Below are 230,686 nucleotides of genomic sequence, written 5' to 3'. Positions count from 1 at the left end.
CTGTCGCATCTGGTTTCGTAATGACGGCAGCATCGCGCGCGCGATCTGCGACGACTGGGACGTGGTCGACACCGCCCGCGCCGAGGGCAAAGGCATCTTGTTCCTGACCCCACACCTGGGTAGCTTCGAGATCACGGCACGCTACGCCGCCAGGCGGATGCCGCTCACTGTGATGTTCCGTACGCCCCGCAAGGAATATCTGCGTGCGCTGATGGGCAGCGCTCGCTCCACCTCTGATCTGACCGCGGTGCCGGCCTCTCCCCAGGGCGTACGCGCCTTCATGCGGGCGCTGCGCCAAGGCGGTGCGGTGGGCTTGCTGCCCGACCAGGCACCGAGCCTTGGCGAGGGAGTGTGGGTACCCTTCTTTGGCCGGCAGGCATTCACCATGACACTGCCTGGCAAACTGGCCGCGCAGGCCAAAGTGGCGGTGATCCTCGCGTCGGGCGAGCGCCTGCCACGCGGGCGCGGATGGCGCCTGCACCTGATGCGGATGCCCGGAGAGATGCCGGATGAACCCGCAACTCAGGCCGCTCTGCTCAACGGTGCGATGGAAACGCTGATCCGGCGGTTTCCCGAACAGTACCTGTGGAGCTACAACCGCTACAAGGCACCTCGTGGCGCGCCGCCTCGTCCAGTCGAGCAAGCGCGCCGCCGCTCCGTCCGCGCGTTCTGAGTTCACAGTGAACTGGACCTCGTGCTCGCTCTTATCTATGACGCGGCTGTCAGCCTGTGCGTTATCGACAAAGCCACCGGTCGTGGCCGCGAGCCCTGTTTTGCCGTCATCGCCCAGCTTTCTTGTGCCAACCGCCCCGTCAGCCTTGCCCGCTGCTGGCCAAATTCCACAGCGTAGCCGAACGGGTTCCCGTACGGCAGTACGCGAGTACGGGCTTCGGCAGGTCCGCCATGAGCAAACCGAAGGCTGCAGCAGCTTCGACTGTGACATCACCCGATGCCACGGGCAGGTAGTGCGCGGCCATGCCCAGCGAACTGGCAACCTCCGCGATTTTCGCGAACTGGGTCTGGCCGGCCGCCTCTCCATCGTGCCGGTTGCAGACGATGGAACGGAACCCGATCGCATGCGCCGCCCGTACGTCGGCTCCGCTTAACTGTGGCGCCACGCTCACGTCGTTCGAGAGCTGCCTGATCTGCATGTCCTGTCGGTCCGTCCCCACTTCCAGACAGCGCTCTATGGCCCGGCGGAAGCAATCGATCGCAAAATCCACGTCTGCCTCCGTTGTGAAGCGCCCGAGGCTCAAACGAACTGTGCGTTCCGCCGCATCCTCACCCATACCGACGCAAGTCAGCACGTGAGACGGTTTGCCAGCCGCCGAATTGCAGGCAGATGTTGAGGAGATGGCCAGGTCATCAGCCAGCATGAACGGGAAGAAATTGGGCAACTCCACCGTCAGACTGAGTGTGTGCGGAATGCGGACCGCGGCGCTGACGTTCTGCGTGACGGCGCCTGTGGCGCGCACACCGTTCAGCAAGCGCTCGCTCAGTTGCGCGATACGCGCGTTGTCCGACGCCATTTCCGTGCGTGCCAGTTCGCAAGCCGTTCCCATGCCCACAATCTGGTGCGTGGGGAGGGTGCCAGACCGTAGTCCCTGCTCGTGTCCTCCACCATGCATCTGGCATGCGATGCGCGATGCCACTTCGCGGCTCACATAGAGCGCACCGATGCCCTTCGGACCATAGAGCTTGTGTGCCGACATCGACAGCAGGTCAATGCCCATCGCCTTTACGTCAATCGCGGTCTTGCCGGCCGCCTGCGCCGCGTCCACGTGAAGCAGGGCGCCAGCCGCGTGGACGACCCGCGAGATCTCGGCGATGTTGGTAAGGGTGCCGATCTCGTTGTTCACCATCATCAACGAAACGAGGCCCGTGTGATGGTTGCAGGCCGCTTCCACAGCGGCCGGCGAAATCTCGCCGGACGGATCCGGCAAGAGATAGGAAACGGAAACGTCGCGTTGCTCAAGGTACGACGCGGTGTCCAGAATTGCCTTGTGCTCAAGCTTGCTGGTAACCAGATGGCGCCGCGCCGACTCGCGGTCGAAAAAGCCCTTGAGAGCCAGATTGTTCGACTCGGTCGCACCGGACGTCCAGACAATCTCGGATGGCTCTGCACCAATCAGCGCTGCGACCTGGGCGCGAGCCTGCTCGACCAGTTCCTTTGCCTTCAGCCCGGCAGCGTGGGAATTCGATGCAGGGTTTCCGAAGACGCCGGCGGCCCCCAGGCAGCCGAACATCGCGTCCATGACACGAGGGTCAGCCGGTGTGGTTGCAGCGTAATCGAAGTACCGCAGAGTGTCCGTGCTCATCATTCATCCTTCAGAAGGGTAGAAATGCTACGACGAGCGCACTGAAAGTTGCTTCCAAAATCCATCCCCGACAGGGGGATGCGTAGCATGCAATGCTACCGACCATTATTTATGTAGAATATTTTCGCGCGTCCTGGGCTGCACGGGCAGGCTCCAATGACCGTATCGGCCACGTCAGGCTTTTCGCGGTGAGGCCGCCGCCTGGCCCGTTGCGATGCAAATGACCTGACGAGCGTCTCGTTTCCGCGACGACTCCTGCACCAATGGCCGGTGGGTCAAGACACCTCGCGAAGACGTTCATTTGTCACTGCGACGACCCAGTCAATGAACGCACGCAGTTTTGCGCTGACGTGGCGATTCGGTGGATACGCAATGTAAAGCGGCATCGGATCCAGTTGCCAATCCTCGAACAGTGCGACGAGTTCCCCCTGCTTCAGATGTGCTTTTGCCATATAACGTGGGAGCCACAGGATGCCAAGGCCTGCCAACCCTGCCGCAAGATAGGCGTTACCGTCATCTACGGCGAGCGCATAACGGCCTTTCGCCTCTGCCCTTTCGCCTCGGCGATGCATGGCAAGGGGATAAAGATGGCCTGCGCGCCCCCACGAGAACCCGATGATGCGGTGATGCGAGGCTTCGAGTTCCGCAGGATGTGAAGGCACACCTGCCATAGCGAGGTACTCGGGCGAGGCGAAGACACCTAGCGGAAGCTCCGCCACCCGTCGGGCGATCATGGATTGATCGTTCGGCTCCCCTCCGCGGACGACGCAATCCACATTCTCACCAATGATGTCGACAGTGCGGTCGCTCACGCCCATGTCGATCTGGATGTCGGGGTAGCTAGCAAGAAACCCGGGCAGCGCCGGGATAAGGAGCAGGCGTGCAAGGGGACTTGGCACATCTACGCGAAGGCGGCCTCGCGGTGCAGTCGCGGCGCTCGACAGGCTCGTCTCAGCATCGTCCATATCGGCAAGCAGCCGCGTCACGCGCTCGTAGTAAGCCATGCCGTCGGGCGTGACGTTGAGCTTGCGTGTCGTTCTGTTCAGCAGCCGAACGCGCAAGCGCGCTTCGAGTTGCTGTACCAAATGTGTCACGGTGGTCTTGCTCATGTGAAGGGTCTCGGCCGCCCTGGTAAAGCTGCCTGCCTCGACCACCCGAACGAAAGCGCGCATCGCGTCGAACCGATCCATGAGTCTTGCCCGGTGTGTGAATTGTTTGCATTTTACAAACAGTCATGGCCAGGTTTTGTCGTTTATCGGACGGGAACCGGCCGGTAGAGTGCCCCGTATCAGCATCATGACTTTTCAAAGGAGGCAAGCGTGGCCAAGCGCGATGTGGTATTCCCACCGGGACGTCGGGCTCTTTACGAGCGTAATCGTTATTCCCCCGCTGTACGGGCAAATGGCTTGTTGTTCGTGTCGGGCCAGGTCGGCAGCCGCGAGGACGGAACCCCCGAACCGGACCTGCAGGAGCAGGTACGACTCGCATTTCGAAACCTGAATGCGATTCTGAGCGAGGCGGGATGTACGTTCGACGATGTGGTGGACGTCACGGTGTTCATGGTCGATCCACAGTCGACGTTCGAACGCGTGTGGCAAATCGTTCCGGAGTTCTGGGGTGAAGCGCCACACCCAGCACTCACAGCAGTCGGCGTGACATGGCTCTACGGCTTCGACTTTGAGATCAAGGTCATTGCCAAGCTGTCGCTAGAAGACTGAAGACTCGGGCAGATCTACTTCATTACGGTCGCCTATCTTCTCCGATACGTCTTCCAGCCAAGGATCATGACGCCCGACAAGCTTTTTGGCGCCGCTGCGGCATATCTGCTAATCGGCGTGCTCTGGGCGTACATCTACGCGAGCATCGGGTACTTCTATCCCCAGTCGTATCTGGTCGTGGGGCAGCCGGATCGGCTCGTTTATGCCGACGCTCTTTACTTCAGCATCACCGTCCTCACAAGTACCGGCTTCGGTGACATCGTGCCACTGACCCGGCCAGCGCGCGGGATGTGCATGGTCGAACAGATTACGGGCAGCTTGTTCGTCGCGATCCTGATCGCCCGCCTGGCTGGCGTCTATCCTCCGCGCGAGAGCTTCACCGAGGACCGATCCTAGGAGGCGAGCAATTTCCACATCCGGCCCGAAACTCCGATCCGCCGAGGGAAGCTGAACGGCACAACCATTTATCAATGCAGTCGAGCTGCCAGTCCTACCAGTATCGATGAAAGCGAGACGGAGTATCTATACAGGGGTCGTGAGCCGTCGACTGAGCCGGACCGGCCCAAGAATGTGGGCCGACGACCGGGTCCGGCCGGTATCCGACAGCCATTGGCGCTTAATCAAGGCCGTTCCAGGTTCGAAACCAGGCACTGAGCCCGGGGGGGTAGTCGTCATTTGTATTCGCCGGGTGCTGTTGTAGCACGGCTGCCCGACCAGTCTATGGGACGGCACGCGTGGAGTATGCCGCGTCAACATCCGCACGCACCGCCCCCGGTGGTCGCCCGACCACCCGCTTGAATGCGCGGCTGAACGCGGCGAGCGACCCGTAGCCGAGCCGATACGCAACGGATTCGATCGCCTCGCGGTCGCGTGCGATCCATTGCGCGGCGAGCCGCATCCTCAGCTCGGTCACGTAGCGCACTGGCGTCATCCCAGTCGCGGCGAGAAATCGCTCGGCGAACACCGAGCGCGACACGCCCGCTTCGGCGGCCAATTCCGCGACGCTCCAGTTGCGGCCAGGATCGCGGTGCAGCGCGACGATCGCGCGGCCGAGTTTCGGATCGAGCAACGCTTGCACCCAGCCCGTCGCATCGCCGCAGCCGCACTCGACCCAGCCGCGCACGATGAACGAGGCGACTACGTCTGCGAGCCGCGCGAGGATGCCCGCGAAGCCTGCGCGCTCCGAGCAGGCTTCGCGCTCCATCGCATCGAGCATCGGGCGGATTTCGGGGTAGCGCGCGAGCAGCGTGCCGACGTGCATGAACTCCGGCATCGTGCCGACAAGCGGCTGCATGCCGCCAAGATCAAACTCCATGCACGCGCTGAAGATCAGCGCTTCGCCGACCGTCGGATCGGTTCTCGCGCAGGTCGCTGGCGTACCGACCGACGCAACCGAGTCGCAGATCGTCGCGGTCTCGAAGGCACCGATGGGACGACACGGGGCGTCTGGATCGGACACAAGTGCGTGCATGCTGCCGTGCGGCAACAGGATCGCGTCACCGGTTTCAAGCCTCGTCGTTGCGCCCGCCGCGTCGCGCAGCAGCACAGGCCCGCGCCCGACGAAATGGAACTGCGCGCGTCCCGCGACGTGGCCGAAGCTCAATCCGAACGGTCGCGGGACCTGGATGCGGCGATACTGCACGCCGCTCAGGCGCATCCCCAGCAGCAGTTCGCTGACGAGGTCGCGCACGTCGGGAACATGAGCAGGAAGGGAAACGGACATTGGATCCGGACGATTAATCAATGATTGCGGATTGTATGTCATATACCGTCCTGCCGCCGCTGCTTACCATATGCCGTCATTGGCACTTTTCCCGATTTTTCCTGACATGGAACGACGCATGAATCCCGGAATTTCCGAAGCCGCTCCGCAAGCGGCCCCCAGCGAACCCGCCTGGGGCGCGGTCTTCGCAATGGCGCTAGGGGTGTTCGGCCTCGTCACGGCCGAATTCCTGCCCGCGAGCCTGCTCACACCGATGGCCGACAGCCTCGGCGTGACCGAAGGTGTCGCCGGGCAGACGGTGACGGCCACCGCAATGGTTGCGCTCGTCGCAAGCCTGCTGACCGCCGCCGCGACGCGTACGATCGACCGGCGGCGCGTGCTGCTGGCGTTCTCGATGCTATTAGTCGCGTCGAATCTCGCGGTTGCGTTTGCGACCAACCTCACGTCGATTCTGATCGGCCGCGTTGTGCTCGGCATCGCGCTCGGAGGCTTCTGGACGATGGCAGCGGCCACCGCGATGCGGCTCGTGCCTGCGGCGATGGTGCCGCGCGCGCTGTCGATCATCTTCAGCGGCGTGGCCGTCGCGACGATCGCCGCTGCCCCGCTCGGCAGCTACTTCGGCCACCTGATTGGCTGGCGCAACGTGTTCCTGTTAGCAGCCGCGCTTGGCGGCGTCGCGTTGCTATCGCAGGTCGTGACGCTGCCGTCGATGCCACCGAGCGGAACGACCCGCCTGCGCACGTTGATCGACGTGCTGCGCCGGCCGACTGTCGGCCTTGGAATGTTCGCGACGACGCTCGTGTTCACCGGGCATTTTGCATTCTTCACGTACCTGCGGCCGTTCCTCGAACAGGTCGCGGGCGTTGGAGTAAACGAACTGTCAGCGATTCTGCTTGGCTACGGGGTCGCGAACTTCGTCGGCACGTCGCTCGCCGGCCGCGTGCTTGAACACCGGCTGCGGCCGATGCTCATCGCAATGCCTGCGCTCATGGTCGTGCTCGGCATCGGGCTCGTAGTGCTCGGCCGCGCGCCGATGATCGATGCGGTGCTCGTCGCGCTTTGGGGGATGGCGTTCGGCGGCGTGCCGGTCGCATGGTCGACATGGGTCACCCGCACCGTACCCGATGAAGCCGAGAGCGCAGGCGGCCTGATCGTCGCGGCCGTGCAGCTCGCGATCGCGACCGGTGCGGCGGCGGGTGGCGTCGTATTCGATGCAAACGGCGCCACTGGTGTGTTCGTCGGGGCCGCCATCGTGCTGGCCATCGCGGTTGCGACGATCGCGATGGGCGTGCCGCGACGAGTGGAGACAGTATCCGCGCTGGTCGAGCGTAGACTGCATTGAATCTGCCGCCATCGCGACAATAGAAGGGGCGATACGCCGGAAGATTCCGGTCAAGGCAGCCATTGAACCGCGCGCCATGCGTGAACGGCGTTCTACCGCCCGAAACCTTGGTCAGTGCAAAGTAAGGAGAACCCCATGATCAAGGTCAGCGTATTGTATCCGTACACCGAAGGCGCACGCTTCGACCATGCCTACTACCGCGACCGGCACATGCCGATGGTGAAGGCGAGGCTGGGCGGTGCCTGCGCGTACTACACCGTCGAAAAAGGCCTCGCCGGCAGAGCGCCAGGTGCACCACCCGCCTTCGTGGCGATGTGCGCGTTCATCTGTGATTCGATCGAAGGCTACCAGGCCGCCATGCAGCAGCACGGCGTCGAGATCCTGGGCGACATCGCCAACTACACCGACATCGCGCCAGTGGTCCAGGTCAGCGAGGTCGTCGTCGAGCGCTCGGATCGTTGAAGGCACCGGATGGAGTCTGACGAGGCCCGGACGCCTGGTATCGGCCATGAGCGCACTGTTGCAACTCGCCCTCGAATGGCCCCTCCGGGTTGAACACCGGGCACCTCAAAGCCATGCGCATGGCGGCGCCCGACCCTCGTTTCTCCGCTTTTCCGTCCGTTCCAGGCTCGATTCTGACGAAAAAGGAGTCGAACCTATTTCGGCCGTCCCGCTTTGGCTGCCGCCGCATCCAGCGCACGAGAAAACCGCTCGATGTCTTCTGGCCGGAACTGGGCCACAAACAACTCATTGACCGCTGCCTCGTAGATGCCCCACATCTTCTTGCGCAAGGCCTTGCCGTGCCGTGTGACGGACACGAACGCGGCACGGCCGTCTTCCTCTGAACGGATACGGGTCACCAGTTCTTCACGCTCCAGCCGGTCAATCAGGCGAGTCAGGTTGTAGCGCTCGATGGCAAGTACATCGGCCAGCTCATGCATTCGCCTGCCTTCCTCCGGCCCGCTTTCAATCCCCCACAGCACGTCGTACCAAGCGTAGACAGGCAGTCCAGCCTCGGCCAGACGCCGGTCCACCTCGCGTATCAAGGCCCGGTGCGAGCGTACGAACGAAAACCACAAATCCGGTTTCCCAGTCGACATGGCATCTCCAATAGTTGCAGTTGCAATTATGCCTCAGAGCGCCCACAATGCCCGAACGATTGCATTTGCAATTCACTTGGAACGCGATGACCCCGTCTACCCGGCAGGGCCTGATGCGAACCGAAACCCCGTCAATCCCATGGAGACAGACATGAATGCCCCGGTGTTGCCGCTGCACGTATTGCCGCTGGATGTGGACCCGCAGGAAACGCAGGAATGGATCGAGGCCCTGGCCGCCGTGACCGAAGTGGAAGGCCGCGAACGCGCCCACTACCTGATGGACCGCCTGCATGAATCGGACGCGGCCCGACACGGGGATTTTCATGGCGCAATCACGACGCCCTACGTCAACACCATCTCAGAATCGCGCGAGCAGCCTTATCCCGGCGACATGCAGATCGAACGCCGGCTGGCCGCCATGGCGCGCTGGAATGCCATGGCGATGGTGCTGCGGGCGGGCAAGCATTCCAACGTCGGCGGGCATATCGCCACGTATGCATCGGCCGCCGTGTTGTACGAAGTGGGCTTCCAGCATTTTTTCAGGGGCCGTACAGAAGGCTTCGCTGGCGATCTGGTCTACCTGCAGGGCCATGCTTCGCCAGGAATTTATGCGCGAGCCTTCCTGGAAGGTCGCATCGACGAGGCGCAACTCGACAATTTTCGTCGAGAGGCTGGGCGCAATGGCGTGTCGTCGTATCCCCATCCGCGGCTGATGCCGGATTTCTGGCAGTTCCCGACTGTCTCGATGGGGCTTGGACCAATCACAGCGGCGTACCAGGCACGTTTCATGCGCTACCTGGAGGACCGGCAGCTCGCCCCCAGCCAGGAACGCAAGGTCTGGGCATTCCTTGGCGACGGCGAAATGGATCAGCCCGAATCGCTTGCAGCCGTAGCCATGGCCGGACGCGAACGGCTTCACAACCTGATTTTCGTCGTCAACTGCAATCTCCAGCGCCTCGACGGTCCCGTCCGGGGCAATGCCAAGATCATCCAGGAGTTCGAGGGCCTTTACCGGGCGGCTGGCTGGAACGTGATCAAGGTGATCTGGGGCAGCGGGTGGGACCGGCTGCTCGCACGCGACACCACCGGCTTGCTGCGCCAGCGCATGATGGAGTGCGTCGATGGCGAATATCAGACGTTCAAGTCGCAGGACGGAGCCTATGTACGCGAACATTTCTTCGGCAAGTATCCCGCCCTGCGCGAACTCGTGGCCGACATGAGCGATGCCGATATCTGGGCACTGACCCGGGGCGGGCACGATCCTGTCAAGGTCTTCAACGCCTACGCTGCCGCCACAAAGCATGTGGGCCAGCCTACCGTCGTCCTGGTCAAGACCGTCAAGGGATTCGGCATGGGTGAAGCCGGTGAAGGCCAGAACATCAACCATCAGTTGAAGAAGCTCAACGCGGACGCCGTTCGCGCGTTTCGCGACCGCTTCGAGTTGCCGGTCAGCGATGAGCAGCTGGAGGAGATCCCTTACCTGAAGCCTGGCCCCGATAGCGTGGAGGCTCACTACCTGCACAGCCGGCGGGCGGCCCTGGGCGGACACATTCCGGCCCGGCATGCCGGAACGGGTCCCATGGCGCTACCTCCGCTGTCGATCTTCGATACGCAATTGAACGACTCCGGCACCCGCGGCTACTCCACGACCATGGCCTTCGTGCGTATGCTTGGCACGCTGCTCAAGGACAAGGCGCTGGGCCAGAACGTGGTACCGATTGTTCCCGACGAATCACGGACTTTCGGCATGGAGGGCATGTTTCGCCAGGTCGGGATCTATTCCCACGTCGGCCAACTCTACACGCCACAAGACGCCGATCAGCTCAGCTACTATCGCGAGTCGCGCGACGGACAAATTCTGCAGGAAGGGCTCAATGAGTCCGGCGCGATGTCGGCATGGATAGCCGCGGCCACCGCGTACAGCACTCATGGCGTCAACACGCTGCCGTTCTACATCTACTATTCGATGTTCGGCTTCCAGCGGGTGGGCGACTTGGCCTGGGCCGCCGGCGATGCCCGCGCGCGCGGCTTCCTGCTCGGCGCCACCTCGGGACGGACCACGCTCATGGGCGAAGGGCTGCAGCACGACGATGGCCACAGCCACGTGCTGTCGTCAGTGATTCCCTGCTGCGTCTCATACGACCCAACCTTCGCCTACGAACTGGCGGTGATCGTCCATGACGGTATTCGCCGCATGTATGTGGATCAAGAGGACATCTTTTACTACATCACACTACTGAACGAAAACTACACGCACCCCGCGCTGCCGGAAGGCGTTGAAGAAGGTATCCTGCGCGGGTGGTATCCGCTGCGCTGCGCTGCGCCAACCGAGAAGTCCTTTGGCCGGGTACAACTGGCTGGTAGCGGCGCCATCCTCAACGAAGTCATTGCGGCGGCGGAACTGCTGGCATCGGATTTCGGCATTGCCAGCGACATCTGGAGTGCCACGAGCCTGACCGAACTGCGCCGCGAGGGCCTGGCGACCGAACGCTGGAACCTGCTCCATCCGGACGCCACGCCGCGCCTGCCCTACCTCCAGCAATGCCTGGCCGATCGGGAGGGACCGCTCGTGGTGGCCACCGACTACATGAAGATCGTGGCTGACCAGATCCGTCCGTTCATCGGCTCACGTCGCATGGTGGCACTGGGAACTGACGGATTTGGCCGCTCCGACACGCGCGAGTCGCTGCGACGCTTCTTTGAAGTGGACCGACACTTCATTGCCCTGGCTGCGCTCAAGGCGCTGGCCGATGACGGCACCGTGCCGCTCAGTGTCGTCGCCCAAGCCATTCGCCGCTATGGCCTGGACGTAGACAAGGTTGATCCGTCTATCGGCTAATCAGCAGCCATTGTCGGTCCGGCACCGAGGACGCAGGCTGCCAAATTGCCTCGTCCTCACCGTCGTGCTTCGACTGTGGATTCAACCGGTCAACGCAACAGCTCGATGGAGTCGTTCAGCCGGTGTATCGAAGTTTGGTGTCTAGCGCGGACATTCTCCGCGCTGGTGTTGCGCTTACGCGCGTTTGATCATCCGGATAATAAACAAGAGAATAACTGCACCGATCAACGCCGTGATGATCGAGGGGATCCATCCTCCGCCGGTTGCAATCCCAAGCACGCCCGCCAGCCAACCGCCGATGAAGGCGCCCGCAATGCCTACGATAATGTCAACAAGCAAGCCAAAGCCGCCTCCCTTCACAACGACTCCCGCCAGCCATCCTGCAATTGCCCCTATCACAATCCATGCGATTAAACCGTGTTCCATGATTTGCGGCTCCAAGTTGTTTGTCTTCTGATGAACCACGACGAACCTTGGCCATGACCCCGATGCAGGAGATCAACAGACAATGTCTCAAGATACCCCTCCCTTGCCCTCCTCTTGTTGGGGATGAGGCGACCGAGGACCATTATTGGACTAGGCTCTCAGCCGCCTAGACGGCTGTCGAACCCTGAGCCGTGCTCGGCCCTTTCCTCTTTTCGGAACGCAATAACGGATCAGCCAGCCTTCACAAGATTAGACAATGTCAAAATTGACTCCATGGGACTTTGGACCTAGGGAAGTCCCCCGCGACCGGCTGCTTCAGTGCAGTGATTGACCTGCTGCACGCGCGCGCCCGCCGGGTCTGGGCATCCTTGAGCAGTCGGTAAGACACGTAGTACTTATAGATATTCCGGACGTAGGTCGTCGTCCCCGTACCGATCTTTTCCGCTGCGACAGTTTCGACATTGTTAAACCAGACGTCAGGGTTGAACCCGCGCAAGGCAACGTGCTCTCCAAGATCACTGGAAATTGGGTCCGCAAATGCTTGGCTGGTCGTGTAGTCCATGGCGCGCTCTGTGATCGGGAGGCTGCGTGTGCCGCAAACAACACACGAACGGTAAAGCCCCTACGCGTCAGGTGCCCATCGCCCTGGGAAGCGGCCGGCAAACTGGTCGCCAGTGCGGCCGATCCTAGCGTTGAGAGAAAGAGGCGTCGATCCATGGCAGATCCCCAGATGGCAGCCAACTCTCAAGGCGTGAAGATGTCTAGCGCCGCCATGGCAAGGACGCCGCTCAATGCGGTGGCCGCAGCGGAATCTATGCAGAGGAGGACGGCACCGGACAGCCAGCACATCACGGTAAATCCGAGAGCTTCCTTCATAGAACCACCTTCCGCCCAAGCGACTCGCGCGCGACCACTGCCGGAGACGCCCGAAGGCAGGTTTCACGAACGTGAAACTGTTATTGGGGCTTGACGGCGGATGGACATCGGCCACGTCACCCGCGTTGTGACTCGAAATAGCTAGTAAAGGAGACGAGCAAATTTTGTGCATCATCGATACCGATGACACATCCAGCTCGGATAGGGCGGCTGCGCGAATGAGAAAAGACGTGGAGTTGCGTCCCGCGGCAACCGCTAATACATAGCCGAGGACAAGGTTCGGAAGACCAACCGCATGTGTGCTGCGATGAACACTTGACGGAGTGAGTCCACGGGCGGCCATGAATAGGCCCGGGGTCGGGCGCCCGCGACGCCGGTAGTTTTAGCGTTACCGAACCATTCAGCTATTGTTCCAGGCAGAAAATCCTAGCGCAAAAGGTCCGACGCTCCACAATCGAGTTGAGTCGTCGCATGTTGCGTTTCCAAGTTGAATTCCTTGCATCGAACGACCGCAGTCGAATTGCTGCCTGCCATCTACGCAAGCAACCTTGAGCGTCGCAGAAGGATTGGTAATCGTCTCTGGCCCCCGCCAGTCCCCGCCTAGGTAGACCGACGACTGAGACCGGCTAGGAGCGGACTGTCGGCAGCAACGTCCAGATCCTTGAACCGGCGAACGAGTACCCCCCCGATAGAGGGAAAGTAGACGAATACGGTCCGTTCATCCGATGCTGCGAGATATCAGCGTCCATGCCAGCGCCCATGATTTCGCATCATCCGAACAGGCATTAGGAACACCGCGCAGCATCAAGTGCCGGATGGCAGAACGAAAAGGATGCAAGTACGGCTGGGCCACGCTTAGTGGTGCCCCTAACACAACGGCTTGGCATTCGTCAGCCATTTCGTGTCGAAGGATCTAGGATAGGTAGGCCGGGGAGCCAAGCCCAGGGGCATCCATTTGATTTACTGAGGCACCAAACGGCTGTGCACACGATGGAGTTAGTCCACCACCCGGGACGCTCGCTGGCTGTTCTGCGCGGCTCGCCATTAATGCGCTGCAGAACGCCAATGTGCTTGCTTGCCTGCCTGGCAGCGCCGTCGGCTTCCAGCCGTCCTGTCCGACAATCACGCGGACATGCAGTCAAGCCGGCGACTACAAATGGACCGTTTCAACTGGTTTCCAGCATCGCGACCTGGCGTGCCGGCAGGACTGACTCACCTAGCGGATCCCTCTCATATCATGCGTCGGTTTATCCAGAATAGTATCTATAGCGCGCCCCGAATCACTCATAACGAACAATATCGATCCTCAGATCAATCACCCCATCAGATTGCAAACTCAAGGGAGAGAATAAATGAATCAAATTTCGGAAAGGTACCAGATTGATACCGACGGCCTCGAAATCTTCAATCAGAGGTTCTTGGATGTCGACCCCTTCGTGATTTGCTCGGAACTCAAAGAAAAGGGGTATTTCAGTTTCGAGTCGGCAATCACGGAACAGGCCTTGGCCGCCATCGAAAAATCCGCAACAGCCAAAAGATTCGGACTCAACCATAATGACGTGACTGGGGTCTACGCAGGAAGACAGTATTACTTCGTCAACTTGCTAGCGAAGTCGAAAGTATTTTACGATTTCTGCACGTCGGATTTTGTTTTTGATGTTTGCAGAAATTATCTAGGCAACTTCTTCAGACTGAAAGCATTAAGGTACTACGAAACACTTGGCGGCTATAGCATGCAATGGCACACGGACAACAAGACCGACAAAGGCTTTGCTCAGATACCTGGTCTCATCTTCATTTTCTACGTATCTGACGTCGCCGATGGAGAATTCCAGTATATCGAGGGCTCTCACAACTGGTCCGGAGAAAAGGCATATTCCGACTACTCCGAAGACTTCATTAGCAAGAACTACGCCGACAAGATTGTTTCTTTTAAATATCCGCGCGGCTCTCTAATAATATACAACACCTACGGGATTCATAGAGCAAAGCCAGTCTTAGATAGGAAATTCATCAGAAAGAGCGTATTTTTCCAAGTAGACAGCGAAATCACAAACAGTGAGCCCATCATAATAAATCCAAACTTCGTGGGGAACCTATCAGAGGACCTCAAGACCTACCTTGGATTTGGCAGCCATTCTGAGTACGAGATCTTCCCTTCGACGGATCTCCTCTCGCTTGACAGCAGCCAATGCAGCGCGCCCCACATCCTGTCCATTCTGCTCAAAAGATGGCTCCTGGAAAATGCCCGCTCGAGCATAATGAGGTTTCCGATCATTCGAAGAATCAGACACTCGCTGCAAAGAGGCCTGTCTCCCGCCAGGCAGCGCAAAGCTCGGCCCTCCAAAGAAGCGCTGACAAAATGAGTCTACGGGCGAGTACGGTCGCCGCGCTTGCGGCCGACGCGACGGTTTGTGAGCGTGGATTCGCCCCAATGTTGAAGCCGATTTGTCTGTAACGGCGCTAGCCGAGGCAGCCCGGAAGAGTCCGCGTAACTTCAACTGCGTCTATCAACGCGCAATGGGGGAGCCCTGCACGTGCTGTCGGGAAGATCAAACGGAAGCAGCCAGGCGTCTTCTGGAATCGGCACTTGATGGCATTCCGGCTCCACGCATCGGACTGGGTTTGGAGTTGACGAACGCATGCGCCGCGCCTTCGTGAAAGCCTTTAGCGCGTCCCTGCAAGACTATCGTCAGCAGTTTGCGCATACGCAGGGCTGAGGGCGCATGGTTTGGTTCGGGCCAAAAGCGCCGGCCGGCCAGGAAGGCAACTGGGTACAAACCATGCCGGGTAAGCACTGGATGGTGATCCTGCGACTCTATGCACCGCTGCAAGCCTGGTTCGATCAAAGCTGGAAACCTGGCGACTTCAAGGAAGTGAGGTAAATCGCGCTCCAAGTCCCCGCAGCCTCGGGCGTGGGACAGCGCCTCGATCCCGCCGCCATGGATAGTGCCGTGGATCAATTTACCGGCCGTGCGTCCGGGAAGGTATAAGTGCCACGCAGCACTTCCGCCCGCGGCCGGTACAGGCGCAGGGTGTAATTCCAGCCCTCCACGATCGGCAAGCAATTCACCACGCCAGCGTCGCAGCCGCCGAACTGGATCGTGATGGCGTCGTCCGCGCCGCGCTTGGCGGTCAGGTTGTTCAGCGCATAAGCATTGGCTGCATTCTTCTGGAAATAGCCGTCGCCGTTGTAGACGCTGATAGACCAGAAGCCGTCGACCGGTACTTCCTTTGCCGTGAGGCGGTAGACCGTCTTACCGTCGTTTTTTGCAGGTGTGAAGCTGAAGTAAGTGGCGTCCTTGTCGGGGTTGCCACCCCAGCCCGCGGCGGTGCCAAGCAGATGCTTTACGGGATCGACTTCGCCCTTCTTGCCGAAAGCCCCCTTGAAGTCGGGCGTCGTCGCCTGGACCGCCAGCAGTGCGTCGCGCAGCTTCTTCTGGCTCACGGGATCCCAATTGGGCAGTTCCAACTTGCCCTGGCCCTTCTGGCTAACCTGAATGGCATCCTGCAGGGTATGGACCTGCTTCAGGTCCTCCGGATCGGCAGGATCGACCAGCGTACGGATATTCACCAGTACATACCGCGTGCCAACGTTCTCCCGCGTCAGTACATGCTTGCCGGCGCCGTAGAACACGTTGGGCACGTAGTGATCCTCGTTGATGATCTGCAGCGACATGAACCGTTTGCCGGGGTCCGGCATGGTGACGGTCACGGGTCCGGCATCGAGATCAAAGACAGCGGAAGAATAGAGTGTGTCCCGATTCAATCGGATCACAGTCTGGTTGTCGATCGACGCCGGCTCTCGCCGGTGAAACAGCTTCCCCAACCCTTCCCGTTTAGCCAGATTGGCGATGTACATATCCGATTCGGCACGGACAAAATTGTTGACCGTAACAGTGAGCGGCTTACCTTCAACCGACGCGGTCTGCGCATGCGCCATGCCGAAGCCGGTGAGTGACATGGCGATAGCGGAATGAGCGATAAGCGATGTCTTCATGAGTGTCCCATGTCGAGATTTTCACATGCTGGAGATTATCCGGCAGTATGCCGCGCCGTAGACGCTAAAGCGCCGAGTCATGAAATCACTTATCACGCCAAAAAAATCGCTAATATCACGCCAGTATGTCCCTTCAGTGTGAATGTCGTAGCGGTGCAGGCTCACCTGCAGATCGATTACTGGGAACGGTGCTCTCCGACCGAAGCGACTAGGCGCCGTAGGTTCGACGACCGGTTCCAGCCCCGAGCGGCCGTCCATGAGCTTCACATCTAACGTCCGTTACAGGTTGTGGATTCAACCGGTCGATGCAACACACCAGACGCTGCGTGAGCAGTGGAGGCGTTGCAAATGAAACAGAGGCGCCACAACTGTGCAATTTTCGATTGGCGTAAAGCAGCACAACGCGCCCTCGAAATGGAAAAGCTCACCGACGAGGAATATGCTGTGCGCCTCGGGGTGAGCCACCTGTAATGGAAGCGGGCCAGTGGGCCCGCTTTTCTTCGCGGTTTCGGTTCGACAATGGCAAGGGCGACGTTGCTGTTGCCCGTCGCGAATGGGCTGCCCGGTACTGCCGTCAGCGCGCCGGATGTGCCGTCGTTAGCAAAGGCGTACAGCGTGCCATTGGCGAATGGAGCGTACAGGTACCGCCCCTGGGACTCGATACGCAGGCGTCGGCCATTCATCCCGACGGTGGTCACATCGATCGCGGTGGCAGAAGAGCCCGTGGCCGGCTCCATTAGGTGCCGGGCAATCCTGTCGCCGAGATATTCCAGTGCATAGCCAAATTGCCCGGAAGGCGTAAGCGCAAAGTCGGCCACACCTGTCAACGGCGTCGGAAACATTGTCGAGGCGCCAATGGTTCCGCCTGGGCCGACGGAAGCCACGGGCTCTACTTTCGTCTTCCGTTATATCCGAAAGGATATTACGCTTCGCACGCCACGTCCGCCGTTAATTCCATGCTGCTTCGCACAACGGCTCGCGATGCGTCGAACTATCCGTCCATCGGTGATATACGATATATTTATGTGAATATAACGGATTGGCGCCCCACTGCTGCGGCGCAGACAGCCCAGGAGACGCGCATGTTCATCCGGCAACTGAGCTACGTAGTGGCATTGGCGAAGGAACGCCATTTCGGGCGCGCCGCGGCCGTTTGCAACGTGTCCCAGCCGGCGTTATCGGGCGCTATCCGAGGCATCGAAGACGAGTTGGGTGTCGTCATCGTCCAGCGGGGCCGCCGTTTTGAAGGCTTCACCGAAGACGGCGAGCGCGTGCTGGCGTGGGCTCGACGTGTCCTGGCCGATTGCGAACACCTGCGTCAGGATGCAAGAGCAAGCCGGGAAGACCCCGCGGGGGTGCTTCGCATGGGCGTGATCCCGGCTTCGCTACCACTCGTACCGACGCTCACCCAGTATTGTCTGGAACGCTACCCCCGTATGCGGCATCAGGTCTACACCCTTTCCGCCACCGAAATTCTTCGCAAGATCGGTGAGTTCGAACTCGACGTCGGCGTGAGCTATCTCGACAACGAACGACTCGGCAGCTTTTGTACCCTGCCAATTTTTTGCGAGCGCTACGTGCTGGTGGCCGCTGAAGCCGACATGTTCGACGGGGCAGAGACAGCATCGTGGGAGCGCGCGGCCAGCTTGCCGCTCTGCCTGTTCAGCGCCAACTTGCAGTGCCGGCGCGGCATCGACGCCGCATTCGCCGCAGCCGGCGCCTTCGCCGCCCCTGTCGTCGAAACGGATTCCATGACCGCGCTGTACGCTCACGTCAAGCGCGCGGGGCTATTCAGCATCCTGCCGCACAGTGTTCTCTGTCTCACGGAAACGTCGGAACGCCTGCATTCAATCCCGATGACTCCGCGGCTGGAACGCCAGATCGGGCTCGTCTACCGCGACCAGCAACCGGTTGGGCCGGTGATGAGCGCCGCCCTGCGCGGCTTTCGTGAGCTCGACATGCAGGGCCGTATCGACGCCTTGCTTGCCGGCTAGATTGCCCGCTGCGCCCGACACTGTCATTGCGTTGCCGGGCGCCAGGCGTCACGGCGCTATCGAACCGGGCGGATCAACCGCCAGTAGAGTTTGCTGATCAGCAGGAGCATGAGCGCGCCCGCCAGGGTCGGCAGCAGCAGGAAGTCCCAGCCGGGATGCAACAGGTAGATGATGACCGGATTGCTCCCCGCCGGCGGATGGACAGTATCCGTCGCCATCATCACCATCGCGGCGCACGCACCGGCCGCCGCCATGGCCCACCAGCCGGCGCCAAGCCAGTGCAAGCATGCTAGGCCAATCAAGGAAGACAGCACGTGGCCGCCCACCACGTTCTTCGGCCGGGAAAACCCCGCTTCCGGGAAGCCGAACAGCAGCACGCAGGATGCCCCGAGCGATCCAAGAAGCCAGGGATTCCCCGTGAAGTTGACGAGGGCGCCCAGCGTGCCGAGCCCCACCAGCGCCCCCAGTCCTGCCAGAAGAATGCGGCCGGCTCTGCCGCGCCACGATTCAGCGGCGGCAGCCGTTGGCAATGCCGTGGACGAAGGCATCGCGGCTTCTACTTGTGCTTGAACCGGGCTGCCTCTTCCGATCCCTTCGTGGCATTGCCCGCGCTGTACGAGTGCGCACCGACACCAGCCAGGCTACCACCCTGCACAATCAAGTACTCGTTGCGGATAGGACGCCCCTCGAAATAGCATTCGAGAATTTCTCGCGTACCTGCCGCATAGCGGGTCTGTGCCGAAAGACTGGTGCCGGAAATGTGTGGCGTCATGCCATGGTGCGGCATCGAACGCCACGGGTGGTCGGCGGGCGCAGGTTGCGGGAACCACACATCACCGGCGTAGCCAGCGAGCTGTCCGCTTTCCAGCGCCGCCACGACGGCATTGGTGTCGCAGAGCTTGCCTCGGGCCGTGTTGATCAGGTAAGCACCGCGCTTGAACTGCCGCAGGGAGTCGGCATTGATCATGTGCTCGGTTTCAGGATGCAGTGGGCAGTTCAGCGTTACGACATCGCAAACGCGGGTCAGGCTCTCCAGGCTGGTGTGATGCGTCAGGTTCAGTTCCCGCTCGACCGCTTCCGGCAGGCGATGGCGATCCATGTAGTGAAGCTTCATATCGAACGGCTTGAGCAGGCGCAGCACACGCAGACCGATACGCCCTGCGGCCACCGTGCCAACGTGCATGCCTTCGACGTCGTAGGATCGCGCGACGCAGTCGGCGATGTTCCAACCGCCCTTGGTCACCCAGTTGTAGGACGGGATGTAGTTGCGAACAAGGCCCAGCGTCATCATCACCACGTGCTCGGCCACGCTGTTGCTGTTGCAGTAGGTGACCTCGGCGACGGTGATCCCGCGGTCCATCGCTGCCTGGAGATCCGTATGATCCGACCCGATGCCTGCCGTCACGATCATTTTCAGCTTGGGCGCGCGGGCGATGCGTTCGGCGGTCATGTACGCCGGCCAGAACGGCTGCGAGATCACGATCTCGGCGTCATGCAATTCGCGGTCGAGCACGCTATTGGCACCGTCCTTGCTCGACGTCACGACGAGTTCGTGGCCATTGGATTCCAGATACTTGCGCAATCCAAGCTCTCCCGAGACGCTGCCCAACAACGTCCCGGGCGTGAAGTCGATGGCGTGCGGCGTCGGGAGAGTCTGACCGTCGGGGTAGCGCTCGAGCTGCGGCAGATCGTCCCGCGCATAGCTTTTGGGATAGCCCTTGACGGGGTCATCGTAGAGAACACAAACAATCTTGGCCATTCTCGTATCCTTGCAGGAGTCCAGATGATCGACGCCGCGCTGTTGGCGGCTGCGGGAGGCGCAGTCCACGACTGCGCACAACCATCTTGGGACATACCCACAAGGGACTACCAATCGTTTGATTCGATGTCTTGATCGGCGGCGCTTATCAGGGCGAGGCGATTGCTTGCGGGAGACCAGCAGCCGGGTTCATCTATTCGGTGGGAAAGGACCGCTTCGGGATCTTGGGGGACAAAGCGTGAGAGGGTCCAGGGTGCCACGCCCCCCGCGCGCCGCAGCTACCCCTGGTTGACGGTCAGACGTTCCATCAACTCGACGAAGCTCGCCACGCTCGCACTACGCAACGGGTAGTAGGAAATCCCCTGATGCTGGCAGACACGCTTGAGCATATTGACTGAGTCGTGATCGACACAGTCGACCGGGAAGACCACCATGTCCGCCGAGGCGATCATGGCCGGCAGGCGTCCCTTGCGGTCTTCCAGGCCCCCGTCGTGGTCCTGGAAGTAGCCGCCAGCGCGGTCCTGGATGTGGTGCCGTTGGCTAAGGATATAACGGCGCAGTCGTTGTGCCCGCGGCGTTTGCCGCCGTTTTGCCATGCCCAGAGAACCAGTCGACTCCCATCTGATCCGCGTCCTGCACCTGCTTCTGACCCAGCGAAGCGTCTCGCGCACAGCCCACCTTCTGGGCCAGACGCAGCCCTCCATCAGCGTGGCATTACGCCGCTTGCGGGCATTGACGGGAGACCCGTTGCTGGTGCGCAGTGGCAACCGGATGGTGCCGACGGAACACGGGTTGGCGCTCGTCGGTGCGGCAGAACTGGCACCAACCGGGATAGGCAGGATCCTGGAGCCGGCCACCGCCTTCGATCCGGCGCGCACCACACGCGTGTTCCGGATCGGCTCGCCGGACTACCTAGATGTCTTCTTCGTCCCCTCGGTGATAGAACGGTTTCACGCCGAGGCACCGAACGCCACGCTGGAAGTCCATCACCTGATGGCAGAGGGCGGCTACGAGCAAGGGCTCGAGGACGGCCACCTCGACCAGGTCATCGGCAACTGGCGGACACCCCCCGATAACTTGCATCTGCATCCGCTGTGTGCGGACGAGTTGGTCTGCATGCTGCGCGACGACCATTCGATTCGCGCCGGCGCCATGACGGCGCAGGCGTATGGCGCAGCCCAACACTTGACGGTGGCTACGCGTAATCTGCCCGGCCAGGACACGATCGACATCGAGCTGGCGCGCGCCGGCCTGTCACGCAAGGTGACCACGCAGATTCCCTACTTCTGCATGGCGCCCTATGTCCTGGTGCGCAGCAACCTGGTGTTCACGACGGCGCGCGCCTTCGCGAGCCATTACGCTAGCCTTCTGCCGCTGCGTATCGAACCATTTCCGGTACCGGTCGGTGCGTTGCATTACTACCAGCTCTGGCACGCGCGCAGTCACAAGGACATGGGTTCGCGCTGGCTTCGCGGCATTGTCGCGGCCGTGGCACGCGAACTTCTGGCCCGGACAGGAGCGACACGCCGACAGGTGCGCTAGCGCGAGGATGTGGATGCTCCGAAATATACTACTGGATATATCGGAGACAGCTACTACAGTTGGGGACCGAGCCAAACGGTACAATTGAGCGATTACCAGGCGCAGTCCTCTCCAAAAGCCGAGTTCGATCTCCGTTCACCTTCTCATGGCACCGATACGAACAGCCTCCAGCACCGCTCGCGGGCGCTCCAAATCCTCACCAGCGCACGTGAAATTTCGCATGCGCGTGACCGTAGCCGACGTCGTTGCCATTGGCCCCGGAAAAATTTCTCTACTGGAGGCTATTCGCGAGCACGGCTCCATTTCCGCAGCAGCTCGGAGCATGCAAATGTCCTACCGCCGCGCCTGGCTACTGGTGCAGGAACTAAATGGCGCAATGCGCTTGCCTGCGGTGTTGTCCGAGCATGGCGGTGAGGGCCGAGGGGGTACAAAGCTCACTGAAGAAGGTGAATCCGTAATCCGGCTGTATCGACAAATCGAGTCCATCGCTACGCAGGCGTGTTCCAAGGAAATCAGTTCCTTACTGGGTTTGCTGGCATAGGGCAGCGATGGCAGCGCCGCAGGCACCTGCCCACGAAGGGACATCGTTAGCATCTTGCCAACGGCAGAAGTTCACCCAATAACTGCCATTGGCGTCGAGGCACATGGATATATCAATCGGGCGTTCAGAGACGGCACTGACCTTTGCGGCGGTCGGCCGGCTGAATCCACAGCCAACACCCGTCATATGAATGAGGGCCCTTTAGTGACCGGTCTGGTGTCAACTTCTGCCGGTTCGCACACGTCCAACCGGATTCCCTAGGCATTGCGCGCTGGCCGCTATCAGCAAGGCGGTCAGATGGAAAATCGGTCTGCCGGCGGGCAAGCCGTTCGCGATAGCGGGTCTATGACGACCTTCCCCGAAGGTGCCTTGTCGCTCACCATGCCGACGGTGAACGCCGCGCAGGGAACTCAAAAAAGAGGTGCCTCGAAAGGCGCCCCCGACGTGCTGCTTCCACTTCGGGTTATCAGTGCTGCTGCAGGCTTCTACGTTCGTTCGGCGTCAGTTGACTCAGCGCCGCATCGCCAAGGTTCATTTGGCCCAGCACCTGCACTGCCGCCTTGTAGTCATAGGGCGAGGGCTGGACGCTGGCGCCCTGCCCTGGCTTGGCTGCGCCTTCCGCCGGCTCGCCGCCTGTGGAGAGCACGCGCACCGTGAACACCGACGGCATGGCCTGACGGGACGCCGTGCGTTCGCGCTGCACGGCCTCCTGCGCCGCATTGGCCGCCTGCGACGCCGCCGCGCTGGCGTTCGACAGCGCCCCCACGTTGACTGACGCCACCACCGGAATGCCGGTTGCCTTGCCCTGCACCTGGATGTTCTCGGCGTTCACCACGCGCAGCGCAGCCAGGTTGACGTTGCCCGACACGCGGATACCGGCTTCGCCTGCGTCAATGGTGCCAAGCGGTGCGATCAGGTCGATGTCGCCCGGCGCGACTTCGGCGATCGGGTTCAGCGTGGCGATACCGGCGCCGGTATTCGGCGTGGTCGGCGACAGCGTCACCCGGCCGTAGTCGTCGTAGGTGCGCCGCTGCGGCGTGTAGACCACCGTGGACTTGGAACCCCGGCCCGCGTTGATGTCGCCTTCCGCCGACCAGCCCAGGATGTTGCCGCCGAACGTGGTGAAAATACGGCTCTGGCCAAGCAGGATGCTGTCACGGGCATACATCTGGATCTCGCCCGATCCCTGCGTCAGCACGCCCGAACCCTCGCCCGGCACGAAGCCGCCATCCACGCCCACCAGCGTGCGACCACCCGGAGTGAGGATGCTGATGTCGCCGCCGAAGTCCGTATGGATGCCGGAATCGAGCACGTCGAAGTACGGCATATTGCCCGGCGTTCCCGCAGCCACCCACTCGGCCTTGGTCAGGTACTTCACGCCAGATCGGGGACGGGTGGTGAACGTCGGATTGGCCGAGTCCATGTAGTATTTCGCGCTGCTGAACATGGTCAGGTCGCCGCCATCGCCGCCGTCGCCGCCCAGGTTCGCGCCATTCGGCAGCAACGTGGCGATGGCCTCCCTGCCCCGCAGGTAGCTGCCGGCACGCGGGCCGCCCACGGCGTTGTACTCCCGCCCCGATGCCTTCAGTTCCGCGTAGTAGACATTGCGCAGGTAGGCGCGCTGCTGCTCGGCCGGCAGCGCGGCGAAGAACGCGCGTGCATCGCCGGTGGCTGCATCAAAATGCAGGCCCAGGCCGTTGGCGCCGCCGAAGCGGTCCGAGAGCCAGTTCACGAGGTGCAGTTGGCTCACAAGCCCGAACTCGCGCTGCAGGTCGCGGCTGGTGGCTGCTGTGCCGCCAGCCTGCTTCTGATCGCGGGCACGGTCCAGTTCGCCCTGTTTGGCAGCAAGGAAGGCAGGCGCGTCAGCCTCGTTGCCCTTGTAGTCGAACTCTGCGCGCAGCCAATCGCCCAGCGTCAGCTTGCCGCCATACGTGGTCACCGCCTTGCCCGGCTGGTCGGCCAGCGGACGGCCCGGATCGGCCAGGTTGGCCGGATCGAGGTAACGTGCCGCAAACGCCTGGAAGCCCAGGCCGTCGAGACCACGCGCACCCACGCCTGCGGCTACAGCAATGCCGGCCCCGCTGGCGCGGTCACCCGCCCGTGCGTTGACCACTTGTCCGATACTCTTGAGCTCGCCCTTGTCGGCGAGGTAGAGATCGCGGCCAGCGGTCACTTCCATCAGGCCCGGACCCGCCACATAGAAAGTGCCGCCCAGGATGTCGCGCCCGGCCGAAATCACCGAGATATCGTCCGCGCTGTTGTGGACGATCAGGTTGCCGCGCAGGCCGCCCGTATCGATCCGCTGCGGACGCAGCGGCGCATTGGGCTGCGAACTGTAGTACTGCCCGAACCAGCCGAGCGCGGCATTGGGCACCGTCTCGGTAGCGCCGAGTTCGGTGCCTGCGTTGACGATGTCGCGCCCCGCGCGGATCGCCACCGGGCCGCCGCCTTCGTACCACGTCGCCTGCAGCCCGCTCGCGCCGATGGCGTTACCACGCGTGATGATGCCGCCCGTGCGCAGCCCCACGATATCGCCCGCATTGGCATAGAAACGCGCGGGCGGCTGGCCCGCATGCGCCTGGCCCGAGGCACTCGGCGAAGTCAGGCTGAACAGCGGATACAGTTGCTCGCTGCCCAGGCCGATCCCGAACATCACGGTCGGCGCCAGCCCCTGCTGGCTGACATTGCCGACAATCCACTGGCCGTACCAGACCTGCCCCACCACGCCGGCAAAGCCGGGGTTGAACGGCGTGGGCAGCGCCGAGCCATCGGCGCCGGACTGCGTCACCGCGTAGCCGCCGGCGTAGATCGAATCGCCTGCCAGCAACTCCAGCGCGCCGGTGCCAGGGGTCGCGAACTGCTGCCCCACTGGCGACGGGGCCAACATCAGTCCATACGGCGACTGGACTGGCTTGCCCTCGCCGTCCCGCTTGCCCTGGCTCGACCCGCCATAGTAGATGCTGCCATTGGGTGCCGCCGCACGCAGGATCGCGGGCATCATGAAGCGGCCATCGGTGGCGCTGTGATTCTGGCCACCACGATTATCCATCCACGCCATCGACGGCGTCAGGTTGCCCCCCGCCGCCAGCAGGTTCACTGCCGTGGCCGGGGTCCAGAGCGAGAACCAGCTCCAGCCCTCGCCGTCCTGCGCGGTGCCGTTGAGTGTGAACGGCGTGCCGTTGTGGTACTGCGGCACGCGCCCCGGATCGGCCACGCCGCCCACGGCGAGATCGCCGCGCGCATCGATGCTGATGGTGGCATCGCCCGGCACCAGCACCGGCCCACCGGCTGCAATCGACGACGTCGCCACGTTGGGCTGGTACGCACGCGTCTCCATGCGATCCGACAGGTCATAGCGCAACTCAACACCGCCCACCGATCCGGCCGCCAGCCGCAGTGCGCCGCGCAGGTTCGTGAACGTGCTGTTGAGCGGGATCTGCATGTTGTCGTAGCGCAGGATGCTGCCATTCGCGCCGCTGCCCGGATTCGGCGTTGCACGCACCTCCGCCACCGGGTTGAGTCCGCCGCCGATGCGGATGTCGAGATCGCCGCCACCAGTCAGCGTCAACGTGCTGCCATCGGCCGAGACACGGCCTGTGCTGGCCACCGCCAGGTTCAGGCCTTGGCTGCGCGACAGCACGTTGGCGGCCTGCCCCATGCGCGACTCCATCATGCCGGCGTCCGCGCCGGCTTCGAGCACGAGATTGCCGCCACCCATCGTGCCAATGCCCGTGAAGCCCACCAGGAACGGCGTGCCGTCATGCAGTGCGTTGGTGGTACCCATCGCAGCGGGCACGTAGGTACCGAAGTTGACCCACCACGCGGTTGGCACGCTTTCGCCGGGCTGCGCGGCGCTGCCGGTGCCCTGGCGCCACAGCCAGCCGCCCACGGCGGAGGTGTCGATATGCTGCCGCATGATGCCGAGCGCATCGTCGTTGCGGATGGTGCCCAACGACTGGCCGATGGTGTCCCCGCGCACGGTGCCTTGAGCGCGCACCAGCACGTTACCACCGTGCTCGGGATACCACGCCTGGTAGAGACTCTGCGTGCCGCCGTTGACGTAGGGTACCCAGTCGGCACCCCGCGTGCCCAGGATGGTGCCGTCCGCGCCTATCGAGCGTGGCTGGTTGTACGCCGTATCCACGCCAAACGACTGCGTGCCCGCCGTGTAGACGCCGAACGGCGATGACATCGTGAAATCACCGGCCGACAGTACTTCCAGATCACCCGTGCCAGTACGCAGCACGCTGTAGAGTTGCTGGCGTCCCGGCGTCGCGCGGTCTTCATACACGGGCGGAGTTCCATCGGCCGTTTTGATCGTCATGACACCGAGACCCCAGTTGTTCAATTCCTCCAGGCCCGCTTCACCGCCCCACGAATCCATATCCTCGATCGGCGAACCCGGTTCATAGCCAAGGAACGCGGCATCCGGCCCCCATACGAACTTCGCCGGCATACCGGTACCCGGAACAAGGACGTTCTTCTGAAACACCAGCCCATAGTGCGTATCGGCCAGGAGCACGTGGCCGTTTGCACTGTGCGGCATCAGCGCGCGCGTGTCCGCCGCATCGAGATCCGCGCCGCCCACGAGCCGCACCGACCACGATTGCGATCCTGGCGCCAGCATGGGCGCCAGCGCGAGGTTGCGGCCCTGGTTGCCATCAGCATCGGCCGGACGCATCTGCACGCTCTCGGCGTCGCCCGGCAACCTGACCACGGTTTCGGCGGGCACCATCGCGCCCTTGCGCAGCGTCAGCGAACCCGCCAGTTGCACACCGTTCACGGCCGCCCAGGACGATCCGACATCGACAACGGCGCCATCGGGGAAAGGCAGCGGCACACCGGCCGGCCACACCATCGGCCCCACCTTCGCGGCGGACGGCAGACGGTTTCCCGCGTCGAGCTGCATGCCACTGGACAGGGTCACCGACTGCGACAGTACTGCGCCAGCGGCATAGATCACGTTGCCATTGTCATCACGCACCGCGCCGCCCAGCACCGTGCCGGCCGGCAGCATCAGGTCCGCCGTCAGCGTGGCGCGCGTGGCCAGTTCGGTGCCTGCGCGCAGCGACATCGCCTGCATTGACAACGCATAGTTCAGCGCGCGGCCCGAATAGAAGAACGTACCTTCGGCCAGTGTCACAAGGCCGTCGGTCGGGATGATGACATCGCCGCCCCAGGGTACGCGGCCTTTCACTAGAATCCAGCCCTTGTCGTCGAGCGTAGGCTGCAGTACCGAGGTATCGAAACCGTCCGTCAGGCTGCCGTAGACCTTCAGGTTGCCACCCGCGCGCAGCACCAGCGCGCCCGCCTCGCCCGAACCATAGACACCGGTCGTCTGCGAATGCGGGTTGACGCTGGCGTAGCGGAAGCCGGACAGGTCGATGTCGCCATCGACATGAAGGTCGCCCTCGGGCGTGGCGCTGACGATCTCGACGCCGGGACGCAGGTGGAACGCGTCGGTGTAGCCACGCAGGCCTGCCAGCTTGCGGTTCATCAGGTCGCCATTGCCCAGCGCGTTGGTCATGAACACCACGCTGTCGTCGTGCAAGTCCTTCAGGTAGCCCTGCGTGATCGACTGATAGTCGCGGCCATCCACAGTGCCGCCGGTGATCAGCGGCGCGTTGTCATAGCGCTGGAACGCGTTGACGTAGATGCCGCGCGCGCCGTCGATCCGCACGGTGCCCGACGCGTCGATATCCACGTCCGTACCGCGTGCGCCGCCGATACGCCGCGCGCTCAGTTCCACCGTGCCTAGCGGCTGCGCCGTGCCATCGGTGCCGGCGCGCACATCCATGCGCGCGCCGTCGGCCAGCACCAGCGTCCCGTTGCCGCTCTGGATTTCGATCATGGCGCGGTTCGGCGCCTCGATGATCTTGCCGTAGCTGTCCACACGCAGCACGCGGCTGTGCGCATCAAGCAATGCATGGCCGCCGATAGTCACGCCATCGCGCGCAGCCAGGCGGATGCTGCCCACCTGCTCGCCGCTGGCATCCACCGTGCCGTTGACCATCAGCCGGCCACCATCGACCGAGACGCTGATCTCGCGCGCCTTCAGCTCGTCACCAATCGCCAGGTCGCCCTGCCTGACCTGGAAGCTACGGCTGCCGCTGACCTTGCCCTCGTTGAGCCGCTGGTTCAGACCCGTGAAGTCGGCAATCTGCTGGCCACGAATATCGGCGCCGCCCGCGGCATACGGCACATAGGTGCCGCCCGCATCGTAGTGGCCGGTGCTGCCGCCTGCGAACGTGCCTTGTAGATCAACAACCCCGGCACCAGCGCCCAGCGCGATGGCCGTGAACTTGCCCGCGCGGTTCTCGACTGCGGAGAGATCCACGTGTGAACCCGTTGCCTGGCGGATACTGCCCGCCTTGCTGTCCAACACCACATCGCCACCCCAGCTGTACTTGCTGGCATCGAAGAAGTCGAGCTTGCGCCCGGCGAGGTCGAGGTCGGCGCGATCGCCCAGTGCGATGTCGCCCTGCGCGGTAACGGTGAGCTTGCCGCTCGGCAGCGCCACGGCGGTATCCAGCGAGACGTTGCGCCCTTCCAGGGCGATTTCCGCGCCGAGCGCCGCCACCAGTGCCGCGTTTGTCAGTACCGGCGCCGTGGTGCCAGCCGGAGCGGCCACGTTGATGTCGCCACCGGCGCGCAGCGTGTTGACGGAGCCGGCGTGGCCCGTCAGCAGCGGTGTCTCGATATGCAGGTTGCCCCCGCTGTAAGTGAATTTGCCGGTGGCGTCGTCCCACGCGCCGCGCGACTGGTAGACCGCCAGCGCGCCCTTGCGATTGGCCGTGATGCGCTCGCTGGCCTTCAGGGTGACCTCGCCGAAACCAAGCGCCAGCCGGTCCATGTCGTGCACGGTATCCACGCGCACGGATGGTGCGAAGCCGAATTCGATTTCGCGCGCATCGATCGTGAACTTGCCGGAGCCCGTGCCGGCGCCGCCTGCAGCCACCTGGCCTGCCGGCGTGGTGGCGCCGTTCCACACCAGCACATCGGTCTGGATGCGCGCATCGGCATTGGCATCGCCCGCGCCATAGATGGCTGGCGTGGTCAGCACCAGATGATCGAGTGCGGACTTCCCGTTGACTGGGTCGAGCGTCGAGAGCGTGATCGAGTCGTGGAAGTTGACCGCGTCGCGTGCGGTCAGGATCAGGTTTTCCAGCGCCGGCGCGCCGGTGCTGGTGTCGCCGTTGATCAGACGGTTCAGCACATCCTGCGAGAGCCGCAGGCCCGGCGTCAGCGCCCCGCGCGAGGCCGCCGCAGCCAGCGCGGCCTCGGTGCCCACGTTGACGGCGCCCACCGACAGCGAAAGATTGCGCGTGCCGTAGCGCACCGCGTCGCGCAGTTCGAACGTGTTGTCGGTGGCAGCCGCGATGGTGCCTTCCGAATACAGTTGCGCATTGCCCTGGCAGGTTTTGCCCGCTGCGCAGGCACCGATATCGATGAAACCGCCGCCGAAGCTGGAGCTGTTTGCGGCGGGTGCCAGCATGTCCAGCCACCCGTTGGACAGCGCCACCACCCCGCGCTGGCCCGGCTCGAAGACAAAGCCGTTGGTCGAATCCCACGCGGCCTTGCCTAGCCCCAGCGTGTTGATGCCTGCGCCCTGCTCGATGGTAATGCCACCCGTCGGGCTGCTGGTCACGAGGAATACCTCGGGCGCCTTCAGCACAGCGCCTTCACGCAATACGATGTTGGTAGCGGCGGCTTCGAACGTCGCCACGTTGCCACGCGCGGCGTTGCTGCCCACGCCACCGACCTTCGGCAATGCGCCGATGGCAAGCCGGGTGGCGCCGATGGCGTTCAGGTCGTCGTCATGCAATGACACCGGGAACAGCATCGTGCCCGGTGCCCCAGGCGTCGCGCCGGCCGCCAGGATCTCGTAGCTGCCGCCTCCGGTGACCAGCGCGCTGCCGCCCCAACCGCCTTCCGGCGTGTCGTACAGTGCGCGTCCACCGAAGTGCAGCGATTCCGTGTTGCCGATCTTGCCGTTGGCGTTGGTGGAAAGGAAATTCAGCTCGAGCGTCTTGGCGTCGCGCTCGATCATCGTCCGGGGCATGCCGTTGCGCCGGGCCGCGGCGATTGCGTAGTCGCTGTAGCTCGTCTCGTTGTATTGTGAATAGCGGCGCAGCACGTCCGCGGATGTGACGATGGCCTGCGTGGGCAGTGCGTCGCGAACGCCGGTGCCCACCGTGCTCAACTGCGCGCTGGTGGCGTACGAGCCATTGCGCATCGCCAGTGCATCCTGCCGAGTTGCAGCGGCTGATGGCGCGCCGTTCAACTCCACGCGGAAGGCGCCCGGCAGCAGCGCATAGGTGGACGGCAGCAGCGTGTACGTGCCCGCCGGCAAGCCCGGCACGCCAGTGCCGATGGTGATCTGGCGCCCGATGGCAGGGTCGCCCGCGCCCTTCTCCGCCACGATGGGCGCGTAACCGGCCTGCGCCCCCGGCACGATCGCGTAGACCGGGTTGGTGGAAAGCCCCGGCAGCGTGAAACTGCCCTTCGGGTCCACCTGGACCAGCGGGTTCATCCGCGCATCGGTGGAACCGCCACGGCCGGACAGGAAGGCAGCGCCCTTCAGGTCGCCGCCCCCGCTCAGGTCCAGCACGGCGCCCTCCTGCACGTCGATCGCATGCCCAGCCAATGTCACGGCAGGGCCGGCGCCAGCCTTGTCGAACGCGACATCGGCACCGTTGTACATATAGCTGAGGCCATCCAGCGATCCGCCGAACGGCATGGTGAGGCCCTTCGCGCTCACGGACGTGACGCTACCCGGCAGCAGATTGACGATGCCGGCTTCCTGGCCGTTCTGGCTGGAGCCGATGGTCACGCTGCCCATCGGCGCCCGCACGACACCGCGCTGGTTGACCGTGGGGCCGGCCAGCTGGATGGTGCCGAAAACCGAGTACGGCAGCGCCGGGTCCGCCACGCCAGGGTAACCGGATCGCTCGACGTTCAGTACGCGCGTGGGGACCATGCGGGTCTTCGTGGTGCCCCACTCGTCCACGTAGTTTTCCAGGCCAACGACGATCTTGCCGCTGTCCAGCGTGGCCGGATAAATCTGCGACGCGGCCAGCGTCAGGTTGCCGGACGAATAGAACTCGGCAGCACCGGACAGGCGGATATCGGCCGCGCTGCGCAAGTTGATCGACCCAAACGCGTCACGCTCCACTTTCAGCGGGGTGCCGCTGTTCATCACGATATCGCCACGCGTGCCCATCAGCATCTGTCCGGCGATATCGAGGAAGCCGGCATCCACCGTCAGGCCTGCGGCGTCAGCCACCAACGGCACGCCCAGCGTCCCGCCGCCCGAGTTGAGCAGGTTGCGCGAACCGACCACCGGATTGGGCATGATCGAGTTGTCCACGGCGCGGCGCGTGCTGCCTGCGAGCTGCACATACGGTGCCGCCAGCGTGACATGGGTGGACGGGGCCGCCTGCGCGGCCAGGCCCATCGAACTGGCTACCAGCCGCAGGCTCTGGTCCATCTTCAGGTCGACATCGCCCTCGAAGCTGATCAGACCGTTGGCCAGCAGCGCCAGGTTGCCGAAGCCGCCTGCCGCGATGCGGTCCACGCCAATGCGCCCATAACCGAAGGCCAGCGTCTCGCCATTTGCGAGATTGGCGCCCGGGGCCAGATCGTCGGACAGCGCGCTGGCGCCCTGCACTTGCGCGAGAATCAGCTCGCGCGGCGCACGCACGCCATCCTCCACGCCAACGCCTTGCAGCGTATTGTTCGCCACACCAATATAGGCCGGCGTTTCCAGCGAAAGCGCCAGCATGCCGCCCGCCGCGCCGGGGCCAGCCGACGCCGCGCGCAGCGCGCCATCGACGAACAGCCCGCGCATGGAGCTCAGCGCAATGACGCCGCCGCTGCCCGGCAGTGCCACGGCACCCTGGCCCGGCACATCGATCGTGGCAGCGTCGCCCGATGCGTCGAGCCGGGCACCCGGACGCACCACGATGAACGCATCCGCCGCATCCACCTGACGCGCACCCGCAACGTACGGCGCGCCGATCTCGATGGTGCCGCCAGCGGCCGCGTGGCCGTAGACGCGTCCGGCGTAGTCGCGTGCAGTCGCCGAACGGCCCGCCGCATCGAGCACCGCGTTGTTGCCGATCCAGATCGAACGGCTGTCCGCATGACCACTCGGCGTATCGGCGGGACCGAGGCCCAGCGCCGTTTCGAGCACGGAAATCTTGCCGCCCCACGCGTTCAGCGTGCCGTCGATCGTGATCTGGCCGTTGCCCTGCAACGTGATATGGTGGCCCGGATCGACCGATACCACGCTGCCCATGCCGACCGCCACGGGCGCTTTCCCGTAGACACTTCCGCCTGTCAGTACCAGGTCGGCACCGCGACGTTGCGTCAGCACGCCGTCTTCCGGATCTTCCTGCCAGACTGGCGGCAGCCAGCGCTGCATCGCATCCGCCGGCGCCGTGCCGGTGGGTGCCGCGTGTGCGAGCACGGTGTCGTGGCGCAGCACGGGCATGTTGACGTCGATGATCGCGCCCGGCGCCACCGCCACGCCCTGCTGCCCGATCACCTCGTATTGGCCGAACCCCGTCTGGAACACCTTGCTGTCGAGCACCAGCAACGGCTTGACCGTCACATCGGCCCCCAGTGCGGTGCCCGGTGCAAGCCGGTCGCCCGCGTGCAGCGTCACCGCCTGCGTGAACGGAGTGCCGGCCTTGATCGTGGTGTCGAACGGCGCCACCGGCATGCCATCGGCAAACACACCCGCGGGCACCACGTACCCGGCCACCATGTTTCCGACCGTTCTGGTCAGCCTGGCACCGGCCGGCACTGTCATGCCGGTCTGGTAGAAGTTGCCGTAGCTGTCGTAGACGGTGTACGCGCCACCGCCCTCGCCAGCCGGCACCTGCCAGTTGCCCGCCAGCGTCACGGGCTTGTCCAAGGTGGCCAGCAGACTACCTCGCGTGATGGCGCCCGGCTGGATGCGGTCGGTGGTGTACGTGTAGTCGGTCGGCAGGACCGTGCCCGCCGGCATCGTCAGGTCCTGCGTCAGCATCAACTGGACCGCCGCCGACTTCCCCGCCTGCAGCACGCCGTTCTCGGCCAGCGGACTGCTGCCGACGACGACGCCCGTGCCGGAATCGATGGTCAGCTTGCCGCCGCCGCGCACGCCGTAGCCGCGCAGTTCGCCATCCATGCGCAGCGTGGCGGCGTTCTTGCCGGTGGTGTCCAGCTGGTTCGACAGCAACGAGATATTGCCGCCGCGCCCACCGTCGAGCTTGCCGGTGGCCTTCAGCGCCGCGCCCGACGAGACATCGAGCACACTGCCGGTGTCCAGCACGATATCGCCCGTAGTGCTGATGCGGATATCGCCGCCGTTGCTATACGGCAGCCCCGCGATGTCACCCGCGTCCGTGCGCAGGTTGGTCCAGAGGCCGCGCGTATCGAGCGTGACGCCGGGCCCTACGTTGACGCCCGCCATCGCGGCCGACGTCGAGGAAATCGGGGCGCCCAGCCATTCAGTGCTCGCCAATGACGCCAACCGCTCGACCATGTTGCCCAGCACGACCTGGCCGCCACGTGCGGTCAGATCGGCGTTGACGTTCACCTTGCCCGCGTGCAGCGCGATGCCGCCGCCGTTAGCCACGGCGATCGGTGCATCTACCTCGATGCCATCCTGCGCGTAGACCTTGAGGCGGCCCAGCTTCTGTGCGTTGACCCAGCCGGCATCGAGCGTGATCCGCCCGGCCAGTGCCTCGGGCATGGTGCCGTCGAGGCCGAGCCCCTGCCCGATCTGCTCGGCGGTGCCGATATCTACCTGCTTCACCACGGCCGTCGGGCTGTCGCGCAGCATGCCCGAAGCCGTGTCGAACACCGGACGGATCGACCCGATCACGAGTTCGCCGGCCAGCGGTGCCGCGATTTGCGACTGGCGATAGCCATCCAGCGTGGCATCGCGCGTCTGGCTCTGGCGCGGTCCCTGGTAGACCGCCGATTCGATGGCGCCTTCCAGCACCGCGGAGCCCGTGCTCACCACCATGCGGCCTGCATCGCGGCCTACCGTGTAGCCGTTTTCAAGGCGGCGGTCCGGCGCGATCAACGGGCTGTTGAACTGTTCGGTGGACGTCTTGCCCCAGCGTTGGTGCTGGGTTTCGTAGCCGCGATACAGGCCGCTGTAGAGCACATCGGCCGGAGCCTTGTCGAGGCTGTACAGGCGGCCATCCTCGCCGCGCAGCCAGCTCTGCCGGATCATGCCGGTCTGCACGTTCAGCGAGCCGCCCGAGACGTTGACCGACGAGCCGGCCTGCGTAACAAGTTGGCCGCCATCGAACGTGACGGTGCCACCCAGCGCGGCCCATTCGCCGATACCGTGGCCGCTGGTGTTCAGGTACCCGCTGACTTCCAGCAGGCCGCCGCCGGTGTACCAGCGATCCGTGGTGTAGCCGTTGGTGCCGGCCGGCACGCGCACCAGATAACGGCGGTCCACCCACATCGTCGTGTTGTTGAGCTTGCCCGAGTCGCGGTTGCCGGGCGAATCGCGCTGTTCGTTGCCCTGCGTGCTGATCTCGACGTTGTTGGCTTCCATCGCCACGTTGACACCCACGGCACCCGCCACATCAAGGATGGAGCGGTCGGCCAGCAGCGCACGGCGTACAGCATTGACACTGATCTGGCCGCCCGTGGCCAGCGTCAGTGAATCGCCGTCGAACAAGACGTCACCCGAGGAAATCACCTGTACCAGCGACTGGTCGCGGCGGTTGAAGCCAGATTCGCTCGCGGTGCCGGAGTCACGCAGGAGCGCATCGCGCTGCACGTCGAGTGCCGTGCCGCCACTGTCATCCAGCAGGATGGCGCTGACGCTGCCCGGCGCGAAGGTGACGCGGCTCTTGTCGTCGCCCTCGGCGCGCAGGTGGATCGTGCCGCGCGTATTGACTGAGGTGGACGACACCAGCACGCCCGATTGCTCGACCGTATGGCCCTTGAGCGTGATGTCGCCCGTCGTCGCCTGGATCAGGCCGCTGTTGGTGACAAGGCCCGCTGCGCTATTGGCCAGCCGCAGCACATCGATCTCGTTGCCGCGGGTGCTCGCGTTGGGGTTGCCGTCGGTGCCCTGGCCGCGGCGGATGACAAAGCTGTCGCCGGCAGCCAGCGCGGTCTGGCCGCCCGGCGTGACGATGGCGCCGCGATTGTGCGCCTCGCGGCCCAGCAGCAACACATAGCCGCCGCCCTGCGTGACCGTTTCAGGTTGGCGCGTGCTGATGCGCGCGCCCGCCTCGACCACCACATCGCCCGTGGCCGCACCATGCGTCACCGCCGTCGTGCTCACCGCGAGGTCATTGGCGAAAGTCGGCACGTAGCCCGTGCCGCGCGCTTCGCTGAACAGCCCCTTGTCGAACTGCGCGTTGGTCATGCCGGCGGCCGCGGCCACCAGGTTACGCGTGTCCACCTGACTCGTGCCCGTGAACACGATGCCATTGCGGTTCACGATCATGACCGTGCCATCGGCCTTGATTTGCCCCTGGATCTTGCTCGGGCGTGCCTGCGGATCGTTCACGCGGTTCAGCACGGCCCAGTCTTGACGCTGCTGGAATTCCACCGTGGTATTGCGGCCCACGTTGAACGTTTCCCAGTTCAGGATGGCCTTGTCGGCGGTCTGTTCGATCGAGACGTGCGTGCGGCCATCCACCACCTTCTGCGCCGCGCTCTTGGCATTGATCCAGCCCGCGGTGAGGCTATTGGTGTCGACCTTGAGCCCGCCTTCGGTAAGTCCATCGGGTACGGACGATTCCTGCGCGGCCGCCTGGCGCGCCGCGGCTTGTGCCGCCTGCATCGCCGCGATGCTCTGCGCGGCCTGGCCAAGATTCTGAATCGAGCGCTGCAACTGCTCGTTGGCACGTTGCTGCTGCGCGTTCGGGTTCGTCAGCGCCGCGGCCGGGGTGCCGTTCGGCAGCCGGCCGGTAGCGGCTGCCGTGTCCTGCATCATGTTCTTCTGCGCCATCCACGCGCGACTGAAGGCGGGGTTGGCCTGCGCGTTGCCCCAGAGCCCACCGGCTGCCACGAGCAAGGCCACGGTGCGGGCCAGCGGCCGGACTGTCGGCACCTGGGCCGTCATCGTGATCCTGCCTTTGTCTTGCGCCAGCAAGGTCTTCTGGTAAACGCGCATCTGCATGGTGCCCTGATCCCGTCAAGCAAGGTTGCGGGCCCTGTGCACGTCGTTCATCCAACGCGGCCTGGCCCTGTCGTCATTGCCATCGGCAGCCCTTGCCACCGATGTTCCTGGGAACTAGACCCTTTGGCGTGCGCGAATCGGCAAGGATTTCCTTGAAGATTTGGTGACAACTCCGCGACGGAATCAAGACAGCAGCACCACGCCGCCAGGCAGATGGCGCGCGGTGAGGCCGAACGAATGCTGGATCTGTGCGATTGCTTTGTCGAGCGCGCTGATCTGGAAGCGGCCCGTCACCGGCCGGGTGGCCAACTGGTTTGCCATCAGGACGAGCTTGCCGCTGCGGTAGCGATTGATCTCGCTGACCACGTCTCCCAACGGCGTATCGGCAAAACGCAGGAAGCCCTCGCGCCAGGCAGGCATGCGCGCAGCATCGAGACTCACCACACGCGCGAGCTTGCGGTCGTCATAGGAGACCTGCTGGCGCGAGGTCAGCGTCACCGCCCCGTTCGGGTGCGCGACTTGGACCAACCCCTGGACGCACGTGACGCAGACCTGCTCGCCAAGATGGCGTACCTCGAAGCGCGCACGCGCGCCCACGGCACGCCCGGCGCCTGCCGTGACGGCGAACGGCCGCGGCGCGTCCGTCATATCGATCGCTGTCTCGCCGGCAATCAAATCAATCCCGCCAACACGGCCCTGCTGGCGCACCGCAATGCTCGTGCGTGTATTCAATTCCACGTCGACATTGCCGCCGAGCGCGAGGCGCCGTTGCTCGCCGGCCACCGTGCGATAGTCGGCGCGCATCTCGCGCGCCGAGGGCCACAGCCCCAGCGACGGAAACAGGATGGCGGTGGTGGTCGCCGCGACGGTGCCCACCGCGCCGCCCAGGAACGCCCGGCGCTGCCAATGCACGGGCGCCGGCTTCACCTCAGGGCGCGAGGCGAGCGGCCTGTCTGCCAGCAAGCGCTCACCCCCCATCGCCAGTAGTTGCCACTGGCGCTGCGCATCCGCCAACGCGGTGGCATGCAGGGGGTTGGCCTGGCACCACTGACGCAACGCATCGCCATCGCGATGCGTCATCTGGCCGGCGCCGATCTTTCGCACCCAGCGCATGGCCTGGCGTTCGATCCTGGTAAGGCCGCGTGGGCGATTGAGCAAGGGATTCATGGTGGCAGTCATGGCGTCTGGCAAGCGCGCCGAGCAAGGTCGCATGACAACAAGACGATTCTGGAAGGCCGGATCGGCACGCTTTGTTCAGTCATGCTTGTCCATGTGCGCCACACAGTACTCGTGCGCCCGTTTCAGTTCGAGCCCGATCAGCCGCGGCGACACGCCGAAACGCACCGCCGCCTCCTGGTTCGACAGTTCATCGACCCGGACGGCCAGGAAGATGGCACGCCGGCGTGGCGGCATCTTGTCGATCAGCTTCGCCAGCGCCTCTACCTCCCCGCGCGCGGCCACCGTCTGCGCCGGCCCCGGGGCGGGATCGGCGATCTCCAGCATCAGCGAATCCAGTTCTTCGGCACTCATGAAGCGCCGGTCACGCTGCAGGCGGTCCAACGCCAGGTTGGTCGCCATGCGCATCAGGTAGGCCGCGGGACTGGCGACCGGGCCATTGGCATCATTGCGATCTTCCAGGTGCACCCACGTATCGTGCAACGCATCGCTCGCCAGTTCGGCCGACCCCAGCCGCCACGTCAGGCGCCGCTTGAGATCGTCATAGCGCTGCGTGAGCAACGCACGCAGGCTGGCGCGCACGGCCTCGCTCATTGCAGGCTCCGTGGCGCGTCGCACGGCATGACGCAGTGCTCACCGGGCGGGCATGGCACTGGACGCACCAGCAGCACAAAGGGCTGCTCCGGATGCGCCGGCGCGCGACCAATCTCGGCGCCTCGCAGTGCCGCGACGATGGCTGCGTCGCGGCCGCTGTCACCGGTGGTATCGAGCAGGCGCGCGTGCTGAACGCGTCCGGCGCGGTCGATCCGCACCGAGAGCGCGAGCCGGTAGGACCCTAGTGCTAGCGCGGGCCGTGCGCACAGCGCCTGGCGCACGCGCGATTGCACCAGCGCGTCATAGGGGCGTGCCGCAGCCACCCCCTGCGCATCTGCCGTGGCGGGCATTTCCCCGGTCGGAGCCAAGACGAAGGTATCGACTGCCGTAGCACGCGCTACGAGCCCCGTGCCCTCCAGCAGGCGATGCAACGCCTGCGCGGGCGGCATCGCGCCCTGTACCGCATGCGACCAGCGGCCTTCAGCCAACTCGGACGGGTAGAACACCGACACATTGGTCTGCGTGTCATAACGGGCGAGCGCCGATTTGAGCGGCTGCGCCGGCAAGTCAAAGGCCATGTCGGTCTCGCCACTGGCCACGCAGGGCCATACCAGGCTGGCTGCGAGGGCAAGGGTTGCGATGCACCCATAAGCGGTGTGCGCAGGGACGGCAGCGGGCAGACGTGCCATGGAGATCGAACGGCCTGTGCATAGGGAGTGTGCCGGTCAGGAGCGCGTTTGGTGTCCGGTCAGATCCTGTCGATGCAGCCGGCCCTGCCAGCGCAACACCGTCCCGGATCGTATGAAGATAAAGTGACGTTACCGTGACAAAAGGAGAACGGCACGCCGTCGGGGATGGCCGGCGTGCCGTCTCAAAGTGACGAAGGTCGACGTCAGGCGATGGTTGAGGTGTCTTCGCTGGCCGGCATGCCCTCTGGGGTGTTTTCCGGCATGTCTTGCGGCAAGTTTTCTGGCACTGCGGGTCGGTAGTTGCGCAGATGCAGGAAGAATTGGCCCATCATCTGGATCCAGACCTGCATGGCCACCGACAGGTAGGCCTCGGTCACGCCGCCCGTGACCATGACATCCATCTCCAGCACGAGAAAATCACCATGCGACGCGATGCGTGCAAACCGGCGGCTGCGGTGCCACTCGTTGAGCAACGCATCGGGAAACTGGCCGCCTTCGACGCGCAGCGGGCAGCTCAGCGTGAAATCGAGAAACTGCCCATCGCTAACCCGATTTCCCCACAGCACTTGGAAACCCACACCGTGGCTGGCGCTGTGCAGGCGCGCGTTGCCATCTTCCTGCGCCAGGTTCACGGCGCAACCCGCGTTGCGGATGGCATCGGCCACCTGATCGGCGGTGACATGGGTCAGCAGTGCGGGCGTTGCGCTATCGGTTGCGGGTTCCGGCGCGGTTTCAGGGGTCGCCGGTGCGGTCGTCTGTTCCAGTGCAGCGTCGAGCGTGGTGGCTTCGGTCATGGATATTCCTTGTTCGTGAATCAGGGTCTGAGAATCGGGATGGCTGCGTCGGGTCATTGCGGTTTCGGCGCAGTGTCGGTAGAGACAGTGGATGCAGTGGATGCGGCAGCCGACGTTGGCTGGGCCGCGCTCTCCGTGGACGTTTTGCCGGAGGCTGCGGGCGCAGACTCCACGGCACGCACATCGAAGCGCCCCTCATAGAGCTTGTCGCCATAGTCCTGCGCGATCTGCTCGTAGCGCACGCGGCTCTGGGCCGCGAACGGCTGGCGCGCAGCCAGCACCGTGGCAACGTCCACGGTTTCGTAGGCACGCAGGATGTCCAGCCCCACGCTGTAGAGCTGGGTATTGGCGCTCTCGCAGCGCTTCAGCGCGGCCTGGCGCGCCCCAGCCTCGGCCGCCAGATTGCGGCGTTCGGCGTCAAGCGTACGTGCCATACGCAGCAACTCGTCGTAGGACTTGCGATACTGCGCGATCTGGGTGGCGGCCTTCTCCGCCACGCCCTGTGTCTGCAGTTGTGCCTGGCGCGCGGCGTGGACGAGTTGCTCGCGCGCACCGCGTTCGGCGGCCAGCTCGGCGCGGGCGGCATCGAGTTCCTTGCGCAGCGCGTTGGGGTTGGCGTTGACGTCGCCACCCCCGGCCGTGCCGGCGGCAGGTTGTTGGCCGGCCTTCAGCGCCGCGAGTTCGTTTTGCGCCCGCTGTAACTGCGTGGTGGTGATACGCAGCTGGTTGCGCAGGCGCTCTTCCATGCTCGGCGCCTGTTGCGCGTAGGCATTGCCTGCCACCAGCGTGGCGAGCAGCGTAACGAGCAGCGCTGGGCTCTGGATACGGGACGAGCTACGGGACGAGCGACGCGACAACCGGTTCATGAACACGTCATCCTCCTTTAGAAGCGGGCGTTGAATTCGAACTGCAGCGTATCGATGGACAGCGGCGGGCCGAACACTTCCTTGGTGGAAATCCAGCGGCCGGTCACCCACGCATTCTTGTCCAGGGCATACGAGCCACCCAGGTAGTAGCCACGCGCGTTGGTGCCGCCACCGTGGAACGTCGAGTCGTTGTAGCCGTCAGGCATCGCATCTGGCTCGATGCGCTTGTAGCCGGCCAGCACATTCCAGTCGCCACGCGCCGCAGGCGTGGGCTTGCCGAAGGTGGCCTGGAACATATAGGCATTGCCGCCGCTCTTGAAGTCCTCGCGGCTGGTGCCGCCACTGCCGCCAAAATTATTGACAATGCCGCCATTGGCGCGATTCCACATCTCGTCGGCGTCATACGCGAGGTTGCGGATGTAGTTGCCGTCCAGCCGCAGGCCGTAGCCGGCCACCTTGGTGTCCCAGCGCAGGTTCACGTCCATCAGCTGGAACTTCGAGGCCAGACCCACGTACTGCGGCTGCGGCGTGTTGGCCGGGTCAAGCGGATTGAGCGCGATATTGCGCAACAACATCAGCGTGTTGCCCTTTTGCATGAAGGCCGGGCGGGTCCAGTCCGTGCTGCAGCCATCCGCACCCGCGTAGAGCGCGCAGGGCTCGGAGACGCGGCCCGTGACATTGTGGAAGTCGTAGTAGGCCAGCGCGCCACGCAGGCGGTTCTCGCTGTTCACCTTCCAGTCGGCGCCGATCTGTGCCCCCATCAGGTATTTCATCTCGCTCTTCATCTTCTCCTGGCTGCTCGACGGCGCGTTGTCCTTCGAATATTCCAGCGGGATGAAGCCAAGCGTGCCGAACATCGTCACGTCGCGGTTGGGAAGCGCTTTCTCGAACTGCGCGGCCAGCCCGTCGAAGTTCAGGTCATACGAATAGAGCGTATCGGTGGAGACGAACGGGTTGCCAAAGCGCCCGCCCGTGATTTTCATCCATTCGAACGGCTGGTACGACGCCCAGGCTTGATCCAGCCATACGTCCTTCTTGGCCAGGCCACCGCCCAACGTCTGGTTGGTGGACACGGGGCTATTGTCATTACCCGTGGCCAGGCGTACGCCAGCCTTGACGGTTTCCGTCACGTCGGCCAGCACGCCCAGTCTGGCGCGGGCACGCCACTGATTGGGGCGGTTCTGCCGCGTATTGAGCAGCGGCGGCAGCGACAGGTTGGTGTTCGGGTTCACGTCGAAGCCACTGCCTGCATTGATGGCTGCCCAATCGATTTGAATATCGCTGTTGCCGCCCGAGTAGAAACGCGACTCGTTGCGCAGGCGCACGTCGCCCTCCACGCGGATGCGCTTGGTCCACTCCGGCGTCTCGTTCGGGGCGGCCCAGCCCTCGGCCTTGGCCTGAGCCATGACCTCGACCTTGACCTCGTCGCGGATCTGGTCGCGCACGGTCTCGGGGATATAAGGCACGCGCACCTCTCCGGGGACGGCTGCGGCGGCCCCAGTGCCGGCAGCGGCGCCGGCGGCTCCACCGGCTGCGCCGACCGCCGCAACCGTCGCAACGGTCCCGGCACCCGCACCGGGCCCAGTACGTTGTGCCATCTGCGCGGCCATGGCTTCGGTCTGCGCCTGGGCCAGGAGCGCCTCGCCCGTGTTCTTGTCCAGTGCGCCGCTCTGGATCAGCCCGCGAATCAGCTTGATCATGGCGCTTTCCTGCGGTGCGCCGTCTTGCGCATGGGCCGTGCTGACGGTAGCCAGGCACGCCAGGGCAACGGCTGCCGTCAGGACGTTGGCGCGCACCGCATGGCGCGGGGGATGAGCGAATGGTTTCATCGTACTATTTCGAAATGCTGTTGGGATGAAGGCAGACATGCGCTTACGGCCGCCGCCCCTTGATGGAGAGCCGCATCGGGAAGCGCAGCGATGCAGGCGGCTTCTCGTCGGCACGGAAATCACGGACCATGGCCAGCACAGCGTCGTCGGCCTCGGCACTGCCCGAGCCGCCCACCAACTGCGCACGGGCGACGCGTCCCTCGGCGTCGAGCCAGATGTCGATACGGATATCGTCGAAGGCCAGTTGGCGCGTGCGCTTGTCGCGCGCGAATGCCTGTTGCAGCGCGCTTGAGACGTAGGCCGAATACGATCGGCTGCCCAGGCCCCCGCCGCTGCCCGTCATGCCGCCGCCACCGCCGGCCTGGATGCCAAAGGCATCGTTGCCAGCCTGGGCGGCGCCATCTATCGTGACGGCCTGGCCCAGGTCCTGCGAAGGGCTGGGCGGCGCATCGTCCCGCGGCGCTTCGGTCGGTTCGGCCGGCTTCGGCTCCGGCTCCACCACCTCAGGCTTGACGGGTTCGGGCTCGGGAAGCTTTTCCGGCTCGGGAGGCGGTGGTGGGGGTGGGGGCAGTACCAGCATTGGCGTGCTGGGGGCCTCTCGCCGTGTCGCGGCGGTATCCGACAGCAAGTGCCAGAGCAACAGCCCCGCCGCGGCCAGCGCCAGTGCGCCAACGCCAATACCGCCCCAACGCCGCCACCACAGCGCGGCGCGGCCAGGAGGTGCCAGCGAGGATTCGTGACGGTTCACGCTCGTCGCTCCCTCAGGCCGGCTTGCCGGTCACCAGACCGATCTGGTTGAGATCGATCCGGCGCAGCAAGTCGAGCACTTCCACCACCTTGGCGTACTGCACCGACGCGTCGCCGCGCACGATCACCGGAAAATCCGGCGTGAGTGCCTTCTCGGTGCGCAACCGCTCTTCCAACTCGGGTAGCGACACTGGGTAGGCGTCCAGGAAGACCTGGCCCGCGTTATCGACCGTGATGGCCTTCGTCTTGGGCCTTTCCAGCGCCACCGAAGCGCTGGCCTTCGGGAGATCCACCTTGATGCCCGGAATGCTGGCGTTGCTGGTCAAGATGAAGATCACCAGCACCACGAGCAGCACGTCGACGAACGGCGTGATGTTGATGCCGCCGCTACGCTTGCGCACGCCGAACCTGTTTGCATTTGCCATGATCGCGGCTCCGCTTCAGGCGCGTTGCAGGACGGGCGCGTGGCGCCCCTCGCCCTGCTCTTCAGCCAGGCGCGTGGCGAACTCGTCCACGAACACCGCCATGTCGGCGGCGATGGCGTCGGAGCGCGAGGCGAGCCAGTTGTAGCCGAACAGCGCCGGAATCGCGACGCCAAGGCCTGCCGCCGTACACAGCAGTGCCGCGGCCATCCCCGGCGCCACCGAGTTGATATCCACCGCCCCCGCCATCGCGGCCACAACAAACACCAGCATGATGCCGATCACGGTCCCGAACAGGCCCACGTACGGGGCGCCTTCGATGGTGGTCGACAACCAGTTCATGCGGCTGGCCATGCGCTCGCTCTCGCGCACCATCACGCCATCCATCGAGGCGCGGATGGCGCCAATCGTGGCGGCGCCCACCGCGTTGGTGTCGTAGCCCATCTGATGGCGGCGGTGCAGTTCGTCCACCGCAATTTCGTACAGACGCCAGAGGGAGGAATGCTGCTTCACGTCGGCGGTCACGCGGCCGGTCTTGGCCAGGTGATCGAGCGACACGCTCGAGGCTTCCCGAAACTGCGCCATAAAGGCGACATTGGCGCGGGCATTGGCACCGAAGGCGCGGCCCTTGGAGATCATGATGGTCCACGACGCTGCCATCATCAGGCCCAGTACGCCCACCACGACCCAGGCGTCGAGCGGCATCGCCGCCAAGATGTACCCGAAGTGGCTCTTGCCGGCCTGCTGCTCGTCCGGACCGAACGCCACCAGGCGCGAGTCGGCCCCCTGCGACACCGCATCGGCCAGCAGCAGCGCGACCGGGCGGGCCACCTTCGACACACGGACTTCGTCGATGGCGCCGGGGAATGCGCCCTTGCCCTCGCTGTCGGCCCCAATGAAGGCGTGCGAGTTCAGCGCAGGCAGCCCGGCCTGCAAACTCGCGGCGGAGCGGCCGCCCACGAACAGCGTGACGGTCTTGCCATCGGCGTTGACCGCCAGGTGCGACCACTGGGCGGCCTGGATCGGCTGGCCCGGGTTGCTGCGCTGGCCGTTGACCTGCACGAACGGCACGCCTTGGTCGACACCGACGAGGAGCTCGCCTGCGCCGTCGCGACGGGCGTATATCAGTTGCTGCGGGCCCAGCTGGTCAGGGCGCACCCATGCGGAGAAGGCGAAGGCGCCGCCCGCCTGGACCGCCAGCGACGGCGAGGCCGGCAGCGCCAGCGCGGTCGCGCCGAGCTGCGCGCCCTTGCCGATGACGGTGCCTTCGACACCGACCACGGCCGTCTGGCTGTTGTTGCCATAGGCGGTGCTGTCGCGTGCCGGCACGTTGCCCTCGGCAAAGTGATAGACCAGCGTGAAATCGGGATCGAACACGCGTTGCCCATTGCCGGAGGCCGGCGCCTTCGGGTTGCCGTAGTACATCCAGAACTGCTGCTTGCCTTCGGCCGACACGGCGGGCATGTCCACCCAGACCAGCGCGATACCCAGCAACGGATCGAACTGCTCGATCTGGTGGTTCAGCACCGTCTTGTCATCAGCGGCGACGAAACGCAGGTCCGCGCCCGTGTCGCTCACCCCCTCGAAACTGAAGTTGCCGGTATGCAGCCGCAGCAGGACGGGCGTGCGGCCAGCGCTACCGCCGATATTGCCGCCTTGCGGCCCGGCGTCGATCGTGATGGGCTTGCGATAGGCCCAGTCTGGCTGCCACCATGCGTGGGCCAGACTCGGCAGGAGCGTGCTCGCCAGGGCAAGCAGCAGAAAGAGGGAACGTCGCATGACAAGAGTTCTCCGGTGCGTTCTTTGGAATGCAGTAGGGGTGCGGGGCGTCGTCTGTTGGCGCCCCGGTGATCAATAGGTGGCAATCACGCTGAAGTTCAGGCGCGGGTCGAAGCGCTCGGTCCGCTGGCCATCCTTGAGCGGGATGCCCAGGTCGAGTCGGCCGTTGACATAGCGCGCGAGCCGGAAACTGGTGCCAAGCCCGACCGACACCAGCGAGAAGCGGCTTTCCTGCTCGGGCAACGGATCGCGCAGGCGTAGCTGGCCCGCATCGGCGAACGCGTAGACACGCCAGTCCTCCACCGTGCTGCCAAAGAAGTCGAGCGGCGGCGTACGGACTTCGACCGAGCCCACCACGCCGTAGTCGCCCGTACTCTCGGCCGACAGGTAGCCACGCACGGAATTCATGCCGCCCGCGGCGATCTGTTCGCTCGACACCAGGGGCGAATCGGTGATCTGTCCGGCCAGCCGCCACGCCAGTTGCGCGTTCCCAGCGAAGTTGTACGTGCCGTTGGTATCGCCCTTGAGGAGCAGAAAGCTTGGCGACGCCTTGTAGCGCTTGTAGTCGAATTCCTTCCAGTCGCTGCCGTAGCCAAGGAAACTGCGCGTACCGGCCACCATCGCCACGTTCAGTCCGTACTGGCCCCGGGTGGTCTGCGTGAAGCCGGCGTACGAGAGCGTGATGGGCGCGTATTTGAGCGGCACGGTGTCACCGGCGGTCCCCAATCGCGTTTCTTCCTTGTTGTCCTTGAAATCGACACCCAGACTCAGCGCGTGATACCAGGCGCCCGCGTTCGGCACGGTGTAGGTGCCACGCACGCCGATCGAATGGCCCTTGCCCAGTACATTGGTGCCGCCCACGGTTGCGACGTTGCTGTCGGACATGTAGCCCGAGACCTCGACACCCCAGTTGGTCCCGCGGATCGGCGCCATATACGAGCCCGACCACACCTGCGTCTGGTTCAGGTCCTGCGGCGAGCCGAAGAAGCTGAGCGACGCGCTATGTCCGAGCTGCCAGAGGTTGTCGTTCCCGACGGAGGCAATGGCGCGCAACTCCTTCGTGTCCGCGCTGTAGTCGTTATTGACGCCCAGGCTCGCTCTCCAGGGGCTACTGTCCTCGACCTTGAGGTCCACATCCATCGTGCCAGGGAGCGCGCCCTGCTTGACCAACGGCATCACCTGACGCTTGCCCGTCTTGTTCAGTTCGGTGAGCTGCGCCTGGGCTTGCGTGAAGTCGGGCACGGCGCCCTCGGCGAGCGCCGGCACCTGTTCACGGACCTCGCGCGGCGACTGGTACTCGGCGCCCACCACGCGTACGCGACCCACGCGCGTTTCGCTCACCTGCAGGTAGACGATCCCGCCCGTGACCTGCTGCTCGGGCAGGTCGACATAGACCGACTGGTAACCCTTGGCCTGGTAGGCCGCCAGCAACGCGTCACGCGCGGCCTCGATATCCTTCAGCGTGCGTGAAGGCCCGAGGTACGGCGTGACCGAACGCTCGATCGTGCGGACGTCCAGCACGGTATTGCCGCGCACCACATATTCATTGATGTCGACCCGGCGCTCCGGCTGCGCATCGGCGTTGCCCGGCGCCTGCACGGGGACGGCCGGTTCCGGCGTGCCCCCGTCGGCCTGTGCCAGCGCCACCCCTGGTACTCCCGGTGCTCCCAGTCCAATCACCGCCGCGCACACGACACGCCAACGCGACGATGCACCCTTCTTCTTCCTGACTCGCATGAGTTGACTCGACCTTCTTCTTGTATCGATTGCCAGCCCCGCGTGTCACGGTCCTGACCGAGGACGACACGATTGGGGGCATCACGCCGCGGGACATGATCGCGATCTCTCATGTCAGCGTTACGCACAGATGCCTAGACGGTCAGTCCTCGGCAGGTATGTCGTTTGTCACGAAAACTTCACGTATAGAAACGGCCGGCAGCACGACACTCGCTGCAAGCGCCAAAGGCGCGTGAGCGGGAGATGCCATGCGAAGTGGGAAGACAAACAGGATGAAATTGGCGACGACCGCGACATGGTTCATCGCGATCTGCGGTAGCCCAGCATGGGCTGACGCCGGGGAACCGCCAACGGGTCGCACGTCGTGCGTAGACGTGGAGGTCAACGGGGAACGGGCACCCGCCTACGATTGCCTGACCCAACAACTGAGTCCGACAAGACGCGCGGACAGCGCGCGCCCTGCGCAACTGGAATCCGAGGCGATCGTCAATCGGCCGTCGAATCAGCTAGGGCTCTATAACCGTGCAGCAACCGAGCATCGGATGGGAACCACGTTCGGCACATCGGTGCTGCCTCAACGGCCAGACTCCCCGCCAAAGTAGGGCATAGACGTCCGTCGCGGAGTTGGCAGCCCCATTTGGGTAAGCCCACGGCAGACAGGGCACTGACAACGCCAGAGGCAATTGTTGACCACCCGGAATGGGCTGATTCCGCACCCCGCGGTCGAGTGCATTGCAATCGCGCCCATAGTTGAAAAATATTGAACAACACGTGCGCGAGTTGCGCGGTTTTGTCCGGGCGCCAATGCTTATAGTTCAGCACACACGGCACCGAACCGAGAAGGATGACGGTGGCGAGGAATATCAAACAAACTGAACTATGTTGCGCTGGACGTCCTGGCGCCTTTTGGAGAAAAGTACACATGCCGGCGATCAGCGATTCCCAACGTCCCGACACTTCCGCCGCCAGCATCTGGGCGCAATGTCGCGCCGCGGTGCTGTTGACGATAGTCGGCGGTGCGATCGACACCATCGGTTTTATCGCGCTGCTCGGCTTCTTTACCGCCCACGTCACCGGCAACCTGGTGCTCGCCGGCGCAGCCTTTGTGAAGGGCGGCGCAGGGCTGTGGATCAAGCTAGGCGCGATTCCGCTGTTTATCGCCACCGTGGTGGTTGCCAAGATCTGGATCGATCGCTGCAGCCAGACGCACAAGACGCTGGGCTGGCTGTTCGTGGCTGAGGCGATGTTCCTGCTGGGATTTATGGGCGTGGGGCTGTATTTCTATCCTTTCAGCGACCCGAATGCCGTCGAGCTCGCGTTGGCCGGTGGTCTGGGCCTGATGGCGCTGGCGATCCGCAATACCTCGAGCAAGACGCTGACCAAGAGCATCAGCCCCAGCACAATGATGACTGGCAACACGACGCAATTCGGCATCGATCTGTCGAGCTACCTTCGCGCACCGACCCGCGAACATCGGGTGGCTGTCCTGAAAAGCGGCAGCATCGTGCTCGGCTTCGTGCTGGGTACTTTCCTCGGTGCCGTGCTCTATATGCAAATAGGTTTCTGGAGCGTGCTGCCGTTTATCGTGATCATCGCGTATCTAGCCAGGCTGTCCTTCCGCAATCAGTTCGTGTGAGCGCATTCATGACTATCAACAAAAGCCGGCTCGAATCGTTCAGTGATGGTGTGATTGGCGTGAGCCTGACGCTGATGCTCTATCAGATCCAGTTTCCAACGGAATTCAACTGGAATGGGCTGCGTTCGGAAGCCCCGCATTTCTTTGGCTACGTGCTGAGCTTCATTTACGTCGGCATTTACTGGAACAACCATCACCACCTGTTCCAACTGGTGCGCGGCATCAACGGCAAGGTGATGTGGGCGAATCTGCATCTGTTGTTCTGGCTGACGATGATCCCGATCACCACCACCTGGACGGGAAAATCGGATTTCTCGGCGATTCCGACGGCACTCTACGCCTTCGTACTGTTCATGTGCGCGATCGCCTATTGGATTCTGGAGCGCGTCATCATCGCAACGGAGGGAAAGGATTCTTCCCTCGCGGGCACCATCGGCAAAGATCTGAAGGGCAGGCTGTCGCTGGTTGTGTATGCGTTGACAGTTGGCGTGAGTTTTTTCAGCACCACCGCCGCAACACTGATGCTGATTGCAATGGCGGCATTCTGGTTCTTCCCCGATTCGCGGATCGAGAAATATCTCCTATTGCATTGATCTGAACCCTGCAAGTCGTTGCCGGCGCTCACGACGATGCGGATCGCTGTCCCATCCCACAGTTAAAGGGAAACCTGCCGTCGAAAAATCAAGAACTTACGGAGCCTTGTCGCAAACTACCTGGGCCAAAATCCCACAGTAAGTGAGAAAAAATCGCGATCTGTCTCACAGTAAAGGGGTACACAGAACTAGCGGGGGAGGAGAACTGGCAGTCGAGCCAGCCGCCGATCTCCTGGGTCCCTTGTCGGCTGTGGATTCAACCGGTCGATGCAACGGTCTGATGGAATCGTTCTGCGGGTGTATCGAAGTTTAGTGTTTTACGCGGACATTCGGATGATGGCGTCAGAAGATGCGTCTGATGTGGTCCATCACGCTGGTTCTCCAAGGTGCGCCGATCACGTAGGTTGATCTGAGCGGCAGATATGAAAGCTAAAGCGCCCACGCCGCGCCTTCAAGAAGCACTTCGGAATTTCGACGTCCGGGTTTTGGCATTCGGCCCAGCTTATGGAGTCGTGATGGCGTCCTTCTTCGTGGAACCGTCCCGACTACCGGAGCGAATATGGACGACTGCAGCAAACGCCGTGAATGCTATCCCCGCCACACACACTCCGACCCAATGAAATCGAGGCCATACATACGCGCCGACCGCTGAACCCAGCGCTCCGCCGCTGAAGTAGCAGACCATGTACACGGTATTGAGGCGACTCCGCGCTTCAGGTTTTAACGCAAAGACACGCGATTGATTCGGCGTTTGCATCATCTGAAGGCCGGCGTCAAGTACGATCACCCCAATCGCCAATCCAGTCAGACTTGACCCAGACGCCAGCAGAATCAACAACGAAGTCGCTATGAGAAGAATGGCGAGCCATATGGCCGTACGCGGCCCGCGCCGATCAGCGAGCTTTCCAGCCCACGGGGCAGCAAGTGCACCGACCAGACCGACAATGCCAAACAACCCCGCACTCTGGGGACCGAGACGAAAGGGTGCGTCGGCCAGGAGCAGCGCGAGCGTAGACCAGAACAGGCTGAATGCCGCGAACAGGCTCGCTCCGACCAGAGCCGCTTCTCTCAAGCCACGCGATTCCACGGCAAGATCCCAAAGCGAAACCAGCAGCTTGCCATACGGCAACGCGGCGGTTGGCTGGCTTGCGGGTAGCGCATGGCGGACCAAGATCGCTAACGCGGCCATCGCTGCGATCGCAGCCCCAAACACAGCTCTCCAGCCAAGATACTGGCCGATAGAGCCTGACACTGTACGCGCGAGCAAAATGCCTATCAGCAGTCCACTCATTACAGTGCCAACGGCCTGCCCACGGCGGGATGGATGTGCAACTTCTACAGCAAAGGGCCCCGCCTGCTGTGCCAACGTGGCAAAGACACCCAGTAGGAAACTCGCACCGATCAGAATCAACAACGTCGGGGCTAAGGCGGCGATAAGCAGTGAGATGCAAACTCCCACTGTCTGCCACTCGATTAAGCGGCGTCGATCGATTTTGTCGCCCAACGGAGCGAATAGCAGCATCCCAGTTGCGAAACCGATCTGGGTCGCGGCAGGCACGGCACCTGTCCACGAAGCGTAACCGGGAAAGGACCTCTGAATGCTCTCAAGCAACGGTTGGTTGTAGTAGATATTTGCAATGGCCGTCCCGGCAATAATCGCCAGGATTGAAAACACCCGACGCAAAGATTGATCCGGGCGGTTCGAGAGCGATGATGTCGGCATGGCGCGCAATCAAAATCCTTCGTCGCCGATACCCTATCAGTGCATCAGACGTGGTCAGCCGCGACAAAGCTCCATGCGATTCAGTGCACAGATGCTTTTCGTGGAGCGTGAAGGGAGGCGCGGTAACGCTCAAGAGCAGCGGGGGGGGGGGTGGCGATAGGCCGCTGCGAAGGCCGCTTAAAGGAGCCGCGATGGGAGCTCCAAGCGAGCTTGAATCTTAGCATGGCGCTCGATTGAATGGCCGCGCAATGCGCGCGCCCCGCGTCGCGACAGTCGTTCACGGCCGAGGTCACAAGCGACCGGATTTTCGCCAGTAAGGGACATTCGCCCTCTTATCTGGATCGTCCGCGACGGGTTGGCACGCGCCTCCTCGCCCCATCCGCGGTGGCACATGAAATGATTTTGGCCGCCTGATGCAGCGATCGCGAAGTTGCTGACTCGAACTACCCTCCCGCTGCATGATCGCCGTTCACGGTTCGAAGCACCCCGCCTAGATGTGAAAGCCCGCAGCGGATTCAGCGCCATGCCGCGGTGCCGCGACTTTGACCCGCCAACCGATGAGCAACGCAGCGGGCAACATCAGCGCGCCAGCGGTCACAAAAACGCCCGTAACACCGCCTATGCCAACACCAGGCCACCCGGCGCCACGCCGTCCCAAGGACGTCCATTCGTTTCAATCGACGGGCGGAAACATGCCTTCTGATAAGGTCTTGATGAGCCTCAGGCGACGCATTTCGAGGTCTGCGATTTGACGATCAATTACTTCCAAGCGTTGCCGCTGGACCTCGGTGATCTGGTCGCATGAACGTGCGCCTTCGATCAGTAGCATGCAGTCCGGAAAGCCGCGAATATCCTCGATAGTGAAGCCCGTAGCGATCATGCGCTGTATTTGCTTAATCTGGGTGACCACTTTAACGGGGAACATGCGATAGCCATTGCTCGCACGCACCGTGGCGAGCAAACCGTGGTCGTCGTAATGCCGGATCGATCGCACGCTCGCACTCGTACGTTTCGAAAGTTCGCCGATCGTCAGCAATTTTTCCGCGGGCATCGTGTTCATGAAACCCAGAATAGCACAATCTGCTTGACTCTCACACTGGCGTGAGGGTTGAGACTGGGTGGACTACTCACTTTCGAGGAATGCGCTATGTTCACCCGCTTGTTTACCCGCCTGTTCACGCAGTTGCTGCTCATCGCGATTCCTGCGGTGACGCTGTTTGCCTCCGCGCCCGACGCGCTCGCCGCCCCCGCCAGCTATATGGTTAGCTCAAAAGACGGCGTAAAGCTCGCGGTTCAGGAGAGCGGTAACCCTAACGGCGCTCCGGTTATTTTGATTCATGGTCCGCTCGGCAGCCGGCTGAACTGGGACGCTCAGGTACAGAGCAATGAACTGCGCCAATACCGCCTCATCACCTATGACCTGCGCGGACACGGGTTATCGGACAAACCGTCGGGTGCCGAACCGTATCACGACGGGCGTCGTTGGGCCGACGACCTAGCGGCGGTCATCGAAGGCTCGCACGCCCGAAAACCCATCCTTGTCGGCTGGTCGCTTGGCGGCGTAGTGATATCGAACTACCTTGCAATGTATGGCGATCACAACATCGCGGGCGCGGTCTACGTCGACGGCGTGGTCGAACTCACGCCGGAACAGATAGTTAGTCATCCTGATGTCTATCGGGATATGACCTCCCCCGATTTGAAAACCCATTTGGACGGCGAGCGCACGTTTGTCGGTCTGTGCTTCAACAAGCAACCGGATTCGGAGACATTCGCCCGTCTGCTCGCCAATGCCGCGATGGCGTCATGGGACATGCAAAGTGAAATCCCGACGATGACGGTATTCGCGGCCGAAGGACTCCGCAAGGCACACGTACCAATGCTTTTCATCTATGGGGGACGCGATGCGCTGGTCCACACACCGGCAACGCTGGCACGCGCGAGGGCGTTGAATCCACGCATGGTCAGCAAAGTGTACGCCGAGTCCGGACATGCGCCGTTCATCGAGGAGCCCGATCGTTTCAATCATGATCTCGCCGAGTTCGTCGGATCCGCCTCCAGGCAATGAGGTCTCATTCTACGAGGAGGCAAACATGCCGTCTGAAGCAATCCCATCCGCTGAACACGACTTCTTTCCGGGCTTTGCCCGTCTCGACATCGAAACCGAAGATGTCGCGTTTCGCGGCAGGATTGGCGGAAGCGGTTCGCCAGTTCTTCTGCTGCACGGCTATCCGCAATCTCATATTGCCTGGCGGTTGATTGCGCCGACGCTCGCGCAAACGCATACGGTCATCGTGCCGGACCTGCCGAAACGTGGTCGCGTTGGGCAACAACCGTAGCCGACAAGGCTTTGCCTGGCGGTCATCTGCTTCCTGAGGACTCGTCAGATGAATCCATTCCGAGCTCCATCGCTTCCTGAGCGGCTAGTATCGGGGCACCTCGCGCGCACGCCGCTGCGTCACCGCGTTTCCCTTTTGTCGTAAGCGTCCTGAGCGAGCTCGATTTCCTCCAGATGCCGGATCGACCATTCATACACCGCGCCAAACGGTACCTGCAGCGTGTGACCCAATTCGGTAATCGAATATTCAACCGCTACAGGCGAAGAATTGATCACCGCTCGCGCAATCAGGCCATTTCGTTCCAGACGCCGAAGCGCCTGCGTCAGCGCCTTGTGCGTGATGCCCTCCAACCGGCGCTTGATTTCGTTGAAACGTGTTGGATTCTCAGCGAGCAGCGTGAGGATCATGACCGACCACTTATTCGCGACCTGATCGAAGAATGATCGGGCGGCGCAATCCGCAAAGAACACCGAGTCCACTTCGCATGCCATGCAAATATCCTCCTGTATATCTACGCACTTCGTGGTGCGTAATTGACCGTAGATACCCAACGTATACCATAGGTATCACGCCAATTGCTTCGAGCCTGAAACCCGCATCGCGTGACGCTGGCAGGTTCGATCACCACGGAGAATAGAGAATGGCAGCACACCAAAATGATTCATCGACGCTTGATTTAGCCGACCTCCCCACCGCAGCAACCACGCCCGTAGCGCGACTTGCTACACGAGAGGTTGGCACAGGAAAGAAAGTGATGCTCCTACACGGCTGGACCTGCGACTCGCGGGACTGGGGTGGACAACTCCCTTTCTTCGAGAGCAAGTATCACGTCGTGTCAGTCGACCTCCGTGGGCACGGCGATTCTGAGGTCATGCCGTCCGGCGCGTATTCACCGGAAGACTACGTCGCCGACATCGAAGCGTTAATTGCAACACACTACGCAAGCGAGCCATTCATTATCGTGGGACATTCGATGGGCGGCCAGATCGCAGCCCGCCTGGCAGCTCGTCGCCCAGACCTTGTCAATGCCGTCGTTTCCGTTGACGGCTCACTCGGATTTTCGAGCGATGCCGCTGAAGTCTTCGAGAAGACCGCACAGGCGCTGAATGCCGATGATCCTCGCGCTGTGGTCACGGCGTTGTTCGAACAAGTCTATGGTCCCGAGACCGATGCCGCCCACAAGCGCCGGCACCTGAATAATCTTCAGGTATTGCCGCTGCATGTCATTCGCGAATCCTTCGCGCCTTTGTTCTTCGGCGCCGATCAAGTCGGCATCGGAAATGCGAGCGCGAGCTTTTGCGCGAGCCTGCAAGTGCCCTTCTATCACCTGTGCGTCGACCCTGCACAAGCCGAGCGCATGGGACCGTGGCTCACGCACTCAAAGTCGAAAGTGCAAGCATGGTCCGACGCGGGCCATTGGATCATGCTGGACCGCAAGGACGACGTGAACGCCGCCGTGGCCTCATGGATCGATTCACTTTAATCGATTGCCGGATTACCTTTTGTCATCGCGAGAATTCGTATGTCAAACCTCGACGTTCTATTTAGCCCCTATCGTTTGAATACGCTGGAGTTGCCGAACCGCGTGGTCATGGCGCCCATGACGCGCTCGTTGTCGCCAGGAGGCGTGCCCACCACCGAGATGGCCGCTTATTATCGCCGTCGCGCTGAGCATGGCGTCGGCCTCATCGTCACGGAAGCCACTGGCATCCTCCGCCCGGCGGCGCTCAACGAGCCGGATATTCCCCTGTTTCATGGCGTCGAGGCGCTCACGAACTGGAAAACCGTTGTGGACGAAGTTCACGCAGCCGGGGGGCGTATCGTGCCGCAACTGATGCATGTGGGACAGAAGCGCTCGAACGCGGCGCCGAACTGGACACCGCCCGCCCCCTACGAAAGCCCATCCGGGCTTTCTCTGTCCGGCCAGCCAGCGGGCACGCCCATGAGCGACGCCGACGTGGCGGAGACCATTGACGCCTTCGCCCGCGCGGCTGCCGATGCCGAGCGATTGGGATTCGACGGCGTGGAATTGCATGGCGCTCACAACTACCTGATCAACCAGTTTTTCTCCGAGGATCTGAATTTGCGCGCCGACCGTTATGGCGGGTCCACGCTTCTCGATCGCTCGCGTTTTGCGATCGAGATCCTCAAGTCGATCCGCGCAGTGGTGAGCCCCGGCTTCCCCGTGATCCTGCGTCTGTCGCAATGGAAGCCAAAAGACTTCAACGCGCGGCTCGCAGCGACGCCTCAGGTCCTGGAGCATTGGCTGAGCGCGCTCGTCGACGCCGGTACCGACGCTTTCCATCTCTCCCAGCAGAAGTTCTGGCAGCCAGCCTTTCCGGAGTTCGATGCCGAATTGAATCTCGCGGGCTGGGCGAAGAAACTCACGGGCGTCCCGGCGATTACCGTCGGTTCCGTTGGACTGACCGGCGACGTCTATGAATCGTTTGCAGGGAAGCGCGCGCAAGCGACGTCACTCGACGGCCTCCTTAGGCGGCTGGAGCGAGGTGATTTCGATCTCGTCGCTGTGGGGCGGCCACTGCTTCAGGACGCCGCGTGGCTGCAAAAGGTCCGCGACAACAAAATCGATGCAATTGCGGACTTCACGCCCGACGCCTTCGCTACGCTCAGTTAATCCGCCTATCGGGACCGGCGAGCCGACAAATCAGGAAGGGGCGCGCGCAAGTCAGACGGCGACGCCGCCAACGCCAGTTGCTGGAAAGGCGGTCCGGCACCGCGATGATGTCTTGCGCAAGATGCGCCCGGTATCGTATGCCGGCATCGCAACCGGCCTCGATAATATCGACCAGACGATCGTTGACCATGATCTCGACTCGCACGCCCGGATGGTGAGTCAGGAAACGGTCGATCAACGGCTGCGGGATGTCAACCATCACTGCCCCGGTCACATTGAGCTTCAGAAGTCCTCGCACCTCCGTGCGGGAGGTCGTGACCTCCTAGAGCGCGGCGTGCCGCGTCTGGCGGGATGCCTGGCGAGCTTTTCAGCAATGCGATCTGCCTATTTAGACACGAGCCGTAGGACACGGACCCTTTCGACCTTTCAGAACCACACGCTAGTTCCATTGTCATTCGCGTCTGGCTGTCGTAGTCGCTGAGGTCTGGGATGCTCGTTGATTGGCTCTTACCCGTCTGAGCCGCGGTGGATGCACAGAGGCATGCAGCGATACCAATGCCGGTCACCATGCGGAGCCAAATCTTCGCTGCCATGCTTTGCTCCTACCAGGTAGTCGCAGTCGAGTTTCCATACACTTGCCACGATTGTGCTGAAGATCAGAAGGCTGTCGGGGACAAGTCCATGACTCCGCTGGCATCGATGGAAATGCGATAGCGAACTAACGAGGCGGGATCAAGTTTCACCTCCCGTTCCTTCAACCCTCCTGGGCAAAGAGATGTAGCTTGCGCGGCAAGAATGATCGCCCCTGGCTTGACATAGAACCGTGCCACCTCACCCGCCCTGATTCGCCCCACTTCTCGCCCATCCACGGACAAAACAGTGTCGCAAGCGCTGCCCCAAAACCCTTGATCGCGTGTAACGACTAACGTCGCATACTCTCCTGCGGGTGGATCTTGTAACGCGCTTAGCCTCTCGATCGGCGCAGCCACAGCGTTTCCGGATGAGGTAGGGGTAGTCGAGCAACCGGCAGAAGCCGCCGACGCAAGCAGGAATAGAGAAATGCGTATCGTAGTTTCCATTCCCGCCCCTTTCTGTCCGCCATATCGGAGATAAAGAAGAATAAACCGGATAACTTTCGATTGACAGTGCCGGCCGTCACGGCTTTTCCTGCGTTGTCAGATGCTGTACGGCCTCCTCCCGAGATCCTGCAGCGGAAAACGATGACGGGTAGCGCAGCGTTGCGGTCACAACGGACGGCTGAGGCAGAGAAATTCGAACGCGCTGGTGGGCACGGGGGGTACGTCGACTTGCCCAGCGGAGGCCGAGTCCGGCCAGTAGACGTCGTTCGCAACTGTCCCACTGAACGGCAGGAGTTGGCGTTGGAAGCGACACGCGATCATTCAAATTACTTCGCGACTTGGGTCCGGGTTACTCCCAACCTAGAACTGCCAATTACTGACAGTCTTGGCGAGATCCACCACTGAGAATGGCACCTGGCGACCGTCCGCGACAGAGCGATGGAGCCACTCAGCCAATCTGATGATGGAGACATGCATGACCACGCCGCCGAGCCCAACACGGTTGCAGGACCGCCGTGAAAAAATTGTCCGCGATCATTTTTCCGACGAAGTCAGGCAAGACTTCGATGCAGTCTTGTCGACCTTCCCCCACCCGCACTATGAACTCATTGCAGGCGGGATGGTCTTTGACGGGGACGAGGAGGTCCGCCAATACTACACACAGAGTCGGGAGGCCTTTCCCGACCAGCGCGGAGAAATTATCCAGCTCCGCCATACCGAAGATGCAGTGATCGTCGAGTTTTGGCTGCATGGCACCCATCGCGGCACGCTCAACGGCCTGCCCGCCACCGGCAATGCGTTTCGCTGTCGGATGATCGCCCTCTTCCTGTTCGAAGGCGAGACGCTGACATGTGAGCGCATCTACTTTGATTCGCTGTCGATGATGCGGCAGTTGCTCGCTGGCGCCCCCGCAGAGTTGCAGACGCTGGCGTTGCGGGCAATGCTCTCACAAAAAGACGCCGCGCTGCCGGCGACAGCCTGAGAAAAGTGGAGACAAAACCATTATGTCCGTTCCCACCGTCACGACTCCTCAGGACCGCCTTCTCACCCTCAACATAGAAACGGCGCCTCGCTTACCCACCGAGATGCCTGGCGTCACTATCACGCCGCTCTTTCTTGATCGTGAGAACGGAATCTGGGTGCTTTATGGCCGGTTCGAGCCCGGAACCGTTCTGCCAAAACACTTCCACACCGGCACCGTGCATTTCTACACGACCCGGGGCATGTGGCAATACGCAGAGTACCCTGACGATCCACAGACCGCCGGGAGTTATCTTTACGAGCCTGGCGGCTCAATTCATACGTTCACGGTGCCGGCCGACGCAAGCGACGCTGCAGAAGGCTTCATGGTGGTGAACGGTGCCAACATCAATTTCGTCGGCGACGACTATCAAAGCATCATGGACGCCGGCGCCATCGAAGCGTCGATCCTGGGTGCAGTGGCTGCCGGTCTGATTCCCATGCCGCGCTACATTCGGCCCAATGGCGGTGCTGCATTCTCGGCTCCGGGAATTTGAAGCGAAGTTCCTTTACACCAGGCGCCGGAAGGCGTCCTGGTCCAATACTGTCACGCGCCCATACTCCAGTCGCAGCAGCCCTTGCGACTCCCAGTCCTTCAGTTGCCGGTTGATGCTCTGCCGTGACACGCCAAGCATCTGCCCAAGGTCTTCCTGCGAAAGGCGCAAGGCCGAGCAGACATTATCCGGCGCGGACAACAGATGAGCATGCTGAGCTGACAGCAGCCGGCGGGCAAGCCGCACGGGTAGCGGCTGCAGAATGGTCTCGTCGATCCATTCCAGCGCCCAGCGATAGCGCCTGCAAATCAGACGGATGAACTCCATCAGGAAGTCCGGCCGCCCATCGACAATCTCGTGAAATGCCTGTGCAGACACCACAAGCAGCTCGCTATCGACGATGGCGCGCGTGTCATAGACGCGCGGCGCGTCAATGAAGAGAGACACCTCGCCAAACCATTGCCCCGGCTCCAGCATGCTGACCACGGCCTCGCGGCCGTTTGATGCCGTAACACTGACGCGGATCATGCCTCGATCCACGCAGAACAGCGCATCGGGCGAGGAGCCGTAGGTGAACAGTACCTCCCCCTTGGCCAAGCGCCTGCGTGTGGAACGGGTACGCAGCAATTGTTCAAGTCCGGGTGACAGCAGTTCCGGGGCGGCGGCGGGTTCTTGCGCGTTGTATGGCATCGAGAAGCATTGGCTAGGCAGGGGCCAGCAGAGCATAGCAAGTTCGCATTGCTATCGGTCACTTCACATGGCAAGGGTTATCCCCCACCCTCGACTGCCAAAAGGCGACAGTGTAGTGGTCCAATTTCCTCAGACAGGTCGATAGGTGGAAAATCACGATCGACGAGGAAAGACGACATGACAAAGCAACGCCGCAAGTTTGACGCTGCCTTCAAGCTGGAGGTAGTCCGGATGATCCGGGATCAGGGCCTATCGGTCGCCGAGGTTTGCCACACGATGGCGATTGGCGAGACCGCCTTACGGCGCTGGCTGGTCCAGTACGACCTTGAAGTGGCTGGCGGCAAGGGAGTGGGCAAGCCGCTGACGCCTGAGCAGCAGCGCATTCGCCAGCTCGAAGAGGAAAACCGCCGCCTGAAGGAGGACAACCTGATCCTAAAAAAGGCATCGGCCTTCTTCGCCCGCGAACTCAAGTGATCTATCGAGTGGTTAGCGGATTGCAGAAGGAGGCGATCGCCATCAGTCGGGCATGCCGGGTGCTGGGCGTGAGCCGGGCGGGGTATTACGCGGCCGGGCGAGAGCCTGCCACCAAGGAGAAGGCCTTGCGGCAGGCGGTGTATGTGCGGGCGGCGTTCGAGGCCAGCGGACGTACCTACGGCAGCCGGCGCGTGGCGCAGGATTTGGACAGGCAGGGGGTGAAGATCGGGCGCTATCGGGCCCGCACGCTGATGCGCCAGGAGAATCTGCACCCGGTGTGGAAGCGCAAGTTCGTGGCGACGACTGACAGCCGGCATGGCAGGCCGGTGGCGCCGAACGTGCTGAGCAGGCAGTTCAGGCCCGCACAGCCCAACCGGGCCTGGGTGTCGGACATCACGTATGTGCGCACGGGGGAAGGCTGGTTGTATCTGGCGGTGGTGTTGGACCTGTATTCGCGCAAGGTAGTGGGCTGGGCCAGCGCAGCGGCCATGCCCGCCGCGCTGGTGGCGTCGGCCTTGAAGATGGCCATCCTGCAGCGCAATCCGGCGCCCGGACTGATAGTGCATTCGGACCGGGGCAGCCAGTATGCAAGCGAGGAGTACCAGGGATTGCTGGCGCGCCACGGCCTGGTTTGCAGCATGAGCCGGGCCGGCGATTGCTGGGATAACGCTGTAGCAGAACGCTTCTTCCTGAACCTGAAGATGGAGCGCGTCCGGCAGAGGCGGTACGTCGACCGGGCCGAAGCCCGGCGCGACATCACGCAGTACATCGTGGGCTTCTACAACCCGGTGCGCTTGCATTCGACACTGGGCTACACGTCGCCAACAGACTACGAGGACAAGTTCCAACAGACCACCCTAATACCTGTCTGAAAAAACTTGACCACTACACAGTCTCGAGCATCGCCCACTCCCGATAATTGGCGCCAACGCTCCGGCAGTCACGGCGCACGATAACGAGAGGAGACGCATGACATCGATGGCCCCCACTTTGACGACCACCGGCAACGCCGACGATCTGCTGTTCCGCAAGATCAGTTGGCGACTCTTGCCTGTGCTGTGCCTCTGTTACGTCTTCAACTACCTGGACCGTACCAACGTTGGCTATGCGCAATTGCAGATGAAGGAGCATCTCGCGTTCAGCGATGCCGTCTTCGGTCTCGGTGCCAGCATTTTTTTTGTGGGCTATGCACTCTTTGAAGTACCGAGCAACATGCTGCTGGCGCGCATCGGCGTGCGCGCCACGCTGTTGCGCATCATGGGTCTATGGGGCGTGGCCTCGGCCGCGATGATGTTTGTCGCCACGCCCACCCAGTTCTACATCCTGCGGTTCCTGGTGGGCGTTTTCGAAGCCGGCTTCGCGCCGGGCGTGCTGTACTACCTGACGCTGTGGTTTCCGCGCCGCCGGCTCGCCCAGGCCACCGCACTGTTTTTCATGGCCTTTAGCCTGGCACCGATTGTGGCAGGCCCAACGGCCGGTGCCATCATGACATGGCTCGATGGCGCGCACGGCATGCGCGGCTGGCAATGGCTGTTCGTGCTCGAAGGCATTCCATGCGTGCTGCTGGGCAGCGTGGCCTTTGCCACGCTGCCAGATCGACCCGCGCTGGCGGCATGGCTGGACGATGCCGAGCGTGACAGGATCGCCCACCTGCTCCGTGCCGACGCCCCTGCGGCACCCCATCACGGTGGCGGCGTGCGCGCGGCAATGCGAGATGCCCGCGTCTGGGTGCTTGGCTTCGTATCGTTCCTGGTGATCCTCGGCATTTACGCGCTCGCGTTCTGGAAACCGACGCTGCTCAAGGGCATGGGCCTGTCCATCATGCAGGTGGGCTTGCTGGCAACGATCCCCGCTACCTGTGGCGTGGTCGCCTCCGTACTGATCGGCCGTCACTCGGACAGGACCGGCGAGCGTCGTTGGCACTTCGCCGGGCCCGCGCTGCTCGCCGCGACCGGGCTGATGTTGACAACGCTGTTCCCAAAGGATCCCCTGCCCGCCATCCTGTGCCTGACCCTGGTCAGCATTGGCACGTCGAGCGCCTTCACCGTACTGTGGTCGATGCCCGGCGGCATCCTGACCGGCCAGAGTGCGGCGGCCGGGATCGCCATCATCAGCACCATAGGCGGCAGTGCGGGCATGGTAGCGCCCGCGGCGGTCGGCGCGATCAAGGCGGCAACCGGCAGCTTCACGCTCAGCCTCTACCTGCTGAGCCTGGCGCTGGTACTGGCGGCGGTCATTCTGGTCACGTGGTTCCGGCCAAGCAATACGGGTGCGGTCGTCGAGGGCTCCATCGAGTTACGCTGAGCGCCCCCCGTACGATGGCGCGTTCAGGCCTTGGCGGCGGGAGGCGGCGCACAGGACTCGCGCATGACGACCTGTGTGGTCAGCCGTACTTCCTGCCCCCCCTGCTCCTTCGCCTGTGCGCGGTCCGCGGCGCCGCCAATCGCCCGCAGTAGAATTTCAGCGACCGCCGTACCCACGGCCTCGAGGTCCCAACTGATCGCGGTGATCGCGGGCGAATACAGTTGGGGCAGATCCCCGTCGCCGACGCAGATCAGGCTAACATCGTGTGGAACCCGATGGCCGGTTTGCCGCGTCGCCTGCAGTACGCCGGACAGGATGCGCGTGCCCAGGCAAATGAATGCCGTCGGTCGGGACTTTGCGGAAAGCAGGGCCAACGCATCGCTGAATGACAAATCCATGGCCGAGCGGCTTGCCCGGACGAGCGTTTCGTCCACCGTCAGGCCGCGCTCGGACATCGCCGCGCGATATCCATCGATACGCTCGCGGCCGGGTCGCAACGCACCGTCGGATGTCATCAGCGCGATGCGCGTATGACCCAGGTCGAGCAGATACCGGCAGGCTTCGTAAGCGCCGCGAAAATGGTCGACGTGAACGCCCGATCCCCACTCGCCGAAGTCACGGTCCATGGCAACCACTGCCAGATCCCGCGAGATCTGTTCAAGGTAGTCGGCGCGCTCGACCTCACAGGGCCCGAGAATCAGTCCATCGACGCGCCGCCGGCGGAACAGGTCCACCATCAACTCTTCCTGCGCCTTGCTGTTGTGGGTGTTTCCGACCACCATGGCATAGCCTTCGCGCTGCAGACGGATCTCCACCGCCGTGATGATGCGGGCGTATAGCGGGTTGGCCAGATCGGAAACCAGCAGTCCCACCACGCCAGAGGTACCCGTGCGCATGCTCTGCGCGATCGGATCGGGCGCATACGCTAGCGCCTTCGCTGCGCGTTCGACGGCCTGGAGAGCCGCTTCGCTGACAGGACCGCTACGATTTAATGCCCGCGAGGCCGTGCCCAACGACACGCCGGCCGCGCGCGCCACGTCACGGATCGTGACGCGGGCGGGCGTATCGGGACTAGGGGGACGCGTTCGGCTGCTCATTCTTGATCCTGAGGCTTGCTGGCGGATTGCGGATGGCGGCAGTGCCGCCGGTTTCGCCCGCGATTATCGCCGAAATCGGCCCCGCTCCTTGCCGCACCACCTAGTACATCGCACGGCCGCCACTGATGTCGAAAACCGCCCCGGTGCTGAAGCTGCAGCGCGAGGAGCACAGCCAAGCCGCCATCTCGGCGACCTCCTCGACGCGGACGAAGCGTTTCATCGGCACACGCTCCAAGAGTCGTGCCTGCAATTGCGCACGCTGACTATCGTCGTAGACGCCGAAGATGTCGGTATCTGCCGCACTGGGCGTGATGCAATTGACCAGCACACCGGATTCGGCCAACTCCTTGCCTAGGCTCTTGGTCATCGATATCAGCGCGGCCTTCGACGCAGCGTAGGCGCCGGCGAAGGGGTTACCCTCCTTCCCGGCAATCGACGCTACATTGACCACGCGGCCATAACCATGGCTCACCATGATCGGCACCACAGCCTGCGCGCACTGCAACGCGCCAAAGACATTCACGTCGAAGACACGTTTCCACTCCTCCAACGAGGCCTCAATCGTAGGACCGCTGCGCCCCAGTATTGCAGCATTGTTGACCAGCGCCGTCGGCGCTCCCAGCGCCTCCATTGCCTGTGCCAGCGCGCGGCCGACCTGAGCGCTATCCGTAATGTCGACCGCGACAGACATCGCGTTGGCGCCACTTGCACGCAGCAATTGCACGGCCTCGTCGAGTTGCCCGGCATCGCGATCCCACAATGCTACGGAAAAACCCTCCGCGGCCAGACGGGAGCCAATCGCCAATCCAATGCCGCGCGCGGCGCCCGTCACCACCGCGACGCGGCGCTGCGGTTCCTTGCTTTCGTCTACGGTCATTGCGGCACTCCAATCCGGCGGATCGGATCCGCACCGTCCCAGCCTTTGGCGGCGGCGGCAATCGACGCGAAATATTCGCCCTTGCCACCCGCCATTTCCGAGATCTCCACGATGTTGCCCGGCAAGTCCGTATGCACGTAGTAGGCAAATCGACCGCGCAAGCCCATGCGGCCGCCGTGTCCCTCCACATAGCCGCGCGCACGCAAGGCTTGCGCGTACTCGTCGAACCGATCGTCCGTCCAGTAGGCGATATGCTGCATACCTTCTCCCGCCTGCTTCAGGGAATCCAGATACAGCGACGGCGCATCGTTGCGTTGCTGGATCAGCTCGATCTGGACACCCCCTGAATTGGCAAGGGCGATAGAAAGGTCGGGCAGCGCCGATGTCTTGCCGTAGTAACGGAACTCCGTGGTACCAACGGCCTCCTTGTAGAACCAGGGGCCGACGCCCAGCACGTCGCTCCAGTGCCGCATGGCCTTCTCGATGTCGCGCACGACATAGCCAATCTGGCAGACGCCACCAAACAGCAAACTCATTGCCTCTCTCCGTTCATATTGGAAACGTTTCCACTTCCGGAGTTTAGCCCGTATCGAGTTTAGACAAAGCATAGCGTTAACCATGATTGTCGTGGCCCGTCTCGTCTACCAAATTCTGCTGGAAACGTTTCCACTTTGACTGGAACGCCATTGACGACGTCTGCATTGCAGAACGGACGGATACCCCACGGAGACAGACATGAATAGATTTCTCGCCGGCGCCCTGCTCGCTCTTGCCACCACCGCCACCACCGCCCAGGCCAGCGATGTCGCCACTTATCCCGATCGCCCTGTACGCATGCTGCTGCCCTTCTCCGCCGGTGGCGGTGGCGACATTCTCGGGCGCCTGCTCGCCGAGCGCTTCGCGGCGCAACTCAAGCAGCCGGTAGTGGTCGAGAACAAGCCCGGCGCGGCTGGCACCATCGGCACTCACGCCGTGGCCACGGCAGCGCCGGATGGCTACACAATCATGATCGGCGGCATGTCGACCCACCAGCTTGCACCGGCCACGTACACGAAGTTGCCCTACGACCCCCTGCGCGATTTCCAGAGCCTCGGAGCAATCGGCAACTCGTCAATTGTGATGATCGCTGCCAATCAGTACCCGGCTAACAACCTCAAGGAAGTGATTGCGCTGTCGAGAAAGGACAAGACGCCGATCCAGTACGCAAGCTGGGGGGCGGGCTCAACCGGTCACTTCTGCGGCGAGATATTGAGCCAGAAAGCGGGCATCCCAATGCAGCATGTGCCATACAAGGGCACGTCCCAGATTGTGACCGATATCCTCGGCAACCATATTTCGGTCGGCTTCGTCGACATGGTCACCGCCACACCTTTCGTGAAGGAAGGCAAGGTCAAAGCGCTCGCAGTGTGCACGCGACGTTCGCCCAGCTTGCCAAACGTCGCAAGCTACAAGGAGCAGGGTGTGGACTTTGACCGTGAGCTGACATGGGCCATGTATGTACCTGCCAAAACGCCCAAGCCCATCGTGGACAAACTGTCCCGCGTTCTGGAAACGACGCTGAAGGAACCCGAAGTCTTAAACAAGCTTGCGTCGCTGGGTATCACGGCCAAGTACGTGCCAGGACCGGAGCAACAGGCCAACAACGCGCGTGATATTCCCATGTGGAAGGCCATCGCCACCCAAGCCAACATCAAGCTGGACTAAGCGACAGGCCTTGCCCACAGCGCCCGATCAACATTCGAATTTTTATTGTCCCTCAGAGGAGATTTTTTATGTCTACTACCCTCGACGCCGCACGCATCAAGACTGTACGTGACCACATGGCCCTGGAATGTGTCCATGACTGGGACGCCGTGATCGATACATTTGCTCACCCTCGCTACGAAATGCATGGCAGCGGCGTTGTCTTTGACGGCGAAACGGAGGTACGCGGCTACTTTGATTCGTCGCGGATTCCCTTTCCCGATCTCAAGAACGAAATCATCGCCATTGCGGCTGCCGACGACACGGTGCTCGTAGAGTTCTGGTTGCAGGGCACACACCTCGGGCCACTGCAAGCCAACGGCAAGACCTTCGCGCCAACGGGACGGACCTTCCGCGTGCGCATAGCGGCCACGTTCGAGTTCGCGCCGGGCTCGGACAAGATCGTCTGCGAGCGCCCGTACTCGGCGCCCGACGCCAAGCTGCGCGCGCTCGGCCTGCTCTGAGGGCCGAGGGCATGGACAATCCAGCTCTTTCAACTGCTAACGGACATGCCCGGCTGGCCGGTAAGGTCGCGATCGTCGTCGGTGCTGGTTCCAGTGGCGCGGATGTCAGCAATGGTTCCGCTGCCGCCATTGTCTATGCGCGGGAAGGTGCGCGCGTGCTCTGCGTAGACCGCGACACAAAAGCCGCACAACGCGTTGCCGAGCAAATCTGCGAAGCCGGCGGCGATGCACTGCCCTTTGAGGCCGACGTGAGCAGCAAGGCCCAGCTTTCGGCCATGGCCAGCTATTGCGCATCCGAGTACGGACGCATCGATATCCTGCATAACAATGTGGGAATCGAGATCGTGGCCGAGCTCGAGGAGATCCGTGAGGAAGATTGGGACCGCGTCTTCGAGATCAATCTCAAAGGCGTCATGCTGGCCTGCCAGCAGATCATCCCTCGCATGGTCCAACAAGGGGGCGGTTCGATCGTGAACATTTCATCGATCGCCAGCCGCAAATGGAGCCCGATGCCGTTTCTCGCTTACAACGCGTCGAAGGCAGCGCTCAACCATATGACGCGGGTCCTCGCGCGCCGATACGCCGCTGATCACGTTCGCGCAAACGTCGTGATCCCCGGATTGATCGACACACCACACGCCGCACACCTGACCAAGGGTGACGCTGCTGCAGTACAGGCTGCACGCGACGCGCGAAACCAGCGCTGCCCGATGGGCCGCCAAGGCACCCCTTGGGACATCGCCTATGCGTCGCTGTTCCTCGCAAGCGACGAGGCCCGCTACATCACCGGCACGGAGATCGCAGTCGATGGCGGTCTGTACCTCTGAGCCATCGCGGACTTCCGCACACCTTCAACATACCAGCGGCGAGACATATCGGCAGCAGCGCGATTCGACTCGTCGCCTCAGGAGATTTACATCATGGCATTGCCCAAGGTCTTTACCCATCAGGATCGATTGCTGACCGTCAACATTCACGATGCTGTGGAGTTCCCAGGATCGGAATCCGGCTCCACCATCACTCCCCTCTTCCTCGATCGCGAGAACGGTGTCTGGGTCCTGTACGGAAAATTCGAGCCAGGCACGACACTGCCGCCCCACTTCCACACTGGAACCGTCCACTTCTTCACCACAAAGGGCGAATGGAACTATGTCGAGTACCCGGAGGACAGGCAAACAGCCGGTAGTTACCTGTACGAGCCGGGCGGCTCCATTCACACTTTCTCGGTGCCGGCCGACGCCAAAGAGCCCGCAGAGGGATTCATGGTGGTCTATGGCGCCAACGTGATTTTCAAGGACGGCGAATACCAGGCGGTGCGTGACGCCGGCGCCATCGAGGACGGCATCCTCAATGCCGCCAAGGCCATGGGCCTGCCAACGCCACGCTATATCCGGCCAAACGGCGGCGCCACGTTCTCCCGCGACTGAATGTTCACGCCCCTTGGCGGTACAGGCGTGCCTCAAAGGGGCGCGCCTTAAAAAATACAAGACTGGATGGAGACAGCATCCCATGGATCAGAAAAGGCGCCTTTTGATGCAGGCATCTGCTGCGACGGTTCTGACGAGCCTCCACACGCCTGCCAATGCCAAAAGCGACTGGCGAGCGCATCGTCGTCGATAGCCGCCCAGGCGCGTCCGGGGTCATCGGGTCCTATCTGCTCTCCAACGCCACACCAGACGGGCAGACGCTGCTGACAGCCAGCAGCGATACCCACACAATCTATCCGCATTTCTTCAACAATCCGAAGTTCAGGCCGGAGAAACACGTGCCGATCGCGACGCTGGCCTTCGTACCATTCGCTCTTGCCGTGAATCGGAACCTGCCGGTGAACAACTTGCACGAGTTCATCGAGCTGTGCAAGAAGAGGACAGTAAGCTATTCGACTTGGGGTATCGGTACCACTGGCCATGCCGCAATGCTGGCGTTCATGCGTTCCGCGGGCATTCCAGACATGTTGCACGTTGAACACAATGGGATGGTGGAAGACGTCGCCGGTCATGACGGCTTCGTTGCCACCACCCTTAATATGCACCGATATATGACCCGGCGTATGTCCACTCGCGTCCTCGATCCAGATGCCGTGAGATAGGCTTGCCAGCCGTCGGCGATGGGAAATGCGTCGACAGAAGCGTGACAGGCGCGTCGACGCACCGTGCCATCAGGCGTTCCCGTGTGAGCAATGCCAGGTCCGGACGCCAATCACCTGTGTTTTTCAATGACGGTTCGGGCTTCTGTCACGCCACGACGGCTTCCGTTTTCAATTCTTCGAACCTAAGCCGCATTCAGCGTGTATCAAAGGCAGCATCCGGTACCAGACCCGCCATCCGAATGTGAAAATTCAAAGACCGCTTAGGGTCCGATAGCTGCCTCTGGCGCCCGCAGGCGCCGGCGGTTAAACGACTGAGGCTGAGTACGCGCCAGACGCTGTGCAGGTATCAAGGCAAAGACGCTTCTCGCCTCCAGCAATCCCGCAAGGAATGAACTATTGCAGTTTGAATGCGATCGGTTGTTGTCCAACAGCCCTCATGGCTTTTCCGTTTTCGACGAAGGGGCGGCAGCGTATGGTGCGAACAGCCTGTTCTGCGGCATCGTCCAGAGCTTGGTCGCCCGAGGAGCGCGCAACCAAGGTGAGATAAGTCAGCCCAGTTTCGTTGAGCCACAAACGCACAACGACGGTCCCTTCATGGCCTGCGCGGCGCGCCGCAGTCGGGTAACTCACCTGCGGCACTGTGCAAGGGTTCTCGCTCGGCTTCATTACAACGGTTTCGGATTTTTCCACCGTCTTCGGTGCAGCGTCGTATCGCGCCCGGCAGGCGGTGATTGCCTCGGCAGACGCCGATTTCAGCGCGTTCGCAGCCCTGGCAACAAAATCGGGGTCTACCAGCTTCTTCCCGGCAAGTGAATTGAAGAACTGCCTTAAAACTCCGTTCTGGCTTTCCGGGAGGGTACCGCGAGGCACCCGATACGTGGCCCGTTCTGTATAGCCGATCCCGGTGGGGCTCCTGAGGAATTCACCGACCTCTCGCAACTCTTCCTCGCTCAGTTCTGAGCGCAGCATCGGCACAAGCCGAGCTCCCATGCCCTGAGCCGTCCATTCGGTCACGCAATCGATCGCCCACCGCGTTTCAGGGTTGCGCCAGTACTCGCGGGCGAGATCCGAGCGCAGACGTTCGGCGAGAAACGTCGCGCCGATATTGGCAACTGTCGAATTCTGAACGGGAGCGGGAGGCTTGATCGCACACGCAACAAGTGTGAAGGCCACAAGGACGGCTCCCGCCAGGCGGGACAGTGGAAATGCAAACATTGTTGTTCTTCTTTTCGATTGATGAACGCGTTGCGAGCGACCTGCCCGTTCACCTTGCTGCCCCGCGAAGTTTGGCGCTTGACGCGCTCTAGATCACGCCAATGGCATACCGGTCCATTTTCGCGCGCGAAGGGTCAATTATAAATCGACCTCCTTGCGGCAAATCGACCCTCTCTGGTGCCTTTTTCCCAGAGACTGCCAGGCCCTTCATTGCCTGCGTCGCCATGGAAAACGGTATCGACCGCGACCGCCCTCAAAATCTGCGCTGCAACGCACCAATGCGTCTCGGGTAATGTTCCCATTGTCTGCAAGATGCCTTTGCATTAGGCTCTAGCGTCGCCAGGTTGACCCGCTTTTTTCGTGGAGGAGCCCAGGATGCGCGCAGTGCAAAGCCCATTGCAGTCTCCAGTGTCCCTGACCGCGGCGAGCTTCGCCGAATGGGGCGAAGCGATCAGCACCAATTTCCTGCCCCTGGATTGTTCTCGCCCGGCGGGCGGCCATTTTTACGGCCGCGCGAACCTGGCCCATTTCGCGGAAAGCGTGGTGGGTGACATCGAGGTGGGCGCCCATCGCGTTACCCGTCGGCGCGGACATGCCGAGGCGTCTGACGCCGGATACTTCAAGATATTCTGGCAATTGAGCGGCCGCAGCGTGATTGCCCAGCGCGGCCGCGAGGCGGCGTTGCTCGCCGGAAACTGGTCCGTTTACGACACCACACAGCCCTACAGCGTTGACATGGACGAAGGCTGCCGCGCGCTGGTACTACTCGTGCCGCAAACACGTGGTTTTGGCTGGCAGGCCGCAACGCGTGAACTATGCGGCAGCGCCCTCCCCGGCATTGGTACCGCACGAATCGCCGCCTCTGCACTCAGCGGCTTGCTGCACGATGCCGTCGCCGGACATCAACTTGACCACCGTGCCCAGGCCGTATTGGAAGATTCGATGGTGGCGCTGGTGGAGTCGGCACTGCATGGGGCCATGGAGCCGGACGGGGCTGCCGCGCATCAGCGTGTAGGCAAAAGCCGCGTGCGGTCCATGGTCGAATATATCGATGCGCAATTGCACGATCCCGAACTGTCCGCACTGCGTCTTGCCGCAGTCTTCCACGTGTCGCGCCGCACGCTCTACAACGTATTCCGGGATTTCGGGCAGACACCACACGCCTATATTCAGTCACGTCGACTGGACCGCGCGGCGCAACGCCTATCCGACCCGGGCGAGGCAAGCGGCAGCATTACGCAAATCGCCTTCGGTCTGGGCTTTGCCGATGCGGCCCATTTCAGTCGCGTGTTTCATGAACGGTTTGGCGTAACCCCGTCGCAATGGCGCCTGCGCAAGAGCGCCGGAAATACTGCACTGCAGCATCCTTAGCCACGCGCACGTGCACTGCGCGACAAGCAGTATGCACGCACAGACAAGATGCATGACCGGGCCGTTGCTAACTTCTGTCGATCCTCACGACGACAGGAGACAAGCATGAACGCACCGCACGAGGCGCGCGCCGAAATCCGCAGCGCGATGCTGATCGATGGTCAATGGCGGCAAGCCGCCTCAGGCGAGACATTCGCGGTATTCGATCCTGCCACCGGCCAGGAGATCGCCCATGTACCGACCGGCGCCGCCGCCGACGTCGATGCCGCCGTCGCAAGTGCCCGCCAGGCGTTTTGCAGCGCTGCCTGGCGCGACATGATCCCGGCGCAACGCGAACGACTGCTGCTCAAACTGGCCGACCTGATCGAACAGCACGCTGACGAACTGGCTCGGCTGGAGACGCTGAACAACGGCAAGCTGCTGGCTTTCGCGCATGGCCTCGACGTGGGCGGCAGCGCCCAATGGTTGCGATACATGGCCGGCTGGGCCACCAAGATCGACGGCCAGACATTCCAGATTTCCATGCCCTTCCCGCCTGGCACCCGCTACAACGCTTCCACGCGGCGCGCGCCCGTCGGGGTGGTCGCCGCGATCGTGCCGTGGAACTTCCCGCTGCTGATGGCCGTCTGGAAGATCGCCCCTGCCCTCGCTTGCGGCTGCACGGTGGTGCTCAAGCCCGCCGAGGAGACGCCGCTGACCGCTATCCGGCTTGGTGAACTGGCGCTGGAAGCGGGCTTCCCGCCTGGTGTCCTCAATATCCTGACCGGCGACGGTGTTGCCGGGGCGGCACTGGTCGCCCATCCGGACGTGAACAAGGTGACCTTCACCGGATCCACCGAGGTTGGACGCCTGATCGGCGCGCGCTGCGGTCAGGATATCCGACGCGTCTCGCTTGAGTTGGGCGGCAAGAGCCCGGTCATCGTCCTCGACGATTGCGACCCCGCCACGGCCATCCAGGGTGCGTCGGCGGCGATCTTCTTCAACCAGGGGCAAGTCTGCACGGCCGGCTCGCGGCTGTATGTGTCGCGCCGCCACTACGACCACGTCGTGGAAGGCATGGCGAAGGTGGCCGACGCCATGGTGCTGGGCTCTGGCCTCGACCCGGCCAGTCAGATGGGACCGCTTGTCTCCGCACGCCATCGCGACAAGGTGGTGGGCATGATTGCCACCAGCCGGCAGGAAGGGGCAGAAATCGTGGCGGGCGGCGCCGGTGTCGAGCGCGATGGCTACTTCGTGCGACCCACTGTCGTCGCCAATAGTGCAAGCCGTGACCTTGAAATCGTGCGTGAGGAGGTCTTCGGCCCCGTGGTCGTGGCCATGCCGTTTGACGATCTCGATGCCGTGCTGGCGGCGGCCAACCGCTCCGAATACGGACTGGGCGCCAGCGTCTGGAGCAACAACCTTGGCGCCGTGCAGCGGCTGGTCGATGGGATCGAGGCTGGCACGGTCTGGGTGAATTGCCACAACGTGGTCGACCCGAACATGCCGTTTGGTGGCTACAAGGCGTCAGGTGTCGGCCGCGAACACGGCCGCTCGGCCATCGAGGCCTATACGGAACTGAAGTCGGTTTGCATGGCGTACTGAGAGCATGGCAGCACGCGGGGGGCGGCGGCTGGGCCAGCCTCCCGCGAAACAACAAGAAACGCAGCACAAGAAGAACCTTGAGGAGAGAGACAAGATGACGCAACGCGCGAAGCGGCCCCGTTTGCATTTCTGCGCCATTATGCTAACGGCGAGCATGCTGGCCACATCTGTGGCTTACGCCACCCCTGCCCCACCCACACCAAATGCACCAAATGCACCAACGGCGCGCTCAGCTCGCAGCGCAACCGCTACGCCGGTGGCGCGGATCCGCACGGCAACCGCCAAGGTCGACGGCAACTTCATCCAGGCCAATGCCAGCAAGACCCCCGACTGGCCCAGCTACGGCCTGGATTATGCGGAAACACGGTTCAGTCGCCTGAGTCAGATCGATCGCCAGAACGTCAAGGATCTGGGCCTCGTCTGGTCGTATGACCTCGAGTCGACGCGCGGCGTGGAATCGACGCCGCTGGTCGTCGACGGTGTGATGTACGTGACGGCATCCTGGAGCGTGGTCCACGCGGTAGACGTGCGTACCGGCAAGAGGTTGTGGTCATTCGACCCCAAGGTGAACCGCGCGCTGGGCTATCGCGGATGCTGCGATGTGGTCAACCGCGGCGTCGCGCTCTATCAGGGCAAGGTCTTCGTGGCCGCCTACGACGGCCGGTTGATTGCACTGGATGCCGCCACCGGGCGCAAGCTCTGGGAGAAGGACACCATCATTGACCGCAAGTTCTCGTACACCATCACCGGGGCACCACGTGTGTTCAAGGGCAAGGTCATCATTGGCAATGGCGGCGCCGAGTATGGCGTGCGTGGTTACGTCACGGCCTACGATGCCAACACGGGGCAACAGAAATGGCGCTGGTTCACCGTGCCGGGCGATCCCTCGAAACCGTTCGAGGACGAATCGATGGAACGGGCCGCAAAGACCTGGGACCCGGCAGGCAAATGGTGGCAGGCCGGTGGTGGTGGCACGGCCTGGGATTCCATGACCTTCGACCCGGAACTGAACCTCATGTATATCGGCACGGGCAACGGCTCGCCCTGGTCGCGCAGCAAGCGTAGTCCGGCCGGTGGCGACAACCTGTACCTGGCGTCGATCGTGGCGCTCGATCCGGACACTGGTAAATATCAATGGCACTATCAGGAAACGCCGGGCGACAACTGGGACTACACCTCGACGCAACCCATGATCCTGGCGGACCTGACCATCGATGGCCAGCCGCGCAAGGTCATCCTCCACGCACCGAAGAACGGCTTCTTCTTCGTGATTGACCGCACCAACGGCCAGTTTATCTCCGCCAGGAACTTTGTCGATGTGAACTGGGCCAGCGGTTACGACAAGAACGGACGGCCGATAGAGATCGCCGAGTCCCGCTCGACCGACAAGCCCTACGACGCCATTCCGGGGCCATACGGGGCCCACAACTGGCACCCCATGTCGTTCAACCCGGTGACAGGCCTGGTCTACCTGCCGGCCCAGCATGTGCCGATCAACCTGATGGACGACAAGGCGTGGACCTTCAATGGCGCACAACCGATGCAGCCGGGCGGCAACACGGGCTGGAACACGGCCAAGTTCCTCAACGCCGAGCCGCCCAGGAGCAAGCCGTTTGGCCGGCTGCTGGCATGGGATCCGGTCCAGCAAAAGGTGGTCTGGTCGCAGGAGCAGGTGTCTCCGTGGAATGGCGGGACGTTGACCACGGCGGGCAATCTGGTCTTTCAGGGATCGGCCGATGGGCGTTTTGCGGCCTACGACGCGAAGACCGGCGACAAACTCTGGGAGACCCCGACCGGTACTGGCGTGATCGCGGCGCCGGTCAGCTACGAGGTGGACGGCAAGCAATACATCTCGATTGCCGTAGGCTGGGGCGGCGTGTATGGGCTGGCCCAGCGCGCCACCGATCGCCAGGGCCCTGGCACTGTCTACACGTTCGCGCTTGGCGCCAAGGCGAAGCTGCCTGACTTCGTCCAATACCGTAGCGACGGTCTCCTGCAAGGGGTGAAGTACGACCCGGCCAAGGTCAACGACGGGGCTGGACTCTATGTCAGCAGCTGCGTCATGTGCCACGGCGTGCCAGGCGTGGACCGCGGCGGCAACATCCCGAACCTTGGTTTCGTCAGTGCGGGCATGATCGAAAACCTCGACAAGATCGTTTTCAAGGGGCCATTCATGGCGCGCGGCATGCCGGATTTCACCGGCAAGCTGACCCCCGAGGACGTCGAGAAAATCAAGGCGTTTATCCAGGAAACGGCTGATTCGGTCAGGCCAAAGGCACAGGCCGGGCTCAAGTAAGGCGGGCCGAAAGCGAGGGGGGCGGTTGCGCTGCCGTACGTACCTGGCGCGACTGTCCGCTCGTCCGCTCGCTAGATCAGCTCTCGATAAAGTACCGATAGCGCCTCGCTGCCAGAGGCACCGTCACGCCACATGCGCGCCGCAAAGGCGTCTTCGAACTCCTCGCTACCTTCCTCGAACATTTCGTAGACGCTGTCGTGCGACAGGTCACCCTCGAGGACCTTCAGAGCCGCATCGATGGCCTGGCGAGCCCTCTGCGGCAGCAATGGCTGGAGTTCTTTCAAGGCTGCGATTTCTGCGGCAACCTGTTCGTCTGTTTTCCTGGCCATGTCGATTCTCCCTTGGGTCGCCCCGGTTTCGGCCGGTCATCATCACGGCTTGAGCCGGCCCCGTGCTGACAGCCTACCATTTCCAAGGCATCCGATTCACGGCAAGTTTCTGCGCCTGGCGCAACAAATTTGCCATGCACACATAGTCGCCTCAACTGTTCGCTGATACACTCCGCCTCCGTCGAAAACCAATCTACGGAGTTTTACCAGCATGGCCATCAAGAAAGTCGCAGCAACCGCAGCCAAACGTGCACCGAAGAAAGTCGCCGCAGCACCCGCCAAGAAGGCAAGCGCCTTTGATCGCGAAGTGAAGGCTGCCCAGAAGCAACTCGACAAGCTTCGCGCCGATCTGGCAAAACAGGTTGCTGCCGGCAAGAAGGCCATCGTGAAGGCGGCGGCTGATCTGAAGAAGCTGAAGGAATCGGCACGCGCTGCGCATGCTGCAGAAAAGCTCGCAGCCAAGGAAAAGATTGCAGCGGCCAAGGAAAAGGCAGCAGCAGCCAAGGCAAAAGCGAAGGCAAAGCCGGCGGTGAAGGCCGCGGCCTCGAAGAAAGCGAGCAAGCCGCAAGCCGCTGCCAAGCCGACGAAGGCCGTAAAGGTCGCGAAGCCGGCCAAGGTTGTGAAGGCCGCCCCGAAGGCAGCACCGAAAGCCGCTCCGAAGGCAGCCCCGAAGGCAGCTCCGAAGGCTGCAGCTCCCAAGGTTGCAAAGGCCGCCGCGAAGCCGACAGCAAAGGCCCGCCGCGCAAAGGCAGCGAGCGTGAAGCCCGCCGCCACGGTGCAGGCACCGGCAGTTGAAACCGTGGTCGCATCGGCTTAAACGCTGCTCACGGTCCAGAATAAGGGCGGCATCTGCCGCCCTTATTTTTTGTTTGCGCCAGTCCGTAACCTCCGGCGCACCGCTGGCCGCTACCGACACGTTTCACTCCATCGCAACCCGTTCCTGCAGGCGGGTTTTACCGGGAACCGCACGTCGGCGATTGATATGCCTGGCGGTTAATCGCATTTTTCATGCTCGATAGATGCCCGACGCCGTCCAGGAAAGTGAACGTTCGACATGGGCAATGACGCTGGACGCGGCGGTCTCTGTCAGCGCCGGCCGAGCACACCCAGGAGTTCGTCGAACACCAGTCGCACACGCGGTGCGACCGGGCCTCGTTGCGGGCGGTACACGTAGAGGTCCCACGGGTCTGGTGCAAATGTCTCAAGCACGGGTACGAGGCTGCCTGCTGCGATGTGCTCGTCAGCGAGAAAGCCTGCAATCTGACCAAAGGCGAGTCCCGTCAGCACGGCATCGCGCTCAGCCTCCGAATCGTTACTGGAAAAGGTTGGCGCCGACGGCGTGTATTGGCCCTGCGTGAACCACCATGGCCATGGCCGGCCCGTGGTCGCGTCGTTCATGACCGTCGTGGGGAGCGCCTCCAGATCCTGAATCTGCTTCGGCTGTCCGACGCGGGCGATCAGCGCCGGCGTACCGACGACATGGAACGCGTAGGTCGCCACTTTGCGTGCAATGAACCGACTGTCGCGAATGGCGCCGAAGCGAACACCGATATCGATCCGTTCGTCCACCACATCGGCGGGCGTATCGCTCAGGCTCAAGTCGATGCGTAGCCCCGGATGTGCGATTGCCAGCTCGGCAAGCAACGGCAGAATCCCAACCCGGCCGAGCGCCTTGGGCGCGGTGAGACGAACGATGCCCCGAAACTCTTCGCTCGGCAGACCTTCGCGCGGCGCAAACAGGGCGTCGATCTGCGAGAGGCGCTCGCGCGCGCGTTCGGCCAACTCCTCGCCAAACCCCGTGATGCGCACCTGGCGCGTGTTTCGATGAAACAGCAAGTCTCCCTGGATGCGTTCGAGTTCCTGCACGGCCCGTGTCACCGCCTGCGGCGAAACGCCCTGGCGGACCGCCGCTTCCTTGAAGCTGCCGGTATCGGCCGCGGCGAGGAAGATGCGCAACATTTCCAGGCGGTTGAGCATGACAATGATTCCTAAATATGGAATTGTGAAATCTTAACATTTCCATTTTCTGAAATTCTCTGACCTCCCATACTTGCCCCATCGCATCAGTTTTCATCACAAAGGAGATGGTCATGAGCGCAAATATCGAAGGCAAGGTCGTTGTCATCACCGGCGCGAGCAGCGGTCTGGGAGAAACCACCGCCCGCCATCTGGCTGCCCGCGGGGCCGCAGTAGTACTGGCAGCTCGCCGTGTGGAGCGACTGAACACGATCGCCGCAGAGATTCGTGCCGCCGGGGGCAAGGCCGAGGTGGTTCAGACCGATGTCACACGCCAGGACGACGTCCGCGCATTGATCGAAACCACCGTGCGCACGTTCGGGAAAGTGGACGTCCTGGTGAACAATGCCGGACTGATGTCCATCGCCCCCATGAGCGAGACGAAGGTCGACGAGTGGGACCGGATGATCGATATCAACATCAAAGGCGTGCTGTACGGAATCGCCGCGGCCCTTCCGGTCTTCCAGCAACAGGGCAGCGGGCACTTCATCAACATTGCTTCGGTGGCCGGCATCAAGGTGTTCAGCCCAGACGGCACGGTCTATAGCGGCACAAAGTTCGCCGTACGTGCGATCTCCGAGGGGCTGCGCCACGAAGTCGGCGGCGCGATCCGCACGACGACCATCGAGCCGGGCGCGGTGGATTCCGAACTGAAGCTGGGCAGCAGCCATGAAGCCAGCGCGGCGTTCGTCAAGGACTTCTACAAGATCGCGATCCCGTCCGACGCCGTGGCGCGCGCCATTGCCTATGCCATCGAGCAGCCGGCGGACGTCGACATCAACGAAATCGTGCTCCGCCCGACGCAACAGGAATTCTGACCCGCGGCAGGCCGTGCGCACGTACGACGCGATCCGGATCCCGCACAATTCCGCATCGCGTCGTTGTTCCTCTGGCCACAAGCGCCCATGCCAGTCCAGACTCGCCGGCGCCCTCGCCATGCGGAATGCCGAGCGGTACCCCATCTGTTGAACGTGCGGCCGACATGGCGGTCGCCTAAAGTGGGGAGCAGGTGTGAACAAAAATGGAGCGCACAGCATGGCGACCCTGACGCTGTCCAGCGGCACGACGATCGATGAGATTGCAAGCCGGATCTATCGCATCGCGACTCCCGTTGCGCTCCCCGATGGTGGGGGGTTCTCCTTCAACCAGTACTTGATCGACGATGACGAGCCGCTGCTGTTCCATACCGGCTTGCGCCAGCTATTTCCCGTCGTCCGGGAGGCCATCGAGCGGGTCATGCCCATCGATCGTCTGCGCTACATTGGTTTCTCGCACTTCGAAGCCGACGAATGCGGTGCGCTTAATCTATTGCTCGCCGCGGCACCACGCGCAGAGCCATTGTGCGGCCAGGTCGCGGCCATGGTGTCGGTGAATGACTTTGCCGACCGCGCGCCGCGTGCGCTGGAGGACGGCGCTACCGTCTCGCTCGGCCACCACAGCGTACGCTGGCTCGACACGCCGCATCTGCCCCACGCGTGGGAATGTGGCTTCCTCATGGAAACCACCTCGGCCACCTTGCTGTGTGGCGATTTATTCACCCAACCCGGATCGCATCATCCCGCTCTGACCGCGCACGATATCCTCGCACCCAGCGAGGCTTTTCGTCGCGAGATGGATTATTTTTCGCACACCAGGCATGCCCGGATGATGCTTGAGCGCCTTGCGGCGCTGGCACCTACAACGCTGGCCTGCATGCATGGCAGTGCGTGGCAGGGCGACGGCGCAGCCTTGTTGCGCGCCCTGGCTGACAGCGTCGAACGCGGCTAGACGCACCACGCTGCGCGTGCGCCCGACGCCATTGGGTTGGCGACGTCGTAGCACGACATCCTGCGCAACAAGACCTACCATGGAGTGCATACGTTGCGACGCGAGCGGAGGCAATACCATGCATACGCGATCTCTTTGCACGATGACCCGGATAGGCGCGCTGATCTGTTCCGCTGGCGCCATGTGCGGATATGCCAATGCCCAGTCCATGCCCGGAGACGGTTCCCCACCTGTCACGCATGCCGCACTTATGCAGGAACTGCAGGCACTGAAATCCGTCGGGTTCGATGTCAATGACGAGAACTACCCCAACTCGCTGCAGCAATCCTTGATCAAGCTTGCTGCAAAACAGCAGGCTGGCGCCGGCATGGCCGCTCCCGGGCTGCCGTCAGCAGCGCCCGCGCCGACCGCGCCATCCACACATTGATTGGCGCCTCCGCCCACCACCCTCCCCAGGCGATGGGCTTGTACCACCCGCGTGAGCCGGATCACGAGTTGATGCATACTCTTGCCCGTCCGACCATGTGGGGGTCACGCCATGTCAAACGTAGGGCGGCTCGTCCGCAGCGCCACGCTCAACGGCTACGTCGAGCTGGTGGAGTCGCTCGGCCGTGATCCAGCGGCCCTGCTGCGCGGGGCCGGCCTCTCGGCACGGCTGCTGAAGGATCCCGAGACCCTGATACCGAGTAGCGCCCTGCGCGAATTGCTGGAAGCCACCGTGATCGCGACCGGCATGGAGGACTTTGCGTTGCAGATGGCTGCACGCCGCACGTTCTCCAACCTGGGGCCGATCAGCCTCGTGTTGAAGGAGGCGCCCTCCCCGCGCCAGGGGCTCGACACGCTCTGCCGGTATCTGAAGCTGCTGAGCACGTCGCTTGTCACGCATGTGGAGGACGTGGGCCAGACGGTGATCATTCGCGAGGATTTGCTGCCAAGTCCCGGTTATGCGACACGCCAGGCCATGGAATTGGCCGTTGGCATGATGTTTCGCATCCTGCGCGAACTGATCGGCCCGCAGTGGCGCCCGTTGCAGGTTTGCTTTACCCATCGCGCCCCGGCCAGCCTGACCGCACACCAGGCGTTCTTTGGCCGCAAGCCGATGTTCAATCAGCCGTTCAATGGCCTGGTGTGCGCAACCGCCGACCTGCAGAAACCCCGCACCCCAGACCATTCGGGTGCCACGCAACTCGCGCGCGATTATCTGGAAGCCGCACTACGGAACCGCAGTGGCGGCACGCGCGAATCCTGCCGGGAACTGATCATGGCGCTGCTCCCGGGCGGGCGTTGCACCGCGCAACAGGTTGCGCGCCACCTGCGCGTAGATCGCCGCACGCTGCATCGGTATCTGGGTGCCGATGGACAAACGTTTTCGGAGCTGCTCGATGAAGTGCGTTCGGAACTCGTGATGCGCCATCTGGCCGAGAGCGACCAGCCGATTGGCGAAATCGCCAGCCTGCTGGGCTTCTCGAACCAGAGTAGCTTCAGCCATTGGTTCCGCGCCGAATTTGGCTGCAGCGTTACGCAATGGCGCCGGCAGGGGCAAGCGCAGGCGCCGACCGGCCCAGCCGGCCACACCGGCCCTCGCCGCCGCTCCGCTCCCGCCATCAGTCGGCCGTAAGGACAATCTTTCCCATATGCTGGCTGCGCGCCAGATACGCGTACGCATCCGCGATGGCATCCAGCCGGAACGTCCTGTCGATAGGCAACCGGAGGCGGCCCGCGCGGAAGTGCGACATCAGATCCCGCGCGCACGCCTGAATGCAGGCGAGGCGTTCGGACTCCGTACGTGTACGAAACGTGGCCCCTATCAGCTTGAGTCGATTCAGCCAAAGCAGGTTGATATCGGTGCGCCCGAACTGGCCGCCGCCCAGCCGCGCAAGGTTGACCAGCCGCCCTTTCACCGCGAGGCAGCTGACGTTCTCTTCGAACACCGTGCCGCCGATGGTGTCGATGATGACATCCACGCCGCGCCCGTCCGTGGCCGCCATGATGGACTCGCGCTGGACGTCGCGCGAAGCGTCGATGCCCACGTCGGCGCCAAACGCGGCCAAGCGTTCGAGCTTCTGCGCCGAGCGCGACGAAACGATCACGCGCCCGGCGCCCAACGCCTTGGCTGTCATCGTCGCCGCCATGCCCACGCCGCCCGACGCACCATTGATGAACACTGTTTCGCCCGGTTTCAGCTCACCGTTGCTTACCAGCGCATCGTGGGCGGTAATGAACACGTTGGGGAACGCCGCCGCATCGACCCATGACACATCGTCCGGCACTGGCATGAGCGCGAGCGAGGATGCCACGACGTACTGGGCATGGCAGCCACGGCCATGCCCCATCACGCGGTCCCCTGCCCGCCAGCCGTCAACCTGATCGCCAACCTCCACCACTTCACCGGCAAATTCGACGCCCGCCGTCATCGGGTCGCCCGTCCGGTGTTCGCGCAGGTACTTGATCTCCCCAAGATTGATGCCCGACGCGCGAACGCGAATCAACACTTCATGAGGGCCCGGGACGGGCATGGCGATGTCCTGGATGGCCAGCCGGCCACCATCGGCGCCCGCAAATACACGTGCTGCTTTCATTCGTTGTCCTCCTGCTCCACCATCATTGCGCCGTGAAATGCATGGCGCGCAACAGCTTGCTCTGGCGCTCATGGGATGCCCGGACATCCGCGGCGAGCTCGTCGGGGGTCGCGGCGGTGCCAACCTCCATGCCAAGATCCTGGATCTGGCGTCGCAGCTCCGGCGACTGCAGCGCGCTGAGCGTCGCATCACGCATCCTGGCAATCACCGCGGGTGGCACGCCCGGTGCGGACCATAGCCCCATCCATCCCACCTCATTAAGTTCGGGATAGCCGAGTTCGGAGAAGGTCGGCACATTGGGGAGCGCCGAGATACGGTTTGGAAAGGCGACCGCGTAGGCACGCAGCTTTCCCGCCTTGATGAACGGCAACGAGGTTGCCGGACCGTCGAACATCAGCGGAACCTGCCCTCCCATGACGTCCTGCAGCGCTGGGGGCGATCCCTTGTAGCTCACGGCGCCAGTATCCAGACCCGCCAGCTGGTTGAACTGGACGCCAATCGTCTGGCCACGCAGGCCGATGCCAAAGTTCGCGTAGTCCAGCTTTCCCGGGTTGGCCTTGATATGCCTGACCAGCTCGGCCAGGTTCCGGGCAGGCAGCGCAGGATTGCCGACCAGTATCAGCCCCTGCCGCGTGAGCTGCGCGATGGGCACGATATCCCGGAACGGGTCGTAGGACACCTTGATGGCCAGTGGGACTTCCGAGGCAATGCCCTTCTGGATAAGCAGGAAGGTGTAGCCATCGCGCGGCGCCGACAGCATGGTCTGGACCGCGATGGTGCCGGCGGCCCCCGACTTGTAGTCGACGATCACCGGTTGCCCGAGGGGGCGCTGCAATGCGTGGGCAAGCAGGCGGGCGATGATGTCTGCGGTTCCTCCGGGTGGCGCGCCCACCAGAATCCGCACCGGCTTCGTTGGCCAGTCGGCGGCATGGGCAGCGCTAGCGGCAAACAGCGCCGCGCCGAGCACGGCCGCCCGCCCGAGCGCGCGGCGTGCATGGATGATCCAGTGTTGCATGACGGTCTCCTTGTCATCGGCTGCATGTTGTCACTGCGTCTTGTGCAGGAAGCCCTGGTTGCCCCCGTTGCGGTTCGGGGCGAAGCCATTGGCCCGCAAGGATTCCTCGACGGAGTCATGGAACACGCCAATCTGGCAGATCTCGCGCGCCTGCCTGGCCGTCGCGATCTCCCGGCCCATCTCGCGCGCAATACGCACCAATTGCTCGATCTGGCTGACAGTGCCTTGCCTGGCGGTGCGCGTCGGGTTCCAGAGAACGTCCTCGGTGCCACACCGCACGTGCAGCCCCATCGCAATCCCCATCACATTGACCGGCAGCACGTTTCGCACGTTGCTCTCGACCGTGACCACCGCGCCATCCGGCACGGCGCGCATGAAGTTGGCAAGGCTGTAGATGCTAGGCGTATCCATCCCCCCACCGATGGCAACCCAGTTCAGGACCAGCGGACCCTTGTAGAAGCCCCGGCGCATCAATCGCTCGACCGATTCGAAGCTGTTGATGTTGTAGCACTGGAACTGGCTCTGAATCCCGGCGGCGGTCAGGCGCCGCACGTGTTCCTCCACCCACCCGGGATTGGCGGGCACGGTCATGTTCTTGTAGGCATTGAACAGCGCCATGTCCTCGCGCGAGGTGCCCCGGAAGTCGGCATCCTCGGCGTGGTCGGTGACGTTCATCTGCGCAGTGTTGACGGTCACCGTCACTTGATCCGGCCTGGGGTCCAGGTCGGCGAGCATGTGGCGGGTATCGTCCGACAGCCATTTGGCGGCCTGCCCTTCGTCTTCTGGGGCGAACGAGATCGAACCACCCACCTGGATGATCATCTCTGGCACCGCCTCGCGTACGCCGGCAATCAGTTCGTTGAATTTGGACAACCGCTTGCTGCCCTTGCCGTCGAGCTCTCGCACATGCAAGTGCAGCACCGTCGCGCCGGCTTGATAGCAATCGACGGCTTTCTGGATCTGTTCGTCCATCGTCAGCGGGATGTCCTCGGGAAAGTCGGAGGGCACCCAGCCAGGGGCGTAAGGCGCGGCAGTGATGATCAGGGGCGGCTGGTTTTCGGGAAAGAGGTGACCGTCGAGAAAATGCATGTCGATGCTCCAGGTAGTCCAGGTAATCCAGGCAATCCGGGTAAAAGAGTCAGCGCTCGGTCGGATCAGTAGGGGATGTCGCCTACGATGCCGGCGCGTTCCATCTTGCGCGGTGCGGGCCAGTAGTCGTTCAGGGCATAGTGCTGCGTGCAGCGGTTGTCCCATACGGCGACATCGCCCTGCTGCCAGGACCAGCGCACCTGATACTCGGGAATGGTGGCGCGGCTGATCAGGTAGTTGAGCAGCAAGGAAGCGCCCGGCGCCTTGTCGATGCCATGACGCACGTTGGCCGGTGTGCTGTAGTTGGTGAAATGCGTGCTGAAGCCCGCCCCGACAAACAGGATCTTCTCGCCGGTCTCGGGATGGGTGCGCACCACCGGGTGCTCGACCGAAGGATGCTCCAGTGCCAGTTTCGCCCGCGCCTCGGCGGTCATGACCGCGCCAAAGCTGTGCTCGATGCTCGCCCTGGCACGCAGGCCAATGATCTTCTGCCGGATGTCCTCGGACAGTTCCTCGTAGGCCTTGACCATGTTCACCCAGATGGTGTCGCCGCCAATCTCGGGGCATTCGATGCAGCGCAGTACCGCACCCATGGCCGGATTGGGGCGCCACAGGCCATCGCAGTGATAATTGTTCTCGTAGCTGTGCGGGTTGTCGCTCCGGTAGATGCGCACAAGGCCCGGATGCTCGGGGTCGCTCCCCGCTACCGGGTGGTCTTCCAGCTTGCCAAAGCGTCCGGCAAACGCCACGTGCTCGGCGCGCGTGATGTCCTGGCGGCGAAAGAAGAGCACCTTGTGCGCGAGGAGCGCCGCCTTGATCGCCGCGAACAGCGACGGATCGCGTGACGCCTCGCCCAGATGGACCCCAGAAATCTCCGCCCCGATGGTCGGGGTGATTTGCCTGATTTTCATTGTCATGTCTCCTGCACAGTCCGGTGAATCCGCGGGTTGGTTCATCGTGTTCTGTGCATCCAGTATCTGCAGCGTCCGGCCGACCGGCTTGCTTATCTGGGACATTCATTTGCTAATTTGGGACATCGGCCGTCTGCGGGCCACCGGCCCCGGAAGACCGCGGCGCCGAGTCCGGTCACCGCCTGGCATGGGGCGCCCCCGCCCCGGCACCGCCGGGGGCGTCGGCTCAGTCCGCCACCATGGACGCATGAAAAAGATCGGCATGGCCGACTCCGCCCCCCCAAAAGCTCCGCGGTTGGCGCAAAATACGGGTCTTAGCGTGCAATGCACACACTGCCCTCATGGAGATCCCTATGAACACCGTTGTCCAAGCCACTCTGTCCATTGAGCAGAGTGCGAATCCCGTATCCTCGACCGAGCGTGAACGCTTGCTCGAGAACCCGGCGTTTGGCCGCGTGTTCACCGATCACATGGCAACCATCCGCTACACCGAGGGCAAGGGTTGGCACGATGCCAAGATCGGCCCCCACGGCCCCATCCAATACGATCCGTCTACGCTGGTGTTCCATTACGCGCAGGAGATTTTCGAGGGGCTAAAGGCATACCGTCTGCCGGACGGCGGCGGCGCACTGTTCCGCCCGGACGCCAATGCGCGCCGCTTCCAGAACTCCGCCCGGCGCCTGGCCATGCCTGCTCTCCCGGAGGAACTGTTCCTGGAGTCCGTGCGCGAGCTGGTCAAGCTGGATCGCGCCTGGATTCCGTCAGGCCAGGGCTCGGCGCTCTACCTGCGCCCGTTCATGATCGCCACGGAAGTGGTGCTCGGCGTGAAGCCTTCTGCGGAGTACCTGTATTGCGTGGTCGCGTGCCCGGTGGGTGCGTATTTCAAGGGCGGCGCCTCGGCGGCCGTCACGCTGTGGGTGTCCGACGCCTACACGCGCGCCGCGCCCGGCGGCACGGGTGAGGCCAAATGCGGCGGCAACTACGCGGCCAGCCTGCTCGCCCAGGCCGAAGCCACGCGCGAAGGCTGCGACCAGGTGGTATTCCTCGACGCCGTGGAGCGGCGCTGGATCGAGGAGCTGGGCGGCATGAACGTCTTCTTCGTCTTCGACGATGGCACCCTGCAGACGCCGCCGCTCACCGGCACGATCCTGCCCGGCATCACGCGCGATTCGCTCATCACGCTGGCCCGCGACCTCGGCCTGACCGTGCGTGAAGAACCGTACGCGATCGACCAGTGGCAGGCCGATGCCCAGAGCGGTCGGCTGCGCGAAGCGTTCGCTTGCGGCACCGCAGCAGTGGTGACGCCGATTGGCAAGGTGAAGGGCCGCGAGTACAACTTCACCATTGGCGACGGCACGGCGGGCGCGACAACGACACGTCTGAAGGCAGCGCTGGTCGACTTGCAGCAAGGTCGTGCAGCGGACCCGCACGGCTGGTTGAATCGCCTGTTCTGACCGACTGTCGGCGTGATCACGCCGACCCGTTTGACTCACCTGCAGTCGCACAAATCGAAGCACGGAGCGTCCTGGCGGGGGTTGAAATCCTCCGCCGGCTCCGGCCCCGCTAGCAGGCGCGGGCAGCAGAGACCGCTTCGCCTTGTCTGGACTCGCCACTGGCGCTAACGATCCAGGCTGATCATCGCCAATAGCCAGGCACCGGCTTTTACTCGCCGGACGACACCTCGATACGTCGGCAAGCCTCCCGTTGCGTCAGCGGTGACAGTGTTCGCGCGTGTTGTTTCACGAACGCTGCGACCCAGGCCGGGTCTTGCCGCGCGTAGTCGCGCAGCGCCCAGCCGATCGCCTTCCTGATGAAGAACTCAGGTTCGGGGGCGAGCCGAAGCGCGTATCGGCGCAAGCGGTCCAGGTCTGTGTCCGCCCGCCAGCCAAGCTGGTGCAGCATCGCCGCGCGCCGGACCCAGAAATCGGGATGCTCGAGCCATTGGTCCATCGAATGCTGGGCGCCTCCGCCCTGTTTTCGGTCGATCAGGACGATCTTGCCGATAACGGCAGCGAGGCTGTCTACCGTTTCCCACCACGCATCCCGCAACATCCAGCCCTGAAGCGTGTCGAGATGAGAGACATCGAGGGCCTTGTGATGGTGTCGAAGCAGGTCGATGGCCGTATATCGCAGTTCCCGCTCTGGCTGGTCCCACAGCGCAGCGGCCGTCTCGATCAGGGCTTTCGCTTCACGAGGGTGGCTCAGAATCAGGTCTCGCGCGGAAGCGCGCCGGACCGGCGCGGGCAGCCCCAGAAAGACAAACTGGTCACGCAGGTAGGCTCGCATTGATGCCGCGACCTCGGCGTTCGCCAGTGCACGAAGGCGCTTCACCAGCAGCGCGGCGGTTGCCGGCATGGCCGATGAAGATGGGACGGGCTTGCGTGCAGGCATCAGATCGTTCGTTTGAAAGTTGTCGTCCGTGAACGGATCGCGATGACGATGTTAGCGGCTCACTCGGGAAGGTGTCGGGCAATCCGCCGTTCACCCGCCGGACTGAAGATCCTCGAAAATCTGCTCGGCAAGGAAATCACACGGGGGGCGCCTCGACTTCGAACTCCGGGCCAGAATCAGTTCCAGGGGTGGCAAGTCCGGCAATCCGTGCGACCGCCCGAGGAGCGTCAGATGCGGGGGAATCGCGCATTTGGCGAGCGCGGCAATCGCCAGGCCCGCATCCACCATGCTCAGCAACCCCAGCAGGCTCGGGCTTTCGTACGATGTCCGATGGGGAATCCTGGCGCGATCCAGACTGCGGATGGTGTTCTCCCGCGCGACGCTTCCCGGCATGAACACAGCAATCGGCAATGGCCTGTCTTCCCAGATCCTTGGACCGTTCGCCTTGGCCGCCCAGGCCATTGGCTCGTGTCGCAGGAAATCGCCAGATAGCCCCTTGACCCGTGTGCCGCAGGCCAGGTCGACCGTTCCGTCCTTGACCAGCGGCCCCAAGGCACTGCTGGGCAATCCCATGACCTGGATTTCTACTTTCGGGTAGGAAGCCGAGAACTTCTTGAGCACCGAGGGCAGCAGCGACGACGCATAGTCGTCAGGGACGCCGATGACGACCTTGCCGGTCACCTCCGGGCGCACCACCGCCGCCCAGGCTTCGTCGCGCAGCGACAACATGCGCCTGGCAAACCCCAGCAGGACCTCGCCCTCGTGCGTCAACGCGACACTGCGTGCGCGCCTCACGAAAAGCTGCCGGCCAAGCGATTCCTCAAGGGCCTTGATCTGCATGCTGACTGCCGACTGCGACCGGTTGACCGCCTCCGCAGCACGGCTCATGTTGCCGGTCTCTGCAATGGCGACCACGGTCGCGAGCACATCATGATCCAGGGTCTTCATAGGTATCAGGAAAACTGAACGTAATGATCAATATTATGCGTTTTTATTGTCGCAATGCCCATGCGATATTGCTTGCACGGGGGATTGATAGACGGATGTGAAGACGCGACCCAGTCTCTTCTCTTCATCGCCCCCGCTGCTTTCGCCCAACATCAAGCGCCCCTGCATGGATACCTCTGGCAAACCCGCCACCCTACTCGATCATCCCCTGCGTGCCTCGCTGGCCGCGGAACTGCACGCCCGTCCGTTTCTGCGCCTGACTGGCAGCGCGTCGGTCACGCACTACGCCATCTACACCGAGAGCGACCCGGCAGTGCATGAGCGCCTGCTGCGCGCGCTATGCACGGAGACCGGCATGGCCTCGCCGCCGTCGGGCGCCCGGCACTACGCTGCGCAATCGGCCTTCGGGTGGCATCTGAAGTGGGAGCGACACACCGAATTCTCGACATTTACGTTTGTGGCGCCGCGCAGCGACCGGGCGTACTTTGACGATCTCGCCATCCGGGGCGTGCCGCCGCAATGGATCGAGATGCTGGGAGGCATGCGCTTTCATGCGTTGCGCATGGAGCTGCTGTCGGCCGGTGCAGGCGAGGCCGTCTGCGCCCACCTTCGCGACTGGCTGGCCGGCCCTACGCTCGTCGGCAGCCACGTGCTGGACGGCGGCAAGGTGTTCAGCGACTGGAGTATTGGTACGGACGGTCATATGCGCATCCTTGCCATCGACGACGATTTCAGGGAGGAGCAAGGCGGCAGGCTCCTGCAACGGCTCTACGAGATCGAGACGTATCGGATGATGGCGCTGCTTGCCCTGCCGGTTGCGCGGAGCATGGGCGGCGACCTCGACGAGATCCACGCCGCGCTCCAGACGCTCATGCGCAACATGAACACGCAACGTGCAGGGGAAAACGACGCGGAACTGCTGGTGCAATTGACGGATTTGGCCGCCCGGGTGGAGTCGCTCGCGGAGCATGGCGGGCGTTTCAGCGCGTCGTGGGCCTATGAGCGGCTCGTACTCGCGCGCATTCAGGAATTGCGGGAGCAACGCATCGAAGGCATGCCGATGATCTCCGAATTCATGGAGCGACGCTTCGCGCCGGCCATGGAGACGTGCAAGAGCGTCTGGATGCGGCATGAGCAGCTTGCCGCGCGCATTGCCCGCGCCGTGGACCTGCTGCGCACCCGGGTCAACCTGACCCAGGAGCGCGACGTCACCCGATTGCTCGCCGGACTGGATCAGACCTCGCGCAATCAGCTGCATCTCCAGCACGCTGTCGAAGGCCTGTCCGTGGCGGCCATCTCCTACTATGTCCTGTCGCTCGCGGCGGCTGGGTTCAAGGCGCTGCACGTCATGCATCTGCCCATCGAGCCCGAACTGGCAGAGGGCCTGCTGATCGCGCCGGTGGTCCTGGCCGTTTTCTTCATTACCAAGCGCAGCCGGGCCCGGCATGCCCACCGGCCCCGCCCGCCCCATACCATCGACGCCGCCCCGTCAGCGGCAATCCAGCCAGCCCCTACCCAGGTTCTCTAATCTCCCTGACGTTTCAGCTCACCTGAAATCATGCTCACTGCCCAGTCCGCCAGCCCCAACCTTCTCGCCGGTGCGGTCCCTTTCGCATTGCGCCCGCTGACATCCGGCTTTCGCCCGAGCCTGCCCGGATCCGCCCATTTGTCACCGCTGCCGAGAAGGCAACGGACGCCGACCGAGGTACTGATCGACAATTCCAATGATCGGCCCGATATCTCGGCCATTGCCATCCTGGGCTATAACTGATCGTCGACAGACGCAAAGCCGGCATGCGGTGCGCGGGATGGCATGAGCCATCGCCAGCCCGTCAGCCCTCAATCCAGATCGGTTTGCAGGAAAAACTCGACGCGCTCGTCGCTTGGGCCGGCTGCCTCGCCGAAAGTCAGCCATCCGTGGCGACGCAGCGCGATCTCGTCACGGCGCAGGACGAAGGGCGCCTCACCGTCGACGCTGACATGGGTGCCGTTCGAGCTTCTGTCGACCAGCACATACCGCCCCGCGCGCGGCTCGACGACTGCCTGGAAGCGCGAGGCACGCCGATCCGCGACGACGATAGTCATGCTGCCATCGCGCCCGAGGGTTACCGGTGCTGACTCCGCGGTCATTTCCACCAGCGTTTCGCGATAACGCAGCGTGAGAAAGCCATATGCGACGGCGTGCTGACTCGGCTCGGCGACCAGGGTGAGGTCGGTCCCCTCTTGCCAGATCGCCTCGAACAGTTCCACGGGCTGATCCCGCCCGCGCACCCGGATCGGATACAGACTACGTGTGCGCTGCTGCACACTGGCCGACAGGTGCCCCACCGTCTCCTTGCTGGTAATGACCTGCCCGCGTGACGCCAGGGTGGTGAGCCGGGCCGCCAGATTTACGGTATCGCCGAACACGTCGCCCGACGCCTCGCGCAGGAGCGGCCCATGGTGCAGCCCGATATGGACCGACATCACGACCCCGGCCACCGGCGCCAGTTCCGAGACGGCCAGTTGCATGTCAATGGCTGCCAGCAGCGCCTTGTCCGCCGAAGGAAACATGACCATGAGCTCATCGCCGATAGTCTTGATGACCTGTCCCTGCCAGGCGCCGGCACAGGACGTCATCACCCGCATGCAGCGGCCGATGGCCGCCAGGGCCGCCGCGTCGCCCGCCAGTTCATACAGCCGCGTACTCCCGCTGACATCGGCAAACATCACCGACCCCAACGAGGCGTCGCCTAGCGCTTGTTGATCCACCCCAGCCTGGTCCATGCCGGATCTCGTCCTGGTCCACATCGCCCGGCATCCGTGCCGAGCCCTCCTGTGCGCGCTGCAAGGGGGGCCGCGCCAACCCGTGCGAGTCTGCACAGGAATTCTGGCACCGTGACCCCGGTAGCTCAACCCGAAAACGCACGCCCCGCCTTGCTCGCGGCATGGATCCCGCGTCTAATGAATGGATGCGGAGCATGCAGGTGGGAGACGGATATGCACTGCGCCGAATGCGACTTCGATAACCTTGCGGGCGCGAAGTTTTGCGAGGTATGCGGGACGCCGCTTGGACGGCGATGCCCGCACTGTGGCGAAAGCGCCAGCGCCACCGCGAAGTTCTGCCGGGCCTGTGGTACGCCACTGACTGGCGCGCAGACCACCGCCGCCCGTGCCAACGATTCCGCCGACACAGTTGCCGCAGCCGCCGCAGTCGCCGAAGCCGATACAACCGTCCACCTCGACGGCACCGGGCATGCCAACGAGCTGGCCCCGGTTCACTACACGCCACCCCATCTGGCACAGCGCATCCTTGCCGAGCAGGCGGCCATGGAAGCCCGGGGCGGCATCGGCGGCGAGCGCAAGACGATCACGGCGCTCTTTGCGGACATGGCAGGTTCCACGGCGTTGATCCAGGATCTTGACCCGGAAGAGGCGCGACGGCTGATTGACCCGGTGGTGACGCTGATGATGGAAGCCGTGCATCACTACGAGGGCTACGTCGCCAAGTTTCTTGGCGACGGCATCCTGGCACTGTTTGGCGCCCCGATCGCCCACGAAGACCACGCGCTGCGAGCCTTGTACGCGGCGCTCAGGATGCAGGAGGCAATGCGCCGCCACAGCGACCGGGTCCGCCTCGAGCAAGGCGTCCCGCTGCAGATTCGGGTGGGCATTCACACCGGCGAGGTGGTGGTGCGCTCGATCCGCAAGGACAATCTCCACACTGATTACGATCCGGTGGGACATACGATCCACATCGCGTCCCGGATGGAAGGGATCGCCACACCCGCGTCGATCCTGGTCAGCCCTTCGACACACAAGCTCGCCGAAGGGTATTTCCAGTTCAAGGCCCTCGGTACCACGCAAGTCAAAGGCGTGCGAGACCCGCTTGGCGTCTACGAAGTCCAGGGGCTCGGCGCCATGCGTACGCGGCTGCAGATCGCGGCGCACCGCGGCCTGGCACGGTTTGTCGGCCGCGAGGATGAAATGCAGCAGCTGCAAGGCGCCCTGGCGCGGGCCCGAGCCGGGCATGGGCAGATTGCCGGCGTGCGCGGCGAGGCCGGTGTGGGCAAGTCGCGTCTGTTCCATGAGTTCAAGGCTCGCTCGCAACAAGGCTGCCGGGTGCTGGAGACGTTTTCGGTCTCGCACGGCAAGGCGTTCGCCTATCTCCCGTTGATCGAACTCCTGAAGAACTACTTCCAGATGACGCCGCAGGACAGCGAGCGCAGCTGCCGTGAAAAGGTCACGGGCAGGCTGCTCACGCTGGACCGATCGCTGGAAGGGCACCTCCCCTACCTGCTCTACCTGCTCGGCGCCAGCGATCCGGACGCGGCGCTGGCCACCATGGATCCGGTCCTGCGCCGCCAGCGTACCTTCGATGCCATTGCGCATCTGCTGGTCCGGGAAAGCCTCGATGCGCCATTGCTGGTGCTTTTCGAGGATCTTCAGTGGCTGGATAGCGAAACCGAGACGTTTCTCAATCTGCTCATCGATCACGTGCCCGCAGCCCAGATTCTGCTTCTGGTCAATTATCGCCCCGAGTACGTGCATGACTGGGGCGCCAGTCCCTGCTACACCCAACTGGATCTGGAACCGCTGGGCCCCGCCGAAGCCGAGGGCCTGCTCACCGCGCTACTTGGCGATGACCGCAGTCTGGCGCCGCTCAAGCGTCTGGTGCTGGAAAAGACCGAAGGCAACCCGTTTTTCATGGAAGAAGTGGTCCAGACGCTCGTCGAGGAAGGCGCGCTGCTTGGGCAGCCGGGCGGCTACCGCATCGCGCAGGCCCCGGCGCTGCTACATATGCCGACCACGGTGCAGGGCGTGCTCGCCGCCCGGATCGACCGGCTCCCCCTCGCGCAGAAGGCGCTGCTGCAAACGCTCGCCATCATCGGCAAGGAGTTCCCGCTGGGCCTTGTCCGGCTGGTCAGCGCCGCCGATGAGCGCCAGTTGCGCCCGCTCCTTGCCGACCTGCAGGCGGCGGACTTCATCCACGAGCGCCCCGCTTTTCCCGAGGTCGAGTACGCCTTCAAGCACGCACTCACGCAGGAAGTTGCCGCCAACTCGCTGCTGATCGAACGGCGCAGCGCATTGCACGAGCGGACGGCCCAGGCAATCGAGACCCTGTTCCCGGACCAACTGAAAGACCACTGCGGCGAGCTGGCCCACCACTACAGTCTCAGCGGCAATGTCCCCAAGGCGATCGAGTACCTGCACGCCGCCGCCCAGCAAGCGCTGCAACGGTCCGCACAACCCGAAGCGATCCGTCATCTCGACACGGCGCTCGATTTGATCAAACGCCTGCCCGATACCCCCGAACGCGCCCGCCAGGAGCTCACGCTGTTGCTGACGCTTGGGTCCACCCTCATGGGCATCCGCGGTCAGGCCTCCCCAGAGGTGGAAGCTACCTACCGGCGTGCGCTGGCCTTGTGCGAGCAAGGCGAGCAAAGCGCGTACTACTTTTCCGCGCAACTCGGGTTGTGGGCCTTCTATCAACTCCGGGCGCAATACAACGTCTCTTCGCCGCTGGCAAAGCGCCTCGTTGGTATGGCGTTACGGTCACAAAATCCCAATCAGCTGGCAGAGGGCCATCGCGTGGTCGGCGCCACGGCGTTCCGGCTCGGACACCTTGAACAAGCGCGCTCGCACATGGAACAGGTGCTGGCACTGCAACGCCCGGAGCCCCCCCAGTTTGACTACATGATGGGGTATGGGCGGGATCCGGCAGTCCATGCCACGAGCACGCTGGGCTGGATCCTCTGGCACCTTGGCCTGCCGGACCAGGCACGCGCGCGCTGCCACGAGGCGCTCGCGATGGCACGCCAGCGCCCCGACACCGTCAATCTGGCGCTCTGCCTGATATTTGCCGCGGAAGTGCACCGGCGCTGCGGCGAGGCGCAACAAACCCGCGACTACGCGAAGGCGGCGATTGCCGTGGCGTGTGAACAAGGATTTCCCATTTACCTGGCCTGGGCGACGGTGCTGCAAGGCTGGGAGATGGCTGTGCTTGGCGATCCGCAGGATGGCGTCGCGCAAATCCGCCAGGGCCTGGCAGCCTACGCCGCCACCGGCGCGTCGCTCGGGCGCCCGAATCTGCTGGCAATGCTGGCCGAAGCCTGCGGCAGGGCCGGCGCGCCCGAGGCGGGTCTCGCAACGCTCGCCGAGGCCCTGGATTTCGTCCGGGAGACCGGGGAACGCATCGACGAAGCCATGTTGCACCGCCTGAGGGGTGAACTGATGCGCCAGTTGCCTAACCATGAGGCAGATGCCGAGGAATGTTTCCTGCAGGCCATGGCGGTGGCGCGGGACCAGGGCGCCAAGGCCCTGGCGCTGCAGGCCGCTGTACGCCTGGCCGAGGTGCGGCAGCAACAAGGCAGGCTGGATGCGGCGCGGGAGGTCCTGGCCCCGCTCTACAGCAGCGTTACCGAAGGCTTCGACCTGGCCGACTGGCAGCAAGCCAAGGCCCTGCTCGATCTGTCCCACGCCTAGCCACATGCCACCCTCCCTCGCCCCCGCCCCTGTAATGCCACCCCGAGCAGCAAATGCGATGCGCAGCCGGTTCGTGGCGTTGTGGTCACGCGCTGGCGGCAGCCAGGCCGAGGCGGTCTATGCGGCGCTCGCCGGCCGCTATGCGGAGCCTGCGCGGCACTATCACACGCTGCAGCATGTACGGCGGTGCCTGCGCGACCTGGACTGGGCACGCAGCGCAATCGCCGACGGCGATGCCGAGGCCGTGGAACTGGCGCTCTGGTGTCACGACGTGGTCTACACCCCTGGCGCCACCGACAACGAAGACCGCAGTGCAGAATGGCTCCGGCAATTATCCAGAGAAGGGGCTGGGGCTGGGGCTGAAGGTGAACCAGGCGTCGGGAATGGCATTGCCGGGATCGAACGTGTCGCACACCTGATTCTCGACACGTCGCATACCCACACGCCAGCGGACGCCGCCGGCTGCTTTGTGGTCGACATCGACCTGGCGGTGCTCGGCTATCCGCGCAGATGGTTCTGCGGCGACGCCGTGCGTTTGCGTGCGGAGCGTCCCGATCTCGATACGGTGACCTATGACCGCCGCGAACGGGCGTTTCTCAGTTCGCTGCTGGCCCGACCGCGCATCTATCTGACCGAGCCGTTTCACGACCGCTATGAAGCCCGCGCCCGCCGCAATCTGGCATGGCGCCTGGACCAGCCGTCCCCCCCGGGCCCGTGATCGCCGCTCAGAGGAACTCTGCCTTGATGTCGATACTCGAGCACTGGCCGATGCTCTCGTAGTTCTGCGCAAGCCATGCCTCGGCCTGCGCGCGGCCCTGGTCGCGCAGCTGGCACAGGAACGACCAATCCCCGTTGTACTTGCTCGACACATGCAGCGCGGCCATGGTCTCGTCGGATCGGATCGAGTGGATCAGCATTTCCTTCATGTCGTCCCCGTCCACCCGGCCCTGCTGGATCAAGGCAGTCACAAAGGCAATCGCGCGCATTTCGCGCATCAGCGACGAATTGAAGCTGATTTCATTGAGCCGGTTGAGGATGTCGGCGGCCGTGGTGGGCACGCCCCGGCGAATGATCGGATTGATGTGCACAATCACCACGTCCCGCGTCTCGCATTCATAAATCAGCGGAAAGATCGCCGGGTTTCCAACGTAGCCGCCATCCCAGTAGTACTGCCCTTCGATGGTCACCGCCTGGAAAAGTGTTGGCAGACAGGCGGATGCCAGCACCGCCTCGACGCACACATCCGCGCCGGAGAAGAGGCGAATCCGCCCGGTCTCGACGTTGGTCGCACACAGGAACAAGCGGATCGGGCACTGCTGGCGCAACCCCTCGAAATCCACCTGCTGCTCCAGCACATCGCGCAACGGGTTCATGTTGTAGGGATTGAACTGGTAAGGGGACAGTACCCGCAGCGCCATATCGGCCACGGCATACAACGGCGAGTAGTTCAATCCAAAGCTATGGCTGCCCTTGAGCCATGGGATCCATCGCAGGGGGCTATAACGCTGCGCCGATTCCGCGATGGCCAGCCAGAACGTATGCAGCGCCTCGCGCGCGCCCGCCGCGCCACCGCGCCGCAGCCCATTGGCGAGCACGACGGCATTCATGGCGCCGGCGCTCGTGGCGCTCACGCCCTCGATGGCAAGCCTGCCGTCCTCAAGCAGTTGATCCAGGACGCCCCAGGTGAAGGCGCCATGCATGCCGCCGCCCTGCAACGCCAGGGCCACAGGCTTCCCGTTCTTGCCGTCCATCGCTGCCCCTCCCGCCCGGGCGGCGTGCCACCGCCCCTTTCTGGCCGCGTATTTGTTGTGCGTTTTGGCTGCTGTACCGCACATATGCCTGCCGCGCCGGCCATTGCCCCCGATGGCCACTATCCTGAAAGTGTAGTGAAGATGCGCCGCCTGCTGGCTTCATCATGACCATGTGGCGACCACGGCATCGCGGTCCGAGCATATTGCACCGCAACAGCGCGGCCAGTATCATGCGCGATTCGAAAATTTTGCGCACACTGGTGGCTGCGGGAGGGCATGCTGGCCTCGACAGCCCAGGCGCCGGCCTGTGCGCCATCCACGATTTGTCCGCATCCCCCCGCAGGCACAATGCCAGTTTCATGGCCGCGGCAATCGGCGGCCACCTGCCCAGGAGCACGTATTGACTCATCCGGATCGCGACCTTGAACCCTCCAGCTTGATTCCGGTCAGCGCCAAGCCCAACCGCCGTCGGCCCACGGGCAAGACCCCGGCCACGGGCACGCTGTCGGACAAGGCGTCCATCGCCCGCCAGGACGCAGAGCGTCAGGGCCAGATGCGCGCGCTGATCACGCTTGGCCGGGAACGCGGCTATCTCACCCACGCGGATATCAACGACCACCTGCCGGATAACGTGACGCCGGCGGCGATGGACACCATCGTCAGCACGTTCAGCGACATGGGTGTGTCCGTGTACGAACAGGCGCCGGATGCCGAGACGCTCCTGCTGAACGACGCCCCGTCCACCGCCTCCGACGATCAGGCGGACGAAGAAGCGGAAGCGGCACTCTCCACCGTCGATTCGGAATTTGGCCGTACCACGGATCCCGTCCGGCTGTACATGCGCGAAATGGGCTCCAGCGAACTGCTGACCCGCGCCGGCGAAATCGGCGTCGCCAAACGCATCGAAAGTGGCCTCCAGGACATGATCCAGGCCATCGCCGCGTGTCCGTCGGTGGTGTCGATGATCCTGGCCGATGTGGACCGTATCGTCGCCGGCGAACTGCGCATCGACGAACTGGTCGACGGCATCAGCGACCCCGTGGACAGCGCTGCCGCCGACGATGGTGAGATGTCTGATGACGCGGCGGCCGCTTCAGACGATGCCGACGCTGACACCTCGGATGACGCCGACGACGCATCGGACGATGACGACGACGACGCTGGCGGCGGGGATTCCGAAAAGGCGAACGCCGCCCGCCTGGAACAGCTCACGGCCGACAGCCTGGTAATTTTTGCGCGCGTGCGTGCGCTGTTCGAACAGGTGCCCGAGGGTCCGGTGACGGGCCAGGCGCGCTCGGCCGCCATTGCGCGCGTGCGCGAGGACATCCAGCGCGAGCTGGCGCCGATCCGCTTTACGGCCAAGATGATCGACAGCCTGTGTGCGAGCGTGCACGACCAGGTGGCTGCCGTGCGGACCATCGAACGCAGCATTCTGGAAATTGCGGTCGAACGTTGCGGCATGCCGCGCGAGGCCTTTATCGCATCCTTCCCTGGCAACGAAACCGACCTGGAATGGACGCGCCGCACCGCGGCCACGTCGCGAGACTTTGGCCCGGCACTCGAACGGCACCTGCCGGCCATCCAGGCCGGTCAGCAGAAACTCATCGACATCGAAACAAAGGTTGCGCTGCCGCTGCAGCAGCTCAAGCAGATCAACCGCCAGATGAGTGCTGCCGAGCTGAAAATGCGGCAGGCCAAGCGCGAGATGATCGAAGCCAACCTGCGGCTCGTCATTTCCATCGCCAAGAAATACGTGAACCGGGGGATGATGTTCCTGGACCTCATCCAGGAGGGCAATATCGGCCTCATGAAGGCCGTGGACAAGTTCGAATACCGGCGCGGCTGGAAATTCTCGACCTACGCCACCTGGTGGGTCCGGCAGGCCGTGACGCGGGCGCTGGCCGACCAGGCGCGGACGATTCGTGTGCCGGTCCACATGATCGAATCCATCAACAAGCTCAATCGCATTTCGCGGGAGATTCTGCAGCAGACCGGGCAAGAACCCGATCCGGCAGTGTTGGCCGAGCGCATGGAGATGTCCGAGGAAAAGGTACGCGGGATGCTCAAGATCGCGCGGCAGCCGATTTCGCTTGAGACGCCGGTGGGCGATGACGGCGACGCAACGCTGGGCGACATGATCGAGGATGATGCGGCCAGTTCGCCGGCAGAAGCCGCCATCATGTCCGGCCTGCGCGCCCAGATCGAATCGGCCCTCGACGAACTTTCGCCGCGCGAGGCGAAGGTCCTGCGGATGCGTTTTGGCCTGGATATGAGCACCGAGCACACGCTGGAAGAAGTCGGCAAGCAATTCGACGTCACCCGCGAGCGGATCCGCCAGATCGAAGCCAAGGCGATGCGCAAGCTCAAGCATCCCAGCCGGGCCGACAAGCTCAAGCCGTTTCTCGATCGTTGAACCCGGGGCGGAGTCGACGCTCCGTCTCCGCCCTATAGCGCCCCTGGCGGGTCCAAAACCGCCCCGGGGCGTTATTCCCCGCCTCTTTCAGGGCGGCAGTACGCTCAAGCCCGACGCTCCGCTGGAGGTCGCCCTGCGCACGCTCCTGAGAACACCGTTGGCATCGAACTCGAACAGCACCGTCGACGACCGGATCTTGCCGCCGGCAAACAGGGGGCCAACGATCGGGATAAAGCTCTCCGGGTGCGTCTGGGAACTCGCAAACGAATAGATCAGGATTGTCGTTCCATTGCTTAGCGTCGCCTGGGAAGTCGGCCCGCCAATCAGGTTGACGACATCCTCCTGCGTGGAAAATCCGGGCAGGAAGTCCTCAAGTTGCTCCGGCCTGACCTCCACCCCCGTCGAGACACAGCCGCCCATCAGGCCGCCGATCAGGCCACACACCAGTGTCAATGCGGGAACCCGATTCATGTCGTTGCTGCCCTGTCCCGGCACCCCGGCGCTCAACATTTGAATGCCGGGGCAACGCGCCTGACGCGAATGTTCGACACCATTACCGATGCGCAAGGGGACACTCAAGGGGGCACTTCCAGCCACACGACCAGGCGGGAGCACATCGGTGCATCGCACCGTCGCGCATGCGGCATGGCCCTCACGGTAGTGCCCACGTGTCGGTCGCCCTTGCCTCACTTCAGGCTATACACCCCAGAGCCAGCCATGCAAGGTGAATGAACCCTGCCTGCTGCGTCGCCAGGGATCTTTTTGTCGCCCAGGAGATTCGGGAGCCAGCACCCGAATCGGGGCGCCCTGGTTTTTGGTACCATCCAGCCCCAAAACAAGCGCGCATACCGGAGGAACGCGGCACTATGGGCAAGACCGGCAATTTCGCTGTGAGATTTCTAACGATTCCTGCGGTGATGGCGTGCTGGCTGTTGACAGCTTGCACGACACCAGCGCCCACCCATTCCGGCCGCCAGCTGTCTACGTACGATATGTCGACGGAGTACGCCACCGAATACTCCCCGGACGGGTTCACGTTGCTGGTCCACCACCGCTATCAGCAATTCACGATGCTGCGCAGCACCGCTGCGGCCGAGTGCAAAACGGCCGCCAGCAGTGTGGCCGCCAGTCTCGCAGACCGATGGAACCGCAAGGTCGCGCCAATGGACGACAGTCGCGTCCAGCTGAATACCAGCAGAAACTGGCTCGGGAAAATCACGGAATGTTCGGCAAAGGTGCCGGTCGTCTGGCAACGCTGAGGCGCACAAGCACCGGTTCACCTGCTTTCCTGGCATCGGCATCCGGACTTGCCAACCGCATCAGTCAGTCCCCAAGAAAGATCCGTCTCTGCGCATTGTCGATGTGACGCCGCATTGCCTCCGACGCCTGTATCGGCGATCGCTCGGCGATGGCGTCGATGATGGCGCGGTGCTCGGCCTGGACTACGTCGAATCGGGCCGCCACGCGCGCCTGCCCGAGGTTACGCGCCAGTTCCATGCACTGGCGGATGGGTCCAAGGGCATGCTCGATGGTCGAGACGAAGAACGGGTTGTGCGATGCACGCGCAATGGCCAGGTGCAACTGCAGGTCTTCTTCGACGCCCATCGCCCCGCTTTCCTGCGTGCGGTCCAGTGCGCCGTACGCAGCGCGGATGGTGTCAAGGTCGGCGGCGGTGCGCATCTGGGCGGCAATCTCGGCCGCGCCGACTTCCACGCAAAGGCGAAACGCATAGTAGTGCTGGATATCGGCAATGCTCTGGATCTGCGGGCTGGCGCTTGCCTGGCTGCGCACGGGCATGCGCTGCACAAAGCTGCCCGAGCCGCGGCGTGATACCACAATGCCTTCCGAGCGCAAGCGCGACAGCGCCTCGCGCACCGTGGTGCGCGATACCGCGTACCGATTTGCCAGATCCACTTCCGTCGGCAGTTTCTGGTCCGCGGCGAACTCGCCACGGAGGATGGCAGCAATGATCAGCTTGCAGACCTGCTCAGAACGGCTTGTGCTGTCGCTGGCCGTCAATACGATGTCTTCCAAGCGCTCTTCCCATTGAAATTGAAGCCGTGTGCCGGTGGTCCGGCAACTAGTCCGAAGTTGTCACACTACCATACCGCGCCTGACTATTTGAAGCCACTGCAGTGTGGTCATCGTACGTCACAAAATTCGCCGAATACGGCACTTTGGTGACCGGGTATACCCCTGACCCTCACTTTCCACGTTGACTTCATCGTCGATTCCCACGAAAGTTGCCGGACTTAAACATGAAGTTGTCGGACTAATCATGCGCATTACGTTGTACGACGTCGCATAAATACCGGCAGATCGATCGAGAACATCTCCCGGAGTTTTATCGTGACCAGGATTGCATTGAGCGGCGCGGGCGGCCAGCTGGGCAAATTGCTCCGCGCAGTATTGCCCACGCGCGGCTATCAGTTGCGGGCATCGGGGCACATCACCCCACTCGCCCCGCTGACCGAAGGTGAGGACGTGATGCACGGCGATTTGCGCGACCCCGCCGTCGTGGATCGGCTACTGCAAGATGTAGACGTACTCATTCACATGGCCGGCACCAGCGTAGAGCGCCCGCTGCCGGAAATCATCGACAACAACCTACGGTCGCTCTACGAAATCTACGAAGGCGCACGCCGCCAGCGTGTGCGCCGCGTGATTTTTGCCAGTTCCAACCATGCCATCGGCATGTACCCGGTGACCGAGACCTTGGGCACGGACTGCGAATTCCGGCCCGACGGCTTCTACGGGCTGAGCAAGATGTGGGGCGAAGGCATGGCGCGCCTTTACTGGGACAAGCACGGCATCGAGACCGTTTGCATTCGCATTGGCAGTTGCGTGGAGCGCCCGACCGAGCCCCGTCACCTGAGCACATGGCTTGGCCATGACGATTTCGTGCATCTCGTCGACCGGAGCATCAAGGCAGCCGATGTGGGCTTCGCCGTGGTGTGGGGCGTATCGGCCAACACGCGCAGCTACTGGGATAACCGCGAGGCTGCAGCCCGCCTGCAATACCTGCCGACACAGAACGCCGAGGATTTTGCCGACGACATCCTGTCACGCCCTGATCCGCTCGACGCCGTTGCACGCCGGCACCAGGGCGGCAGCTTCGCCAGCATCGACTACACGGCGCCGGAGGATCGCCCGGGGCGCTGATCACGCCTCGTCTTCCGCCAACGCCAAAGAACAAGACGCGGCGACGCGCGCCGCGACAGACAAGACAGTAACCGAGGAGACAAACGATGAAACGTATCAAGGGCATGCGCTGGTGGATGGTCAGCCTGGTCACGATGGGCCTGATCGTCAACTATCTGGCGCGAAATACGCTGTCGGTAGCCGCGCCGACCATGATGACCGAGCTGAACATGACCACGCAGCAGTACTCCTACGTGGTGGTGGCATGGCAGGTCTGTTATGCGCTGATGCAACCGGTGGCGGGCCTGGTGCTCGACGCCATCGGCACCAAGATTGGTTTTGGCATTTTTGCCCTGGCCTGGTCGCTGGCATGCGCGGCGGCGGCGCTGGCCACCGGCTGGCAGGGCATGGCGTTCTTCCGCGGCCTGCTCGGGCTTACCGAGGCGGCCGGTATTCCGGGAGGCGTGAAGGCCACCACCGAGTGGTTTCCGGCCAAGGAAAGATCGGTCGCCATCGGCTGGTTCAACATCGGTTCGTCGATTGGCGCGCTTTGCGCCCCGCCGCTCGTGGTCTGGACGATCCTGCATGGCGGCTGGCAGTTGTCGTTCGTGGTGGTTGGCGTGCTTGGCGTGGCATGGACCGCGCTATGGGCACTGTTCTACAAGCATCCGAAGCAACAGAAGCGTCTGTCCGACGAAGAGCGCGAGTACATCCTGGCCGGACAGGAGTCGCTGCACAAGGACAGCGGCGCGCCCAAGGCAAGCTGGCTGCAAATCGTGCGTGGCCGCAACTTCTGGTCGATCGCGATTCCCCGTTTCCTGTCGGAACCCGCATGGCAGACGTTCAACGCCTGGATTCCGCTGTACATGGCCACCGAACGCCATATGAACATCAAGGAAATTGCGATGTTCGCGTGGCTGCCGTTCCTGGCCGCAGACATCGGTTGCGTGCTGGGCGGCTACCTGAGCCCGTGGTTCCACAAGCATCTGAAGGTATCGCTGTTCACGTCGCGCAAGCTCGTAATGCTGGTCGGCTGCCTGTCCATGATCGGCCCCGCATGCGTCGGGCTGGTCGATAGCCCTTATGCGGCCATCGCGCTGCTGTGCGTCGGCGGTTTCGCCCACCAGACGCTTTCCGGCGCGCTGTATTCGATCACGTCCGACGTGTTCGGTAAGAACGAGGTGGCCACCGCCACGGGTCTGGCGGGCATGACCGGCTATCTGGGCGCCACGCTGTTCACCCTGGTGTTCGGCTTGGCCGTCACGCATATCGGCTACAGCCCGCTGTTCGTGGTGTTGGCCGTGTTCGACCTGGTGGCGGCAGCCGTCGTGTTCGTGATGGCACGCGAACGCGTGGCGCCCGCCGCACCGAACCCCGGCATGCAGTCGACACCGGCCCATTCCTGACCCCACGGTCAGTCAAAGTCCGCTTTCTGCACGACTTCCGAAGTACCGGCAGTGCCCGCTGCGGCCCGAACGCATCCGCGTTCGCGGCCCGGGCGCATGCCGTCTGCGCTTTCCCGCTTTCCCGCTTTCCCGCTTTCCCGCTTTCCCGCTTTCCCGCTTTCCCCAATTCCAACGCAAAACGATGCAAAAACAACGAGGAGAATCCACGATGACACTGAAATGGCAAGTTGCAGCATTGAGCCTGCTGGCAGCAAGCGCCGCCAGCGCACAATCCAGCGTGACGCTGTACGGCGTAGCTGACGCCGGTATCGAGTACACGAACAAGTCCGCGCCCACGGCCGCCGGCACCAGCGGTGGCAGCGCAATGCGCGTCACGTCCGGCAACCAATCCGGATCGCGCTGGGGCATGCGCGGCGTGGAGGATCTGGGTGGTGGCCTCAAGACCCTGTTTGTGTTGGAAAGCGGCGTCAACTTCGACACCGGTACGTCGGGCCAGGGCGGCCGCCTGTTCGGTCGTAACGCCTATGTCGGCCTGCAAGGTCCGTACGGCACGTTCTCGCTCGGCCGCCACACCACGCCTTACTTCGACTTCGGCCTGCTCTACGATCCGATGGCGATCTCCACGCGCTATGGCATCACGTCCATCGCGCCGGAATTCGGCTCGCGTGCGGACAACAGCGGCAAGTACATCGGCACCTTCGGCGGCCTGACGGTGTCCGCCCTGTACAGCCTCACAAACAACGGCACGGAGATTCCCGGCAACTTTACCAACGGCCGGGAATACAGCTTCTCGGCCACCTATGCCACGGGCCCGCTGTCCATCGGTGCGATCTACGACCAGGCAAACAACGTGGGGGATGCGAGCGCACAACTTATCCGCCGCGCGTCGGCTGCGGGATCGTATTCGTTTGGTGCGGCCAAGGCGTATGCGGGCTATCGTTGGGCCAAGGCATTCAATGGCGCCACGCTGCCGGGCGGCCAGTTCGCGAATGGTGGTTCCAATCTGTACTGGGCGGGACTCGGCTATCAGTTCACGCCGGCATTTTCGGTGATTGGCGCCGCGTATTACCAGGACTTCCGGAATTCCGGCGCCGATCCGTGGGACTTCGTCGCCACGGCCGACTACGCGTTTTCCAAGCGCACGGACGTCTACCTCTCCGTGTCGTACGTGAAGAACAAGAACAACTCGAATCTTGGCGTGAACGGCTTTAACACCAACAGCCCGACGGACAGCGCCTTCGTCCAGAACGGCGCCAATCAGTTTGGCGCCACGATGGGCATCCGCCACAAGTTCTGACCCGGCTTTTCGCTGTCGTAGACAGAATCACGCGCGGATTTCCGCGCGACATCTACACGGTGAGGCGAACCTTTCCGAAGGCCCGCCTCATCGGCCAAATCATCGGGCCGTGCTTTTTCGAACTTGTTCGATGGACGGGGCGCGCGCGGCCGGGCATTTGCACCGGGGCGGGAAGGTAAAGGGGACAGAAACGGGGACGGGCATTTTGCCGTCAACGGGCGCCTTCGCGTTTGTTTCGCGCAAAAGCAAAACCCCCAAGCTTTTGGGCTTGGGGGTTCTGGGTATAAGAGCCTGGCGATGACCTACTTTCACACGGGTAGTCCGCACTATCATCGGCGCAAAGTCGTTTCACGGTCCTGTTCGGGATGGGAAGGGGTGGTTCCAACTCGCTATGGTCACCAGGCATGACTGGTTGCCGCACTGACCGAGGTCAGCGCAGCGAATCTGGGTGTAGTAAAGAGGTTGTGTTTGTATGCCTTCGGCACACGCGGACTCTCGTCCAACCAGGTCAAACACACTGGTTATAGGATCAAGCCTTACGGGCAATTAGTACTGGTTAGCTTAACGCATTACTGCGCTTCCACACCCAGCCTATCAACGTCCTGGTCTCGAACGACCCTTCAAGGAGGTCAAGCCTCCAGGGAATCCTCATCTTCAGGCAAGTTTCCCGCTTAGATGCTTTCAGCGGTTATCTCTTCCGTACATAGCTACCCTGCGATGCCTCTGGCGAGACAACAGGTACACCAGCGGTACGTCCACTCCGGTCCTCTCGTACTAGGAGCAGCCCCCGTCAAGATTCCAACGCCCACGGCAGATAGGGACCAAACTGTCTCACGACGTTTTAAACCCAGCTCACGTACCTCTTTAAATGGCGAACAGCCATACCCTTGGGACCGGCTACAGCCCCAGGATGAGATGAGCCGACATCGAGGTGCCAAACACCGCCGTCGATATGAACTCTTGGGCGGTATCAGCCTGTTATCCCCAGAGTACCTTTTATCCGTTGAGCGATGGCCCTTCCATTCAGAACCACCGGATCACTATGTCCTGCTTTCGCACCTGCTCGACTTGTCGGTCTCGCAGTTAAGCACGCTTTTGCCATTGCACTTTAGGTACGATGTCCGACCGTACCAAGCGTACCTTCGAACTCCTCCGTTACACTTTGGGAGGAGACCGCCCCAGTCAAACTGCCTACCATGCACTGTCCCCGACCCGGATTCACGGGCCAAGGTTAGAACCTCAAACAAACCAGGGTGGTATTTCAAGGACGGCTCCACGTGAACTAGCGTCCACGCTTCAAAGCCTCCCACCTATCCTACACAGATCGGTTCAAAGTCCAATGCAAAGCTACAGTAAAGGTTCATGGGGTCTTTCCGTCTAGCCGCGGGGAGATTGCATCATCACAAACACTTCAACTTCGCTGAGTCTCGGGAGGAGACAGTGTGGCCATCGTTACGCCATTCGTGCAGGTCGGAACTTACCCGACAAGGAATTTCGCTACCTTAGGACCGTTATAGTTACGGCCGCCGTTTACCGGGACTTCAATCAAGAGCTTGCACCCCATCATTTAATCTTCCGGCACCGGGCAGGCGTCACACCCTATACGTCCACTTTCGTGTTTGCAGAGTGCTGTGTTTTTATTAAACAGTCGCAGCCACCATTTTATTGCAACCCCTTCACCCTTCTGGCGCAGGCCAGTCAAGCTACCAGGGCGTACCTTATCCCGAAGTTACGGTACCAATTTGCCGAGTTCCTTCTCCCGAGTTCTCTCAAGCGCCTTAGAATACTCATCTCGCCCACCTGTGTCGGTTTGCGGTACGGTCTCGTATGACTGAAGCTTAGAGGCTTTTCTTGGAACCACTTCCGATTGCTTCGCAGCATAAAGCCGCTCGCCCCACATCCTTGAATTCCGCGCCCGGATTTGCCTAAGCGCCTTCTCCAATGCAGGGACCGGGACTTCCAACACCCGGACAACCTTCCGCGATCCGTCCCCCCATCGCATCATACGACGGTGCAGGAATATTAACCTGCTTCCCATCAGCTACGCATCTCTGCCTCGCCTTAGGGGCCGACTCACCCTACGCCGATGAACGTTGCGTAGGAAACCTTGGGCTTACGGCGAGGGGGCCTTTCACCCCCTTTATCGCTACTCATGTCAGCATTCGCACTTCTGATACCTCCAGCATCCTTTACAAGACACCTTCACAGGCTTACAGAACGCTCTCCTACCACGCGCTTACGCGCGTCCGCAGCTTCGGTATATAGCTTAGCCCCGTTACATCTTCCGCGCAGGACGACTCGATCAGTGAGCTATTACGCTTTCTTTAAAGGGTGGCTGCTTCTAAGCCAACCTCCTGACTGTTTTAGCCTTCCCACTTCGTTTCCCACTTAGCTATATTTGGGGACCTTAGCTGGCGGTCTGGGTTGTTTCCCTCTTGACACCGGACGTTAGCACCCGATGTCTGTCTCCCGTGATTGCACTCTTCGGTATTCGGAGTTTGCTATGGCGGGGTAATCAGCAATAGACCCCCCAACCATGACAGTGCTCTACCCCCGAAGGTGAGACACGAGGCACTACCTAAATAGTTTTCGGAGAGAACCAGCTATTTCCAGATTTGTTTAGCCTTTCACCCCTATCCACAGCTCATCCCCTAACTTTTCAACGTTAGTGGGTTCGGTCCTCCAGTACGTGTTACCGCACCTTCAACCTGGCCATGGATAGATCATCTGGTTTCGGGTCTACACCCAGCGACTCAACGCCCTGTTCGGACTCGCTTTCGCTACGCCTTCCCTAATCGGTTAAGCTTGCCACTGAATGTAAGTCGCTGACCCATTATACAAAAGGTACGCCGTCACCCGTTTCCAGGCTCCGACTGTTTGTATGCATGCGGTTTCAGGATCTATTTCACTCCCCTCCCGGGGTTCTTTTCGCCTTTCCCTCACGGTACTGGTTCACTATCGGTCGATCACGAGTATTTAGCCTTGGAGGATGGTCCCCCCATCTTCAGACAGGATTTCACGTGTCCCGCCCTACTTGTCGCACACCTAGTTCCACAAATCTGTTTTCGCATACAGGGCTATCACCTGCTATGGCCGGGCTTTCCATCCCGTTTTGCTAACAGTTCTGCTAAAGAGTGCAAGGCTCTTCCCATTTCGTTCGCCACTACTCTGGGAATCTCGGTTGATTTCTGTTCCTGCAGCTACTTAGATGTTTCAGTTCGCCGCGTTCGCTTCCCTGACCTATGTATTCAGTCAGGGATGACCCATTCGGGCCGGGTTTCCCCATTCGGACATCTCCGGATCAAAGCTTGTTTGCCAGCTCCCCGAAGCTTTTCGCAGGCTACCGCGTCCTTCATCGCCTGTGATCGCCAAGGCATCCACCACATGCACTTGTTCGCTTGACCCTATAACGAGTGTGTCTAACGCTTCCGTTATCCACGCTGGCTACAGGTCTGAGTTCTCGCGTTTGTGCCGTATTCCAAGTCATCTTTCGATCACTTAAATACATTTTGGTTGATACAATCACAACCCGGTATCGCGTTTGTACTGCAGCGTCTCATCAACGCTTCGCGACACCTTTACTACATCCCATATTGTTAAAGAACAGCCGACTTGCGTCGCTTGGCAATGCCAAATGAAAGCACTCAGCATTGAATGCTTTCATTTGGCTACCAACCAAGTAATCTCGTTACCCCGATCCTTGATCCAGGTAAGTGGTGGAGGATGACGGGATCGAACCGACGACCCCCTGCTTGCAAAGCAGGTGCTCTCCCAGCTGAGCTAATCCCCCGCGTGATAACTTGGTGGGTCTGGTAGGACTTGAACCTACGACCCCCGCCTTATCAAGACGGTGCTCTAACCACCTGAGCTACAGACCCTTGGCTGTAACAGCAAACAACCGATAAGTGTGAACGCTTGACTTGTGAACACAAGCCTCTGGAAAGGAGGTGATCCAGCCGCACCTTCCGATACGGCTACCTTGTTACGACTTCACCCCAGTCATGAACCCTGCCGTGGTAATCGCCCTCCTTGCGGTTAGGCTAACTACTTCTGGCAAAACCCACTCCCATGGTGTGACGGGCGGTGTGTACAAGACCCGGGAACGTATTCACCGCGGCATGCTGATCCGCGATTACTAGCGATTCCAGCTTCACGTAGTCGAGTTGCAGACTACGATCCGGACTACGATGCGTTTTCTGGGATTAGCTCCCCCTCGCGGGTTGGCAACCCTCTGTACGCACCATTGTATGACGTGTGAAGCCCTACCCATAAGGGCCATGAGGACTTGACGTCATCCCCACCTTCCTCCGGTTTGTCACCGGCAGTCTCTCTAGAGTGCCCTTGCGTAGCAACTAAAGATAAGGGTTGCGCTCGTTGCGGGACTTAACCCAACATCTCACGACACGAGCTGACGACAGCCATGCAGCACCTGTGTCCACTTTCTCTTTCGAGCACCTAATGCATCTCTGCTTCGTTAGTGGCATGTCAAGGGTAGGTAAGGTTTTTCGCGTTGCATCGAATTAATCCACATCATCCACCGCTTGTGCGGGTCCCCGTCAATTCCTTTGAGTTTTAATCTTGCGACCGTACTCCCCAGGCGGTCAACTTCACGCGTTAGCTACGTTACTGAAGAAATGAATCCCCAACAACTAGTTGACATCGTTTAGGGCGTGGACTACCAGGGTATCTAATCCTGTTTGCTCCCCACGCTTTCGTGCATGAGCGTCAGTGACGTCCCAGGGGGCTGCCTTCGCCATCGGTATTCCTCCACATCTCTACGCATTTCACTGCTACACGTGGAATTCTACCCCCCTCTGACATACTCTAGCCTTGCAGTCACAAGCGCAATTCCCAAGTTGAGCTCGGGGATTTCACGCCTGTCTTACAAAACCGCCTGCGCACGCTTTACGCCCAGTAATTCCGATTAACGCTCGCACCCTACGTATTACCGCGGCTGCTGGCACGTAGTTAGCCGGTGCTTATTCTTCCGGTACCGTCATCCGCCCCAGGTATTAACCAGAGCGTTTTCTTTCCGGACAAAAGTGCTTTACAACCCGAAGGCCTTCTTCACACACGCGGCATTGCTGGATCAGGGTTGCCCCCATTGTCCAAAATTCCCCACTGCTGCCTCCCGTAGGAGTCTGGGCCGTGTCTCAGTCCCAGTGTGGCTGATCGTCCTCTCAGACCAGCTACTGATCGTCGCCTTGGTGGGCCTTTACCCCACCAACTAGCTAATCAGACATCGGCCGCTCCTGCTGCGCGAGGCCTTTCGGTCCCCCGCTTTCACCCTCAGGTCGTATGCGGTATTAGCTAATCTTTCGACTAGTTATCCCCCACAACAGGGTACGTTCCGATGTATTACTCACCCGTTCGCCACTCGCCGCCAGACCGAAGTCCGCGCTGCCGTTCGACTTGCATGTGTAAGGCATGCCGCCAGCGTTCAATCTGAGCCAGGATCAAACTCTTCAGTTCAATCTCTGTGTGGTGCCGAAGCACCTCGCTCTTTCGAGCGGTCGCTCACTCTCAGAAAACTGACTGGCTCACGTCTCGCGACGCAAACCAACATGTTTTACTGTGCGAGCACTGATAACTTTTGAAGCATCACGCAGACCGAGGTCTCCGTGGCGTTCGCCATCAAGCGCCCACACTTATCGGTTGTTTGGTTGTTAAAGAACTTCAGCGCCGGCTTTGCCGTTCGCTGTCGCTGCGTCGTTTTCGTTGCAGCGGAGAAACGAGATTATCAAGGGTATTCCCTGATTCGTCAAGCGTTTCGGAGAATTTCTTTTTTTCTTCCGCCTGCGTTGCCCGGCGCAAAAAACCTTCAGTTATTCTCCCCCGCCGCCTTGATGCGTTCACCTGCAGCAGCGGGGAGCGAATATTAATGCTTCCACGTCGCGCTTGCAAGCAATTTTCAAAAGATGACTATAGGGCGCCCGATCGTCTTGCAGGCATGGGCTAGCGCTCCTGCGCCGGAACATCAACCCTCCATCGGCGGAAAGCGGACCACTCTGCACCAGGCAGGGAATTCAAGGGCCTCGCACAAACTCCACCCGGATGTTCATGCGAACCGCGTCCGCCACGGTCGGGAACCAGGTAGAGAAGCCAAATTCGCGACGGCTGACTTCTCCGGTCGCGGAGAAGGCGATTGCGTTATCGCGCTGCAGACTCACGCCCAGATCACTCGGTGCCACTGCCAGCCGGACCGGGTGGGTAATGCCGCGGATCGTGAGGTTGCCCAATAGCCAGCCAGTACCCTCACCGGTCAAGACAAAGCGCGTGCTGACGAAACTGATCTCAGGATAGCGATCCACGTCGAGCATACCGCTGCTCCGGATGATTGGTGACAGGAAGCGCGGACGCGCCTCGACGCTCGACGCATCGATCGTCACCGTGACACGGCCTGCCTCAAGTCCACCCTCCGCTCCCTCAAGCTGCGCATTCACGCGTTGAAATTGCATCTTGATCCGAGAGTTTGAGAACGCATCGACGTCAAGCGTAACGCTGGAATGCTGCAGGACATATCGGTCAGACCGCCCCTCCGTCTCGCTGAGCTGTGCGTGACCGACCGCAGTCGTCAGCGATATAACAGTCGCAAACGCAAGTTCTACGATCGCGTGCCCGCGGGTGGCACGGAACCAGGGTGGCGAATCGCGCACGGCGCCTCCTCGGCGGAAGAACAATGCCTGCGCTGAGTAAACACCCCGCCACCAGGCTTTATTCCCCCTACCACTTCCCCGAATGCCGAAAGATCGCCGGCTGGTCTTCTTGCGCTTCAGACCACCTGGTGAACCGCGCAAACTAGTCGCGCTTTATGCCCGCACCGGTTTCGAGTCGGATCTTGAGTTGCCGCACCGCTACAGCGGACTCCGCGTCGATCTATTCGCGTAGTGCCGCCCAGGGTCAATTTAAAGAGTACACAATTCCTGCCGGTTGGAGTCGCGGAACGAGGGCCATGATTCGGTTGATGGCGCCCAAGACTCTGCCGTCGGCCAGTGCCGAGGCAATCGTCCCTTCCTTCAGTGGCACAGGGACGCAACAAGGTCGGCGAGGACACCGTCTTCGTCGGCACGCTTCAGTACGCGAAGCGCGTCGAAGGTACCCCCATCGGAAAGTTGGGCATAGCCGTATCGGTCGCCCAGTTCGTCTAAAGCGTCGCCACGTGCCAGCAGGAGCAGCGTGAGACAGTAGCGCCCGTGAAGTTCGGCCAGGCTGCGCAAGTCTTCCATATCGGGAGGATGCCCTTCCACGCTGGGCAAGCCGTGCTCATCGATGGACGGGACAAGGATGGTCTCGTTGGGCGCATCTCCATCGGACTCAATCTCGACGAAACTGGTCTGGCCAGCCTCGGTGCGAAGGCACAGTACGTAGTGATTGCCGAAAATCTGCAGGCTTTCCTGAGCCATCGTCGTGGTTTCCTGGTCGAGTACTGAACGTAATCTACCAGAACCGGTTTGGGTGTCCGGAAAGCGACTGGATGCCGATAGCCGCCGCGGTTCTCGCTCGTCAGGAGGCAACGTTCGCCTTCCAAAGCACGAGCGCACAGGGAAGAGAGCCTACCCTGTCACACTCCTGGCGCCGGGATCGGCAAACGCGATCGTTCGTGCCGACACATGACTAGAATGCTTCGACAAAAATAAGGAGAGGCGAGTCCGGCTGACTGGCTCGCACTCTCCGCAACGCTTCACGAGCCGTACAGTGCCAGCGATCGCGCACGCGATCGCTGGCACTCCCCGGGGCGCACGGTCGGCGCGGTTACTGAGTCTTCGTCTTGTCTACGGATACCGCCTTGGCGGTCGCAGGATGCGCGGCCGGCGAGGTCGGCGCAACCGACGCCGTGGCACCTGCCTTTGTCTTATTGGCGTCGGTCTTTGCGTCAGCCGTCGGCGCTCCCGCTGCGGGCTTGGCCGCCGCCGCCTCGCCAGTCTTGCCTGTCTTGTGATGGCTCGCCTTGGCGGTCGACTTGTGGTGGGTGGTGCTGACATCGGCCTTGCCCTTGGTGGCCGTTACCTTGTCGTGGGTTGCTGCGCCTTGCGATGGCGTCGCGGAAGCTGGCACGCCAGTCTGCGCGAAAACGGTACCAACGAGGGCGGCGGAGGCGAGAGCAGCGAACAGCTTCTTCATGGCGGGAACTCCTGGGAGATTTTTTCAGCATCGACGACCGTGTCGTGCTTACCGGAAGAAACGGCGGCTGCTCTGCGAGAGTTGACCCGGAAGTCGTGACAATCCGTAAGTCTTGCAACTGCACTGCCGCGCGCAGATTGGGGCGGCCATGGGTCCTCATCTGCGGTCAAGGCTGGATCGCTTGCAATAGGGCCCTCGACACCTACCATAGAGCCGTCTATCAAGTCGGAGAGCGGCCATGGAACTCAGCGTCGTGCAGGTTTCGAAACCAGAGACCTGCAACTTCATTCTTGGTCAGTCGCACTTCATCAAGACTGTCGAGGATCTGCACGAGGCACTTGTGGGGACCGTTCCGGGTATTCACTTCGGTCTCGCGTTCTGCGAAGCCTCAGGCAAACGCCTGGTGCGGTGGTCGGGCACCGACGATGCCATGATCGATCTGGCCTGCCAGAATGCCATGGCCATCGCCGCCGGTCACACATTCCTGATCTTTCTGGGTGACGGTTTCTTCCCCGTGAACGTAATGGGCGCCGTGCGTGCGGTACCTGAGGTGTGCCGCATTTACTGCGCCACGGCCAACCCTGCGCAGGTCATCGTTGGCCAGACGGAACTGGGCAGAAGCATCCTGGGAGTGGTAGACGGTGCCTCACCGGTCGGCCTCGAGACCGAGGCAGATATCGCCGAACGCAAGGCATTGCTGCGGCACTTCGGCTACAAGCTCTGATCGCGATGTTGTACTCAACCCTGGGCGCGCCTCGCCGGGCTCAGGGGCTGCGAGATTACGCCCTTGCATTGAGCGCCCCATGAGGCACTTTAACGCCGATACTCAGTCAGCGCGCCGGGCACGGGATGCGACCGCGTGCACGGGTATCGCCGGATATGGTGTTTGCGGCCTATATCGCCAATAATGGTCGAACAGCCATGGCCGGACGGGGGGCGACCCATGCTTTATAGTCCCGACGCAATTCGCACGATCGCCCTGTTGGGGCACACGGGGGGCGGCAAGACCTCCCTGGTCGAAGCGTTGCTCCACAAGGGTGGTGCGCTGCACAGCCCTGGCAGTGTCGAGCGCGGCACGACAACCTGCGATTTCGATCCGCTTGAGCACAAATACCGCCATTCGCTCACCAGCGCGGTCGCCCACCTCCACTATCACGACACCCGCATCTACCTGCTCGACACGCCGGGCTATCCCGACTTCTCTGGCCTGTCGATGAGCGCCATGGCGGCGGTTGAAACCGCTGCCATCGTCATCAACGCCCAGACTGGCGTGGATATGGCGACGCGTCGCATGATGGCGTGGGCGCAGGCACGCAAGTTATGCCGGATGATCATCGTCAATGGCATTGACAAAGAGAAGGTGGATCTGCCGTCGCTGCTAGCTGACATTCAAGAGGCGTTCGGCAAGGAGTGCCTGCCGATCAATCTCCCAGCCCGGGGCGCCACCCAGGTCGTAGATTGCTTCTTCAACCCGGCGGGTGACGCCGATTTCCTGTCCGTGGCATCGGCTCATGAGGCTCTCGTCGATCAGGTCGTCGAGATGGACGCCGAATTGATGGAACGGTATCTCGAACAAGGCCAGCAAATCGCACCTGAACAGTTGCACGCACCATTCGAGCGGGCACTGCGCGAGGGCCATCTGGTGCCGATCTGCTTCACCTCGGCAACCAATGGCACCGGCGTCGCCGAACTGCTCGACGTATTCGTGCGGCTGCTGCCAAACCCGACCGAGGGAAATCCCCCGCTGTTTTCCCGTGACGCGGGTCAGCACCAGGTAACTGTTCGGGCCGAACCCGTGCCCGACAAACATGTGCTTGCGCATGTCTTCAAGATCACGATCGATCCGTACCTTGGCAAAATGGCGGTGTTCCGCATCCACCAAGGCACGATCACGCGCGACAGCCAGCTCTATATCGGCGAGGGTCGCCAGCCGTTCAAGGTCGCGCATCTATTGATGCTGCAGGGAAAGGAGCGCGTCGAGGTGCCACAGGCGGGTCCGGGCGACATCTGCGCCGTGGCAAAGATCGACGAGATCAACTTCGACGCCGTGCTGCATGACGCCAGTGAGGACGGCAACATCCACCTGGCACCGCTCGATTTCCCCACGCCGATCTACGGCTTGGCGATTGAGCCGGCGCGCCGGGGTAACGAGCAGCGCCTGTCCGAGCTACTACAGAAGCTCACAGCCGGCGACCCCTGCCTGCATATCGAACATCCAGCCGGCACCAATGAAACCGTCATACTTGGCCTGGGCGAGTTCCAGCTACGCTGTGCGCTGGAGCGCCTGACCGATCATTACAAGCTGGAGGTCGTGACGCGGCCGCCCAAGATCGCCTATCGGGAAACCATCGACGGCAAGGCTGAAGGACATCACCGCCACAAAAAGCAAACCGGGGGCGCCGGTCAGTTCGGCGAGGTGTTTCTTCGCGTCGAGCCGCTCCCCCGTGGCGCGGGCTTCGAGTTCGTTGATGCGGTCAAGGGGGGCGCCATTCCGGGCCAGTTCATTCCCGCTGTCGAGAAGGGCATCCGCCAGGTTCTAGACAGCGGCCCGCTGGCCGGCTTTCCCATGCAGGACGTGCGCGTCATCGTCTTCGATGGCAAGAGCCATTCCGTCGACTCGAAGGAAGTGGCCTTCGCCGTGGCAGGGCGCAAGGCCTTTGTCGACGCCGTGCTCAAGGCCCGGCCGAGCGTACTCGAGCCGATCGTGGATATCGAAGTGACGATGCCCGAGGCTGCAATGGGCGACATCATCAGCGACCTCTCGTCCAAACGCGGCCAGGTCCGCGGCACACGGAGCGCGGCCGGCAACAACGTCATCGTCGTGGGACAGGTACCGCTATCCGAACTCAACGACTACCAGTCGCGGGTGAACAGCATCACTGGGGGACACGGTCACTACGCGATGCAATTCAGCCACTACGAGCCCGTGCCGCCAACCCAGCAGGACCAGATGGCCTCGCAGCACAAGTCACGTGAGGACAACGCATCCTGAGTGATGGAGATCGACAACAGCGCCTCGACGCCTAGACAGCCTCCGAAGCCGATGCCGGCGCCATGACGATTGCGGACATCGTGAGGGTACTGCGGCGCGCGAACAGCCTGCGGACGCTCCAGATCGTGCCGATCGCACACAGTATTCCCGCCAGCACATCGACCAGATAGTGACCGCCTTGCGTTGGGGTGGAAGCTATCATCAAGGTATTCAACGCCGCCGCCCCTGCAAATGCGACGGGCATGCCTCGCAATGAATAGGTGCAGACAATCGCTACCATTGTGTGAAAGGACGGCATCGACACAAGCCCTTGCACTGGGTTCATCAGCGTCAGCACTCCATTTCGAAGCAGGCTGAAATCCGACACCGTTTCCGATGTTCCAGGGTCAGAGATACCAAAATGAACGAAAGCGCTCGAAGCCGGCAAAGCCGTGGACAGGAAAAGCAGCAGGATCTGGGAGATCATCAGTAGCGTGACGAACTCCGATAGCGCCGCTCGACGACGCGACAGACCCAGCACGACAGGGACCAGCAGCAATTGCAGGAAAAAGCTCACGTAAGCAAGCTTGAAGACATGCTGCACGGCTGGGCGCGCACGGACCCAGCGATAGAGCTCTACCCACTCGAATCCGAACGCACAGTCAATCTGTACCAGTATCCCATCGACCAGCGGTGCGCCAACGGTGGTGCATAGATACTGCAGCAGATTGCAGGCCGCAAAAAAACAGGCAAGAAGCGCGACCCAACTCAAGGTGTCAGAGACTTCGCGAAAGCGGAACCGTCCCGTCATCAACGCGTAGCGCGAAATCTTGCTGAAAATGGTGAGAACGGCCGCCAGGAATAGAAGCGCGAGCGCACAATGGCCGATGCCGAAAACGAACTCATTCGGAACGGCATACCCCCGTAACGACATCCATGCCCAATCAATGCCAATGATTATTGCCGTTACGCCCCAACCGGCCAGGTACCGGTGTGCTATCGATTGTCTTGCGCTGTGATCGACCCTTTGACTCTGAACGCTGCTTCCTGATGTTTTGAGATTCCCCGAGAAAAGCTGCGCCAATTTTGGCATCCCCCCTCCCTTTTAGCTAATGCGCTTCGTGTGGCGGCATTACATCCCTTTAGCGAATGCTCTCTTGAGATCCGGTGAGGGTATGTGCCTTCGCACACACATTGGCAAGGGCCGGGGCCAGGCGTGGTACGGCTGACAGCGGAGCGGCACGGCCCGCAGGAAAGATCCGCTTCGCACGCCGCGCAAAATCAGTCGACGATGTCCACCCCGACATAGTTGGCGGCATGCAACTTCAGCAGGCCGACAAACGCCTGGGCCTGACGGGTTGGCATGTCGAAGCGCGAGCGGACCAGGCTGAGCGTCAGTGGAATATGTTCGCGTAGCGGTCGCACTACCGTGCCGGGCCACCCTGCACGACCCACCGAGAATTCATCGACGATGGCGATGCCTGTACCTGCCCGTACCAGCGCACAAGCCAGTTCTGCCCGCTCGATATCCGCCTTGGCCCGCCATTCCACGCCCGCCTGCTCGAAGGCCGCCGATAGCAGCTGCCCAAACGGGATATGGCGTGCATACAGGACCAACGGATAGGCCGCCGCCTGCGTGAGCGAGACGGCAGCGTGTGCGGTCAGCGGATGGCCCTCCGGCATGATGCAGACCATGCGGCCTTGCGCGAATGGCTCGACCACAAGGTTGGGATGCTCGATCGGCAGCACAGACACCGCCAGCTCCGCCTTGCGGCCCAGCAGTTCGAGCGCCATGTCGGCCAGCAAGGTGGTGCGCATTGTCAGCCGGATTTGCGGATGCGCCTCCAGGAATGTGGCCACGACCGGCGGCAGGAAATTGAGGGCAAGGCTTGGGCTGGAGCACAGCTTGAGCGTGCCTTGCGGATTGGTAGCCAGATCCCGGGCAAACTCATCGATCCGGGAAGCTTCCTCGAACAGCGACCCGACTTCCTCGTACAGCATCTGGGCTTCGGCGGTGGGATGCAGCTTGCCTTTCACCCGTTCGAACAGCTTCAGCCCGAGGCTCTGCTCGGTATAGGCGACCAACCTGCTGACGGCCGGCTGCGAGATGCAGAGCAGGCTGGCCGCACCGTTCATCGATCCCGTCAGCATCACAGCCCGAAACACTTCCATCTGCCGCAGCTTGAATCTCATCGCGCCTCCAGCGCACCCTCATCGATAACCGAATGTTATAACCCGCAATCACCCGAGCATACGACAAAGCAGATAAAAACCCATAGCATCTTCCCCATGGAACGGGCCATCCCGGATACAAAAGAGACATACTCTGGAGGAGATGCATGCGTCGCAAAATTGGCTTTGTAGGCTTGGGGATGATGGGGTTGCCGATGCTGGAAAACCTGGCAACTGCCCCGGATCTCGACATTCAGGCATTCGACACCGCGGACGCGCCGTTTACCGCTCTGGCCGGCCTGCCCGCGTGGGGGGATACGCTGCACCGTGCGACGTCGCTGTCACAACTGGCAGAGTGCAGTATCGTTATCACGATGCTGCCCAACAGCCCCATCACCAACCAGGTCGTTGCGGGCAACAGCGAGCAGCGCGGACTCGTGGACATACTGTCGGCCGGCGCCACCATCATCGACATGGGGTCGTCGAATCCGGGCGACACGCGCAAGCTGGCTGACACGCTTGCGGCACGGCAGATTGCCCTGGTCGACGCGCCCGTATCCGGCGCCGTCGCCAAGGCACGCGCGGGCACGCTGGCGATCATGGCAGGGGGCGATCCCGCACACGTGGCAGTGGCACGCCCCCTGCTCGAGTACATGGGCGAGACCCTGATCGAAACCGGCGCGGTGGGCTCTGCGCATGCGATGAAGGCGCTCAACAACTATGTCTATGCAGCGGGGTTGCTGGCCGCTTCCGAGGCGATGCTGATTGCGCAACGCATGGACCTGAACGCCGACGTCTTCGCGCGCGTCCTGAACGCATCGAGCGGACGCAACGTCGCCACCGAGACCAAGCTCGCCCAGTTCATCATCCCGCGCACGTTCAACGCCGGCTTCGCGCTGCGCCTGCAGGCCAAGGACCTGGCCACCGCCGCCGGCTTGCAGGCCTTGGCCGATGTCGATGCGCCCCAGCTGACGCTCTGCGCGTCGCTCTGGAAGCAGGCCACCGATACGCTTGACGCACGTGCCGACAATACCGAGATCATCCGGTACCTGGAAAGCATGCAGGCGGGCACTGTCGCGTCCTGACGGCGACGCGGGCAACATTGATGGCGCGCCCCCAAAGCGCGGTATCCACCGGCATGGCGCCGGATAAAAAATACGATTCTGGAGACAACATGATCAACCTGTACCGTGGCATGGCCGCGGCGGTGGCCTTCACCGTGAGCGCCGCCTCCCTGGCAGCGGGCTATCCCGACCGGCCGATCCGCATGGTCGTGCCCTTCCCGGCGGGCAGTATTACCGACGTGGTGGCGCGCGCCCTGGCCGAGCCCATGTCGCACGATCTGGGGCAACCCTTTGTCATCGACAACAAACCCGGTGCCAACGGCATCATCGGCACGCAGCAGGCGGCCCAGAGCAAGCCCGACGGCTACACGATCGTGATCGTCGGCGTCACGACGGCGGCCAGCAACGTCAGCCTGTTCAAGAAGCTGCCTTATGACCCGGTCAAGGATCTCCAGCCCCTGGGCGGCGTTGCGGAAACGCCGTACCTGCTGGTCGGCGCACCGGCCGCGCCGGGCAAGAACGTGGGCGATGTCTTTCAATACGCACGTCAGAACCCGGGCAAGCTGACCTACGGCTACGGTTCGGGCAGCGCGCAGGTATTCGGCGCCAAGCTTGCACATATGGGCAAGTCCGAAATCGTCCAGGTGCCATACAAGGGCGGTCCGCAGGCCCTGACCGACGTGATGGGCGGCATTGTCACGCTGACATTTACCGACTTCGCCAATGGCTTGCAGCAGGCGCGTGCCGGCAAGGTAAAGATCTACGGCGTCAGCACGCGGGATCGCTTCCCGCTGGCCGCCGACATCCCGACGCTGAATGAATCCGGCGCCCCGGGTTTTGACCTGACGGTCTGGTTCGGCCTGATGGCACCGAGTGGCCTGCCCGACGATGTCGCGCGCAAGCTCTCGGCGTCACTGGACAAGGCGCTTGCCAATGAAGACCTGATCCGTCGCTTTGCCCAGCAGGGGCTGACCCCGAAACGGCAGCCGGCCGCGCAGTTCGGCCCGTTCGTCAAGTCCGAAATCGGCAAATGGGCCACGATCGTCAAGGAAGTCGGCATTACGCCGGAATAAGTGCCATCGCCCTTGCAGCGCGCCCTCTGCCCCCTTACCCCATCCTCCCGGAGCAACCCTGTGTCCCTGATCGAAATCCGCAAACGCCATCTGATCGTTGAAACGACCTATCACGAAGGCGGCCCGCCGGTTGCACAGCCGCTGAAGCTGGCCGCGGCCGCCGCTGTCATCCGCAACCCGTATGCCGGCCGATATGAGCCGGACCTGATGCCGTTCATGGCGGAACTGCGCACCCTTGGCTCGCTGCTGGCCACGGAGCTGGTGGAAACACTGGGCGGCAAGGACAAGATCGAGGTCTACAGCAAGGCCGCCATCGTCGGTATCAACGGCGAAATGGAGCATGGTGCGGTCTGGCACGAAGCGGGCGGCTGGGCCATGCGCACCGTGCTGGGCGAGCCGAAGGCAATGGTGCCGGCGGTCAAGGCCGTGGCCTCGGCGGGTTACCGCATGATGGTGCCGGTGCACTACGTCCACGCGTCGTACGTGCGCAGCCACTTCAACAGCATCGAGATCGGCATCCAGGATTCCCCACGTCCGGATGAAATCCTGTTTGCACTGGTGATGGGCACCGGTGGCCGCGTGCATTCGCGGCTGGGCGGGCTGCTCAAGGAGAACGTGGTCGGCGCCGACGGACAGCGCTGACGCGCCGAGGCCGCAGGCCGGTCGCCTCTCCGGCTGCGGTCCCCGGCTGCCCTTTCCGGCGGCCGGGGATCGCAGCCGGTATAATTCGGGCCGCATCTATTACCCGAATTCCTGTTGTCTGAAGTGATGTCTCGATTCTGCGCGCCTGTGCCACCCGCAGCGCGCGATGAACGCGTGAGCAGCGGCGTCATCACCTACCCCCCACCAGCCCGCGCCAAAAGATGGCGAACGTTCGGCTCAGGATTCGCTTCACAAGGATCCTTGCAATGCTGAAGGCAATGCTGGCCACCGTGCTGGTGGCCTGTGGTCTCACCACCACGCCCGTACAAGCCCAATCCGCTCACAACCCGTGGCCAGCCAAGCCCATCCGGCTGGTGATTCCGTTCCCGCCGGGCGGCGGCACCGATATTCTGGCCCGCCTGGTGGCCAACCAGGTGTCGCAGGACACCAAATGGACCTTTGTCCCCGACAACAAGCCGGGGGCTGGCGGCACGCTGGGCATCGCGGAAATCGTCCGCGCCGCGCCAACCGGGTACGACCTGGTCATGGGACAGAAAGACAATCTGGTGGTCGCCCCCTGGCTGTACAAGTCGGTGTCCTATGTGCCGGGTCGCGACCTCGTTGCGATCAGCCACGTCGCCTACACGCCCATCGCCATCGTCACGTCAGCCAATTCGCGCTTCAAGACGCTGGCCGACGTGGTAGCCGCCGCGAAGGCGCATCCGGAATCCATCAAGTATGGGTCGCCCGGAAATGGCACGACCATCCACCTGGCCGCCGAGATCTTTAGCCAGGCCGCCGGCATCAAGTTGCTGCACGTTCCATACAAGGGGTCCAATGCCGCAATGATGGACGCCATGGCAGGCAACGTCGACCTGATGGTGGCGTCCGTGCCCTCCGCGCTGGCCCAGGTCAAGGCCGGCAAGCTGCGCGCGTTGGCGGTAACGTCGGCCACCCGCAGCACGTCGCTGCCCAACGTGCCGACTGTTGCGGAAAGCGGCTACAAGAACGTGGATGTCAGTACCTGGTACGGCATCTTCGCGCCGGCCAAGACGCCGGCGGATGTTGTCGAGCGCATTGGTACCGAGGTCAACAAGGTTCTCGCCAGGCCCGACGTCATCCGTGCCATCCACGAGCAAGGCGCCGAGCCCAAGCTCCTGACTTCCCAGCAATTCTCCGATCTCGTGACATCGGAATACAAGGCCTGGAAGCCCATCGTGGAACGGTCGGGCGCCAAGCTCGAGTAAAAGCGTACTGCTGGGTCCGGAGGTTGATCCCTCGCCTCCGGCCATTTCCAGCGTTGGCGCCGGCATCAGGGCGCCTCGGGTCAGCTTCAGCACCCAGCAGACCGGCGGGCTCAATCCACGGATCGCCGCAAACCTTCCAGTAAAGTCGCGGCTGGTGCCGACAACATCGCGTTGTACCGGGTGATGATCGAGATGGGATGTTCGACACCCTCGGCCGGCAATGGCTTGGCGACGAGGCCCAGTTCACCGACCAGCTCGGTGACATACCCCGGCAACACCGCCACGCCAACGCCAGCCTTGGCAAAGCTGATGGCTGACAACACGGTGCCGACTTCCATCGCACTGGTATAGGCCAGATGCCGGGCAGCGAAGACGCGGTCGATCGTTCTGCGAGTGCTGAACGTCGGGTGCAAGGAAATCTGTGGGTGCGTCGCCAGTTGTTCCCAGCTCACCACACGCTTGCGAGCCAGCATGTGGTCGGCTGCGCAGACCACAAACATCCTTTCGTTGTAGAGCGGTTCGATCGCTAGCTTGGGGTGCGCCCCTTCGATCGAAGTCAGGCCAAAGTCGGCTTTCCCGTTGACGACATAGTCGATCGTTTCGTCGGTGGAAAGCTCATGCAGGCCGATGCGGATGGCGGGATGCGCCTCGTGAAACGCGGCCACCGCCTTGCGCAGAATCCCTACGCACAGCATCGGGGAGGAGGCAACGCTGACCTCCCCGGCCTCCATGTTCAGCAGGCTGCGCATACTGCGCTCGGCCGCGTCCATCGTGCCCAGCACCTCGCAGACATGGGCATAAAGCTGATTGGCCAGCAGCGTGGGAATGACTTTCCGGGTAGTGCGCTCGAACAGTCGCTGCCCGACCTTCGACTCCATCTCCTGGCATACCTTGCTGACCGCGGACTGCGTCATGTGGATGGCCTGCGAAGCGGCGCTGAAGCTGCGAAGCTCATAGACAACGCGGAAAACGCGAAACTCACGGAGCGTGAAGTTCATGGGACAAACGGATCTGGCAGAGCGATCGATCATACAGGACCGCTCCACCAACCGGTCACCGCTGTTTCTTCCGCTCAAGGAACCGGGTCATGTACGCATCGGGCTCCGTCCCCGCGTAGCATTCGCCGAACACCGCGATGCTGTGCTTCAGCCCACGCTCGATGGCCGGATCCTCCCAGGCACGCAGCAGGGCTTTCTGGGCACGCACTGCCTGGGGGCCGCACTCCAGAATCTCCGAGACCGTATGCGCCACCGCGGCATCGAGGCCGTTGTTGGGCACGACTTCATGCACGAAGCCCCACTGAAGCGACCGCTCGGCGTTGATCGACGCACCCGTCAGCAGCATCCAGCGCGTATTGCCCTCGCCAATGAGACGCGGCAGGATGTTTGCGTGGATGACCGAGGGAATCCCGATCCGGACTTCCGGCATCGCGAAGTTTGCGTGTTCATCCGCAACACGGATGTCGCAAGCAGCTGCAAACTCCATCCCGCCACCCATGCACCAGCCCGACAGGCGCGCGATGGTGGGCACCGGGAAGTCACGCACTGCCTCGCACAGATCGTGCAGGCGGGTGATAAACGCAACGGCCGTCTCGGGATCGAGCCGAGCCAGTTCCTTGATATTGGCGCCGCCGATAAAGGCCTTGTCACCGGTGCCGCGCAATACAAGCACGCGCACGTCCGGACGCCTCGCCAGGCGTCGCAGCGTCAGGGTAAGCTCGACGATGGTGTCCGAGTCCAGAATATTGAGACTGGTCCCGTTGGCAATCTGCAGCGTCGCCACGCCCTGGTCCGACACCTGCAGGGCCAAGTGCTTCAGGTCTTCCGTGGTCATGGTCATTGTCCTTGTGTTGGTTCGTCCAGCTTCGGCGCGGGCGCCGGCAAGTCATGGGCCGCGGCAGGCGAACGGAACCGCGCGGCGATCCGGCGCTGTCCGGCATCCCCGCAATCCCGCTCGTCAAAGAAACCGACTGCCCGGAGCTGGGCGTCATCGATCAGGTCTTCCATGCGGTTGACACGCGCGTGCGGAATGTCGGCACGCTCCAGCAGCGCGATCCATTCGTCCGTCGTACGGGTCGCCATGACTTCGGAAAGGTACCCGTAGATCGTGTCGTAGTTCTCTGCGCGGGCGGCCGCGGTCTGAAACTTCGCATTGGCCTCGAAGGTGGCCAGCTCGCCGATCGCCTCGAAAAAGGCGCGCCAGTGCTTGTCGTTGTAGACCACGGCCGCGATATAGCCGTCGCGCGTCCGGTATGGCTTGCGATGCGGCGTGAGCAGCCGGCTGTAGCCCATGGGGCCGGCGGGCGGATCGAACGATGCCCCACCCAGATGGTCCCCCAGCACGAACGCGGCGATCGTCTCGAACATCGACACGCGAATGGTGTCGCCCTGCCCCGTATGCTGGCGGCCAAACAGCGCGGCGATGGTGGCATGCGCGGCCGTGAGGCCCGTCACGCGGTCGGCTATCAGTGTCGGCACATACTGGGGTGCGCCGCCGGTCTGGCGGGCAAACAGGTCCGCCAGACCGGTCTGCGCCTGGATCACATCGTCATAGGCCGCACGGCCGTGCATCGGGCCGCCATCGGCATAGCCGGTGAGTTCCACATACACGAGGCCGGGATTGATCTGCCGAACCGATTCGTCGTCGAGTCCGAGGCGGCGCATGGCTTGCGGGCGCACGTTGTGGACCAGCACGTCGAACGTCGGCAGCATCTCCCGGAGCCTGGCGATATCGGCCTCGGACTTGAGGTCAAGCACGACAGACACCTTGCCCTGATTGGCATGCAGGAACATCGCGCCCATTCCGGCGACGCGCTTGGCACCTGCATGGCGCATGACGTCGCCCTCCGGGGGTTCGACCTTCACGACGGTAGCACCGTAGTCGGCCAGGATCTGCGTGCAGACGGGCCCCATGATCACGGACGTCAGGTCGAGCACCCGGACGCCGGCCAATGGTCCGGCGTGTTGGGCTAGCGGATCGATCATTGCTGCTCCACACCCGCCTTGGCGGCACGGGAAGTCCAGATGCCACGCTGCGCCACGGTGAACGACGCGAAGTCGCGTGTGCTGGCCGGCGCGGCCACCATACCCAGCTTGGCAAGCTTTTCCACGACCGCCGGGCGCGCGACCGCCTCGTTCACCGCCTTGTTCCACCGCTCGGCAATCGCCGCCGGGGTGCCTGCCGGGGCCGCCAGCCCAACCCAGACAACGAGGTCGAAGTTCTTGTAGCCCGCTTCGGCCATCGTCGGCACGTTCGGCAGTTCCGGCAGTCGCCTGGGGCTGGTAATGGCCAGGCCATTGAGCTTGCCGCCGTGGAGGAAACTCATGACGACGGAAGTGTCCGCCACCATGAAGTCGATCTGGCTACCGAGCAGGTCCGTCACAGCCGGCGGCTGGCTCTTGTACGGAATGGCGTCGGCCGGCACGTTTGCCATCTGGGAATACGTGGCGGCGGCAATCTGCGCGGAGCCGCTGCCGTAACCGTAGCGCAGGTGATTCTTCTGCGCGTATGCCGCCATTTCCCCCGTGGACCTGTACGGCGCGTCAGGACGCGTCACCAGCACCATCGGAATGGTGGCGATGCGGGAAATATGGACGAAGTCCTTGATCGGATCGTATCCGGGACGCTTGAACAGCGCTTCGATACCGGAATGGGTGGAGCTGCTGGTCAACAGCAGCGTGTACCCGTCGGCAGGCGACTTCGCCACGTAGCTGGAGCCGATGATGCCGTTCGCGCCGGGACGGTTGTCTACGACGATCGTCCCCAGCGATGCGCGCACCTCCTCGGCAATGATCCGGGCGGCGGTGTCCGACGCGCTTCCTGCGGTGAACGGGACGACGAGCTTGATCGGGCGGCTCGGGTAGGCATCGCCCTGCGCGAAGGCATTTGGGGCGATGATCGTCGCAGTCACCAGGGCGGCAATCAGGGCTTTCATGGGTGTCTCCTTGTTTGATACCCCCATCTTCAGCCCGACGACTCATCACAACAAGCGAATTGTATTCATAGATTTATCGCTGATTGGAATAAACCGGCGTAGACCGTGGCATGTCACCCATGCGTGCCGTGCCACGCTCCGGTGGCGCGAGGCGTGTCCACGTTACGGGGTCCGCGTGGCTGCAGCGCTCGTGTAGGAACGTGGGTACGCGCGCCAGCCCCCTCGAATTCGACAATGACAGCGGTGGGGCTTGCAATGCGGGTGATGGTCACCGGCGCTCCCCGAAACATCCATGTCGTTTCGATCTGGTAGGGGCTCTTTCGGTAGGCCTTGCGTCGCTGCTTGCTATTCATATCGGAAACCGCCTGGCCAGCTGCTGGCACTTCGCGGCGAACTTGCACAACGTCTCGCGGGAGAAGGCCCTGACTTCCCCGGCGACGCCCATGGGCGGTAGATTTATCTCGGTCATGTTCTTATGCTGATTGAAGACTGTTACTACCATGCGCACGTCGCCGTTTCGGTGGCACTGATGGCCGGCGCAAAGGCGACGTTGCCTGAGACGTCCATCCCGCTCATAAGGTTCCGGGGGGAACACCCGTGCAGGCAAAAAGATCACGAGACAGCCTCCTCCGTTCGCAGATCCGAGATGGCTTGCGCCAGTTCCTCGGTGACACGGATTTCCGCCCCGATAGGGGTCATTTGCGCCGTCGCGGCAAATGGTGCTGCCGACGTCGGCGATGGATGGCTATTTCGTCGCCACAGGAAAAAGGACGCCAGACCGGCGTGCAAGATCAGAAACGCCCAGAACAGCCCGCTGGCCCCTAGTCGATTCATGAGCGGCGAGATGATCAAGGGACTGATCGCCGAGCCCACCGAGTTGATCAGGAGCATGCCCTGAATGACGCGTACCAGTTCACCGGCCTCTGCCCGATCCGCCGAGTGACTCACCGCCACCGGATAGATGGCGAAGATACCGCCCCCGATCAGGAACATCAGCACCATCAGCAAAGGCGGGTAACTCGGAAGGATCAGGACAGCCAGCGAGACCGCTGCGCATCCCACACTCAGCGCAAGCAGAACGGTCTGCCTGTCCCGCCTGTCGGACCACCGGCCTACCGGGTATTGCAACGCCATCGCACCGCAAATGGCACTGGCCATCAATTGGCCTACCTGGGCAACGCTCATGCCTTCTCGTTGCAGGTAGATCGGCAGTAGCGTGTAGACCGCCGCGATGCCCACGCCAGAACCGAAGCTGCCGATGGCGCCTGCGGGCGTCATGCGCACGAGATCCTGTGGCATCAGGGGTTCTGCATGGCCTACGTCCGGTGCGGTCTTCGGCAGAACAGCCATGGGCAACACCGCCATGGACCCCAGCACCCCGGCCACCATGAACGGCACGCTCTCCGCCACAGAGCCAATGGCGCCCAGACTCATCTGCGCGAGCATGATCGAGCCATAGAGGCCGATCATATAGATCGCCAGCAACCGCCCCCTGGACTTCGTGTCCCCGACAAGCAGCAACCAGCTTTCCACGACCAGGTAGATGCCTACCATGGCCCAGCCGTTCACGAGACGCAGCAGGAGCCAGATCCAGGGATCAGCGAACAAGCCCTGAAGCAGATATGTAATCGCGACAAGGGATGCAAAGCTGCTGTACGAGCGAATGTGACCGATCCGGGAAATCAACCGGTCGCTGGTCACCGCGCCAAGTGTCAGCCCGACGAAGTACGCTGACGAAATGGCACCGATCATCGTTGCCGAAACGCCAGCGGCGTCGAGCCGGAGAGACGTGAGGGAAGACATGAAGCCGCTTCCCAAACTGACAATGAACAAACCTAAAAGTGGCCCAACCGCCACGGCCCAACTGCTGCGCGACACAACATCCTCTCAAAGCAACAAAAAACGCACCGCGGAGGATACCTGATGTCGGCGAGGACTCCCCCGTACGGCAGGGGTAGCAGGCCGTTCACAGTCGCTTCAGCCGTCTGCCAGGGCAGCGTCCGTGGCGCATGGTTTGCTGCCCTCTACGCCAGCGGCAAGCAGTCCCGGTATTCGTCGTGGAGTTTGCGCACCGTCTCCATGCCGCCTGGATCACCGCTCAGGGTGGCCGTGAGTTGGGTGGCCAGGCACACCAGGCCATTCGCATTGCGCACGACATTTGTGGCCAGGTCCTCGGAGTAGCCCGGTGCCGATCGAGACATCGGGTGCCTGCCGCCATGCGTAAAGCTGTTCAGGGCATACCAGTTCAAGCTGCGGTACTGGTCGAGATTGCTCACCACGGCTTGCGCGTCCGGTGACTCGACCGGCGCCAGCTGATTAAACATGTCCGTCACGCCGGGCAGCCGGTCTGCCGATTCCGTCGTCGCCGTCAGCGGTTCGTGAAACTGCCGTACCCATTTCTCGTCCGCTGCATTCAGCAACCAGACCCCCCGCACCAGCGTCTCGAACTGCGGTCGCAGGAGCGCAAGCGCCGCATTGGGCAGTCCCATGGACAGCAACGCCAGCATTCCCGATGCATGCTCGATGGACATCAATGCGCACTGGTATGCCGCAACCGAACGCTTACCATCCTCGGGTTGCACCGACGCAATGCAAGTGACTGCGGCTTTGTGGAACAACGCCGTCCGTTCCAGAAATTCGTTGCTTGCCATTGCTTCCCCTACCATGTCAGCTTGTCACTGCCAATGCCATGCCAGCCAGCTCACTGTCGGAGCGGCAGGCATGCGTCTCGGCAAAAAAGAACGTGAATTCTATAGCTTTCGGCGCTGCCGCCAACGGAAGCCACTCTCCCAAAGCCGACCAGGTCGTCTGGTCCGCGAGGCTACGGCGGCAGACCGATGGCTGCCAGCCCCTATCCGTTCCTTCTCCGGAGCACGAGGTGCGCAACCGATCCCAGGACAATTCCCCAGAACGCGGAACCCAGGCCCAGGAAGCTCATGTTCGAGGCGGTGGCGATGAATGTAATGAACGCCGCCTCCCGATGGTCCTCGTCTTGAACCAGTCCCACGATATTTGTCGCGATGGCCCCTAACAGGGCCAGCCCGGCGAGCACCGCCACAAAAGCGTTAGGCAGCGCGGCGAACAGCATCACCACCGTACCGGCGAACGTCCCGCCAATCAGGTAGAACACTCCGTTGGCGATACCTGCAACGTATCGACGCCGAGGGTCTTGATGAGAATCCGGACCCGTGCAGAGCGCCGCCGTAATGGCGGCAATAACGATGGTGATCCCCCCGGTAAAGGCCACCAGGATTGACGCGATGCCGGTGCCAACCAGGACGGGCCGGCTCGGCGTCTCGTACCCCGACACGCGCAAGATCGCGAAGCCAGGAAGAAACTGGCCTGTCAGGCTGACGATGACCAGCGGAACGGCCAGGCTGATGGTTGATTGCCAGTTCCACGTCGGCATCGTGAAGACGGGGTGCGTGACACGCAGGCTGACGGTATCGAAATGCGTCAGGCCGAGCGCCATGGCAAGCGCGCAACCAAAGGCCAGCACCAGGACCAGACAGTAGCGCGCTGCCCAACGCCGAAACACAAGGTAGCTGCCGAGCATCCCGAACGCAAGCCACGGATGAATGCTGACCGACTTGAAGATATTGGTGCCGAACTGGAAAAGAATGCCCGCCATCATCCCGAATGCAATCCCTGGCGGAATGCGCTTCGTAATCTGGTCGAACACCCCCGTCAGACCGATCGCGAGGATACAGGCACCGGCCACGATATAGGCCCCGATCGCGTCACTGACGGGCATTCCTGGAAAAAGCGTCACAAGCAGCGCCGTGCCCGGGGCCGACCAGGCCGTGATAATGGGTTGCCTGAGCAGCCAGCTAAGTGCCAGTCCGGACACCGCGGCACCAATCGAGATCGACCACACCCACGAGGCCACCACGTCATTGCCGACATTGGCGGCATGCGCCGCCTGAAAGAAGATGGCAAGTGGGCCGGCATAGGAAATGATGACGGCAAGCAGCCCGGCCGTAACGGCTGACACGGACCAGGCGCCTTTGGCAGTCCCGGTATCCAACGTATCGTTCGCGCCCCGGTTCATGGCGTTGCCGTAATCGTCAACCTCGACGAAGAACGACGTGCGAGCGGCATGACACGCACCGTCAGGGTTGGATGGGTTCCGATGAGATACAGCATGTCTGCTCCTGCAGTGACGCGCTTCCTACGAGCGGGAGGCCGCCAACCGGGACAATTTGGGGGTGCAGTATGGCGTCGGCAGCCCGCGTCTGTCCAAGACCGTCGACGTCTGAGGCCATACCCCCGGTGTATGTATTAGTCCGCCTTGTCTGTGCGCGCCGCGTAGGGAATACGCTCTTCCTCGTAAAGCCGATAGATCAGCTCGAGCATCTCCTTGATGTCACGCGACTCGTCCATGGCACGCATACTCATGATGATGGGTGACGTGAGGGTCGGATCATCCAGCTCCATATAGCTGACGTCATCGCGCTTGAGGCCATAGACACTGCTCGGCACGACGGAAATCCCCTCTCCGGCCGCGACGAGTCCCAATGCGATCTGCAGTTCGCGGACCTCATAGATGCGTCGCGGCGTCAGCGCGCGCTCCTGAAAAGCCGAAAGAACCTGGTCCGCATAGCTGGGCCTCGGGGCCTTCGGGAAGACGATGAGGGTTTCGTAGATGAGGTCGCGAAGCGATAGCACCGGCTTCGACACGGAGAGCGGATGACCTACCGGGAGCGCGACAATCATCTTCTCCTCGCGGAGAATCACGCGGCGGATGTTCGCGTCCTCGTGTCGAATACGACCGAACCCGATATCGATGCGGCCGTCCTTGAGCGCGCGAAGCTGGTCCATCGTCGACATCTCGTGCAGGCTGAGCTCGACCGACTTGTTCTCGTCCCGGAATCGCCGAATGATCTTGGGTAGCATGCCGTACAGCGTGGAACCGACAAAGCCGACGGACAGGCTGCGCTCGATGTTGCCCACGCGCCGCGTCATCGACTCCAGATCATTCGTCTGGGCAATGAGTTGCACCGCGTGCGAATAGAAGAACTTGCCGGTCTCCGTGAGCTTGAGCGGACGGGAGTTCCGTTCGAACAGCTGCACCCCGAGGATCTCTTCAAGCTGCTGGATTTGCCGGCTGAGCGGCGGCTGCGCAATATGGAGCCGTTGTGCTGCACGCGTGAAGTTGCGCTCTTCCGCAACCGCTACAAAGTAGCGCAGGTGTCGCAGCTCCATACAATACCTCCCAGATATAGCCTGATACTAAAACGGTGTTGGACTGGCCCGTTTTGCGCCCCTATTCTGCTTTTACGCTCTGTTTCAGCGGCCGATTATACCTTCCGAGTAGCTTTCGACCGACGTGAAATGAGGGTTAACCCCACCAAAAATACAGAGACTTAGGAGCAGACATGAGTGCCAAAGTATTCGACACCAAGGAAGTGCAGGACCTGCTGAAAGCCGCCACCAATCTGGGCAGCCAAGCGGGCAATGCGCGCGCCAAGCAGATCACGCATCGTCTGCTGAGCGACCTCTTCAAGGCCATTGACGACCTCGACATGACACCCGACGAGATCTGGGCCGGTGTGAACTACTTCAACAAGCTCGGCAAGGACGGCGAGGCCGCACTTCTGGCCGCCGGCCTGGGTCTCGAAAAGTATCTCGACATCCGCATGGACGCCGCAGACCGCGACGCCGACATTCACGGCGGCACGCCACGCACGATCGAGGGCCCCCTGTATGTCGCCGGCGCTCCCGTGCGTGACGGCGTGTCCAGGATCGACATCAATGCCGACGAAGACGCCGGCCCCCTCGTCATTCGCGGCACCGTCAGCGGCCCGGGCGGCAAGCCGGTGGCCAACGCCGTCGTGGAATGCTGGCATGCCAACTCGAAGGGCTTCTATTCGCACTTCGACCCCACCGGTGCCCAGGACGACTTCAACCTGCGTGGCGCGGTGAAGACTGGCGCTGACGGCAAGTACGAATTCCGCACGCTGATGCCGGTCGGCTACGGTTGCCCGCCGCAAGGCGCGACGCAACAGCTGCTTGACGCGCTGGCCCGCCACGGCAATCGTCCGGCGCACGTGCACTTCTTCGTGACGAGCGACAAGACGCGCAAGCTCACCACGCAGATCAACATCGAAGGCGACCCGCTGATCTGGGATGACTTCGCCTATGCCACGCGCGAAGAACTCGTCCCCCACGTCGTCGCGAAAACGGGTGGCACGGCGCTGGGGCTCAAGGCCGATGCGTACAAGGAAATCGAATTCAACATCGAGCTGACCCCGCTGGTGCAAGGCAAGGACAACCAGCTGGTCAATCGTCCGCGCGTCTCCGCCGCAGCGTAACGCCCCCACACGGCGGCCGGCGTCGCCCGGCCGCCAACTCCTCCGCACGAACCTTCTGAACCGTGCGGGCCTGCCCGTCAGGCCCGCCTGGGGAGACGACTCATGTCCGCAACTATCGATAAAACCCGCCAACTGGACGATCTGTTGAGCAACGCCGTCCAGGATGACAAGGAAAATGGCGCCTTCCGCTGCCGCCGCGACATCTTCACGAACGCCGACCTGTACGAACTCGAGATGAAGCACATCTTCGAGAGCAACTGGGTCTATCTGGCGCACGAAAGCCAGGTGCCCAACAACAACGACTACTACACCACGTGGATTGGTCGCCAGCCCATCGTCATCACGCGTGACAAGACCGGCGAACTGCACGCGGTGATCAATGCGTGCGCCCACAAGGGGGCGATGCTCTGCCGCCGCAAGCACGGCAACAAGGGCAGTTTTACCTGCCCATTCCACGGCTGGACGTTCTCGAACGCGGGCAAGCTGCTGAAGGTAAAGGACGAGAAGACCACCGAATACCCGGTGCAGTTCAACAAGCAAGGCTCGCACGACCTGAAGAAGGTCGCCCGCTTCCAGAACTACCGTGGCTTTCTGTTCGGCAGCCTGAGCGAAGACGTGATGCCGCTCGAGGACTATCTGGGCGAAACGAAGGTCATCATCGACCAGATCGTCGCACAGGCGCCAGAAGGTCTTGAAGTGCTGCGCGGGAATTCGTCCTACATCTACGACGGCAACTGGAAGATGCAGATGGAGAACGGCTGCGACGGCTATCACGTCAGCACCGTGCACTGGAACTATGCCGCCACGATGGGCCGCCGCAAGGTGGAAGGCACCAAGGCCGTCGATGCCAATGGCTGGAGCAAGTCGATCGCAGGCGTGTACGGCTTCGAGCATGGCCATATCCTGCTCTGGACCAACACGATGAACCCGGAAGTGCGCCCGGTCTATCAGCACCGTGAAGAGATCGCCGCGCGTGTCGGCGAAGACAAGGCGAACTACATCGTGAATCAGACACGCAATCTCTGTCTGTATCCGAACGTCTTTCTGATGGACCAGTTCAGCACCCAGATTCGCGTGGTCCGCCCGGTCAGTGTCGACAAGACCGAAGTCAGCATCTTCTGCTTCGCCCCGAAAGGCGAAAGCGCTGAAAACCGCGCCATCCGCATTCGCCAGTACGAGGACTTCTTCAACGTCTCCGGCATGGGCACCAGCGACGACCTCGAGGAGTTCCGGGCGTGCCAGGCGGGGTACGCCAGCACGACGTCGATGTGGAACGATATGTCCCGCGGCGCACCGTTGTGGGTCCACGGCCCCGACGCGAACGCCAGGGGCATGGGGCTGAACCCGCTGATCTCCGGTGAACGCAGTGAAGACGAAGGTCTCTTCGTCGTGCAACACGAATACTGGATGCAGGTGATGCGCGAAGCCCTGCGCAAGGAACACGCAGAGGCGGCTGTATGACCATCGACTATCAAGCAATCTGTCAGACGCTTTATCAGGAGGCGCGCTTTCTGGATGACCGCCAGTGGGACGAATGGCTGGCCTGCTACACGGCAGACGTGACCTACTGGATGCCGGCCTGGGACGACGACGACAAGCTCACCGAAGACCCGCAGACCGAAATCTCTCTGATGTACTACGCGGACCGCGGTGGCCTTGAAGACCGGGTGTTTCGCATCCGGACCGAGCGCAGCAGCGCTTCGATGCCGGAACCGCGCACCAGCCACAACGTGACCAACGTCGAGGTGCTGGCAGCGCGCGCTCACGAAATCGACGTTCGCTACAACTTCAACACGTTGAGCCACCGCTACAAGGTGACGGACCAGTTCTTCGGCACCGTCTATCTCACCTTGCGCAAGGTTGAAGATCGCTTGCTGATTTCGAGCAAGAAGATCGCGCTCAAGAATGACTATATCCGCCAGGTGCTCGACGTCTATCACGTCTGATGGCACCGGTTGGCGCAAGACAGGACGCAGGAGGCAATATGTCCAGCTACAACATCGCACTGAATTTTGAAGACGGCGTGACCCGTTTCGTCGAATGCAAAGCCGGCGAAAAGGTTCTCGATGCCGCGTTCCGCGCCAAGATCAACCTGCCGATGGATTGCTCCGACGGCGTGTGTGGCACTTGCAAGTGCCGCGCCGAGAGCGGCCGCTACGACCTGGGCGACGACTATATCGAGGACGCACTGAGCGAGGACGAGAAGGATAACGGTCTCGTACTCACGTGCCAGATGGTGCCGCAGAGCGACTGTGTCATCGCCGTGCCCGCGTCGTCGACCGTTTGCAAGACCGAGCAAAGCAGGTTCGCGGCGACGGTCACCAAAGTCGAACAGCACAATGACGCGGCGGTAGTGCTCGAGCTTGATGTCGACAGCATTCCGCCAGTCTTTCTGGCGGGCCAGTACGTCAACATCGACGTACCCGGCAGCGGGCAGCACCGCTCCTATTCGTTCTCGTCCGCACCCGGCGCATCGAAGATCAGCTTCCTGATCAAGAAGATTCCTGGCGGCGTGATGAGCACCTGGCTGGAATCAGCCCAGCCCGGCCACACCGTGCAACTGACCGGCCCTCTTGGCAGCTTCTATCTTCGGGCAGTGGAACGTCCGCTGCTGTTCCTGGCTGGCGGCACAGGCCTGGCGCCGTTCCTGTCGATGCTCGAAGTGTTGGTGCGTGCAAACTCGCAGCAGAAGGTGCATATGATTTACGGCGTGACACGAGATCTCGATCTGGTCCAGGTTGAGGCGATCGAGGCGTACGTCGCGAAGCTGCCCAACTTCACGTTCAGCACCGTGGTCGCGGCAGAAGAATCGAGCCACCCTCGCAAGGGCTGGGTCACCCAGCATATGCCGGCGGAATACCTGAACGATGGCGACGTCGACGTGTACCTGTGCGGACCGCCGCCGATGGTCGACGCCGTGCGCAAGCACTTCGACGACAACGGCGTAAAGCCCAACAGCTTCCACTACGAGAAGTTCACGCCCAACGTGGCCCCGGTGACCGCATGAATGCCCGTCGATTCGTAGGCAAGGTGATGGTGGTCACCGGCGCGGCACAGGGTATCGGTCGTGGCGTGGCACTTCGCGCAGCAGCCGAGGGCGCAAAGGTGCTGTTTGTCGACCGGGCCGACTTTGTTGCCGAAGTCGCTGCCGAAGCAACTGGGGCAGACGCCGCCGCGTTCATGGCCGACCTGGAGACCTATGAAGGCGCCGCCTCCACGATGGATTTCGCGATCAAGCTCTTTGGTCGTATCGACATCCTGGTAAACGGTGTGGGTGGCGCCATCAGAATGCGGCCCTATGCCGAGTTCGAACCGGCCCAGATCGATGCCGAGATTCGCCGCTCGCTCATGCCTACCCTGTACACCTGCCATGCGGTCCTGCCGCACATGCTCGCGCAAGGTGGCGGGACCATCGTGAACGTTTCATCGAACGCCACGCGCGGAATCCGTCGCGTCCCGTATTCGGCTGCAAAAGGCGGCGTCAACGCGATGACGCAATCGCTGGCAATGGAGTACGGCGAGCACAACATTCGTGTGGTCGCGGCTGCCCCCGGCGGAACCGAAGCGCCTCCGCGCCGCGTACCACGCAACGCGGCCGGGGATAACGAACAAGAGCAGGCCTGGATGCGCGAGGCAGTCACGCAGGTGACCGGGTCGACATTCTTCAAGCGATACGGCACGCTCGACGAGCAGATCGCACCGATTCTGTTCCTCGCCTCTGACGATGCGGGCTACATCACTGGCGCCGTGTTACCGGTGGCCGGCGGCGACAACGGCTAACGCCTGCCGAGGCTCGCTTCACGCATAGGGTGGATGCGACTCGACGGTCAACTCGCACGCCATTCGCAATGACCTCGTCGGTTGCGTCGACACAAAGCAACGATGTAGCGCCTTCGTCAAGGATCGCCTCGCTCACGACCAGTACCCGTACGCCATCGCACCCCCGCCAACGCTGCACCAGACAGCGACCGGCAGATTCAACGTTTCAGGCCAGGGCAACCGCTACTCCCCTCAGGCTTCATAGCCAGCAGGGATGCCGCGGGCCATTCCAAACAAACGGAGGAGACAAAATCATGCGTCACATCGACGTTCACAAGCTTGCAGACGAAGCCCGCTTCAACCGGTTTCATGCCGGACTACTGTTCTGGTGCGCGATCATCATTATCTTCGACGGCTACGACCTCGCCGTCGTAGGCATCGCTCTGCCGTCGATCATGAAAGGCATGGGCGTTACCGCAACAGGTGCCGGATTTATGGTCAGCTCCGCGCTGTTCGGCATGATGTTCGGCGCGGTCATCATGGGGAGCATTGCCGATCGTATTGGCCGTCCCAGAGCCATTGCGATCTGCATCGCATTGTTCAGCGCCTTTACCGCTGCGGCCGGCATGGCGCAGGATCCCATTACATTCAGCGTCACGCGCTTTCTTGCCGGACTGGGAATTGGCGGTGTGATGCCCAACGTCGTCGCGCAGATGACGGAGTTCTCGCCGCGCAGGATCCGCGGAACGATGGTCACGCTCATGTTCAGCGGGTACTCCGTAGGCGGCATGCTCGCGGCATTGATGGGCAAATCGCTGATCGAGACGTATGGCTGGCAATCGGTATTCCTGGCCGCCAGCGTTCCCGTGCTGATCATCCCCGCCGTGTTGAGGTTGATGCCGGAATCGCTGCCGTTCCTGATTCAGCGCAATCGCCTTGACACACTTCGGGCCGTGCTCCAAAAGATGGAGCCGTCCTACCGTGCCCAGGCGACTGACCATTTCGCGTTGCCGCAGGCAGAGAAAGGCACCGGTGCGCCGCTCAGCACGTTGTTCCGCGATGGCCGGGGCTTCAGTACGGTGATGTTGTGGATCGCCTTCTTCATGTGCCTCTTCATGGTCTATGCGTTGAGTTCCTGGCTCACGAAACTCATGGCGGGCGCAGGCTACAGCCTCGGATCGGCATTGACGTTCGTTCTGGTGCTGAACTTGGGCGCGATGACCGGTGCTATCGGCGGCGGCTGGTTGGCAGACAAGTTCAACATCAAACACGTCCTGGTCGGCATGTACGCACTTGCCGCAGTGTCGATCACGCTGCTTGGCTTCAGGATGCCAACCGAAGCCTTGTTCCTCGTGGTCGCGCTCGCGGGCGCGTCCACCATCGGCACGCAGATCGTCACGTATGCCTATGCCGGGCAGTTCTACCCGGCCACGGTTCGCGGCACGGGCATTGGCTGGGCCTCCGGTGTCGGCAGAAGCGGCGCCATCCTTGCGCCCATTGTGATTGGCGTGCTGGTAAGCCTGTCGTTACCGCTCCAGCAGAATTTCGTCGCCATGGCAGTGCCTGCTGTCATCGCGGTGCTGGCTGTGCTCCTGATCGACCACAAGCGATCGGCCTCGGTGATCGACAGCCAGTTGGCCAGCGGCGTGACGGAAACAGAGCCGAGCCTGTCGTTGCGCGCTCAACAACGCGGCTCGTGACATCGGCAACTGCATTCCATGCGGCAGAGCTAAAAAAAATCCCTCGAGGACACTCGAGGGAGATGCTGACTATGGACGGCCCGTAACGGCCGTCTGGTGATTCATTGCACTCTGGAATTACGCACCATCGGTGAACGCGTCACGCCTGTCCGTCACACGAGCACCATCAAGGAACATGTCTCGCTTGTCCGTGACGCGCGCGCCATCGGAAAAGACGTCGAACTTTGATGTCAGACCACCATCGGTATAAGGATCCCGCGGCCCCATCGTGCTGGCGCCGTCGGTGTAGACGTCCCGCGTCCCCACCCCGCCATAGGCCACGCCAGCGCTGAGCGCCGCACTCGCCACAGCGAGCAACAAGATTGTTCTTGCCATTTTTTCACCCCCAATTTGACGTGGTTGGAAGAACCCCCGAAGCTTCAGTTTGTGCGCCGCAACTTCGTACTCGTGAATGTATGCCGCAACGGCAGGTACATGGGTCAGGGGTTGGTCCGAAAAACGCATAGGGGAACGCCCTATTCGAGGATCCTGCGTCCACCTCGGTTGCGAACGGGTATCGAGTCCGGCCTCTGGACGGCAAAACTCGCCATGGCACCCGGAAGCAGCAGCCAAACCTGCCTGGCGCATGGAATCCTTCCTTACCGCGCGCGGAAATCTGGCATAAATTCTAAATACTCTTACGCTGCGTCGTTCCCAGCGTGCCTGGAAGAGACGCAATACCGCGCGCACAAGCATCGTCATTGTGGCCAACAAAAGCCTGGTGTTCGAAGGTCTGCCCCATGATCGGAAGCTAGCAATGCAGAACAACACGCAACCTGCGCGGCTCCGCCTCATTGTCAACACTGCACTGGTCGCGCTGGCCTACTTCGCCGGCGCAAAGCTGGGGCTAGCTTATGCGGTGGTGGGAGGTGCCGTGTCGCTTGTGTGGCCCTCCAGCGGCATCGCCCTGGCTGCCTTGCTTGTCCTGGGTATCCAGGTGGCTCCCGGGATCGCGCTTGGCTCGATCGCGGCCAACATGTCGGTGGGCATGCCGCCTCCAGTGGCACTGGTCATCGGGCTTGGTGCGATGACCGCATCCCTGCTGGCGTGGCTCTCATTGAAGCAGTTCGTGCGATTCCGAAGCACCATGGATCGCAGCAAGGACGTGATCGCCTTCATCATCCTGGGTGCCACGGCCAGTACGGCGGTGAGCGCGCTCACCGGCGCGAGCGCGCTTGTTGCAGCGGGCCTCGCGCGTCCCGGCGAATACACCACCGCCCTTCTCCAATGGTGGCTCGGGGACATGATGGGTGTGCTGGTCGTGACCCCTGCGCTACTGACAGTGATGTCGTATCCGAACCCGGTTCACTCCGCCAGGCTGGCGTTGGAAGCGTGTGCGCTTACGCTCGCGACCGCATGGATCAGTTATCTCATCTTCGGCTCAAGCGAGCTCGCAGGGCACGGATACTATCCTGCTGCCCTGGCAGTCATTCCGTTCACCATCTGGGCCGCACTACGCTTCGATCACTGGGGTACCTGCCTTTCAACCCTGCTGGTTTCGATCATCGCCATCTGGGGCACCACAAACGGAACTGGTCCCTTTGCAGGCGAAACACCGGTGGATAGCCTGGTCAGATGGTGCGCATTTGCCAACGTCGTCGCCGTTACCGGACTGCTCCTGGTGGCGGCACATGCACAGGAAAAACGAATCCAGTGGCTCCTGCTTGCGTCCCACGTCATGCTGGAAGCACGCGTGCAAGAACGAACCCACGACCTCGAACGCGCGAACCAGGAACTGAGGGACGAGATCGCGCGACGTCGTCTGCTGGAGGCGGAACTGATTCGAAGTGGCGATCAGCAGCAGCGGCTTATCGGCCAGGAGTTGCATGACGGCCTTGGCCAGCATCTCACCAGCCTGAGCTTCTATTGCATGGCGCTGAGCGAGGACCTGCAGAAGCATCGGCACCCCGCCGCCACGAGCGCCGCCAAGATCGTCGAACTGGTCAGGCAGGCCGCCTTGATGACGCGTAAGGTCGCGCACGGCCTGGATCCTGTCGCCATCGAGGCTGGTGGTCTGTCAGCCGCGTTGCAAGGCCTGGTCATGACGACACGATCGGTCAACGGCATCGACTGCGCGCTCCAGATCAGGTCAGAGGTGGACTTCCTGGCTCCGCCCATGCAAATCCATCTTTATCGTGCGGCACAGGAAGCGGTCAATAATGCGCTCAAATACAGCCATGGCCGCCACATATGGATCGAACTGGATCGCGCCAGCGGGCTGCAGCGACTCTCGATCAGCGATGACGGCGTGGGCGTGGCCGAGGACCAGATGGCGCGTGCCACAGGACTGGGATTACACAACCTCCGTCATCGGGCGAGTCTGTTGGGCGGGGCGTGCACAGTGTCCTGCAATAGCTGGGGTGGCACCACGGTTGCAATCAGCTTCCCGATACCGGAGAGTCCGGACCATGCACGGAACACCATGTAGTCCGGGCCGGGCGGTCCAGATCCTTATCGTGGATGACCATCCCATCATTCGGGAAGGGCTGACGCATTTGCTGCATTCACATGAAAACCTGCACGTCTGCTGCGTCGCAGGCAGTGTCGAAGAAGCGGTGACTGCGGTCACCTGCAAGCCTGACCTCGCCATCGTGGATCTCAGCCTGCAGTCGAACTCAGGCCTGGATCTTGTCAAGAACTTCCGGCAGCACTATCCAATGCTGGCGATCCTTGTTCTCAGCATGCATGACGAAGCCTTGTTCGCCGAACGTGCGTTGCGGGCAGGCGCAAATGGGTACCTGATGAAACTCGGGGCTACCGAGCATATCCTGAATGCCATCCGGGAGGTACTCGCCGGGAATGTCTACTTGAGCGCAGCGATGCATGAAAAGCTCGCGCGGACGCTGACGACACCAACAAAGACGGCCACAAGCGCCATCGCCAACCTGTCAGAGCGCGAATTCGAGATCCTGCATCTGATCGGACTGGGCTTCAGTACGCGCCAGATTGCCGAGAAAATGAATCGCAGCATCAAGACCGTCGAAGCCCACCAGGCCAATATCAAGGAAAAGCTCGATATCCGCAGTGGCAAGGAGCTGATGCGCTTTGCCATCCAGTGGGTCGAAAGCCAATAGGCGCGAGGTGCCTTTCACGCGTTAAACGCGAAACCCGCCCTGTCCCCAGGGCTCACTGGTTCGCAAATTCCGCAACCGCGCGATTGAACGCGCCGGGGTTGGCGATATTCATACCGTGAGAGGCTCCCACGATTGTCTGCCGTTCAGCACCCCCGATCCACTCCTGAAGCTTCTCGACGGTGCTTCGGAACATGCGCGGGCTCTTTTGCCCATCGATCAGCAACGTTCGGCATTGAATGTCGCAAGCGCCTTCGCGCGTATAGGCGGGCAGCAGGTCGCGCAGTTGCTTTGGAAGAGTAAGGGCATTATCAAGCGCCATGCCGCGGAAGCTCTGTGAACTCTTGTTCCAGAAGCCAGGCATGGTGACCGAGTCGACAAACAGCGTCAGACCGCCGTCGAATTCACCTTGATCGATCAGTTCGGCCGCCCTCGCCCTCAACGCATGGACCGCCGGCGGCAAGCTTGCAACCGCTGCCTGCGGCGTTGCCTGCAAGGGCCCGCCCGGATCCGCAAGCGTCAGCGTCTTCACCAGATGCGGGTACTCGCGCGCCAAATGAAATGCAACGCAACCACCACGCGAGTGGCCGACCAGATGGACCGCCCCCCCGACCCAGCGACTCGATGAACGCCGCCATTTCAACGACATGCGCCCGCCAACTGAAATCGCCATGTCCAGATGCGCCGGTTGCCGGCCAGTAGTGACTCAGGCTGGGGGCGAAGCAATGGAAGCGCTTCGACAGCGTAGCAAGTTGCGGCTCCCAATAACGGTAGTCGCACAACGACCCATGCACGAAAACCATTGGCTCGCCGCTCCCCGTTTCCAGATAGGGCACTGAGGTGCCGGCGGCAGTGTAAGCAAAAGACGGTTGTGGCCAGGCTCCGGCCAGGGCCAGGGTAGTGAGGGGCGCTCGTGCATTCATGGAGTTATTCCTTTGCCGAGACTTTGATGGAAGGCGGGCAAAAAGGTAAACGCATAATTTTGATGGAATCTATCAACGCTTCTGATAGGTCAGCGAGGAATATGCGGATTCCCACGCAAGACGACCGCCCGCCGGGCGCTTGTGATAGCCGTCCCTGAATAAGCCTCATAGATCACATACACTGGCCTTGCGTGGTGCTGCGCAGGGCAAATCCGGATGTTGGCTTCGTCCACCTGGAACGCCGCATCGGCCGCGTCAGCATGGCGTCGTCTATAAATAGGGATACCGATCGTTCATAGCATCCCAATGCCCGTCGACTGCCCCACCATTCTGTTTGGGGCCTTCGATCGCCACAACTTTGGCGACCTCCTGCTGCCACACGTAATGGCCCGTATGCTCGCACCCCGCCGGCTGATGTATGCCGGCCTGGTCCAATGCGACATGCGCGGCCATGGTGGCCATCGGGTGGAGGCCATCACACGCCTTGCCTCAACCGTAGGCGACGGCGTTGTCGATATCGTCCACGTGGGCGGCGAAATCCTGACCTGCAGTACATGGGAGGCGGCTGTGATGCTTCTGCCGACCGAACCGGCGCGATCGGTCGTCACCCAGCTCGATGCACACCCGCAAGCGCGGATGGCCTGGGCACAGACGATGCTGGGGCTCACCGATCTGGCGCCCTATCTGCTGCCCGAGCAGCTGTTTCCCAATCTCAGGCATATCACCTACCAGGCCGTGGGCGGCTTCGATCTCGACCGCAGCGATCCGGCGATGCGCGACGAAGTCGTCGCGAAGCTCGGATCCGCCACGCGCATCGGTGTCCGAGACCAAAAGACGCGCACGACATTGTCCGCTTGGGGCCTGGCATGTCATCTGGCCCCAGACCCGGCCGTGATGGTCGCCGAGCTGTTCGGTGCGCGGATTGACGCTCGATGCCATCGCGGCAAACTGGCCGCGCTGCTGTCCGGATTTCCGGATGGCTATCTCGCGATGCAGTTCGCCGCAGATTTCGGTGACGACCGGACACTCACGCTACTGGCATCGGAGACCCAGCGCATCACACGGTCCACCGGCCTCGGCGTGGTGCTCTTCCGGGCCGGGGCGGCGCCGTGGCACGACGATCTGTCGTGCTACCGCAGGCTAGTCGCGATGGGGACCGGCGCGACCGTGACGGTGTTTACTTCGCTGAACCTGTGGGACATCTGTGCGGTCATCGCCCGTAGTCGCGGCTTTGTTGGCAGCAGCCTGCACGGCAGCATTGTCGCCGCCGCCTATGCCCTCCCCTGCCTGGGACTACTGCGGCCGGGGCAACTACCGCAGAATTCCAAGCAAGCCGCCTTCTGGTCGACCTGGCGCACGGCAGAACTGCCCGCCGTCGTCACGATAGAAGCGTTGGCTGAAGGGATGCAGCAGGCCATGGCAACCGACGCCGCCGAACGTGAAAATCTGGCCAGGCGGCTCGTCGATGCCTGCCGGGCAGACTTGGCGCCAGCCCCTGGACCGATAGCAGCCTGTGGGAGCGAACGTGGCTAACCCGGATTTACTCGATAGCGACCTTGCATCCGCAAAAACTGCTCGTCTGATGGCTGCACAGGCAAGCCCGTGCGACGAACTGGTCATCCGCACGCAGCCCACCGCGATTGACCGCCCGTGCCGGCGCAAGCGTCTGGCGCTCACAGCCACTATCCTCGGCTCGAGCATGGCGTTCATCGACGGCTCCGTCGTCAATGTCGCGCTACCCACCATCCAGCGCGAACTCGGCGCGAGCATTGCCGAGATGCAGTGGATCGTCAACGCCTATCTGCTCTTCCTCGGGTCACTCGTGCTGGTCGGTGGCTCGATGGGCGACACGCTCGGCCGCCGCACGGTCTTCATCTCGGGCATTGGTATCTTCACCCTCGCCTCCATCGCTTGCGGACTCGCGCCAAATGCAGGCTGGCTGATCGCAGCGCGCGTCTGGCAGGGCATTGGCGCGGCGCTCTTCGTACCCAGCAGCCTTGCGATCATAGGTGCCATATACGAAGGCGAAGCACGCGGACGGGCAATCGGCACATGGTCCGCCTTCGGGGCAATCACGTCTGCGGTGGGCCCGGTGGCGGGTGGCTGGCTTGTCGATGCGTTGTCGTGGCGCGCGATATTCTTCCTGAACGTGCCTCTTGCGGTGGCAACCATCGCGCTGGCGACAGCGTCCGTGCCGAACAGCCACAAGATCGATGCGCCGCACGGGCTCGACTGGCCCGGGGCACTCACCGCTACAGCAGGTCTCGGTGCCCTGGCCTATGGCCTGACCGAGGCTTCAGCACGCGGTCTCGCGGATTGGCGCGTGCTGAGCATGACAGGCGCCGGCGTGCTGGTGCTGGCCGCATTCTTGAACATCGAAGCGAACAGCCGCCACCCCATGATGCCGCTGGACGTCTTTCGCTCGCGGGACTTCGTTGGCGCCAACCTCGTCACGTTGCTACTCTACTTCGGTCTGGGCGGCGCTCTGTTCTTCCTGCCGTTCACGCTCATACGTGCGCATGCCTATACGGCGACAGAGGCCGGCGCAGCGCTGCTGCCGGTACCGGTCATCATTGGCTTGTTCTCTCGCTTCACTGGTGGCCTGACGAACCGGTTCGGTGCGCGAGTCCTGTTGAGCGCCGGCCCTTTCGTAGCCGGCATTGGCTTCGCGATGCTGGCGCTTCCATTCCTGGGTGGAGACTATTGGATCGCGTTCTTCCCCGCGCTGGTCGTGCTCGGCATCGGCATGACGATCACAGTTTCCCCTCTCACGGCAACCGTGATGGGAGCGGTGCCACGCATGCATGTCGGCGCGGCATCCGGGATCAACAACGCAGTGGCACGCGTCGCAGGCCTGTTGGCCATTGCGGTGCTAGGTATTGTGTTCGTGTGGTCGCACCAGGCGGCGCTGTCGGCACGCCTCGACGCGCTACAGGTTCCCAGGGAAGCACGCGGCACAGGAGGGTCGTTCGCCCCCCTCGCGCCAGCCGGTGCTACCCGCAGCCCGTCGCCGCAGCCGCAACCGGTCGCACGGGCCGAGGCTGAAGCCATTGCTTACGCGCTGCACGCAGTCGCACTGGTCTGCGCCTTTTGCGCATTTGCGGGGGCGGGCCTTGCAGCAGCAACCATCCGCCCACACAGGTAACGGGCTGCGCACTAGTGCGCGTACACCGCCTCCCAGGTCTTGAATCCCTTGACTTCGATCGGATTTCCAAACGGGTCCATGAAGAACATCGTCCACTGTTCTCCGGGCTCGCCTTCGAATCGGACCTGCGGCTTCAGTACGAAGTCCGTGCCGGCTGCCGTCAGACGATCTGCCAGCGTACGCCACTCCGGGAGCAACAGGATGATGCCGAAATGCGGCATCGGCACCAGTGCATTGCCCACTCGCCCGGTGCGCGCCGTCTCGAACGGTTTGCCGAGGTGCAGCGAGATCTGGTGACCAAAGAAGTCGAAATCGACCCAGGTTTCTGTACTACGGCCTTCCTTGCACCCCAGTACATCGCCGTAGAAACGGCGCGCCTCGTCAAGGTCGGTGATATTGAAGGCCAGGTGAAAAACGGACTGCGTCATAAGGATTGAGGTTGCTGGGTTAGCGGAGCCAGATGGCGGATAGAGGAAATTATGCGCGAAGTCCGTGCCGGATGACGGAACCGGCACGCGAGCCGGTTGCCGTCCCATCGCGCCATGCCATCTCTCCATTGACGAACACATAGGTAATACCCGCGGCTTGCGCCACCGGTTTTTCAAACGTGGCTGTATCGACGATCCGCGCAGCGTCGAAGACCGTGATGTCAGCAAAGTTACCCTCGGCCAGAATGCCGCGACCAGTCAGGCCGAAGTGCTGCGCCGTCAGGCCACTCATCTTGTGGACGGCCGTCTCCAGCGGGAACAGCCCCACATCGCGGCTGTAGTGCCCCAGCACGCGCGGAAATGTTCCCCACAGCCGAGGATGCGGCACGGGATCGTGAGGGAGTCCGTCGGAGCCGATCATCGTCTGCGGGAATGCGAGGATGCGCCGGACGTCGGCCTCGTCCATCAGAAAGTAGATCGCGCCCGCCGGCTGCAACGCGTCCACGGCCGCCTCGGGTGACAGGCCCATCTGGCGCGCAATCACGTCCAGATCCTGTCCGGCATACTCGGGATGCGGCTGCGAGCGCGTGACGATGACGCGGCTCGACACCGCCAGACGATCCTTGCGCAGGATCGTGGAACCGGCCTGGTATGGATAGCAGTCCAGTCCCACGCAACGATGGCGCATCGCCTGTGTGAAGTGGCCGAGCGTTTCCTCCGAACGCCCATGGTTCTTTGGGCCGATCAGCTTGTGATGCGATACCACGGTCCCGGCATCGCCCGCCACGCCGATGGCGACAGCTTCATCAATGGCCTCGCACACGCGATCGCCTTCGTCACGGATGTGACTGGCATGTACGCCACGAAAGCCCCGGAGCGCGGTGGCGACCTGCGCCATCTCATCGGTCGGCGCCGACGCGGCCGCCGGATAGGCGGCCCCGGTCGACATGCCGCAAGCGCCGCTGCTCATCGCATCGCGCAACAGCGCCTGCATGGCAGCGACCTCGGTGGCGGTCGCCGCGCGGTCCAGCCGATCCATCACGGCCACACGCAAGGTGGTATGCCCGACCAGACAGGCCGCATTGACAGCCGGCGCCGCACGCTCCAGCGCATCGAGGTAGTCCCCGAAGACGGTATAACGGAACACCGACGGGTCGTCGCCGAGCAGATCCAGCGGCGGTGGCACGGACTGTCCCGGCGACGCGCACCATGGCGCCAGGCTGATGCCGCAATTGCCGGTGACAACCGTCGTCACCCCCTGGCTCAGCTTGGCGGGCATCAGCGGGTCTTGCATCAGGTATCGGTCGTCGTGCGTATGCGCGTCGATGAAACCAGGCGCCACGATGTGGTCCCGCACGTCGAGTTCGTATTGCCCGCGCGCACCTGACAAGTCACCGATCGCCGCAATCCGTCGACCTTCGATGGCGACATCGGCATCGAAACGTGGCGTCCCGGTACCATCGATCACCGTCCCGCCGCGCAGCACTACGTCGAAATCGGCCATGAACATCAATCCAGCGTGGCACCCGAGGTGCGGATCACCCCTGCCCAGATCGGACGCTCCTTGCGGGCCAGGTCGAACAGCGCACTGCGCGGTCCGGTGGTGACCTCGTAGGCCATGTCCGCCAGGCGTGCCTTGATGGCATCGGAGTTGGCCGCCTTGTTGAACGCACGGTTCAGCAGGTCCAGGATCTGCGGATCGGTTGCGGCGGGCGCCACGTAGCCGGTCCACGCCACAGCCTGATAATCCTTGAGCCCGCTCTCGGCCATCGTCGGCAGTTGCGGCAGGCGGCTGTCGCGCTGCTTGCCCGTCACCGCCAGCGGCACGACGCTGCCATTCTTCAGGTACGGCGAAATCGACGTGATGTTCTCGAACACCAGATCCACCTCGCCGCGCAGCACGGCCAGATCGGCCTCCGGCCCGCCCTTGTACGGGACGTGCGTGATCTGCACGCCTGCCATCGACTTGAACATCTCGGCGCTCAGGTGTCCGGTAGTCCCGTTGCCACCGGAGGCCACGGCCAGCTTGCCGGGCGCTGCCTTGGCCTTGGTCACCAGTTCGGCCACGGTCTTCACGCCGAGGTCCTTGCGCACGGCAAGCACATTCTGCACGAAGCCGGTCAAGGCCACAGGCGCAAGTTGCTTGTCGGCGTCATATGGCAGCTTCTTGTAGAGAGACTGGTTGATCGCCAGCGTGGCCACATTGGCAAAGCCGATCGTATAGCCATCGGCAGGCGCATTGACAATGGCTTGCGTGCCGATGATGCCGGACGCACCCACGCGGTTCATGACCACGATCTGCTGGCCGATGTCGCGGCCCACCGCATCGGCCAGCAACCGCGAAACGATATCCGGCGTAGTCCCGGCATTGAATGGCACGATCAATGTGATCGGGCGGTCCGGATAGGCCGCAAATGCCTGGGTGGAGAGCAGCACCGAGGCGGCCACCAGGGCCACGCGCGCCAACGCGCGCAACGGGGTGAACTTGAGAGACATGGCGAAATTCCTGAATCAGCGGGGGATGGCAGTAATCCGGCACGCCTGATACGCGCGCCGGCATGGGCACGGTCGTCTCAAGTCCCGTGCGGGGCGGCTGCAGTGGGCTGCAGCATCGTTTGTAGGAGCGGCAGGTCGATGTTGCCGCCAGATAGCACGAACACGGCATCACGCCCGGCCAGGTCGATCCGGCCCGCCAGCAGCGCCGCAAGCGCTACGGCACCACCCGGCTCCACGAGTAGCCGCAACTCTTCGAGCGCGAAACGGATGGCAGCAATCACCTCGTCATCGCTGACCGACACGGCGGCGTCGAGGTAGCGGCCATTGATCGAGAATGGCAGTTCGGCCGGCGTGACCGCCTGCAGCGCGTCGCAAAGCGACGTCGACCCCGGAGCATTGGTCTCACGCTGACCGCTGCGCAACGAACGCACGGTGTCGTCGAACGCGGCCGGCTCTGCCGCAACAAGCCTTGTGGCTGCACTCAACGCTTCGATCGCCAGTCCGCAGCCGGCCAGCATGCCGCCGCCCCCACACGGCGCGGCAAACGTGCCAAGGTTCTCGCGCGCCGCCTGCGGCAGGTCTTGCAGGGCCTCCAGCGCCAAGGTGCCTTGCGCCGCCAGTACGTCGGGATGGTCGCCGGGCGGCACAAGCGTGCCGCCGGTTTCGGCCAGCAGTCGCATGCCGATGATCTCGCGGCTTTCGTGGCGGCGGTCGTAATGCACCACGTGCGCACCCTGCGCCAGCGCCCGTTCCACCTTGTTGCGCGGCGCGTCGACCGGCATCACGATGGTGGCGTCCACGCCGAGTTGCCTTGCGGCCCACGCGATGGCCTGGCCGTGATTGCCCGTGGAATAGGCAACGACGCCACGCGCGCGAGTGGCTTCGTCCATCGCCAGCAATGCATTGAGCGCACCGCGCACCTTGAACGACCCGGTGACCTGCAGGCACTCGGGCTTGATCCAGACCGGCGCGCCAGCCAGCGCGTCGAGCCGGGCGCTGCGCAACAGCGGCGTCCTGACAATATGCGGCGCCAGCGCCTGGGCCGCGCGTTCCACGTCGGCAAACACCGGCACGCGCATCGCGCCCAGCATTTCGTGGTGGATTTCGGTCGGCAGCGCCGGCCTGGGCTTCACTTCCTTCGCTTTGTTGGCTTCGATCATCTGCATGGCCCGCCCCTTCAAGCCGACGCGGGCGTCCAGACCTGCGGCGCCTCACTGGCGGTCTGTGCGGTGATCCGCCCATAGGCTTCCACGCGACGATGGAGTCCGAAGTTGAAAACCGTGGAACGGCCCAGTTCGCAAAGGTCGAGGTTGCAGTCAGCCACCACCAGTTCGTCGTCCCACGTGGTGGCTTGCGCCATGATCTCGCCTTGCGGGTTGACGATGATCGAATGGCCGAACATTTCGTGACCATCCTCGGTCCCGGCCTTGGCAACCGCCACCGCGAATGTTGCGTTCTGGTAGCAGCCGGCCTGGATCGAGAGTTGCGAGTGGAACACGCGCAGATGATGAGCCTCGAACCCACGGTTCTCCTGGTTCATGCTGGGCGTGTTGTAGCCCAGCATGACCAGTTCGACTTGCTGCAGGCCGAGCACGCGCCAGGACTCCGGCCAGCGGCGATCGTTGCAGATCATCATCCCCAGATTCACGGCGGCGTCGCCAATTGGCGCACGCTTGACCGGGAAACCGAGGTTGCCGATCTCGAAATAGCGCTTCTCCAGGTGTTGCACCTTGCGGTGCGCCGCGTACTCGGCATGGCCCGGCAGATGGACCTTGCGGTACTTGAGTACGATCTCGCCGGAAGGGGCGATGACCACCGATGTATTGAACCGGCGCTTGCGCACCACGCCCGTCTCGTCCGGCTCGAACGCAATCTCGGCATAGCCCAGGTAGACGGTGAGCGCGTAGCGCCGGATCGCATCGAACAGCGGCTGCGTGGCCGGCGACGGCAGTTCGGTTTCGTACCAGCCGTCGGCTTCATTCAGGTCTTCGTGATACCAGCGCGGGAAGAAGGTGGTCAGCGCCAGTTCGGGGAACACGACAACCTGCGCCCCACGCTGGTGCGCGCGTTCGAGCAACCGCACCATGCGGCCAACCGCGACATCGCGGCCTTCATGTTTCTGGATCGGGCCGAGTTGGGCGGCGGCTACGGTGATGAGTCTGGTCATGAATCGGGAATGCTTGGAGCATCAGGCGTTGAAGGCAAGGTCAGTGTAGGCAGCATGCTGCCGTGCCAGAAGCGGACAACCCGCGCGCCGCGCAGCCGATCCCCAACGCAAATCCAGCGCGTCATACCGTTGATTTGCAAGGGAAAGTGGAGCGCGCTGGGCGTCCCGGCGGCGTGCAGTCCATAACCGCACGTTATGGTCTCCAGACAAACATTGATGCCGTGCCGGCCACGCGCGTCGCGACGCCGCCACACTCACGTCGGCTGCCGTTCCAGCAGATGGGTCAGTGTCGCGACAAAACCCTTCGCCAGCGTGGACATGGCCTGCTGCCGCGCGTGGACCAGGTAGATCTTGTGAGCCAGCGCGGGTCGAATCGGCTTGAGCACGATGTCACCAGCGCCGTCCGGGGTATAGCCGAACGACTCCATCAGGGCCACGCCCACGCCTTCACGCACCAGTGCCATGGCCTCGGGTGTGGAGCGGATCTCGATATCGGGGGCGAGCGTGCCGCGCTCCGAGGTCAGGAACTGGGCGGACAGCCTCCCAAACGGGGTGTCACCGCCGTAGCCGATAAACGTCGAACCTCGGAGATCGTCCACCGTCAGCTCGTCGGATTCGGCCAAAGCGTGGCCGCGCGGCAGCGCGCACATGATGTTGCCTTCGCCAATCACACGCGCCCGCAACTCCGAGCCATCCGGCGGCGCCATCGACGCAATGCAGAGATCTGCATGTCCCTGTGCCACATAGGGCAGCAGCGCATCGAACGGCAACGGTCGGTAGTGAACACGGACAGATGGATGCCGATGCCGAAAGCGCTGGATGGCGCGCGGCATCAGCCATTCGCTGTAGCTGGGGCTCGACACGATCGACAGCTTGCCATCCCCGTGTTCGGCCAGGCTGGCAGCCACCGCATTGAATCGGCTCACGCCATCCAGGATCGGCCGCACTTCGGCAAACAAGCGATGCGCTTCGGGCGTCGGATGCAGCCGACCGCGCTCGCGATCGAACAGCGCAAAGCGCATGCGCGCCTCGATGGTCGCCAGCACTCGGCTGATGGCTGGCTGCGACACGCACAGCATGCGGCCGGCTTCGCTAAGCGAGCCGGCCACCATGATGGCGTGGAACACCTCGATCTGACGCAGATTGAGCGGCGTCACGGGTTGCCGGCTCGGCGGTGGGGAAGGTGGCATGGGGGGCGAACGTGGAGGCAAGCTTACGGCTCGGAAGCCTTCAGCGGACGCAAGATCCACGCCACCGCTTGTCAACCCCTACAGGGCGGCCATGGCCGCCAGCGCGCCGTCCAGCATGTTCCGCAATACCGGTTGCACGCGCGCCGCCGCGTCCGGCAGATACGGGAACGGGGCCCGCTCGTCCATGTAGACGGCCTGCACCATTTCCAGCTGGATGGTATGCACGCCCTGCGCAGGCTGACCGTAGTGACGGGTGATATGCCCGCCCTTGAAACGACCGTCAACCACCCACGTGAACGGGCTGTCTGCGGCCGCCCCGATCACCGCATCGCGCATCGTAGGCGCGCAGCTGACGCCGCTGTTGGTGCCGATGTTCAACTCGGGCAGTTTCCCGTCAAACAGCCGCGGCAGCACGCCGGCGATCGAATGCGCTTCCCAGACCAGCACATGGGCATGCTGATCGCGCAGGCGGGCAATCTCGGCTGCGAGCGCATCGTGATAGGGCTGCCAGTATTCGCGTTTGCGCTGTTCAATCTCCTCGGCCGACAGACCATCGGCCAGCAGATACAACGGATCGCCGCGGAACGTCTCCACCGGACAGAGGGTGGTCGTGGTCTGGCCCGGATACAGGCTGCTGCCGTCGCCCGGCCGATTGACGTCGATGACATAGCGCGAATAGTTGGCCTCGACCACCGACGCCCCCTGTTCGGCCGCAAAGGCATATAGCCGGCGCATATGCCAATCGGTGTCGGCGCGCTCACGGGCCACGGGGGTGAGCCGTGGCACCAGCCAGTCGGGCAGCAGTTCGCCACCGTGCGGGATCGAGATGACGAGCGGAATGCTGCCCTGGGTCACCTTGCAGATCGGCGCGCTCATGCCTGTACCTCCATCGCGCGGTCCACCGCGCCGTGCCGCCGGCGCGACCAGACCGATGGATCCAGCATATTTTCGGGCGGGCGGCCGGCAAGCGCGTCGATGATCTGCGCGGCACATTGGCTGGCGGTGTCTGCCAGGGCTTCCTGCGTCGAGCCCGCCTGATGCGGGCTCAGAACGACATTTGGCAACGCTGCCAGCGGCGATGCCACGGGCAACGGCTCGCGTTCGAAGACATCGAGCCCGGCGCCAAACAGTTTGCCGGCACGCAAGGCATCGACCAGTGCTGGTTCGTCGATCAGGCCGCCGCGCGAAGTATTGAGCAGGATGGCCCCTGGCTTCATCGCCGCCAGGGCAGCGGCGTCGATGGTATGGCGCGTATCGGGCCGCAACGGACGATGCAGCGACACGACATCCGACATCGCCAGCAGCGCCTGCAAGGTGTCGACGCGCCGGGCGCCTTGTGCCACCACTTCGCTCTCGTCCACACGCGGCGACCAAACGATCACCTGCATGCCGAAGCCAGCGCGCGCCATCTGCGCCACGATCTGACCCGTGCGGCCAAAGCCGACAATCCCCAGCGTCTTGCCGGACAGCGAATGCGTCGGCACGGTATAGCGGTGCTGCCAGTCGGACCGGCGTGTTGCCGCGTCGGCCAACACCGCACCGCGTGCCACGGCCAGCATCAGCATCATCGTGTGTTCGGCTACGGCGCGAACGTTGGCGCCCGGCGTGGACACCACGGGGATACCACAGGCGTGGGCATGCGCGACCGCGATCTTGTCGGTACCCGTACCGTGATTGCTGATGACCGCCAGGTGGGGCGCCGCATCGATGGCGGCGGCCGACAGGCCTTCGCGGACGATCACCGCGTCGATCTCGCGGACTTCGGCAATGCGCTCGGCTTCGTTCGTAGCGGTGCTGTGGCGCACCTCGATGCCGGCGGCACGCATGCGTTCGGCGCCGATGGGATGAATCGGCTGGGTAATCAGACAGACTGGCATGAATTCAATGTCACAGTGGAAAAGGAAACACCGGCCCGCGCGCCAAGCACACTGGCAAGCACGCGCGTCGCCTGCGCGAAATCGTCGAGCCGCATCGACTCCTCGGGGTTATGGCTGCCGTGCGCATTGCGCACGAACAGCATCGCGGCGGGCACGCCTTGGCCGGCGAACAGTGCCGCATCGTGACCGGCACCGCTGGGCATGGGCCGCGCGGCTACGCCGGCATCGGCGGCCGCAGCGGCCAGCATGGCCTGCAAGGCGCGGTCCATGATCCCCGCCGCGCTCGCCGTGACCGGGCCAAGGTCAATCTCGACCCGGTAGGACTGCATGATGTCGTTCCGGATGGACTGGACGGCGGCATCCATCGCATCGAGCGTCGCCCGGCTTCGCGAACGCATGTCGATGCTGAAGTCGACACGTCCCGACACCTTGCTGAAATCGGCCTGTGCCGCATCGGTGGCGCATTGGCCGACTGTCACGGTCAGTTCGTGACCCGAACCCTCCAGCGCCGCCCAGGCACCCTGCAATGCCGTGACCAATGCCGCCGCAGCCACCACGGCATCGCGCCGGTGGCTGCGTGGCGTGGCACCCGAGTGCGCGTACTGACCGCGAATAGTCGCGTGCCGGTAGCGTTGGCTGCCGCAGATGCCAGTCACCACGCCGAGCACGTCGCCACCTTCATCCAGCACGGGACCCTGCTCGATATGAAGCTCGACAAAGCAGTCGATGCCGGCTGCCGTCAGGGCAGGCACGCCGGCCGCCACCGCACCGGGGTCTCCGCCAGCGGCCCGCAAATGGTCGGCCAGCGTGCGATTGGTGTCGGCGCGGCGCAGGTCCAGCGCAGCACCGTCGAGCAGCCCGAAGGCCGCCTTGCTGCCGACATAGGACACCGGAAACCATGCGCTTTCCTCCGCGCGGATGCCCATGACGGTCACGTCACGGTCCGGCACCATCCCGGCGCGGCGCCATCCCGCCAGGATGGCGAGTCCGGCGACCACGCCAGCGGCGCCATCGAAGTTGCCACCACGTGGCACGGAATCGAGGTGCGATCCCGTCATCACCGCAGGCGCCGCGCGATCCCGGCCCGGCAGGGTCAGATACAGATTGCAGGCCGCGTCGCGGCGGACTTCCAGCCCGTATCGCTCGGCAGTGGCGCCGAACAGTGCGTGCGCGGCGTTCTCGCCCTCGCCGTAACTGTCTCGGGTAATGCCCACCCCGTCGTGGCTTTGCGCTGCCAGTTGCTCGAACAGCAAGGCCGCCAGTGCATGATCGGGTTCCGCGTGCAGCGTCATACCGCCTCCGCCACTTCGGTAGTGGGCATGTCCGACATCCGCACGGCCTGTGGATCCCACGCCTTGCCCGGCATCGCGTCAATCAGCCGCCGCGTGTACGCATCGCGCGGGGCTTCGAAGATCTCGGCGGGACTGCCCTGCTCCACCACGCTGCCACGGTGCATCACCAGTACCTTGTCACAGATCTGCGCCGCCACGCGCAGGTCATGCGTAATAAAGATCAGGGCGATACCGAGCCGCTTCTGCACGTCGGCGAGGAGTTTGAGCACCTGCGCCTGTACCGAAACATCGAGCGCCGATACCGACTCGTCGGCCACGATCAGCCGCGGCTCCATGGCAAGGGCGCGCGCAATACCGATCCGCTGACGCTGCCCGCCCGAGAATTGACTCGGATAGCGGTCAAAGGCGCTGGGCTCCAGCTCCACCAGCTTGAGCAATTCGCGTGCCCTCGCTTCGGCCTGCGCCCGGGGCACGCCGCTTGCCATGGGACCGTCGCAAAGAATCCTGCCCACCGTGTGGCGCGGATTCAGCGATGCGAACGGATCCTGGAAGATCATCTGGATGTGACGGCGCAGCGGACGAAAGGCTTGTTCACTGAGCGGCGCGATGTCCCGCCCTTCAAAAGCCATCATGCCGCCATCGTTCGTGGTGAGCTTCAGCAGGCATTTGCCGATGGTCGACTTGCCGGAACCCGACTCCCCAACGATGCCAAGCGTCTCGCCTGCGCGGATTTCAAAGCTGACGCCCTTGACAGCTTCCACCACGCGCTTGCGCTGGAAAAGGCCGCCCGGTGTCGTATAGGTCTTGCGCAGGCCCTCGACGCGCAGTACCGGGTAGCCTTCGGATTCCGCCCCATCCGCACCGTCGCCTGGCCGGTGCGACGGCACGCTGCCGATCAGCCGGCGCGTGTAAGGGTGTACGGGACGATTCAGCACTTGTTCCGCTGGCCCTTGTTCGACAATGCAGCCCTTTTCCATCACGATCACGCGATCGGCGATCTCGGCCACCACGCCAAAATCGTGGGTAACGAACATCACGCCCATCCCTTTTTCCTTCTGGATGCGCGCAATCAGCGCCAGGATCTGCGCCTGGGTGGTGACGTCCAACGCCGTGGTAGGTTCGTCGGCAATCAGGAATGCCGGCTCCAGCGCCAGGGCCATGGCGATCATCACCCGCTGGCGCTGACCGCCAGACAGGGCAAATGGATAGGCGTGGTACAGCGATGGCGGATCGGGCAGGCCGACAAACGCCAGCAGTTCGAGCACCCGGGCGCGGCGCGATGCCGGATCGAATGCGTCATGCACGCGCATCACTTCGGCAATCTGGTCCCCCACACGGTGCAGCGGGTTCAGGGCGGACAAGGGCTCCTGGAAAATCATCGCCATGTCCTTGCCGCGCATGCCGCGTAGCGCCGCTTCATCCTGGGTCAGCAGATCGCGCCCCTGGAACAGGATCTGTCCCGATTCAGGCTTCAGGTACCCAGGCAGCAGGCCCATGATGGCGTTCGCGCTCATCGACTTGCCGGAGCCCGATTCGCCAACGATGCAGACCAGTTCTCCGGCGCCGATGTCGAAGTTGATATCGCGCACGGCATACGGCCGGTCGCCGCCCTTCGGCAGCGCAATGCTGAGGTTGCGAATGGACAGCAGCGGCGTGACAGGCTTGTCAGATGCCTGGGGCATATGGGGCGCGGGATTGCGGGGGTCGTTCATCGTTCAGCTCCCTCGTTTGCGCAGTTGCGGGTTCAGGGCATCGTTGAGGCCCTCGCCAATCAGGTTGATCGCGAGCACTGTCAGCATGATGGCTACGCCCGGCCACAAGCTCATCCAAGGTGCCTCGCGCAGCATCGTGCGCGCCGCGCCAATCATGAAGCCCCAACTCATCAGGTTGCGGTCGCCCAGGCCCAGGAACGACAGCGCCGACTCTGTCAGGATGGCCGTGGCAGTCATGAGCGACGCCGTGACGATCACCGGCGACGCCGCATTGGGCAGGATCTGCGTGAAGATGATGCGTGCCGGCGACTGCCCGATCACCACGGCCGCCTGCACGAACTCCCGCTCCTTCAGCGTCATGAACTCGGAGCGCACCAGCCGGGCCACCGGCGGCCACGATACGATTGCGATGGCACCCACGATCGAATACAACGACGGTTTGAAGATCGCCACCAGCACCAGCGCCATTGCAAGCTGCGGAATGGTCTGGAAGAACTCGGTGCCGCGCATCAGTGCGTCGTCGATCCGGCCACCGTAGTAGCCGGCCAGTGCACCGACCACGATGCCGATCAGCACAGCTACCAGCGTCGAGATCACACCGATCATCAGGGATACGCGCGCGCCATAGGCAATGCCGGCGGCGATGTCCCGTCCGAGCATGTCGGTGCCCAGCGGATAGGCGCTGTCGTGGAACGGTGCCAGCAACGGATCCGCCACCATCATCCAGGGGGGATCTTCATAGAATGTGGAAGCCAGTGCCGCTGTCAGGATCACCACCAGCAGCAGCACCAGGCCGATGGCGGCACCACGGTTGGCGCCAAAGCGTTTCAGGAAGGACATCTTGCGGCTCCTCAGGTCCGGCCGATACGTGGGTCGATCAGGCGGTACACCAGATCGGTCAGCAGGTTGAATACGACGACCATCGTCGAAGTGACCAGGAACACGCCAAGCAGCAACTGATAATCGCGCTGGATCAGGGCGTCGAACATCAGACGGCCGATACCCGGCCAGCCGAACACGGTCTCCGTGAGCACCGCGCCACCGGCCATCTGGCCGAGCTGGATGCCAGCGAACGTCACCACTGGCAGCAACGCGTTGCGCAAGGCGTGGCGGCGGATGGTCTCGCCAAGCGGCACGCCCTTGGCGCGTGCGGTCTTGATGAAGTCCATGCCCAGCACTTCGAGCATCGATGCGCGGGTGAGGCGGGCGTAGACGGCCATGAAGAAGCAGCCCAGCGACACGGTAGGCAGCACCAGGTGATGGGCGATATCACTCACGCGCGCCCAGCCCGAGAGATTTCCGCCCACCTGTTCCATGCCGTAAGGCGGCAGCCAGCCAAGATGGAGCGAGAAGAAAAGGATTGCCAGCAATGCCAGCCAGAACTGTGGCGTCGCGTAAATCAGCAGCGAGCCGGTCATCAATACGCTGTCGAGCCAGGTCCGCCGCCCGGCATAGCGGGCGCGTGACGCGATCACGCCAAACAGCACGCCAAACCCGAGCGCGAACACGAAGGCACACGACATCAGCAACAGTGTGGCCGGCAGCCGGTCGAGAATCAGGTCGAGTACAGGCAGGCGTTCCCGATACGAGTACCCGAGATCGAGATGGGCCACGCCCCAGAGATAGCGGCCTAGCTGGACCGGCATCGGCTGGTCGAGTCCGAACTCCTTGCGCAGTTCTTCCACATAGGCCGGGTCGGACGAGCCGGACTCGCCGGCCAGCACGGCAGCGGGATCGCCCGGCGCCATGCGCACGAGCATGAAATTGATGATGACCACGCCAAGCACGACGAACAACGCCTTGCCTAGCCTGGCGATCAGGATGGAGAGTGCCTTTTCCACGTGATCGGATCCTTCTTGAGACTGGAACATCCGATGCACCACCAGCGCGGTGCATCGGCCTGCAGCTGCGTTACTTGCTGATATAGACGTCGGCGAACGTATCGTTCAGGCCGATGGCGGTCTGGACGAGGTTGTGCACCTTGCCGCTGTACAGCGTCGGCAGCTCCATTTCGAACAGATAGCCGTTGGCCACTTCCTGGACCAGCGTCTTCTGGATGTTCGAATAAAGTTGCTGGCGCTCGGCATCCGACGTGGCCGATGCGGCCTTGTCCCACATCGCGTCCACGCCCGGATTCACATAGCCCTGGTTGTTCACGAACGCCGAGCCCTTGACCTGGTTGCGCGCCAGGTACAGCCGCGAGACACCCAGCGCGGGGTCGCCATACTGGGACGTGAAGCTGAAGGTCAGATCAAAGTCGAAGTCGGACACGCGCTTGGCCCACGTACCGGCATCGGCGGATTCGATCTCCACCTTGAAGCCGAGCTGCTCCAGGCATTGGCGCGTGTACTCGCCAAGGCGGTCCCAGGTCGCGCCGTACGGGTAGGACAGGATGCGGATGGTGGTCTTCGACGGATCCACGCCCGACTCCTTGATCAGTGCACGGGCCTTCTTGATGTCGAAGCCATAGGCCGGCACGTTGCTGTCATAGAACGGCGTCGTCGAAGAGATCGGCCCGGTCGCGACCTTGCCCAGGCCAAAGAAGATGTTGTTCACCACGAACTTGCGGTTCACGGCCTCCATGATGGCCTGGCGCACCTTCACATTGTTGAACGGTGCCTTGCGCTGGTTCATCTGGATATAGGCAAGCTTGGAGAACATCTCCCAGCCCTTGGTCGTGTACTCCACGTTGGGCAGCGCACGCAGGCGCTTGATTTCCACGTTGTCGACGTCGCCGGCGCTGACCACCTGCACATCGCCGCGCTCGAATGCCACGGCACGCGAAGCGGCATCCGGAATCACGTTGAAAACAATCTCGTCCAGGTAGGGCTTGCCTTTCTGCCAGTAGTTCGGATTCCGGGTCAGGACGATGTAGGCGCCCTTCTTCCATTCCTTGAACATGAAGGGCCCGGTGCCAATCGGCGTCTGGTTGGCGGGGTTCTTCGCGTAGTCGGTACCGTCATAGATGTGCTTTGGCACCATCGGCATGTTGTCGCTCACGAACGACTTCAGGAACGGCGCGAACGGTTCCTTGAGCGTGATGACCACCTTGTTGGGCCCCTGCGCCTTGACCGACTGCACGAACTGATCGATCACCACGCGGGCGCGCGGATGCACCGCACGCAGGAACTTGTCGACCGAGAACACCACGTCGTCGGACGAGAACGGCTTGCCGTCATGCCACTTGACGTTCTGCTGCAGCTCGAACGTGTAGACCTTGCCGTCGGGCGAGATCGTCCAAGATTTGGCCAGGCTCGGCTGGGGCCGCATGTCGGGCGACCAGGTCAGCAGGCTTTCGTAGATCTTGCCGGCCACGTACTGGGTGGGCGTCTGCTGGTTCAGGCCCAGCATCAGGGTTGGGGGCTCGGGCTGGGCGATGGCGCGCAGCGTGCCGCCATGGGTCTGGGCGTGAACACCGGTGGCGACACCGACTGTCAGGGCAATCGAGCACGCCGCGATCTTGAGCAGGCGGGCGGTAGGCAGGGGCAGCTTGATGGACATGGAGTTACCTGGTTATCGAGGAGATCAAGGGACGAGGTCAGAGCGGTTGCACGGCAACGCCGTCGGCCGACAGGGCACTACGGATACGTTCGGCGAAAAGGACAGCGCCGGGCTGGTCGCCATGGATGCAAAGCGTGTCGGCCACGATGGGCACGGACTTGCCCGACAGCGCTTGCACGCTGCCATCGAGCACCATGCGACGCACCTGGGTAATGGACGCCTCCACGTCTTCGATCATGGCGTGCGGCATCGAGCGCGGAGTAAGCGTGGCGTCGTCCTGGTATGAGCGGTCGGCGTACACTTCGCTGGCGACGCGCAGCCCGGCGGCGCTGGCGGCTGCCGCCATGTTCGCGTTGGCAACGTAGATGAGCACATCGGGCGCCACGGCACGCACCGCGTCGGCCACGGCCGTCGCCAGCACCGCATCGCGCGCGGTCATGTTGTAGAGCGCACCGTGCGTCTTGACGTGATGCAGCGCCACGCCGACGGCGCGCGTCACGCCAAGCATGGCGCCCACCTGGTACACGGTGAGCGCGTAGATCTCGGCCGCCGTCATGGCCATGGCGCGACGGCCAAACCCCTGAAGGTCGGGCAGGCCGGGATGGGCGCCAACGGCGACGCCGGCGTTGGCAGCCGCACGCACTGTTGCCAGCATCACATCGGGATCCCCGGCATGGAAGCCGCATGCAATATTCGCGGATGTGACGTGGCGCAGGATCGCTTCATCATCGCCCATCCGCCACGCGCCAAAGCTTTCGCCCATGTCGCAGTTGATATCGAGAGTTGGCATGGAGAATTTCCTCGTGTTTCCTCGGGTGTTAGTGGTGCGGAAGGCCGATCAGCCGTGCCGCTTCGGCGGCAATGGCGTCCAGGCGGCCTTCCATCGCCAGCAGCTCGCGCTGGGCGGTATCGGGTGTCACGGCACGGAATCGCAGCGCAGTGCCAGGCATGGCCTGGGCCAGTGACGGCAGGTCGGCGCTGATGACATAGGCAATCTTGGGATAGCCACCCACGCTCTGCCGGTCGGCCATCAGCACGATGGGCGCACCACCGGGAGGCACCTGCACGGTGCCGAAGCTGACAGCTTCCGAGATCATTTCGAGCGGGGACGACAACGCCAGCGCGGGACCTTCGAGGCGATAACCCATGCGGTCCGACTGGCTTGACACCGTGAACGTCTCCCGCTCGAACGCCTGGCGCGCCACGGGTTCGAAGTGCTCCCATTGAGGCCCGGGCAAGAAGCGAATGGCGTCGCACGGTGTCGGGCTGTTGACGCCGGCTGGCCTTGCCGCGGCTACGGACGCCATAGCGCTTTGCACCATCATGCGAGCCAAAGGCAACATCTCGCGGTACGGTGAAGCCACAGCCACGCGGTCGCCGGCGCGCAGCGCCCGGCCGTCGAAGCCCCCAAACGCCGCACGCAGGTTTGTACTGCGGCTGCCCAGCACCGTGTCGGGGGCAAAGCCGCCACGCACCGCCAGATACGCCCTGGCGCCACGATGGCAATGACCAAATGCGATCCGCACGTCATGGCGCACCATCACCGCGCAATGCGTGGGCAATGGGACGCCGTCGGCCGTCACGACGATGTCGGCGCCCGTCACGGCAATCAGCGTGTCCTGCGCAAAACGCACAGTCGGCCCATTGAGCGTGATTTCGAGCGCCGCGGTGTCGGCTGAGTTGCCCACCAGCACGTTGCCCAGACGGTGCGACCACTCATCCATGGCGCCGTTGACGGGCACGCCAAAGCGTTGATAGCCATAGCGGCCACCGTCCTGCAGTACCGACAGCATGCCGGGGCGGTCTACGCGCATCGAGTTCATGGCCGCGGCTCCAGCATGGCGTCGTACTCGGCCGGCGAAATCGGCACGAAGCGCAGCCGGTCACCCAACTGCAGACGCGTGGGCGGGGTGCGGTCGACATGAAAGAGGTTCCAGGGTGTGCGGGCGATCACGTTCCAGCCACCGGGCGACGCGTCCTGATAGATCGACGAGATGCCATTGGCAATCGCCACCGAGCCGGCCGGTACCAGCGTGCGCGGCGTGGCGCGGCGCGGTACGGCAAGGCGTGGGTGCAGCGGCCCGGCAAACGGATTGCCCGGCGAGAAGAAGAAGGTGTAGAGCACCAGTGGGGTGGCGCAATGCAGCCGGATCACTTCGGCCGTGTCGATATCGCACGCGCGCGCCACGTCTTCGAGATCCGGACCATACTCGCCGCCATAGCAGGCGGGCACCTCCACTTCCCGCCCCGCATGGATCACGGCCGGAACGCCGTCGACCAATATGTCCTGGATCCGCGCGGACAGTTGCGCGAAGGCCGTGCCCTTATCCCGTGCAAACATCTCGGGACGAAAATGCACCGCAACGGTGGTAAATGCCGGCACCACGTCGCGCACCCCTTCCCAACGCTGCTGTAGCAGCCACTCGGTCACGGCATGCACGGTCTGGCTGACGGCCACGCTCACCTGATCGCCGAGACGGATCTGCAGACAGCGGTCGCCAACGGGCTCGATGCGCCAGTCGATCAGGGCCAGGAACTCGACGTCCGGCTGTGCGATTGCCATTACGCACGCTCCAGCGCCGCGCAGGCCAGGACGATGCGCTCGCACGCGGTGCGCAGCCGGTCATCGGCCAGGGCATAGGCCAGCCGGACATACGGCGCAAGGCCGAATGCCGAACCCGGCACCACGGCCACGTTCGCCGCGTGGAGCAGATACATCGCGAAATCGGTATCGGTTTCGATGCGCGCGCCATCCGGGGTACGCATGCCGATCGCCGCGCTGCAATCCGCATAGAGATAGAAGGCAGCTGGCGGCCGACGCATGGTCAGGACTGGTGCCGCATCCGCCAGCACCGAGAGCGCCAGATCACGGCGCACGCGCAGGCGGGCACGCCAGCCTTCCAGAAAATCCTGCGGACCGTCAAGCGCCGCCACCGCGCCGGCTTGGCTGATCGCGCTCGGATTGCTGGTGCTCTGGGACTGCAGCAGCGCCATGGCCTTGACAAGCCAGGCGGGGCCCGCAGCGTATCCCAGGCGCCAGCCCGTCATTGCGTAGGCCTTGGACACGCCGTTGACGGTCAACGTACGGTCGCGCATGTCCGGCGCGGCTTGCGCGAACGACACGAACTCACCCTCGAACACGATCTCTTCGTAGATCTCGTCCGACAGCACCAGCACATTCGGGTAGGCGCGCAGCTCGTCGGCCAACGCACACAGTTCATCGACCGAATAGAGCGCGCCCGATGGGTTGCAGGGTGAATTCAGCATGAGCCAGCGCGTGCGTGGCGTCAGCGCCGCACGCAGTGCGGCGGGTGTCAGCTTGAAATCGTCGGCGGGCGTGGCGGTGACCTGTATTGGCGTGCCGCCCGCGATATGCACCATGTCGCTGTACGAGACCCAATAAGGGGCCGTCACGATGACCTCGTCACCCGCGTCTATCGTGGCCAGCAGCGCGTTGAACAACATCTGCTTGGCGCCGGTGCCAGCGATGATTTCTGCATCGTCGTAGTGCACACCGTTGTCGCGCACCAGTTTTCGTGCAATTGCTGCCTTAAGTTGGGGCGTCCCGGCCACGCTCGTGTAGCGCGTTTCCCCGGCCGTCATCGCGCGGACGGCGGCCAGCTGGATATGGGCCGGCGTATCGAAATCCAGTTCCCCTTCGGACAGGCTGATGACTGGCTTGCCCGCGTCGGCAAGGCGCCTGGCGGCTTCTGACATGGCACCGGTGGCGGACGGGCGCGCCATGGCGAGACGCTGGGAAAGACGGGGGACGGCAGAAGAGGTCGGCATGAAAATCGCGTAATGTCGGAGTCGGCATTCACTGCGAATGCCATTGGTATACCACTGGCATTCAAGCAAACCCCGTGCCATACTTCGCGACATGACGAAAAAAACTGCCCTTGCCTATTCGGAGACTGCCGCGGCGACCGCCGTGGAGACCGATCCGGACGCCGAGCTGATGGCTGACGAACTACCCAAGGAACGCGCCCTGGGAAACGTCGCCTATGAGGCGGTGCTGGATTTGCTGGTATCGGGTGGGCTGCATCCTGGCGACCCGATCCAGGAACGTGCCCTCGCTACTCAACTTGGCTTTTCGCGTACGCCGTTGCGCGAAGCCTTGCATCGGCTCGAAGGCGAACGGCTGCTGGAGCGTGGCGCGAACAGTCGGTTGTTCGTGAGGCAGGTCACCGTCCAGGAGATCCTGGAAGCGTTGCACGTTCGGCGCCTGCTCGAGCCTGACGCAGCGGCCCGCGCGGCCGGGCAGATTCCGCGATCCGAACTGCTGCGACTGCGTCAGCGAGTCGAAGAGCTACTGGCGCGCAATGAGCCCGGAAACCCCGAGCATCAGGTGCTGGACGCCGATCTGCACGGCGTCATCTGCAAGTACTGCGACAACGAGATGCTGGCCGGCATCATCGCAGAGGTGCGGCGCAAGACACGCATGTTCTCGCTCAAACGGCTGGAAAGGCGTCTCGGGCCCGTCTGCCATGAGCACATCGCGATGATCGACGCGCTCGAGCGCGGAGACAGCCAGGAAGCCGCGCGCCAGACGGCCGAACACATCGACAATATTCGTGCTTCGATCCTGGAGAAGCTGGCGCGGTGGTAACCGCCCCCGCAGATCCACACCTCGTCGTCATGCCGAGTCAGCAGGCGTGCCGCCTTCGTCGGCCTTTTCGATCGCCTCGACGATGATCTTGAGCGTCGCGCCCAGATGCCTGACTTCATGCTGCTTCGCCCGCTCGACGTCGCGTTGGCGGTAGTGATCCAGGATCTCTGCGTGTTCGATATTGCTGGCGGCTATGTGATCGGGGCGCATGAACAGCGAAAGCGCGATGTACGGGGTTGCAGCGTCGCGCAACGTCTTCACGAAATGGGCGAGCCGCGTATGTTCCTGGGACGCAAACAGCACGGCGTGGAACTGCCGGTTGAGTTCCGTCCACGCCGCAACGTCAGCCGTTTCCAGCATCATGGCGTGCAATTCCTCCGCGCGCTGAAGCACCTCCGGTGGCGTCTGGAGGATGGCGCTTTCCGCAAGCATTGGCTCAAGGATCATGCGCAGCCTGTAGATCTCACGCACGTCTTCGAGCGTCAGCCCGCGCACCACTGCCCCGCGGTGGGTATCGAACGAAGCCAGCCCTTCTGACACAAGCGTGCGCAGGGCTTCTCGAATGGGCGTCGTGCTGACGCCGATCCGCTCGGCAAGCACATCCTGGCGCAGCCGCTCGCCAGCCTTGAGTCGCCCCTGAAGAATCTCCTCGCGGAGAGTCTGCACGGCGAATTGATAGGCGGTGAGCGGGCGCTGCCTTTTGCGAGCTTGCGCGACTCCACTTTCAGGTTCAGTGGTTCCCGTTGTCGTCACGTTGTTCTATGGAATGAAGTTCAGACGCAAACTTTACCCCACCTGGCGATCCGGTCTGCCAAATCCGCTCGCGCGCAATCCGAGGCCAACAATGATCCAAGCAGGAGCCGTGCCTTGACCGGCGATAGCCACTCGCACAGCAAAGCGCCACGACGCACCAGGTCGATCTCCGAACCGGCGAAGCCGTAGGTGCTTGTCGCGGTGCGTCCACCGCCCGTGCGGGTGGCAATCAACACGGGAATCTGCTTGGAAAGCCGCTCGATCCGGTCCGCGAACGCCGCCGAAACGTGACCCGCCCCAAACGCGGACACCACAATCCCTTCGTAGCCGGCCGCTACGGCGGCATCTGCCAGTTCCCCATCGTCCCCCATCGCCGCGGCCAGCAGCGCAATCTTCGGAAAGGGCCGTGTCGCGGCCTGGGCAAGCAGTCGGGCCGGTGGCATCTGGAAGTAGTTCGGCACCCCTTCCACGACGCGACCTTGTACCCCGATGTCGCCGGAGACAAAGGTCTCCACTGACAGCGCATCAGACTTGCGTACCCAACGCGCGCTGTGGATGGTGTCATTCATGACGACGAGCACACCGCGTGACCGGCTATTCGGGTCGATCACCGTACGGACGGCCGCCAGGACGTTTGCCGGACCGTCAGCGCCCGCAACCCGGGGGGTACGCATCGCGCCCGTGACAACCAATGGCTCGTCTCGCTTCCAGTAGAGATCCAGGTAGTACGCACTCTCTTCGATGGTGTCGGTGCCCTGGGTCAGGACCACCCCGGTAGCACCGGCATCGACTTGTGCGTTGGCCCAATGCAGGCAATGCGCGAGATGCTCCGTGGTGAGCGACGCACTCGGCAGCTGGAGCAGCGACTCGGCGGTCAATGCCGCGACCTCGGCAAGTCCCGGCACGGAAGCGGCCAGTTGCTCCGCACCGAGGGTCGGTACCGCCCCCCCACCTGCGTCAGGCGGAGTCATGCTGATGGTGCCCCCAAGGGAGCCGATCGCAACACGTGGCTTGTTCATGTAGGGTTCTCCGGGTTGTGAAGTGCAAGTATATATAATATATAATCGTCGCAGGACGCACGTTTGATGCGCCGATTAGGAGACATTCATGACGGATACAGGAAGGCCTACCCGATATCGCTTCGCGATCTTCGGACTGAGCGTGCTGATCGCCCTGATCAACTACATTGATCGCGGTGCGATTGCCTATTCGGCAACCCAGATCATTGGCGAATACGGCTTTGACAAGGCCGGATGGGGCGCGGTGCTCGGCTATTTTGGCTACGGATATATGTTCGGCGCGCCCTTATCGGTGGCGCGCTCTCGGACCGCCTGGGCGCCAAACGCGTCTGGATCATCGCCGGTGTGGCGTGGTCGGTGTTCGCCATTGCAATGATCTGGGCCGGTGACCTGGGCATTGCGGTGATGGGTGGTTCGGCGCTTGCCGGCTTCGCCACCATCCGTATCCTGTTTGGTTTCGCTGAAGGCCCTGCCTATTCGATCATCAACAAGACGATGTCGACGTGGGCGGCCCCTTCGGAGCGCGGCTTCGCTGTGTCCATCGGACTGTTGAGCACGCCGCTTGGGGCCCTGCTCACCGCCCCGGTCGCTGTCGGCCTGCTCATGCTGACCGATAGCTGGCGCACGATGTATGTCATCCTCGGCGTGCTTGGTTTCGTCCTGATCGCCCTGTTCGCGTGGATGTACACCAACAAGCCGGAAGAGCACCCCAGGGTCAACGCTGCCGAACGGGCCTTGATTCAGGCTGGACGCCCGCCCGCACAGAAGGCGGAAGACCTGTCTGGTGCCTATCCCTGGTGGAGCTTCTTCAAAAGCCGCACGCTGGTGTTCAACTCGATCGGCTACTTCTCGTTCGTCTATGTCAACTTCATGCTGCTGACATGGACGCCGAAGTACCTGAGCGACGAGTTCCACTTCACGCTGTCATCCCTTTGGTATGTCGGCATGATCCCATGGACGGGCGCCTGCATTACCGTACTGCTCGGTGGACGCATCTCGGACTGGCTGTTCAAGCGGACGGGCAACCTCAAGATCGCTCGCAGCTATTTCGCCGCCGGGTCGCTCGTGCTGACGACGCTGTGCTTCATCATGGTGTCGCAGGTCCATACCGTAGGGGCCGTGATTGCCCTGATGACCCTCGGTAACGCCCTGAATGCCCTGCCGAATTCGGTGTACTGGGCGGTCGTCATCGATACGGCACCCGCGCCGTCCCGGGTCGGCACCTTCAGCGGCATCATGCATTTCCTGGCCAACATTGCCTCGGTGCTCGCGCCCACCCTCGCGGGCATCCTGTCCGCCCGCTACGGTTACTCTTCCATGTTTGTGGCGACGGCCGTCGCTACGGCGATCGGGGTGTTTGCCATGCTGCAAGTTCGCCCAGGTGTGGGTCCGGCTCCGGTTGACGGCTCGATGACTGCTGCCAAAGCCTGACCATCCTGTCACTGTGGGCCCTTGGGGGATCGGCTGTCTACCTCTACCTATCCGTGCGACGCAGCGCCGATATGTCGGCGCTGCGTCCAGCGGTTGCCGGCGAGCTGGCCGCACTGATGTGAACTGGAACCTTATCGCCCTGCGGAGGGATGGTCAGGGTCGTTCAGATGCGCGCCGTCCAGGAGCGGGCTTCGCCTTCCCGCTCCAACCGGGCGCTGCGTGCAGGCGACACGAAGTCAAATATTGAGCTTGCTGATCTTCGCACCGTTCATCGAGACATCCACCATCAGACCAGCATTGGCCTGAACGAAGCCGACTACCGGTTGCTGGCTGGTAAGGGTGTCAAGCTGCCCATTCGCGCCCACCTTTGCGATGGCGACATTCGCATCGGCACCGGCAGTCCATCCGCTGCTATTGATGAACTTGTTGTAGGCATCAGGCGTCATGAACATGATGATCTCGGCCTTCGACTGGCCACCAGCCGTGAGCCCGAAAGATGCATGCGCCGTGCTGTAGTAGCCCACCGTGGCACCGTGCGCGCGCAGCGCTCCCTCTCCATACTCCCCGCCGACGATAAAGCCGCCGGCGAGCACGCGGGGGAAAACCAGCACGCCATACGCACGCTGCGCCAGCTCGCGCGAGCCGTTGACGGAGGTAAACAATCGGTTGAGCGCGCCGTCGACACCCGAATCGATCTCGCGTCGTTTCGCCGCGTTGTCAGTCGATGCCCCCGTTCCCGTGGTTGTACATCCCGCAGCAAAGGCGGTGGCAACCAGCAGCCCGGATCCAGTCAGCCTGCCCACAAATTGACGTCGGTTCATCATGATCTCCCACGCAGCCCTGTCACACACAGCGACAGGCGTCGAATATAGAAAAAAGGCCCGCAAGGCTGTTCTAGGCGCGAATTGACGCGTCTGCCATTGGGCGAAAGGGCAATGGCAGCACAAAAGCAAGACGACCAAAGCCTGCGCATGGGCTGTCTCCGCAGGGGCTAGCAGGGACGGAGGCCGCCAGGCCTGGCTGTCAGCAAGTATCGAACGAAGCCATAAAAAGTGAATAGATATTCACAAATTGGAGCCAGAGCGGCCGGGATTCCATATAGACGTCGAGTGCCGACTGTTAGCGGAATGATTGGGGCCTGACGTACAGAAGACGCGAGTGCAAAGGTGGAACTACTTCCCTTCGGCGGGGGTTATCGGCGTCGTTCCCGTCCGCTCCGGGTCCACCACGATTCTGGCGCCGACATCCCGCAACAGTTGCTGAAATTCGGGGGACGCCAGGATGATCTTGCCCGCGGCAGCGCGAAGGCGATCCACCGCCTCGGGAGGAAGGGAAAACGACGTGGGCAACTCGTTCAGATACGCCCGTTCCGCCTTGTCCGCCAATTGGTCGAACGACACGTCGACGGCATAGATCGTCGCATCTGGCGTGCGCAATGCTGTCGCTACCGACGCGTCCTTGTTCGCGGCAAATGCGGCAGATGCGCGGACCTTGCGCATGGCACGCCACCGCGCCTGCATATCCTTGAGCAGTTCCGTTGCCTCGTAGGAGTAGTGGTCAATCGGTACGCCCGTGGCTTTGAGCAGCACCTGCACGGTGCCCGGCGGCGATTCCGACTTGTCCCACTCGGTCTTGGGTACGGACAGCGAATTGACGACGAAGACGACAATTCTGCGCGTATGGTCGACAGGCGACGGAAGGCCAATCAGGTGCAGTGATTCCATGACCTCGAGCGAGTCCAGCACGCTGCGCATCCCGAGGTTGTCCGACACGCCTCCGTCCACGACGTGAATGAAGGGCCGGTTCACGCCATCCCCGATTTCGGCCTCCTCACGCAGATGGCGTGTCGCGCGCGCGGCAGGCCGGGGCGGATCGCCACCTTCGAGAAAGGGCTGGAACCAGGGCGGTAGCGCGAAGTCGCATGTCCCACCGTAGTTGTTGAAGGTAACGGGTGTCAATACCACGGGCACGGCCGACGACGCAGCCGCCGCGCGGGACAGCCGCACGGCGCTCAGATCCGAGCACAGCACGTCGAACGTGGCTTGCGTGAAGGGGAAGCGCGCCCCTGTGGAGATATCCGTAGCCGATGCAATGATCAGCGGCCCGTTGCCCTTGTTGAGGTCGCCGAACGTCGCGCCATCGAAGAGAATCTCGTCGTACAGGTCGGCGGCAAGTTCCGAGCGCCCCCAGTTGGTCGACCACAGCGAGGGCCAATAGACGGGATTGATCGTGCGCCAGGTAATCGTGCCTTGCACATCGCGCTTGAGGAAGCGCTGTTCGTAGTCGTCAAAGAGCTTGTCGCCATACAGGCCATACGCCAGCGCCGTGAAGCTGCCGCCCGACACCCCTGTGATGACGCTGACGTGGTCGAGCAAGCGCGACTTGTTACCCTTCGGTCCAACGACTTCGGTATTCCGTAGAAACTCGAGGACGCCGTACGAGAATGCTGCGGCCCGCGTTCCGCCACCAGAGAAGGCGAGAATCAGCAGATTTTCGTTGTCACTCGAATATTGGGGACGTGTAAAGAATCGATAACCGCTATTGGGGTCTGCCTTGGCGATCGGCGGATTGACCGGGCGGCTGGCGCAGCCGCCAAGCAGGAGCAGTAGCGCAAGTAACAACCATGCAAACGGCTGCGAGCGTTTCATGGAACCTCCGCCTCGGCGCTGTGCCAGGCCTGGCTGTCTTGTTCGAATGCCTGCGACAGTTCAGCATAGTCTGAAAATCCTGTCTGATGGGACGAGAAGGCGGATTTATGGCATATCGGCACGGCCCGCCAGCACCCTGACCGGTTCGCATCCGCATGCCCGGTGGTGAAGCCGCTCGACATCGTCCCGCACACTGAACATTTGCGGGCATTCTCGCGCACCTGCCGTCGATGGAGTCACCAGCGTAGCCAACTTGGCGCAGGCAGGCAGTATCATGGGCGCCCTACCCTCCCCGCCCTCTGGCAATTGGAAATCTCACATGCAAATACTGGTTGATGCCGATGCCTGCCCCGTTGTTGTCAAGGACATGTTGTATCGGGCCGCACAGCGCGTCGGCGTATGCGTGACGCTGGTGGCAAATCAGTATCTGCGCACCCCGCCCTCCCGGTACATCAAGTTCGTGCAGGTACCGGCGGGATTCGACAGCGCCGACGACCGTATCGTGGAACTGGTCAGCGCCGGCGACCTCGTGATTACCGCCGACATCCCGCTGGCCTCAGCTGCCCTGGACAAGGGCGCCCAGGTGCTGGATCCCCGCGGAAACTGGTTCAGCCGCGAGAATATCCAGGAGCGATTGACAATGCGGGACGTCATGGACCAACTGCGGGCCTCCGGCATAGACACTGGTGGGCCGGCACCATATGCGCAGCAGGACAGCAAGACCTTTGCGGGTCAACTGGACCGGTTTCTGGCCCGTCATGCCCCGCCCGGCAAGGCGCCCTGACGCAGGGCCAATCGCGGCAGACAAAGCAGGAGCGCGTTGAAAGGCAGGTAGCGCGGCAAGGCGCAAGGCTGTCAGGCCGACCCATCGCGGTCATCGGTTTCGGGAAAACATGCGGCGCGAAAACGTACGCACTGGGCGGTCATGACCGTCACTTGCGACTTGTCAGCCATATACTGTATATTTATACAGTAGTCAGACAAGCCACGCTCCGTGGCCTCCCTATTCAACCGCTCGACGCCATTCGCTATGTCCCACGACGACACCGCTGTTTCGGAAGACGAATCCTCCCAGATTTATGAACCGCGCCTTTGGCGAGACAAAGGTTGGACGGCAAAGGTCATCAAGAACGAGGACGGCGACGGTTGGGCCGTGGAAATGACGCGCGACGGCAGCGCCGAGCCTGCGCTCGTCGGCCCGTGGACCATGGGCAGAAACAAGGTCGATCCCAAACCGCTCGATGCCACCGCCCATCAGACCCTGGTGAAGACGGCCTCAGAGGTGATCCGACGACACGAGCAGCAATTGCATGCACAACTGAACCGGGAAATAACCATTGAGACGGCATCGCAGATCGTGAACGTCAAGCTTGCGATCACCCCGGACGAATTCGAACCCTTCGGCACGCTGACGGCTATGGGTCAAACCGGGGATGTTCTCGCCGCCATCCATGTTCAAGCGGATTTTCGGCTGACGCGGGACAGCGCGACGCGATGGGCGGATAGTGGATTCGGAAAAATCCGCTGATAGTTGGTCGGTAGCCTCCCCTGACAGCAGCAATGCTGCGGACCAGGATGCGCCCTGGGGCAGAGACCGGCAGGCCTCTTCTTCCTGGCGACCAGCGGTGTTGGAGCACAGGCACGCCGCACAGACATCCGCGATAGCGGCTACTGCGCGGCAGCATGCCAGCAGCAGGATTTCAGGCGTGAGCACCATCCGTGTACGGATCGCGCGGATCGGTGATCTTCTCGCCGTCCGTGAAGACATCGAACTTGCCGGTCCTCGCACCGTCGGTGAACGGATCGCGGGCCGCAGCAACGTGGGTATAGCAGTCGGCGCAGGTCGTTTCGGTGCGACCCGCGAAGGCATGGGACTGCGCTGAGAATGCGGCAAGGGAGAAGGCCGCCAATGGAATCAGGAATTTCATGACAATCTCCAGATGAGGTAAGTTGAGGTTCCCAGGCACAGAGCGTGTTGCTGCAGAGATTGGGCCTTGGCACCGCCCGACTCGCAGCCTCAGTGTTGAAACAGCGTGCCGTGCACCAGTAAAACGCTGGCGGCGTGTGGTTTATTCCCGCTCGCCTTGCGAAGCCCGGAGTGCTTGTACAAAGTCATGCAGGTGCGCAGGCTCCGCATCAGTGATGGCCCAGAATTCCATGCCGTCCTGGTGCCAACGGGCAATCGCGTAGCCATTGGTGGCGTAGTCTGCCGGCGCCGGTGCGCCGTTCGTCGTCGGCAGGATATAGAGATCGATTGGGTGTTTCTGGTAGCGGTAGATCAGTACGCCAACGACGCGGTGGTCGATATAGTCCACTCGTCCGCCCGCCAGCGGATAACCCTTTGCCTCGAGGTCGGTGACCGGGGGCGCATAGTCGAGCCGCCCGTTGAACCAAGGCTTGACTGTGTGCTGGTCGGTCGACACCACATCGACCGGGTGCTGCGACAACAGCGCGCGAACGTGGCTCGATACGATTGCTTGCTCCAAGGGGTCACTCTGCGGCGGCCGCACCAGGGTGAACGCGCCGAAGACCAGAGCCGAGATCGCCATCCCGGCGAAACCGCCCCCTGCCCACGCGAGCGCACCACCCGACGAAAATGCGGGCCAGGTAAACCGGGCCCTGCGGGGCTGCGGTTCGCGAGGTAATCCGATCCGCACGCGCGCAATCAGATGCGCCGGCGCGCGATGATAGAGCGAGCCGTCGTGCAGCATGTCATGCAACGATTTTTCCATGGCACCGTCATTCATGATGTGCTCCCATCGAACGCTCCTGCACCGACATATGGCGAGGCGCATTGTCGTTGGCGCTGTTACGCACCCTGGCCTGCTCGTCGCCTACCGCAGCACAGAGCAGGTGACGCGCGCGCGCCAGACGCGACATCACGGTACCAATCGGAATGTCGACAACGACACCTATATCGCGATAGCTCATGTCTTCAAGCTCGCGCAGGACGAGCACTTCGCGATAGAAGGGTGGCAAGCGCTCGAGCGCGCGGTGAACGAGTTGCACATCGTCATTGCGCATGGCGAGCATTTCCGGATTGCAACCGATATCGTCGATCCAACCCGGCAGTCGTTCATCGCCGTGCAGCGTGTCGTCGTAAGGGGTGCCATCGGCGGCGTCGCGTCGCCTGCGCCATTCCGTGAACCAGGTGTTCCTGACAATGGCCAGCAGCCATGCGCGCGCACTATCACCGCTGAAGCTGTCAAAAAAGCGAAATGCGCGCAGATAGGCGTCCTGCACGATATCGTCCGCATCGCTTGCGCTACCACTAAGCCAGCGCGCCAGATTGTAGGCTGCATCAATATGCGGCAACGCCACCTCCGCGAAGCGGCTGGACTTGTCGGTTGCGATCACGGTGCTCTCCTGTTCCTGGCCTGTGTAGAACCGGTTGGCACCGATATTTATTCCCGGGCCTGCGAACGCCTGCCGCGTCCGCAGGCCCGGGAATAAAACGCGACATCAGACGGTATACGGGGTTCACTACAACGCGACAAGGAGCGCATACCGCCTGTGAGAGTCGCCTACGAGTCCATCAGAAAGTCGGGCATGACCTGCGTGAGCCGCAGGATGCCTGCAGGATCAAAGTAGAAGTTCATCGTCGCAAACGCGATGCTGTCTTGCGCGAACCGGTAGCTCCAGACCTCGCGGTGCATGAGCGGAAAGCGGCTCGTCCCGGCAGGCGTCCCAAATCGAGTCAGGACATCGCGTGTGGTCCATTCACCGATCCTGGCCCGGCCAAACTCCTCCGCGCTTAGCATCTGCCGGACGCTGACAACCAACCCGCTGTGGTCGAGGTCGGCGGCCCATCTGGTCTGCCCAGGCGCGGGATAGAGCCAGCGCCGGGAGCCATCAGGAAGTTGGTAGATCTCGCTCGGCGCGCCGAGCGTGGCCCGAAGCTCGGCCTCGCTGGTGCCTGGCATCACGGATTGCCATTTCGCGCTGGCACAGCCGGCCAATGCAACTATGGCCAGCATCAGAAGCGGGCCAACGAGGCACAGGCGTGGCAGCCCCTTTGTCGATCTTGGAAAACTGGAAATCATGATGAGACTCCATCAGAAGTCATGCAGCAAGCCGCCGGCCGGCGGCGCAAGGGCAGCGCTGGATCGTGGAGTGCGTCCGCAATTGCCTGCCCACGCCTGTACAACCGCAACGCGAAAGAAGTTATTCGCGCGAATGCCGCCGGCACCGCAGGCCTGATCACGACGTCCACAAGCGCGTGTTTTTCGGAGAGTTGGTGAGAATCGGCTTGAAGAAGCACTAAAAAACGCCCCAACACCTTGCCGGCCAGCCGAAGAACACTGTATATTTATACAGTTGTCGTCGCACCCCGAAAAAGCGGGCCGCTGAAGTCAAGCCCGTGCGGCGCCCGCGCTTTCTCTCCTCATCTCCAAAGGCAATCATGTTCGTGGACCGCACCGAAATCATCAACGCCGCCAAGGCACTGCGCGCCAGCCAGGAAGAATCCAGGTACAGCAAGCTCGTCGCGCTCGCAAACAAGCAGCTCAAGGCAATGCAAATGGCAATACAGAGGGGCAAGGATGAATTCGAGACCAGGCTGGTACTCGACATCAGCGAAGAAAATCCGCAAGCAGCGCTGGAGCCGCGCGCGCAACGGCTGGCCGACGACCTCAGAGCGCAGGGCTACACCGCAACGGTGACCACATTTGCCGAGGTCAGCACCGACCGCAAGGACTGGACGCCGAATATCACGGTCGTCATCGGCCTGGGCGACATGGTTGCCGAGGTCGACAGCGCAGTGGCGGAAAGCAATGTGCCCGACAAGGCGGAAGTCGCGCTGGCTGACGAAGCTGTTAGCGAAATGGCCTGACAGCAGACAGGGCACGAGACAAGACACGGCATCACGGGCCGTCACGCACGGTCGCGTGCCCTGACGGCCATTCCTGCAAGGGATATCGGCACGCGATGTACCCGTAGCACCCTAAAATCTGACCGGATACGGTAAGGGCGACCACATAGCCTTTCTCGACGATCACTCAGTTGCGCAACGAATAATCTGCGACGTCAGATCCCGAGGCACGATTTCGCGATGATTCCAAGCTGGATTTCGGCAGCTCCGCCGAAAATCGTGTAAGCACGGGCGTTTAGAAAGTCGGGAAGCAGACAGTCGCGCAATGCGTCGTCCGGGGTCTCGGGATCATCAAGGTCGTCGGCCGCGCGCCATCGCAAGCATTCCTCCCCCAACAACGACAGCCCCATTTCGCTGATGGCCTGCCGTAGCCGGCTGGCGCGCAGCTTCAGGATGGATGCCACGGGGCCAGGCCGCTCGCCAGGTGGCACCGAGCACATTGTCTTCAGCTCCAGCATTTCAAATGCATCGAGATCGGCGGACACCGTGCCAAACCGGAGCGAGCGCAATGATTGCCCGGTGATATCGTCCTCGCACCGGGGCGCGGAGGCCAGCACGTCACCGATGCGTTTCAACTGTCCTCGCAATCGTGGACTGAAGATCCCGGCGCCACGCTCGAACTCAAGCAGATAGCGCGCGCACTCCCAACCCTGATTCTCGGTACCGATCCTGTTGGCAATCGGCACGCGCACATTGTCAAGGAACACTTCATTGACGTCGTGGTCTCCTCCAATTGTCGGAACAGGACGCACCGAGACACCCGGGGTCGCCATGTCGATCAGCAGAAAGCTGATACCCTCCTGGCGCCGCCCCTCATTGCTTGTCCGTACCAGCGCGAACATGCGGTTCGCATGATGCGCGTGTGTGGTCCACAGTTTGCTACCGTTAACGATATAGTCGTCGCCGTCGCGCGTCGCCCGCGTGCGGACAGAGGCGAGGTCCGAACCCGCACCCGGCTCGGAAAAACCCTGGCACCAATAGTCTTCGCCAGACAGGATCCGGGGTAGATGTTCGGCCTTCTGCGCGTCCGTCCCATACTGCAGAATTACCGGACCCACAAGTCTCGCGCCCATCGGATGCACGAGCGGCGCACCCGCCAGCGAACATTCGGTCTCGAAGATGAAGCGCTCGGCGGCGCTCCATCCGGTGCCACCCCATTCGCGAGGCCAGAGAGGTACCAGCCAGCCACGTTCGCGCAGTCGCGCCTGCCAGGGGCCCGATACCTCGGGTTCCGGGTACATCGCCGACGTTAGCTGCTGACCTCGACGCAGCTCGGGCGTCAGTTGGTCAGCCAGGAACTGCCGTACGGAATCCCGGAACGCAATCAGTTCCGGCGTCAGTTGCAGATCCATTCACGCGTCTCCTCTTTGTGAACGGGGGATTCGATCGATCTCATGGGGTCCAGCAGCGTCTGGCTTTGGCGCCAGTCGCCAACGCTCATGGCAGCGCCAAGCCGGGCGGAATGCCAATCGGCATGACCGTCCTCAAGCTGGAATCGCGTCAGCAACCGGAACAGGCCGGCCACCTGCAATTCCTCCGACACACCCATCCCACCATGCAGCTGCACGGCGTTCGCCGCGACAAAGCGTGCGGCGCGGCAAGTACAAGACCTCGCCATTGAAGCCGCGTTGCATGCCCATCTGCGATTGGCGGCGACGCGCAGCGCCGCCAGCTCGCAGGCCGCCGCAGCTTCCTCGCAACACACCGCCATCTCTGCAAGCCTGTGCTGGACCGACTGGAATGACGCAAGCGTCCGACCGAATTGCTCACGCTGCGTGACATACGAAACCGTCGCTTCCAGCGCCGCTCGCATCGCTCCGGTTGCCTCCCAGCATGAGGCAATCAGTGCTTCGGCAACAAGGGCGAAGAACGTCTCCGTAACTTCAGCGGCGGGCCTCTCTGTGCCGAGCTGCGCCGCTTCGTCAACTGTCACGTCATTCAGCACGATGTCGATCGCGGCACTGCCATCCACCTTTTTGCAGGGCCGCGACGCCAGACCCGCGGCATCCACTGGCAACATGAACAGGCCAAGCCGGGATTGTTCAGCATGGACGGTGGCACTCACGATGATTGCGCCGGCGCTCTTACCGCCAACGACCATTGACTTCTTGCCACGCAGCATCCACTGCCGCGTATCCGCATTCCATGTTGCAACGGTGGACGGTAACGCCCAAGGGTTCTCCTGCCCCGGCTCTGCATGCGCCATTGCCAGACGCCGTTCGCCCTCCGTCAGGGCGGCTAGCCATGTGTCGCGCTGCACGCGCGTGCCTAGCTCGTCCAGCAGACGAGCCGCCATGAGGACCCCGTTTCGATACTGCGCCGCACCCGTCCGATTCCGCCCGAAAGCGCGCATCAGCAAACCCACCTCGATTGGCCCACCGCCAAAGCCACCATCGGCTTCCGCATGCGGCAGCGCCAGCCATCCCATCTCCGCGAACCTGGACCAGCATTCATCGGCATCGTCACCGTCGCGCATGGCGTCAGCATTGCCGGCCAGCCAATGCAGCGCGCTCGACTCCAGCAGCGTCTGCGTTTCCGTCAACGTCAGGCGCATGGCGTCAGTCCGCCTGGGCGCCGGAAGTCTTGGCGACCTTGGCCCATTTCACGGCATCCTGCTTGACGAACGCGGCAAACTGCACAGGCGTGTTGCCGATGATGTCGAGGCCCAGATCCTGAAACTGCTGCACCAACGACGGATCCTTCAACGATTCCTGTACCGCAGCGTAGACACGCTGCACCACTTCTGGAGGCGTGCCGGCCGGCGCCAGCAGTCCAAGCCACGGCATCGCCTCGTAGCCCGGCAGCCCGGATTCGGCCACTGTGGGCAGGTTGGGCAACGTCGCGGAACGCTTGGCCGTGGTTACCGCCAGCGCGCGCACGCTGCCCGCCTTGATGAACGGCGCCGACGACGCGTACGCGTCCACCATTACCTGAACGTTCCCTCCCACCAGATCGGTCAATGCCGGCGCGCTACCTTTGTATGGAATATGCGTCATGTCGACGCCCGCCATGGATTTCAGCAACTCGGCCTCCAGATGCGTGGACGTACCCGTTCCGGCCGAGCTATAACTCAATGGCTTGGGGCTGTTCTTCATGTACGCGATCAGTTCCTTGACATTGTGGACGGGCAACGATGCGTTGACTTCCAGCACATGCACGACCGATGCCACCAGCGTAATGGGGGCAAAGTCCTTGACCGGGTCATAGCTGACATTCTTGTAGATACTCGGTGCGATTCCCAGCGACGAGGCAGCCATCAGCAGCGTATAGCCATCGGGGGCCTGCTTGGCAACATAATCCGATGCGATCACCGTACCGGCACCAGGTTTGTTCTCGATGACGATGGGTTGCCCGATTTGCTTGCGCAAGCGTTCGCCCAGTGCGCGCGTCATGATGTCCGCCGCGCCGCCAGGGGTGAACGGCACGATGATGCGGACCGGCTTGGAGGGATAGGTATCGGCAGCGGCCGCAGGCGCACCCAGCGACACGGCATACATCGCAATGGCCCCGGCGAGCAGGCGTTTGATCATGGCAGTCTCCTATGTTTTCGTTATCGAACGTCCGGCGTCCGTTGACCGGCAATACAGCCTAGTGCTGCGCGGGCAGGATCAGGGCATCGAGCATCGCTACGCCATGCCCACGCTCATACACCGCCAACGGATTGATTTCCGCTTCCGCCGCGCCGTTGCCGAGCGCCAGGAACGCGCGGGAAAATGCCGCAATGGCTTCGCATGTCGCGTCGACATCGCGTAGCGGCGCATTCCGGTACCCGTCGAGCAAGGGAAATGCCTTCAACTGGCCCAGCATCACGCGTGCGTCCTGCGCATTCACGGGCAGCAGCCGATGGCTGACATCGCGGTACAGTTCCGTGAGCGTACCGCCTAGTCCGACCGTCAGCGCGGCACCAAAGACCGGATCGCGTACCGCACCCACGATCAACTCCACGGCGGGCGGCGCCATCTTCTGCACGACCACGCCTTCTATCCGGGCGTCTGGCACATGCTGGCCCACGTTGGTCAAAATCACGTCAAAAGCTTCGCGCACTGCCCCGGACGTTGCAAGATGCAACTGCACACCGCCTGCTTCCGTCTTGTGCGGCACGTCGGCGCTGAGCACTTTCAGCGCAACGGGGTATCCGAGTGCGGTTGCGGCGGCGACGGCTTCCTCTGCCGTCGTAGCAATCCGTTCGGCGATTGTCGGCACACCCTGCGAAACAAACCAGGCCCGCGCTTCATGCTCGTTGCGCGCCAGCCGGTCCGGCCCTGATGGCAATGTGCATGCCTGGGCAAGCGCACGCCACGGTTTGTGCGCACGTCGCTCCTGCCAGTGCAGGAAGGGGGCCAAGGCCTGCATCGTCATGCCGATATCCGTCATCACGGGAATTCCGGCGTCGCGCAGATCGTCACGCCGGGTCGCGCGCCCCGTATCGACAGCCACGATAAGCCGACGGTGTTGCGCCGACACGCCAGCCAGGTCATCCGCCATCCGATCGAGCAGATAGCCGGGGGCGTACACGATGATCGTATCGATGGTCTCGGCCGTTGCCAGCGCGCCTAGCGCCGTACGGACGAAACCTGGGTCATTGACCACATTTCCGGTGACATCGATCGGATTCGACACCATGCCGTAGTCCGGGATCCCGGCGCGCAGCGTTTCCTGCAGTTCGCTGGGGAGCGTCGGCACTTCCAGCCCCGCACCAATGCACTTGTCAGCCAGGATCGCGCCAACCGCGCCGGAGATGCTGACAATCGCCACACGCCGTCCGGCCGATCGATCCCGATAGCGCGACAGCTCCGCGATGTGGGCCATCTGCGCGAAGTCCTGGCACTCGATGATATTCAGCTGCGCGAATGCGGCACGATAGATTGCCTGGTTTCCTGCCAAGGCCGAGGTATGCGAGCGCACCGCCTCACGGCCCTTGTCGGTTTCTCCGGCCTTGTAGACAATCAGCGGCTTTCCGGCCTCCGCGCATGCCGACGCCGCGCGAATGAATCCTGGGCCGTCACGAAGCTCCTCGATATAGCCGATCACGGCGTCCGTCTGCGCATCCTCTGCCAGATAGTCGAGATACGCCGAGAAGTCGATGCAAGCCTCATTGCCGGTGTTGATAAACTGGCTGAACGGCACGCCAAGTTCGCGGGCGATGGCGAAGACGGCTGCGCATACGTTCCCGCTTTGCGTCAGCAGGCTCACGCGCCCACACTCCTCCTGCCGTGGCGCGGTCTTGAACACAGAGGCGAATGCGGTGTACGCATGGGTGTTCAAATTGGCGAATCCCATGCAGTTCGGCCCCGCCACGAGCATCCCGCTTTCGCGTGCGAAGGCCTCCACGGTGCGCTGCAGCGCGGCGCCCATTTCACCAGCCTCGGCAAATCCGGCAGCATAGACGATGGCTGCGCGAATGCCGCGGGCGTGGCAGCGCTCCAGCATCGCCGTCACATCCTCGGCGGCAATCGCCAGCACCGCCAGATCGATACCGTAAGGAAGGTCCTCTACGCAATCGAGGCACCGTCGGCCAAACACGCTCTCGTACTTGGGATTGACGGGGTAGATGTCGCCCGCATAGCCGAATTGCACCAGCAGGTCGATCGGCATGCCGCCGATCCGGCCGGGCTTGTCGCTTGCCCCAACGATGGCAATCGACGACGGGTTCAGCAACGGCTCAAGCTTGTGCGCCATGATCGCGGCCTCCCTTTGTCCCCGTGTCGACCGCGGTGCTGGCGGCGTTCTTTATGATCGCCTTGGCGAGACCGGCATCGCGTGCGCGCTGGAAACCTTCGCCAAGATGGGAAAGCTGGTGCGTATCGAAGTGCGCCGACAACGCCGTGCGCAAACCCTGCGCATCGAGCGATCGATTCAGCGAGCGCTTGATCAGATGTAGTCCGAACGGTGGTGCCTGCGCGATGCGCGCGGCGAGCGCGTCCGTCTGCGCCAGTAGCTCATCATCGGCCACTACGCGGTTGACCATGCCAATACGCAGCGCTTCTTCCGCGTCAATGCGTCCCCCCGTGAACAGCATCTCTTTGGCTTTCCTCACGCCCATCACCCACGGATGAATCAGCACCTCGGTGGCGGCCGCCCCGAGCGAATGCCCCACCGGGTCGGAGAAGTAGGCCGATTCGGATGCCACGACCATATCGCACATGTTGGCAATCATGAAGCCGCCGGATACGCAAGCGCCCTGTACCTGGGCAATCGTGGGCTTGGGAAAGTCCCAGATGCGCATGCAGTAGTCAAAGTAGCGCCGGCTTTCGTACGCCCAGCGCTCCTCGACCGTGAAATCGGCGCGCTTTTCCTGCGCCTCCTTGAGATCGTGCCCGGCCGAGAAATGCGCACCCCGACCACCGATTACCACGACACGTACCGAATCGTCTTGCGCAGCATCCGCAAGCGCGTGATCCAGTTCATCCAGCATCAACTGGCTCTGGGCGTTGCGGGCACCCTCGCGAGCCAGCCATATGCGGCGTACGGCGTCGCGTTGTTCGATTTCGATGGTGGTGTAAGGCATTGCGTCTCCGGTTCTGATCATTCAGGTTGCGTTCGAGTGTAGAAGGAGGTATTTCTACAATACAAACACATACCCGCTGAATGACCACTATATGGACGTAGCGAAAACCCGACGTACCGCCAGGACACCCACCGATAGTTCCGACGACAAGCTTCCGGGGCGGCAGACAGCCGGCGCCCAGACGCTGCGGCGAGGACTGGAAATCCTTCGGCTACTGGCTCAGCATCAGGAGGAAGGCGCGACGCTGGCCGAACTTGTCATCGCGACCGGCCTTGAGCGGCCCACGGCCTATCGACTGTTGTGCTCGCTGGAGGAAGAGCGCTTTGTCGAGCGCAACGCTGAAAGCAAGCGATATCGGCTGGGTATCGATGCCATGCAGCTCGGCGCCGCGGCGTCGGAGAAGGCGCCCATCGTCGATTTTGTGCTGCCGATCATGAAGAAGCTTGCGCGGGTATCGGGCGACACGGTTTTCCTGGTTGTGCAGCAGGGCGACTTCACTGTCTGCCTGCACCGTGAGGAAGGGTCTTTTCCCGTGCGCGTCTTCACGACAGTCCCGGGGCAACGCAGGTTGATGGGGATTGGCGCGGGTGGCCTCGCACTCATGTCCGCAATGCCCGATGCCGCCATTCGTGAGATTCACAAACGCCGCAGTGCGTTGTATGCCCAGGCAGATATGCCGATCACGCGCTTGATGGCGGCTGTAACGCGCACGCGACGCAAACAGTATGCCGAAATCGTCGACACCATCACTGAAGGGGTATCGGGCGTGGGTTGCGCGTTTGCGTTGCCGTTTGGGGCTTTCGCCGCCATCAGTTTCGGCGCGATCAGCAGCAGAATGACGGCAGGCCGGCGCGACGAACTCGGCGCAATGATGGCGCGCGAGCTGTCGCAGGTGGGATTCACGGGAGAGAAGCGCTGAGCGGCTTTGATGCGTGTCCGAGATAGTGCCCGACACCGCTCGCCCGATTCGGGGCAGCCGCGAGGTGCGGCTGCCATACCGCCCGATTCACCTGCCAACAATTGGCAGCGTGAGACCGGACGGTATGCGCTATCTCAGAATTTGTGCCGAACGCCAATCGACACGCCCAGCATTGACGAGTTGCCGTTGCCAAGTACGTAGCTGTTGCCAAGCGCCAGGCTATTTGCATAGGCAATCAGCGCCGAGTCGAACATCAACCCCGCGTTCTTGGCGTAGGCGGCGGACAGGTACACATCCGTTCGCTTCGAAAAGTTGTAATCCGCAATCAGGTTCACCTGCCAGGGATTGGCGACGCTAGTGTTGCCGAATGCGTTGCGGACCTTGTCATAGTCGTACTCGAGCGTGAGACTGAACGCCGGCGTGACCTGATAGATGCCGCCGACCCAGAAGAAATCATCGCGTCCGATCGTTGCGCCCGCCGGCGTCTTGTTTTGCCCCCAACGATAGCCTCCCATCACTCGCCCCCAAGGCAGGCTGTAGCTCAGCGCGGCCGTGGCTTTCCGGAAGCTGCCGCTGCTTGCGCTGGTCGTCGTGCCAATGGAGGGATTGAACTGGTCATACCCGATAGCTGCCCACAGGGCCCCGCCGGTGTAGGACAGGGAAGCGCCATAGGCGCTGTCTCTTCGCGCCTGGCCTGGCACTTCGCCATTGCCGCCGATCGCCAGGCCCGACTGCACGGTCTGCGGCAACGCCACGCCAGTGCCGAACGAATAGTGCGCCACGCCGGTAAATTGGCCCGCATTCAAGGTGTACTTGATCGTATTGTCCTCTCGGAAGTTCGCACCGGTGAAGAGCGTGATTGGCTCGTACTGCGTGGCAAAGTACGCCGGCACAAAGTTGACAATGCTGTCGAACAATGAGGTGTACTGACGCCCAAGGCTAATCTGGCCATAGGTCGCGTTCTTTATCCCTACGAAAGCTTGCCGACCGAATAGTCGGTTCGACTGTTGCATCGTGCCGGTGTCGCCGTTGAATCCATTTTCGAGCACAAATACAGCTTGTGTCCCCGCGCCGAGGTCCTCAACGCCGCGGATGCCCCAACGGGAACCGGATAACCCGCCCGAGTTCATGCGAACGACATCATGACCAGGCCCTGGATTAAATCCATTGGCCGCTGTTGGCACCGCGCCCACGTGGTTCACGTACTCGATGCTTGCGTCGACCACCCCGTAGAGCGTGACGCTCGACTGGGCCGATGCAGACCCTGAGCACGCGGCCAGGGCAACTGCTGCAAAACGATTCAATTTCACCACCGTCTCCTTTTTTGTCGTGATACATCTGGCTTGCAGGAATCGTCAGCCTCGCCGTCAGGACGAGCGCGGGCCGCACGCCTTGGGCGTGCATATGCCATGGAAAGGAATTAGGGAAGTTAAGGCGTCGTACCCGCGCGCGCTTTTGACTCGGGCGCAGGGGACACAAGAGGAATCCACTGGAGATCGCGACCAACGATCACCTGCCCCGAAAAGCCTTGACTGGCTGCTGCCCAACGGTGCGGGTCACTGTCGGCGGGGGCCAGATGCGACAGGACGAGGGTTTTGACATGAGCCGCTTCGGCGACGGCACCGACATCCGTTGCGGCGGTGTGCGCGTGCACAAGATGGTGCGCCTTGGCTTCCTGCGCCGCGCTCCGGGGCTTCGGGTACAGTGAATCCACCCAGGCGGTGTCGATCACCTCGTGCACCAACACATCAGCGCCTTGCGCCAACCGAATCAGATTCCGGTCGGGGCTGGTATCGCCTGAGAAGACAACGGATCCATTCGAGGTGTCGAACCGATATGCGAATGCCGGATAGACGGGAGCATGGTTGACCAGCGTTGCTGTCACCCTGACGTTCTCGTCACGGTAGATCTCGAACGGTGCGATCGGCGGCGCGGGGTCGCGATCGGGATCGACGTCAAGGCCAGCCGGCAGTGTGATATCCATGACATCCACGCGGCTATGGGGATTCGGCTTGCGGCTATCCAGGATGTTGTCATTGATGTCCGCCGCGAACGCACGGTACAACGCTTCGGTCATGGCCACAGTGCCAGGCATTGGCTGCTCGGGGGCCACGACGTCCGCCACCCCATCGTTACCTCCGCTCGCGGGTGGGAGTTTTCCGCGTGAGCCAGGGCCGATCACCTTGAGTTTTTGGCGCCGTTCGGCCAAGCCGTCCGACGCGCCAAACAGGACTAGCGACGGATAATCGACGATGTGGTCCGCGTGCATATGGGTGATGAACGCCGCGCGTAGTGTTTCAAGACCTCGTCCGGGTGGCGGCGCGCCCAATCCCGCCTGGAAGTAGCGCCGCAGCCAGCCCGCACCGAAATCGACGAGGTAGACCTGGCCGTTGACCACTACCGCGGAGGCAATTCCCGCAGACTGCGAACCTCGCCATGAAGTCCGGCCGCCGGCCGTACCCAGCAGCACGAGGCTAGGCCCGGATTGCGCCACCGAGGGACGGCGCGCCTGCCCGATCGGGTCTGCATGAGAGGCCGAAGCCAGGACGGCGAGCGCCGCACATGCTCCCGCACAAAGCAGGCGGAAACCATTGATCGGGCCAGCCTTTGCCCGGGAAAGAATGTTGCGCATGTATGCTCCAAAGGAAGGTCAGGACTGGGCCGGCACTATTCCGGCTTCACGCCGGCGTCCGAAATCACCTTCTCCCAACGGAGCTTCTCGACCTCGATGAACCGTGCGCCTTCCGGCCGCGACATGGGCATCGGATAAGTACCCAGGTCTTTGAGACGGTCGACAAATGGCTGCTGCGTCAACGACTGGTTGACGGCAGCATTGACGCGGTCCAGCACCGGCACTGGCGTACCCTTGGGCGCGAAGATCGTGAACCAGCCCTTGGCGACAAGACCAGGCGCCACGTCCTTGGCCAGCGGAATACCCTCCAGGCCGGGAAGATTCACGTCCGACGTTACGGCAAGCGCCTTCAGGCGACCGCCACGCACCAGGGGCACGAGCGGTGCGATGCCGTCGACATAGATCGGGATATCACCTTTCACCACGGCCTGGATGGCTTGCGTCGTTCCGCTGAAGCTCACTTGCCGAAACTTCGCCGCCTGCATCTGCCCCATCATTTCGGCCGTGAGATGAGGAACGGAGCCACGGGTAGGACTCCCGATCACGACGTCATCAGGACGTGCCCTGGCGTCCTTGATGACGTCGCCGAGATTCTTGTAGGACGTCGCGGGACCTGCCACGAACATCATCGGCGTGTACGCCAGCGTCGCAGCCACTTCGGTATCACGCTGGATGTCGAATTTTGCTTCCTTGTACATCACGGGCGTCGTGACGGCCGCCGCTGCGTGAAACAGGACAAGGGTGTACCCATCGGCCGGCGCCTGCTTGAGGGCACTCATCGCGACGATGCCGTTACCGCCAGGCTTGTTCTCCACGATCACCTGCTGCTTCCAGGTATTGGTAAGCCGCTCGGCAACCTGCCGGGCGATGATATCCGGCGCACTGCCCGCGATCGATGGCACGAGAATCCGAACCATCTTGTCTGGATACGTGCCGGCAAAGGCCGGGACGGCCATGGCGAACAGCGTCAGTGCGAGGAAGGGGCGTTTCATGATGTCTCCACGTCTGGCGTACCGGCGACCCCATCGTCGCGGCACTTATTTGATATATAGTCAAATAATGATTGTAGTTTTATTGACTGCATCTCAAATAAGTAGATACCACTAGCGAGGAGACATCGGACGGAGATAACCCCGCCCTGCCGGCTTACGCAGAACGCGCGCTTTTCTTCTTCACGGGCCTTACGTCACGCTGCCAGGCCTCGATGCCATCGAGCGTGATGCGCAGGCCTTCCTCGAAGGCAGTATCGGAGGACAGTTGGGAGAACGACTGGCTGACAAAGCGGGCACCGGGATACTGCTCGGCCGAAACCGAATCCAGCTTGTTCTGTATAAAGGCCTGGTGATAGGCAGGCAGTTGGCGTGAGGCTTCGGCCATGCTCGCCGCGACGAGGTACTGCGCCAGCAAGTGGTAGCCCAAGGCAACCTGCTCGGCAGCAAACCCGCCCTGCATGATGGCCGACGTCATCCGGTTGAAGAACTCCAGGCCATAGTCGGTTTCACCCGGCTGCACATCCTGAAACAGGCGGTACCGGTTGTGCGACGCCACATAGTTGCTGACGCCAGGGTTTTCCACTGCCACCTGGAAACTGAGCCGTGCGATGCGCTCGACGTCCGCGCGCCAGTCGCCAGTCAGCGGGGGGATCCGCAGGGTGCGCTGGCGATAGTAATCGTTCAGCACACCTGACACCAGTTGATCGCGGCCGCCCAGATAGTAGTGGATCAGCCCCGGTGCCACGCCAAAATCCTTGGCAAGCTGAACCATCGAGATCTGGTCCAGCGGCACGGACTTCGTCAGCTTGATCGCATGCTGCAGGATCGTCGTGCGGCTGAGCATGGGCTCGGCGCCAATCGGAGACTCCGTTTTCGGCGGCCGGCCGCGGCGGCGCGGCGCGGGATTGGGCGTAGGCTGTGCGGCAACCTTTGCAGCAGGCGACTTGCGGGCGGCAGGCATGGGCGATGGACGATCAGACCGACTGAAAATTGGTGGTATGCCAATTCTATCCCCGATCGGCCGGGATGCCATCTTCCGCATATCCCTATGCCGAAGCCGCCGCGGCCACACCCTTCCCTTCAGAGGCCGCCCTGTAGCGCCCGAGCGACAGGACCAGCGCTGCGGCGGCCAGCAGCATGCACGGCAGGACCAGCAGCGGGACGTCGTAGCTGCCATGCCGGTCGAACCACGCGCCCAGCCCGATCGGGCCAATGACCGCACCGAGTCCGTAGCCAGAAAAAGCAATGCCGAACAGTGAACCGAACGATGCGAGGCCGAAGTATGAGCGCACCAGGTAGGAAATCAGGTCGCCTTCCGCTCCGATGGTCAGGCCGATAAGGGTCGTCGCCACCAGCAGCGCAGTGTAGTCATGCGTTCCGCGCAACAGGAATACTCCGATGGCGCCGCCGACGAAAAAGACGCTTGCCACCAGCGGCGCATGGATCTTGTCGATCAGCAACCCGGTGAGCAGCCGCCCGACAAGGAGCCCCACTCCGACCATCGAGGCGCTCCGCGCGGCCATGGCGGCATCGAAGCCACGATCCGCGAACAGCGATGGCAGATGCGGCCCCAGGGACAACGTGGCCGCTGAACTCAGTACGAACACCAGCCAGATCGTCCAGAGCCGATAGCTACGCAGTGCTACACCCAGCGCCAGACCTTCGGGCGCGTGCTTTGCCCGACGCGCACCGGAGAACCGCTCCCGTAGCAGCCCGCAGGCTGCCAGCGACAGCACAACGGACCCGGCACCCAGGCCGACGTAGGCTGTACGCCACCCAAACGTCGTGACAAGAAACTGCGCCGTCATCGGCAGAATGACGGTGCCAGCCCCCAGGCCACACATTGCCATGCCCAGCGCGAGCCCCAGCCGACGATCGAACCACTGGGGCAGCACGGCAAGGTAGCCCAGCACCGAGGTGGCCGCACCGGACACGCCAACAACGACCGAAAGCGCCACCCACATCAGCATGCTGCCGTTCTGCAGTGACATCGCGGCCGTGGCCAGGCCGAAGACAATCGCCGAACACACGATGACCCGACGAATGCCGAACCGGTCCATCATGGCGCCGACGATGGGGCTGACAACGGCCAGCCCGAACATCGACGCCGCGTACGACAGTGACGCCTGCGACCGGCCCCAGCCGAACTCCGCAGCCAGCGGCCTCACGAAGACGCCAGCCGTCGCATTGAACAAGGGGGCGTATCCGGCCAGCATGCCGAGGGCAGCACCGAGGATTACGCTGACGTAGATCCAGCCAGCAGCACGGGGCAATACTTGGGGGGCGTCTTGCATATCAGGGTCTCCGTGATCGTGGCGCCGCCTTCCGTGGGCGGTCGCCTTGTGGATGAGCGGCTGCTCAGCGCAGTCCGGTCTGGCTGCCCAGGTAAGCGCCGGCGCCCGGGGCCTTGGCTTCCAGCCCAAGCCTGCGCAGCATCTGCCGCACGGTACAGGCGGCCGTCGACGTCACCGGAATGCCCAGGGCCTGCTGCGCTGGTTCGAGCGCAGCCAACGACGGCATCTGCACGCAGGCGGACAGCACCACGGTGTCGACACCCTTGGTGTCCAGACGCTTTACGTCTTCGATCAGTTGCAGCGGATCCCGCTCGCCGACCTCGAGATTGTCCAGGATCGAGAAATTGATCACATCCTTCACTTCGATACCTTCGTGCTCGATGTACTCGACAACGGTTTTCGTCAGGGCGTCGCTGTAGGGCGCCATGAGCGAAATGCGGCGGGCGCCAAAGTCCTTCAGTTCCTCGACCAGCGCACCGGCCGACGTCATGATCTGCGGGCGATACGGGGCCTCACCGATGGCCGCACCGAGTTCTTCGATGACCTGCCGGTGATATCCATTGCCCATGCACATGGTGGCCACCAGGCAAGCGGTGCTCATGACATCCACGCGTGCATCGGCCAGCTCCAGTGCACAACGCCCCATATCCCGGTTCATCCTCTCCAGTTCCTCGGCCACCACCCGATGCATGCGCACGCGGCTCGCATGAAAACTGAATTGCTCGGGCAGCACCTGCATGCGCGCATTGAAGATGGCAGGGACTTCACGCTCCATCGTGATGTTGGAGCTGGGCACGATTTGTCCGATTCGATACTTCGACATTGATATTTCCAGGAAACGATTCAGGGCGCTGGCGACAGGAAGCGATTGAGCACCGCGCGCAGCGAGTCGGGAATTGGGGTGCCTTCGCGCCGGTCCAGGCGCACGCAGATCGGCGAAAACATGGCGTCGAAGACCAGGGCGCCGTCAGGTCGGCGCGCCACGCAACGGATATCGAACGACTTGGTTCGGATGGCTTCGACGCTGCATGTGATATCGATCACGTCGCCCGGCCAAAGCGTGCCGATGAACTCGAAACTCATGGCCTTGCATGGCGTCCCGACGCCGTGGACCTCGCCCAGCCTGCCCTCGCCGCCCGCCATGTGCGCGGTGTAGAGGCCGACCGCGCCGAGCAGGTAATCGGTGAAGCGGCCGGTATAGACCACACCAGCCGGATCACAATCGCCCCATCGCGTGGTCCGCCGCACCACGAACGGGCTGTCGCTGAGCACGTACTCCGTGGCGCAAATCATGGCTGGCCTTCAGCGGCCACGGCAGTCACGCCGCCTGCGGCCAGCTCGGCCATCAGCGCCGGGAACTGCGCGCGCAGACGTTCCGCGTCAACGCGACCGGTACGCGTCATGAAGCGAAACACGAACTCGTGCGGGGTGGGAAGCTCCATCCACTCGCGGATGCGCTCATACCAGTTGTACGAAGCCTCTGAAGCGCTGATCAGCTTGGCTTTCTCCGGCTTGCGCACGGCTTCGTACTGCTCCAGCGCGGCCGGCACGTCGGACGGGTGGGCCACGATGGCGTCTGCCAGGGCCATGGCATCCTCCATGGCAATCCGGGTGCCCGATCCGATCGAGAAATGCGCGCTGGTCAATGCATCGCCGATCAGCACCTGCTTGCCGACATGCCAGTTCGCATTGAGGATGACCGGGAACTGCCGCCATATCGAGTTATTCGAGACCAGTCCGTGGCCGGCCAACTCCGGCGCAAACACCGTCTCAAAGAGGCCTTGTCGCGCTTCCGCGCTCATCTCCTCCATGCCGAAGTCGACCCAGGTCTGATGGTCGCACTCCGCCACGAACGTGCTCATGGAATCCGAGTAAGGGTAGTAATGGGCCACAAAGTAGCCACCCTCGTACTTGCGAAACACCAGAGCCGGACTCGCAAAAGGCTTTGCCACACCGAACCAGGCGAAATGATTCGTCAGCGTGCGGCGCGTCGTGCCGAAGGCAGCCTCGTTGGCAGTACGCAATTGGGAGCCGATGCCGTCCGCCCCGACAACCAGGTCGGCATCGAGCGCATCGAAATTGGCAATACGCTTGTTGTAGGTCACCCGTACGCCCAGCTCCTTGGCGCGCTCCTGCAGCACAGACAGCAGGCTGATGCGCGGTATGGCACCGCCGCCAGCACCCGGCTTCTTCATGACGATGGGGTGCTCATGGCTGACGATCGAATGCTGATCGTTGAAACGCATGACCTTCGCCAGTCGGCCCACCACAACCGGTGAGGCCGACCGGAGATTCGACAGACCGGTATCGGCCAGGACCACGCCGAATCCGAACGTCGCATCCTCCGGATTCTGCTCGAATACATCGATGTCGACCTGCGTCATCCGCTCCTTCAGCAGGATCGACAGGAACAACCCCGACGGGCCACCGCCAATGATTGCCACCTTCATTGCGCATCTCCCGGAGCCACCACCAACGCATCCATGTCGAACTGACGGATGCTACCGGCCAACCCGCCCGTCAAGGCCCCATACCAGACCGCAGGCTTGAAGCCGAGCTCCTTGCGTCGGAACTGCAAGGTCGGGTTTCCGTCGATGCGCACGTAACCATTGCCGAGTGCCGTGGTCTGATAGCCATCGGTCTTGCGCGCCACGTCGATCAGAGGTGCGAACTCGGGCACATCCAGTACGTAGACCGATGCCTTCTCGCCGTTCGGCACGACTCGCTCGATTCGCTCGGCCTTGCGCTGCCAGACGGGTTCGATCGATACAAAGGCTGCACCCTTCTCGCGCGCACGTTCCAGCTCAATGGCGGAATCGATCGTGAACGCCGCGTCCTGCCTGTCGGCTTCGCTGAACGGGCGCACCTGCCAGGTGATTTCGATCGGATAGCCATTCGGATCGTTGAAGTAGATCGACTCGATGACCTCGTGGCGAATCTGGTAACGCAGCGGAATACCCACCGCCTCCACGCGCTGGCGCCATTGCAGCAACTCGCCTTCGTCGCGCACGCGCCACGCGGTGTGCGTGGCGCGGTCCTGGTAGTGCTCGCGCACGGTCAGCCAGTCTGGCCGCTCGGTTCCGATGTAATAGAAGAAGGCGATGGTGCTGCCGTTGCCGCTATCGAAGAAGAAATGCAGGAAGTCCGCGTGATTGTCGGGCCCCCAGCCTTTCGCCGATATCGCATGAACGAGCGGCAGGCCAAGCAGGTCTCGATAGAAATGCACCGTTTCTGCAAGTTTCCAGGTGGGCCGGGCAGTGTGATGAACGCCGTGCAATTCGACGACAGGCACATTGGCGTGGGCGCCTTGCGTGGATTGGTTCATGTCTCTTCCTTCTTCACTTTGCTTGGTGAACAGTGTCTTTGTCCGCTTCGGTGCGCAGCATCTGGACGATGCGGTCGCGCAGCAGAACCTTGCTGAGCTTTCCCGATGCCGTCAGCGGGAACTCGGGGATGATCTCCAGCCGCTCAGGCCACTTGAACTTGGCGAGGCCGGCTTCCTGAAGGTATTGGGTAAGCCCGGGCAGCGTCAGGCCCGAGGCCGCCGCTGCCGGCTTGAGCAGCACGAACGCGCAGACACGCTCGCCGTAGACCTTGTCGGGCATGCCAACAACCGCTGATGCCAGAATCGCGGGGTGCTGGTTGATGACGTTTTCCAGCTCTTCGGCATTGATCTTTTCACCGCCCCGGTCGACAACATCCTTGATCCGTCCGCGGAAGAAGTAGTAGCGCTTGCCGTCGACCACCTGGACGGACATCAGATCGCCGGAGCGGTAGAAGCCGTCGGGCGTAAAGCGCGTGACATCTTCCTTCTCGGACTTGTAATAGCCGCGGATGGTGTACGGCCCGCGGAACAATGCTTCACCAACCTCGCCATCAGCCACGGCGTCTTCGGTGCCGGGATAGACGATACGCACTTCGTCGGCATCGGATACCGGGTATCCGATCGATTGGTCACAAATCTCCGCGGGGTCTTCCGGGCGCGTAAACATGATCACGCCTTCGGTCATGCCAAAGATATGATGGGTCGGCGAGCCGGTCAGGCGTGTCAGGTTGGCGGCGTTCTTCGGTGCAATGAAGTTGCGCCGCGCCTTGTCCGAGGCGGTGCCGCGCAGCAGTTCCGGCGCGATGCGATTCAGGATCGGTCCGGCGACGCCGAACCAGGTCGGTTCGTAGTTGCGAACCAGGGACTGCAGCGTGTCCTCGCCGATATCCGGAGCCACCGTCACCTTCGCGCCACTCAACAGGAACGGACCGAAGAAGCAGCCCATGTTGAGGTTATGCATGTACGGCGTCGGGAAGAACAACACATCGTCCGCGGTGTATCCGTTGCATGCGGCCACTGCGCGCATGTTGTACAGATACTCGTTCTGAAAGCGCGGGATGATCTTCGGCACACCGGTGGTGCCACCTGACAACTGGAACACCGCCGCCTGAAACGGCTCGTGGTTGACTTCTGCCAACAGCGTCTGGGCACGCGCCAGCGGCATGTCGCGGATCAGGTCCGCCAGCAGTACGGCTCGTCCGCGACGCTCACCACGTGCCTGAAGGATGAACTGAAGGCTCGGCACTTCCGCCTGCATCTCCTCGGCAAACGCAACGTCATCGAACTTCGGGTCGTCTCCTTGCACGAAATGCAGGCGCGCCTCGCACAAGTTGCCCAGGTAACCCACTTCCAGCTTGCGGAATGCCTGAAGCGAACACAACGGGATGATGCCGGCCTTCAGGCAGCCGAGAAATGCGAACAGCAACTCGTTACTGTTCCCGCATTGAAAGACCGCACGGTCGAGCGGCCGCAGGCCCAGCGCCAGCAGCGCCGCCCCGAGGCGGTCGGTCTGTTCGTCCAATTCCTGATAGGTGAACTCGCCCTCCGGCCCCACCAGCGCCAGCCGGTCATGGTGGTCGCGGAACGATTGCCGGAAGGCACCGACCAACGTTTCGCCTGTCAGGTAGCCCTCGCCCACATATCGGCGGAGGCGGTCTTCATCGGGATAGCGCACGCCGTCTAGCAATACGGTCGGGCGTACGTGGGTGGGTTGCAGCATCTTTGTCTACCTCTGTATTTTTATGGGAATGGTCCGCGGTGCCGCTCAGACCATCGATTCCCGCAGCCATTCGACGATATGACGGCCGGCAACGCGCTGCCCGGGCTCCTCCTCGCGGCTCAACGCCATGCCGTGGTGGTTGCCGCGCACGCGAACATGCTGCTTGTGCGCCGCCGGGACCTGGTCGTAGATGGCCTGGATATCCGCCGGGAACGTGCATTGATCGCCGGTGTATTCGAGCAGCAGCGTGGGCTGATGCAACGTGCCGATCGTCTTGTCCAGCGCCGCGTTGGATGACAGCCCCGACCAGGTAGAGAGCCAGGATTCCGGCGTGACGACGCGCCCGAAACCCACACTGCCCCAGTTGGACACAAAGGGATCCTTGCCCCAGAGCGAGCCGGTTTTCCGGTCGGACGGGTCCAGGGAGATGTCCCATGAACGCAGGTCGGCATCGGTACGCCAGACCTCGAAGATCGGGGCATGGGCAGCCAGCCGACGGTCTGCATCGGTCGCCGAACCAGCCTTCACCTGCTGCCGCGCCTCCTGCTTGGCCCGTAGCATCGCCCTGGCCCGAGCGTCGATGCGCGCAACGCGCTCGGTCTGGCCGACACGATATCGCTCGATGAACTCGGGCGCGTATCGGCCCTTGCCGGACTCCGCATCGAACCCGTTGACCTTCGAGAACGGATCGAGCGTCGGATCCGTCTGCATGGGGTCGTCTTCGTCCGTGACCGACGGGTCAATGCCGCTCATCAGGAGCTTGCCCTGCCCCGGGTGCGGCGACACCAGAATGAACGCATCGACTTCCGGCATATGTAGTTCGCCCAGGTTCGTCGGGCGGCCACCCGGTGTCCGGGCGATGCGCATTTCACGCGGCGTCAGCGACTGCTGGTTATAGAAGGTGTACAAGCCCGCGCCACCCGAATTGCCGAGTAGCACGATCTTTTCATAGCCAAGATCGCGCAGGTGCGTCATGCCGGCCGCGACATCGAACAACGCGATCTCGTGCTCCAGGCGCAGGTCGTTGCCGATCGAGCGCGGCCCCTGCACCCAGCAGGCACATCCGGCATCGAGCACAAATGGCAGCAGGTAGTGGGTGATCGCCATTTCGCGCGGGTGCATCAGGGATACAACCGTCTTCTCCTTGCCGGTGACGCTGAACAGGAAGCCGAGCGTGCGCTGTCCATCGGCCGTGCCCAGCGCATAGGGCACCATCTGATACGGGCGATCCATCAGCCGGGCGTCCCAAGAGGCACCCCGCATTCCTGCCGTCACTTGCGGCTTGTCTTGTTCGCTCACGCTGTCTCCTTCGTAAATGCGACCGTCTCAATAATCTAGTGTTTATTTGACATGCTGTCAAATAATTCCGGGCACCAATCCGAGCTGCGCATCCCTGGAAAAAAAGGTGTGCCGCGAAGGCGGCACACCCGCAAGACGCGACCCAGCCGGCGCGTCCAGTCGACAACGATCAGAAGTTGTGCCGCAGGCCAACAACGGCGCCAAACTGATTGGCACCGGCGATCACGGTGCCGTCATACCCATTGGCACCCAACGCCGAGCCGCCCTTGTTCATGGTGTACGAGGCCGTCAGGTAAGCGTCCGTGCGTTTCGAGAACCGGTAATCGGCAGACATCACCAACGACATCGGGTCCTTCGCCGAGGTCCGGTCATTGGTCTTGTACACCGCGCCAGTCAACGCAAACGCCTGGTTGAAGTTGTAGGTGGCGCCCGCCCAGAACAGGTCCGTGCGCGTCATCGATGTCAGGATCTGGCTAACCAGCCGCCGATAACCAAAATAGGCCGACACTGGCCCAAAGTCGGCCGCAGCCGACGCCACGTAGCGACGTTCGGTCCGCCCCGCCGTGGCAGCAGAGGTGCCATTGAGCTGGTCAAAGACACCGGCAAGCCGGAACTTGCCCATGTCATAGGAAAAGCCCGCGCTCATTTCACGGCCCACGCGGCTGTTGCCAGGGACTTCGCTGCCATTTGCAATCGTCGAGTCCACGCCGAGGCTGTAGAGCGCGGAAGCCGTCAGCGCACCGAACTTTCCGGTGTACTTCACCGCGTTGTCGGTACGTCCTGCCAGCCAGGTGTCATGCGAATACGACGAATACTTGGGCGCAAAGTACATCGGATCGAAGCCGATGATCAGGTCGAACGTCAGATTGTGGTGACGTCCCATCGTGACCTGCCCATACGGCGTGTCCAGGCCGACATAGGCGCGGCGACCGAACAATCTCCCGCCTTGTGCGGCCATGCCGGAATCGAGCACCATGCCGCCTTCGAGCAGAAACACGCCCTTCAACCCACCGCCGAGGTCTTCCACACCACGCAAGCCCCAACGGCTCCCGGCGATGTTGCCGGACGTCATGCGCACGAGGCTCGACGACTGCTTGGCGGCGTTCGGTACGTGATTCAGATATTCGATACCAGCGTCTGCAACACCGTACAGCGTGACAGACGATTGGGCGTGCGCGGTCGCACCGGTCGCTAGCAGCGCACCGGCGATGGCCAGGCTTCGTTTCATTGCTCCTCCGTAATTTGTCTTCGATCGCGGCCTGAATCAGCCTGCGAGGTGCTGCCCTTGCGCGGCGGGCATGGGGGCATGCACTACGGCGCCGCGTTAATTGACATACACACAATTAAAGGTACGGATTTTTTGATACCCAGTCAAATAATGGTTTTCCCGCACTCAGGCAGCCCGGCGGTCGCAGGCAGAACGCCCTGGCCAAACCGCCCGCTCATCGCGACAGTCACGTCCATCTCAAGAGAGCGTCGCCTGCTCCGGGGCCACTGGCGCTGCCAACGGCCATCACATCGGAGGCCCTTAACACTGCTGCAACGTCCGCCGCTTTCAGCACGTTTAACCGCGTAAAGCGTGCCGCCCCCCTTTGCGACGCATCTGCCGATACCACCCTCTAGGGTAAATACCTAGCCTCCTGACACTTGGCTAACGCTTCTTCCGACACTACCATTTATCAACCGATCACTGATCGACTGATAATTTAATGGAGGCAGCCATGGCGATCACCAAGCTCGCACACTATTCAATCCGGACAACGGACCTCGAACGGTCGTGCGCATTCTATGAACGCATCCTGGGGTTCCGGCGCGGGTACCGGCCACCCTTCGATTTCCCCGGCGCGTGGCTCTACATGGGCGACGACGAACGGGAATTCGGCACGGTCCACATCATTGGCATCGACCCGAACAATCCCGCCGACCTGACGGCCTATCTGGGCGACAAGGCGCTGCCGGAAACGGGTACCGGCACCGTCGACCATATCGCCTTTGTGGCGACGGGTGTCGCTGCCATGTGGGAAACGCTGCGTGCCGAAGGCATCGCCTGGCGCGACCGCACTGTCCCCAGTCTGGGCCTGCACCAGGTGTTCATTGAAGACCCGTCCGGCGTCACCATCGAACTCAACTACCCCGCAGACGAAGTGGCAGGCCTGACCCCGCCGCAACACTCGCAAGCCGAAGCAGGAGCCACGGCATGACCGCAACCCAATCATCGCCACGCAAGGCCATCATCATCGGCGGCTCCGTCGGTGGGCTATTCGCCGCCAATCTTCTGTCGCGCAGCGGCTGGGAGGTGGAGGTTTTCGAGCGCACGCCCGAAGCCCTGACGGGCCGTGGCGCCGGCATTGTCACGCACCCGGAGCTGTTCGACGCGCTGGCGGCTGCCGGTGTGACCGTCGATGACAGTATTGGCGTATCCGTCAATACCCGCGTGACGCTGGCGCGCGACGGCAGCGCGGTGTCCAACCGCGAACTGCCGCAGACGCTCACCGCCTGGGGCAAGATGTACGAGGTACTCGGCAAGGCCTTCCCGGGAATCTATCGCACTGGCGCGCATGTGACGGCGGTGGCTTCGCATGCCGACTATGCAACGGTCACGCTGCAGGATGGCTCGATGCACCGCGCCGATATGGTGATCGCCGCCGACGGTTTTCGATCCGCGGTCCGAGAACAAGTGCTGCCGTCCTCACAGCTCGAGTACGCAGGCTATATCGCCTGGCGCGGTCTGGTCGACGAGGCCGGTCTGACGCCAGCCACGCATGCGGCGATCTTCGACAAATTCGCATTCTGCCTGCCGCCACACGAACAGATCCTCGGCTACCCGGTCGCTGGCGAGCACAACAGTACCGCGCCGGGCAGGCGTCGATTCAATTTCGTCTGGTATCGCGCCACTGGCGAAAGCGAACTGGCCGATCTGCTTACCGATGCCAACGGCAAATATTGGTCCACCGGCATTCCGCCGGGATTGATCCGTCCCGACGTCCTCGCCGAGATGGAAAGCGCTGCCTCTGACCTGCTTGCGCCCCAGTTTGCCGAAGTCGTGGCCCGGACTGGACACCCGCTCTTCCAACCGATCTATGACCTGACCGTCCCGCAGATGGCGTTTGGCCGGGTCGCGCTGCTGGGCGACGCTGCCTTTGTGGCCCGACCGCATTGCGGCATGGGTGTCACCAAGGCCGCTGGCGATGCCATGGCACTGGTGCGCGCCCTCTCGGATGCGCCGACGATCGAAATCGGCCTCGAAGCCTACAGCAGCGAACGTGTGCAAGTGGGCCAGGCAATCGTCGAGCACGCCCGCCATCTGGGTGCCTATATGCAGGCGCAACTGAAGAGCGACGAAGACCGCGCGATGGCCGAACGCTATCGGACGCCCGAAGCGGTCATGCGGGAAACCGCAGTCTCGCGCCAGTTCTGACCGCCAAGGACAACAACACAAGGAGACAACCATGCCTCAAGCCGCCCCCCAGACCACACCGTACAACACATACGAGGGTCCAGAGACTCTCGACGCGCCACTCGCACCAAACCCCATGTTGGGTCGCCGAGACTTCGAGCGCCTGCACAGCGCACGCCGGCGCTTCTCATGGTCACTGACTGCCGCCATGCTTCTGGTGTATTTCGGATTCATCCTGACGCTGGCCTTCCGTCCCGACTTGCTCGCCATGCGACTGGCAGCAGACCAGCCCATGAGTATCGGCATTCCCATCGGCTTCGGCATGTTCGCGTTCACCTTCGCGCTTGTCGCCATTTATGTGTATCGCACCAACACGGTCTATGACCGGATGATCGCGGACATCCGCAACGGAGAACCGTCATGAATCGCATGCTTGCCTTTGTTGCCGCACTTGCGGCGGCGACTCCCGCCCTGGCCGCCACCCCGCCGGTGGGCCAGGGCCTCAATGGCATCGCCATCGGCATGTTCGTCGTCTTCGTGGTGGCCACGCTGGCCATCACCCGCTGGGCGGCCCGCCGCAATAACAGCGTGGCCGACCACTACGCCGCCGGCGGCAAGATCACCGCCATGCAGAACGGCTGGGCGATTGCCGGCGACTACATGTCCGCCGCGTCGCTGCTGGGCATTTCGGCACTAGTGTTCACCAGCGGCTATGACGGCCTGATCTACTCGATCGGTTTCCTGGCAAGCTGGCCCATCATCCTGTTCCTGATTGCCGAGCCCTTGCGCAACCTGGGGCGCTACACGTTGGCCGACGTGCTGTCGTACCGGCTGCGACAACGGCCGATCCGTGCATTCTCGGCGTCGAGTTCCATCGTGATCGTGCTGCTGTACCTGGTGTCGCAGATGGTCGGTGCCGGCAAGCTCGTGGAACTGCTGTTCGGTTTCAACTACACCTCGGCCGTGGTGCTGGTTGGCGTACTGATGGTGGTCTATGTGTTCTTCGGCGGCATGCTTGCCACCACGTGGATCCAGATCATCAAGGCCGTGATGCTGCTGGCCGGCTGTGCGTTCATGGCGTTCATGGTGATGAGCCGCTTCGGCTTCAGCCTGAACAGCCTGTTCGACCATGCCATCGCCGCGCACGCCAAGCAGGAGGCGATCATGCGTCCGGGTGGACTGGTCTCCGACCCGGTCTCGGCGGTATCGCTCGGCCTGGCGCTGATCTTCGGCACAGCAGGCCTGCCGCATATCCTGATGCGCTTCTTTACGGTCAGCAACGTCCAGGCCGCGCGTAAAAGCGTCCTGTACGCCACCGGCATCGTCGGCATGGGCTACGCGATGATCATCATCATTGGCTTCGGCACGATTGCGCTGGTCACCAGGGATCCGCTTTACCACACCACTTCGGGTGCGGTGCTTGGTGGCGTCAACATGGTGGCCGTGCACCTGGCCCACGCCGTGGGCGGTAGCGTCTTCCTGGGGTTCATCTGCGCGGTAGCATTCTCGACGATCCTGGCCGTGGTGGCGGGCCTGACGCTGGCCGGATCTTCGGCCATCTCGCACGATCTGTACGCCACGGTGATCTGCAAGGGTCGTGCGTCGGACAAGGACGAGATGCGCGTGTCGCGCATCACCACGCTGGTGCTGGGCGTGTTGTCGATCCTGCTGGGCATCCTGTTCGAGAAGCAGACCATTGCATTCATCGTCAGCCTGACGTTCTCGATCGCCGCCAGCTCCAACTTCCCGGTGCTGCTGCTGTCGATCTACTGGCGCGGGCTGACCACGCGCGGCGCGGTCATGGGCGGCATGATGGGACTGATTACGGCCGTGGTACTGACGATCCTTAGCCCGACTGTATGGGTGCAGGTGCTGGGGCACGCCACGGCCATCTACCCGTACGAGTATCCGGCTCTGTTCTCGATGCTGGTGGCGTTCGCGGGCATCTACGTGTTCTCGGTGACCGACCGCTCGGCGCGCGGCGCGTGGGAACGCAATGCCTACCAGAACCAGCGCGTGGACTGCGAGCTGGGCATTACGGCCAAGTCCGGCCACTGACACACTGGCGGTCGACGTAGCTTCGAGGCGGCAGCCAGCGACATGTGGTGCCGCCTTTTCTTATTGATCGGGCGATTGGTAGAATCGGGCCATTATCCGAACAGTACGACCGAGAGAGACAGTCATGGAGCCACGCGCCACCGAAGACGCCGCCGCAAAATCCACTCGGCGCCTGTTGCCCGAGGAGCGGGAGCAGCAGATCGTCGAAAAGGCCATCGAGCATTTCACCCGCAATGGCTTCGGCGGCAGCACGCGTGAACTCGCCAAGCAGATTGGCGTGACGCAGCCCTTGCTCTATCGGTATTTCGCCAGCAAGGACGCGCTGATCGAGCGTGTCTACAACGAAGTCTTCCAGTGGCGGCCTGACTGGGACCGCCAGATCACGGACCGGTCACTGCCGCTGACCGAACGGCTGCACGCCTTCTACCTGGACTATTCGTCGGTGATCCTGCGCGAGGAATGGATCCGGCTGTTCATCTTCGCCGGCCTGACCCACGAGGGCATCAACAACAAGTACCTGAGCAAGCTGCGCACCAAGGTGTTTCTGCCGGTGCTTGCCGAAGTCAGGGAAGCCTTCGACATTCCTGCACCGCGCAGCACCGCCGAAACCGACGCAGAGATTGAAATGATCTGGAGCCTGCATGCCGCCATCTTCTATATCGGTGTGCGCAAATGGGTCTATGGCCTGAAAGTGCCGACGGACATGGACACCGTGATCCGGCAGAAGGTTGACATGTTCCTGCTCGGTGCGCCGGCCGCGATGGCCAAGATGCGCGGCTAGAGGCCGGGCACTCGCTACCGTGTACGCTCGCTTCCTCACGCAGGACGACGAACTGCTGGTGCACTTCGAATCCAGGCGCGTTCGATGCTCAAACGCTGCAATCGGATTGCCCGGGACCGATACGAGCCCACCATTGGCGTCCCGGCTGTCCTCCCCCGGGCGGCGGCGGCGTTTTCGAGTTTGCTGACGCGACTCTCGATTCACGCGCCTCCCGGACGCCGCTGACAAGATAGCCATAACCGTTGGATCCACCGGGGCATGAAGCGCCCGATACGCCGCATTATGACGACGGGCGGCCCGCCGACCCGGAATAGACACTGTCGCGACCACAACTGTGGTCCCGTCCGGCAGGACGGTTTGACTTTGATCACATTGGCTACCAAGATGGACAGCAAGCCGGTTGCTGTCGACTCCAACAGGCGGCCTGAGCTACCTGCCTGCGCTGCGCCGGTCCCTCGTCCCCGGAGAACGTCAGCCATGGAAGCCGAACCGGTCGTCACGCAAGCCAACGAAGCACCTCGGAACGAGAGATTCTGGCCTCATGGCTGGTGGCGCCTGATGGAAATTCGCATCGGCATCTTTCCGCTGCCGGTCTATATCCTGGCCGCCGCGCTGCTCGCTGTACTGATCTCCATCCACAAGCTCGCCAACGAGATCTCGCTGGTCATAGTCCTGTTTGCATTTTGCGGCTTTACGCTGGCTGAGATTGGCAAGCGCATCCCTCTCATCCGCGCCATCGGCGCGGCAGCCATCTTCGCCACATTCGTGCCGTCTGCGCTGGTGTACTACAAGCTCTTGCCTGACCAGGTGATCAAAGTCACAGCCGACTTTACCAAGGCAACGAATTTTCTGTACCTGTTCATCGCCTGCATCATCGTCGGCAGCATTCTTGGCATGGATCGCCATGTGCTGATCAAGGGCTTCCTGAAAATATTCGTGCCGCTGGCCGCGGGTTCCGTCGCGGCAGGCGCGGTCGGCACGCTTGTCGGCACCGCACTCGGCCTCGGTACCTCGCACACCTTCTTCTATATCGTCGTACCCATCATGGCCGGCGGCGTCGGCGAGGGGGCGATTCCGCTCTCCATTGGGTACAGCGAGATCCTTCACCAGGATCAGGGTCTGTTGTTCGCGACGGTGCTGCCGCCGGTGATGCTTGGCAGTCTGACCGCCATCATCTTGTCCGGCGCGCTGAACTACCTCGGCAAGCGCTACCCCACCTATACCGGCGAGGGCCGCCTGCAACCCGGCGAGCATGACGAGTTGGACGCGAACCAGAAGGAAATCACCGGGCACGTTGATGTGGACCACATCGCTGCGGCAGGCGTAACGGCGCTGACGCTCTATGTGGTCGGGATCATGTGCTATCGCCTCTTCGGTCTGCCGGCGCCGGTGGCGATGCTCTTCATCGCGGTACTGCTCAAGCTGACGCAGGCCGTGTCGCCGCCACTGCAGGAAGGTGCATTCGTTGTATACAAGTTCTTCTCGACGGCGGTCACCTACCCGTTGCTGTTCGCGATCGGCGTGTCGTTAACGCCTTGGGACAAGCTGATCGCCGCATTCAACCTGCCGACGATCATCACCATCGTCGCCACCGTGGCAACGCTGATGGCCGTTGGGGCCGTGGTGGGCACCTGGATGAAGATGTACCCGATCGACACCGCCATCGTAGCTGCCTGCCACAGCGGCCAGGGAGGAACAGGGGACGTGGCGATTCTTACCGCGGCCAACCGGATGACGCTGATGCCTTTTGCGCAGATCGCAACCCGCATTGGCGGCGCCGTCTCGGTCACGGTGGTGTTGCTCGTGCTGGCGCGGATGCAGTAAGAAGGACGCGCCAAGGCTTAAGGGAAGCCAGTCCGGTGCTGACCGGCGAGACGTGCGAAGGCTTCGAACACCACGATCATCATCGCCATGGCAGCGACATCACGGCAGAGCGGCGCCCTGCGCCCGCGCACATGGTGCCGACCGCCCTGCTCGTTGCACTCCCCCAGGAGCAGGACCTGTATCTGGACGGCTTCAAGACCATGAAGTCCGGCTCCGATCGTCCCTGACCTGCATTGCGCGCCGCCTTCCACGAACCCGAAGCCCAGTTTTGTGAATCATGAATTCCCTTGTCCGGGGCACGGGCCTATCGTAGATCGCGCATCACAATGTCAGAAAAACCGACGGCAAGCACCGCCGCAGCCAGGCAGGCCAGCGCCGCACAAGGAGACATGAATGACCAAGACGATGGGGATCCCCCGTCTGGCGGCCGCATGGGTGGCGGCCACGGCTTTCTCGATCGGCATGGCGGGCAGCGCGCAGGCGGCCTGGCCCGACCGGCCCATCCGGCTGATCGTGCCCACCGCGCCGGGCGGCACCACCGATATCGCGGCGCGGCTCGTGGGCAAGCGTATGAGCGAGATTCTGGGCCAGCCCATTGTGGTGGACAATCGCGCCGGTGGCGCCGGCATCATCGGATCGCAGGCGCTGCTGCAGGCGCCCGCCGACGGCTACACCATCATGATGGGCAATATCGGCCCGAACGCCATCAACTACGCCCTCTACCGGCAACTGCCATACAATCCGCAGGATTTCGCGCCAATCACCTTGGTGGTGTCGGTCCCCAATGTGCTGGTGGTCAACGCCAAGGTGCCCGCGCACAACGTGGCGGAACTGGTAGCGCTGGCCAAATCACAGCCCGGCCAGTTGTCGTTCGGTTCATCCGGTACGGGCCAGTCCGTGCACCTGTCTGGGGAGCTATTCCGGAAGCGCGCCGGTATCGACATTATCCACGTACCCTATAAAGGCGCGGCACCCGCCGTGGCGGATCTGGTGGCGGGCCAGGTGACCATGATGGTCGATAACCTGCCCAGCTCGCTGCCGCATATCCAGGCCGGCAAGCTGCGTGCACTGGCCGTGACCAGCGCCGCGCGCGTGGCCGAACTGCCCGACGTGCCCACCATGAAGGAAGCGGGCTTCGACGACTTCCAGGTCACCGCATGGTTTGGGCTGGTCGCCCGTGCCGGCACGCCGCCGGCGGTGATTGCCCAGTTGCACAAGGCCGCCGCGACGGCGCTGGCCGAGCCGCAGGTCAAGTCGCGGCTGGCCGAGCTGGGCGGTCAGGCGGGTGGCGACACGCCCGAACACTTTGGCCAGTTCATCGACCAGGAACGCCAGCGCTGGGCGCGCGTGGTCAAGGACACCGGCATTCCGCAGCAATAAGCCGTCAACGGCAGCCTCAGGAGATTTCATGATCGACAAGATCGTCCCGTCGCTGGAAGCGGCGGTGACAGGCATTGGCGATGGCGCCACGGTGCTGGTCAGCGGCTTCGGTGGCTCGGGCATTCCCGGCGCCCTGCTCGACGCCCTGCTCGCGCACGGCGCGCGCGATCTCACCATCGTCAACAACAACGCCGGCAACGGCGACACTGGCATTGCCGCGCTGATTCGCGCGGGCCGCGTGCGCAAGGTCATCTGCTCGCACCCGCGGTCGAACAATGCGGAAGCCTTTATCGAAGCGTATCGCGCGGGCAAGGTGGCGCTGGAATGCGTGCCGCAGGGCACGCTGGTGGAACGCATGCGCGCCGCTGGCGCCGGGCTGGGCCCCTTCTTCACGCCCACCGCCTACGGCACGGCGCTGGCCGAGGGCAAGGAGACCCGCGTGATCGACGGCACCGGCTACGTGCTGGAACAACCGCTGCATGGCGACTTCGCGCTGGTCAAGGCGCACCGCGCCGATCGGTGGGGCAACCTGACCTATCGCTACGCGGGCCGTAATTTCGGGCCGGTGATGTGCTCGACCGCGCGCCACACCATCGTCCAGGTGGACGATATCGTGCCGTTGGGGGAAATGCCGCCGCAGCACGTGATGACGCCGGGCATCTTCGTCCAGGCCGTGGTGCTGGCCAACCCGGGAGTTCAGCATGCCGCATGACGCCTTCATCCGTGCCGGCGCGCTGCCGCGCCTGTCGCGCATGCAGATCGCCCGTATCGTTGCGCACGACATCCCCGACGGCAGCGTGGTCAACCTTGGTATCGGCATGCCCACGCTGGTGTCTGACCAGTTGCCCACCGGCCGCGAGATCGTGCTGCACAGCGAGAACGGCATCCTCGGCATGGGCCCGGTCATTCGCGATGGCACAACCGACCCCGATCTGATCAACGCCAGCAAAGAGCCCATCGGCCTGCTGGCCGGCGCCTCGATCTCCGACCACGCGATGTCGTTCGCGATGATGCGCGGCGGCCATATCGACATCACGGTACTGGGAGGCTTCCAGGTATCGGCCGGCGGCGACCTTGCCAACTGGTCGACCGGCGGGCCCGATGCCATTCCCGCCGTGGGCGGCGCGATGGACCTCGTCGTGGGTGCCGCGAAGCTGTACGTAATGATGGAACACGTGACTCGTGACGGACAGCCGAAGATCGTGGCGGACTGCAGCTATCCGCTGACCGGCCTGGGCGTGGTGGATCGCATCTACACGGACCTGGCCGTGATCGACGTGCAGCCCGGTCGCGGCTTGATGGTGACCGGACTGGTCGAGGGCGTTTCGTTCGAGACTGTCCAGGCCTTGTCCGCGGCGCCATTGACGCTGGCCAGTGATCATCGCGTGCTGCGGACAGGCCGCTGACACGGCCGCCGACGCAGCCACTCACCGAGGGGAGACACCATGACAACAAGAACCATTGGCAAGCCGCGCGCCACGGCAGCCATCATGCTCGGCGCACTGCTGGCGGCGGCGGTGGCCGCGCCGCACATCGCACACGCCGCCGACGCATGGCCGGCCAAGCCGATCCAGCTACTGATTCCCTATCCCCCCGGCGGCAGTGCCGACCTGCTGGCGCGCCCGCTGGGCGCGAAGCTGCAAGAACGGTTGGGGCAACCGATCGTGCTCGACTACCGTCCCGGGGCCGGCGGCACGATTGCCTCACAAACCTTGGCACGGAGCAAACCGGACGGCTATACGCTGATCATGGTGCTCGCCGCCCACGCCATCAATCCCAGCCTGTATCCGAAGCTGCCGTACGACACACGCAAGGATTTCGCACCGGTTTCTCTGGTAGCCAACCTCCCGCTGATCCTGGCCAGCAGCCAGTCATTGCAGGCACGCAACGTGGCCGAATTGATTGCGCAGGCCAAGGCCACGCCAGGCAAGATCACGTTCGGCTCTGCCGGCAATGGCAATACGGGACACCTGGCCGGTGAACTGTTCGATTCCATGACCGGTGTGAAGATGACGCACGTGCCTTACAAGGGCAGCGCGCAAGTGGTCAATGCCATGCTGGCGGGCGATATCCAGCTGACGTTCGACAGTATTTCCACGTCGATGCCGCAGATCCGCGCGGGCAAGATGCGCGCGCTGGCCGTGACCAGCGCCAAACGTGCGGCCATGGCACCGGACGTGCCCACCCTGGCCGAAGCCGGCGTTCCCGGCTTTGATATCAACGGGTGGTACGCCATCCTGGCGCCGGCCGGCACGCCGCGCGACATCGTCGACAAGCTCAGCGGCGAGATTGCCGCCGTGCTGGCCCAGCCCGATCTGCGCGCACAGATCGCAGCCAATGGCTATGAGCCCGTGGGTTCGACGCCGTCGGCGCTCGGCGCCCACATCGAGGCAGAACTCGTCCGCTGGAACAAAGTGGTGACCGGCGCGGGGGTCAAGCTGGAGTAATCAGGCTGGCATCCGCCGCGCGAGACCGGGCCGACCTGCTGGCCGGTCACAGGTCTTCGAGCGAGAATTTTCTATCGACGCGGCAATTCCGGGGGGATCCCCCGATACCAGGCGAGCTCCAGGCGAGCCTGGAATTTCGCCATGACCTGTGCGGGTGGACGCGATGTGCCAGCATCATTCGCTGGTTCAACTACTGCTGTCGGCAGCGCGTAGCTGAGCCGGGCAGTCGGACTGGAGATGCGATCCCGCGCCGCCAGAGGCCAGTGCGTCATAACGGCGCCCAGCATTGCCATTTCGCCGTCGGCCCAGTGATCATCAGCGTTCACCACGTCTCGACGGACGCGCAGCAGTAGGTGCTGCAGCCGTACGTCGTCAATCTCGGCCATGAGCGCGGCATAGACGGATTCGGGCACCGGTGTCCATGCGTGCCCGGCCTGCAATGAGCCCAGCACATAGTCCTCGCAAAGGGTCTGCACGATACCGCGGAACTCCATCGGTGCGAGTCCCAACTCGTATGCGATTTCGGTGTTCTCGAGGATGTCGTCTTCGGCGGAAGATATGTTTCCATCCGCGATCAGCATCAGGGCGACGATTCGCGCTGCGGCCTGAGGGCTATTGCGTGGGTAGTTCCGCAATCGCGCATTACGCAACCCTCAAAGGCCAATGGGCGCAAGCCTCCAGGACCTTTGCACGGGCCTTTGCGGACTATGACGCTGCACTCGGCGATCTGATCCAGCGGATGGCGCCAGGGAGAGACGAACCACGAAGGAAAGTAGATGCCCCAACGTCTGCTCGTCGAAAGGCATTTCACAAGTCGTGTTGAAACTTTTCGTTCCACCTAATGACCGCTTGTGGACGTAGGCAGCGCTCGGTAATGTGGCGAAGAGTCAACCTCAATTTCCAAGAGGGTACGCGCAATGACCGGGACTGTGATTGTTGTGGACGACGATGAAAGCATCCGCAAGGCCTTAGGGCGGCTGCTGCTTGCAAAAGGATTCGCATCGAAGACTTTCGGCTCGGCCGAAGAGTGTCGGGTTGCCCTTGAAGGCATCCGCGGCCCAACCTGCGTAATCGCCGAACTGATCCTGCCAGGCATCAGTGGTCACGAGTTGCTGAAGCTATTGCCATCGCACGTGCCCTTCATTATGTTGACGGCCTGTGCAGATGTGAGGCAAACGGTTGAGACGATGGCGGCCGGCGCCATCGACCTTCTTGAAAAGCCAGTGGCCGAGGACCGCCTCATCGCGGCGGTAATTCGTGCGCTGGAGTTGGCCACCCGACGCGGTATGGAGTGGACCATCAAGGCGGCACTCGATGCAAAGGTGCAACGGCTGACAAATCGCGAGCGAGAGGTGATGGCGATGGTCACGACCGGACTTCGAAATAAGGAGGTCGCCAACTTCCTCGGTATCGTCGAGAAAACCGTGAAGGTCCATCGCGCCCACATCATGGACAAGCTGGAAATCGACTCGCTCGCAGAACTTGTGCGTTGCGCCGATAAGCTGGGGATGACATACATTCCACCTGCAACAGGTCGGAATGCGAGTGCCCGGAGCATCCTGGAGGTTGGTTCAATAAATTGACGGGCACGTCTTCTCTGTTACGCGTTGGGGAACACTCCCCATTCTTCGGCGCGTCTTTCTACCGAAGCGCGGTTTTTCCGACTTCCACAATCCTGATTGTACTGATTCGTCATACCTGCCAAGGAGTCGCCTTGCGGTCCACCAAATCTGATCAAGAGTGCGCAGAAACGTTGTATGCCTTGCTCAAAGGCGGAGAATGCTTCACCCGCAAGGAAATCGTTGAAAGAAACTTGCTATCCAACCACGATTTTGGAAGAGCCCGAAAAGTACTAGCCGGGGCAGGAATGCTTCAGCATGTCCATAAATCTGGATATACGCTGTCCATACATGTACTAGGCGGTCCGCCTGAAGCGTTTCTGCGTGGCTTGTCGCCTACGGAGGACGAATTCGACGCGCTTTTGTCTGTATGGAAAATCGAGCCGCTCAAAACCGCTGTCGGGACGAGCAGCCGCATTAATAGAAGATTTTCACGAGACGAGCAGTCGGAGGCCAGCGAACCGATATCCGTGATGTGAGACCGGAAGCCTTCGATCGTCTCGCCTCCTCGGCGGCGCGGAGTGACTTCCATTGAGTTGAATCGCCATGACTCCGCCGAATACCAGGCCGGCGCAGGCGGCACGCTCGGGGAAGCTCATCTTCGCCAGTTCGGGCAACGGCACGCCGGGGCACCTGGCTGGCGAATTGCTCAAACGGCTGGCCAATATCGACATTCGCCACGTGTCCTGCAAAGGCAGTGCCCCTGCCGTGGCCGACGTGGTGGCCGGCCACGTGGACCTACTTTGGCGGCGCACGTTCGCCGGCTCTGCCCAACGTCCCCAGCATCCGCGATGCGGGCGTCAAGGGCCGTGAAGACTCGCTGGCGGGCGCCTTCTTTATCACCGCGCCACGCAACGTGCCGCCTGATGTGCTGGCGAAGCTGCGTCAACAGTTGTCGTCGGTGAAACTCCCGCGTCATCCGATTGAGCCAATCGCGCGGAACTGAGCGCACAGCCTGAACACATCTTCGGATAGCGCCGTCTGCTTCGCCTTGCCATAGCGGGTGGCGAGTTTCATCAGCTCCTTGATGTCGCGCCCGCTCGCTTTTGGGTAGGCTGCGGTCAATACGTCTACCAGTTTGTCGTCCAGTTCCGCACCGCACTGGTCGGCCTGCAGGCGCCACAGGCGCGCCGCATCTTCCCTGCCCGGCGTCTCGTACTGGATGGTGGCAATGCAGCGCGACAGGATTGCATCGTCGACGTCGCCGGTTCGGTTAGTGGTCATGAACAACAGCCCGCTGAAATACTCCAGCGTGCGCAGGAACTCGGCAACGATAGCGTTATGCTCCAGATCGTTGCCACGGCGGCGAATGTAGACATCGGCCTCATCCAGCAGCAGCACCGCATTCCAGCGCATCGCCCGACGCAGTATCTCCATGAGGCTCGCGCCGACCGATGCGGCGGTCGTACCCAACTGTCCGGAATGCACGCGATAAAGCGGCTTGCCGACGATTTCTGCATACACCTCCGCAGTCAACGTCTTGCCAAGTCCGGGCGCCCCCTGGCAGAGGATGGTCGTGCCGCCCGATTTGCCCGGAACGACATCCTGGACCAGGACGTTCATGTGCGAGGTCAGAATGTCGATCAGGTCGCGGTGGTGGTCCGGCAGCACCAGCTTGTCGCGCAGTTCCGGCCGGTACCGGTATTCGCTCAGGTGTTGCACATGCACCCAGATGTTCCGGTGCCATTCCAGATGGAACAAGTGTACGTAGCCGTGTAGCGGCAGCTTTTCAAAGCCGGTGGCAACGCCGGCTCTGCGCCAGAACTCGGCGTCGCATGTCACTTCGAAACGGCGCTCGAGCCGTTCCTCATCGTTGATGCAGCGAGCCGCCACGCCGTCGCCAAGACGCGCCAGCGCTACGGTACCCTTCCCTTCGACGGTGAAGGCGGCCCCCGTGGCGATGTACTGTGCGCCGAAGCTGCGCTGGTAGCGCACAAAGCGTTGCGCATGCCGTTCGTATTCCTGCCGGAATTCGGCGCACTCCTTGAAGAAGCCGAAGTCGGCGAGAAGCTGTGGGATGGTCCGGTCAACGATCTCGTCACGCGTAACGATGATCGAAGTCGTCATGCCCGCCCTGCGCCGTGCGGAATCGGTCAGCTCCGAATTGGCCGACAGCATCGTGTTCGCCAACAGGTCGATGGCAACGTAGGGCATGCCCTGCTCGGGCTCTACGTGACGAATGCGCTGGACCAACCACGGCAGCAGGATGCCATCGCGGCTGCGCTGATACAGCCAGCCGTCCATGACGTCGCGCGACAGGTAGGCGACAAGCCCTGCCACCAGCAAATCCAGGCTGGGAATGGTGCGCGCCTGCGGCGCGTTGTAGATGTTATCCAGCGCAAGCATCTGGAAGAGAAGTTCGCGCTCGTTCTGCGCCTTGCTCAGCGTGTAGAGCGAATTCAGCGACTGGGCGTCAAACAGGCTGACTGACACTGACATGCTGCCATGACAGATGCCGTGCGCCTTGAGCTGCCGGGCCAGCGCAGACTCGGCCTGGACCATTGCAAGTAGCGGGTGGATCAGGGACTGCGGAATCTCGAGATTCATGGGTTGCACTCCGTTAGCGGCGAATCCCAGGGCTCACACAACGGAGCGCTATGCCAGGAAAAAGCGGATGGCCTCGGTCACAATTGGCGGCTGTACCGCATGCATGCCGTTGAATTCGACATACTCGACGTCGTAGCCGGCAGCCTTTAGCTTGGCGGCGTTGGTGCGGCCGCTAGTCTGCACGGGCAATTGCTCGTCAGCCAGCCCATGCGCGATGAAGACCTTTGGCGAGCCCTCCTGCGTGAATACGGACATGAACCCACCGGAGAAAGCGATGACGTGGCTGGCAATATCGCCGTTGGTGATACCGATCGACAGCGCGTAGCTCGCACCGTCCGAAAAGCCCGCGAACGCCAGTCGATCATGGCGAATCCGATAACGATCCGAAACCGCGACAAGCGCCTGCTGCAATCGCTGCAGGTCAGGCCCGCTACCGCCAATGACAATGTCCCAGGTGGGAAAGGTCGAATGCGGCGCCAGCACCAGGAAGCCATGCGCGTCCGCGTGCGGCTCGATGAAGGGCAACACCTTTTCCGGAAAGCCGCCGGCGCCGTGAAACATGACCAGCAATGGCACCGGCGTCGGGCCAAGCCCTGCTGGTACGTACAGGACAGCATCGCGCTCATCGGCAATTCCAAGCGGGTGACGGCCCGGCGGCAACGGGGGTTGTGACGGCTCGGCGTGCGTAAAAGTCATCCGGCCTAGCAGAGAAGGATCGAACATGACGGAGGCGACGCATCATTGTTTTGGTGATATGTAATATATCACCAATCTTGTGCATCGGATCATATCCAACCAATGTCCTGACGGACCTCATCGACGCGCCGCTGAAGGCTTGATCCGCTTGTCCCGTCGCAGCATTGCAGGTCGACTTTTACCACCTAATGTGCAGCATGCATCTCGTGACGCCGATCAGGTCAGATTTATAGTGGCCGGCTTAAAAGATAAGCGTCGGGAGTCCCGCTGGCAGGCGATCCAAAGCAGTCCGCGTCCGAAAGCGATGAGTCGATATGGGATTCGTCGCATATGCGTGCGGATTACAAGCAAACCATCATCAGCCGCGCTCTTACGTTTCATTTCTCAGGCAGCGCTTGGATCCAGCACAGCCATCCCATATTCCAGCTCCGATGGCCGAGAAGAGTCGCCAAGCGACCGCCAAATGTTGACTCGCCCAGCAGTACTATCAGCGCGCCGCAGGCTCGGAAATGAACAAGTTCAGACCCAAGTGCTCGGACAGGAACCGCATGACAAGCTGACCACGCACACTGTTGCCGGCGGCATCCAGTGGGGGTGAATATGTCGCCACTGCGCCTTTGCCGGGTGCGATCGTCAGGATGCCCCCACTGACGCCGCTCTTGCCTGGCAGGCCCACATCGTACAGCCAGCTCCCGGAGCGCTCGTACAGACCCGCTGTCGCCATGACCGCCAGTGCACGCTGACATGTCGAGGCCCTGACGACCTGCTCGCCCGTCACCGGATGGACGCCCCCGCTGGCCAGGGTAGCACCCATCAGCGCAAGGTCACGCGCACTGACCAGCAGCGCACATTGCCGCGTGTAGATGTCCACAGCCTCATCCGGATCACAATATAGTCGGCCATGCCCGCGCAGGAGGTGCGCCAAGCCCGCGTTGCGTTGGTTGGTGGCTGCTTCAGAGGCGTAAACGCGCTCATCGCATTCCAGTTCCCGCCCAGCGAAGCGAGACAACCCCTGGCGAACCTGATCCCAGCGCTCCTCGGCGTCAGTGCCTGGCACCAGGCTTGTCGCGGCAATCGCTCCGGCGTTGACAAGGGGATTACTGGTGCCATCGGCGCGCAGTTCCATCGCCATGATGGAGTTGAAGGGCAGGCCGGTAGCATCTACGCCAAGCCGCGCCGCGGCCTCGTCGGCGCCAAGTGCGTCGCATACCAGTGCGAATACGAAAGGCTTGGACACGCTCTGGATCGAAAACGGCTGTGCCGCGTCGCCGATCATGAACGTGTCCCCCCGCGTGTTGGCAACGCAGACGCCGAAGGCGGAGGCATCCGCCTCGGCCAGCGCCGGGATGTAGTCGGCCAGCTTGCCACCGGCTTCATCGCGGAAGCGCTCGTACGCCGCTTCGACCAGCGACCGGACCGCGTCGTGCCCGGGCAGGTTGCCAGTGGAAACAAAGGGGGGTGTCAGCGCGGTCGACGAGGCCATATTTGATTCCCTCCTTCCAGTTCAAACCAACAAGCCGATCCAGAGCTCACGAATCGCGCTGGAGAACCTGTCCGAAATCTCGGGCAAGTCATATCTCGGATACGCCCCTTCGGGGCCTTCCTGAATCTCATTATTGGAGGCCCGAAAAGCAAACAGTGAGTACTTTCGAAGGGATTAGCCCAAGGTCCAATGGCAGGAAACGGAACGGGCCGCGATATCGAGATCGTGCAAAGGGCCAACGGCGAAGACCTGAAAGGCGGCTGGCCCAGTATCGAGGACGGCGAGGTGACAGTGTCCGTGGCGACACCTGGCGACCTTGCCGCAGGTGCCGTGCTCTGCGTGCGCCTTGCTTATGTCGACCCACTGGGACGCGCCAGCACGATCGTGCTCATCGATGCGCCTGAATGATCTTGTGTCTGCCGCTTCGGCGGCGTGACTTGCCTGGAAGGGAGACTGAACGATGTCCATCCTGCAAAGTGCCCTCAACGGCCGCCTCGGCTCGGGGGCCGCCTATTTTTTCACTGGCGATCACTTCGTCGCCTTCGACTGGACGCGACCGACCTTCAGCGCCGGATCGACTTTCAATGGGCGAGCCGTCGGTGGCCCATACCCGGTGGCCGATACGTGGAGCCTGACGCTCGACATGCAGCTGGCGGGCTTTTCCTCTTCGTTCGACGCCTGCCTGAGTAGTCCGCCCGGCGGCGCGCCCGGCTATGCCGTCGGACAGATGTACCTGTTCAAGAACAATCGCTACGCCAGGTACGCTTACGATGACGCGGCCGTACGCATGCCCGGATCGACAGGCACGGTGGCGTCCTGGAATCTTGGCGCAACCTTCGACACAGGCGTGCATGGCGCGATGAACGGCAAGTTGTCGCGAACGGGCTACGCGTACTTCTTTAAGAACGCGTCCTATTCCCGCTACTCATGGATCGCCGACCGGGCCGACGCCGACTACCCCAAGCCGATCTCTAGCCTCGCCAATATGCCCAACGAGTTCTGGGGCGGCGTCGATGCGGCAATCGACGGCGATGGCGGCTTTGCCGACTACGGCTATCTGTTCACCGGCGACCGCTACTGCCGCTTCAACTGGAACCAGGTAAAGGTTGATAACGGGCCGCTGCCGGTTTGGCAGAACTGGCCCGGCGTCCTGGAACTGCTGCTGGCAGCGCAGGCCAAAGTGGTGGCGCTTGCCTGGATCGGCGACACGGCCAACCAGCCTGCCGCCTATGTGTCGCAGCTCCGGACGGACATTCCCTCGCCCTTCAATACCGCGTTGATGGAAACAGCGCTCGCGACCCATTTTCATATCCCGCCATCGATGCCGATGGCGGCGCGCCTCGCCAATATCGCGCGGATTGCAAGCCGCATCGGCGAGGTCGCTGCCACACTGGCCCATCTGGATCAGCACGTCGTCTTCCACGATGACGGGGAAGTCCGGGACAACAATCCGGGCTACGTGGAGGCCGATGGCAGTCCAAAATTCCGGGCCTACTCAAGCTTGGGCGGTCAAATCTGCCTCACATCGCGCTTCTTCCGCATGTGCCCCGACGAGTTCGTGGCGGCAGCGGTCCTGATTCACGAATCGATTCACTACCTCGACGCAGGCGCTGATATCGAACACGACAGCCCGGAATGGTACGTGACAGGGCAAGCGCCCCTGCAGGTAGAGCGGCCCGATCACACCATGGTCACCGTCACCTACTACGACCAGTTGTCGGCGGAAGATGCACTCCACAATCCGTCGAGCTTCAACGCGTTCTGCCAGCACGTTCACTTCGGCAACGACAGACGGTTGGGGCTGGAAATCCCAAGGCCCGGATACTAGGCGCACAAGTGCCCCATCTCAAAGTTAATGGGAAGCCCAACCTATACAGATCAAGGGGTTGCTGAGCGCCGTCGCAAACTATCTGACGCGGCCTTCCCGATCGACGAGGAATCCAAGGCCCTTCTCAGCGCAATCGCCGGACGGAAGTCGTTCTCTCAGCGGCCAGGCGCGGGCGTTCAGCTCGCTACGCAATGGAAAGGTATGGCTCCGCCGCCCTCTGCAGGCGCGCCGCCGTGTGACTTGCCAGACCGTGACGTTCGGTACCGCGCGCCAAGCCAGGGCATCCCTGCGGCCGTTCGCCGGAGCGGCGGCCGCTCCCGCGTGGCTCCGGTTTTGGACTGGCGGGCCGGCGTGCCGTCACTGACGAGGCACGCTTCGCTCTCAGCCGAGTGAATTCGGGGCGACACAGCCTCCATTCGCAGTAGACTGGCCGAATCACCGAATGCTGTCGCACCTCAAAAACGTGTCGTGGGGCGCCATGAACTCTTCCGTGCATGGTGGCATCCACCTGAAAGGCGGCTTGTCTGGGAGTCCTATGAGGCGAACGTTCCACGCGAATGACAATGGAACGATAATAGATACCTTTGCTGTCTCGCCTTAAAACCTCATGACGCCCCTGGATCTACAACTGTTGCTGACCGCCCTGGTCAGCGTGCTCGCGCTCGTCGCCCTTATCGTGTCACGGATCAAGATGCACCCGCTATTGGCGCTGCTCATCGTTTCCGTTGGCGTTGGTTTCGCGACGGGCATGGCCCCGGAAAGCATCGCCAGGCATCTGGTAGATGGCGCAGGCAAAACGCTCGGCGCGGTGGGTGTCGTGATTGCGCTCGGTGCGATGCTCGGCAAAATCCTTGCCGATGCGGGGACCACCGAGCAGATTGCCGATGCGATTCTGAAGCGTGCCTCCGATCGGATGATCCCGTGGGCGATGACGTTGGTGGCCTTTGTGGTCGGGATTCCGATGTTCTTCGAGGTCGGGCTGGTGGTGATGCTACCGCTGATCTTCAGTGTTGCCCGCAAACTCGAGGACAAGGGCCGCTTCAAGGGTTCGGCCTACGTCTATGTGGGCGTCCCGGTCATTTCCGCGCTGGCCGCGATGCATGGCATGGTGCCGCCCCACCCGGGTCCGCTGACGGCCATTGCCAGTCTGAAGACGTCCGTGGGCCCCACGATGTTGTACGGCTTTCTCGCGGCGATTCCCGCCATGGTTCTGGGCGGCCCACTCTACGGCGCCTTCATGTCACCACGCATGAGCACTCGGCCCGATCAAGCCCTGCTGGACCAGTTCACCCTCACGGAGAAAGCGGAGGCTGGCCCGCAGCCCGGCGTTGGGACCGGCGTGCTCGCAGCATTGCTGCCCGCGATCCTGATGCTCTTGCATGCCATTGCCGAGACGGTGCTGCCCAAGGGGAGTGCCGCGCTGCACGTGGCAAGTTTCCTCGGCAATCCGTTGATCGCCATGTTGGTAGGCGTGCTGTTCGCGATCGTGGCGCTGGTGATCTCTCGCGGCGGCGATGCGGAGAAACTGCGGAGCGCGCTGGGCAACAGCCTCAAGCCCATTGCCTCGATCATCATGATCATCGCGGGCGGCGGCGCGTTCCAGCAAATGCTCACCAGCGCCAAGGTGGGCGATGCCATCGTGCATCTGACGCAGCAACTCGCGTTTCCGCCGCTGGTCCTGGGCTGGCTGATCGCGATGCTGCTATCGGTCTCGACGGGGTCGGCCACCGTGGGCATCGTCGGCGCGGCGGGCCTGCTGGCACCGCTGGCCGGCAGCGATCCGAGCCTCAACCTGCCGTTGCTGGCATTGTCGATCGGCTGCGGATCACTGTTCTTCAACTACGCCAATCACGCGGGGTTCTGGATGGTCAAGGAATCGTTCGGCATGACCATGAGCGAAGCGACCAAGACCATCTCGGTGGTCCAGTCAATCGTTGCAGTCGTGGGACTGATTATGGTGCTGATCTTCAATGCGACGATTCCCGTGCATTGAATGACGGGCGGCGGACGGGACCGGTGGGCAGTTCCGCGACCTGGTCGAGCAGGCAAAGACACTGCCAGAGGCACGCATGCAGCTCGATGCACATCTTTCAGGCCTGTTGGAGGGATGAGTACAGTGAGCTTCGCCATGGCCCCGAAGGGCCGCACCGGCATCGCGTACTGCCCGCCGGCGAATTTCGCCCTGAACAGCGAGAACGCGCGAGACATGATCCTCAAAATCCCGACATGCAGATGAGGCCGGCCATCAATAGGACTCTGATCATGTTGTTGCTTCTTCTAGTGGATTGAAAGGAAAACCACCCGATGACGGTTGCGTTCACGGCGGAGGCGCTACTCGTCTGCCAAGTTCGAGGGCCAGCGCGTCGGCCGCGTGCATCGCGGTATCGAGCGAGTGGGCCCGGCAATAGTTGTCGACCCAGAGGGACAGGGATTCGTTGTCGTTTCCACGTAGAAGATCGACGTCCGTGGCGCCCGCCACGCCGGATAGGTATCCCACGAGCCAAAAAACGGTGGTTGATGGCGACCAAACTGTTCGGGATCTCCCGCTCCTTTACGCAGTCCCCGCACGACGGCGCGTCCCGAACAACGACGTCGGCGTGGGTGAGCGAACCGCTATACTTCGCGGCGATGCGTCCAGCGCATCCCCACCCCTCAACGCGAGAACCTGCCCTATGACCGAAGCCACCGCCCTGACGCCCGACGAACTCCAGGAGCTTGACGATCTGCTGGACGACCTGCGCCAGCGCGCTGAGGAAATCCCGCAATGGGAGTTCTGCGACGGCTTTCTCACGGCCCTGGTCTGCACGCGCCGCCGCATCCCCGCTGCTGACTACCTGCCCATGCTGCTGGGCGACGGCGCGGCGATCGACGTGGCCGAGGGCAGCCCGCTGCCGTTGCTGCCCGCGTTCCATGAAGCGGCCCAGCAGACCCGCTTCATGGACCTGTGGCAGCGCAGATGGAACGAGGTGGAACACCAGCTCGACCAGCCCGTGGAGACGCTGGAGGACGAACACGCCTTCTATCCCGAGGCCATGGACATGCGCGGCGCCATCTTGAGCCTGCCCGAGGAAGATCGCGCCGAGATAGACGGGCGGGAAATTCCGTCGTTTGGCCAGGTGTGGGCGCTGGGCTTCATGTTCGCGGTCGAGAACTGGCCCGAGGAATGGGCCGCCCCGCGCGACAAGGAGGCCGCCCAGTGGCTGGACGACGCACTCGATAGCATCGTCGCCCTGACAGAGAACGACACCGGTCAGCCCGAGGTTTGTATGTACAGCGAAGATGGCCCGCCCAGCACCAGCCAGGCGCGCTTGGAAACCTTCGGCGAGGCAATCTGGGCTGTCTACGACCTGCGCCAGATCTGGAAGAGCCTGGGCCCGCGCGTGGAGGCCGTGGTGAAGGGCGACCAGCCCGGCCGCAACGACCCGTGCCCTTGCGGCAGCGGCAAGAAGTTCAAGAAGTGCCACGGACAATAAGGGCAGCGCTTTCTCGCAGGGGCCGTGTCCGGCCAGTAACCGCCCTTCGACGATCGGGACACGAAAGGCAGCTTCTGGGGCCATTAATGAGCGTTCTAGAGCGGCACTACCCACATATCGATTTCGATTCGGCCTAAAGCGACGGTCTAGCAATACTTGCGAGATTTCGTAGGTTACAGCCTTGATCTGTGGGAAACGCTAACCGTCTCCTGGAACAGCGAAGAACCCTTAGTTTCGCGCCCCCCTCCTTGGTGGGATTATGCGCCCGCGGCGAGTGGTCGATATCCCGATTGGGCCTCCTCCGTTTTGGCCATCAACCCACATCCAAGGACTAAAATGAAGCAAAGCAAGACCGCCCTGACTGCTGCAATCCTCTTCGGCGCCGCTGTTCTCCTCGCAGGCTGCGAAACAACCAATAGCATCCCCTATAAGGCGTCCGCATCGAACGTAATCGCGATTCAGACGAACCTGCAGCCCAAGAAGGTCAGCGTGGCTGATGTCGGCTTGGCGAACGGCGTAGATGAAAGCCCGCTGTGCCGCTTGAATGGTCCCGTGAAGGTCGCCCCGGGCAAGTCGCCGTCCCAGTACATCAAGGACGCCTTCCAGGAAGAACTCCTGATGGCTCAAGCATATGACATCAAGGGTGCTGCGATCGAAGGCCGCATCGAAGAACTGAGCTTCAGCTCGGTGTCGCCGGCATACTGGCAGATCAAAATGGCTGTCAAGTCAGCGACTGACAAGGGTTACACCGTGTCGGTCAAGTATCCGTTCGAAACGAGCTGGACAGCCCGCGGCGCGTGCAAGAACGTCGCCGACGCGTTCGGCCCTGCCGTTCAGGAACTGCTGAAGCAGGTCGTCACGAACCCGGGCTTCCCATCGCTGGCAGGCAAGTAAGACTGACGCGACTCAAGAAAAAGCGGCCAGTGGCCGCTTTATTTCGTCTGGCCGAATACAGCCGAGATCAACGACAATGGCCCGCTGTCCGTCTGCGCGAACCTATCATCAAGGCTCGCCGAAAGAGATGGCAAGACGTCCCATGACTCACCCTGAATGCAGCGTGCTTTCCGAGAAAAGCAACAACACGGACAGGCCGCCATCCATTTCGCGATAGGCAGCTTTTGGTTTTCCATGGCTTTATGCTGGACGCGGACGAGCGTGTTGGCGACCATATGCGCCCAACTCTAGATCGCTTTACGCATAGGGATTCAAAACTACGTGGGAAAGTCGCTCAGGCGCCGAACCCTCGCCCGCTCTGCAATGCTTGAACGACTCAGAAGGGTCGGTCAGAGCCGGCCGGCCAGCGCAGATCAATCCTTGGGACTGAATGTCATCATGAGATTTTCCGGCATCCTGCCGCTCTCGTCGCGCGGCAGCGGAACAGATCGCTCGATTGCGCCTATCACGGCTTTGTCCCCGACAGCATTCCCACTCGACTTCGTTAGTCGTAGCGACAGCAGCGTGCCGTCCTGCCCCAACGGCGTGGATGCCATGGTGCCCGGATTGCCTGCCAAAGCCCCGTCGAAAAGGAGGTTGGCTGCTACGCGGCGACGTACACGATCCGAGTAGCCGAGCGATTCCATGCCACCGTGCTGGCCCGGCGCAACACCATTCGCCAGCGCCTGCAAGCGGGCGAGCTCGGAGCGACGCTGCGCATTGGCGGCCGAATCGCCATCCGACCGCGCGCAGACGGCCTGCGCGATCTGGTCGCCGACAGTATCTGGATATATGGTCGTTTCGTTTTGGGCGTATATCGGAATCTCCGCGCCATCGACCCGATTTTCCTTGTTGTCAAAAAATGCGACTGACTTCAAGCGTATCGAATATGCCCTGCAATTGATCTCTTGTGCCGTAGTGATCATTGCATATCGTTTGCCTTTAGGCGATTTTCAAGATTTTGTCTCCCGTATAAAAACGGTGCGATCAATTCGGCTTGCGAGTACGCGCCCGGTGCTCCAGATTCTGCCAGGCGAATTCCGATGTCATAAATGCCAACTGATGGCCACAAGTGTCCTCCTAATGTCCCTAATATGCGCTATGCGCCTTCACGCGGACATAGTTAAATTTAGGCCACAGCGTCATACACGTGCTCGCCCGCTATCAACCAGAATCTGGCGAGAAATTCAACATGAAAAATGGATGAGAAAAGCAATGAAGAGGTACTTCGCCCCGTTTGCCGTTGGGGTCGCGGCTTTGGTTTGTCACACGGTCCCGGCGACCGCGGAGGTCGTTGCAATGGTCCAGCGTCCGCCGCTGCATCTTGCCCTTACCGACGAGTGTCATGACAAGGGACTTTGCAGGGTCATTATTTCTGAACCCGCTCGTCATAACGAAGCGTGGACGGGATGGTATCGAACCGAACCCATGAAGGACGACGACGGAAACATCGCAATCATGATCATGGATGAGGACAATGCGCACTGGCTCGTACCCCTCAAGGACATAAGCCATCCTGAGAATCGCACTCTCCCGCTCGCATCTCAGTGACCACTTCGGAGCTCCAAACCTCGTCGCCCCGCGGTCGGCGGTGGAGCTCCAGCTTCCGAACCGTTGCATTCCTGTCCACGAACACAGACTAGTGTCAGCCCGTACGCCGTGAAAGCTCGTTGGCACGCCATCGGCGCGCTTCAGGGCGCAGCCGCTGTGAGCTTCGGTAGTCAGACGGGCTTACTTCGGCGTACGCGCGAAAGGCCCGGCGAAATGCTCGGAGGTCGCTGTATCCGCAAACATTGGCGATCTCCAGCATGCCTTGGTGGGAAGTGATGAGCAGGAGTTTGGCACGTTCAATACGCAGCATCATGAGATGCTCGTGTGGCGTTATCTTCGCATATCGCTCGAAATGCCGCAGCAGTGTACGTCGAGTTGTGGAAGTTGCATGTGCGATGTCATCCAGCGTAACTCGTTGATGCAAGTTCTCGCGCATCCATTGAGATGCTTTGTGAACGATGCTATCGGTCAGATCGACGGTAATTCCGCTGTCCACTATATCTGCCATAGTGTGAAGCATACCAACGTCTGGCACGGCGATTTTCGCAACGCGCTTCGCCAACTCAGCCGCGCCGAGCTCTGTTAGCAAGTTGAGCGTCAGCGAAGTCTGATAAGTAGGTACCCGCCCGCACAGGACTCGTCCGTCAAGACTAAAATTTTCGTCGCAGTCAACGATGACTTTGGGAAACGACTCCGCAAACCAGGCGTAGAGGTGCAGGGGGACAACCGCGCGCTTGTTATCCATGATGCCGGCGGCTGCCGCCAGGCAAACACTCGATCCACTTGCCACGATGATTGCCCCTTCGTCGTAGCGTCGACGGATGAGGGCCTTTGCATCATTCATTGAACCAATCGCATCGCTGAGCATAGCGAGATTGCTGGCGCGGACAGGCGGAATTACCAAGGCGACACCGGCGGTCTCCTTGCCCGCAACATCGGTTCTTTCATCGCATTCAGCGTCGTAAGCACTGTATCGACCCTCGCCTAAAACGGGATCGACTAACGTAAACGGCTTGCCAAGCGCATCTACGGTTCTCCATCCAAATGGAGAAGTCTCGATATCTCCAGAGAGATTTCGAGCCATCCTATTGGCAAGGCTGATGATTTCAATCGTAGCGAACATCGCACTTGCCATGGATTGCGGCTGCAATAGCAAGTCAATCTGCTTCATGTGGCGTGAAAAGGTGGGCCGGATCGGGGGCGTAAGGATGACGAAGATATGCCACGAAACCTATAGCTAAATTGAGTTATTCGGAGGCGGAATAGCCCCCTGCTGCGACGATATGCGATCCCTTGAACTACGCCGGGGTGATATCTCACGTGACGAACCGCGCTTCCATGCATCAATAACCCGCCGTCCCTGCCGGCAGAAGTGAATTCGCCGGACAGGGAGGCGGTTGCCGAGCGCATCCTCGTGACGTCGCGGCTGGAGATAGCCTGCATCGCTGCGGACGCCGATGTCAGGAACTTTCTACGGAACGAACGAAGACCTTCCGGCAACCGCATGGTTATGCCAAAGTGAGGCTTACTTCGCGCCCGCCCATCATTGGCTCGATGGCGGCCAGCGTCTAGTGTTGCATCGACTCATTGAATCCACAGACAGGAAGAGTCATTTGAGGTGGCCGTCCCCATCCGACCGATAAAAAATGCTAGCCAGGTAGCGGCCAACTGGGACTGGGATCCGCCGTGAGCAAAAGGACAGTGGCAACGGCTAGTGCGGCATCGAATCACCTAGTTAGAGGCGACGAAGGAAGTCAATCAGAAGAGCATTGACAGGAGCCGGCGCCTCCTGTTGGAGCCAATGCCCCGCGTGCGGCACAACGTGCGAGTCACGATGATGTGGCGCCAACTTGGGTATGGCGTCAATGATGTCCATCATGCCCGGCATCGACAACCCGGTGTCACGCTCGCCGACAAGATAAAGCGACGGGACTTCCAATGTCCGCCCCTCGAACGCCGCCTGCAGTTCCCAGTTTCGATCGAGGTTGCGGTAGTAATTCAATCCCCCTCGAAACCCCGAGCGTAGGAATGCTTGTACCAGAGCGTCCAAGTCAGTGGGGGCAAGCCAGGCCGGTAGCGACGAGAAGTCGCGCAGTTCATCGAGATAGCCGCGTTGTCGCTTCACAAGCCCAAAGGGATTTGGACTCCTCTCATCTCTGGGGCCAACGTCACCCGATGCCGAGAAGTAGATCTTGCGCAGGGTAGTTGCAACATCGCGCTCGAACTCGGTTTCGGCAAGTCCGAGCTGCGAAAAAAAGTGTGTGTAGAACCACGCCTGATCTGTTTGAGGAAAAAGCCGGCTCGGTGCCATCGGCGCCCGGTTCATCAGCGGCACCCCCAGCGCGATGACTGCACGGAAACGATCCGGCCGTAGCGTTGCGGCTTGCCATGCAACGGTGGCTCCCCAGTCGTTCCCCACGACCACCGCGTGCCGCTCTCCCAATGAATCCAGAAGACCAACCAAGTCGCCGATGACGTCGATCGTGGTGTATTGCTCCATCTTCGCCGGGCAATCGCTGAAGCCGAAGCCGCGCAGGTCGGGCGCGATCGCGCGGAAGCCTGCTTCGGAAAGTGCCGTCAGTTGGTACCTCCAGACATGCGAGGTTTCCGGAAAACCGTGGAGAAGCAGCACAAGCGGTCCTTTGCCGCATTCGACGGCATGAAGGCGGATTCCATTGGCGTCAATGAAGTGCTGGGTGGCGGCGATCATAGGGTCCCTGACAGATGTACGAACGCGCGTATAATATCGTAACTATAGATGTTACGGTTAAGGGAGATTTACGGCGTGCAACGCGACATCAGGCTAGCCCGGCTTCTTCACGTGTTGATTCACATGCACCTTCGAGGCGGCACTACGACGTCGGAGACGATTGCGTTGATGTTGCATACCAATCCGGTCCTTGTTCGACGCACAATGGCAGCACTTCGTCAGGCCGGCTATGTCCATTCGGTACCGGGGCCTGGAGGGGGGTGGGCCCTCTCGTGTGAGCTTGATCAGCTCACAGCTCGAGACATCTACATCGCCATCGAGCACAGGGGATTGTTTGCGATCGGCCTCGCTGAAGACAACTTGTCTTGCCCTGTCGAATCGGCAGTCAATCGAATTCTCGACAATGCGATGGCCTCCGCGGAGGCGGCGTGGCTAAGTTCACTTGAAGAGGTTCGCCTTTCAGAGATTTCCAAGAGCATCTAAGTGCAGACGAGCAGTCGGGTGGCCGATAGCGCTCGACTCGAGACGTCCGCCGATGTCTGTGCCCGCTGGCCTCCGACCGATGCTTGGCAGTTGCCGTCATGCTGTCGCTCGGGTAACGGTCCATTCCGGTACGCCCGAGCGTTGCAAGGTCCTATGCCGTCGTCCGGTCCAGCAGGCGATACGACTAAACAGGCCGTCGGATCTCTTCCGATCGTATGAGGCCACTGCCGCACCCGCACGTGGGGCGACGGCAAAGAGATGGGGGTAGCCCGACGACTGGCGGTTGCGAAACCTTAGTCTCCGGCCCCGTCAAGGCTGGACGTATCCCCTTGGGTGACCTGCTCCCCCACCGTTCTGTGCGGTGTGGCTACTATTTGCTTTTTAGTCCGTTGACTTGTTGCGCGTTTTCAAGTGCCTGCTTTTCCGCCGCAGCGTTGATGGCGCTCTGCCGGTTCTGCTCGGTCTGATAGCAAGTTTCCCGACTGATGCCCTGTGCCTGGCAATTGGCCATCCGTTGGGCGGGGCTTGTGCATGCAGCAAGAGCCGAAACTGCGAGGATAAGGAAGCGTGCTTTCATCTCATGTCCTGGTTTGGTTGCCCCGCGGTCTGGTCGTGGACGCCTTCACTGCGGACTGCGTGGCCCTGCAGAATAGCATCCAGGACAGAGCCGGGTGTTAGCCCTGCAACAACGGCAGACGGCGTATGGGCGCGCCTCCGAACCTGTGGGAAGTCGGCGGTCCGCAATGGGCACGGAAGTCGCGCGGCTGGCACCGACAAGTCCCCGCCCCGATAGATCCAGAGGGTTGGGGCCAGTCAGTCAGAGACGGTCGAGTCCAGCCAGTTATTGAAATCGCTTTGGCGTCATCTGCGGCCGCTCTTCAACTTTTCTCGTCCGATAGGGTGGCAGGAAGTGCCCTGGCCGCTTCGTCGAGCAACCAGTCCCGAAACGCTACCAATCTGGGCAGGGTCGCACACTCGGACCTGTACACGATGAAATACCCAAGTGGCGACGCGAAGCTGATTTCCGGGAACAAGCGCACGAGGCGTCCGCTGGCAACGTCGTCTCGTGCCATGACGCTTCGCGCGAGCGCAATGCCTTGCCCTTCTACGGCTGCCTGCAAGACCGCGGCAGAATTGTTGATCTTCATGCCTCGCGTGATTGCAACGTTCGTGATGTTTACCCTGCGCAGCCATGCCTCCCATACCGGAAAACCGGCATGGCCCTCCATCGACAGGTCGTGAATCAGGATCTCTTTCGCCAGGTCCGCAGGCCGCTTCACCGCATGCCGTCGTAGCAGTCCAGGCGAGCACACCGGATAGACCTCCTCGTCCATCAGCTTCTCTGCCGTCAGTCCAGGCCACGTCCCCGTGCCGTATCGCACTCCGATATCGATGCCCTGTGCGACGAAGTCAACGGGCTTGAGGCTCGTTTCCAGCCGCACGTCCATGTCCGGCCACGCCGCCTGGAACCGGTCGACACGCGGCAACAGCCATTTCGCGGCAAAAGCGGGGCTGACGGTCACGGTCAGCACGCCGCTGGTGGCGCCCTCCTGCAGACGCTCCACCCCCAGCACAAGCCTGTCAAAGCCCGCTCGGATGTCGGGCAATGCCCGTTCGGCCGCTTCGGTCGGGATCAGCCGGACACGTCCGCTTGACGCCCGGTGGAACAGTGGCGCGCCGAGCCAATCCTCCAGCGTCCGGACAAGCTGACCGACGGCGGCAGGCGTGACGTGCAATTCGGCTGCTGCGGCCGAAAAGCTCTGGTGGCGGGCACTGGCTTCGAACGCGCGCAGCGCATTGAGGTGGACCGGCGTCTTCATCACTAAATATTTTCTTTCAAACAGAAAGAGTTTATCTCGTTTGTCAGCCAGGTGCAGATATCCAAAAATTCCGTTCAAAGCACTGGCATTTCGCGAGCGGCAATCACATCGACGGGCCGGTTGGCGACGCTGATTTCATAGTTTATCTATCGATCTTCTCCCTCCCGTCAACAACGGAGTCAATCATGAACAACCAATTCGCAGGCCGGAAACTACTGGTCGTAGGCGGCACCAGCGGCATGGGCCACCAGATCGCCCGCAACGTACTGTCCCAGGGCGGCAGCGTGGTCATCGTAGGCAATCGTGCCGACAAGGCCGAGCAGGCCCGCAAGGATCTGGCGGCGCTGGGCCACGCCGCGGCACTGGTCGCGGACCTGTCCACCAGCGACGGACTTGGCGGCCTGCTCCAAGCCATCGACGCGCAGCATGCGGACATCGATCTGTTGGTCAACGCTGCCGGCGTCTTCTTCCCGAAGCCTTTCCTGGAACATCAGGAATCGGACTACGACCAGTACATGTCACTGAACAAGGCGCAGTTCTTCGTCACGCAACGCGTCGCTGCCCATCTGGTCAAGGCCGGCCGCCCAGGCGCCATCGTCAACATCGGCTCGATGTGGGCCAGGCAGGCCATCGCCGCCACGCCGTCGTCGGCCTATTCCATGGCCAAGGCGGGTCTGCACTCGCTGACCCAGCACCTGGCCATGGAGCTGGCGCCGAGGCACATCCGCGTCAACGCCGTGTCACCGGCCGTGGTGCAGACGCCGATCTACGAAGCATTCATTCCCAAGGCTGAAGTGGCCGGCGCGCTGCAGGGCTTCAACAGCTTCCATCCGATCGGCCGCGTCGGCACGCCGGAGGATGTGGCCGAAGCGGTCACGTTCCTGCTGTCCGACAAAGCGAGCTGGGTTACTGGTGCCATCTGGGACGTCGACGGGGGCGTCATGGCCGGCCGCAACTGATCGCGAACACCCCCTCCCCACCCTGGGAAACCGAACATGATGCAAGACTGGAATACCTATCGCGATTCACTGCTGGCCCGCGTCGGCGACTACGCCAAACAAAGCCCCGACGTGATGCGAGGCCTCAACGTGATCGATGGCGCCGCGGCCAGGACTGGCAACCTGGCGCCGAAGATCCATGAGCTGATCGCCCTGGCCGTGGCAGTGACCACGCGCTGCGACGGCTGCATCGCCGTACATACCAAGAAGGCCGTCGAGCACGGCGCGACGCTGGTGGAGATTTCCGAGGCACTGGGCGTGGCCATCGCCCTCAACGCCGGGGCCGCGCTGACGTATTCGGCACGCGTCCTCGAAACGCACGCCCAGTTGCAGAACGCCTGACCCGCCATACCTGAAGGAACTCACATGCTCGTCAACGCGGATTTCTCGCGGCGCGCCATCATCATGCCGCATCAGTATCAGTGGGTCGCCTCACCCCAAGGCGGGGTCGACCGCGTCATGCTGGACCGGTTGGGCAGCGAAGATGCGCGTGCGACCAGCATCGTGAGGTATGCGCCGCGCACGCACTTTCCTCGCCATCTGCATCCGGACGGCGAGGAAATCCTGGTGCTTTCCGGTACGTTCTCCGAGGGCCATGACCACTATCCGGCCGGTTGGTATCTACGCAACCCACCTGGCTCCTCGCACGCGCCGGCAAGCCCGGACGGCGCCACCCTGTTCGTGAAGCTTCGCCAGATGGCTCCGCATGACCGTCAGACGGTACGCATCAATACATACGATCCGCATCAATGGCAATCTCATACCGATGGCGACATCTGTCAGCTATACGACAACGGCATGGAGCGGGTCTGGCTGCAGCGCCTGAAGCCGGGATGCATGCTCGGCATTGACGGCAAGGTCGAGCTGCTGGTGTCGGAGGGCGACGCCATGTTTGAAGGTGCCGCTCACCCTCGCGGCACCTGGATGCGCTTCCCGCCGGATGACCATGGCACGGTCACAGCCGGCGCGGACGGCGCAACGCTCTACATGAAAAGCGAACGGACACGCCATGCGTAACGCACGATTCATCATCGTCGGCGGCGGCCTGAGCGGCCTCCATGCCGCCGCGTTGCTGGAACAGCATGGCGTGAGCGATTACCTGCTGATCGAGGCACGCGACGCGTTCGGGGGCCGCATCCTGTCGCCGGTGCCGGCCGGTGCAACGGACCGCATCGACCTCGGCCCGACGTGGTTCTGGCCGGCCTATCATCGCGAACTCGACAGGCTCATCGCTGCACTGCAACTCGACCGCTTCGCACAGCATGACGCGGGGGCCATGATGGCAGAACGTGCGCCCAACATGCCGCCGGCGCGTATGCGAGGCTTTCCCGATTCCCCCAAGGCGATGCGGCTGACGGGCGGGATGGTCGCGCTGATCGACGCGCTACGCCACCGCATCGACGCGTCGCGACTCATGACTGGCGAACGCGTGCGTCAGGTTCGGGGTTTCGACGACGGCATCGAAGTAGAAAGTGTCGACGCATCGGGCAATCCCGCCATCACCAGGGGCCAGCACCTGCTGCTGGCCGTGCCACCCCGCCTGGCCAGCGAGTCGATCGACTTCTCGCCGGCATTGCCACCCAAACTTCAACAGCAATGGCAAGCCACGCCCACGTGGATGGCCGACCATGCGAAGTACGTCGCGGTCTACGACACACCATTCTGGCGGACCGAAGGGCTGTCTGGCGAAGCGCGCAGCGCGACGGGGCCCCTGGCCGAAATTCACGATGCGGGCACACCGGGCGGCATCGCCGCGCTATTCGGCTTCTTCGGCGTGCCGGCGCGCGTGCGCCAAGGCATCTCTCACGAGACCCTTCGCACCCACTGCCGGGCTCAGCTTGCCCGGCTGTTCGGGCCGCAGGCCGCTGCGCCCCGACAGGATTTCATCAAAGACTGGGCGACCGATCCCCTGACTGCAACCGCCGCAGATCTGGATGCCGGATTGCAACACCACGCCATGTCGCCTGCAGCCATCGCTTCCGCCCATCCATGGAAGGGCCGCATGACCGGCATCGCCAGCGAGTGGTCACTCAACTTCCCTGGATACGTCGCGGGCGCCATTGACGCCGCGACGCAAGGCATCGTATCCGCACTGGGCCTGCCTCCCAACCTGTCGTCCACCGAATCATGACTATCCCGCCAACCTATCGCGCCATGCAGATCAGCCGCCCCGGCAATCTGGAACTGGTCGAGCGCGCAACGCCGACACCCGGCGCCGGAAAGGTGCTGATCGCAGTGGAGGCCTGCGGCATGTGCGGCGCCGATATCGGCGATATCGAGCAGGCCAATCCCACGCTGCAGCCACCACGCGTCCCCGGCCACGAGATCGTGGGGCGCATCGCGGCGCTTGGTGCAGGCGTGCCGGACATCTGGGAGATTGGCCAGCGTGTTGGGGTTGGCCGTCTCGGCGGCCATTGCAACGCCTGCGCGCAATGCTGGCGCGGTGAATTCCAGCTTTGCCGGAACCAGTCCTTTGTCGGCGCAACGTGCGATGGCGGCTATGCGGAAATGGTACTGGCCCGCGCAACAGGCCTTGTGTCGATTCCCGACGCACTCAGCTCAGAAGAAGCCGCGCCCATTCTCTGCGCTGGCATCGCAACATTCAATGCCCTTCGGCGATCCGGCGCGCAACCGGGCGATACGGTGGCCATTCTGGGCATTGGCGGCCTCGGGCACATGGCGCTGCAGTATGCGAAGAGGATGGGATTCCGGGTCATCGCCATCGGCCGGGGCGACGGTATTGCGGCCGAAGCGACCGCGCTTGGTGCCCATGCGTATCTGAATACCGCACGCGAGAATGTCGCGAGCGAACTACAGAGGTTGGGCGGCGCGCAGGCCATCATCTCCACGATCGGCGATGCTGGAATGGTGTCCGCGCTGTTTCCAGCGCTGGCGTCCCAGGGTTGCCTCGTGGTGCTGGGTGCGGGCAACGAAGCGTTGTCCGTACCGACGAAGCTGCTGGTGGGCGGAGAGCGGCACGTCGTTGGCTCGTTGACGGGGACGCCATGCGAATGCGAGCAAGCGCTGCATTTCAGCCTGCTGGTCGACGCCCGCCCCCGTTTCGAGACGATGCCGCTGGAGCGGGCGTCAGAAGCCTATGCAAGGCTGAAGCGTGGCGATGTCAATTTCCGGATGGTGCTAACCGTCACGCCCAAATAGATAGAATCTATTGTGCATTTGATGTCCCCCGTATCGGCCAGACTTTCTTAGAATCGTCGAGGGCAGACATCACTAGATCACTGGTGTCCGTCGCGTGACGATACCGGACCGCTCAAGCGCCGCGAAGATGGCCTCGGCACGTTCAAACGACGATGGGCGTGGTAACGCCATCGACGGGACAGGTGCGCGCCAGAGAATATGCCGCCCGCGCCGATGCGAGGCACAGCATGGCATCGGCAATTTCTTCGGGCGAGGCCAGGTGCCGAAGCCCGGTGCGTTCGGCACCGCGATGCGGATGGCGTCTATTGGGTAATCTCCGATTGACTACTCGGGTGACAACGTTATCATTTCCAGCGAGCTGATGGGAGGGAAAATCTAGCCATCTAAGCGCTCTCAACTGCTCAAGATGGCATAGGTCGCCCAAAAATGATAACGTTGTCATTGTCGTTTGGCGGCCAATGAAGCGCTGGAAGTACCTAAAACCACATAAACAAACGCAAAGGAGACACGATGCGCACAATGCGAGCCGTAGTGCGATGCACAGCAACGATATTGATGGCAATGGTGGCAGCGACCGGCTGGGCGCAGCCAAAGTATCCGGCGGCACCGATCCGCATGCTTGTAGGTACACCTGCAGGCGGGACGACCGACGTTATCGCCCGCTTAATTGCGGCCAGGATGAGCCAGTCGCTAGGTCAAAGCGTCGTGGTGGAAAACCGCACCGGGGCAAGCGGACTCATTGCTGCCGAAAGCGTGGCAAAGGCGCCCGCGGACGGATACACCTTGTTAATGGCCTCGTCGCAACTGGCAACGTACCGAGCGCTTTTCGCAACAACGAAATTGGATCCGGAGAAGGACCTCGAACCGCTTGGCATCATCGCAACTTCTCCGTATGTGATGGTCGTACACCCCTCGCTACCTGTGAAGAGTCTGCCCGAACTACTAGCCTATGCGAAGGCAAACCCCGGCAAGATCTCGTACGCAGGATCAACGCCAGGTACGGCGCAGCACCTCGGTTGGGAACTGATCAAGAGCCAGGCGGGAGTCGACATGCAGTATGTGCCTTACAAGGGTACGGGTGCACTAATGCCCGACTTACTTGCCGGACGGCTTCAGGCAGGAATCGATAACGTTGCTATCCTGACCCCCTACATTAAGAGCGGACAACTGCGCGGGATTGCCGTCACCGGCCCGTCGCGGACGACGTTGCTTCCCGATTTGCCGACTGTAGCGGCCTCCGGCATTCCCGATTTCCAGGCAATGGGCTGGTTTGGCGTTTTCGCGACGGGCAAGACGCCACCGGAGGTCATCGCCGCATTGAAGAGCGCGGTCCGATCTGCCATGGAAACCACCGAGATAAAAGAAAAGCTCACAGGCATGGGCGCTGAACCGCAAAGCGGCGATGCGAATGCGCTGCGCTCCCTTCTCAAGCGTGAGACTA

General features: G+C 62.5%; 198 protein-coding genes, 2 tRNA genes, 3 rRNA genes and 5 pseudogenes (2 of these 208 cut by a window edge). 94 read left to right on the top strand and 114 right to left on the bottom strand.

Translation table 11 applies throughout. The annotated features are described in order from the left end of the window. A protein-coding gene (locus ACOABP_RS29720; RefSeq protein ID WP_474231358.1) for a lysophospholipid acyltransferase family protein crosses the window boundary here: on the top strand, positions 1-673 show its 3' portion. The gene continues 200 nt to the left of window position 1, outside the view; 673 of the gene's 873 nt are visible here — the last part of the coding sequence; its start codon lies beyond the left edge, outside the window; it ends in the stop codon at positions 671-673. Between the two features lie 139 nt (positions 674-812). On the opposite strand, the gene ACOABP_RS29715 is transcribed toward ACOABP_RS29720, so the two are convergent. Then, positions 813-2,321 carry an aminotransferase class V-fold PLP-dependent enzyme gene (locus ACOABP_RS29715; protein ID WP_474230644.1) on the bottom strand — a complete coding sequence of 503 codons (1,509 nt, stop codon included), beginning with the start codon at positions 2,319-2,321 and terminating at the stop codon, positions 813-815. Between the two features lie 272 nt (positions 2,322-2,593). Beyond that, positions 2,594-3,508 (bottom strand): LysR family transcriptional regulator, encoded by a 915-nt coding sequence (locus tag ACOABP_RS29710; protein WP_474230642.1) that lies wholly within the window; start codon positions 3,506-3,508, stop codon positions 2,594-2,596. 129 nt (positions 3,509-3,637) lie between these two features. On the opposite strand from ACOABP_RS29710, the gene ACOABP_RS29705 reads away from it, so the two are divergent. Both ACOABP_RS29705 and ACOABP_RS29700 read left to right on the top strand, forming a co-directional pair. After that, a complete protein-coding gene (locus tag ACOABP_RS29705; protein ID WP_474230641.1) occupies positions 3,638-4,036 on the top strand; it encodes a RidA family protein in 399 nt (132 codons plus the stop codon). 66 nt (positions 4,037-4,102) lie between these two features. Beyond that, positions 4,103-4,432, top strand: coding sequence for a potassium channel family protein (locus tag ACOABP_RS29700; protein WP_474230639.1), 330 nt, complete (start codon positions 4,103-4,105; stop codon positions 4,430-4,432). Between the two features lie 322 nt (positions 4,433-4,754). On the opposite strand, the gene ACOABP_RS29695 is transcribed toward ACOABP_RS29700, so the two are convergent. Then, the gene (locus ACOABP_RS29695; protein ID WP_474230637.1) at positions 4,755-5,801 is read right to left on the bottom strand and encodes an AraC family transcriptional regulator; all 1,047 of its coding nucleotides are present in this window, start codon (positions 5,799-5,801) and stop codon (positions 4,755-4,757) included. A 76-nt stretch (positions 5,802-5,877) separates the two neighbouring features. On the opposite strand from ACOABP_RS29695, the gene ACOABP_RS29690 reads away from it, so the two are divergent. Both ACOABP_RS29690 and ACOABP_RS29685 read left to right on the top strand, forming a co-directional pair. Continuing rightward, the gene (locus tag ACOABP_RS29690) at positions 5,878-7,101 is read left to right on the top strand and encodes an MFS transporter (RefSeq protein ID WP_474230635.1); all 1,224 of its coding nucleotides are present in this window, start codon (positions 5,878-5,880) and stop codon (positions 7,099-7,101) included. A 135-nt stretch (positions 7,102-7,236) separates the two neighbouring features. Beyond that, on the top strand, positions 7,237-7,563 hold the full coding sequence (locus tag ACOABP_RS29685; RefSeq protein ID WP_474230634.1) for an EthD family reductase: 327 nt from the start codon (positions 7,237-7,239) through the stop codon (positions 7,561-7,563). Between the two features lie 194 nt (positions 7,564-7,757). On the opposite strand, the gene ACOABP_RS29680 is transcribed toward ACOABP_RS29685, so the two are convergent. After that, positions 7,758-8,201: a MarR family winged helix-turn-helix transcriptional regulator gene (locus tag ACOABP_RS29680; RefSeq protein WP_474230633.1), complete on the bottom strand. Its 444-nt coding sequence runs from the start codon at positions 8,199-8,201 to the stop codon at positions 7,758-7,760. Between the two features lie 151 nt (positions 8,202-8,352). Here ACOABP_RS29680 and aceE point away from each other — a divergent pair, with 151 nt between their 5' ends. Continuing rightward, positions 8,353-11,040 (top strand): pyruvate dehydrogenase (acetyl-transferring), homodimeric type, encoded by a 2,688-nt coding sequence (gene aceE, locus ACOABP_RS29675; RefSeq protein ID WP_474230631.1) that lies wholly within the window; start codon positions 8,353-8,355, stop codon positions 11,038-11,040. A gap of 174 nt (positions 11,041-11,214) precedes the next feature. Here aceE and ACOABP_RS29670 read toward each other — a convergent pair whose 3' ends face one another. After that, entirely contained in the window at positions 11,215-11,466 is a 252-nt protein-coding gene (locus tag ACOABP_RS29670; RefSeq protein WP_474230629.1) for a GlsB/YeaQ/YmgE family stress response membrane protein, read from the bottom strand. A gap of 259 nt (positions 11,467-11,725) precedes the next feature. Next, a pseudogene (locus ACOABP_RS29665) lies at positions 11,726-11,959 on the bottom strand (hypothetical protein); the annotation flags it as partial. Positions 11,960-13,694: 1,735 nt separating this feature from the next. On the opposite strand from ACOABP_RS29665, the gene ACOABP_RS29660 reads away from it, so the two are divergent. Then, complete coding sequence (locus tag ACOABP_RS29660; RefSeq protein ID WP_474230627.1) at positions 13,695-14,708, top strand: phytanoyl-CoA dioxygenase family protein; 1,014 nt, start codon at positions 13,695-13,697, stop codon at positions 14,706-14,708. A gap of 360 nt (positions 14,709-15,068) precedes the next feature. After that, positions 15,069-15,227, top strand: coding sequence for a DUF1214 domain-containing protein (locus tag ACOABP_RS29655; RefSeq protein WP_474230625.1), 159 nt, complete (start codon positions 15,069-15,071; stop codon positions 15,225-15,227). Between the two features lie 74 nt (positions 15,228-15,301). On the opposite strand, the gene ACOABP_RS29650 is transcribed toward ACOABP_RS29655, so the two are convergent. After that, complete coding sequence (locus ACOABP_RS29650; protein WP_474230624.1) at positions 15,302-16,342, bottom strand: DUF1254 domain-containing protein; 1,041 nt, start codon at positions 16,340-16,342, stop codon at positions 15,302-15,304. Between the two features lie 1,082 nt (positions 16,343-17,424). On the opposite strand from ACOABP_RS29650, the gene ACOABP_RS29645 reads away from it, so the two are divergent. Continuing rightward, the gene (locus ACOABP_RS29645; protein ID WP_474230622.1) at positions 17,425-18,336 is read left to right on the top strand and encodes a LysR family transcriptional regulator; all 912 of its coding nucleotides are present in this window, start codon (positions 17,425-17,427) and stop codon (positions 18,334-18,336) included. A 56-nt stretch (positions 18,337-18,392) separates the two neighbouring features. Here the strand turns inward: ACOABP_RS29645 and ACOABP_RS29640 are convergent, their stop codons facing one another. The 3 genes and pseudogenes from ACOABP_RS29640 to ACOABP_RS29630 form a co-directional block, all read right to left on the bottom strand. Beyond that, positions 18,393-18,884, bottom strand: a complete 492-nt coding sequence (locus ACOABP_RS29640) for an HPP family protein (RefSeq protein WP_474230620.1) — start codon at positions 18,882-18,884, stop codon at positions 18,393-18,395. 8 nt (positions 18,885-18,892) lie between these two features. Continuing rightward, positions 18,893-20,095, bottom strand: coding sequence for an NAD-dependent formate dehydrogenase (locus tag ACOABP_RS29635; RefSeq protein ID WP_474230619.1), 1,203 nt, complete (start codon positions 20,093-20,095; stop codon positions 18,893-18,895). 278 nt (positions 20,096-20,373) lie between these two features. Beyond that, positions 20,374-20,622: pseudogene (locus ACOABP_RS29630) on the bottom strand (DUF2325 domain-containing protein); the annotation flags it as partial. A gap of 67 nt (positions 20,623-20,689) precedes the next feature. On the opposite strand from ACOABP_RS29630, the gene ACOABP_RS29625 reads away from it, so the two are divergent. Continuing rightward, positions 20,690-21,637 (top strand): LysR family transcriptional regulator, encoded by a 948-nt coding sequence (locus ACOABP_RS29625; RefSeq protein WP_474230617.1) that lies wholly within the window; start codon positions 20,690-20,692, stop codon positions 21,635-21,637. A gap of 220 nt (positions 21,638-21,857) precedes the next feature. Continuing rightward, the gene (locus ACOABP_RS29620; protein ID WP_474230615.1) at positions 21,858-22,178 is read left to right on the top strand and encodes a winged helix-turn-helix domain-containing protein; all 321 of its coding nucleotides are present in this window, start codon (positions 21,858-21,860) and stop codon (positions 22,176-22,178) included. A gap of 466 nt (positions 22,179-22,644) precedes the next feature. Here the strand turns inward: ACOABP_RS29620 and ACOABP_RS29615 are convergent, their stop codons facing one another. The 12 genes from ACOABP_RS29615 to ACOABP_RS29560 form a co-directional block, all read right to left on the bottom strand. Continuing rightward, positions 22,645-36,327: a filamentous haemagglutinin family protein gene (locus ACOABP_RS29615; RefSeq protein ID WP_474230613.1), complete on the bottom strand. Its 13,683-nt coding sequence runs from the start codon at positions 36,325-36,327 to the stop codon at positions 22,645-22,647. A gap of 183 nt (positions 36,328-36,510) precedes the next feature. Next, the gene (locus ACOABP_RS29610) at positions 36,511-37,494 is read right to left on the bottom strand and encodes a FecR family protein (protein ID WP_474230611.1); all 984 of its coding nucleotides are present in this window, start codon (positions 37,492-37,494) and stop codon (positions 36,511-36,513) included. An 87-nt stretch (positions 37,495-37,581) separates the two neighbouring features. After that, on the bottom strand, positions 37,582-38,097 hold the full coding sequence (locus ACOABP_RS29605) for an RNA polymerase sigma factor (RefSeq protein ID WP_474230610.1): 516 nt from the start codon (positions 38,095-38,097) through the stop codon (positions 37,582-37,584). Then, positions 38,094-38,675: a secretin and TonB N-terminal domain-containing protein gene (locus ACOABP_RS29600; protein WP_474230608.1), complete on the bottom strand. Its 582-nt coding sequence runs from the start codon at positions 38,673-38,675 to the stop codon at positions 38,094-38,096. The genes ACOABP_RS29605 and ACOABP_RS29600 overlap by 4 nt, the downstream gene beginning before the upstream one ends. Positions 38,676-38,989: 314 nt before the next feature. Further along, positions 38,990-39,580, bottom strand: coding sequence for a YbjN domain-containing protein (locus ACOABP_RS29595; RefSeq protein ID WP_474230606.1), 591 nt, complete (start codon positions 39,578-39,580; stop codon positions 38,990-38,992). A 53-nt stretch (positions 39,581-39,633) separates the two neighbouring features. Further along, positions 39,634-40,446: a hypothetical protein gene (locus ACOABP_RS29590; RefSeq protein WP_474230605.1), complete on the bottom strand. Its 813-nt coding sequence runs from the start codon at positions 40,444-40,446 to the stop codon at positions 39,634-39,636. 17 nt (positions 40,447-40,463) lie between these two features. Continuing rightward, entirely contained in the window at positions 40,464-42,275 is a 1,812-nt protein-coding gene (locus tag ACOABP_RS29585) for a putative porin (RefSeq protein ID WP_474230604.1), read from the bottom strand. 43 nt (positions 42,276-42,318) lie between these two features. Then, positions 42,319-43,023, bottom strand: a complete 705-nt coding sequence (locus tag ACOABP_RS29580) for an energy transducer TonB family protein (RefSeq protein WP_474230603.1) — start codon at positions 43,021-43,023, stop codon at positions 42,319-42,321. Positions 43,024-43,036: 13 nt separating this feature from the next. Then, positions 43,037-43,447, bottom strand: a complete 411-nt coding sequence (locus tag ACOABP_RS29575) for an ExbD/TolR family protein (protein WP_474230602.1) — start codon at positions 43,445-43,447, stop codon at positions 43,037-43,039. A 15-nt stretch (positions 43,448-43,462) separates the two neighbouring features. Next, a complete protein-coding gene (locus tag ACOABP_RS29570) occupies positions 43,463-45,223 on the bottom strand; it encodes a DUF2341 domain-containing protein (protein WP_474230601.1) in 1,761 nt (586 codons plus the stop codon). Positions 45,224-45,295: 72 nt separating this feature from the next. After that, entirely contained in the window at positions 45,296-46,960 is a 1,665-nt protein-coding gene (locus ACOABP_RS29565; protein ID WP_474230600.1) for a ShlB/FhaC/HecB family hemolysin secretion/activation protein, read from the bottom strand. A gap of 142 nt (positions 46,961-47,102) precedes the next feature. Continuing rightward, positions 47,103-47,264 (bottom strand): hypothetical protein, encoded by a 162-nt coding sequence (locus tag ACOABP_RS29560; RefSeq protein ID WP_474230598.1) that lies wholly within the window; start codon positions 47,262-47,264, stop codon positions 47,103-47,105. A 618-nt stretch (positions 47,265-47,882) separates the two neighbouring features. Here ACOABP_RS29560 and ACOABP_RS29555 point away from each other — a divergent pair. After that, on the top strand, positions 47,883-48,596 hold the full coding sequence (locus ACOABP_RS29555; protein ID WP_474230596.1) for a YoaK family protein: 714 nt from the start codon (positions 47,883-47,885) through the stop codon (positions 48,594-48,596). A gap of 8 nt (positions 48,597-48,604) precedes the next feature. Continuing rightward, the gene (locus ACOABP_RS29550; RefSeq protein WP_474231356.1) at positions 48,605-49,189 is read left to right on the top strand and encodes a TMEM175 family protein; all 585 of its coding nucleotides are present in this window, start codon (positions 48,605-48,607) and stop codon (positions 49,187-49,189) included. A gap of 502 nt (positions 49,190-49,691) precedes the next feature. On the opposite strand, the gene ACOABP_RS29545 is transcribed toward ACOABP_RS29550, so the two are convergent. Beyond that, positions 49,692-50,912, bottom strand: a complete 1,221-nt coding sequence (locus ACOABP_RS29545; protein ID WP_474231354.1) for an MFS transporter — start codon at positions 50,910-50,912, stop codon at positions 49,692-49,694. Between the two features lie 673 nt (positions 50,913-51,585). After that, the gene (locus tag ACOABP_RS29540; RefSeq protein WP_474231353.1) at positions 51,586-51,972 is read right to left on the bottom strand and encodes a MerR family transcriptional regulator; all 387 of its coding nucleotides are present in this window, start codon (positions 51,970-51,972) and stop codon (positions 51,586-51,588) included. A gap of 87 nt (positions 51,973-52,059) precedes the next feature. Between ACOABP_RS29540 and ACOABP_RS29535 the strand changes: the two genes are divergently transcribed. Further along, a complete protein-coding gene (locus ACOABP_RS29535; RefSeq protein WP_474231352.1) occupies positions 52,060-52,980 on the top strand; it encodes an alpha/beta fold hydrolase in 921 nt (306 codons plus the stop codon). A 25-nt stretch (positions 52,981-53,005) separates the two neighbouring features. Then, positions 53,006-53,230: pseudogene (locus ACOABP_RS29530) on the top strand (alpha/beta fold hydrolase); the annotation flags it as partial. A 140-nt stretch (positions 53,231-53,370) separates the two neighbouring features. Here the strand turns inward: ACOABP_RS29530 and ACOABP_RS29525 are convergent. Continuing rightward, the gene (locus ACOABP_RS29525; RefSeq protein WP_474231350.1) at positions 53,371-53,742 is read right to left on the bottom strand and encodes a winged helix-turn-helix transcriptional regulator; all 372 of its coding nucleotides are present in this window, start codon (positions 53,740-53,742) and stop codon (positions 53,371-53,373) included. Positions 53,743-53,891: 149 nt separating this feature from the next. Between ACOABP_RS29525 and ACOABP_RS29520 the strand changes: the two genes are divergently transcribed. Both ACOABP_RS29520 and ACOABP_RS29515 read left to right on the top strand, forming a co-directional pair. Then, positions 53,892-54,734 carry an alpha/beta fold hydrolase gene (locus ACOABP_RS29520; protein ID WP_474231349.1) on the top strand — a complete coding sequence of 281 codons (843 nt, stop codon included), beginning with the start codon at positions 53,892-53,894 and terminating at the stop codon, positions 54,732-54,734. A 39-nt stretch (positions 54,735-54,773) separates the two neighbouring features. Further along, entirely contained in the window at positions 54,774-55,886 is a 1,113-nt protein-coding gene (locus ACOABP_RS29515) for an NADH:flavin oxidoreductase (RefSeq protein WP_474231348.1), read from the top strand. Here ACOABP_RS29515 and ACOABP_RS29510 read toward each other — a convergent pair. Beyond that, positions 55,879-56,145 (bottom strand): LysR substrate-binding domain-containing protein, encoded by a 267-nt coding sequence (locus tag ACOABP_RS29510; RefSeq protein ID WP_474231347.1) that lies wholly within the window; start codon positions 56,143-56,145, stop codon positions 55,879-55,881. The two genes, ACOABP_RS29515 and ACOABP_RS29510, sit on opposite strands and share 8 nt — an antisense overlap. A gap of 1,295 nt (positions 56,146-57,440) precedes the next feature. On the opposite strand from ACOABP_RS29510, the gene ACOABP_RS29505 reads away from it, so the two are divergent. Both ACOABP_RS29505 and ACOABP_RS29500 read left to right on the top strand, forming a co-directional pair. Next, positions 57,441-57,947 (top strand): ester cyclase, encoded by a 507-nt coding sequence (locus ACOABP_RS29505; RefSeq protein WP_474231346.1) that lies wholly within the window; start codon positions 57,441-57,443, stop codon positions 57,945-57,947. A 22-nt stretch (positions 57,948-57,969) separates the two neighbouring features. Beyond that, entirely contained in the window at positions 57,970-58,482 is a 513-nt protein-coding gene (locus ACOABP_RS29500; protein ID WP_474231345.1) for a 2,4'-dihydroxyacetophenone dioxygenase family protein, read from the top strand. A 12-nt stretch (positions 58,483-58,494) separates the two neighbouring features. On the opposite strand, the gene ACOABP_RS29495 is transcribed toward ACOABP_RS29500, so the two are convergent. Next, positions 58,495-59,169 (bottom strand): Crp/Fnr family transcriptional regulator, encoded by a 675-nt coding sequence (locus ACOABP_RS29495; protein WP_474231343.1) that lies wholly within the window; start codon positions 59,167-59,169, stop codon positions 58,495-58,497. Between the two features lie 177 nt (positions 59,170-59,346). Between ACOABP_RS29495 and ACOABP_RS29490 the strand changes: the two genes are divergently transcribed. Both ACOABP_RS29490 and ACOABP_RS29485 read left to right on the top strand, forming a co-directional pair. Then, positions 59,347-60,515, top strand: a protein-coding gene (locus ACOABP_RS29490; RefSeq protein ID WP_474231341.1) for an IS3 family transposase whose coding sequence is annotated in 2 segments (ribosomal slippage) — positions 59,347-59,614 and positions 59,614-60,515 — 1,170 coding nt in all. Because the reading frame shifts where the segments join, the coding sequence is not laid out codon by codon here. Between the two features lie 97 nt (positions 60,516-60,612). Then, positions 60,613-61,947, top strand: a complete 1,335-nt coding sequence (locus ACOABP_RS29485; protein ID WP_474231340.1) for an MFS transporter — start codon at positions 60,613-60,615, stop codon at positions 61,945-61,947. 23 nt (positions 61,948-61,970) lie between these two features. On the opposite strand, the gene ACOABP_RS29480 is transcribed toward ACOABP_RS29485, so the two are convergent. From ACOABP_RS29480 to ACOABP_RS29470, 3 genes are all read right to left on the bottom strand, one after another. Beyond that, positions 61,971-63,044, bottom strand: a complete 1,074-nt coding sequence (locus tag ACOABP_RS29480) for a LacI family DNA-binding transcriptional regulator (RefSeq protein ID WP_474231339.1) — start codon at positions 63,042-63,044, stop codon at positions 61,971-61,973. A gap of 100 nt (positions 63,045-63,144) precedes the next feature. Beyond that, entirely contained in the window at positions 63,145-63,921 is a 777-nt protein-coding gene (locus ACOABP_RS29475) for an SDR family NAD(P)-dependent oxidoreductase (RefSeq protein WP_474231338.1), read from the bottom strand. Then, entirely contained in the window at positions 63,918-64,457 is a 540-nt protein-coding gene (locus tag ACOABP_RS29470) for a VOC family protein (protein ID WP_474231337.1), read from the bottom strand. The genes ACOABP_RS29475 and ACOABP_RS29470 overlap by 4 nt, the downstream gene beginning before the upstream one ends. Positions 64,458-64,656: 199 nt before the next feature. Between ACOABP_RS29470 and ACOABP_RS29465 the strand changes: the two genes are divergently transcribed. From ACOABP_RS29465 to ACOABP_RS29445, 5 genes are all read left to right on the top strand, one after another. After that, entirely contained in the window at positions 64,657-65,625 is a 969-nt protein-coding gene (locus tag ACOABP_RS29465) for a Bug family tripartite tricarboxylate transporter substrate binding protein (protein ID WP_474231335.1), read from the top strand. Between the two features lie 68 nt (positions 65,626-65,693). Then, complete coding sequence (locus tag ACOABP_RS29460; protein ID WP_474231334.1) at positions 65,694-66,128, top strand: ester cyclase; 435 nt, start codon at positions 65,694-65,696, stop codon at positions 66,126-66,128. Between the two features lie 11 nt (positions 66,129-66,139). Beyond that, positions 66,140-66,955 (top strand): SDR family NAD(P)-dependent oxidoreductase, encoded by an 816-nt coding sequence (locus ACOABP_RS29455; RefSeq protein WP_474231333.1) that lies wholly within the window; start codon positions 66,140-66,142, stop codon positions 66,953-66,955. A 93-nt stretch (positions 66,956-67,048) separates the two neighbouring features. Then, positions 67,049-67,555, top strand: coding sequence for a 2,4'-dihydroxyacetophenone dioxygenase family protein (locus tag ACOABP_RS29450; RefSeq protein WP_474231331.1), 507 nt, complete (start codon positions 67,049-67,051; stop codon positions 67,553-67,555). Positions 67,556-67,710: 155 nt separating this feature from the next. Continuing rightward, a complete protein-coding gene (locus ACOABP_RS29445; protein WP_474231330.1) occupies positions 67,711-68,217 on the top strand; it encodes a Bug family tripartite tricarboxylate transporter substrate binding protein in 507 nt (168 codons plus the stop codon). A gap of 393 nt (positions 68,218-68,610) precedes the next feature. On the opposite strand, the gene ACOABP_RS29440 is transcribed toward ACOABP_RS29445, so the two are convergent. Continuing rightward, the gene (locus ACOABP_RS29440; RefSeq protein ID WP_474231328.1) at positions 68,611-69,432 is read right to left on the bottom strand and encodes an energy transducer TonB; all 822 of its coding nucleotides are present in this window, start codon (positions 69,430-69,432) and stop codon (positions 68,611-68,613) included. A 375-nt stretch (positions 69,433-69,807) separates the two neighbouring features. Here ACOABP_RS29440 and ACOABP_RS29435 point away from each other — a divergent pair, with 375 nt between their 5' ends. The 3 genes from ACOABP_RS29435 (at position 69,808) to ACOABP_RS29425 (ending at position 74,683) form a co-directional block, all read left to right on the top strand. Beyond that, positions 69,808-70,803: a helix-turn-helix domain-containing protein gene (locus ACOABP_RS29435; protein WP_474231327.1), complete on the top strand. Its 996-nt coding sequence runs from the start codon at positions 69,808-69,810 to the stop codon at positions 70,801-70,803. A gap of 105 nt (positions 70,804-70,908) precedes the next feature. Then, entirely contained in the window at positions 70,909-72,387 is a 1,479-nt protein-coding gene (gene styD, locus ACOABP_RS29430; protein ID WP_474231326.1) for a phenylacetaldehyde dehydrogenase StyD, read from the top strand. A gap of 154 nt (positions 72,388-72,541) precedes the next feature. Further along, on the top strand, positions 72,542-74,683 hold the full coding sequence (locus tag ACOABP_RS29425) for a PQQ-dependent dehydrogenase, methanol/ethanol family (protein ID WP_474231324.1): 2,142 nt from the start codon (positions 72,542-72,544) through the stop codon (positions 74,681-74,683). Between the two features lie 71 nt (positions 74,684-74,754). On the opposite strand, the gene ACOABP_RS29420 is transcribed toward ACOABP_RS29425, so the two are convergent. Continuing rightward, on the bottom strand, positions 74,755-75,012 hold the full coding sequence (locus ACOABP_RS29420; RefSeq protein WP_474231323.1) for a hypothetical protein: 258 nt from the start codon (positions 75,010-75,012) through the stop codon (positions 74,755-74,757). Between the two features lie 211 nt (positions 75,013-75,223). Between ACOABP_RS29420 and ACOABP_RS29415 the strand changes: the two genes are divergently transcribed. Continuing rightward, positions 75,224-75,829: a fumarate hydratase gene (locus ACOABP_RS29415; RefSeq protein ID WP_474231321.1), complete on the top strand. Its 606-nt coding sequence runs from the start codon at positions 75,224-75,226 to the stop codon at positions 75,827-75,829. 269 nt (positions 75,830-76,098) lie between these two features. Here ACOABP_RS29415 and ACOABP_RS29410 read toward each other — a convergent pair whose 3' ends face one another. After that, on the bottom strand, positions 76,099-76,989 hold the full coding sequence (locus tag ACOABP_RS29410) for a LysR family transcriptional regulator (protein ID WP_474231319.1): 891 nt from the start codon (positions 76,987-76,989) through the stop codon (positions 76,099-76,101). Positions 76,990-77,102: 113 nt separating this feature from the next. On the opposite strand from ACOABP_RS29410, the gene ACOABP_RS29405 reads away from it, so the two are divergent. The 4 genes from ACOABP_RS29405 (at position 77,103) to ACOABP_RS29390 (ending at position 80,413) form a co-directional block, all read left to right on the top strand. Next, positions 77,103-77,846, top strand: a complete 744-nt coding sequence (locus ACOABP_RS29405; protein ID WP_474231317.1) for an SDR family oxidoreductase — start codon at positions 77,103-77,105, stop codon at positions 77,844-77,846. A 217-nt stretch (positions 77,847-78,063) separates the two neighbouring features. Continuing rightward, the gene (locus ACOABP_RS29400) at positions 78,064-78,795 is read left to right on the top strand and encodes an oxygen-binding di-iron domain-containing protein (protein WP_474231316.1); all 732 of its coding nucleotides are present in this window, start codon (positions 78,064-78,066) and stop codon (positions 78,793-78,795) included. A 118-nt stretch (positions 78,796-78,913) separates the two neighbouring features. Continuing rightward, positions 78,914-79,222, top strand: coding sequence for a DUF4148 domain-containing protein (locus ACOABP_RS29395; RefSeq protein WP_474231315.1), 309 nt, complete (start codon positions 78,914-78,916; stop codon positions 79,220-79,222). A 111-nt stretch (positions 79,223-79,333) separates the two neighbouring features. Continuing rightward, positions 79,334-80,413, top strand: coding sequence for an AraC family transcriptional regulator (locus ACOABP_RS29390; RefSeq protein ID WP_474231314.1), 1,080 nt, complete (start codon positions 79,334-79,336; stop codon positions 80,411-80,413). Here the strand turns inward: ACOABP_RS29390 and ACOABP_RS29385 are convergent. From ACOABP_RS29385 to ACOABP_RS29370, 4 genes are all read right to left on the bottom strand, one after another. Continuing rightward, positions 80,400-81,374, bottom strand: a complete 975-nt coding sequence (locus ACOABP_RS29385) for a quinone oxidoreductase family protein (RefSeq protein WP_474231313.1) — start codon at positions 81,372-81,374, stop codon at positions 80,400-80,402. The genes ACOABP_RS29390 and ACOABP_RS29385 overlap by 14 nt on opposite strands. A 22-nt stretch (positions 81,375-81,396) precedes the next feature. Next, positions 81,397-82,389 (bottom strand): tripartite tricarboxylate transporter substrate binding protein, encoded by a 993-nt coding sequence (locus ACOABP_RS29380; protein ID WP_474231312.1) that lies wholly within the window; start codon positions 82,387-82,389, stop codon positions 81,397-81,399. A gap of 30 nt (positions 82,390-82,419) precedes the next feature. Further along, complete coding sequence (locus ACOABP_RS29375; protein WP_474231311.1) at positions 82,420-83,478, bottom strand: beta-keto acid cleavage family enzyme; 1,059 nt, start codon at positions 83,476-83,478, stop codon at positions 82,420-82,422. Between the two features lie 65 nt (positions 83,479-83,543). Continuing rightward, positions 83,544-84,389 carry a TauD/TfdA dioxygenase family protein gene (locus ACOABP_RS29370; protein ID WP_474231309.1) on the bottom strand — a complete coding sequence of 282 codons (846 nt, stop codon included), beginning with the start codon at positions 84,387-84,389 and terminating at the stop codon, positions 83,544-83,546. A gap of 353 nt (positions 84,390-84,742) precedes the next feature. Here ACOABP_RS29370 and ACOABP_RS29365 point away from each other — a divergent pair, with 353 nt between their 5' ends. After that, positions 84,743-85,843 carry a branched-chain amino acid aminotransferase gene (locus ACOABP_RS29365; RefSeq protein ID WP_474231307.1) on the top strand — a complete coding sequence of 367 codons (1,101 nt, stop codon included), beginning with the start codon at positions 84,743-84,745 and terminating at the stop codon, positions 85,841-85,843. A gap of 208 nt (positions 85,844-86,051) precedes the next feature. On the opposite strand, the gene ACOABP_RS29360 is transcribed toward ACOABP_RS29365, so the two are convergent. Continuing rightward, positions 86,052-86,780 carry a DNA alkylation repair protein gene (locus ACOABP_RS29360; RefSeq protein ID WP_474231306.1) on the bottom strand — a complete coding sequence of 243 codons (729 nt, stop codon included), beginning with the start codon at positions 86,778-86,780 and terminating at the stop codon, positions 86,052-86,054. A gap of 90 nt (positions 86,781-86,870) precedes the next feature. After that, on the bottom strand, positions 86,871-87,728 hold the full coding sequence (locus ACOABP_RS29355) for a LysR family transcriptional regulator (RefSeq protein WP_066734221.1): 858 nt from the start codon (positions 87,726-87,728) through the stop codon (positions 86,871-86,873). Positions 87,729-87,894: 166 nt separating this feature from the next. Between ACOABP_RS29355 and ACOABP_RS29350 the strand changes: the two genes are divergently transcribed. Further along, positions 87,895-89,256 (top strand): DUF3422 family protein, encoded by a 1,362-nt coding sequence (locus ACOABP_RS29350; RefSeq protein ID WP_474231304.1) that lies wholly within the window; start codon positions 87,895-87,897, stop codon positions 89,254-89,256. A gap of 30 nt (positions 89,257-89,286) precedes the next feature. Next, on the top strand, positions 89,287-89,499 hold the full coding sequence (locus ACOABP_RS29345) for a hypothetical protein (protein ID WP_474231303.1): 213 nt from the start codon (positions 89,287-89,289) through the stop codon (positions 89,497-89,499). 68 nt (positions 89,500-89,567) lie between these two features. Here ACOABP_RS29345 and ACOABP_RS29340 read toward each other — a convergent pair whose 3' ends face one another. Further along, positions 89,568-90,494 (bottom strand): adenylate/guanylate cyclase domain-containing protein, encoded by a 927-nt coding sequence (locus tag ACOABP_RS29340; RefSeq protein WP_474231301.1) that lies wholly within the window; start codon positions 90,492-90,494, stop codon positions 89,568-89,570. A 213-nt stretch (positions 90,495-90,707) separates the two neighbouring features. Between ACOABP_RS29340 and ACOABP_RS29335 the strand changes: the two genes are divergently transcribed. After that, positions 90,708-94,193, top strand: a complete 3,486-nt coding sequence (locus ACOABP_RS29335) for an adenylate/guanylate cyclase domain-containing protein (RefSeq protein ID WP_474231299.1) — start codon at positions 90,708-90,710, stop codon at positions 94,191-94,193. Positions 94,194-94,251: 58 nt separating this feature from the next. Then, positions 94,252-94,911, top strand: coding sequence for an HD domain-containing protein (locus ACOABP_RS29330; RefSeq protein ID WP_474231298.1), 660 nt, complete (start codon positions 94,252-94,254; stop codon positions 94,909-94,911). Between the two features lie 7 nt (positions 94,912-94,918). Here ACOABP_RS29330 and ACOABP_RS29325 read toward each other — a convergent pair whose 3' ends face one another. Next, positions 94,919-95,944 carry a patatin-like phospholipase family protein gene (locus tag ACOABP_RS29325; protein WP_474231296.1) on the bottom strand — a complete coding sequence of 342 codons (1,026 nt, stop codon included), beginning with the start codon at positions 95,942-95,944 and terminating at the stop codon, positions 94,919-94,921. A 553-nt stretch (positions 95,945-96,497) separates the two neighbouring features. Between ACOABP_RS29325 and rpoD the strand changes: the two genes are divergently transcribed. Next, entirely contained in the window at positions 96,498-98,357 is a 1,860-nt protein-coding gene (gene rpoD, locus ACOABP_RS29320; RefSeq protein WP_474231357.1) for an RNA polymerase sigma factor RpoD, read from the top strand. 87 nt (positions 98,358-98,444) lie between these two features. Here rpoD and ACOABP_RS29315 read toward each other — a convergent pair whose 3' ends face one another. Next, entirely contained in the window at positions 98,445-98,924 is a 480-nt protein-coding gene (locus ACOABP_RS29315; RefSeq protein WP_474231295.1) for a hypothetical protein, read from the bottom strand. Between the two features lie 299 nt (positions 98,925-99,223). On the opposite strand from ACOABP_RS29315, the gene ACOABP_RS29310 reads away from it, so the two are divergent. Next, a complete protein-coding gene (locus ACOABP_RS29310; RefSeq protein ID WP_474231294.1) occupies positions 99,224-99,616 on the top strand; it encodes a hypothetical protein in 393 nt (130 codons plus the stop codon). A 64-nt stretch (positions 99,617-99,680) separates the two neighbouring features. Here ACOABP_RS29310 and ACOABP_RS29305 read toward each other — a convergent pair whose 3' ends face one another. Beyond that, on the bottom strand, positions 99,681-100,391 hold the full coding sequence (locus ACOABP_RS29305) for a FadR/GntR family transcriptional regulator (RefSeq protein ID WP_474231293.1): 711 nt from the start codon (positions 100,389-100,391) through the stop codon (positions 99,681-99,683). Between the two features lie 315 nt (positions 100,392-100,706). On the opposite strand from ACOABP_RS29305, the gene ACOABP_RS29300 reads away from it, so the two are divergent. From ACOABP_RS29300 to ACOABP_RS29290, 3 genes are all read left to right on the top strand, one after another. Continuing rightward, positions 100,707-101,519: an NAD-dependent epimerase/dehydratase family protein gene (locus ACOABP_RS29300; protein ID WP_474231291.1), complete on the top strand. Its 813-nt coding sequence runs from the start codon at positions 100,707-100,709 to the stop codon at positions 101,517-101,519. An 86-nt stretch (positions 101,520-101,605) separates the two neighbouring features. Beyond that, positions 101,606-102,904, top strand: coding sequence for an MFS transporter (locus tag ACOABP_RS29295; protein ID WP_474231290.1), 1,299 nt, complete (start codon positions 101,606-101,608; stop codon positions 102,902-102,904). Positions 102,905-103,112: 208 nt separating this feature from the next. Beyond that, the gene (locus ACOABP_RS29290; protein WP_474231288.1) at positions 103,113-104,201 is read left to right on the top strand and encodes a porin; all 1,089 of its coding nucleotides are present in this window, start codon (positions 103,113-103,115) and stop codon (positions 104,199-104,201) included. A gap of 289 nt (positions 104,202-104,490) precedes the next feature. Here the strand turns inward: ACOABP_RS29290 and rrf are convergent. The 5 genes from rrf to ACOABP_RS29265 all read right to left on the bottom strand — a co-directional run bounded on the left by rrf (position 104,491) and on the right by ACOABP_RS29265 (position 109,673). Continuing rightward, positions 104,491-104,604 (bottom strand): 5S ribosomal RNA (gene rrf / locus ACOABP_RS29285). Positions 104,605-104,726: 122 nt separating this feature from the next. Further along, positions 104,727-107,605: ribosomal RNA gene (locus ACOABP_RS29280) — 23S ribosomal RNA — on the bottom strand. Positions 107,606-107,915: 310 nt separating this feature from the next. Next, positions 107,916-107,991, bottom strand: a tRNA-Ala gene (locus tag ACOABP_RS29275). An 11-nt stretch (positions 107,992-108,002) separates the two neighbouring features. Next, positions 108,003-108,079, bottom strand: a tRNA-Ile gene (locus ACOABP_RS29270). A 62-nt stretch (positions 108,080-108,141) separates the two neighbouring features. Beyond that, a 16S ribosomal RNA gene (locus ACOABP_RS29265) occupies positions 108,142-109,673 on the bottom strand. Together the 16S, 23S and 5S rRNA genes with 2 tRNA genes alongside form the textbook arrangement of a ribosomal RNA operon. Positions 109,674-109,822: 149 nt before the next feature. On the opposite strand from ACOABP_RS29265, the gene ACOABP_RS29260 reads away from it, so the two are divergent. Further along, a complete protein-coding gene (locus ACOABP_RS29260; RefSeq protein WP_474231286.1) occupies positions 109,823-110,083 on the top strand; it encodes a hypothetical protein in 261 nt (86 codons plus the stop codon). 144 nt (positions 110,084-110,227) lie between these two features. On the opposite strand, the gene ACOABP_RS29255 is transcribed toward ACOABP_RS29260, so the two are convergent. From ACOABP_RS29255 to ACOABP_RS29245, 3 genes are all read right to left on the bottom strand, one after another. Then, on the bottom strand, positions 110,228-110,857 hold the full coding sequence (locus ACOABP_RS29255) for a YceI family protein (RefSeq protein WP_474231285.1): 630 nt from the start codon (positions 110,855-110,857) through the stop codon (positions 110,228-110,230). A gap of 360 nt (positions 110,858-111,217) precedes the next feature. After that, positions 111,218-111,604 carry a hypothetical protein gene (locus ACOABP_RS29250; protein ID WP_474231284.1) on the bottom strand — a complete coding sequence of 129 codons (387 nt, stop codon included), beginning with the start codon at positions 111,602-111,604 and terminating at the stop codon, positions 111,218-111,220. A 349-nt stretch (positions 111,605-111,953) separates the two neighbouring features. Continuing rightward, complete coding sequence (locus ACOABP_RS29245) at positions 111,954-112,322, bottom strand: hypothetical protein (RefSeq protein WP_474231283.1); 369 nt, start codon at positions 112,320-112,322, stop codon at positions 111,954-111,956. A gap of 238 nt (positions 112,323-112,560) precedes the next feature. Between ACOABP_RS29245 and ACOABP_RS29240 the strand changes: the two genes are divergently transcribed. Both ACOABP_RS29240 and fusA read left to right on the top strand, forming a co-directional pair. Next, positions 112,561-113,046 carry an adenosine-specific kinase gene (locus tag ACOABP_RS29240; RefSeq protein ID WP_474231282.1) on the top strand — a complete coding sequence of 162 codons (486 nt, stop codon included), beginning with the start codon at positions 112,561-112,563 and terminating at the stop codon, positions 113,044-113,046. A gap of 219 nt (positions 113,047-113,265) precedes the next feature. Then, positions 113,266-115,314, top strand: a complete 2,049-nt coding sequence (gene fusA / locus ACOABP_RS29235) for an elongation factor G (RefSeq protein WP_474231281.1) — start codon at positions 113,266-113,268, stop codon at positions 115,312-115,314. 31 nt (positions 115,315-115,345) lie between these two features. Here the strand turns inward: fusA and ACOABP_RS29230 are convergent, their stop codons facing one another. Then, positions 115,346-116,386: a phosphatase PAP2 family protein gene (locus ACOABP_RS29230; protein ID WP_474231280.1), complete on the bottom strand. Its 1,041-nt coding sequence runs from the start codon at positions 116,384-116,386 to the stop codon at positions 115,346-115,348. Between the two features lie 188 nt (positions 116,387-116,574). After that, a complete protein-coding gene (locus tag ACOABP_RS29225) occupies positions 116,575-117,486 on the bottom strand; it encodes a LysR substrate-binding domain-containing protein (protein ID WP_474231279.1) in 912 nt (303 codons plus the stop codon). A 146-nt stretch (positions 117,487-117,632) separates the two neighbouring features. Between ACOABP_RS29225 and ACOABP_RS29220 the strand changes: the two genes are divergently transcribed. The 4 genes from ACOABP_RS29220 (at position 117,633) to ACOABP_RS29205 (ending at position 121,491) form a co-directional block, all read left to right on the top strand. Further along, positions 117,633-118,550 carry an NAD(P)-dependent oxidoreductase gene (locus ACOABP_RS29220; RefSeq protein ID WP_474231278.1) on the top strand — a complete coding sequence of 306 codons (918 nt, stop codon included), beginning with the start codon at positions 117,633-117,635 and terminating at the stop codon, positions 118,548-118,550. 98 nt (positions 118,551-118,648) lie between these two features. Further along, positions 118,649-119,602 carry a Bug family tripartite tricarboxylate transporter substrate binding protein gene (locus ACOABP_RS29215; protein WP_474231401.1) on the top strand — a complete coding sequence of 318 codons (954 nt, stop codon included), beginning with the start codon at positions 118,649-118,651 and terminating at the stop codon, positions 119,600-119,602. A 60-nt stretch (positions 119,603-119,662) separates the two neighbouring features. After that, entirely contained in the window at positions 119,663-120,244 is a 582-nt protein-coding gene (locus ACOABP_RS29210) for an amino acid synthesis family protein (protein ID WP_474231277.1), read from the top strand. Positions 120,245-120,510: 266 nt separating this feature from the next. Beyond that, the gene (locus ACOABP_RS29205; protein WP_474231275.1) at positions 120,511-121,491 is read left to right on the top strand and encodes a Bug family tripartite tricarboxylate transporter substrate binding protein; all 981 of its coding nucleotides are present in this window, start codon (positions 120,511-120,513) and stop codon (positions 121,489-121,491) included. Between the two features lie 110 nt (positions 121,492-121,601). On the opposite strand, the gene ACOABP_RS29200 is transcribed toward ACOABP_RS29205, so the two are convergent. The 8 genes from ACOABP_RS29200 to ACOABP_RS29165 all read right to left on the bottom strand — a co-directional run bounded on the left by ACOABP_RS29200 (position 121,602) and on the right by ACOABP_RS29165 (position 130,630). After that, on the bottom strand, positions 121,602-122,489 hold the full coding sequence (locus ACOABP_RS29200) for a LysR family transcriptional regulator (RefSeq protein ID WP_474231274.1): 888 nt from the start codon (positions 122,487-122,489) through the stop codon (positions 121,602-121,604). A 55-nt stretch (positions 122,490-122,544) separates the two neighbouring features. Then, positions 122,545-123,330: an enoyl-CoA hydratase gene (locus tag ACOABP_RS29195; protein ID WP_474231273.1), complete on the bottom strand. Its 786-nt coding sequence runs from the start codon at positions 123,328-123,330 to the stop codon at positions 122,545-122,547. After that, positions 123,327-124,475, bottom strand: a complete 1,149-nt coding sequence (locus tag ACOABP_RS29190) for a CaiB/BaiF CoA transferase family protein (RefSeq protein WP_474231272.1) — start codon at positions 124,473-124,475, stop codon at positions 123,327-123,329. The genes ACOABP_RS29195 and ACOABP_RS29190 overlap by 4 nt, the downstream gene beginning before the upstream one ends. Further along, positions 124,472-125,425 (bottom strand): Bug family tripartite tricarboxylate transporter substrate binding protein, encoded by a 954-nt coding sequence (locus ACOABP_RS29185; protein ID WP_474231271.1) that lies wholly within the window; start codon positions 125,423-125,425, stop codon positions 124,472-124,474. The genes ACOABP_RS29190 and ACOABP_RS29185 overlap by 4 nt, the downstream gene beginning before the upstream one ends. A gap of 612 nt (positions 125,426-126,037) precedes the next feature. Continuing rightward, positions 126,038-127,303 carry an MFS transporter gene (locus tag ACOABP_RS29180; protein WP_474231270.1) on the bottom strand — a complete coding sequence of 422 codons (1,266 nt, stop codon included), beginning with the start codon at positions 127,301-127,303 and terminating at the stop codon, positions 126,038-126,040. Between the two features lie 146 nt (positions 127,304-127,449). Next, the gene (locus tag ACOABP_RS29175) at positions 127,450-128,076 is read right to left on the bottom strand and encodes a DUF6988 family protein (protein ID WP_474231269.1); all 627 of its coding nucleotides are present in this window, start codon (positions 128,074-128,076) and stop codon (positions 127,450-127,452) included. Between the two features lie 200 nt (positions 128,077-128,276). Further along, positions 128,277-129,476, bottom strand: coding sequence for a benzoate/H(+) symporter BenE family transporter (locus ACOABP_RS29170; RefSeq protein WP_474231268.1), 1,200 nt, complete (start codon positions 129,474-129,476; stop codon positions 128,277-128,279). Positions 129,477-129,706: 230 nt separating this feature from the next. Next, entirely contained in the window at positions 129,707-130,630 is a 924-nt protein-coding gene (locus ACOABP_RS29165) for a LysR family transcriptional regulator (RefSeq protein WP_066743062.1), read from the bottom strand. 173 nt (positions 130,631-130,803) lie between these two features. On the opposite strand from ACOABP_RS29165, the gene catA reads away from it, so the two are divergent. The 6 genes from catA (at position 130,804) to ACOABP_RS29135 (ending at position 137,198) form a co-directional block, all read left to right on the top strand. Continuing rightward, a complete protein-coding gene (gene catA, locus ACOABP_RS29160) occupies positions 130,804-131,739 on the top strand; it encodes a catechol 1,2-dioxygenase (RefSeq protein WP_474231267.1) in 936 nt (311 codons plus the stop codon). A 102-nt stretch (positions 131,740-131,841) separates the two neighbouring features. Further along, on the top strand, positions 131,842-133,200 hold the full coding sequence (locus ACOABP_RS29155; RefSeq protein ID WP_474231265.1) for an SRPBCC family protein: 1,359 nt from the start codon (positions 131,842-131,844) through the stop codon (positions 133,198-133,200). Further along, a complete protein-coding gene (gene benB / locus ACOABP_RS29150) occupies positions 133,197-133,685 on the top strand; it encodes a benzoate 1,2-dioxygenase small subunit (RefSeq protein ID WP_474231263.1) in 489 nt (162 codons plus the stop codon). The genes ACOABP_RS29155 and benB overlap by 4 nt, the downstream gene beginning before the upstream one ends. A gap of 38 nt (positions 133,686-133,723) precedes the next feature. Beyond that, the gene (gene benC, locus ACOABP_RS29145; protein ID WP_474231399.1) at positions 133,724-134,746 is read left to right on the top strand and encodes a benzoate 1,2-dioxygenase electron transfer component BenC; all 1,023 of its coding nucleotides are present in this window, start codon (positions 133,724-133,726) and stop codon (positions 134,744-134,746) included. Then, positions 134,743-135,519, top strand: coding sequence for a benzoate diol dehydrogenase BenD (gene benD / locus ACOABP_RS29140; protein WP_474231262.1), 777 nt, complete (start codon positions 134,743-134,745; stop codon positions 135,517-135,519). The genes benC and benD overlap by 4 nt, the downstream gene beginning before the upstream one ends. A gap of 293 nt (positions 135,520-135,812) precedes the next feature. Further along, positions 135,813-137,198, top strand: a complete 1,386-nt coding sequence (locus tag ACOABP_RS29135; protein ID WP_474231261.1) for an MFS transporter — start codon at positions 135,813-135,815, stop codon at positions 137,196-137,198. A gap of 117 nt (positions 137,199-137,315) precedes the next feature. On the opposite strand, the gene ACOABP_RS29130 is transcribed toward ACOABP_RS29135, so the two are convergent. Then, entirely contained in the window at positions 137,316-137,702 is a 387-nt protein-coding gene (locus ACOABP_RS29130) for a hypothetical protein (RefSeq protein ID WP_474231259.1), read from the bottom strand. Between the two features lie 292 nt (positions 137,703-137,994). Between ACOABP_RS29130 and ACOABP_RS29125 the strand changes: the two genes are divergently transcribed. Together ACOABP_RS29125 and ACOABP_RS29120 are read left to right on the top strand one after the other, a co-directional pair. After that, the gene (locus ACOABP_RS29125; RefSeq protein ID WP_474231258.1) at positions 137,995-139,665 is read left to right on the top strand and encodes an MASE1 domain-containing protein; all 1,671 of its coding nucleotides are present in this window, start codon (positions 137,995-137,997) and stop codon (positions 139,663-139,665) included. A gap of 67 nt (positions 139,666-139,732) precedes the next feature. Then, positions 139,733-140,311, top strand: a complete 579-nt coding sequence (locus tag ACOABP_RS29120; protein ID WP_474231398.1) for a LuxR C-terminal-related transcriptional regulator — start codon at positions 139,733-139,735, stop codon at positions 140,309-140,311. A 52-nt stretch (positions 140,312-140,363) separates the two neighbouring features. Here ACOABP_RS29120 and ACOABP_RS29115 read toward each other — a convergent pair. Beyond that, positions 140,364-141,231 (bottom strand): annotated as a pseudogene (locus ACOABP_RS29115) (alpha/beta fold hydrolase). A gap of 306 nt (positions 141,232-141,537) precedes the next feature. On the opposite strand from ACOABP_RS29115, the gene ACOABP_RS29110 reads away from it, so the two are divergent. Both ACOABP_RS29110 and ACOABP_RS29105 read left to right on the top strand, forming a co-directional pair. Next, a complete protein-coding gene (locus ACOABP_RS29110) occupies positions 141,538-142,764 on the top strand; it encodes a polysaccharide pyruvyl transferase family protein (protein ID WP_474231257.1) in 1,227 nt (408 codons plus the stop codon). Beyond that, positions 142,757-144,376 carry an MFS transporter gene (locus tag ACOABP_RS29105; RefSeq protein WP_474231256.1) on the top strand — a complete coding sequence of 540 codons (1,620 nt, stop codon included), beginning with the start codon at positions 142,757-142,759 and terminating at the stop codon, positions 144,374-144,376. The genes ACOABP_RS29110 and ACOABP_RS29105 overlap by 8 nt, the downstream gene beginning before the upstream one ends. Before the next feature lie 11 nt (positions 144,377-144,387). On the opposite strand, the gene ACOABP_RS29100 is transcribed toward ACOABP_RS29105, so the two are convergent. From ACOABP_RS29100 to ACOABP_RS29020, 17 genes are all read right to left on the bottom strand, one after another. After that, positions 144,388-144,804 carry a VOC family protein gene (locus tag ACOABP_RS29100; RefSeq protein ID WP_474231255.1) on the bottom strand — a complete coding sequence of 139 codons (417 nt, stop codon included), beginning with the start codon at positions 144,802-144,804 and terminating at the stop codon, positions 144,388-144,390. Between the two features lie 49 nt (positions 144,805-144,853). Then, positions 144,854-146,308, bottom strand: a complete 1,455-nt coding sequence (locus ACOABP_RS29095) for an N-acyl-D-amino-acid deacylase family protein (protein WP_474231253.1) — start codon at positions 146,306-146,308, stop codon at positions 144,854-144,856. A 5-nt stretch (positions 146,309-146,313) separates the two neighbouring features. Further along, on the bottom strand, positions 146,314-147,300 hold the full coding sequence (locus ACOABP_RS29090) for a Bug family tripartite tricarboxylate transporter substrate binding protein (protein ID WP_474231252.1): 987 nt from the start codon (positions 147,298-147,300) through the stop codon (positions 146,314-146,316). A gap of 77 nt (positions 147,301-147,377) precedes the next feature. Continuing rightward, positions 147,378-148,391: a threonine ammonia-lyase gene (locus ACOABP_RS29085; protein WP_474231397.1), complete on the bottom strand. Its 1,014-nt coding sequence runs from the start codon at positions 148,389-148,391 to the stop codon at positions 147,378-147,380. Between the two features lie 86 nt (positions 148,392-148,477). Continuing rightward, the gene (locus tag ACOABP_RS29080) at positions 148,478-149,467 is read right to left on the bottom strand and encodes an N-carbamoyl-D-amino-acid hydrolase (protein WP_474231250.1); all 990 of its coding nucleotides are present in this window, start codon (positions 149,465-149,467) and stop codon (positions 148,478-148,480) included. Between the two features lie 254 nt (positions 149,468-149,721). Continuing rightward, positions 149,722-150,624, bottom strand: coding sequence for a LysR substrate-binding domain-containing protein (locus tag ACOABP_RS29075; protein WP_474231249.1), 903 nt, complete (start codon positions 150,622-150,624; stop codon positions 149,722-149,724). 111 nt (positions 150,625-150,735) lie between these two features. Beyond that, positions 150,736-151,533 carry an N-formylglutamate deformylase gene (hutG, locus tag ACOABP_RS29070; protein ID WP_474231248.1) on the bottom strand — a complete coding sequence of 266 codons (798 nt, stop codon included), beginning with the start codon at positions 151,531-151,533 and terminating at the stop codon, positions 150,736-150,738. After that, positions 151,530-152,534: a hydroxyacid dehydrogenase gene (locus ACOABP_RS29065; protein WP_474231247.1), complete on the bottom strand. Its 1,005-nt coding sequence runs from the start codon at positions 152,532-152,534 to the stop codon at positions 151,530-151,532. Before ACOABP_RS29065 ends, hutG begins: the two co-directional genes overlap by 4 nt. Then, positions 152,519-153,820 (bottom strand): Zn-dependent hydrolase, encoded by a 1,302-nt coding sequence (locus ACOABP_RS29060; RefSeq protein WP_474231395.1) that lies wholly within the window; start codon positions 153,818-153,820, stop codon positions 152,519-152,521. Before ACOABP_RS29060 ends, ACOABP_RS29065 begins: the two co-directional genes overlap by 16 nt. A gap of 2 nt (positions 153,821-153,822) precedes the next feature. Further along, positions 153,823-155,538, bottom strand: coding sequence for an ABC transporter ATP-binding protein (locus ACOABP_RS29055; RefSeq protein ID WP_474231246.1), 1,716 nt, complete (start codon positions 155,536-155,538; stop codon positions 153,823-153,825). A gap of 3 nt (positions 155,539-155,541) precedes the next feature. After that, on the bottom strand, positions 155,542-156,378 hold the full coding sequence (locus ACOABP_RS29050) for an ABC transporter permease (RefSeq protein ID WP_474231244.1): 837 nt from the start codon (positions 156,376-156,378) through the stop codon (positions 155,542-155,544). Positions 156,379-156,389: 11 nt separating this feature from the next. After that, a complete protein-coding gene (locus ACOABP_RS29045) occupies positions 156,390-157,409 on the bottom strand; it encodes an ABC transporter permease (protein WP_474231242.1) in 1,020 nt (339 codons plus the stop codon). Positions 157,410-157,449: 40 nt separating this feature from the next. Continuing rightward, positions 157,450-159,039 carry an ABC transporter substrate-binding protein gene (locus tag ACOABP_RS29040; RefSeq protein ID WP_474231240.1) on the bottom strand — a complete coding sequence of 530 codons (1,590 nt, stop codon included), beginning with the start codon at positions 159,037-159,039 and terminating at the stop codon, positions 157,450-157,452. Between the two features lie 37 nt (positions 159,040-159,076). Beyond that, complete coding sequence (locus ACOABP_RS29035; RefSeq protein WP_474231239.1) at positions 159,077-159,829, bottom strand: LamB/YcsF family protein; 753 nt, start codon at positions 159,827-159,829, stop codon at positions 159,077-159,079. Positions 159,830-159,857: 28 nt separating this feature from the next. After that, positions 159,858-160,862, bottom strand: a complete 1,005-nt coding sequence (locus ACOABP_RS29030) for a 5-oxoprolinase subunit C family protein (protein WP_474231237.1) — start codon at positions 160,860-160,862, stop codon at positions 159,858-159,860. Continuing rightward, positions 160,859-161,602 carry a 5-oxoprolinase subunit PxpB gene (gene pxpB, locus ACOABP_RS29025; protein WP_474231236.1) on the bottom strand — a complete coding sequence of 248 codons (744 nt, stop codon included), beginning with the start codon at positions 161,600-161,602 and terminating at the stop codon, positions 160,859-160,861. The genes ACOABP_RS29030 and pxpB overlap by 4 nt, the downstream gene beginning before the upstream one ends. Further along, positions 161,602-162,828, bottom strand: coding sequence for a pyridoxal phosphate-dependent aminotransferase (locus tag ACOABP_RS29020; RefSeq protein ID WP_474231234.1), 1,227 nt, complete (start codon positions 162,826-162,828; stop codon positions 161,602-161,604). The genes pxpB and ACOABP_RS29020 overlap by 1 nt, the downstream gene beginning before the upstream one ends. A 91-nt stretch (positions 162,829-162,919) precedes the next feature. Here ACOABP_RS29020 and ACOABP_RS29015 point away from each other — a divergent pair, with 91 nt between their 5' ends. After that, positions 162,920-163,648 (top strand): GntR family transcriptional regulator, encoded by a 729-nt coding sequence (locus ACOABP_RS29015; protein WP_474231233.1) that lies wholly within the window; start codon positions 162,920-162,922, stop codon positions 163,646-163,648. 27 nt (positions 163,649-163,675) lie between these two features. Here the strand turns inward: ACOABP_RS29015 and ACOABP_RS29010 are convergent, their stop codons facing one another. Both ACOABP_RS29010 and ACOABP_RS29005 read right to left on the bottom strand, forming a co-directional pair. Beyond that, a complete protein-coding gene (locus ACOABP_RS29010) occupies positions 163,676-164,401 on the bottom strand; it encodes a GntR family transcriptional regulator (RefSeq protein WP_474231231.1) in 726 nt (241 codons plus the stop codon). 20 nt (positions 164,402-164,421) lie between these two features. Continuing rightward, positions 164,422-165,420, bottom strand: a complete 999-nt coding sequence (locus tag ACOABP_RS29005) for an asparaginase (RefSeq protein WP_474231230.1) — start codon at positions 165,418-165,420, stop codon at positions 164,422-164,424. Positions 165,421-165,508: 88 nt separating this feature from the next. Between ACOABP_RS29005 and ACOABP_RS29000 the strand changes: the two are divergent. Next, positions 165,509-166,851 (top strand): annotated as a pseudogene (locus ACOABP_RS29000) (MFS transporter). Positions 166,852-167,087: 236 nt separating this feature from the next. Here ACOABP_RS29000 and ACOABP_RS28995 read toward each other — a convergent pair. Together ACOABP_RS28995 and ACOABP_RS28990 are read right to left on the bottom strand one after the other, a co-directional pair. Then, complete coding sequence (locus tag ACOABP_RS28995; protein WP_474231394.1) at positions 167,088-167,672, bottom strand: BPSL1445 family SYLF domain-containing lipoprotein; 585 nt, start codon at positions 167,670-167,672, stop codon at positions 167,088-167,090. A 351-nt stretch (positions 167,673-168,023) separates the two neighbouring features. Beyond that, the gene (locus ACOABP_RS28990) at positions 168,024-169,499 is read right to left on the bottom strand and encodes a patatin-like phospholipase family protein (RefSeq protein ID WP_474231229.1); all 1,476 of its coding nucleotides are present in this window, start codon (positions 169,497-169,499) and stop codon (positions 168,024-168,026) included. A gap of 319 nt (positions 169,500-169,818) precedes the next feature. Here ACOABP_RS28990 and ACOABP_RS28985 point away from each other — a divergent pair, with 319 nt between their 5' ends. Both ACOABP_RS28985 and ACOABP_RS28980 read left to right on the top strand, forming a co-directional pair. Continuing rightward, positions 169,819-170,283, top strand: coding sequence for a YaiI/YqxD family protein (locus ACOABP_RS28985; RefSeq protein ID WP_474231228.1), 465 nt, complete (start codon positions 169,819-169,821; stop codon positions 170,281-170,283). 246 nt (positions 170,284-170,529) lie between these two features. Then, complete coding sequence (locus ACOABP_RS28980; RefSeq protein ID WP_474231227.1) at positions 170,530-171,027, top strand: hypothetical protein; 498 nt, start codon at positions 170,530-170,532, stop codon at positions 171,025-171,027. Positions 171,028-171,199: 172 nt separating this feature from the next. Here the strand turns inward: ACOABP_RS28980 and ACOABP_RS28975 are convergent, their stop codons facing one another. The 4 genes from ACOABP_RS28975 to ACOABP_RS28960 form a co-directional block, all read right to left on the bottom strand. Next, positions 171,200-171,427 (bottom strand): hypothetical protein, encoded by a 228-nt coding sequence (locus ACOABP_RS28975; RefSeq protein ID WP_474231225.1) that lies wholly within the window; start codon positions 171,425-171,427, stop codon positions 171,200-171,202. A 141-nt stretch (positions 171,428-171,568) separates the two neighbouring features. Then, positions 171,569-172,246, bottom strand: a complete 678-nt coding sequence (locus ACOABP_RS28970; protein WP_474231224.1) for an anti-sigma factor family protein — start codon at positions 172,244-172,246, stop codon at positions 171,569-171,571. Next, positions 172,239-172,856: an RNA polymerase sigma factor gene (locus ACOABP_RS28965; RefSeq protein ID WP_474231223.1), complete on the bottom strand. Its 618-nt coding sequence runs from the start codon at positions 172,854-172,856 to the stop codon at positions 172,239-172,241. Before ACOABP_RS28965 ends, ACOABP_RS28970 begins: the two co-directional genes overlap by 8 nt. A gap of 167 nt (positions 172,857-173,023) precedes the next feature. Further along, positions 173,024-173,542: a dethiobiotin synthetase gene (locus tag ACOABP_RS28960; protein WP_474231221.1), complete on the bottom strand. Its 519-nt coding sequence runs from the start codon at positions 173,540-173,542 to the stop codon at positions 173,024-173,026. 359 nt (positions 173,543-173,901) lie between these two features. Here ACOABP_RS28960 and ACOABP_RS28955 point away from each other — a divergent pair, with 359 nt between their 5' ends. Continuing rightward, the gene (locus tag ACOABP_RS28955) at positions 173,902-174,330 is read left to right on the top strand and encodes a hypothetical protein (protein WP_474231219.1); all 429 of its coding nucleotides are present in this window, start codon (positions 173,902-173,904) and stop codon (positions 174,328-174,330) included. Positions 174,331-174,524: 194 nt separating this feature from the next. On the opposite strand, the gene ACOABP_RS28950 is transcribed toward ACOABP_RS28955, so the two are convergent. From ACOABP_RS28950 to ACOABP_RS28930, 5 genes are read right to left on the bottom strand one after another with little or no spacing between them, the layout of a single operon-like run. Further along, complete coding sequence (locus tag ACOABP_RS28950; RefSeq protein WP_474231217.1) at positions 174,525-175,721, bottom strand: acyl-CoA dehydrogenase family protein; 1,197 nt, start codon at positions 175,719-175,721, stop codon at positions 174,525-174,527. Continuing rightward, positions 175,706-176,923 carry an acyl-CoA dehydrogenase family protein gene (locus ACOABP_RS28945; protein ID WP_474231215.1) on the bottom strand — a complete coding sequence of 406 codons (1,218 nt, stop codon included), beginning with the start codon at positions 176,921-176,923 and terminating at the stop codon, positions 175,706-175,708. The genes ACOABP_RS28950 and ACOABP_RS28945 overlap by 16 nt, the downstream gene beginning before the upstream one ends. A 4-nt stretch (positions 176,924-176,927) precedes the next feature. Continuing rightward, positions 176,928-177,899 carry a Bug family tripartite tricarboxylate transporter substrate binding protein gene (locus tag ACOABP_RS28940; RefSeq protein ID WP_474231214.1) on the bottom strand — a complete coding sequence of 324 codons (972 nt, stop codon included), beginning with the start codon at positions 177,897-177,899 and terminating at the stop codon, positions 176,928-176,930. Between the two features lie 58 nt (positions 177,900-177,957). After that, on the bottom strand, positions 177,958-180,048 hold the full coding sequence (locus ACOABP_RS28935; RefSeq protein ID WP_474231213.1) for an acetate--CoA ligase family protein: 2,091 nt from the start codon (positions 180,046-180,048) through the stop codon (positions 177,958-177,960). Then, the gene (locus ACOABP_RS28930) at positions 180,032-180,877 is read right to left on the bottom strand and encodes an enoyl-CoA hydratase (RefSeq protein ID WP_474231212.1); all 846 of its coding nucleotides are present in this window, start codon (positions 180,875-180,877) and stop codon (positions 180,032-180,034) included. The genes ACOABP_RS28935 and ACOABP_RS28930 overlap by 17 nt, the downstream gene beginning before the upstream one ends. Positions 180,878-180,968: 91 nt before the next feature. Here ACOABP_RS28930 and ACOABP_RS28925 point away from each other — a divergent pair, with 91 nt between their 5' ends. After that, entirely contained in the window at positions 180,969-181,796 is an 828-nt protein-coding gene (locus ACOABP_RS28925; protein WP_474231211.1) for an IclR family transcriptional regulator, read from the top strand. Between the two features lie 134 nt (positions 181,797-181,930). Here the strand turns inward: ACOABP_RS28925 and ACOABP_RS28920 are convergent, their stop codons facing one another. From ACOABP_RS28920 to ACOABP_RS28865, 12 genes are all read right to left on the bottom strand, one after another. Continuing rightward, positions 181,931-183,106 (bottom strand): porin, encoded by a 1,176-nt coding sequence (locus tag ACOABP_RS28920; protein ID WP_474231210.1) that lies wholly within the window; start codon positions 183,104-183,106, stop codon positions 181,931-181,933. Between the two features lie 119 nt (positions 183,107-183,225). Continuing rightward, entirely contained in the window at positions 183,226-184,428 is a 1,203-nt protein-coding gene (locus ACOABP_RS28915) for an MBL fold metallo-hydrolase (RefSeq protein ID WP_474231209.1), read from the bottom strand. Between the two features lie 35 nt (positions 184,429-184,463). Continuing rightward, positions 184,464-185,420, bottom strand: coding sequence for a Bug family tripartite tricarboxylate transporter substrate binding protein (locus tag ACOABP_RS28910; RefSeq protein ID WP_474231207.1), 957 nt, complete (start codon positions 185,418-185,420; stop codon positions 184,464-184,466). 154 nt (positions 185,421-185,574) lie between these two features. After that, positions 185,575-186,264, bottom strand: a complete 690-nt coding sequence (locus ACOABP_RS28905) for a TetR/AcrR family transcriptional regulator (RefSeq protein ID WP_474231206.1) — start codon at positions 186,262-186,264, stop codon at positions 185,575-185,577. Between the two features lie 202 nt (positions 186,265-186,466). Then, positions 186,467-187,714 (bottom strand): MFS transporter, encoded by a 1,248-nt coding sequence (locus ACOABP_RS28900; RefSeq protein ID WP_474231205.1) that lies wholly within the window; start codon positions 187,712-187,714, stop codon positions 186,467-186,469. 64 nt (positions 187,715-187,778) lie between these two features. Then, positions 187,779-188,537 carry a maleate cis-trans isomerase family protein gene (locus tag ACOABP_RS28895; RefSeq protein ID WP_474231204.1) on the bottom strand — a complete coding sequence of 253 codons (759 nt, stop codon included), beginning with the start codon at positions 188,535-188,537 and terminating at the stop codon, positions 187,779-187,781. Between the two features lie 20 nt (positions 188,538-188,557). Beyond that, positions 188,558-189,007: an acyl-CoA thioesterase gene (locus ACOABP_RS28890; RefSeq protein WP_474231202.1), complete on the bottom strand. Its 450-nt coding sequence runs from the start codon at positions 189,005-189,007 to the stop codon at positions 188,558-188,560. Next, a complete protein-coding gene (locus tag ACOABP_RS28885) occupies positions 189,004-190,164 on the bottom strand; it encodes an FAD-dependent monooxygenase (RefSeq protein ID WP_474231201.1) in 1,161 nt (386 codons plus the stop codon). Before ACOABP_RS28885 ends, ACOABP_RS28890 begins: the two co-directional genes overlap by 4 nt. Next, on the bottom strand, positions 190,161-191,039 hold the full coding sequence (locus ACOABP_RS28880) for a VOC family protein (RefSeq protein ID WP_474231199.1): 879 nt from the start codon (positions 191,037-191,039) through the stop codon (positions 190,161-190,163). The genes ACOABP_RS28885 and ACOABP_RS28880 overlap by 4 nt, the downstream gene beginning before the upstream one ends. 13 nt (positions 191,040-191,052) lie before the next feature. Next, a complete protein-coding gene (locus tag ACOABP_RS28875) occupies positions 191,053-192,759 on the bottom strand; it encodes an AMP-binding protein (protein WP_474231198.1) in 1,707 nt (568 codons plus the stop codon). A 45-nt stretch (positions 192,760-192,804) separates the two neighbouring features. After that, entirely contained in the window at positions 192,805-193,992 is a 1,188-nt protein-coding gene (locus ACOABP_RS28870; protein ID WP_474231393.1) for an alpha/beta hydrolase, read from the bottom strand. A gap of 235 nt (positions 193,993-194,227) precedes the next feature. Then, positions 194,228-195,286, bottom strand: a complete 1,059-nt coding sequence (locus tag ACOABP_RS28865) for a porin (protein WP_474231197.1) — start codon at positions 195,284-195,286, stop codon at positions 194,228-194,230. Between the two features lie 493 nt (positions 195,287-195,779). On the opposite strand from ACOABP_RS28865, the gene ACOABP_RS28860 reads away from it, so the two are divergent. The 11 genes from ACOABP_RS28860 (at position 195,780) to ACOABP_RS28810 (ending at position 205,945) form a co-directional block, all read left to right on the top strand. Next, positions 195,780-196,259 carry a VOC family protein gene (locus ACOABP_RS28860; protein WP_474231196.1) on the top strand — a complete coding sequence of 160 codons (480 nt, stop codon included), beginning with the start codon at positions 195,780-195,782 and terminating at the stop codon, positions 196,257-196,259. Beyond that, positions 196,256-197,476, top strand: a complete 1,221-nt coding sequence (locus ACOABP_RS28855) for an FAD binding domain-containing protein (protein ID WP_474231194.1) — start codon at positions 196,256-196,258, stop codon at positions 197,474-197,476. The genes ACOABP_RS28860 and ACOABP_RS28855 overlap by 4 nt, the downstream gene beginning before the upstream one ends. Positions 197,477-197,507: 31 nt before the next feature. Beyond that, complete coding sequence (locus tag ACOABP_RS28850) at positions 197,508-197,879, top strand: DUF485 domain-containing protein (protein ID WP_474231192.1); 372 nt, start codon at positions 197,508-197,510, stop codon at positions 197,877-197,879. After that, complete coding sequence (gene actP / locus ACOABP_RS28845; protein WP_474231191.1) at positions 197,876-199,513, top strand: cation/acetate symporter ActP; 1,638 nt, start codon at positions 197,876-197,878, stop codon at positions 199,511-199,513. Before ACOABP_RS28850 ends, actP begins: the two co-directional genes overlap by 4 nt. Before the next feature lie 124 nt (positions 199,514-199,637). Continuing rightward, entirely contained in the window at positions 199,638-200,294 is a 657-nt protein-coding gene (locus tag ACOABP_RS28840; RefSeq protein WP_474231190.1) for a TetR/AcrR family transcriptional regulator, read from the top strand. Positions 200,295-200,771: 477 nt separating this feature from the next. Next, on the top strand, positions 200,772-202,118 hold the full coding sequence (locus ACOABP_RS28835; RefSeq protein ID WP_474231189.1) for a 2-hydroxycarboxylate transporter family protein: 1,347 nt from the start codon (positions 200,772-200,774) through the stop codon (positions 202,116-202,118). A gap of 35 nt (positions 202,119-202,153) precedes the next feature. Further along, positions 202,154-202,345 (top strand): hypothetical protein, encoded by a 192-nt coding sequence (locus ACOABP_RS28830; RefSeq protein ID WP_474231188.1) that lies wholly within the window; start codon positions 202,154-202,156, stop codon positions 202,343-202,345. A gap of 166 nt (positions 202,346-202,511) precedes the next feature. Then, positions 202,512-203,498: a Bug family tripartite tricarboxylate transporter substrate binding protein gene (locus ACOABP_RS28825; protein WP_474231187.1), complete on the top strand. Its 987-nt coding sequence runs from the start codon at positions 202,512-202,514 to the stop codon at positions 203,496-203,498. A 28-nt stretch (positions 203,499-203,526) separates the two neighbouring features. Then, on the top strand, positions 203,527-204,210 hold the full coding sequence (locus tag ACOABP_RS28820; RefSeq protein ID WP_474231186.1) for a 3-oxoacid CoA-transferase subunit A: 684 nt from the start codon (positions 203,527-203,529) through the stop codon (positions 204,208-204,210). Further along, positions 204,200-204,904, top strand: coding sequence for a 3-oxoacid CoA-transferase subunit B (locus ACOABP_RS28815; protein WP_474231184.1), 705 nt, complete (start codon positions 204,200-204,202; stop codon positions 204,902-204,904). Before ACOABP_RS28820 ends, ACOABP_RS28815 begins: the two co-directional genes overlap by 11 nt. A gap of 39 nt (positions 204,905-204,943) precedes the next feature. Next, positions 204,944-205,945 (top strand): tripartite tricarboxylate transporter substrate binding protein, encoded by a 1,002-nt coding sequence (locus ACOABP_RS28810; RefSeq protein WP_474231183.1) that lies wholly within the window; start codon positions 204,944-204,946, stop codon positions 205,943-205,945. A 71-nt stretch (positions 205,946-206,016) separates the two neighbouring features. Here the strand turns inward: ACOABP_RS28810 and ACOABP_RS28805 are convergent, their stop codons facing one another. Further along, complete coding sequence (locus ACOABP_RS28805) at positions 206,017-206,526, bottom strand: TerB family tellurite resistance protein (RefSeq protein ID WP_474231182.1); 510 nt, start codon at positions 206,524-206,526, stop codon at positions 206,017-206,019. Positions 206,527-206,862: 336 nt separating this feature from the next. Here ACOABP_RS28805 and ACOABP_RS28800 point away from each other — a divergent pair, with 336 nt between their 5' ends. The 3 genes from ACOABP_RS28800 to ACOABP_RS28790 all read left to right on the top strand — a co-directional run bounded on the left by ACOABP_RS28800 (position 206,863) and on the right by ACOABP_RS28790 (position 208,377). Further along, positions 206,863-207,528, top strand: a complete 666-nt coding sequence (locus tag ACOABP_RS28800) for a response regulator transcription factor (RefSeq protein WP_474231181.1) — start codon at positions 206,863-206,865, stop codon at positions 207,526-207,528. A gap of 131 nt (positions 207,529-207,659) precedes the next feature. Beyond that, positions 207,660-208,043, top strand: a complete 384-nt coding sequence (locus tag ACOABP_RS28795; protein WP_474231180.1) for a hypothetical protein — start codon at positions 207,660-207,662, stop codon at positions 208,041-208,043. Positions 208,044-208,110: 67 nt separating this feature from the next. Next, complete coding sequence (locus ACOABP_RS28790) at positions 208,111-208,377, top strand: tripartite tricarboxylate transporter substrate-binding protein (RefSeq protein WP_474231178.1); 267 nt, start codon at positions 208,111-208,113, stop codon at positions 208,375-208,377. Positions 208,378-208,479: 102 nt separating this feature from the next. Here the strand turns inward: ACOABP_RS28790 and ACOABP_RS28785 are convergent, their stop codons facing one another. From ACOABP_RS28785 to glsA, 3 genes are all read right to left on the bottom strand, one after another. After that, positions 208,480-210,111 (bottom strand): AAA family ATPase, encoded by a 1,632-nt coding sequence (locus tag ACOABP_RS28785; protein WP_474231177.1) that lies wholly within the window; start codon positions 210,109-210,111, stop codon positions 208,480-208,482. Between the two features lie 48 nt (positions 210,112-210,159). Next, on the bottom strand, positions 210,160-210,834 hold the full coding sequence (locus ACOABP_RS28780; RefSeq protein WP_474231176.1) for an alpha/beta hydrolase: 675 nt from the start codon (positions 210,832-210,834) through the stop codon (positions 210,160-210,162). 460 nt (positions 210,835-211,294) lie between these two features. After that, on the bottom strand, positions 211,295-212,290 hold the full coding sequence (gene glsA / locus ACOABP_RS28775; protein WP_474231175.1) for a glutaminase A: 996 nt from the start codon (positions 212,288-212,290) through the stop codon (positions 211,295-211,297). A gap of 189 nt (positions 212,291-212,479) precedes the next feature. On the opposite strand from glsA, the gene ACOABP_RS28770 reads away from it, so the two are divergent. The 5 genes from ACOABP_RS28770 to ACOABP_RS28750 all read left to right on the top strand — a co-directional run bounded on the left by ACOABP_RS28770 (position 212,480) and on the right by ACOABP_RS28750 (position 218,485). Next, entirely contained in the window at positions 212,480-212,698 is a 219-nt protein-coding gene (locus ACOABP_RS28770; RefSeq protein WP_474231174.1) for a hypothetical protein, read from the top strand. Positions 212,699-212,750: 52 nt separating this feature from the next. Continuing rightward, complete coding sequence (locus ACOABP_RS28765; protein WP_474231173.1) at positions 212,751-214,118, top strand: hypothetical protein; 1,368 nt, start codon at positions 212,751-212,753, stop codon at positions 214,116-214,118. A 607-nt stretch (positions 214,119-214,725) separates the two neighbouring features. Continuing rightward, the gene (locus tag ACOABP_RS28760; protein WP_474231172.1) at positions 214,726-216,111 is read left to right on the top strand and encodes a GntP family permease; all 1,386 of its coding nucleotides are present in this window, start codon (positions 214,726-214,728) and stop codon (positions 216,109-216,111) included. A gap of 679 nt (positions 216,112-216,790) precedes the next feature. Then, positions 216,791-217,591, top strand: a complete 801-nt coding sequence (locus tag ACOABP_RS28755; protein WP_474231170.1) for a YecA/YgfB family protein — start codon at positions 216,791-216,793, stop codon at positions 217,589-217,591. A 336-nt stretch (positions 217,592-217,927) separates the two neighbouring features. Next, entirely contained in the window at positions 217,928-218,485 is a 558-nt protein-coding gene (locus tag ACOABP_RS28750; RefSeq protein WP_474231168.1) for a hypothetical protein, read from the top strand. 413 nt (positions 218,486-218,898) lie between these two features. Here ACOABP_RS28750 and ACOABP_RS28745 read toward each other — a convergent pair whose 3' ends face one another. Then, positions 218,899-219,450 (bottom strand): energy transducer TonB, encoded by a 552-nt coding sequence (locus ACOABP_RS28745; protein WP_474231167.1) that lies wholly within the window; start codon positions 219,448-219,450, stop codon positions 218,899-218,901. A 277-nt stretch (positions 219,451-219,727) separates the two neighbouring features. Between ACOABP_RS28745 and ACOABP_RS28740 the strand changes: the two genes are divergently transcribed. Continuing rightward, on the top strand, positions 219,728-220,075 hold the full coding sequence (locus tag ACOABP_RS28740; protein ID WP_474231166.1) for a hypothetical protein: 348 nt from the start codon (positions 219,728-219,730) through the stop codon (positions 220,073-220,075). Between the two features lie 94 nt (positions 220,076-220,169). Here the strand turns inward: ACOABP_RS28740 and ACOABP_RS28735 are convergent, their stop codons facing one another. Further along, positions 220,170-221,246, bottom strand: a complete 1,077-nt coding sequence (locus tag ACOABP_RS28735; RefSeq protein ID WP_474231165.1) for a GlxA family transcriptional regulator — start codon at positions 221,244-221,246, stop codon at positions 220,170-220,172. Between the two features lie 564 nt (positions 221,247-221,810). Then, entirely contained in the window at positions 221,811-222,785 is a 975-nt protein-coding gene (locus ACOABP_RS28730) for an alpha/beta fold hydrolase (protein ID WP_474231164.1), read from the bottom strand. Positions 222,786-222,860: 75 nt separating this feature from the next. On the opposite strand from ACOABP_RS28730, the gene ACOABP_RS28725 reads away from it, so the two are divergent. Next, positions 222,861-223,268 (top strand): Rrf2 family transcriptional regulator, encoded by a 408-nt coding sequence (locus ACOABP_RS28725; RefSeq protein ID WP_474231163.1) that lies wholly within the window; start codon positions 222,861-222,863, stop codon positions 223,266-223,268. A 370-nt stretch (positions 223,269-223,638) separates the two neighbouring features. On the opposite strand, the gene ACOABP_RS28720 is transcribed toward ACOABP_RS28725, so the two are convergent. Together ACOABP_RS28720 and gcvA are read right to left on the bottom strand one after the other, a co-directional pair. Continuing rightward, the gene (locus tag ACOABP_RS28720; protein ID WP_474231403.1) at positions 223,639-223,845 is read right to left on the bottom strand and encodes a hypothetical protein; all 207 of its coding nucleotides are present in this window, start codon (positions 223,843-223,845) and stop codon (positions 223,639-223,641) included. A gap of 301 nt (positions 223,846-224,146) precedes the next feature. Next, the gene (gene gcvA, locus ACOABP_RS28715; protein ID WP_474231392.1) at positions 224,147-225,088 is read right to left on the bottom strand and encodes a transcriptional regulator GcvA; all 942 of its coding nucleotides are present in this window, start codon (positions 225,086-225,088) and stop codon (positions 224,147-224,149) included. Between the two features lie 185 nt (positions 225,089-225,273). Between gcvA and ACOABP_RS28710 the strand changes: the two genes are divergently transcribed. The 6 genes from ACOABP_RS28710 to ACOABP_RS28685 form a co-directional block, all read left to right on the top strand. Then, positions 225,274-226,047: an SDR family NAD(P)-dependent oxidoreductase gene (locus ACOABP_RS28710; protein ID WP_474231162.1), complete on the top strand. Its 774-nt coding sequence runs from the start codon at positions 225,274-225,276 to the stop codon at positions 226,045-226,047. A gap of 36 nt (positions 226,048-226,083) precedes the next feature. Continuing rightward, a complete protein-coding gene (locus ACOABP_RS28705; RefSeq protein WP_474231161.1) occupies positions 226,084-226,428 on the top strand; it encodes a carboxymuconolactone decarboxylase family protein in 345 nt (114 codons plus the stop codon). A gap of 24 nt (positions 226,429-226,452) precedes the next feature. Further along, positions 226,453-227,103 carry a cupin domain-containing protein gene (locus tag ACOABP_RS28700; protein WP_474231160.1) on the top strand — a complete coding sequence of 217 codons (651 nt, stop codon included), beginning with the start codon at positions 226,453-226,455 and terminating at the stop codon, positions 227,101-227,103. Between the two features lie 70 nt (positions 227,104-227,173). After that, positions 227,174-228,217: a flavin monoamine oxidase family protein gene (locus ACOABP_RS28695; protein ID WP_474231159.1), complete on the top strand. Its 1,044-nt coding sequence runs from the start codon at positions 227,174-227,176 to the stop codon at positions 228,215-228,217. A gap of 2 nt (positions 228,218-228,219) precedes the next feature. Continuing rightward, a complete protein-coding gene (locus ACOABP_RS28690; protein ID WP_474231391.1) occupies positions 228,220-229,245 on the top strand; it encodes an alcohol dehydrogenase catalytic domain-containing protein in 1,026 nt (341 codons plus the stop codon). Between the two features lie 555 nt (positions 229,246-229,800). After that, positions 229,801-230,686, top strand: the 5' portion of a protein-coding gene (locus ACOABP_RS28685; RefSeq protein ID WP_474231158.1) for a Bug family tripartite tricarboxylate transporter substrate binding protein. Its footprint extends 47 nt past the window's final position; the window shows 886 of its 933 coding nt (coding positions 1-886); its start codon is at positions 229,801-229,803; the stop codon falls past the right edge of the window.

This window comes from Cupriavidus sp. HE11 (genome assembly GCF_056097175.1).
This window is presented reverse-complemented; position numbering and strand designations above follow the sequence as displayed.

Excerpts from the sequence above, each read along its gene's own strand:
- ACOABP_RS29715 (WP_474230644.1), bottom strand. The coding sequence starts at position 2,321 with ATGATGAGCACGGACACTCTGCGGTACTTCGATTACGCTGCAACCACA.
- ACOABP_RS29710 (WP_474230642.1), bottom strand. The coding sequence starts at position 3,508 with ATGGATCGGTTCGACGCGATGCGCGCTTTCGTTCGGGTGGTCGAGGCA.
- ACOABP_RS29700 (WP_474230639.1), top strand. The coding sequence starts at position 4,103 with ATGACGCCCGACAAGCTTTTTGGCGCCGCTGCGGCATATCTGCTAATC.
- ACOABP_RS29695 (WP_474230637.1), bottom strand. The coding sequence starts at position 5,801 with ATGACATACAATCCGCAATCATTGATTAATCGTCCGGATCCAATGTCC.
- ACOABP_RS29690 (WP_474230635.1), top strand. The coding sequence starts at position 5,878 with ATGAATCCCGGAATTTCCGAAGCCGCTCCGCAAGCGGCCCCCAGCGAA.
- ACOABP_RS29685 (WP_474230634.1), top strand. The coding sequence starts at position 7,237 with ATGATCAAGGTCAGCGTATTGTATCCGTACACCGAAGGCGCACGCTTC.
- ACOABP_RS29680 (WP_474230633.1), bottom strand. The coding sequence starts at position 8,201 with ATGTCGACTGGGAAACCGGATTTGTGGTTTTCGTTCGTACGCTCGCAC.
- aceE (WP_474230631.1), top strand. The coding sequence starts at position 8,353 with ATGAATGCCCCGGTGTTGCCGCTGCACGTATTGCCGCTGGATGTGGAC.
- ACOABP_RS29670 (WP_474230629.1), bottom strand. The coding sequence starts at position 11,466 with ATGGAACACGGTTTAATCGCATGGATTGTGATAGGGGCAATTGCAGGA.
- ACOABP_RS29660 (WP_474230627.1), top strand. The coding sequence starts at position 13,695 with ATGAATCAAATTTCGGAAAGGTACCAGATTGATACCGACGGCCTCGAA.
- ACOABP_RS29655 (WP_474230625.1), top strand. The coding sequence starts at position 15,069 with ATGGTTTGGTTCGGGCCAAAAGCGCCGGCCGGCCAGGAAGGCAACTGG.
- ACOABP_RS29650 (WP_474230624.1), bottom strand. The coding sequence starts at position 16,342 with ATGAAGACATCGCTTATCGCTCATTCCGCTATCGCCATGTCACTCACC.
- ACOABP_RS29645 (WP_474230622.1), top strand. The coding sequence starts at position 17,425 with ATGTTCATCCGGCAACTGAGCTACGTAGTGGCATTGGCGAAGGAACGC.
- ACOABP_RS29640 (WP_474230620.1), bottom strand. The coding sequence starts at position 18,884 with ATGCCTTCGTCCACGGCATTGCCAACGGCTGCCGCCGCTGAATCGTGG.
- ACOABP_RS29635 (WP_474230619.1), bottom strand. The coding sequence starts at position 20,095 with ATGGCCAAGATTGTTTGTGTTCTCTACGATGACCCCGTCAAGGGCTAT.
- ACOABP_RS29625 (WP_474230617.1), top strand. The coding sequence starts at position 20,690 with ATGCCCAGAGAACCAGTCGACTCCCATCTGATCCGCGTCCTGCACCTG.
- ACOABP_RS29620 (WP_474230615.1), top strand. The coding sequence starts at position 21,858 with ATGCGCGTGACCGTAGCCGACGTCGTTGCCATTGGCCCCGGAAAAATT.
- ACOABP_RS29615 (WP_474230613.1), bottom strand. The coding sequence starts at position 36,327 with ATGCAGATGCGCGTTTACCAGAAGACCTTGCTGGCGCAAGACAAAGGC.
- ACOABP_RS29610 (WP_474230611.1), bottom strand. The coding sequence starts at position 37,494 with ATGAATCCCTTGCTCAATCGCCCACGCGGCCTTACCAGGATCGAACGC.
- ACOABP_RS29605 (WP_474230610.1), bottom strand. The coding sequence starts at position 38,097 with ATGAGCGAGGCCGTGCGCGCCAGCCTGCGTGCGTTGCTCACGCAGCGC.
- ACOABP_RS29600 (WP_474230608.1), bottom strand. The coding sequence starts at position 38,675 with ATGGCCTTTGACTTGCCGGCGCAGCCGCTCAAATCGGCGCTCGCCCGT.
- ACOABP_RS29595 (WP_474230606.1), bottom strand. The coding sequence starts at position 39,580 with ATGACCGAAGCCACCACGCTCGACGCTGCACTGGAACAGACGACCGCA.
- ACOABP_RS29590 (WP_474230605.1), bottom strand. The coding sequence starts at position 40,446 with ATGAACCGGTTGTCGCGTCGCTCGTCCCGTAGCTCGTCCCGTATCCAG.
- ACOABP_RS29585 (WP_474230604.1), bottom strand. The coding sequence starts at position 42,275 with ATGAAACCATTCGCTCATCCCCCGCGCCATGCGGTGCGCGCCAACGTC.
- ACOABP_RS29575 (WP_474230602.1), bottom strand. The coding sequence starts at position 43,447 with ATGGCAAATGCAAACAGGTTCGGCGTGCGCAAGCGTAGCGGCGGCATC.
- ACOABP_RS29570 (WP_474230601.1), bottom strand. The coding sequence starts at position 45,223 with ATGCGACGTTCCCTCTTTCTGCTGCTTGCCCTGGCGAGCACGCTCCTG.
- ACOABP_RS29565 (WP_474230600.1), bottom strand. The coding sequence starts at position 46,960 with ATGCGAGTCAGGAAGAAGAAGGGTGCATCGTCGCGTTGGCGTGTCGTG.
- ACOABP_RS29560 (WP_474230598.1), bottom strand. The coding sequence starts at position 47,264 with ATGAACCATGTCGCGGTCGTCGCCAATTTCATCCTGTTTGTCTTCCCA.
- ACOABP_RS29555 (WP_474230596.1), top strand. The coding sequence starts at position 47,883 with ATGCCGGCGATCAGCGATTCCCAACGTCCCGACACTTCCGCCGCCAGC.
- ACOABP_RS29550 (WP_474231356.1), top strand. The coding sequence starts at position 48,605 with ATGACTATCAACAAAAGCCGGCTCGAATCGTTCAGTGATGGTGTGATT.
- ACOABP_RS29545 (WP_474231354.1), bottom strand. The coding sequence starts at position 50,912 with ATGCCGACATCATCGCTCTCGAACCGCCCGGATCAATCTTTGCGTCGG.
- ACOABP_RS29540 (WP_474231353.1), bottom strand. The coding sequence starts at position 51,972 with ATGAACACGATGCCCGCGGAAAAATTGCTGACGATCGGCGAACTTTCG.
- ACOABP_RS29535 (WP_474231352.1), top strand. The coding sequence starts at position 52,060 with ATGTTCACCCGCTTGTTTACCCGCCTGTTCACGCAGTTGCTGCTCATC.
- ACOABP_RS29525 (WP_474231350.1), bottom strand. The coding sequence starts at position 53,742 with ATGGCATGCGAAGTGGACTCGGTGTTCTTTGCGGATTGCGCCGCCCGA.
- ACOABP_RS29520 (WP_474231349.1), top strand. The coding sequence starts at position 53,892 with ATGGCAGCACACCAAAATGATTCATCGACGCTTGATTTAGCCGACCTC.
- ACOABP_RS29515 (WP_474231348.1), top strand. The coding sequence starts at position 54,774 with ATGTCAAACCTCGACGTTCTATTTAGCCCCTATCGTTTGAATACGCTG.
- ACOABP_RS29510 (WP_474231347.1), bottom strand. The coding sequence starts at position 56,145 with ATGGTTGACATCCCGCAGCCGTTGATCGACCGTTTCCTGACTCACCAT.
- ACOABP_RS29505 (WP_474231346.1), top strand. The coding sequence starts at position 57,441 with ATGACCACGCCGCCGAGCCCAACACGGTTGCAGGACCGCCGTGAAAAA.
- ACOABP_RS29500 (WP_474231345.1), top strand. The coding sequence starts at position 57,970 with ATGTCCGTTCCCACCGTCACGACTCCTCAGGACCGCCTTCTCACCCTC.
- ACOABP_RS29495 (WP_474231343.1), bottom strand. The coding sequence starts at position 59,169 with ATGCCATACAACGCGCAAGAACCCGCCGCCGCCCCGGAACTGCTGTCA.
- ACOABP_RS29485 (WP_474231340.1), top strand. The coding sequence starts at position 60,613 with ATGACATCGATGGCCCCCACTTTGACGACCACCGGCAACGCCGACGAT.
- ACOABP_RS29480 (WP_474231339.1), bottom strand. The coding sequence starts at position 63,044 with ATGAGCAGCCGAACGCGTCCCCCTAGTCCCGATACGCCCGCCCGCGTC.
- ACOABP_RS29475 (WP_474231338.1), bottom strand. The coding sequence starts at position 63,921 with ATGACCGTAGACGAAAGCAAGGAACCGCAGCGCCGCGTCGCGGTGGTG.
- ACOABP_RS29470 (WP_474231337.1), bottom strand. The coding sequence starts at position 64,457 with ATGAGTTTGCTGTTTGGTGGCGTCTGCCAGATTGGCTATGTCGTGCGC.
- ACOABP_RS29465 (WP_474231335.1), top strand. The coding sequence starts at position 64,657 with ATGAATAGATTTCTCGCCGGCGCCCTGCTCGCTCTTGCCACCACCGCC.
- ACOABP_RS29460 (WP_474231334.1), top strand. The coding sequence starts at position 65,694 with ATGTCTACTACCCTCGACGCCGCACGCATCAAGACTGTACGTGACCAC.
- ACOABP_RS29455 (WP_474231333.1), top strand. The coding sequence starts at position 66,140 with ATGGACAATCCAGCTCTTTCAACTGCTAACGGACATGCCCGGCTGGCC.
- ACOABP_RS29450 (WP_474231331.1), top strand. The coding sequence starts at position 67,049 with ATGGCATTGCCCAAGGTCTTTACCCATCAGGATCGATTGCTGACCGTC.
- ACOABP_RS29445 (WP_474231330.1), top strand. The coding sequence starts at position 67,711 with ATGCCAAAAGCGACTGGCGAGCGCATCGTCGTCGATAGCCGCCCAGGC.
- ACOABP_RS29440 (WP_474231328.1), bottom strand. The coding sequence starts at position 69,432 with ATGTTTGCATTTCCACTGTCCCGCCTGGCGGGAGCCGTCCTTGTGGCC.
- ACOABP_RS29435 (WP_474231327.1), top strand. The coding sequence starts at position 69,808 with ATGCGCGCAGTGCAAAGCCCATTGCAGTCTCCAGTGTCCCTGACCGCG.
- styD (WP_474231326.1), top strand. The coding sequence starts at position 70,909 with ATGAACGCACCGCACGAGGCGCGCGCCGAAATCCGCAGCGCGATGCTG.
- ACOABP_RS29425 (WP_474231324.1), top strand. The coding sequence starts at position 72,542 with ATGCTGGCCACATCTGTGGCTTACGCCACCCCTGCCCCACCCACACCA.
- ACOABP_RS29420 (WP_474231323.1), bottom strand. The coding sequence starts at position 75,012 with ATGGCCAGGAAAACAGACGAACAGGTTGCCGCAGAAATCGCAGCCTTG.
- ACOABP_RS29415 (WP_474231321.1), top strand. The coding sequence starts at position 75,224 with ATGGCCATCAAGAAAGTCGCAGCAACCGCAGCCAAACGTGCACCGAAG.
- ACOABP_RS29410 (WP_474231319.1), bottom strand. The coding sequence starts at position 76,989 with ATGCTCAACCGCCTGGAAATGTTGCGCATCTTCCTCGCCGCGGCCGAT.
- ACOABP_RS29405 (WP_474231317.1), top strand. The coding sequence starts at position 77,103 with ATGAGCGCAAATATCGAAGGCAAGGTCGTTGTCATCACCGGCGCGAGC.
- ACOABP_RS29400 (WP_474231316.1), top strand. The coding sequence starts at position 78,064 with ATGGCGACCCTGACGCTGTCCAGCGGCACGACGATCGATGAGATTGCA.
- ACOABP_RS29395 (WP_474231315.1), top strand. The coding sequence starts at position 78,914 with ATGCATACGCGATCTCTTTGCACGATGACCCGGATAGGCGCGCTGATC.
- ACOABP_RS29390 (WP_474231314.1), top strand. The coding sequence starts at position 79,334 with ATGTCAAACGTAGGGCGGCTCGTCCGCAGCGCCACGCTCAACGGCTAC.
- ACOABP_RS29385 (WP_474231313.1), bottom strand. The coding sequence starts at position 81,374 with ATGAAAGCAGCACGTGTATTTGCGGGCGCCGATGGTGGCCGGCTGGCC.
- ACOABP_RS29380 (WP_474231312.1), bottom strand. The coding sequence starts at position 82,389 with ATGCAACACTGGATCATCCATGCACGCCGCGCGCTCGGGCGGGCGGCC.
- ACOABP_RS29375 (WP_474231311.1), bottom strand. The coding sequence starts at position 83,478 with ATGCATTTTCTCGACGGTCACCTCTTTCCCGAAAACCAGCCGCCCCTG.
- ACOABP_RS29370 (WP_474231309.1), bottom strand. The coding sequence starts at position 84,389 with ATGAAAATCAGGCAAATCACCCCGACCATCGGGGCGGAGATTTCTGGG.
- ACOABP_RS29365 (WP_474231307.1), top strand. The coding sequence starts at position 84,743 with ATGAACACCGTTGTCCAAGCCACTCTGTCCATTGAGCAGAGTGCGAAT.
- ACOABP_RS29360 (WP_474231306.1), bottom strand. The coding sequence starts at position 86,780 with ATGCCTGCACGCAAGCCCGTCCCATCTTCATCGGCCATGCCGGCAACC.
- ACOABP_RS29355 (WP_066734221.1), bottom strand. The coding sequence starts at position 87,728 with ATGAAGACCCTGGATCATGATGTGCTCGCGACCGTGGTCGCCATTGCA.
- ACOABP_RS29350 (WP_474231304.1), top strand. The coding sequence starts at position 87,895 with ATGGATACCTCTGGCAAACCCGCCACCCTACTCGATCATCCCCTGCGT.
- ACOABP_RS29345 (WP_474231303.1), top strand. The coding sequence starts at position 89,287 with ATGCTCACTGCCCAGTCCGCCAGCCCCAACCTTCTCGCCGGTGCGGTC.
- ACOABP_RS29340 (WP_474231301.1), bottom strand. The coding sequence starts at position 90,494 with ATGGACCAGGCTGGGGTGGATCAACAAGCGCTAGGCGACGCCTCGTTG.
- ACOABP_RS29335 (WP_474231299.1), top strand. The coding sequence starts at position 90,708 with ATGCACTGCGCCGAATGCGACTTCGATAACCTTGCGGGCGCGAAGTTT.
- ACOABP_RS29330 (WP_474231298.1), top strand. The coding sequence starts at position 94,252 with ATGCGCAGCCGGTTCGTGGCGTTGTGGTCACGCGCTGGCGGCAGCCAG.
- ACOABP_RS29325 (WP_474231296.1), bottom strand. The coding sequence starts at position 95,944 with ATGGACGGCAAGAACGGGAAGCCTGTGGCCCTGGCGTTGCAGGGCGGC.
- rpoD (WP_474231357.1), top strand. The coding sequence starts at position 96,498 with ATGCGCGCGCTGATCACGCTTGGCCGGGAACGCGGCTATCTCACCCAC.
- ACOABP_RS29310 (WP_474231294.1), top strand. The coding sequence starts at position 99,224 with ATGGGCAAGACCGGCAATTTCGCTGTGAGATTTCTAACGATTCCTGCG.
- ACOABP_RS29295 (WP_474231290.1), top strand. The coding sequence starts at position 101,606 with ATGAAACGTATCAAGGGCATGCGCTGGTGGATGGTCAGCCTGGTCACG.
- ACOABP_RS29290 (WP_474231288.1), top strand. The coding sequence starts at position 103,113 with ATGACACTGAAATGGCAAGTTGCAGCATTGAGCCTGCTGGCAGCAAGC.
- ACOABP_RS29250 (WP_474231284.1), bottom strand. The coding sequence starts at position 111,604 with ATGGCTCAGGAAAGCCTGCAGATTTTCGGCAATCACTACGTACTGTGC.
- ACOABP_RS29245 (WP_474231283.1), bottom strand. The coding sequence starts at position 112,322 with ATGAAGAAGCTGTTCGCTGCTCTCGCCTCCGCCGCCCTCGTTGGTACC.
- ACOABP_RS29240 (WP_474231282.1), top strand. The coding sequence starts at position 112,561 with ATGGAACTCAGCGTCGTGCAGGTTTCGAAACCAGAGACCTGCAACTTC.
- fusA (WP_474231281.1), top strand. The coding sequence starts at position 113,266 with ATGCTTTATAGTCCCGACGCAATTCGCACGATCGCCCTGTTGGGGCAC.
- ACOABP_RS29230 (WP_474231280.1), bottom strand. The coding sequence starts at position 116,386 with ATGCCAAAATTGGCGCAGCTTTTCTCGGGGAATCTCAAAACATCAGGA.
- ACOABP_RS29225 (WP_474231279.1), bottom strand. The coding sequence starts at position 117,486 with ATGAGATTCAAGCTGCGGCAGATGGAAGTGTTTCGGGCTGTGATGCTG.
- ACOABP_RS29220 (WP_474231278.1), top strand. The coding sequence starts at position 117,633 with ATGCGTCGCAAAATTGGCTTTGTAGGCTTGGGGATGATGGGGTTGCCG.
- ACOABP_RS29205 (WP_474231275.1), top strand. The coding sequence starts at position 120,511 with ATGCTGAAGGCAATGCTGGCCACCGTGCTGGTGGCCTGTGGTCTCACC.
- ACOABP_RS29200 (WP_474231274.1), bottom strand. The coding sequence starts at position 122,489 with ATGAACTTCACGCTCCGTGAGTTTCGCGTTTTCCGCGTTGTCTATGAG.
- ACOABP_RS29195 (WP_474231273.1), bottom strand. The coding sequence starts at position 123,330 with ATGACCATGACCACGGAAGACCTGAAGCACTTGGCCCTGCAGGTGTCG.
- ACOABP_RS29190 (WP_474231272.1), bottom strand. The coding sequence starts at position 124,475 with ATGATCGATCCGCTAGCCCAACACGCCGGACCATTGGCCGGCGTCCGG.
- ACOABP_RS29185 (WP_474231271.1), bottom strand. The coding sequence starts at position 125,425 with ATGAAAGCCCTGATTGCCGCCCTGGTGACTGCGACGATCATCGCCCCA.
- ACOABP_RS29175 (WP_474231269.1), bottom strand. The coding sequence starts at position 128,076 with ATGGCAAGCAACGAATTTCTGGAACGGACGGCGTTGTTCCACAAAGCC.
- ACOABP_RS29170 (WP_474231268.1), bottom strand. The coding sequence starts at position 129,476 with ATGAACCGGGGCGCGAACGATACGTTGGATACCGGGACTGCCAAAGGC.
- ACOABP_RS29165 (WP_066743062.1), bottom strand. The coding sequence starts at position 130,630 with ATGGAGCTGCGACACCTGCGCTACTTTGTAGCGGTTGCGGAAGAGCGC.
- catA (WP_474231267.1), top strand. The coding sequence starts at position 130,804 with ATGAGTGCCAAAGTATTCGACACCAAGGAAGTGCAGGACCTGCTGAAA.
- ACOABP_RS29155 (WP_474231265.1), top strand. The coding sequence starts at position 131,842 with ATGTCCGCAACTATCGATAAAACCCGCCAACTGGACGATCTGTTGAGC.
- benB (WP_474231263.1), top strand. The coding sequence starts at position 133,197 with ATGACCATCGACTATCAAGCAATCTGTCAGACGCTTTATCAGGAGGCG.
- benC (WP_474231399.1), top strand. The coding sequence starts at position 133,724 with ATGTCCAGCTACAACATCGCACTGAATTTTGAAGACGGCGTGACCCGT.
- benD (WP_474231262.1), top strand. The coding sequence starts at position 134,743 with ATGAATGCCCGTCGATTCGTAGGCAAGGTGATGGTGGTCACCGGCGCG.
- ACOABP_RS29135 (WP_474231261.1), top strand. The coding sequence starts at position 135,813 with ATGCGTCACATCGACGTTCACAAGCTTGCAGACGAAGCCCGCTTCAAC.
- ACOABP_RS29130 (WP_474231259.1), bottom strand. The coding sequence starts at position 137,702 with ATGCGTTTTTCGGACCAACCCCTGACCCATGTACCTGCCGTTGCGGCA.
- ACOABP_RS29125 (WP_474231258.1), top strand. The coding sequence starts at position 137,995 with ATGCAGAACAACACGCAACCTGCGCGGCTCCGCCTCATTGTCAACACT.
- ACOABP_RS29110 (WP_474231257.1), top strand. The coding sequence starts at position 141,538 with ATGCCCGTCGACTGCCCCACCATTCTGTTTGGGGCCTTCGATCGCCAC.
- ACOABP_RS29100 (WP_474231255.1), bottom strand. The coding sequence starts at position 144,804 with ATGACGCAGTCCGTTTTTCACCTGGCCTTCAATATCACCGACCTTGAC.
- ACOABP_RS29095 (WP_474231253.1), bottom strand. The coding sequence starts at position 146,308 with ATGGCCGATTTCGACGTAGTGCTGCGCGGCGGGACGGTGATCGATGGT.
- ACOABP_RS29090 (WP_474231252.1), bottom strand. The coding sequence starts at position 147,300 with ATGTCTCTCAAGTTCACCCCGTTGCGCGCGTTGGCGCGCGTGGCCCTG.
- ACOABP_RS29085 (WP_474231397.1), bottom strand. The coding sequence starts at position 148,391 with ATGCTGGGCGCGATGCGCGTGCCGGTGTTTGCCGACGTGGAACGCGCG.
- ACOABP_RS29080 (WP_474231250.1), bottom strand. The coding sequence starts at position 149,467 with ATGACCAGACTCATCACCGTAGCCGCCGCCCAACTCGGCCCGATCCAG.
- hutG (WP_474231248.1), bottom strand. The coding sequence starts at position 151,533 with ATGAGCGCGCCGATCTGCAAGGTGACCCAGGGCAGCATTCCGCTCGTC.
- ACOABP_RS29065 (WP_474231247.1), bottom strand. The coding sequence starts at position 152,534 with ATGCCAGTCTGTCTGATTACCCAGCCGATTCATCCCATCGGCGCCGAA.
- ACOABP_RS29055 (WP_474231246.1), bottom strand. The coding sequence starts at position 155,538 with ATGAACGACCCCCGCAATCCCGCGCCCCATATGCCCCAGGCATCTGAC.
- ACOABP_RS29050 (WP_474231244.1), bottom strand. The coding sequence starts at position 156,378 with ATGTCCTTCCTGAAACGCTTTGGCGCCAACCGTGGTGCCGCCATCGGC.
- ACOABP_RS29045 (WP_474231242.1), bottom strand. The coding sequence starts at position 157,409 with ATGTTCCAGTCTCAAGAAGGATCCGATCACGTGGAAAAGGCACTCTCC.
- ACOABP_RS29040 (WP_474231240.1), bottom strand. The coding sequence starts at position 159,039 with ATGTCCATCAAGCTGCCCCTGCCTACCGCCCGCCTGCTCAAGATCGCG.
- ACOABP_RS29035 (WP_474231239.1), bottom strand. The coding sequence starts at position 159,829 with ATGCCAACTCTCGATATCAACTGCGACATGGGCGAAAGCTTTGGCGCG.
- ACOABP_RS29030 (WP_474231237.1), bottom strand. The coding sequence starts at position 160,862 with ATGAACTCGATGCGCGTAGACCGCCCCGGCATGCTGTCGGTACTGCAG.
- pxpB (WP_474231236.1), bottom strand. The coding sequence starts at position 161,602 with ATGGCAATCGCACAGCCGGACGTCGAGTTCCTGGCCCTGATCGACTGG.
- ACOABP_RS29020 (WP_474231234.1), bottom strand. The coding sequence starts at position 162,828 with ATGCCGACCTCTTCTGCCGTCCCCCGTCTTTCCCAGCGTCTCGCCATG.
- ACOABP_RS29015 (WP_474231233.1), top strand. The coding sequence starts at position 162,920 with ATGACGAAAAAAACTGCCCTTGCCTATTCGGAGACTGCCGCGGCGACC.
- ACOABP_RS29005 (WP_474231230.1), bottom strand. The coding sequence starts at position 165,420 with ATGAACAAGCCACGTGTTGCGATCGGCTCCCTTGGGGGCACCATCAGC.
- ACOABP_RS28995 (WP_474231394.1), bottom strand. The coding sequence starts at position 167,672 with ATGAACCGACGTCAATTTGTGGGCAGGCTGACTGGATCCGGGCTGCTG.
- ACOABP_RS28990 (WP_474231229.1), bottom strand. The coding sequence starts at position 169,499 with ATGAAACGCTCGCAGCCGTTTGCATGGTTGTTACTTGCGCTACTGCTC.
- ACOABP_RS28985 (WP_474231228.1), top strand. The coding sequence starts at position 169,819 with ATGCAAATACTGGTTGATGCCGATGCCTGCCCCGTTGTTGTCAAGGAC.
- ACOABP_RS28980 (WP_474231227.1), top strand. The coding sequence starts at position 170,530 with ATGTCCCACGACGACACCGCTGTTTCGGAAGACGAATCCTCCCAGATT.
- ACOABP_RS28975 (WP_474231225.1), bottom strand. The coding sequence starts at position 171,427 with ATGAAATTCCTGATTCCATTGGCGGCCTTCTCCCTTGCCGCATTCTCA.
- ACOABP_RS28970 (WP_474231224.1), bottom strand. The coding sequence starts at position 172,246 with ATGAATGACGGTGCCATGGAAAAATCGTTGCATGACATGCTGCACGAC.
- ACOABP_RS28960 (WP_474231221.1), bottom strand. The coding sequence starts at position 173,542 with ATGATTTCCAGTTTTCCAAGATCGACAAAGGGGCTGCCACGCCTGTGC.
- ACOABP_RS28955 (WP_474231219.1), top strand. The coding sequence starts at position 173,902 with ATGTTCGTGGACCGCACCGAAATCATCAACGCCGCCAAGGCACTGCGC.
- ACOABP_RS28950 (WP_474231217.1), bottom strand. The coding sequence starts at position 175,721 with ATGGATCTGCAACTGACGCCGGAACTGATTGCGTTCCGGGATTCCGTA.
- ACOABP_RS28945 (WP_474231215.1), bottom strand. The coding sequence starts at position 176,923 with ATGCGCCTGACGTTGACGGAAACGCAGACGCTGCTGGAGTCGAGCGCG.
- ACOABP_RS28940 (WP_474231214.1), bottom strand. The coding sequence starts at position 177,899 with ATGATCAAACGCCTGCTCGCCGGGGCCATTGCGATGTATGCCGTGTCG.
- ACOABP_RS28935 (WP_474231213.1), bottom strand. The coding sequence starts at position 180,048 with ATGGCGCACAAGCTTGAGCCGTTGCTGAACCCGTCGTCGATTGCCATC.
- ACOABP_RS28930 (WP_474231212.1), bottom strand. The coding sequence starts at position 180,877 with ATGCCTTACACCACCATCGAAATCGAACAACGCGACGCCGTACGCCGC.
- ACOABP_RS28925 (WP_474231211.1), top strand. The coding sequence starts at position 180,969 with ATGGACGTAGCGAAAACCCGACGTACCGCCAGGACACCCACCGATAGT.
- ACOABP_RS28915 (WP_474231209.1), bottom strand. The coding sequence starts at position 184,428 with ATGCGCAACATTCTTTCCCGGGCAAAGGCTGGCCCGATCAATGGTTTC.
- ACOABP_RS28910 (WP_474231207.1), bottom strand. The coding sequence starts at position 185,420 with ATGAAACGCCCCTTCCTCGCACTGACGCTGTTCGCCATGGCCGTCCCG.
- ACOABP_RS28905 (WP_474231206.1), bottom strand. The coding sequence starts at position 186,264 with ATGCTCAGCCGCACGACGATCCTGCAGCATGCGATCAAGCTGACGAAG.
- ACOABP_RS28900 (WP_474231205.1), bottom strand. The coding sequence starts at position 187,714 with ATGCAAGACGCCCCCCAAGTATTGCCCCGTGCTGCTGGCTGGATCTAC.
- ACOABP_RS28895 (WP_474231204.1), bottom strand. The coding sequence starts at position 188,537 with ATGTCGAAGTATCGAATCGGACAAATCGTGCCCAGCTCCAACATCACG.
- ACOABP_RS28890 (WP_474231202.1), bottom strand. The coding sequence starts at position 189,007 with ATGATTTGCGCCACGGAGTACGTGCTCAGCGACAGCCCGTTCGTGGTG.
- ACOABP_RS28885 (WP_474231201.1), bottom strand. The coding sequence starts at position 190,164 with ATGAAGGTGGCAATCATTGGCGGTGGCCCGTCGGGGTTGTTCCTGTCG.
- ACOABP_RS28880 (WP_474231199.1), bottom strand. The coding sequence starts at position 191,039 with ATGAACCAATCCACGCAAGGCGCCCACGCCAATGTGCCTGTCGTCGAA.
- ACOABP_RS28875 (WP_474231198.1), bottom strand. The coding sequence starts at position 192,759 with ATGCTGCAACCCACCCACGTACGCCCGACCGTATTGCTAGACGGCGTG.
- ACOABP_RS28870 (WP_474231393.1), bottom strand. The coding sequence starts at position 193,992 with ATGGATCGCCCGTATCAGATGGTGCCCTATGCGCTGGGCACGGCCGAT.
- ACOABP_RS28865 (WP_474231197.1), bottom strand. The coding sequence starts at position 195,286 with ATGAAACGAAGCCTGGCCATCGCCGGTGCGCTGCTAGCGACCGGTGCG.
- ACOABP_RS28860 (WP_474231196.1), top strand. The coding sequence starts at position 195,780 with ATGGCGATCACCAAGCTCGCACACTATTCAATCCGGACAACGGACCTC.
- ACOABP_RS28855 (WP_474231194.1), top strand. The coding sequence starts at position 196,256 with ATGACCGCAACCCAATCATCGCCACGCAAGGCCATCATCATCGGCGGC.
- ACOABP_RS28850 (WP_474231192.1), top strand. The coding sequence starts at position 197,508 with ATGCCTCAAGCCGCCCCCCAGACCACACCGTACAACACATACGAGGGT.
- actP (WP_474231191.1), top strand. The coding sequence starts at position 197,876 with ATGAATCGCATGCTTGCCTTTGTTGCCGCACTTGCGGCGGCGACTCCC.
- ACOABP_RS28840 (WP_474231190.1), top strand. The coding sequence starts at position 199,638 with ATGGAGCCACGCGCCACCGAAGACGCCGCCGCAAAATCCACTCGGCGC.
- ACOABP_RS28835 (WP_474231189.1), top strand. The coding sequence starts at position 200,772 with ATGGAAGCCGAACCGGTCGTCACGCAAGCCAACGAAGCACCTCGGAAC.
- ACOABP_RS28825 (WP_474231187.1), top strand. The coding sequence starts at position 202,512 with ATGACCAAGACGATGGGGATCCCCCGTCTGGCGGCCGCATGGGTGGCG.
- ACOABP_RS28820 (WP_474231186.1), top strand. The coding sequence starts at position 203,527 with ATGATCGACAAGATCGTCCCGTCGCTGGAAGCGGCGGTGACAGGCATT.
- ACOABP_RS28815 (WP_474231184.1), top strand. The coding sequence starts at position 204,200 with ATGCCGCATGACGCCTTCATCCGTGCCGGCGCGCTGCCGCGCCTGTCG.
- ACOABP_RS28810 (WP_474231183.1), top strand. The coding sequence starts at position 204,944 with ATGACAACAAGAACCATTGGCAAGCCGCGCGCCACGGCAGCCATCATG.
- ACOABP_RS28805 (WP_474231182.1), bottom strand. The coding sequence starts at position 206,526 with ATGCTGATCGCGGATGGAAACATATCTTCCGCCGAAGACGACATCCTC.
- ACOABP_RS28800 (WP_474231181.1), top strand. The coding sequence starts at position 206,863 with ATGACCGGGACTGTGATTGTTGTGGACGACGATGAAAGCATCCGCAAG.
- ACOABP_RS28790 (WP_474231178.1), top strand. The coding sequence starts at position 208,111 with ATGACTCCGCCGAATACCAGGCCGGCGCAGGCGGCACGCTCGGGGAAG.
- ACOABP_RS28785 (WP_474231177.1), bottom strand. The coding sequence starts at position 210,111 with ATGAATCTCGAGATTCCGCAGTCCCTGATCCACCCGCTACTTGCAATG.
- ACOABP_RS28780 (WP_474231176.1), bottom strand. The coding sequence starts at position 210,834 with ATGTTCGATCCTTCTCTGCTAGGCCGGATGACTTTTACGCACGCCGAG.
- glsA (WP_474231175.1), bottom strand. The coding sequence starts at position 212,290 with ATGGCCTCGTCGACCGCGCTGACACCCCCCTTTGTTTCCACTGGCAAC.
- ACOABP_RS28770 (WP_474231174.1), top strand. The coding sequence starts at position 212,480 with ATGGCAGGAAACGGAACGGGCCGCGATATCGAGATCGTGCAAAGGGCC.
- ACOABP_RS28765 (WP_474231173.1), top strand. The coding sequence starts at position 212,751 with ATGTCCATCCTGCAAAGTGCCCTCAACGGCCGCCTCGGCTCGGGGGCC.
- ACOABP_RS28760 (WP_474231172.1), top strand. The coding sequence starts at position 214,726 with ATGACGCCCCTGGATCTACAACTGTTGCTGACCGCCCTGGTCAGCGTG.
- ACOABP_RS28755 (WP_474231170.1), top strand. The coding sequence starts at position 216,791 with ATGACCGAAGCCACCGCCCTGACGCCCGACGAACTCCAGGAGCTTGAC.
- ACOABP_RS28750 (WP_474231168.1), top strand. The coding sequence starts at position 217,928 with ATGAAGCAAAGCAAGACCGCCCTGACTGCTGCAATCCTCTTCGGCGCC.
- ACOABP_RS28745 (WP_474231167.1), bottom strand. The coding sequence starts at position 219,450 with ATGATCACTACGGCACAAGAGATCAATTGCAGGGCATATTCGATACGC.
- ACOABP_RS28740 (WP_474231166.1), top strand. The coding sequence starts at position 219,728 with ATGAGAAAAGCAATGAAGAGGTACTTCGCCCCGTTTGCCGTTGGGGTC.
- ACOABP_RS28735 (WP_474231165.1), bottom strand. The coding sequence starts at position 221,246 with ATGAAGCAGATTGACTTGCTATTGCAGCCGCAATCCATGGCAAGTGCG.
- ACOABP_RS28730 (WP_474231164.1), bottom strand. The coding sequence starts at position 222,785 with ATGATCGCCGCCACCCAGCACTTCATTGACGCCAATGGAATCCGCCTT.
- ACOABP_RS28720 (WP_474231403.1), bottom strand. The coding sequence starts at position 223,845 with ATGAAAGCACGCTTCCTTATCCTCGCAGTTTCGGCTCTTGCTGCATGC.
- gcvA (WP_474231392.1), bottom strand. The coding sequence starts at position 225,088 with ATGAAGACGCCGGTCCACCTCAATGCGCTGCGCGCGTTCGAAGCCAGT.
- ACOABP_RS28710 (WP_474231162.1), top strand. The coding sequence starts at position 225,274 with ATGAACAACCAATTCGCAGGCCGGAAACTACTGGTCGTAGGCGGCACC.
- ACOABP_RS28705 (WP_474231161.1), top strand. The coding sequence starts at position 226,084 with ATGATGCAAGACTGGAATACCTATCGCGATTCACTGCTGGCCCGCGTC.
- ACOABP_RS28700 (WP_474231160.1), top strand. The coding sequence starts at position 226,453 with ATGCTCGTCAACGCGGATTTCTCGCGGCGCGCCATCATCATGCCGCAT.